The organism is Paenibacillus sp. XY044, assembly GCF_002257645.1.
In the GTDB taxonomy this organism is placed as follows: Bacteria; Bacillota; Bacilli; order Paenibacillales; family Paenibacillaceae; genus Paenibacillus_AQ.
Genome location: NZ_NQMO01000003.1, coordinates 1 through 230686, shown reverse-complemented (window position 1 = coordinate 230686; position 230686 = coordinate 1). Strand labels below are relative to the sequence as shown.

237 protein-coding genes, 1 tRNA gene, 1 riboswitch and 1 other annotated feature (1 of these 240 cut by a window edge) are annotated in these 230686 nt (G+C 53.2%); of the genes, 32 read left to right on the top strand and 206 right to left on the bottom strand.

The annotated features are described in order from the left end of the window. On the bottom strand, positions 1-956 hold the 5' portion of the coding sequence (locus tag CJP46_RS14755; protein ID WP_094596366.1) for an ABC transporter ATP-binding protein. It extends 22 nt beyond the left edge of the window; only the first 956 of its 978 coding nucleotides appear in the window; it begins with the start codon at positions 954-956; its stop codon lies beyond the left edge, outside the window. Positions 957-1331: 375 nt separating this feature from the next. Between CJP46_RS14755 and CJP46_RS14750 the strand changes: the two genes are divergently transcribed. Beyond that, complete coding sequence (locus CJP46_RS14750) at positions 1332-2726, top strand: amidase (RefSeq protein WP_094596365.1); 1395 nt, start codon at positions 1332-1334, stop codon at positions 2724-2726. Positions 2727-2809: 83 nt separating this feature from the next. Then, positions 2810-3067, top strand: a complete 258-nt coding sequence (locus CJP46_RS14745) for a hypothetical protein (protein ID WP_094596364.1) — start codon at positions 2810-2812, stop codon at positions 3065-3067. Positions 3068-3182: 115 nt separating this feature from the next. Here CJP46_RS14745 and CJP46_RS14740 read toward each other — a convergent pair whose 3' ends face one another. Then, positions 3183-4112: a LysR family transcriptional regulator gene (locus tag CJP46_RS14740; protein WP_179281174.1), complete on the bottom strand. Its 930-nt coding sequence runs from the start codon at positions 4110-4112 to the stop codon at positions 3183-3185. A gap of 211 nt (positions 4113-4323) precedes the next feature. Here CJP46_RS14740 and CJP46_RS14735 point away from each other — a divergent pair, with 211 nt between their 5' ends. After that, a complete protein-coding gene (locus CJP46_RS14735) occupies positions 4324-4968 on the top strand; it encodes a cysteine hydrolase family protein (RefSeq protein WP_094596362.1) in 645 nt (214 codons plus the stop codon). A 98-nt stretch (positions 4969-5066) separates the two neighbouring features. On the opposite strand, the gene CJP46_RS14730 is transcribed toward CJP46_RS14735, so the two are convergent. The 11 genes from CJP46_RS14730 to CJP46_RS14680 all read right to left on the bottom strand — a co-directional run bounded on the left by CJP46_RS14730 (position 5067) and on the right by CJP46_RS14680 (position 17638). Further along, complete coding sequence (locus CJP46_RS14730) at positions 5067-5390, bottom strand: hypothetical protein (RefSeq protein ID WP_094596361.1); 324 nt, start codon at positions 5388-5390, stop codon at positions 5067-5069. A 229-nt stretch (positions 5391-5619) separates the two neighbouring features. Further along, positions 5620-7380, bottom strand: coding sequence for a glycoside hydrolase family 2 protein (locus CJP46_RS14725; protein WP_094596360.1), 1761 nt, complete (start codon positions 7378-7380; stop codon positions 5620-5622). A gap of 28 nt (positions 7381-7408) precedes the next feature. Continuing rightward, positions 7409-8428, bottom strand: a complete 1020-nt coding sequence (locus tag CJP46_RS14720; RefSeq protein WP_094596359.1) for an acyltransferase family protein — start codon at positions 8426-8428, stop codon at positions 7409-7411. After that, positions 8425-9231, bottom strand: a complete 807-nt coding sequence (locus tag CJP46_RS14715) for a carbohydrate ABC transporter permease (RefSeq protein ID WP_094596358.1) — start codon at positions 9229-9231, stop codon at positions 8425-8427. Before CJP46_RS14715 ends, CJP46_RS14720 begins: the two co-directional genes overlap by 4 nt. Positions 9232-9234: 3 nt before the next feature. Beyond that, the gene (locus tag CJP46_RS14710) at positions 9235-10116 is read right to left on the bottom strand and encodes a carbohydrate ABC transporter permease (RefSeq protein WP_094596357.1); all 882 of its coding nucleotides are present in this window, start codon (positions 10114-10116) and stop codon (positions 9235-9237) included. Between the two features lie 83 nt (positions 10117-10199). Beyond that, positions 10200-11549: an ABC transporter substrate-binding protein gene (locus tag CJP46_RS14705; protein ID WP_094596356.1), complete on the bottom strand. Its 1350-nt coding sequence runs from the start codon at positions 11547-11549 to the stop codon at positions 10200-10202. Between the two features lie 298 nt (positions 11550-11847). Next, a complete protein-coding gene (locus CJP46_RS14700; RefSeq protein WP_094596355.1) occupies positions 11848-12789 on the bottom strand; it encodes an ArsR/SmtB family transcription factor in 942 nt (313 codons plus the stop codon). A 434-nt stretch (positions 12790-13223) separates the two neighbouring features. Then, positions 13224-14195, bottom strand: coding sequence for a Gfo/Idh/MocA family protein (locus CJP46_RS14695; RefSeq protein ID WP_094596354.1), 972 nt, complete (start codon positions 14193-14195; stop codon positions 13224-13226). Between the two features lie 158 nt (positions 14196-14353). After that, entirely contained in the window at positions 14354-15733 is a 1380-nt protein-coding gene (locus CJP46_RS14690) for an extracellular solute-binding protein (protein ID WP_094596353.1), read from the bottom strand. Positions 15734-15777: 44 nt separating this feature from the next. Then, positions 15778-16644: a carbohydrate ABC transporter permease gene (locus tag CJP46_RS14685; protein WP_094596352.1), complete on the bottom strand. Its 867-nt coding sequence runs from the start codon at positions 16642-16644 to the stop codon at positions 15778-15780. Between the two features lie 64 nt (positions 16645-16708). Continuing rightward, positions 16709-17638, bottom strand: a complete 930-nt coding sequence (locus CJP46_RS14680; RefSeq protein WP_094596878.1) for a carbohydrate ABC transporter permease — start codon at positions 17636-17638, stop codon at positions 16709-16711. A 222-nt stretch (positions 17639-17860) separates the two neighbouring features. Here CJP46_RS14680 and CJP46_RS14675 point away from each other — a divergent pair, with 222 nt between their 5' ends. Continuing rightward, a complete protein-coding gene (locus CJP46_RS14675) occupies positions 17861-18763 on the top strand; it encodes a glucose 1-dehydrogenase (RefSeq protein ID WP_094596351.1) in 903 nt (300 codons plus the stop codon). Positions 18764-19113: 350 nt separating this feature from the next. On the opposite strand, the gene hpaB is transcribed toward CJP46_RS14675, so the two are convergent. Beyond that, the gene (gene hpaB, locus CJP46_RS14670; protein ID WP_094596350.1) at positions 19114-20571 is read right to left on the bottom strand and encodes a 4-hydroxyphenylacetate 3-monooxygenase, oxygenase component; all 1458 of its coding nucleotides are present in this window, start codon (positions 20569-20571) and stop codon (positions 19114-19116) included. A gap of 283 nt (positions 20572-20854) precedes the next feature. Between hpaB and CJP46_RS14665 the strand changes: the two genes are divergently transcribed. Further along, a complete protein-coding gene (locus CJP46_RS14665) occupies positions 20855-21604 on the top strand; it encodes a GNAT family N-acetyltransferase (protein ID WP_094596349.1) in 750 nt (249 codons plus the stop codon). Between the two features lie 82 nt (positions 21605-21686). Here CJP46_RS14665 and CJP46_RS14660 read toward each other — a convergent pair whose 3' ends face one another. Beyond that, a complete protein-coding gene (locus CJP46_RS14660; protein WP_094596348.1) occupies positions 21687-22112 on the bottom strand; it encodes a hypothetical protein in 426 nt (141 codons plus the stop codon). Between the two features lie 138 nt (positions 22113-22250). Between CJP46_RS14660 and CJP46_RS14655 the strand changes: the two genes are divergently transcribed. Then, positions 22251-23114 (top strand): class I SAM-dependent methyltransferase, encoded by an 864-nt coding sequence (locus tag CJP46_RS14655; RefSeq protein ID WP_094596347.1) that lies wholly within the window; start codon positions 22251-22253, stop codon positions 23112-23114. Between the two features lie 4 nt (positions 23115-23118). Further along, on the top strand, positions 23119-23850 hold the full coding sequence (locus CJP46_RS14650) for an RluA family pseudouridine synthase (protein ID WP_094596346.1): 732 nt from the start codon (positions 23119-23121) through the stop codon (positions 23848-23850). A 98-nt stretch (positions 23851-23948) separates the two neighbouring features. Here the strand turns inward: CJP46_RS14650 and CJP46_RS14645 are convergent, their stop codons facing one another. The 10 genes from CJP46_RS14645 to CJP46_RS14600 all read right to left on the bottom strand — a co-directional run bounded on the left by CJP46_RS14645 (position 23949) and on the right by CJP46_RS14600 (position 35679). Then, complete coding sequence (locus CJP46_RS14645; RefSeq protein WP_256992347.1) at positions 23949-24776, bottom strand: SAM-dependent methyltransferase; 828 nt, start codon at positions 24774-24776, stop codon at positions 23949-23951. Between the two features lie 238 nt (positions 24777-25014). Then, entirely contained in the window at positions 25015-25665 is a 651-nt protein-coding gene (gene bshB2 / locus CJP46_RS14640; protein ID WP_094596345.1) for a bacillithiol biosynthesis deacetylase BshB2, read from the bottom strand. A gap of 20 nt (positions 25666-25685) precedes the next feature. Further along, positions 25686-26030: a YojF family protein gene (locus CJP46_RS14635; RefSeq protein ID WP_094596344.1), complete on the bottom strand. Its 345-nt coding sequence runs from the start codon at positions 26028-26030 to the stop codon at positions 25686-25688. A gap of 203 nt (positions 26031-26233) precedes the next feature. Then, positions 26234-27454: an MFS transporter gene (locus CJP46_RS14630; RefSeq protein WP_094596343.1), complete on the bottom strand. Its 1221-nt coding sequence runs from the start codon at positions 27452-27454 to the stop codon at positions 26234-26236. A 92-nt stretch (positions 27455-27546) separates the two neighbouring features. Then, the gene (locus tag CJP46_RS14625; protein ID WP_076170968.1) at positions 27547-27951 is read right to left on the bottom strand and encodes a MarR family winged helix-turn-helix transcriptional regulator; all 405 of its coding nucleotides are present in this window, start codon (positions 27949-27951) and stop codon (positions 27547-27549) included. 277 nt (positions 27952-28228) lie between these two features. Next, on the bottom strand, positions 28229-30694 hold the full coding sequence (gene gyrA / locus CJP46_RS14620) for a DNA gyrase subunit A (protein WP_094596342.1): 2466 nt from the start codon (positions 30692-30694) through the stop codon (positions 28229-28231). Between the two features lie 11 nt (positions 30695-30705). Next, positions 30706-32688, bottom strand: a complete 1983-nt coding sequence (parE, locus tag CJP46_RS14615) for a DNA topoisomerase IV subunit B (RefSeq protein ID WP_094596341.1) — start codon at positions 32686-32688, stop codon at positions 30706-30708. An 81-nt stretch (positions 32689-32769) separates the two neighbouring features. Continuing rightward, positions 32770-33759 (bottom strand): ABC transporter permease, encoded by a 990-nt coding sequence (locus CJP46_RS14610; protein WP_094596340.1) that lies wholly within the window; start codon positions 33757-33759, stop codon positions 32770-32772. After that, positions 33752-34735: an ABC transporter ATP-binding protein gene (locus CJP46_RS14605; RefSeq protein ID WP_094596876.1), complete on the bottom strand. Its 984-nt coding sequence runs from the start codon at positions 34733-34735 to the stop codon at positions 33752-33754. The genes CJP46_RS14610 and CJP46_RS14605 overlap by 8 nt, the downstream gene beginning before the upstream one ends. A 32-nt stretch (positions 34736-34767) precedes the next feature. After that, positions 34768-35679: a GDSL-type esterase/lipase family protein gene (locus CJP46_RS14600; protein WP_306431049.1), complete on the bottom strand. Its 912-nt coding sequence runs from the start codon at positions 35677-35679 to the stop codon at positions 34768-34770. Positions 35680-35810: 131 nt separating this feature from the next. On the opposite strand from CJP46_RS14600, the gene CJP46_RS14595 reads away from it, so the two are divergent. Continuing rightward, a tRNA-Lys gene (locus tag CJP46_RS14595) sits at positions 35811-35883 on the top strand. 191 nt (positions 35884-36074) lie between these two features. Here the strand turns inward: CJP46_RS14595 and CJP46_RS14590 are convergent. From CJP46_RS14590 to CJP46_RS14575, 4 genes are all read right to left on the bottom strand, one after another. Beyond that, on the bottom strand, positions 36075-36848 hold the full coding sequence (locus tag CJP46_RS14590; RefSeq protein WP_094596339.1) for a CAP domain-containing protein: 774 nt from the start codon (positions 36846-36848) through the stop codon (positions 36075-36077). A 234-nt stretch (positions 36849-37082) separates the two neighbouring features. Continuing rightward, positions 37083-38111, bottom strand: coding sequence for a galactose/methyl galactoside ABC transporter permease MglC (mglC, locus tag CJP46_RS14585; RefSeq protein WP_094596338.1), 1029 nt, complete (start codon positions 38109-38111; stop codon positions 37083-37085). Positions 38112-38135: 24 nt separating this feature from the next. Continuing rightward, positions 38136-39647, bottom strand: a complete 1512-nt coding sequence (locus CJP46_RS14580) for a sugar ABC transporter ATP-binding protein (RefSeq protein ID WP_094596337.1) — start codon at positions 39645-39647, stop codon at positions 38136-38138. A gap of 94 nt (positions 39648-39741) precedes the next feature. Then, positions 39742-40791 carry a galactose ABC transporter substrate-binding protein gene (locus CJP46_RS14575; protein WP_094596336.1) on the bottom strand — a complete coding sequence of 350 codons (1050 nt, stop codon included), beginning with the start codon at positions 40789-40791 and terminating at the stop codon, positions 39742-39744. Between the two features lie 221 nt (positions 40792-41012). Here CJP46_RS14575 and CJP46_RS14570 point away from each other — a divergent pair, with 221 nt between their 5' ends. Genes CJP46_RS14570 through CJP46_RS14555 form a run of 4 tightly spaced genes read left to right on the top strand, consistent with a single transcriptional unit; the run spans position 41013 to position 45003 of the window. Further along, the gene (locus CJP46_RS14570) at positions 41013-42458 is read left to right on the top strand and encodes a spore germination protein (protein ID WP_094596335.1); all 1446 of its coding nucleotides are present in this window, start codon (positions 41013-41015) and stop codon (positions 42456-42458) included. Then, complete coding sequence (locus tag CJP46_RS14565; protein WP_094596334.1) at positions 42455-43621, top strand: Ger(x)C family spore germination protein; 1167 nt, start codon at positions 42455-42457, stop codon at positions 43619-43621. Before CJP46_RS14570 ends, CJP46_RS14565 begins: the two co-directional genes overlap by 4 nt. 44 nt (positions 43622-43665) lie before the next feature. Then, positions 43666-43881, top strand: coding sequence for a hypothetical protein (locus CJP46_RS14560; RefSeq protein ID WP_094596333.1), 216 nt, complete (start codon positions 43666-43668; stop codon positions 43879-43881). An 18-nt stretch (positions 43882-43899) separates the two neighbouring features. Next, positions 43900-45003, top strand: a complete 1104-nt coding sequence (locus tag CJP46_RS14555) for a GerAB/ArcD/ProY family transporter (RefSeq protein ID WP_094596332.1) — start codon at positions 43900-43902, stop codon at positions 45001-45003. Here the strand turns inward: CJP46_RS14555 and CJP46_RS14550 are convergent. The 17 genes from CJP46_RS14550 to leuC form a co-directional block, all read right to left on the bottom strand. Next, positions 44996-45976 (bottom strand): substrate-binding domain-containing protein, encoded by a 981-nt coding sequence (locus CJP46_RS14550; RefSeq protein WP_094596331.1) that lies wholly within the window; start codon positions 45974-45976, stop codon positions 44996-44998. The genes CJP46_RS14555 and CJP46_RS14550 overlap by 8 nt on opposite strands. Beyond that, positions 45973-47775 (bottom strand): sensor histidine kinase, encoded by a 1803-nt coding sequence (locus CJP46_RS14545; RefSeq protein ID WP_373557996.1) that lies wholly within the window; start codon positions 47773-47775, stop codon positions 45973-45975. Before CJP46_RS14545 ends, CJP46_RS14550 begins: the two co-directional genes overlap by 4 nt. Beyond that, positions 47772-49439, bottom strand: a complete 1668-nt coding sequence (locus CJP46_RS14540; protein ID WP_094596873.1) for a response regulator — start codon at positions 49437-49439, stop codon at positions 47772-47774. Before CJP46_RS14540 ends, CJP46_RS14545 begins: the two co-directional genes overlap by 4 nt. Positions 49440-49702: 263 nt before the next feature. Next, positions 49703-50167, bottom strand: a complete 465-nt coding sequence (locus CJP46_RS14535) for a GNAT family N-acetyltransferase (RefSeq protein WP_094596330.1) — start codon at positions 50165-50167, stop codon at positions 49703-49705. Beyond that, positions 50157-51347, bottom strand: coding sequence for a formate-dependent phosphoribosylglycinamide formyltransferase (purT, locus tag CJP46_RS14530; protein ID WP_094596872.1), 1191 nt, complete (start codon positions 51345-51347; stop codon positions 50157-50159). The genes CJP46_RS14535 and purT overlap by 11 nt, the downstream gene beginning before the upstream one ends. A gap of 299 nt (positions 51348-51646) precedes the next feature. Further along, positions 51647-53473: an ABC transporter ATP-binding protein gene (locus tag CJP46_RS14525; protein ID WP_094596871.1), complete on the bottom strand. Its 1827-nt coding sequence runs from the start codon at positions 53471-53473 to the stop codon at positions 51647-51649. 41 nt (positions 53474-53514) lie between these two features. After that, positions 53515-55287, bottom strand: a complete 1773-nt coding sequence (locus tag CJP46_RS14520) for an ABC transporter ATP-binding protein (RefSeq protein WP_094596329.1) — start codon at positions 55285-55287, stop codon at positions 53515-53517. 559 nt (positions 55288-55846) lie between these two features. After that, positions 55847-59512, bottom strand: a complete 3666-nt coding sequence (locus CJP46_RS14515; protein WP_094596328.1) for a dynamin family protein — start codon at positions 59510-59512, stop codon at positions 55847-55849. A 189-nt stretch (positions 59513-59701) separates the two neighbouring features. After that, a complete protein-coding gene (locus tag CJP46_RS14510) occupies positions 59702-59974 on the bottom strand; it encodes an NAD/NADP transhydrogenase alpha subunit (RefSeq protein WP_094596327.1) in 273 nt (90 codons plus the stop codon). A gap of 32 nt (positions 59975-60006) precedes the next feature. After that, the gene (nth, locus tag CJP46_RS14505) at positions 60007-60681 is read right to left on the bottom strand and encodes an endonuclease III (protein WP_094596326.1); all 675 of its coding nucleotides are present in this window, start codon (positions 60679-60681) and stop codon (positions 60007-60009) included. A gap of 89 nt (positions 60682-60770) precedes the next feature. After that, entirely contained in the window at positions 60771-63506 is a 2736-nt protein-coding gene (locus tag CJP46_RS14500; RefSeq protein ID WP_094596325.1) for an S-layer homology domain-containing protein, read from the bottom strand. A 191-nt stretch (positions 63507-63697) separates the two neighbouring features. Beyond that, entirely contained in the window at positions 63698-64399 is a 702-nt protein-coding gene (locus tag CJP46_RS14495) for a GerMN domain-containing protein (protein WP_094596324.1), read from the bottom strand. Between the two features lie 34 nt (positions 64400-64433). Next, a complete protein-coding gene (locus tag CJP46_RS14490; RefSeq protein WP_094596323.1) occupies positions 64434-65876 on the bottom strand; it encodes an N-acetylmuramoyl-L-alanine amidase family protein in 1443 nt (480 codons plus the stop codon). Between the two features lie 285 nt (positions 65877-66161). Further along, on the bottom strand, positions 66162-66839 hold the full coding sequence (locus tag CJP46_RS14485) for a GerMN domain-containing protein (RefSeq protein ID WP_094596870.1): 678 nt from the start codon (positions 66837-66839) through the stop codon (positions 66162-66164). A 31-nt stretch (positions 66840-66870) separates the two neighbouring features. Further along, on the bottom strand, positions 66871-68373 hold the full coding sequence (locus CJP46_RS14480) for an N-acetylmuramoyl-L-alanine amidase family protein (protein ID WP_094596322.1): 1503 nt from the start codon (positions 68371-68373) through the stop codon (positions 66871-66873). Between the two features lie 297 nt (positions 68374-68670). Continuing rightward, a complete protein-coding gene (leuD, locus tag CJP46_RS14475; RefSeq protein WP_094596321.1) occupies positions 68671-69273 on the bottom strand; it encodes a 3-isopropylmalate dehydratase small subunit in 603 nt (200 codons plus the stop codon). A 14-nt stretch (positions 69274-69287) separates the two neighbouring features. Further along, on the bottom strand, positions 69288-70712 hold the full coding sequence (gene leuC / locus CJP46_RS14470; protein ID WP_094596320.1) for a 3-isopropylmalate dehydratase large subunit: 1425 nt from the start codon (positions 70710-70712) through the stop codon (positions 69288-69290). 208 nt (positions 70713-70920) lie between these two features. On the opposite strand from leuC, the gene CJP46_RS14465 reads away from it, so the two are divergent. Then, complete coding sequence (locus tag CJP46_RS14465) at positions 70921-71832, top strand: LysR family transcriptional regulator (RefSeq protein WP_094596319.1); 912 nt, start codon at positions 70921-70923, stop codon at positions 71830-71832. Positions 71833-71935: 103 nt separating this feature from the next. Here the strand turns inward: CJP46_RS14465 and CJP46_RS14460 are convergent, their stop codons facing one another. After that, positions 71936-72754: a carbon-nitrogen family hydrolase gene (locus tag CJP46_RS14460; protein WP_094596318.1), complete on the bottom strand. Its 819-nt coding sequence runs from the start codon at positions 72752-72754 to the stop codon at positions 71936-71938. 178 nt (positions 72755-72932) lie between these two features. On the opposite strand from CJP46_RS14460, the gene CJP46_RS14455 reads away from it, so the two are divergent. From CJP46_RS14455 to mtnB, 7 genes are all read left to right on the top strand, one after another. Beyond that, positions 72933-74144 (top strand): pyridoxal phosphate-dependent aminotransferase, encoded by a 1212-nt coding sequence (locus tag CJP46_RS14455; protein ID WP_094596317.1) that lies wholly within the window; start codon positions 72933-72935, stop codon positions 74142-74144. Positions 74145-74517: 373 nt separating this feature from the next. Next, on the top strand, positions 74518-75621 hold the full coding sequence (proB, locus tag CJP46_RS14450; protein WP_094596316.1) for a glutamate 5-kinase: 1104 nt from the start codon (positions 74518-74520) through the stop codon (positions 75619-75621). 37 nt (positions 75622-75658) lie between these two features. Next, entirely contained in the window at positions 75659-76906 is a 1248-nt protein-coding gene (locus CJP46_RS14445) for a glutamate-5-semialdehyde dehydrogenase (protein ID WP_094596315.1), read from the top strand. A gap of 46 nt (positions 76907-76952) precedes the next feature. After that, entirely contained in the window at positions 76953-77813 is an 861-nt protein-coding gene (proC, locus tag CJP46_RS14440; protein ID WP_373557995.1) for a pyrroline-5-carboxylate reductase, read from the top strand. Further along, positions 77810-79033 carry a 2,3-diketo-5-methylthiopentyl-1-phosphate enolase gene (locus CJP46_RS14435; protein WP_094596313.1) on the top strand — a complete coding sequence of 408 codons (1224 nt, stop codon included), beginning with the start codon at positions 77810-77812 and terminating at the stop codon, positions 79031-79033. The genes proC and CJP46_RS14435 overlap by 4 nt, the downstream gene beginning before the upstream one ends. Beyond that, complete coding sequence (locus CJP46_RS14430) at positions 79030-79704, top strand: 2-hydroxy-3-keto-5-methylthiopentenyl-1-phosphate phosphatase (protein ID WP_094596312.1); 675 nt, start codon at positions 79030-79032, stop codon at positions 79702-79704. Before CJP46_RS14435 ends, CJP46_RS14430 begins: the two co-directional genes overlap by 4 nt. A 2-nt stretch (positions 79705-79706) precedes the next feature. Further along, on the top strand, positions 79707-80384 hold the full coding sequence (gene mtnB / locus CJP46_RS14425) for a methylthioribulose 1-phosphate dehydratase (protein ID WP_094596311.1): 678 nt from the start codon (positions 79707-79709) through the stop codon (positions 80382-80384). Positions 80385-80542: 158 nt separating this feature from the next. Here the strand turns inward: mtnB and CJP46_RS14420 are convergent, their stop codons facing one another. Continuing rightward, a complete protein-coding gene (locus CJP46_RS14420; RefSeq protein WP_094596310.1) occupies positions 80543-81058 on the bottom strand; it encodes a hypothetical protein in 516 nt (171 codons plus the stop codon). A gap of 179 nt (positions 81059-81237) precedes the next feature. On the opposite strand from CJP46_RS14420, the gene CJP46_RS14415 reads away from it, so the two are divergent. Continuing rightward, positions 81238-81615 (top strand): hypothetical protein, encoded by a 378-nt coding sequence (locus tag CJP46_RS14415; RefSeq protein ID WP_094596309.1) that lies wholly within the window; start codon positions 81238-81240, stop codon positions 81613-81615. A 202-nt stretch (positions 81616-81817) separates the two neighbouring features. Here the strand turns inward: CJP46_RS14415 and CJP46_RS14410 are convergent, their stop codons facing one another. The 27 genes from CJP46_RS14410 to CJP46_RS14280 all read right to left on the bottom strand — a co-directional run bounded on the left by CJP46_RS14410 (position 81818) and on the right by CJP46_RS14280 (position 108791). Beyond that, positions 81818-82726: a phosphotransferase gene (locus CJP46_RS14410; protein WP_094596308.1), complete on the bottom strand. Its 909-nt coding sequence runs from the start codon at positions 82724-82726 to the stop codon at positions 81818-81820. Between the two features lie 351 nt (positions 82727-83077). Then, positions 83078-84310: a hypothetical protein gene (locus tag CJP46_RS14405; protein ID WP_094596307.1), complete on the bottom strand. Its 1233-nt coding sequence runs from the start codon at positions 84308-84310 to the stop codon at positions 83078-83080. A 36-nt stretch (positions 84311-84346) separates the two neighbouring features. Next, positions 84347-84802, bottom strand: coding sequence for a hypothetical protein (locus tag CJP46_RS14400; RefSeq protein WP_094596306.1), 456 nt, complete (start codon positions 84800-84802; stop codon positions 84347-84349). After that, positions 84799-85332 carry an RNA polymerase sigma factor gene (locus CJP46_RS14395; RefSeq protein ID WP_256992344.1) on the bottom strand — a complete coding sequence of 178 codons (534 nt, stop codon included), beginning with the start codon at positions 85330-85332 and terminating at the stop codon, positions 84799-84801. Before CJP46_RS14395 ends, CJP46_RS14400 begins: the two co-directional genes overlap by 4 nt. Before the next feature lie 211 nt (positions 85333-85543). Then, positions 85544-86431, bottom strand: a complete 888-nt coding sequence (locus CJP46_RS14390) for an NAD-dependent epimerase/dehydratase family protein (RefSeq protein WP_094596305.1) — start codon at positions 86429-86431, stop codon at positions 85544-85546. A gap of 171 nt (positions 86432-86602) precedes the next feature. After that, positions 86603-87295: a DnaD domain-containing protein gene (locus CJP46_RS14385; RefSeq protein ID WP_094596304.1), complete on the bottom strand. Its 693-nt coding sequence runs from the start codon at positions 87293-87295 to the stop codon at positions 86603-86605. Positions 87296-87315: 20 nt separating this feature from the next. Further along, entirely contained in the window at positions 87316-88611 is a 1296-nt protein-coding gene (gene asnS, locus CJP46_RS14380) for an asparagine--tRNA ligase (RefSeq protein ID WP_094596303.1), read from the bottom strand. 44 nt (positions 88612-88655) lie between these two features. After that, on the bottom strand, positions 88656-89858 hold the full coding sequence (locus tag CJP46_RS14375) for an acetate/propionate family kinase (RefSeq protein WP_094596302.1): 1203 nt from the start codon (positions 89856-89858) through the stop codon (positions 88656-88658). After that, positions 89855-90727 carry a 3-hydroxyacyl-CoA dehydrogenase family protein gene (locus tag CJP46_RS14370; RefSeq protein WP_094596301.1) on the bottom strand — a complete coding sequence of 291 codons (873 nt, stop codon included), beginning with the start codon at positions 90725-90727 and terminating at the stop codon, positions 89855-89857. Before CJP46_RS14370 ends, CJP46_RS14375 begins: the two co-directional genes overlap by 4 nt. A gap of 124 nt (positions 90728-90851) precedes the next feature. Then, on the bottom strand, positions 90852-92354 hold the full coding sequence (locus CJP46_RS14365; protein WP_094596300.1) for an AAA family ATPase: 1503 nt from the start codon (positions 92352-92354) through the stop codon (positions 90852-90854). Continuing rightward, positions 92354-92878: a hypothetical protein gene (locus CJP46_RS14360; RefSeq protein ID WP_094596299.1), complete on the bottom strand. Its 525-nt coding sequence runs from the start codon at positions 92876-92878 to the stop codon at positions 92354-92356. Before CJP46_RS14360 ends, CJP46_RS14365 begins: the two co-directional genes overlap by 1 nt. 458 nt (positions 92879-93336) lie before the next feature. Continuing rightward, positions 93337-93855, bottom strand: a complete 519-nt coding sequence (locus CJP46_RS14355) for a cell wall elongation regulator TseB-like domain-containing protein (protein ID WP_094596298.1) — start codon at positions 93853-93855, stop codon at positions 93337-93339. Between the two features lie 40 nt (positions 93856-93895). Next, a complete protein-coding gene (locus CJP46_RS14350) occupies positions 93896-95224 on the bottom strand; it encodes an amidohydrolase (protein ID WP_094596297.1) in 1329 nt (442 codons plus the stop codon). Next, complete coding sequence (locus CJP46_RS14345; RefSeq protein ID WP_094596296.1) at positions 95196-95864, bottom strand: redox-sensing transcriptional repressor Rex; 669 nt, start codon at positions 95862-95864, stop codon at positions 95196-95198. The genes CJP46_RS14350 and CJP46_RS14345 overlap by 29 nt, the downstream gene beginning before the upstream one ends. Before the next feature lie 119 nt (positions 95865-95983). Continuing rightward, positions 95984-98845 (bottom strand): ATP-dependent DNA helicase DinG, encoded by a 2862-nt coding sequence (gene dinG, locus CJP46_RS14340; protein WP_094596295.1) that lies wholly within the window; start codon positions 98843-98845, stop codon positions 95984-95986. Between the two features lie 153 nt (positions 98846-98998). Beyond that, positions 98999-99628 carry a tetratricopeptide repeat protein gene (locus CJP46_RS14335; protein WP_094596294.1) on the bottom strand — a complete coding sequence of 210 codons (630 nt, stop codon included), beginning with the start codon at positions 99626-99628 and terminating at the stop codon, positions 98999-99001. Positions 99629-99764: 136 nt separating this feature from the next. Beyond that, entirely contained in the window at positions 99765-100148 is a 384-nt protein-coding gene (gene panD, locus CJP46_RS14330) for an aspartate 1-decarboxylase (protein WP_094596293.1), read from the bottom strand. A gap of 3 nt (positions 100149-100151) precedes the next feature. Then, a complete protein-coding gene (gene panC / locus CJP46_RS14325; RefSeq protein ID WP_094596292.1) occupies positions 100152-101039 on the bottom strand; it encodes a pantoate--beta-alanine ligase in 888 nt (295 codons plus the stop codon). Then, positions 101036-101908: a 3-methyl-2-oxobutanoate hydroxymethyltransferase gene (gene panB, locus CJP46_RS14320; RefSeq protein WP_094596291.1), complete on the bottom strand. Its 873-nt coding sequence runs from the start codon at positions 101906-101908 to the stop codon at positions 101036-101038. The genes panC and panB overlap by 4 nt, the downstream gene beginning before the upstream one ends. A gap of 273 nt (positions 101909-102181) precedes the next feature. Then, entirely contained in the window at positions 102182-103156 is a 975-nt protein-coding gene (locus tag CJP46_RS14315) for a biotin--[acetyl-CoA-carboxylase] ligase (RefSeq protein ID WP_094596290.1), read from the bottom strand. Further along, positions 103143-104408, bottom strand: a complete 1266-nt coding sequence (locus CJP46_RS14310) for a CCA tRNA nucleotidyltransferase (protein ID WP_094596289.1) — start codon at positions 104406-104408, stop codon at positions 103143-103145. The genes CJP46_RS14315 and CJP46_RS14310 overlap by 14 nt, the downstream gene beginning before the upstream one ends. A 30-nt stretch (positions 104409-104438) precedes the next feature. Then, positions 104439-105602 (bottom strand): N-acetyl-alpha-D-glucosaminyl L-malate synthase BshA, encoded by a 1164-nt coding sequence (bshA, locus tag CJP46_RS14305; protein ID WP_179281171.1) that lies wholly within the window; start codon positions 105600-105602, stop codon positions 104439-104441. Positions 105603-105801: 199 nt separating this feature from the next. After that, on the bottom strand, positions 105802-106515 hold the full coding sequence (gene bshB1, locus CJP46_RS14300) for a bacillithiol biosynthesis deacetylase BshB1 (protein ID WP_094596287.1): 714 nt from the start codon (positions 106513-106515) through the stop codon (positions 105802-105804). Next, positions 106512-106934 (bottom strand): methylglyoxal synthase, encoded by a 423-nt coding sequence (mgsA, locus tag CJP46_RS14295; protein WP_094596286.1) that lies wholly within the window; start codon positions 106932-106934, stop codon positions 106512-106514. Before mgsA ends, bshB1 begins: the two co-directional genes overlap by 4 nt. 18 nt (positions 106935-106952) lie before the next feature. Beyond that, complete coding sequence (gene dapB, locus CJP46_RS14290; protein WP_094596285.1) at positions 106953-107753, bottom strand: 4-hydroxy-tetrahydrodipicolinate reductase; 801 nt, start codon at positions 107751-107753, stop codon at positions 106953-106955. A gap of 121 nt (positions 107754-107874) precedes the next feature. Beyond that, positions 107875-108411, bottom strand: coding sequence for a tetratricopeptide repeat protein (locus tag CJP46_RS14285; RefSeq protein WP_094596284.1), 537 nt, complete (start codon positions 108409-108411; stop codon positions 107875-107877). Between the two features lie 50 nt (positions 108412-108461). Further along, positions 108462-108791, bottom strand: coding sequence for a nucleotide pyrophosphohydrolase (locus CJP46_RS14280; protein ID WP_094596283.1), 330 nt, complete (start codon positions 108789-108791; stop codon positions 108462-108464). 187 nt (positions 108792-108978) lie between these two features. Between CJP46_RS14280 and CJP46_RS14275 the strand changes: the two genes are divergently transcribed. Next, positions 108979-109848: a YitT family protein gene (locus tag CJP46_RS14275; protein WP_094596282.1), complete on the top strand. Its 870-nt coding sequence runs from the start codon at positions 108979-108981 to the stop codon at positions 109846-109848. An 85-nt stretch (positions 109849-109933) separates the two neighbouring features. Here the strand turns inward: CJP46_RS14275 and CJP46_RS14270 are convergent, their stop codons facing one another. The 33 genes from CJP46_RS14270 to mtrB all read right to left on the bottom strand — a co-directional run bounded on the left by CJP46_RS14270 (position 109934) and on the right by mtrB (position 137487). Then, positions 109934-110815, bottom strand: a complete 882-nt coding sequence (locus tag CJP46_RS14270; protein WP_094596281.1) for a sporulation protein YpjB — start codon at positions 110813-110815, stop codon at positions 109934-109936. A 61-nt stretch (positions 110816-110876) separates the two neighbouring features. Continuing rightward, complete coding sequence (locus tag CJP46_RS14265; RefSeq protein WP_094596280.1) at positions 110877-111500, bottom strand: DUF1405 domain-containing protein; 624 nt, start codon at positions 111498-111500, stop codon at positions 110877-110879. 144 nt (positions 111501-111644) lie between these two features. Beyond that, the gene (locus CJP46_RS14260; protein ID WP_094596279.1) at positions 111645-112520 is read right to left on the bottom strand and encodes a menaquinol-cytochrome c reductase cytochrome b/c subunit; all 876 of its coding nucleotides are present in this window, start codon (positions 112518-112520) and stop codon (positions 111645-111647) included. A 19-nt stretch (positions 112521-112539) separates the two neighbouring features. Next, on the bottom strand, positions 112540-113211 hold the full coding sequence (gene qcrB, locus CJP46_RS14255) for a menaquinol-cytochrome c reductase cytochrome b subunit (RefSeq protein ID WP_076170115.1): 672 nt from the start codon (positions 113209-113211) through the stop codon (positions 112540-112542). 15 nt (positions 113212-113226) lie between these two features. Continuing rightward, on the bottom strand, positions 113227-113769 hold the full coding sequence (locus CJP46_RS14250; protein ID WP_179281170.1) for a Rieske (2Fe-2S) protein: 543 nt from the start codon (positions 113767-113769) through the stop codon (positions 113227-113229). A gap of 170 nt (positions 113770-113939) precedes the next feature. Further along, positions 113940-114380 carry a DUF2487 family protein gene (locus tag CJP46_RS14245; protein ID WP_094596278.1) on the bottom strand — a complete coding sequence of 147 codons (441 nt, stop codon included), beginning with the start codon at positions 114378-114380 and terminating at the stop codon, positions 113940-113942. Positions 114381-114530: 150 nt separating this feature from the next. Continuing rightward, positions 114531-114710 (bottom strand): IDEAL domain-containing protein, encoded by a 180-nt coding sequence (locus CJP46_RS14240; RefSeq protein WP_094596277.1) that lies wholly within the window; start codon positions 114708-114710, stop codon positions 114531-114533. A gap of 24 nt (positions 114711-114734) precedes the next feature. Continuing rightward, complete coding sequence (locus CJP46_RS14235; protein ID WP_094596276.1) at positions 114735-115241, bottom strand: gamma carbonic anhydrase family protein; 507 nt, start codon at positions 115239-115241, stop codon at positions 114735-114737. A 44-nt stretch (positions 115242-115285) separates the two neighbouring features. Further along, a complete protein-coding gene (locus CJP46_RS14230) occupies positions 115286-116413 on the bottom strand; it encodes a hypothetical protein (RefSeq protein WP_094596275.1) in 1128 nt (375 codons plus the stop codon). Positions 116414-116506: 93 nt separating this feature from the next. Further along, complete coding sequence (locus CJP46_RS14225) at positions 116507-117094, bottom strand: histidine phosphatase family protein (RefSeq protein WP_094596274.1); 588 nt, start codon at positions 117092-117094, stop codon at positions 116507-116509. A gap of 40 nt (positions 117095-117134) precedes the next feature. Then, on the bottom strand, positions 117135-117737 hold the full coding sequence (locus tag CJP46_RS14220) for an anti-sigma factor family protein (protein WP_094596273.1): 603 nt from the start codon (positions 117735-117737) through the stop codon (positions 117135-117137). Further along, on the bottom strand, positions 117734-118327 hold the full coding sequence (locus tag CJP46_RS14215; RefSeq protein WP_094596867.1) for an RNA polymerase sigma factor: 594 nt from the start codon (positions 118325-118327) through the stop codon (positions 117734-117736). Before CJP46_RS14215 ends, CJP46_RS14220 begins: the two co-directional genes overlap by 4 nt. A gap of 494 nt (positions 118328-118821) precedes the next feature. Further along, entirely contained in the window at positions 118822-119919 is a 1098-nt protein-coding gene (locus CJP46_RS14210) for a prephenate dehydrogenase (protein WP_094596272.1), read from the bottom strand. Between the two features lie 24 nt (positions 119920-119943). Beyond that, complete coding sequence (gene hisC, locus CJP46_RS14205; RefSeq protein WP_094596271.1) at positions 119944-121044, bottom strand: histidinol-phosphate transaminase; 1101 nt, start codon at positions 121042-121044, stop codon at positions 119944-119946. Between the two features lie 28 nt (positions 121045-121072). After that, the gene (gene trpA, locus CJP46_RS14200) at positions 121073-121879 is read right to left on the bottom strand and encodes a tryptophan synthase subunit alpha (RefSeq protein WP_094596270.1); all 807 of its coding nucleotides are present in this window, start codon (positions 121877-121879) and stop codon (positions 121073-121075) included. After that, positions 121876-123075 (bottom strand): tryptophan synthase subunit beta, encoded by a 1200-nt coding sequence (trpB, locus tag CJP46_RS14195; protein WP_094596269.1) that lies wholly within the window; start codon positions 123073-123075, stop codon positions 121876-121878. Before trpB ends, trpA begins: the two co-directional genes overlap by 4 nt. Continuing rightward, the gene (locus tag CJP46_RS14190) at positions 123072-123743 is read right to left on the bottom strand and encodes a phosphoribosylanthranilate isomerase (RefSeq protein ID WP_094596268.1); all 672 of its coding nucleotides are present in this window, start codon (positions 123741-123743) and stop codon (positions 123072-123074) included. The genes trpB and CJP46_RS14190 overlap by 4 nt, the downstream gene beginning before the upstream one ends. Continuing rightward, entirely contained in the window at positions 123736-124566 is an 831-nt protein-coding gene (gene trpC / locus CJP46_RS14185) for an indole-3-glycerol phosphate synthase TrpC (RefSeq protein WP_094596267.1), read from the bottom strand. Before trpC ends, CJP46_RS14190 begins: the two co-directional genes overlap by 8 nt. Beyond that, positions 124556-125596: an anthranilate phosphoribosyltransferase gene (trpD, locus tag CJP46_RS14180; RefSeq protein ID WP_094596266.1), complete on the bottom strand. Its 1041-nt coding sequence runs from the start codon at positions 125594-125596 to the stop codon at positions 124556-124558. The genes trpC and trpD overlap by 11 nt, the downstream gene beginning before the upstream one ends. Before the next feature lie 25 nt (positions 125597-125621). Then, entirely contained in the window at positions 125622-127175 is a 1554-nt protein-coding gene (gene trpE / locus CJP46_RS14175; RefSeq protein WP_094596265.1) for an anthranilate synthase component I, read from the bottom strand. Between the two features lie 320 nt (positions 127176-127495). Next, positions 127496-127870 (bottom strand): chorismate mutase, encoded by a 375-nt coding sequence (aroH, locus tag CJP46_RS14170; RefSeq protein WP_094596264.1) that lies wholly within the window; start codon positions 127868-127870, stop codon positions 127496-127498. Continuing rightward, positions 127863-128969, bottom strand: coding sequence for a 3-dehydroquinate synthase (gene aroB / locus CJP46_RS14165; RefSeq protein ID WP_094596866.1), 1107 nt, complete (start codon positions 128967-128969; stop codon positions 127863-127865). The genes aroH and aroB overlap by 8 nt, the downstream gene beginning before the upstream one ends. Positions 128970-128971: 2 nt before the next feature. After that, the gene (gene aroC, locus CJP46_RS14160; protein WP_094596263.1) at positions 128972-130141 is read right to left on the bottom strand and encodes a chorismate synthase; all 1170 of its coding nucleotides are present in this window, start codon (positions 130139-130141) and stop codon (positions 128972-128974) included. Positions 130142-130485: 344 nt separating this feature from the next. Continuing rightward, entirely contained in the window at positions 130486-130650 is a 165-nt protein-coding gene (locus CJP46_RS36535; RefSeq protein WP_179281169.1) for a hypothetical protein, read from the bottom strand. An 81-nt stretch (positions 130651-130731) separates the two neighbouring features. Beyond that, positions 130732-131571, bottom strand: a complete 840-nt coding sequence (locus CJP46_RS14155; RefSeq protein WP_306431047.1) for a CheR family methyltransferase — start codon at positions 131569-131571, stop codon at positions 130732-130734. Next, on the bottom strand, positions 131562-132005 hold the full coding sequence (gene ndk / locus CJP46_RS14150; RefSeq protein WP_094596262.1) for a nucleoside-diphosphate kinase: 444 nt from the start codon (positions 132003-132005) through the stop codon (positions 131562-131564). Before ndk ends, CJP46_RS14155 begins: the two co-directional genes overlap by 10 nt. A 90-nt stretch (positions 132006-132095) precedes the next feature. After that, positions 132096-133070, bottom strand: a complete 975-nt coding sequence (locus tag CJP46_RS14145) for a polyprenyl synthetase family protein (protein WP_094596261.1) — start codon at positions 133068-133070, stop codon at positions 132096-132098. Positions 133071-133250: 180 nt separating this feature from the next. Next, positions 133251-133904 (bottom strand): UbiX family flavin prenyltransferase, encoded by a 654-nt coding sequence (locus CJP46_RS14140; RefSeq protein WP_373558005.1) that lies wholly within the window; start codon positions 133902-133904, stop codon positions 133251-133253. Next, complete coding sequence (locus CJP46_RS14135) at positions 133904-134776, bottom strand: UbiA-like polyprenyltransferase (protein WP_094596259.1); 873 nt, start codon at positions 134774-134776, stop codon at positions 133904-133906. The genes CJP46_RS14140 and CJP46_RS14135 overlap by 1 nt, the downstream gene beginning before the upstream one ends. Then, positions 134769-135503 carry a demethylmenaquinone methyltransferase gene (locus tag CJP46_RS14130; protein ID WP_094596865.1) on the bottom strand — a complete coding sequence of 245 codons (735 nt, stop codon included), beginning with the start codon at positions 135501-135503 and terminating at the stop codon, positions 134769-134771. Before CJP46_RS14130 ends, CJP46_RS14135 begins: the two co-directional genes overlap by 8 nt. 8 nt (positions 135504-135511) lie before the next feature. Next, positions 135512-136393, bottom strand: coding sequence for a heptaprenyl diphosphate synthase component 1 (locus CJP46_RS14125; RefSeq protein ID WP_094596258.1), 882 nt, complete (start codon positions 136391-136393; stop codon positions 135512-135514). 124 nt (positions 136394-136517) lie between these two features. Further along, positions 136518-137069: a hypothetical protein gene (locus tag CJP46_RS14120; RefSeq protein WP_094596257.1), complete on the bottom strand. Its 552-nt coding sequence runs from the start codon at positions 137067-137069 to the stop codon at positions 136518-136520. 184 nt (positions 137070-137253) lie between these two features. Further along, positions 137254-137487, bottom strand: a complete 234-nt coding sequence (gene mtrB / locus CJP46_RS14115) for a trp RNA-binding attenuation protein MtrB (RefSeq protein ID WP_094596256.1) — start codon at positions 137485-137487, stop codon at positions 137254-137256. Positions 137488-137590: 103 nt separating this feature from the next. Between mtrB and CJP46_RS14110 the strand changes: the two genes are divergently transcribed. Next, a complete protein-coding gene (locus CJP46_RS14110) occupies positions 137591-137770 on the top strand; it encodes a hypothetical protein (RefSeq protein WP_094596255.1) in 180 nt (59 codons plus the stop codon). 45 nt (positions 137771-137815) lie between these two features. On the opposite strand, the gene CJP46_RS14105 is transcribed toward CJP46_RS14110, so the two are convergent. The 24 genes from CJP46_RS14105 to CJP46_RS13995 form a co-directional block, all read right to left on the bottom strand. After that, complete coding sequence (locus CJP46_RS14105) at positions 137816-138088, bottom strand: HU family DNA-binding protein (RefSeq protein ID WP_094596254.1); 273 nt, start codon at positions 138086-138088, stop codon at positions 137816-137818. Positions 138089-138258: 170 nt separating this feature from the next. Further along, a complete protein-coding gene (locus CJP46_RS14100) occupies positions 138259-139245 on the bottom strand; it encodes an ABC transporter permease (protein WP_094596253.1) in 987 nt (328 codons plus the stop codon). Next, the gene (locus tag CJP46_RS14095; protein ID WP_094596864.1) at positions 139235-140731 is read right to left on the bottom strand and encodes a sugar ABC transporter ATP-binding protein; all 1497 of its coding nucleotides are present in this window, start codon (positions 140729-140731) and stop codon (positions 139235-139237) included. The genes CJP46_RS14100 and CJP46_RS14095 overlap by 11 nt, the downstream gene beginning before the upstream one ends. Positions 140732-140947: 216 nt before the next feature. Then, the gene (locus CJP46_RS14090; RefSeq protein ID WP_094596252.1) at positions 140948-142024 is read right to left on the bottom strand and encodes a sugar ABC transporter substrate-binding protein; all 1077 of its coding nucleotides are present in this window, start codon (positions 142022-142024) and stop codon (positions 140948-140950) included. Positions 142025-142306: 282 nt separating this feature from the next. Beyond that, positions 142307-143785 carry a stage IV sporulation protein A gene (gene spoIVA, locus CJP46_RS14085; protein WP_094596251.1) on the bottom strand — a complete coding sequence of 493 codons (1479 nt, stop codon included), beginning with the start codon at positions 143783-143785 and terminating at the stop codon, positions 142307-142309. Between the two features lie 466 nt (positions 143786-144251). After that, positions 144252-145022: a DUF3939 domain-containing protein gene (locus CJP46_RS14080; RefSeq protein ID WP_256992343.1), complete on the bottom strand. Its 771-nt coding sequence runs from the start codon at positions 145020-145022 to the stop codon at positions 144252-144254. Between the two features lie 76 nt (positions 145023-145098). After that, positions 145099-145458 carry a 2Fe-2S iron-sulfur cluster-binding protein gene (locus CJP46_RS14075; protein WP_094596250.1) on the bottom strand — a complete coding sequence of 120 codons (360 nt, stop codon included), beginning with the start codon at positions 145456-145458 and terminating at the stop codon, positions 145099-145101. Beyond that, positions 145455-146096, bottom strand: coding sequence for a hypothetical protein (locus tag CJP46_RS14070; protein ID WP_094596249.1), 642 nt, complete (start codon positions 146094-146096; stop codon positions 145455-145457). Before CJP46_RS14070 ends, CJP46_RS14075 begins: the two co-directional genes overlap by 4 nt. 26 nt (positions 146097-146122) lie before the next feature. Beyond that, positions 146123-146425: a 2Fe-2S iron-sulfur cluster-binding protein gene (locus tag CJP46_RS14065; protein ID WP_089548059.1), complete on the bottom strand. Its 303-nt coding sequence runs from the start codon at positions 146423-146425 to the stop codon at positions 146123-146125. A 23-nt stretch (positions 146426-146448) separates the two neighbouring features. Next, positions 146449-146628: a DUF2768 family protein gene (locus CJP46_RS14060; protein ID WP_076170084.1), complete on the bottom strand. Its 180-nt coding sequence runs from the start codon at positions 146626-146628 to the stop codon at positions 146449-146451. Positions 146629-146854: 226 nt separating this feature from the next. Next, positions 146855-147130, bottom strand: a complete 276-nt coding sequence (locus CJP46_RS14055) for a stage VI sporulation protein F (protein WP_094596248.1) — start codon at positions 147128-147130, stop codon at positions 146855-146857. 70 nt (positions 147131-147200) lie between these two features. Further along, positions 147201-148241 (bottom strand): NAD(P)H-dependent glycerol-3-phosphate dehydrogenase, encoded by a 1041-nt coding sequence (locus CJP46_RS14050; RefSeq protein WP_094596247.1) that lies wholly within the window; start codon positions 148239-148241, stop codon positions 147201-147203. Next, on the bottom strand, positions 148231-148854 hold the full coding sequence (gene plsY, locus CJP46_RS14045; protein ID WP_094596246.1) for a glycerol-3-phosphate 1-O-acyltransferase PlsY: 624 nt from the start codon (positions 148852-148854) through the stop codon (positions 148231-148233). The genes CJP46_RS14050 and plsY overlap by 11 nt, the downstream gene beginning before the upstream one ends. 11 nt (positions 148855-148865) lie before the next feature. Then, entirely contained in the window at positions 148866-150188 is a 1323-nt protein-coding gene (gene der, locus CJP46_RS14040) for a ribosome biogenesis GTPase Der (RefSeq protein WP_094596245.1), read from the bottom strand. Between the two features lie 257 nt (positions 150189-150445). Continuing rightward, positions 150446-151675 carry a 30S ribosomal protein S1 gene (gene rpsA / locus CJP46_RS14035; RefSeq protein WP_094596244.1) on the bottom strand — a complete coding sequence of 410 codons (1230 nt, stop codon included), beginning with the start codon at positions 151673-151675 and terminating at the stop codon, positions 150446-150448. A gap of 125 nt (positions 151676-151800) precedes the next feature. Next, complete coding sequence (locus tag CJP46_RS14030) at positions 151801-152358, bottom strand: lysophospholipid acyltransferase family protein (protein WP_094596862.1); 558 nt, start codon at positions 152356-152358, stop codon at positions 151801-151803. Between the two features lie 35 nt (positions 152359-152393). Then, a complete protein-coding gene (gene cmk / locus CJP46_RS14025) occupies positions 152394-153098 on the bottom strand; it encodes a (d)CMP kinase (RefSeq protein WP_094596243.1) in 705 nt (234 codons plus the stop codon). Between the two features lie 106 nt (positions 153099-153204). Next, on the bottom strand, positions 153205-153426 hold the full coding sequence (locus tag CJP46_RS14020; RefSeq protein WP_094596242.1) for a hypothetical protein: 222 nt from the start codon (positions 153424-153426) through the stop codon (positions 153205-153207). Between the two features lie 67 nt (positions 153427-153493). Beyond that, entirely contained in the window at positions 153494-154147 is a 654-nt protein-coding gene (locus CJP46_RS14015; protein WP_179281168.1) for a flagellar brake protein, read from the bottom strand. Positions 154148-154294: 147 nt separating this feature from the next. Beyond that, the gene (ypeB, locus tag CJP46_RS14010; RefSeq protein WP_094596241.1) at positions 154295-155659 is read right to left on the bottom strand and encodes a germination protein YpeB; all 1365 of its coding nucleotides are present in this window, start codon (positions 155657-155659) and stop codon (positions 154295-154297) included. Positions 155660-155742: 83 nt separating this feature from the next. After that, on the bottom strand, positions 155743-155892 hold the full coding sequence (locus CJP46_RS36530) for a hypothetical protein (RefSeq protein ID WP_163879344.1): 150 nt from the start codon (positions 155890-155892) through the stop codon (positions 155743-155745). A gap of 78 nt (positions 155893-155970) precedes the next feature. Then, a complete protein-coding gene (prsW, locus tag CJP46_RS14005) occupies positions 155971-156666 on the bottom strand; it encodes a glutamic-type intramembrane protease PrsW (RefSeq protein ID WP_094596240.1) in 696 nt (231 codons plus the stop codon). Between the two features lie 127 nt (positions 156667-156793). After that, positions 156794-157408 (bottom strand): genetic competence negative regulator, encoded by a 615-nt coding sequence (locus tag CJP46_RS14000; protein WP_094596239.1) that lies wholly within the window; start codon positions 157406-157408, stop codon positions 156794-156796. Between the two features lie 188 nt (positions 157409-157596). Further along, positions 157597-157905, bottom strand: a complete 309-nt coding sequence (locus CJP46_RS13995; RefSeq protein ID WP_094596238.1) for a hypothetical protein — start codon at positions 157903-157905, stop codon at positions 157597-157599. Between the two features lie 95 nt (positions 157906-158000). On the opposite strand from CJP46_RS13995, the gene CJP46_RS13990 reads away from it, so the two are divergent. Next, complete coding sequence (locus CJP46_RS13990; protein ID WP_094596237.1) at positions 158001-158936, top strand: polysaccharide deacetylase family protein; 936 nt, start codon at positions 158001-158003, stop codon at positions 158934-158936. Between the two features lie 46 nt (positions 158937-158982). Here CJP46_RS13990 and CJP46_RS13985 read toward each other — a convergent pair whose 3' ends face one another. From CJP46_RS13985 to CJP46_RS13975, 3 genes are read right to left on the bottom strand one after another with little or no spacing between them, the layout of a single operon-like run. Then, a complete protein-coding gene (locus tag CJP46_RS13985; protein ID WP_094596236.1) occupies positions 158983-159840 on the bottom strand; it encodes a metallophosphoesterase in 858 nt (285 codons plus the stop codon). Then, positions 159834-160277 carry a hypothetical protein gene (locus CJP46_RS13980; protein WP_094596235.1) on the bottom strand — a complete coding sequence of 148 codons (444 nt, stop codon included), beginning with the start codon at positions 160275-160277 and terminating at the stop codon, positions 159834-159836. The genes CJP46_RS13985 and CJP46_RS13980 overlap by 7 nt, the downstream gene beginning before the upstream one ends. Then, the gene (locus tag CJP46_RS13975; protein ID WP_094596234.1) at positions 160274-160867 is read right to left on the bottom strand and encodes a type II CAAX endopeptidase family protein; all 594 of its coding nucleotides are present in this window, start codon (positions 160865-160867) and stop codon (positions 160274-160276) included. Before CJP46_RS13975 ends, CJP46_RS13980 begins: the two co-directional genes overlap by 4 nt. Before the next feature lie 360 nt (positions 160868-161227). After that, positions 161228-161462: a binding site (T-box leader), on the top strand. A gap of 242 nt (positions 161463-161704) precedes the next feature. Here CJP46_RS13975 and serA point away from each other — a divergent pair. Further along, positions 161705-163300 (top strand): phosphoglycerate dehydrogenase, encoded by a 1596-nt coding sequence (gene serA / locus CJP46_RS13970; protein ID WP_094596233.1) that lies wholly within the window; start codon positions 161705-161707, stop codon positions 163298-163300. Positions 163301-163465: 165 nt separating this feature from the next. Here the strand turns inward: serA and CJP46_RS13965 are convergent, their stop codons facing one another. The 34 genes from CJP46_RS13965 to CJP46_RS13800 all read right to left on the bottom strand — a co-directional run bounded on the left by CJP46_RS13965 (position 163466) and on the right by CJP46_RS13800 (position 193938). Next, positions 163466-164899 carry an ATP-binding protein gene (locus CJP46_RS13965; protein WP_094596232.1) on the bottom strand — a complete coding sequence of 478 codons (1434 nt, stop codon included), beginning with the start codon at positions 164897-164899 and terminating at the stop codon, positions 163466-163468. Between the two features lies 1 nt (position 164900). Further along, on the bottom strand, positions 164901-165617 hold the full coding sequence (locus CJP46_RS13960; protein WP_076170066.1) for a response regulator transcription factor: 717 nt from the start codon (positions 165615-165617) through the stop codon (positions 164901-164903). A 206-nt stretch (positions 165618-165823) separates the two neighbouring features. Beyond that, positions 165824-167086, bottom strand: coding sequence for a cytochrome c biogenesis protein CcsA (ccsA, locus tag CJP46_RS13955; protein ID WP_094596231.1), 1263 nt, complete (start codon positions 167084-167086; stop codon positions 165824-165826). Beyond that, positions 167083-168774: a cytochrome c biogenesis protein ResB gene (resB, locus tag CJP46_RS13950; RefSeq protein ID WP_256992342.1), complete on the bottom strand. Its 1692-nt coding sequence runs from the start codon at positions 168772-168774 to the stop codon at positions 167083-167085. Before resB ends, ccsA begins: the two co-directional genes overlap by 4 nt. Continuing rightward, entirely contained in the window at positions 168774-169298 is a 525-nt protein-coding gene (gene resA / locus CJP46_RS13945; protein WP_094596230.1) for a thiol-disulfide oxidoreductase ResA, read from the bottom strand. Before resA ends, resB begins: the two co-directional genes overlap by 1 nt. A 128-nt stretch (positions 169299-169426) precedes the next feature. Further along, the gene (locus tag CJP46_RS13940) at positions 169427-170167 is read right to left on the bottom strand and encodes a pseudouridine synthase (protein ID WP_094596229.1); all 741 of its coding nucleotides are present in this window, start codon (positions 170165-170167) and stop codon (positions 169427-169429) included. A gap of 21 nt (positions 170168-170188) precedes the next feature. Further along, the gene (locus tag CJP46_RS13935) at positions 170189-170530 is read right to left on the bottom strand and encodes a peptidoglycan recognition protein family protein (protein ID WP_094596228.1); all 342 of its coding nucleotides are present in this window, start codon (positions 170528-170530) and stop codon (positions 170189-170191) included. 80 nt (positions 170531-170610) lie between these two features. Then, positions 170611-171144, bottom strand: a complete 534-nt coding sequence (locus CJP46_RS13930) for a spore maturation protein (RefSeq protein ID WP_094596227.1) — start codon at positions 171142-171144, stop codon at positions 170611-170613. A 9-nt stretch (positions 171145-171153) separates the two neighbouring features. After that, positions 171154-171801, bottom strand: coding sequence for a nucleoside recognition domain-containing protein (locus CJP46_RS13925; protein WP_094596226.1), 648 nt, complete (start codon positions 171799-171801; stop codon positions 171154-171156). 35 nt (positions 171802-171836) lie between these two features. Then, the gene (locus CJP46_RS13920; protein ID WP_094596225.1) at positions 171837-173027 is read right to left on the bottom strand and encodes a D-alanyl-D-alanine carboxypeptidase family protein; all 1191 of its coding nucleotides are present in this window, start codon (positions 173025-173027) and stop codon (positions 171837-171839) included. Between the two features lie 146 nt (positions 173028-173173). Beyond that, positions 173174-173641, bottom strand: coding sequence for a GerW family sporulation protein (ytfJ, locus tag CJP46_RS13915; protein WP_094596224.1), 468 nt, complete (start codon positions 173639-173641; stop codon positions 173174-173176). 119 nt (positions 173642-173760) lie between these two features. Continuing rightward, a complete protein-coding gene (locus CJP46_RS13910) occupies positions 173761-174444 on the bottom strand; it encodes a DUF2953 domain-containing protein (protein WP_179281167.1) in 684 nt (227 codons plus the stop codon). A 138-nt stretch (positions 174445-174582) separates the two neighbouring features. Further along, complete coding sequence (scpB, locus tag CJP46_RS13905; RefSeq protein ID WP_094596222.1) at positions 174583-175182, bottom strand: SMC-Scp complex subunit ScpB; 600 nt, start codon at positions 175180-175182, stop codon at positions 174583-174585. Beyond that, entirely contained in the window at positions 175151-175945 is a 795-nt protein-coding gene (locus tag CJP46_RS13900; protein ID WP_094596221.1) for a segregation and condensation protein A, read from the bottom strand. Before CJP46_RS13900 ends, scpB begins: the two co-directional genes overlap by 32 nt. A 125-nt stretch (positions 175946-176070) precedes the next feature. Beyond that, complete coding sequence (gene ribH / locus CJP46_RS13895) at positions 176071-176538, bottom strand: 6,7-dimethyl-8-ribityllumazine synthase (protein ID WP_094596220.1); 468 nt, start codon at positions 176536-176538, stop codon at positions 176071-176073. An 18-nt stretch (positions 176539-176556) separates the two neighbouring features. Next, positions 176557-177801, bottom strand: a complete 1245-nt coding sequence (locus CJP46_RS13890; RefSeq protein ID WP_094596219.1) for a bifunctional 3,4-dihydroxy-2-butanone-4-phosphate synthase/GTP cyclohydrolase II — start codon at positions 177799-177801, stop codon at positions 176557-176559. A gap of 48 nt (positions 177802-177849) precedes the next feature. Continuing rightward, on the bottom strand, positions 177850-178515 hold the full coding sequence (locus CJP46_RS13885; protein WP_094596218.1) for a riboflavin synthase: 666 nt from the start codon (positions 178513-178515) through the stop codon (positions 177850-177852). A gap of 96 nt (positions 178516-178611) precedes the next feature. Continuing rightward, complete coding sequence (ribD, locus tag CJP46_RS13880) at positions 178612-179721, bottom strand: bifunctional diaminohydroxyphosphoribosylaminopyrimidine deaminase/5-amino-6-(5-phosphoribosylamino)uracil reductase RibD (RefSeq protein ID WP_256992341.1); 1110 nt, start codon at positions 179719-179721, stop codon at positions 178612-178614. A gap of 403 nt (positions 179722-180124) precedes the next feature. Next, positions 180125-180294: riboswitch (FMN riboswitch) on the bottom strand. Between the two features lie 186 nt (positions 180295-180480). Next, positions 180481-180912, bottom strand: coding sequence for a peptidylprolyl isomerase (locus CJP46_RS13875; RefSeq protein WP_094596217.1), 432 nt, complete (start codon positions 180910-180912; stop codon positions 180481-180483). 225 nt (positions 180913-181137) lie between these two features. After that, positions 181138-182469, bottom strand: a complete 1332-nt coding sequence (gene lysA / locus CJP46_RS13870) for a diaminopimelate decarboxylase (RefSeq protein ID WP_094596858.1) — start codon at positions 182467-182469, stop codon at positions 181138-181140. Positions 182470-182585: 116 nt separating this feature from the next. Beyond that, on the bottom strand, positions 182586-184211 hold the full coding sequence (locus CJP46_RS13865) for a spore germination protein (RefSeq protein WP_094596857.1): 1626 nt from the start codon (positions 184209-184211) through the stop codon (positions 182586-182588). Positions 184212-184362: 151 nt separating this feature from the next. After that, positions 184363-184785: a stage V sporulation protein AB gene (locus CJP46_RS13860; protein ID WP_373557994.1), complete on the bottom strand. Its 423-nt coding sequence runs from the start codon at positions 184783-184785 to the stop codon at positions 184363-184365. Continuing rightward, on the bottom strand, positions 184782-185423 hold the full coding sequence (locus tag CJP46_RS13855) for a stage V sporulation protein AA (protein ID WP_094596216.1): 642 nt from the start codon (positions 185421-185423) through the stop codon (positions 184782-184784). The genes CJP46_RS13860 and CJP46_RS13855 overlap by 4 nt, the downstream gene beginning before the upstream one ends. A gap of 121 nt (positions 185424-185544) precedes the next feature. Beyond that, entirely contained in the window at positions 185545-186300 is a 756-nt protein-coding gene (gene sigF / locus CJP46_RS13850; RefSeq protein WP_094596215.1) for an RNA polymerase sporulation sigma factor SigF, read from the bottom strand. 11 nt (positions 186301-186311) lie between these two features. Beyond that, positions 186312-186773, bottom strand: coding sequence for an anti-sigma F factor (gene spoIIAB, locus CJP46_RS13845; RefSeq protein ID WP_094596214.1), 462 nt, complete (start codon positions 186771-186773; stop codon positions 186312-186314). Next, on the bottom strand, positions 186770-187123 hold the full coding sequence (gene spoIIAA / locus CJP46_RS13840; RefSeq protein WP_076170047.1) for an anti-sigma F factor antagonist: 354 nt from the start codon (positions 187121-187123) through the stop codon (positions 186770-186772). The genes spoIIAB and spoIIAA overlap by 4 nt, the downstream gene beginning before the upstream one ends. A gap of 91 nt (positions 187124-187214) precedes the next feature. Beyond that, entirely contained in the window at positions 187215-188402 is a 1188-nt protein-coding gene (locus tag CJP46_RS13835) for a D-alanyl-D-alanine carboxypeptidase family protein (RefSeq protein ID WP_094596213.1), read from the bottom strand. Positions 188403-188581: 179 nt separating this feature from the next. Continuing rightward, positions 188582-189406: a purine-nucleoside phosphorylase gene (locus CJP46_RS13830; RefSeq protein ID WP_094596212.1), complete on the bottom strand. Its 825-nt coding sequence runs from the start codon at positions 189404-189406 to the stop codon at positions 188582-188584. A 14-nt stretch (positions 189407-189420) separates the two neighbouring features. Beyond that, positions 189421-190335: a site-specific tyrosine recombinase XerD gene (xerD, locus tag CJP46_RS13825; protein WP_094596855.1), complete on the bottom strand. Its 915-nt coding sequence runs from the start codon at positions 190333-190335 to the stop codon at positions 189421-189423. A 93-nt stretch (positions 190336-190428) separates the two neighbouring features. Beyond that, a complete protein-coding gene (locus CJP46_RS13820) occupies positions 190429-190662 on the bottom strand; it encodes a DUF4227 family protein (RefSeq protein WP_094596211.1) in 234 nt (77 codons plus the stop codon). A gap of 185 nt (positions 190663-190847) precedes the next feature. After that, complete coding sequence (fur, locus tag CJP46_RS13815; protein WP_094596210.1) at positions 190848-191315, bottom strand: ferric iron uptake transcriptional regulator; 468 nt, start codon at positions 191313-191315, stop codon at positions 190848-190850. A gap of 93 nt (positions 191316-191408) precedes the next feature. Then, on the bottom strand, positions 191409-192059 hold the full coding sequence (gene spoIIM, locus CJP46_RS13810; protein ID WP_094596209.1) for a stage II sporulation protein M: 651 nt from the start codon (positions 192057-192059) through the stop codon (positions 191409-191411). Between the two features lie 56 nt (positions 192060-192115). Further along, a complete protein-coding gene (locus CJP46_RS13805; protein ID WP_179281166.1) occupies positions 192116-193357 on the bottom strand; it encodes an endonuclease Q family protein in 1242 nt (413 codons plus the stop codon). Continuing rightward, positions 193354-193938: an NUDIX domain-containing protein gene (locus CJP46_RS13800; protein WP_094596208.1), complete on the bottom strand. Its 585-nt coding sequence runs from the start codon at positions 193936-193938 to the stop codon at positions 193354-193356. The genes CJP46_RS13805 and CJP46_RS13800 overlap by 4 nt, the downstream gene beginning before the upstream one ends. Positions 193939-194039: 101 nt before the next feature. On the opposite strand from CJP46_RS13800, the gene mciZ reads away from it, so the two are divergent. Next, complete coding sequence (gene mciZ, locus CJP46_RS13795; RefSeq protein WP_094596207.1) at positions 194040-194192, top strand: Z-ring formation inhibitor MciZ; 153 nt, start codon at positions 194040-194042, stop codon at positions 194190-194192. Between the two features lie 158 nt (positions 194193-194350). Beyond that, positions 194351-195571: a tetratricopeptide repeat protein gene (locus CJP46_RS13790; RefSeq protein WP_094596206.1), complete on the top strand. Its 1221-nt coding sequence runs from the start codon at positions 194351-194353 to the stop codon at positions 195569-195571. Between the two features lie 137 nt (positions 195572-195708). Here CJP46_RS13790 and CJP46_RS13785 read toward each other — a convergent pair whose 3' ends face one another. Beyond that, complete coding sequence (locus CJP46_RS13785; protein WP_094596205.1) at positions 195709-196833, bottom strand: tripeptidase T; 1125 nt, start codon at positions 196831-196833, stop codon at positions 195709-195711. 98 nt (positions 196834-196931) lie between these two features. Between CJP46_RS13785 and prli42 the strand changes: the two genes are divergently transcribed. Further along, positions 196932-197033 carry a stressosome-associated protein Prli42 gene (prli42, locus tag CJP46_RS13780; protein ID WP_094596204.1) on the top strand — a complete coding sequence of 34 codons (102 nt, stop codon included), beginning with the start codon at positions 196932-196934 and terminating at the stop codon, positions 197031-197033. On the opposite strand, the gene lipB is transcribed toward prli42, so the two are convergent. The 5 genes from lipB to lpdA all read right to left on the bottom strand — a co-directional run bounded on the left by lipB (position 197019) and on the right by lpdA (position 202765). Beyond that, the gene (gene lipB, locus CJP46_RS13775; RefSeq protein WP_094596203.1) at positions 197019-197738 is read right to left on the bottom strand and encodes a lipoyl(octanoyl) transferase LipB; all 720 of its coding nucleotides are present in this window, start codon (positions 197736-197738) and stop codon (positions 197019-197021) included. The two genes, prli42 and lipB, sit on opposite strands and share 15 nt — an antisense overlap. Positions 197739-197788: 50 nt before the next feature. Then, a complete protein-coding gene (locus tag CJP46_RS13770; protein ID WP_094596202.1) occupies positions 197789-199165 on the bottom strand; it encodes a dihydrolipoamide acetyltransferase family protein in 1377 nt (458 codons plus the stop codon). Between the two features lie 26 nt (positions 199166-199191). Then, complete coding sequence (locus CJP46_RS13765) at positions 199192-200178, bottom strand: alpha-ketoacid dehydrogenase subunit beta (RefSeq protein WP_094596201.1); 987 nt, start codon at positions 200176-200178, stop codon at positions 199192-199194. Next, a complete protein-coding gene (locus CJP46_RS13760; RefSeq protein ID WP_094596200.1) occupies positions 200178-201209 on the bottom strand; it encodes a thiamine pyrophosphate-dependent dehydrogenase E1 component subunit alpha in 1032 nt (343 codons plus the stop codon). The genes CJP46_RS13765 and CJP46_RS13760 overlap by 1 nt, the downstream gene beginning before the upstream one ends. A 134-nt stretch (positions 201210-201343) precedes the next feature. Next, the gene (gene lpdA, locus CJP46_RS13755; protein ID WP_094596199.1) at positions 201344-202765 is read right to left on the bottom strand and encodes a dihydrolipoyl dehydrogenase; all 1422 of its coding nucleotides are present in this window, start codon (positions 202763-202765) and stop codon (positions 201344-201346) included. A 214-nt stretch (positions 202766-202979) separates the two neighbouring features. On the opposite strand from lpdA, the gene CJP46_RS13750 reads away from it, so the two are divergent. Further along, the gene (locus tag CJP46_RS13750; RefSeq protein ID WP_094596198.1) at positions 202980-203279 is read left to right on the top strand and encodes a DUF2627 domain-containing protein; all 300 of its coding nucleotides are present in this window, start codon (positions 202980-202982) and stop codon (positions 203277-203279) included. A 49-nt stretch (positions 203280-203328) separates the two neighbouring features. On the opposite strand, the gene CJP46_RS13745 is transcribed toward CJP46_RS13750, so the two are convergent. Continuing rightward, a complete protein-coding gene (locus tag CJP46_RS13745) occupies positions 203329-203679 on the bottom strand; it encodes a hypothetical protein (protein ID WP_094596197.1) in 351 nt (116 codons plus the stop codon). 104 nt (positions 203680-203783) lie between these two features. Continuing rightward, positions 203784-203996 (bottom strand): hypothetical protein, encoded by a 213-nt coding sequence (locus CJP46_RS13740; protein ID WP_094596196.1) that lies wholly within the window; start codon positions 203994-203996, stop codon positions 203784-203786. Between the two features lie 197 nt (positions 203997-204193). Here CJP46_RS13740 and CJP46_RS13735 point away from each other — a divergent pair, with 197 nt between their 5' ends. Next, on the top strand, positions 204194-204799 hold the full coding sequence (locus tag CJP46_RS13735) for a thymidine kinase (RefSeq protein ID WP_094596195.1): 606 nt from the start codon (positions 204194-204196) through the stop codon (positions 204797-204799). A gap of 67 nt (positions 204800-204866) precedes the next feature. Here CJP46_RS13735 and CJP46_RS13730 read toward each other — a convergent pair whose 3' ends face one another. From CJP46_RS13730 to CJP46_RS13590, 29 genes are all read right to left on the bottom strand, one after another. Continuing rightward, positions 204867-205079, bottom strand: a complete 213-nt coding sequence (locus CJP46_RS13730; protein ID WP_094596194.1) for a DUF3006 domain-containing protein — start codon at positions 205077-205079, stop codon at positions 204867-204869. A 5-nt stretch (positions 205080-205084) separates the two neighbouring features. After that, positions 205085-205990, bottom strand: a complete 906-nt coding sequence (locus CJP46_RS13725; RefSeq protein WP_256992340.1) for a ComEC/Rec2 family competence protein — start codon at positions 205988-205990, stop codon at positions 205085-205087. A gap of 47 nt (positions 205991-206037) precedes the next feature. Further along, positions 206038-206877 (bottom strand): stalk domain-containing protein, encoded by an 840-nt coding sequence (locus CJP46_RS13720; protein WP_094596193.1) that lies wholly within the window; start codon positions 206875-206877, stop codon positions 206038-206040. A gap of 349 nt (positions 206878-207226) precedes the next feature. Further along, the gene (gene spo0A, locus CJP46_RS13715) at positions 207227-208030 is read right to left on the bottom strand and encodes a sporulation transcription factor Spo0A (RefSeq protein ID WP_094596192.1); all 804 of its coding nucleotides are present in this window, start codon (positions 208028-208030) and stop codon (positions 207227-207229) included. A 184-nt stretch (positions 208031-208214) separates the two neighbouring features. Then, positions 208215-209540 carry a SpoIVB peptidase gene (gene spoIVB, locus CJP46_RS13710; protein ID WP_094596191.1) on the bottom strand — a complete coding sequence of 442 codons (1326 nt, stop codon included), beginning with the start codon at positions 209538-209540 and terminating at the stop codon, positions 208215-208217. 103 nt (positions 209541-209643) lie between these two features. After that, entirely contained in the window at positions 209644-211380 is a 1737-nt protein-coding gene (recN, locus tag CJP46_RS13705) for a DNA repair protein RecN (protein ID WP_094596190.1), read from the bottom strand. 42 nt (positions 211381-211422) lie between these two features. Further along, positions 211423-211872, bottom strand: coding sequence for a transcriptional regulator AhrC/ArgR (gene ahrC, locus CJP46_RS13700; protein ID WP_094596189.1), 450 nt, complete (start codon positions 211870-211872; stop codon positions 211423-211425). Positions 211873-211902: 30 nt separating this feature from the next. Then, positions 211903-212385 carry a hypothetical protein gene (locus CJP46_RS13695; protein WP_094596852.1) on the bottom strand — a complete coding sequence of 161 codons (483 nt, stop codon included), beginning with the start codon at positions 212383-212385 and terminating at the stop codon, positions 211903-211905. Between the two features lie 275 nt (positions 212386-212660). After that, positions 212661-213518, bottom strand: a complete 858-nt coding sequence (locus CJP46_RS13690) for a TlyA family RNA methyltransferase (protein WP_094596188.1) — start codon at positions 213516-213518, stop codon at positions 212661-212663. Positions 213519-213555: 37 nt separating this feature from the next. Further along, on the bottom strand, positions 213556-215463 hold the full coding sequence (gene dxs, locus CJP46_RS13685; RefSeq protein ID WP_094596187.1) for a 1-deoxy-D-xylulose-5-phosphate synthase: 1908 nt from the start codon (positions 215461-215463) through the stop codon (positions 213556-213558). Positions 215464-215581: 118 nt separating this feature from the next. Then, positions 215582-216457 (bottom strand): polyprenyl synthetase family protein, encoded by an 876-nt coding sequence (locus tag CJP46_RS13680; RefSeq protein ID WP_094596851.1) that lies wholly within the window; start codon positions 216455-216457, stop codon positions 215582-215584. Between the two features lie 22 nt (positions 216458-216479). Continuing rightward, on the bottom strand, positions 216480-216743 hold the full coding sequence (gene xseB / locus CJP46_RS13675; protein WP_094596186.1) for an exodeoxyribonuclease VII small subunit: 264 nt from the start codon (positions 216741-216743) through the stop codon (positions 216480-216482). Beyond that, on the bottom strand, positions 216733-218097 hold the full coding sequence (xseA, locus tag CJP46_RS13670) for an exodeoxyribonuclease VII large subunit (protein ID WP_094596185.1): 1365 nt from the start codon (positions 218095-218097) through the stop codon (positions 216733-216735). The genes xseB and xseA overlap by 11 nt, the downstream gene beginning before the upstream one ends. 13 nt (positions 218098-218110) lie before the next feature. Then, positions 218111-218968, bottom strand: coding sequence for a bifunctional methylenetetrahydrofolate dehydrogenase/methenyltetrahydrofolate cyclohydrolase FolD (folD, locus tag CJP46_RS13665; RefSeq protein WP_094596184.1), 858 nt, complete (start codon positions 218966-218968; stop codon positions 218111-218113). Positions 218969-219034: 66 nt separating this feature from the next. Then, positions 219035-219478: a transcription antitermination factor NusB gene (gene nusB, locus CJP46_RS13660; RefSeq protein ID WP_094596183.1), complete on the bottom strand. Its 444-nt coding sequence runs from the start codon at positions 219476-219478 to the stop codon at positions 219035-219037. A 162-nt stretch (positions 219479-219640) separates the two neighbouring features. After that, a complete protein-coding gene (locus tag CJP46_RS13655) occupies positions 219641-219874 on the bottom strand; it encodes a DUF2273 domain-containing protein (protein ID WP_076170017.1) in 234 nt (77 codons plus the stop codon). 15 nt (positions 219875-219889) lie between these two features. Then, complete coding sequence (gene amaP / locus CJP46_RS13650; RefSeq protein WP_094596182.1) at positions 219890-220429, bottom strand: alkaline shock response membrane anchor protein AmaP; 540 nt, start codon at positions 220427-220429, stop codon at positions 219890-219892. 78 nt (positions 220430-220507) lie between these two features. Then, positions 220508-220915 carry an Asp23/Gls24 family envelope stress response protein gene (locus CJP46_RS13645; RefSeq protein WP_076170016.1) on the bottom strand — a complete coding sequence of 136 codons (408 nt, stop codon included), beginning with the start codon at positions 220913-220915 and terminating at the stop codon, positions 220508-220510. A gap of 121 nt (positions 220916-221036) precedes the next feature. Next, positions 221037-222380, bottom strand: coding sequence for an acetyl-CoA carboxylase biotin carboxylase subunit (accC, locus tag CJP46_RS13640; protein ID WP_094596181.1), 1344 nt, complete (start codon positions 222378-222380; stop codon positions 221037-221039). A 28-nt stretch (positions 222381-222408) separates the two neighbouring features. After that, positions 222409-222909, bottom strand: a complete 501-nt coding sequence (gene accB / locus CJP46_RS13635) for an acetyl-CoA carboxylase biotin carboxyl carrier protein (RefSeq protein WP_094596180.1) — start codon at positions 222907-222909, stop codon at positions 222409-222411. A 148-nt stretch (positions 222910-223057) separates the two neighbouring features. Then, entirely contained in the window at positions 223058-223966 is a 909-nt protein-coding gene (locus tag CJP46_RS13630) for a SpoIIIAH-like family protein (RefSeq protein WP_094596179.1), read from the bottom strand. A 49-nt stretch (positions 223967-224015) separates the two neighbouring features. Then, positions 224016-224654, bottom strand: a complete 639-nt coding sequence (spoIIIAG, locus tag CJP46_RS13625) for a stage III sporulation protein AG (RefSeq protein ID WP_094596178.1) — start codon at positions 224652-224654, stop codon at positions 224016-224018. Between the two features lie 16 nt (positions 224655-224670). Further along, positions 224671-225435, bottom strand: a complete 765-nt coding sequence (gene spoIIIAF, locus CJP46_RS13620; protein WP_094596177.1) for a stage III sporulation protein AF — start codon at positions 225433-225435, stop codon at positions 224671-224673. A 15-nt stretch (positions 225436-225450) separates the two neighbouring features. Next, positions 225451-226611, bottom strand: coding sequence for a stage III sporulation protein AE (gene spoIIIAE, locus CJP46_RS13615; RefSeq protein WP_256992394.1), 1161 nt, complete (start codon positions 226609-226611; stop codon positions 225451-225453). Positions 226612-226657: 46 nt separating this feature from the next. Continuing rightward, positions 226658-227047, bottom strand: a complete 390-nt coding sequence (spoIIIAD, locus tag CJP46_RS13610; RefSeq protein WP_076170009.1) for a stage III sporulation protein AD — start codon at positions 227045-227047, stop codon at positions 226658-226660. A gap of 12 nt (positions 227048-227059) precedes the next feature. Next, on the bottom strand, positions 227060-227263 hold the full coding sequence (gene spoIIIAC / locus CJP46_RS13605) for a stage III sporulation protein AC (protein WP_076170008.1): 204 nt from the start codon (positions 227261-227263) through the stop codon (positions 227060-227062). 14 nt (positions 227264-227277) lie between these two features. Beyond that, positions 227278-227796 carry a stage III sporulation protein SpoIIIAB gene (gene spoIIIAB, locus CJP46_RS13600; protein ID WP_094596175.1) on the bottom strand — a complete coding sequence of 173 codons (519 nt, stop codon included), beginning with the start codon at positions 227794-227796 and terminating at the stop codon, positions 227278-227280. After that, positions 227789-228832 (bottom strand): stage III sporulation protein AA, encoded by a 1044-nt coding sequence (gene spoIIIAA / locus CJP46_RS13595; protein WP_094596174.1) that lies wholly within the window; start codon positions 228830-228832, stop codon positions 227789-227791. Before spoIIIAA ends, spoIIIAB begins: the two co-directional genes overlap by 8 nt. 78 nt (positions 228833-228910) lie before the next feature. After that, positions 228911-229180, bottom strand: a complete 270-nt coding sequence (locus CJP46_RS13590) for a YqhV family protein (RefSeq protein WP_373558003.1) — start codon at positions 229178-229180, stop codon at positions 228911-228913. Between the two features lie 375 nt (positions 229181-229555). On the opposite strand from CJP46_RS13590, the gene CJP46_RS13585 reads away from it, so the two are divergent. Next, the gene (locus tag CJP46_RS13585; protein ID WP_094596173.1) at positions 229556-230293 is read left to right on the top strand and encodes a 2-phosphosulfolactate phosphatase; all 738 of its coding nucleotides are present in this window, start codon (positions 229556-229558) and stop codon (positions 230291-230293) included. A gap of 177 nt (positions 230294-230470) precedes the next feature. Beyond that, positions 230471-230686 (top strand): helix-turn-helix domain-containing protein (locus tag CJP46_RS37535; protein WP_373557993.1); only part of this gene is annotated, 216 nt, incomplete at its 3' end.

Here is a 230686-nt window from a genome sequence, read left to right as displayed (position 1 = left end):
CCGGCAAGCTGGAAGCAGGCCGCCTGCTGCGATCTTCCCGTGCTTACGTAGCCCGGGACACTCTCCGTGCACCGGCTCTCAGCATAAGGACAGCGCTGCGCAAAGGCGCAGCCATGCGGCATTTCCGTGATGAGCGGCGGCTGCCCGGTAATGGTGGACAGCCTTCCCTTCTGCTTGCTCTGGGGAGTCGCCGCGATCAGTCCGGCCGTATAGGGATGCATGGGTCTGGTCAGCACCTCCTCCGCCGGTCCGAACTCGACGATTTTGCCGGCATACATGACGGCGATCTCGTCGGCCATTTCGGCGGCCACGCCGATATCATGGGTGACCAGCACGATCGACATCCCGTACTCGGCTTGAAGCTCCCTGAACAGCCGAAGGATTTGTGCTTGAATCGTGACGTCCAGGGCGGTCGTCGGCTCGTCGGCGAGAAGCAGCTCGGGATGGCAGCCGAGCGCCATCGCAATGACCGCCCGCTGCCGCATGCCGCCGCTCATTTCGTGCGGATAGGCACGCACCCTTTCCTCCGGTGAAGGAATGCCGACTTTTCGGAACAGCTCGATCACCTTTTCCTTCGCCTCGCTTTTCTTTACCTTTTGGTGTACCATGATCGTTTCCTTCAGCTGGTCGCCGACCCGGTACAGCGGGTCGAGCGCCGAGAGGGCGTCCTGAAATATCATGGCTACCCGGTTGCCGCGGATCGCCACCATTTCTTTAGGTGATTTGTCCAGCAGTTCTTCTCCTTCAAGCTTGACGCTGCCGGCAATGTTTGACCCGCGCTGCGTCAGCCGCAGAATGGAACGGAGCATGACGCTCTTCCCCGAACCCGATTCCCCGAGAATTACCGTCGTTTTTCCCTTTTTGACCCGCAGGGTAACTCCCCTGACGGCATCCGCCATCCCTTTCTTGGTCGGAAATGAGGTGACAAGGCTGTCGATTTCCAAAAGATTTGACATGATATTCCCTCCTTCGCGGCTTCTGAAGTATGGATCTCCCCCAGCTTTTATAGGCGGCTCTCTTTGCGGTTTGCTAGGGGGTATCGTTCATGTCATAAATACTAACACATTTTATGGAATGTTAGGATATCGAAACATTCTATACCTTGCATTCGTCCATTTTCGGATAAATTATGTTATGTTTCTTGACAATTACCTCCCGATCCACTGAAATCGATTGGATTTTGGCGCTCGCATGCCATGAATTTCCCATAGACATGACACCTATTGATGATAACCTCGTGGTGTACGGATGCCATTAAAAAAAACCATGAACTCAAGTAATTCGAGAGGTAGAGCCATTCAAATCATGATTTCGCGAAGGAGATGTTATCTATGACCATCCTGCATCAGGAGCTTCTGTACGATACGATCGCCGCCTTGTCGGAACGGATTCGCAGCCGCCACATTTCGCCCGTTGAAATAACGCAGATGCTCCTCAAACGTATTGAAACGCTCAATCCGTCGCTGAATGCGTACGTAACGGTTACGGCCGATCTCGCGCTCGCCCAAGCCAAAGCAGCCGAATCTGAAATTATGAAAGGAGAATATAAAGGGCCGATTCACGGAATTCCCATCGCTCACAAGGACATTTACCACACCCAGGGAATCCGGACGGCGGTCGGCTCCAAAATCCTCGAAGATTTCGTACCGGAGGCGGACGCTACCGTCGTCCGCAAACTGGGGGAAGCTGGTGCGGTCCTGCTCGGCAAAGTGCAGACCCATGAGTTTGCTGCCGGAACGCTGACGAACAGCCCGCATTTCGGTCCCTGCCGCAATCCGTGGAACCTGGAGAAATCGCCGGGCGGCTCCAGCGGCGGCTCGGGATCGGCCGTCGCAGCCGGACTCGCCTATATGGGGACCGGCACGGACACCGGCGGCTCAGTCCGCATTCCCGCAGCGGCCTGCGGCATTGTCGGATTGAAGCCGACATACGGCCGGATCAGCCGCCATGGCATTTTTCCGCTATCGTGGTCGCTCGACCACGCCGGACCACTGACCCGCTCGGTCCAAGACGCCGCCATCTGCCTTCAGGCCATGGCGGGGTACGACCCGCTGGACGCTACGTCAGCCGACATACCCGTCCCGGATTTCACCGGCATGCTGCGCAGCGATCTGCACGGTATCACCATTGGGATCCCGTCTTCGTTCTACTACGACGGCATCGATCCAGAGGTGGAAGCCGCCCTACAGGCGGCCATAGAGCAGTTTAAGCTGCTCGGCGCGCAGGTCATTGAAGTGGATATTCCGCTCTTAAGCCGCGCCGGCGCGATCGGCAACGGAATTTGCATGGGGGAAGTCGCCTCCATTCACGAGAAGTGGTACCGCGAACAGCCGGAGCAGTACGGCCCGGACGTGCGGGGAATGATCGAAGGCGCACGCCTGATCCCGGCCGTCCACTACTTACAGGCACAGCGGGCACGCCGGCTGCTGCAGCAGGACTATATGCAGGCGCTGTCCGCAGCCGACGTCCTGCTGGCACCAACCCTCCCGGCAACCGCGCCAGGCATCCACGACGTCGAAAACAGCATGCGCTTCGCGGAACTCACCATGCCGACGAACGTAACCGGCCTGCCGAGTCTTGCCATGCCGTGCGGCTTCTCGGACGCGGGGATGCCGATCAGTATGCAGCTTATCGGCAAACCGTTTGCCGAAGCAGAACTGCTCGGCATCGGTCATGCGTATGAACAAAGCACGGATTGGCAATTCCGTCATCCGGAGCTGGACTGAACGAAAAATCCGGCTCAGGCTTCATCCGCTCAGCCGGAAGACCGAGATGAACCGCCACACACCAAACCAGAGGAGGAAAAACGATGAATAACGAAGCGAAGACAGCGGTCACCACCCAGGAAGAAAAGCATGCGGAAGCAAACCTGGCAGAAGAGCTGCATGCAGCGATCATTGGCATCCCGATGGCCAAAGCGCGTATGGAAGCAGCAGCATCCGCCGCAATTCAGCTCCTGTCGCTTCTGGGCACTTTGTATGACATCAATGTCGAGGGCATCGAACCCGTCCTACAGCCGATGTTCAGAACCGGGATGACGACTGCACCTGTAAACCCTGCATCGTGATGAACCAGCGCTGCAATGATTCCTGCCTTTGAGCCTATACAAAAGTAAAAAAGCACCCTCCCGGTTTTCTCTTCAGGAGGGTGCTGCTATAAGAAATCGGTCTGCCCATATGCATTTAACCCGGCATGCACCGGGCGAGCAGCCTGCGCTGCAATTCGCCGATCGGAACGCCAAGTTGGACGGATTCCGAATAAGCTATACATACCGGCAGAGCCGGCAGCATGGAACCGAAAGGAATCATTCGGATCGGATAGGCCTCGAGGTACAAATCGGGAACATAGCATTTGGGCACGAACGTGTATCCTTGGCCATTGGCCACGACCCCCAGCATCATATCGCTGCTGTCCACGATTTGGAACTTGTCGGGTGTGGATCCAAACAGTCCAGACAGCGCCTCCCATACATTCAAATAGGTGGCGATCGGATTTTCGAACAGTACGAACATGTCAGACTTGAGCACGTCGATAAAGTCATCCTTGCGGATCACACCCTTATAGGTCTCCTCCGAACACAGAAGTACCCATTCATCATCCAGAAGGTGCACCGACTGCAATTGGCGGCAGTCCTTCACGTCATAGAATAGACCGATATCGATGACCCCGTACTCGATCAGGTCAATGAGCAGCATGGAGGAACGGGAAACATACTTGCATTTCAAATCGGGGCGAATGCGCCGCAGCTCGGCGACCAGCGGGTACACGAACCTGCTGGACAGGCCCGTATCTATGCCGATCACCACCCGATCCATGCGGGTCACTTCGGCAAGGGAAAGATCGAACTTCAGCAGGTGCGCCTTGTTCAGCATTGCGGAGGCATTGTTAAACTGGCTAACCATCTGGATCGCGTAATACAGAAAATAATGGCCTTCCTGCGTCAGCTTTACCCCGTCCCAGCCCCGGTCCAGCAGTTTGACCCCCATCCCCTCTTCAAGCTTGCGTATTCTCGCGCTAAGCGTCGGCTGGGTGACATGCAGCGTCTGGGCAGCCTTGGAAATGCTTTTCTCCTTGGCGATCGTCGCGAACGAATGCAGACCTTCCAGATCCATTCCATCCCCACCTTCCATGAGCATTGGTTTTACCTATCAGCGGAACGAGAACCACACTCACAATATGTCACTATAATTAACATGAATTCACCTATTTATATCATATTTCTAATCGTTTAGGGTATAAAAAAGTGCGATATCCTATAAATTTCATTTAAATGTTATATTATTTGACATAAATACGAAAAAATCTAATTTGGAGGGATTTTAAATGAGCACAAATGCATGGCTTCATCCGCAGGAAACTGCCCTGATTATTATCGATATGCAAAACGATTTTTGCCACGAAAACGGGGCCTGCGGCCGCGCAGGCATCGTCAACATCCCGGCGTTTCAGGCTTGTGTGAAGCCCATCCGTGATCTTATCGACCAGGCAAGGGACAGCGGGGTGCCGGTCATCTTCGTGCAAATGACGCTGGACGCAGGCACGACATCTCAAGCCTGGACGCTGCAGCATACGGTCAGCGGCAATCCTCTTCGGATCGTCGAGAAAGGCAGTTGGGGCACGGAGCTGTACGGGATAGAACCCCAGGCCGGCGATCATGTGGTAGAGAAGCACCGGTACAGCGCATTTATCGGCACCAATCTCGATTTGACGCTGCGCTCGCTGGGATGCAAATCCGTTGTCCTGACCGGTGTCCTGACGAATGTGTGCGTGGAGTCGACCGCCAGAGATGCGTTCATGCTCGACTATAACGTGACACTCATTGAAGACGCCTGCGCCGGTTCATCCCTGGACGCTCACCGAATGACCTTGTCAAACATCGGGCAGTACTTCGGAAAAGTCATGAAGTCCGGAGACGTGAAGGCGGTCTGGTCGGAATTAGCGACCGGCGCTGCAGCCATGAACGGATGAATAGCGCAGGCTAAGAGGCTAATCTACATTTATTCGGTTCCGCTCAATAAGCAAAAAAAAGGGAGCCCGCCGGCTCCCTTTTCTTCATTAACGATTATTCAAACGCTTTTATTGACTAGCTCCGCCTTAAACACGCCATCCAGCGTCTCACCGGCGTCCAGCCGTTTCTTTAATGGAACTTTGACATCTCTGGCCAGTTCCTTGAAGAACGTCTGAACATCGCATTTTACGTCGTCCAGATGCACGTTGATGGTACCATCGGCCGTAATGTCGCGATTGTCTTCGGACGGAACCGACACGACAAGATCGTACTTTTTCATCAAAGTCTTGCTGTACCTCGAGAACACTTCGATCAACTCATCGTTTTTGAAATTCCCGATGGCATTCTTGCCTTTGTTTGTAAAAATCAGCTTCATTTCCATTTCTCATTCCCCTTTTCCTGTAGCACCATGGTTTTTTTCGGACTCGGGTTCCATTGGTCACGCGATGGTTCTAAACAAAGAAAGGGCCCACTTTATCCAGATCAATCATATCTTTGTCTTTTGTATTATAACAGTCTTTATACCGATTAACTAGGCGATGCCACGATTTACAAAAAAAGAAAGCCCCGAAACGGGACTCTCTTTGGCCTGCTCAAACTTATAACTATTCCTATAAAGTTTCCATTCCCCGCACAATCTCTCGGATCTTCTCCAGCGGAATTTTCGGCTTCCGGTCGTACGTCAGCAGACCGTTAATTTCCTGTTCGACGTCTGTCAGCTGTGTGTAACAGAAGCCCTGAAGCACGGGCGAAGCGAGAGTGCCCAGAATTACATCGGCGAGACGCCGTTCGAAATCCTCCTCATTTGACGCCCCAGAGTAACCCCATCCTTCTTGGTTCCCTTTCTGGAATGAGATTCCTCCAAATTCGGTAAGCAGCAGCGGCTGTCCCTCATAGGGATAACCCGGCACCAGAATCCAGCGGTTTCCCGGTTTTGCCCGCAACGCCTGCTCCACGGTCGAATAGCGGTCAGCCAACACTTCTTTCCGCCATTCATAATCATGAATCGTGACGAGATCGGTCTTCACCAGTTCCCAGCCGTCGTTGGAGATAACCGGACGTGTCATGTCCAGCGACTTGGTCATGTGATACAGCGCCAGCGCATGCTGCTGCTCAGCGGGACTCACCAAAATATTCGTTACGCCCCAGCTTTCATTGAGCGGAACCCAAGCCACGATACAGGGATGATTATAATCCCGCTCCACCGCCTGCAGCCATTCCCGGGTGATCTGCCCGGCATAGGTTTCCGTGAACTGAAAAGCATTGGCCATTTCCCCCCAGACAAGCAGTCCCAAATGGTCCGCCCAGTATAAATAACGGGGATCTTCAATCTTTTGATGCTTTCTTGCGCCGTTGAAGCCCATCTCCTTCGTCAGCTCGATGTCATGTTTCAGCGCTTCATCGGAAGGTGCGGTCAGAAGGCCATCCGGAAAATACCCCTGGTCCAGCACCATTTTCATATAATAAGGGCGGTTATTGAGCAGAACGGCACCGTCCTCGATCGAAATCTTCCGCATGCCGAAATAACTGGCGATCGAATCGACCGCTTGCCCGTCAACCAGAAGCGTAAGCTCCATGTCATACAGATTCGGACGTTCGGGCGACCACCAGCGCCCTAAACCATGATCGTTAAAATCGTGCAGGCGGATGCGGCGCATCTCGTCTTTTCCCGTCACCGAAAAAAAGTCTTCGGAAACGGGCTGTCCAGCGAAGGAGATGACCGACTTTAATTGAAGCTTAGCCCGTGTATCCCAACCCTGAACGAACGCCTGGAGGGACACTTCATTCGTATCGATATCGGGTGTCAGCCGAATTCTCCGGATATGGACGTCATGCACGGGTTCGATCCATACGGTCTGCCAAATTCCCGTAGTCCGCGTATAGAAAATCCCCGCGGATTTTTCTTCCCAGAACTGCTTGCCCCGCGGAAGCGCCGCGTCCCGGCTGTAATCGACGGCTTTCACCACGATCGAGTTATCCGCTCCCTGAAGGAGGTCCGTAATATCCGCGTCAAACGGCGTGTGACCGCCTTCATGAATGGCGGCGAGCCTGCCGTTCACCCATACCTTGCATTCATAATCCACGGCCCCGAAATGCAGAACCAGCCTTTTGCCTTGGTACGCTTCCGGCACCGTAAATGTTCGATGGTACCACACGATGTCATGGAACGAAGGATCTCCGATTCCGCTCAACTTGCTCTGATAGCAAAACGGAACCTGGATGGTCCGCGAGAAGGAAGGATGTTCGTACCATTTTTCCCTCTCGCCGGCCGCTTCGTCATCAAATTCAAAATTCCATACTCCATTAAGATTAAGCCAATCGGCTCTAACCAATTGTGGGCGAGGATATTCGCCGCGCAGCATCTCTGTCATTCTCTCTACTCCTTTGAAGTAATCACGTTTAGCGCGTACGCTTGGTAACGATCCAGCTGCAAAATCCGGATGTGGCGAGCCATCCAGCCGCGTACAGCAAGCCGCCGCCGCTTCCGACGAGAAGGTCCGGCTGGCTGCTTTTCACCGTAAATATCAGCAAATTGCTGAGCACCAGGTACAAAAGCACGTTTCGCCCCATCGCTTCCAGAAAGCCAAACGCATACGGAACACGCTCCAGCACCCTGGCCAGCAAATAATAAGCATATAAAAACAATGCGGCACCGATAATCCAGAACAACGAAGGCGGAAAACGCGAGGGAAGCTCCCCGGCAAACCGCCAGTTTGCCGCAAACAGCCCCGTTGCAAGCACCGATCCGACGAGAACGCGCCAGTCGAAACGAATCTGGTATTTGGCGAACAAGACCCCCAGCAGGTAATACGGAAAATATTGAACAGGCGGGAACGAAGCGAAATCCCTCGTACCGACCAATAACCCGAGTTGGGGAACTTGGACCACGCCATAAGGAAACAGCGTCGCAGCAAGCAGTACGCCGGCTGCTAGAAAACCCAGCCACTTCCGTCCGGAAACCCAGCGCAGCGGAACGAACAGCACCAAGCCGAGAACCATCAAATAAGTGAACGATACCAAAAACTCGGACCAGCCCGGGATATCCTTCAGCAGCATAATCGGCCGTATCGTGTCCCAATTGAGCTGCGCCCCGTCATGGAACACCCGGAACGCCGTTCCGGACACATAGAAAGCAAGCAGCGTTTTCAGCGCAGCAACCAGCATCCGCGGGCAAGCCCTGCGAAACGGCTTGGAATAATAAGCAAGCTGCGATACGTACCCGAAGCTGAACACGAACCCTGAGAAGGTGATGAGATTAAAGAAATCGATCCAGCGGCTAATGGACGGGTATACGACCGGATCGCTGAAAAATTGCAGCGTATGGCAATACACCATCCCGACGATAAGCATTCCCTTGAACAGATCGATGGCACGTTCGCGCCGTTTGGGTTCATTCCCGGCAAAAGCTGCCCCGCTCACCCTTTAATCCCCGAGAGGCTGATTCCTTTAATAATTTGCCGTTCAAAGATCACAAACAGAATAATGATCGGAATGGAAGACAACATGTTCACGACCATCGGCTTCACGTAATCCTCCGAGTACTGGCTCATCAAGGTCGGAATTCCCATCGGCAGCGTAAACAGCTTATCGTTCGTCAGCGACAGGAACGGCCACAGGAAGTTGTTCCACGAGCCGATGAAGGTCAAGATCGCCATGGAGGCGAGCGCCGGCCGGGTCAACGGCAGCATGATCACCGCAAATATTTTCCACACCCCGCCCCCATCGATCTGCACGCTCTCAATGAGGTCGTTCGGGATGCCGTCAAAAAATCCCTTGAGCACGATGACCGCCATCGGCGAAGCCAGCGCCGTGATGATCAGTCCCTGATACGAATTCAGCAGATGCATATCCTTAGCAACCTGATACAGCGGAATGATGGTGGCTTCTCCGGGAATCAGGAGACCGGCCAAAATGAAAAAGAACATGATGGCTTTGAGACGAAACGGAATTTTGGACAATGCATAAGCCGCCATCGCCGCAACCAGAACGGTCAGAACCGTAACGACGCCTGCGACGAAGAAGCTGTTCCACACCCACATCATCAGCTTGGTGCCGCTGATAATTTGTGCGTACACCGCGAAAGAATATGGCGGCGTAAACCAGTCGAACAAACCGGAGACCTTCATTCCTTCCTGCTTGATCGATACGACCAGCATCCAGACCAACGGGATCAGAAACACGCACGCCGCAATGACAGAAACGATACGGTACACCCATTTCATGCCTTAAGCCGCCTCCTTCCGGTTGTTAATGACATATTGGATAATCGACAATACGAGCAAAATCGCAAACAGCATATAAGACATGGTCGCCGCGTAACCCAGATCATTTTTTTTGAATCCGCTCTGGTAAATATACTGGATGATCGGCCTTGTCGAATCCAGCGGTCCGCCGCCCGTAATGATGTAGATTTGCATGAACACTTTATAGGAAGCGATAATTTGCAGCATCAGGATCATCCGCGTGATCGAATTCATCATCGGCAGCGTGATCCGCCAGAACATCTGCCCCTTGGCCGCGCCGTCCAGCGATGCCGCCTCATAAATTTCGTCCGGAATTTCCTGCATGGCGGACAGATACAAAATAAAATTGAACCCAACCGTCCACCACAGCGTTAGTGCCGCGACCGCAATCCAAGCCAGCGACTGCTCGGTGAGCCAAAAGATTTCCTTCCCTTCCGCCAGGATGCCGAGCCCATGCAGAAACCCGTTAATAAAGCCGGTATAAGGCTGGAACATAAACAACCCCAAATACGACGCCACCGAAACCGAAAGGATGCTCGGCAGAAAAAACGCGCTGCGGTACAGCTTCTGCAGCCGGGATTTCCGGTTCGCGATGAGAGCCAGCACGATGGCCAGCACGATCATGGCCGGTGTCGTCAGAAATACGAATATCGTAGAATGCCATACCGAAGCCCAGAACTGGTCGTCATGAAACATCCGCTGGAAATTATCCCATCCGACATATTTCATCTTCCGGATCAGGGTCCATTTATAAAAGCTCATCTGCGCGCCCTTGATCATCGGCCAAATCGTAAACAACAAATACACGATCAGAAAGGGCAGTAAAAAAATCAGTGCCTGCAAGTCGATCCGAAGCTTCTTCATGACTCATCTTCCTCTCCCGCATCGCTAAGGCAGGTTTGGAGCCAAGTGCTCCAAACCTGTCCGATGGATCATACCCCTCAAGGTTACTCGCTTAAAATTTTGCCGATCTCCGTCTGCATTTTATCAACGGCATCCGAGCTCGACATCTTGTTGGACCATACTTCGTTCAAATATTTGAAGAGCGCGTTATCGCGGATCTGCCAGTTCTTGTCGGAATGCTTGCTGAATTTAACCGTGCTCGCCACCGAGACGTAATCGCTGCGGTACGGCATCTCTTTGAATTCCGGTTTGTCGAACACAGCCGGCTTCGAAGGGATATGCCCCGCTTTTGCCCAGATCTCTCCGTGATCAGCGATCCAGTTGGCGAAAATCAGCGCGGCTTTGCGTTTCTCCGGATCTTCGCTGCTGGTTGCCGGCAGAATGATCGTATGCGAATCGCCCCATGTTGCTTCCTGGTCGAAAATTTTCGGTATCGGCATCGCACCGAATTCAAGCCCTTTGGTCTTCTCCCACGTTCCCGTCGCCCACACGCCAGTCATCATGATCGCCGCATTTCCGCTCTGGAACGATTTATAGAAATCCGGATCGTTCAGCTTGATGAAATTGTACTTATGGTATAAGTCCTTGATATAATCCGCGGCTTTCACGGCTTTGTCCTTGTCGATGTCCGGTGATTTCAGATCGTCGGACACTACGTCATTGCCGCCCTGCTGTGAATAAAGAGCCCACCAGAAGCGGAATGGATCGTCGTTGGTGCTCGAGAGCGCAAATGGATATTTGCCTTTCGGAAGCTTCTCCTTCAGCGTCGTCAGGAACTTGATGAACCCGTCGCCCGATTGCTCCAGGACCGGTTTGCCGTCTTCGCCGAGCAGTCCCGCTTCTTTAAGCAGCGCTTTATTGTAATACATAATAAACGGATGCGTATCGATCGGAACGGCGTAATGCTTGTCATCGTAAATGGAAGCTTCCAGAATGTTCTGGTTAAACGTGCTCCAGTCGATGTTTGCATCCTTCGCCGAATCATCCAGTTCGGTGGCAACCCCCTGGTTGATCAAGTCGGGAAGACGGGAAATATGGGAGATGCCCACATCCGGACCGTTGCCTGCCCCAACCGCCGTAATCAGCTTCGTATAATACTCGCCCCACACGAGCTTTGTATTTTTCACCTGAATATCCGGATGCTCCTTATTGAACTGGTCCACCATGGCCTGCATGTTGTCCCCGTCCCCGCCGTCAAACAGCGTCCAGAAGGAAAGATCAACTTTCTTGCCGCTGCCCGCATCTGTTGAAGCGCTTTCACCAGTACCGCCAGACGCATCCCCGCCTGCGCTGTCCGAACCGCTGCTTCCACCACTTCCGCCGCTGCCGCAGGCGCTGAGCAATAAGGACAGAGATAACAATGTGATCCACATGAAGCTGAATTTTCTTCTCATACGTACCCCCCAATTTCGTCAACATAGTCGTTCTAAAGAACAATTATATTGTTTTATTACAACTTTATTGTTCTTATGGGGCTATATTACGGCTAAAATTCTATTTTGTCAACGCATTCATTTCGTTTTCTTGTAATTAATTTTTTACCAGTTCCAAGACTGCAGTATTTAAAATTGGAGTCAAAGGTATGACGGTTTAGAGATAAGTGCCTTAACCACCAGCCTTTTCCATTCAGATCTGCAGATCCAATGATAACCACAAAAAAACCATTGTTACAAACTTGTTGTAACAATGGTTTTACGCTTCCTCCGTCATGGGAACATATTGAATCCGCATCTTGATGTCCTGCTCATAATCGCCGAACTGCCGGCCGAAAATGTTCACCCCGCCTTTATGGACTGCATTTGGATCCACGCCGATCCGCATACGCAAATTCGGACGCTCTTCAAGCTGAAGATCATTGATACCCACATCCGATACCTTTTTCATGTCCAGTGTCGTTCGGTCCTCTTCAACCCGCCATGTTTTCAAGAGGCCGTACTGTGTCGTCCAATCGAGCCACCAGGAAGGGTTGAGCCGGCCGCGGCGGTCTCCGAAATCTCCCGGGCTCGTCCACATCCCGATCTCGAATCCGTTCAGCCAGACCGATATATCCGACGGCCAATCGTTATCGAAGTTGGGTGCTTCCGAGCAGAGTTCCATGGACAGCTCCAGCGATTTGATTTTGACATTTTGCGGAAGCTCCAGCGGCAAAATGTACTCCAGGTATCCTTTGCGGAGCCAAATGATCTGCGCTTCGATATGCTTCGGATGGTAGAAGCTCGCCGGCTCGTCCTCCCGGATGATCATCTCGGTGCCGCTCGCCATGCCGCAGGTCGGGTATACCTCACAATCGCTGTACAATCCGATCGGGATTTCGACCTCATACACGCCGTAGTTTTCCTTGCTCGATTGTATGGCCGGGTTGAGGCTGATATGTATGTCATCATAACTGCGGGTGCATACCTTCATCGCACCTCTGGCTGCAGGCAGCAGCTCCGTCGTCAGCAGCTTGGCGGCCTCCAAAATTTTGACGTTGTTCGCCACCGTCGACACCGGCAGCTTGAGCGCTTCTGAAATTTCGATAATATTCATGCTCCGGGTATAGAGCAGTTTTAGCATATCCACCCTCGCCCGGGTGGACAATGCATGGGCAACCTGAACCAGTTGATCCGGCTCATTCACATTCAAATCCAACATGCTAATCCTTCCTTCTTGTTCCAGCTCTGTTTATGCCTACAGATGAGTTTACCTTGTTTGGGACAGCAGAATCAAGATCTTTGCAAGAAAACAAGAACAAGGGAAGGAATGGATCCCGCCCTTTATCGTGCATGAAAGCCTTCGATCCGGGAAATCAGCCCTTTCGGTCGGCGCCGTCCCTCATCGTACTGATGATGCAAAATGGCTAAATATTGACTATTTCACTCATCGATTTGAAGTATACAATCACTGAATCCAAAAAATCCAAATTGATAGTTCGAAAACGGTTTACCAGATTCTAATCTGCAGTACCCCGTCATATCCTGATTATGGAAAAGGACGTGATCACGCACAGCATCGACTATTTTATACACTGCTCATGCCCATCAGGATTACGCAAAAAAGGAGCCCGAAGGCTCCTGAAAGGGGTAAATTCACCCCCTCTTATGAATGGTCACCGGCATTCCGCTTTGTGCCGATTCGTTGGCGGCCAGCGTCACTTCCAGCGTGTGCATGACTTCTTCATACGGCGCCAGAATCAAGCTCTTGTCTCCGGTCGCTACAGCGCGAATGAAAGCATCGTCCTGGACCTTGTAGAAATCGGATTTGCCGCGAAGTATGATCGTCCGCTCCGGTTCCAGAATGGTGAGCGACGTCCCTTCCAGCGTCAGTCTGAAATCCCTTCCAATGATCTCCAGAGAGGAACGGCTGTCCGGCTGAGGCAAAAACCCGGTGTCGATGTGACCGATCGCGCCCGAATCAAATACCAGGTTGACCGAAGCGGCATCCGGCGTCGTAATCCCGGGAACGTCCTTGTTCAGCAGCAGTGCCATGTCCGCACTGACCTTGTGAACGGTTCCGGCCAAATATAGCATAAGATCGACATTATGGGTCGTCTGCTCTACCAGCTGCCCGCCCGACTTGGCGTGGTCCACCCACCAAGGGGTATCCGGCAATCCGCCGAACCGATGGGCCCGCACCATAGCGATTTCTTTGCCGGCCAGGTACTGTTTCGCCTTCTGTACAGGCTCCATATACCTTAGGCAGTAGCCTGAGGCCGTTATGACGCCCGCTTTACGAATCAAATCCGCCTTTTGCCGCACAACGTCCATATCAAGACCCAGCGGCTTTTCCACCAACAGATGAATCCCTCTTCCCACCGCCTGCTCTTCAATATCGCCATGGGCAAAGGGAGGAACGCACACAAAGAGAGCATCCAGACTTTCGTTCGCCAGCATCCGCCGAATATCCGTATAGGCGACGCCTCCATACCGTTTTACGGCTTGCTCAGCCTGCTTCGCGGAAATATCGCACACGGCGACCAGCTCTGCCTGCTCATGATCGTCAATATTTTTAAAATGCTCGGAGGCGATTCCGCCTGCCCCAACCAAGCCAACACGTACCATCATAGGACCTCCTTACATACTGTTCATAAGGGTGAGCGCTAAAAAGCATTCACACCTGGCGCTAAGCCATCACTATTTTTCGAATGTTGCCCAGATGCATTTCCAGCGAAAAAAGGAAGTGCAAAGGCCCGACGAAGGGCCCCGCACTTGTTAGCCTTTTACTTCAAATTGGCGGACCATTTCTCCGCGCGATCCTGCAGTTCGTCCAGGAACTGCTGAATATCCGGAGCGTTGCCGGAGGCAGCTTTGCTGATAAAGCCGTTGACGGCCGGGACGATATCGCTCATATAGAACGGATTCGCTTCGTCCATCAGCTCGGAGTGCCCGACATTGGCGATGTCCAGCGCCTTTTTCACGTATTTGTCTTCAGGTTTCACAAAATCGGCCTGCTTGATCGTCGGCGTCATCGCGAAGTTTTCATAGGTATATTTTTGCGTCATCGGGCTGGTCAAAAATTTGAGGACTTCCCAGGAAGCCTTCACGTCCTTGGCGTTCTTCGCCATGACGAACGGATCGACAGCCACCCAGCCTTCACCTTTAGGGCCCATATTCATGACCGGTTCAAAGCGGTCGAGCAGATCCTTATTGTTGTTCGCGATAAATTCGTTCATCGTGGCGCCGCCGGTGCTGTCCAGGGCAATCGCGATATTATTTTTCTCAAGCCCAAAGTTTTCCGCTCCTTGCGCGGTAATGAATCCCGCCGGCGGAAGCTTCGATGCTTCCTTCAGCCATTCCATAACCTTAACCATTTCCGGCGTGTTCAGCTGCCATTTGATCGATTTGACGTCTTTCAGCGAGCCTTCGGCACCCTTCGCCCCGAAAGCCAGGGTAAGGGCTACAAAAGTGGAGCCGTTGAGCGAGTTGCCAGACCAGTACAAACCGTAATTCTGTTCGCCGGTTTTCGGATTTTTGCCGGTCATCTTTGTCGCTTTTTCCAAAATTTCTTCAGGGGTCGCTTTTTCCGTCAAGCCTTCGACGCCCCAGTCGCTGAACAGCTTTTTGTCGTAAATGGTCATGCGGCGGCCCAGCACGGCCGGAATCCCGAACTGCTTGGAACCGTCAGGAGACTTGGTACTGTAGGAGTTGTTCATGATGCCGTCCAGATAAATGCTGGGATCAAACGAGGTATCTTCTTTGATCAGGTCGTCAAGATCACGAAGCAGTCCGTCCTGATACCATTGGGATGCAAAGGCTCCCCCGGTGTACAGCACGTCGGCATCCCCTGACATCAGCATCGCCGTTTGCTTGGCTTTTACGTTTTCCCAAGGAATTTGGTACAGCTCCACCTTGATATTCGGGTACATTTTTTTGAACGTCTTATCCATGTACTCGGTCAACCCGATCGTCGCATTTCCCGTCTGTGCGTTGATGCCGTTGTCAAGCTGCCAACCGGCCAGCGCCACCCGGACGGTTCCTTTCATGTCCGAGACTTCCTTGATTTCCACGCCGCCGGTCACGTCCTTGTCTGACCCTCCCGAACAGGCTGCCAGCGTGAACACGAGCATACAGGACAGCAGCAGCAGAAGCCATTTTTTCATGCACGTTCCCCCTTTTCATAATCAGGTTGTTTCATGCGCCGGATTTACTGCTTGATTCCGGACAAAGCAATGCTTTCGATGATGTAGCGCTGCAAAAACATATATACGACGACGACAGGAATGAGGCTGACCGCCGTTGCAGCCATAATGATTGAGGGCTGTTGGTTGATGCCGTTGTTGTAGGTAAACATCGCCAGGCCGATCTGGATCGTATATTTGGCGGCGTTTTTCAGCACCAGCAGCGGCCACAGCATTTCGTTCCACACCCCTAGGAACAGGAGGATGATCATGGTGGCGATGATCGGCGTGCAGAGCGGCAAATACACCCGGCCGAACACGGTAAATTCCCCGGCCCCGTCGAGAATGGCGGCTTCGCGCAGACTGGATGGCAGCTGGTCGATGAAGGCTTTGGCCAAAAACGTGCCGAAGGCGTAGTTGAGCGCAGGCAAATAAAAAGCCAGATAATTGTCCAGCAGACCGAGCTTGCTGAAGAGCAGGTACTGCGGAATCATGGTCATTTCAAACGGAATCATCATCGTGCTCAGCGCCAGCAGAAGCACCAGACTCGCCCCTTTGAACCGCAGCTTGGATAGGGCATAACCGGACAGCAGCGCGGACAGGGAGCTGACAACGATGACGCCGGCGCTGACGATGATGGAATTGATGATGTAGCGGAACATTTTAATGTTCGTGAAAGCCACCTCATACGTGCGTATGGACGGCTCTTCCGGCCAAATTTTCGGCGGAAACGTAATGTTCAACCGGGCCCCCCAGTCAAAGCTGGTGACGAGCATCCACAGGAATGGCACGATCATGATAAAAGAGCCGAGAAACAGCACGATAGTGAGAATCCATTGACTGACAGGGATTTTTTTACGGCGCAGCGCCTTGGAATCGGCCGTTTGGATCATGGCGGGACCTCCTTTGCTTAATAATCCGGTAGTTCTGATATGACGCCGATACGGGCCGGGTGCTTTAGTCCAGGCTGTCCTTGCGGCGGTTCAGCAGCATCATGACCGCGGTCAGCGCCAAAATGATAATGAACAGCAGATACGATGCGGCTGTGGCCAGGCCCATTTGCGATGCCAAAAAGGCGTTCCGGTATATGTACAGCACCACCGTCATCAGGCTTCCGCCCGGATTGCCCGCCGTACCGCCGATCAGCCAAACGTCGGTAAACCGCTTCATGCCTCCAATCGTGCCCATAATGAGCATAAAGACGAAGATCGGACGTAAATAAGGAATGGTGATATGAAGCCATTTCTTGTACCCGCCTGCCCCATCCACTTCAGCGGCTTCGTACAGGTCCCGCGGCACGCTCTGCAGCCCTGCCAGAAAAATAATCGTGTTGTACCCAAGCGCCCCCCACAGGCTCATCAGCACAATGCTGAAGCGTGAAACCTCCGGATTCGTAAACCAGCCTATAGGATGGTGAACCCCGAACCAGCTGAGCACAAAGTTGAGCAATCCTTCTTTCGAAGGGAAAAACAGGAACGAAAACAGTAGGCTGGTCGCTACCGCCGACACGACGTTCGGTAGAAAGTAAACGGCCTTAAAAAAATTTTTGCCGAAGTTCCATTTGAGATTGTTGATCAGGCTCGCCAGCACGAACGACAATACGATGCCGAGCACCACGGACAAGACGCCCATCAAAAACGTGTTTGTAAGCGCTTGCCAGAAAACGGGGTCCTCCAGCGCGTACCGGTAATTGCTGAGCCCCACCCACTTTCCGTTTAGCGACAGGCCAGACGTCTGGTGAAAGCTGATAAACAATGCGGCAAACATCGGATAGATGGCAAATGCGAGCACGCCGATAATTAACGGGGCGCTGAACAAATAGCCGGTCCAATCGTTTCGTGTGAACCATTTTTTTCGTCTAGGTGTCATTCCCTTGTCAGCATTCATCTCATTGGATAATATCAATCGGCCCTCCTCCTTCCAAAAGGATCCCTAATGCCAACAACATGCGTCATCATTGGGTGATCATCAGCTTTGGTACATATTTATGTCCGGGACAGCCGTTTATGTTCGTTTGTTATTTCGATGTAAGACTTAAAAAAAACAGGCACATTCGCCCATCCTGAGAATAGACTGTGTACCATCAAAAGCTTAGGGAAGGATTTGCTGATGAACTATCCGTTTGCGAAAAATGGCATCATTCACCAATGCAAGGACATTCCGGTCGCTTTTCCGCCGGATCAGCACCAGCACGGGCAGCCGGGCATCGAATATGTGATGAACCCGCTCCCTGTCTCTGAAAATCCAAACTATGTTGGGACCGGAAAATTAAAGGACAAGGTGGCGATCATTACCGGAGGAGACAGCGGGATCGGGCGTGCAGTCGCCATCGCTTTTGCCAAAGAAGGCGCCGACCTGGTCATTGTGTATCTCAATGAACACCGTGACGCACAGGACACGGAGCGGCGAATCCGCCAGCTCGGCAGAAAATGCCTTCTGCTTCCCGTAGACGTGCGGGCGCCGGGCTTCGCTTCGCATATCGTGGACAGTACCTTGCGTACGTACGGAAAAGTCGACATTCTCATCAACAATGCCGGGGTCCAGTTCTACCAAACTTCGCTGCTGGATATTTCCGAAGAACAGCTGCGCAATACGTTTGAGGTGAACATCCTTTCTCTGATTCTGCTGACCAAGGCGGTTCTTCCCCACCTCCGGCCGGGCTGCAGCATCGTGAACACCGCATCTGTGACTGCGTATGTAGGCAATGATACGCTGATGGACTACTCCTCGACAAAAGGGGCGATCGTCAGCTTTACCCGCGCACTCGCCCGGAATCTTGCCCCCCAATCCATTCGGGTTAACGCGGTAGCTCCGGGGCCCGTTTGGACACCGCTCAATCCGGCAACGATCCCGCCGGAGAAGCTTGTCATCTTCGGCCGTGACGTGCCGCTGGGGCGCGCCGCCCAGCCGTATGAGCTGGCACCTGCGTATGTGCTCCTTGCTTCGGACGACGGATCTTATATCACGGGACAGACGCTTCATGTCAACGGAGGGCAAATGGTTACCGATTAGTGCCGAGGCAGAACCGCAAAGAAGCGACGCTTTAGCTCCACTGCGGATTCGATTTTTACGAGACCTCGGGTAGTAACGATAAACGTTTTACAGGCAAAAAAAAGAGAGCCTTTGTGCAGCTCTCTTTTTTTTGCAGCTTATGATTTTCCTTTTCCGCTGACAAGTCCAATAATCATGACGACAAGTGCCAATAAAGAGATCAACTGTTCGATCGTCATCGCCGCCCGCCTCCCCTGTGCAAGGATGGCTCTTCCCAGGCGGCTTCTCTCTCCCGTGTTGCTGACGTACGTTCCCCATTACTGATATATGAGTAATCCGGATGGAATATGACCGATTCGTAGAACTGAAGGCTACAAATCCCGGAGGAATCGCTGAATCCGTTCCTTGTACATCTCCTTATCCGTATAACCTTGATACAGCCTGCTGCTGACAACTTGCTGTCCACCGAAGAAAAAGCGTTCGTAGAGCATCTGCCGCCCGCCGAATCCGCTGCTGCTCAGCTCCCAGGCCAACCGGAACAGCGCTGTCTTATCCTGGGCGTCCATGTTGCTGCCTTTGAGGTAAGTCGATAAATACGGAGCGATTCCGGACGCCTCAAAATCCTGTTCCGACGGAATCATAATGACGCTGCTGGACCCAAGCAGCTGGATGATTTCCATCATTCGTGCATACATTTGGGGATAAATAACGGTAGCGGACCAGAGCGGCTTATAGTCGGGCAGCATGCTTCCCCAGCGGTCCAATTGCGCTCCCGCTTCGGAGGCGAGCAGCAGCGCCTTTAGCGACTCCAGATTCACGATGACCTCTGTCACTTGTTCGGTGATCACGCTGCCGCTTCTTTCCAACTCGTCAACAATGGACAGAATGATCCCAAGAACAAACTCGGTCTTCGCCACGTATCGGCAGCAAACCTGGTGGGCTGCATGCACGTGAAAACCGCTTTGTGCAAAGAAGCGTATAGACAGGCTGTCGCTGCCAAGAATGAAAATGCGCTCCCACGGAACGAGCACGTTATCGAAAATGACGAGAGTGTCCATTTCCTCAAATCGCGAGCTGAGCGGATAATCGTAAGCCGAATCGCCGCCAACCAGGCTTTCCCGGCTTATCCACTTGATACCCGGCAGGTTGTTCGGGACGGCAAAAGCAAAAGTTTCGGGATTGTCTTCCGACTGAAACAGGAACGACGCCGGCGGATAAACGAGAATTTCATCGGCGGTAACTCCCTGGGTCGCCAGCAGAAACGCACCCGATACGATGACGCCGTTTGTCGTTTGGTCGACGATGTGCGCCGCGGTATTGACAATGGTCCCGTCATCCAGCATTTCGGCGGTACGGCTCGCTGCCGGCTGAACAAAGGCGTGGGACAACGTAATGTCCTTCTCAATACAGTAGCGGTAGTAATTTCGCATGTTGTCCGCATACTTAGCGTCGGCTTCAGCCAGCAGCTCCGAGGCTGCAGCATAGGCCATGACGGCCGTGTTCATATAATCCGGCGATCTGCCGAGCAGGCCGAAATGCCGCTCTCCCCACAGCGTCATCGCTCCCCTGCGTCTGGCCAAATCTTCCTTGGTCTTCGGCTGTAAGTACGATAAACCCACCGGTTCCCCGGTTTCCGGAGACGTGAATGTCAGGAGCGGTGCGTGCTCCTCCTTAGTCTGCATATCGTACAGTGACGCCTGAGTGCTCATTAAACCGCGGAAAGCCGCATGATCGGACAGCTTTCCTTGGATTTGCTTACCTCGAAGCCAAACCTCCGGCTGTGCCTGATCGATCCGTTCGATATACTCCTTACCGTTTTTCACCGGCATACGGATGGCTCCCTTCCTAGGAAATGTTACATTCATCCTATTCCGCTCTACCGTCTGAAGTGAGGTATGACCGCCCATTCCTGAGGCTCAGTATGTACAAAAATACTTAGCAAAAAGTGCATTCCTTTCTCTTTAACGCCAAATGGGAACATGTTATGATAGCAGAAAATAACGAAAATGGGGGAAGCAAACTATCCTTAATCCAAGTCAAATAGACGATATATCCGGGCTTCAGGAGCTGTGCGAGCAGGCTGATTCCATCTCATTGAAATTAAACTGGAGCATGCTTAAGTCACGTCCCGTTAATGCAAAATTGGACTTCTTTCATTATTCCGGCGATATCCTGACCGGTTTCCTCGCCCTGTATCCGCTCGGCAGCGGCCTGGAGGTATGCGGCATGGTCCATCCGGATTACCGGCGTCAGGGGATATTTACAAATCTATGGAACGAGGCTGTCCATACGGCTGACGTATCAGCCTATAAAACCGTTCTTCTGAATACCCCGGCCTCCTCTGCCAGCGGTACCGGCTTTGTTGCGTCCCTAGGAGCCGTGTTCTGCCACTCGGAGTATCAGATGAAATGGCATGATAACGGCATAACCGTCACGCCACCGGATCCGTCGGTCCGGCTGCGTAACGTGGAGCTTGCCGACATCGAAGACATGATCGCCATCGATCAGGAAGGATTTGAAATGAGCCGGGAGGAATCGGCGGAGATCTACTCCTCGCTGCTCCAGGAACAGGGGACTCGTCCGCTCATCGTTGAACGTGAAGGGGTCACCGTCGGCAAGGTATCTCTTGAAGATATGGGATCCGGCACATGGATATACGGCTTTGCGGTGAAAGCTTCGGTTCGGGGCCAGGGGATCGGCCGCAGCACGCTGATGCTCATCGTTTCCGAAGCACAGGCGGAAGGGCAGGACGTATGGCTGGAGGTTGCGGCACAGAACCCTAATGCGCTCAGGCTGTACGAATCCTGCGGCTTTAAAGTGATAAGACAACAGGACTACTACGAGTACTTGGCGTCCAAATAATAGGCATAAGAAGAACCGGCTGCGCTCGGCATATCCAAGGTGCAGCCGGTTTATTGTGTTGCGCGGGAAGGCGGCCAAGATCCTACACCCGCTCCGCATTCAGCTTGGCTTCCATTGAAAGAACGGCCTGAAATTCATAGACCAGCGCCCCGTTATCCGCAACCCGTAAATGGACTTGACCTTTGCGGCGCATCGCTTCCAGCGCATCGCCGGCCTGCTCGATGCTGAGCGGTGTATTCAGGGCAACGTCCGCAGCGGTCAGCAGGTTCTCCTGCTCCGCGGCCAGGTGAAGAATGCTCTTCTCCATCTCGGGGGTGACCTCCATCCACGCTCTCGCTTTTTTCGTTTTCATTCGCAGAAAAAGCCCGATTCCAAGCGGAAGCACGGCGAAGACAAGAAAGCCAAACCAATCAACCGTGCCGGCCCGGACTGCCAGAATGACATATAAAATGCCGCAAAACAAGCCAAACCAAGTGAGGATCCACGATATTTTCCGTCTGCTGCTCACCGGCAAGTCCTCCTTTCGCGAAGTGTCTGTCTTTATTATACCTTTACCCGGGCCGAGTATGAAGAAAGTGCATTGTATGCATAAAATGTTGTACAATATAAGCTAAATGAAATTTAGACAGAAGGATGGAATGTATTCATGTATGTAGCACGCGATTGGCAGGATTATGAATTGATAGATACCGGGGACGGCGAGAAGCTCGAGCGTTGGGGAGACGTCATTCTCCGCAGGCCGGACCCGCAGATTATATGGCCGCTCACCAATGAAACGGGGCAGTGGCGCCAAGTGCACGGACATTATCACCGGAGCTCTTCCGGTGGCGGCCAATGGGACATGAAAAAACAGACCCCCGATCGCTGGACCATTTCCTACGATAAGCTGAAATTCCATATCCGCCCAACCAATTTTAAGCACACCGGTTTGTTCCCTGAGCAGGCGGCGAACTGGCGCTGGATGATGGACAAGATTGCCGGTGCGGGCCGGCCGATCCAGGTGCTGAACCTGTTTGCTTATACTGGTGGAGCTAGCGTAGCCGCGGCTTCCGCAGGCGCCCAGGTCGTGCATGTCGACGCCGCAAAAGGCATGGTTCAATGGGCCAAGGACAACTTGCAATTATCTGGTCTTGGCGACCGTCCGGTTCGTTTCATTACGGACGATGTTTTTAAATTCGTGCAGCGCGAGCAGCGCCGCGGCAATAAATACGACGCGATCATCATGGATCCTCCGTCCTACGGGCGCGGACCCGGCGGGGAAATGTGGAAGCTGGAGCAGAGCCTCTACCCGTTCGTCGAGAGCTGCATGAGCATTATGTCGGACAACCCTTTGTTTATGCTCATTAATTCGTATACGACCGGCATTTCGCCGACCGTACTGCATAACATCCTGTCCATGACGGCTGCCCGCCGGTTCGGGGGAAGCATTTCCTGCGGCGAGTTGGGACTGCCGATTACGGCCTCCGGATTAAATCTGCCGTGCGGCATTTTGGGAAGATGGGAGTCTTAAACCAATGAGCAGAGCCGATGGTCAGGACAACCGCATTCCGATTTTGTATGAGGACAATCATTTGCTGGGCATCGTCAAGCCGGTCAACGTGCCCACGCAGGAAGATGCCTCCGGGGACGCCGATCTGGTCAGCCTGCTCAAGGAGGACATCAAGATCCGGTATAACAAGCCCGGAAACGTATTTGTCGGCCTGGTCCACCGGCTGGATCGCCCGGTCGGCGGGGCGATGGTGTTTGCCAAGACATCCAAGGCGGCGTCACGGCTGTCTGAAACGGTACGTTCCCGCAAGTTCCGCAAGATTTACGCCGCCGTCGTGCATGGGAAGCTGCCCGCACCGAAAGGAAGCCTGAAAGACTTCCTGCTCAAGGATGCGAAAACAAATACGGTGTCTGTAGTGAAGCCAGGCACCACTGGTGCTAAGGAAGCGCTGCTGGATTACGAAGTGATCGCGGAGGCGGACCGCTACAGCCTGGTCAAGGTGGAACTCCATACCGGCCGGTCCCATCAGATCCGTGTTCAGATGAGCCATGCCGGCTGCCCGCTATATGGTGACCAGAAGTACGGCAGCGGGCTGAACAAGCCGGGGCAGCAGATCGCCCTGTGGTCCGTTATCGTGGGCGTCCCTCATCCCGTCACGAAGGAAGAGATCGTCCTCACCTCGCTTCCGCCTTCCGAGCATCCATGGAATCTGTGGCCGGAAGCAATCCTGAACCGTTTGACGGACCGGAAATCATAATTCATCCCCATAGCGGCCGAAATCGGACGCAAACGGCAAAAAAGCCGGAAAGCCTGGCGTAAGCAGGCTCTCCGGCTTTTTTATGATTATATTGGCCATCAATATCTTGTCAGCACCAGCATAGAATCGGCCCCCCGCTGAAACTCATAGTCCGACGGCCGTTCCTCGGCCGACCACCCGTTTCTGGCGGCGAACGACAGCAGCTTTTCCATGTCCGCATACCTGCTACTGCTCTGGTCCACCAGCGGAAAGATGCGGATTTCATCCTTCGTTACCCGCATCAGCTCACCCATCGTCTGCTCATGAAACGCATAGTCCAGTTTATCGCTGTACATGAACAAAAAATGCGCTGACAGCGTAATGTCAAACTGCCGGTCTTCAAACGGCAGCACCGGCAAAACGGCGGCAACATATCTCTCGGGGCGCTGGCTCATATCCAGGACCGTGGCAGTCAGGGCCCTCGTCCGCTCGGTACGGAGTCCTTCAGGACCGCCGAATTCGTCCCAGAGGTACTGATCGCGCAGGATCTCCACATGCTGTACCGCATGCACAATATCGAGCCTTCCCTTCGCCTCAAGTGCCGCAGGTTCAAACTGATAGGCTATATCTGCTGCGGTGGCTTCAATGCCGATCTGCCTTACTTTTGCCGTAAACGAGCATGCCCCGCCGGGACAATCCAGAACGGTTCGTCCCTTCAGCTCCCCAGGCTTCACGTTAAACATCCGTAAATATTCGTCATAGGTTCTCCCGATGAAGACGATCCGCTCCAGCCGGATGTCCTCAGCCTCTCCTTCGGAAGGACTTATCTGTTCGCTGCTTGGCTCCTCACCGGTCAGCCCTCTACTTGTCGCCCCATCCCCGGAACCTTCTACTCCGGTACGCTCTTCTCCGCCAAACTCTGCTCTCCTCAACTCATCTCGGCTCATCTCTAGGCCACTCACCTTTCAGCTCACATGTTAAATCCCAGATCGGATTTCACAAATTGTATCCGCCTGAGCCCTATTTTGTCAATCATTACAAAATAACCCCACAAGGTGAGGCATGAGCTTCGATTGCTTACTCAGGTACTTTGTGGGGACCCCGAAAATATTCTATAACTTCAAAAACGGACGGGTGCTGCAGCGATGGCAGCAGCCCGTCCGGCTTGTCTTCGAAAACGTGATATTATTCAAAATGATAAGTCCAGAACCGCTCCTGGCTAAAGCGCTCCAGTACGGCTTTATCCAGCTCCGACTGTCCACTCGTCTCCCAGCGGAACTGCGACTGGTGGGCGCGGATCGAGGCAAATTTCTGCGGCAAATAATCGCGCACATCTACGAGGACGTCCGGTTTGCCAAGGATCTTTTCGCATCCGTTGGAGAATGCCAGGCAGTACACTTTCGGCCGTTCATTCTTCGGCATGGCCGTTACGGTCCGGATGATCGCGGCCCCGGTAGCATCATGATCCGGATGAACCGCATACCCCGGATAGAAGGTGATGATCAGCGATGGCTTCACTTCGTCAATCAGCGCGCGCAGGCGGCTGGTCAGCATCTCCTGATCCTCAAACTCCACTGTCTTGTCATGCAGGCCCAAGAGGCGAAGATCCTGGATGCCGATCGCCCGGCAGGACGCCTCCAGCTCTTTCCTGCGCAGCTCAGGAAGCGTCACGCGGTTCGCCAAGATGGGGTTGCCCATATTGCGGGCCATTTCCCCAAGGGTTAAACAGGCGTACGTCACCTGGGTTCCGGCCTGGATATGCTTAGCCAACGTACCCGACGTTCCGAACGACTCATCATCGGGGTGGGGAAACACCACAAGGATATGTTTTTCCATATGTCTAACCTTCTCTCTCGTTAAAATGGTTGGCGGCTGAGCTGCAGCGCCACGACGAGCTTGCCGTCGCTGTCATGTCCGGCCATAATCAGCCGTTCCGTTTCCGTCTCTTCAAAATGGGTCAAGCCTTGGGAATAAACCCAGCCCTGCTCCATCTTCAGGCCGACCCGGTAAGGGCCGAAACCGGCGATGGAGCCCTGCGAATAACGGACGACGCCGTTATGGATAAACGTCGAAGCGGTAAATTTGGATGAATCGTTATGTGAAGCGTAAGCACCCGTTGTCATTTCGAGGTGTATATAAAGGTCCTGGTTTTTTAGTGAATCGATCATCTCCTGGACCATCCCTGGATTGATTAGCTGCATATTCCTTCCCCCATTCTGATAGCGTCTAACTGCAACAATATTTATTATAATTCAAAACGACTAAAAATCACAATCAAACCCGTAGATTTAGTCATCTTGAACGGAAGAGCGGGCATCGCCATTGTCCCGAATTTGCATGCTGAAAAAGTCAAAGAAGCTGCCCGAAGACAGCTTCTTCTCAAACATCACGATTGCATTACGAATTAATCGGCCAGTTCCTTGCCCTTGGTTTCCGTACCGAGAAGGAGCACGCCAAACGCGCCGATCAGCACAATGACAAAAAACAGCCCGAAGATAATGTCGATGCCGATTCCCTTTCCGACCAGGACACCTACGAGCAGCGGAGCAATCACGCCCCCCACCCGGCCGACTGAGGTCGCCAGCCCCACGCCGGTGGACCGCACCCGAGTCGGGTACAGCTCTGGCGTATAAGCATACATGCCGCCCCAGGCACCAAGGTTGAAAAAGGACAAGCAGATACCTGCGGCGATCAGCATGCCTTCCGTCTCCGCATAACCGAACCAAAGCGCACTCAGCGCGGTCAGCGTCAGATAAGTGACCATGACGAACTTACGTCCGAACTTCTCAATGAAGTAGGCCGCGGTAAAATAACCGGGCAGCTGGGCGATCGTCATGATCAGCACGTATTCAAAACTTTTGACCAAACTGAAGCCTTTCAGGACCATGACCGACGGCAGCCACAGAAACATGCCGTAATAGGAAAATACGACGGTAAACCACAGGATCCATAACATCAGCGTAGAGCGGCTGTGCTCTTTCGCCCAGATCGACTTGAATTTGGTCCCGAAGGACAGCTTGGAGACGTTCGCCTGCTGCTCCTTGAAGCGCGGTGCATCTTCAATGGATTTGCGCAAATAAATAGCATACAAAGCGGGGAGCGCCCCGATGACAAACGCAATCTGCCACCCGTACTTCGGAATGACGAAGTATGACACCAGCGCAGCGACCAGCCAGCCTCCCGCCCAGAAGCTCTCCAGCAGGACGACGGCTCTGCCGCGGTCGCGTGCCGGCATCGACTCCGATACGAGCGTCGAAGCCACCGGAAGCTCGCCGCCCAGACCGATGCCGGTAATAAACCGCAGCAGGCACAGCACGGCAAAGCTTGCAGCTAATGCGGACAACCCGCTCGCCACCGAGAAAATGAGCAGGGTCCACAGCAGGATCGTCTTGCGCCCGAACCGGTCGGCCATATAACCGGCGGCCGCCGCTCCGATGACCATGCCAACGGAGTTCATGCTGGTCAGCACCCCGACCTGCTGCGGCGACAGCTTCCACTCGACCGTCAAGGCCGTTACGATAAACGATATGATGCCGACATCCATAGCGTCGAACAACCAGCTGAAGCCGGCGCTAAAAAGCAGCTTTCTTTGCTTGGGATGCCGCAATAACTCTAACTTACTCATCCTTGATGACTCCTCTTGAAGAATTGATTGGGCACAAGCGTCGTTAACCATACGATGCCCGAAATGGCGTGTTCAAACACACCTGGCCCGAATTACGCCGTGATTTTGCCTAAAAGATACACCAGCAGCTGCTGATTATGGAGCGAGATTCGGCTCAGTACGCCGGACAGGAACGCATCGCGGATCTGCAGACCGCGGAGCACTTCGTTCTTGCCCTTCTCCGATATGGACACCCAAACGATCCGCCGGTCGTTCAAATCCCGCTCGCGCTGGATCAGCCCGTTCTTCTCCATGCGGTCCAGCAGCATGGTGACCGCAGCAGGGCTTGTCGCCAACAGCGGGGTCAAATCCGAAGGCTTCATCCGTTCCTGATCGCTCAGCACTTCAAGCACGGTTAACTGGGACTCCGTTAGGGCCGGGGCAAGCTCGTTTTCCATATGTAATTTGTAATCTTTGCTTAGTTTAGACCACATTTTCGCAAATTCGGAAGTCTGCACTGTATATCCTTCCCTTCGCTCAGTATCTTGTTATCGCCATGATTTACATGATTAAGTTTCGCGCAATTCAAAGCAATTCCTTCTTCACCTTGAAAAATTTCTTTGCTTGGTTCGTGAAAACCGTGCAAATTTACAGGAAAAACATCCCCTTCAACGCGCCTCCGATGGCCTTCTTATGCCAATTTCGAACCTTTGCGGAAGCCCCAAATTTTTTTATTTTTCAGGAGAAAATAAAGGGCATCCCGCAGCCCGGGATGCCCTGTTACAGCCATTGCTTTTATGATTTGGACTCCGTCCGGCTCGGCTCGGACCCGGTCACGAGCAGATCGGCAATTTCGTCCTTCTTCTCCACATGTACGAGCAGCTTGCCGATCGATTTCCGTTCGGCGAGCGGTGCCTGTTCCGAATTGATGGTGAAGCTTTGGCCGGCCTGGGTCATGGCCGTGATCTCGATCGGCTCGCGGCAATAGAACGCTCCCGCAATGCGGGTGCCGTTCGGCTTCACCCGCTTGCCTTCCTTGAACTCGAACGTAGCCAGTCCCTTGCCGCCGCGGCTTTGCGGCAGATAGTCCGCCAGCAGCGTCCGTTTGCCGTAGCCCAGCTCCGTCAGGGTGAGTATTTCGCCCTCGTCCTCTTCCACCCACAGGGCGGAGACGACCTCATCGCTTTCCTTGAGCTGGATTCCGCGCACCCCGGCGGATACGCGGCCCATCGCATTGACCTCCTGCTCCTTGAAGCGGATGCTCATGCCTTCTTTGCTTACCAGCAAAATGTCTTTGTCGTTCCCACTCATCGTTACCGACAGGACCGCATCGTCGCTGCCAACCTTGCAAGCCGCAACTGCGCTGGAACGGTTTGTCATGTATTCTTTCAGCTCGGTCCGCTTCACCTGTCCTTTACGTGTCACGAAAACGAGCGATTTATCCGGCTGATCAAAATTGTTTATAGGGATGACGCCAACGATTTCGTCTTCCTTCGCCAGGTTGATGATGTTGACGATCGCCGTTCCCGGGTCCTTCCACTTGAACTCCGGCACCTGATGCACAGGCAGCAGGAAAAATTGGCCGCGCTGCGTGAAGATCAGCAGGTTATCCAGGGTGTTGACTTCCAGCACCCTATTGACATAATCGCCTTCCTTCACCCCGGAGTTGTCCAGCTCTCCGCCGGACCGCGTAAAGGACAGCATGCTCGTCCGCTTAATGTATCCGTCACTGGACAGAGTTACTAGCACATCCTCCGAGCTGACCATGACTTCCAGGTTGACCTTGATTTCCTCAACTTCGCCCTGGATGGAAGAACGCCGATCCACGCCGTACTTGTCGCGGATTTCCAGCAGCTCCTTGCGGATCAGCGCGACCAGCTTTTTGTCGCTCTCCAGAATTGCCTGGTACTGGGCGATCTTTTTGTGCAGCTCGTCCAGTTCCTTCTGGAGCGTCGTGATCTCCAGGTTGGTCAGACGGTACAGCTGCAGGGTCAGAATCGCATCAGCCTGACGTTCCGTAAATCCAAACATCCACTGCAGGTTGTTTTGCGCGTCCTGACGGTTGCTGGAAGCCTTGATCGCCGCGATCACTTCATCCAGAATGTTCAGCGCCTTGACGAGGCCTTCGAGCACATGGGCTCTGGCTTCCGCCTTCTCGAGGTCAAACTGCGTCCGGTACGTCACGACCTCGCGTTGATGCTCGATGTAAGCCTGCAGCATCGCTTTCAATCCAAGCTGCTGCGGCGCCTTGTTGACGATGGAAACCATGTTGAAGTTATACGTTACCTGCAAATCGGTCTTCTTGAGCAGGTATGCAAGGATGCCCTGGGCATCCGCTTCCTTCTTGATTTCGACAACGATGCGCAATCCTTCGCGGCCGCTTTCGTCACGAACTTCCGAAATTCCCTCGATTTTTTTCTCGAGTCGAATATTCTCCATTTGTGTCACCAGACGCGATTTGACAACTTGGTACGGAATTTCGGTAATGACGATTTGCTGTTTGCCGCCGCGCAGAAACTCGATGTCCGCTTTGGAGCGGAGGTAAATCCGGCCCTTGCCCGTCTGGTACGCTTCCTTGATGCCGTCTCCGCCCATGATCAAGCCACCCGTTGGAAAATCCGGACCTTTGATAAAGGTCATGATCTCGTCCAGCTCGATCTCAGGCTTCTGCATGACGGCGATGCAGGCGTCGATCACCTCGCGCAAGTTGTGCGGCGGAATCTCGGTCGCAAACCCCGCGGAAATTCCGCTGACTCCGTTGACCAGCAGATTCGGGTACCTGGAAGGAAGAACGACCGGCTCCTTGGCGGTGTTATCAAAGTTGTCCTTGAACTGTACGGTACGCTTCTCAATATCCCGCAGCAGCTCCATGGCGATTGGCGACAGACGCGCTTCCGTATAACGCATTGCCGCAGCCGGGTCATCGTCGATCGAACCCCAGTTGCCGTGACCGTCTACCAGCACATGCCCCATTTTCCAGGGCTGCGCCATCCGAACCATGCCGTCGTAGATGGATGCATCCCCGTGGGGATGATAGTTACCCATCACGTCACCGACGGTTTTGGCGGATTTGCGGTAAGGTTTATCCGGTGTATTGCCCGAATCGTACATCGCGTACAGAATCCGGCGCTGAACAGGCTTCAGTCCGTCCCGCACGTCGGGAATGGCCCGGTCCTGAATAATATATTTGGAGTACCGGCCAAAGCGGTCGCCGACGACCTCCTCCAGAAAGGCCGGCAAAAATTGTTCCGATAAACTCATCCATTCACCTTCTATTCCTCAAACTCTCTAAAGTCCACGTTTTCCACGATCCAGCGCTTGCGAGGGTCAATCTTGTCGCCCATCAGCGTGGAGACGCGCCGTTCGGCCTTGGCCGCGTCCTCGATCTGCACCTGCAGCAGCGTTCTGGTGTCCGGGTTCATCGTCGTTTCCCACAGCTGTTCGGGGTTCATCTCGCCAAGTCCCTTGTAGCGCTGAAGCTCATAGTTTTTGCCGAATTCTTTCAAATAGTTTTGCAGCTGCTCGTCATTGTATGCATAACGGATCGTTTCGAGCTTCCCGGATTTCCGCGTAATTTTGTACAGCGGAGGCTGCGCGATATACACTCTGCCGGCATCGATCAGCGGCTTCATGTAGCGGTAGAAAAAGGTCAGCAGCAGCACTTGAATGTGCGCTCCGTCCGTGTCTGCGTCGGTCATAATAATAATTTTGGAGTAATTGCTGTCTTCAATTTCAAATTCGTTGCCGATGCCGGCCCCGATGGCCGCTATGATCATCCGGTATTCATCGTTCTTCATAATGTCGGCAAGCTTCGCCTTCTCCGGATTCATCGGTTTTCCCTTCAGCGGAAGGATCGCTTGAATTTTGGAATCCCGGCCCTGCTTGGCCGATCCGCCCGCGGAGTTTCCTTCCACGACAAACAGTTCCGTACGGGTAAAGTCCTTTGACTGCGCCGGAGAGAGCTTGCCGCCCAGATTGGAACTCTCGCTGCGCTTCTTGCCGCTGCGCATATCGTCGCGCGCTTTCCGCGCGGCTTCCCTCGCTTTGGAGGCTTGAATCGCCTTTTTGATCAGCGTCTGGGCCACCTGCGGATTTTCCTCCAGGAAAATCTGCATTTTCTCCGACACGACCGCATCGACGGTACTCCGTGCAGAAGCGCTGCCGAGCTGGTCCTTGGTCTGGCCGACAAATTCGACCTCGGCCATTTTGACGCTGATGACCGCCATCATGCCTTCGCGCAGATCGTTGCCCTCAAGGTTTTTGTCCTTCTCCTTCAGCAGGTGATTTTTGCGGGCGTAATCGTTCATCACGCGCGTATATGCGGTTTTAAAGCCCGTTTCATGCGTTCCGCCGCCGCGCGTCGGAATCGAGTTGACGAAGGAAGCGATCGTTTCGGTATAACCGGCGTTGTACTGCAGAGCGACCTCAACTTCGACGTCTTCCTTTTCCCCGTAGAAGTGAATGACGTCATGCATCACGTCTTTGCCTTCGTTCAGGAATTCGACGAACTGGCTGGCGCCGCCTTCATAGAAAAACTCGTCCTGGCGGTCCGCACGCTCGTCCTTCAGGAAGATCCGCAGCCCGGAGTTCAGAAATGCAATTTCCTGTAGACGCTCGGCAAGGGTATCGTAACTCACGTTGATACCGCTTTGGAACACGCGCGCGTCAGGCTTAAACGTCACCTTGGTGCCGGTCTTGTTGGTATTGCCCAGCACTTCCAGACCGGTCACCGGCTCGCCGACATGCTCCTTGCCGTTCTTGTCCTGCCAATATTCAAAACGCATCCGGTGGATCTTGCCTCCCAGGTAAATTTCCACCTCAAGCCATTCCGACAGCGCGTTGGTCACCGAAGCGCCCACGCCGTGCAGACCGCCCGATTTCTTGTAACCCGATCCGCCGAATTTGCCGCCGGCATGCAGGATGGTAAATACGACCTGCGGCGTAGGAATGCCCGTCTTGTGCATTCCGGTCGGTATCCCCCGCCCGTTGTCCAAAACGGTAATGGATCCGTCTTTGTGTACCGTAATATCGATTCTCGTGCAGTATTTGGCTAAATGCTCGTCTACAGCATTATCAACAATTTCCCATACCAGATGATGAAGTCCGGATGAGCTGGTGCTGCCAATATACATACCTGGCCGTTTGCGAACCGCAACCAGGCCTTCGAGCACTTGAATGTCGTCAGCATCGTATCCGGTTTGGCCGCTCGGGCCGCCCTTTGATGACTCTGCAAACATATCGATCTGCTCGACCATTCATGCTCCCCCTTTGTGTATCTTTATGTAGGATGAATTTCATCCAAAATGCAAACAGATGTTTTGTTATCCTTGTCCATTTTAATTCAAGATATCCCTTTTCGTAAAGACAAGGAAAGAGATTGCGATCGCAGCAGCCCCCCAAACCGTCAGCACGATGAGGGAAAACGTCAAGCTCATGCCCTCGATCGGCGCCGGCGTGCCCGACAGGTAATTGGTCAGCTGCAGGTTGACCATAAATAAATATTTGGCGCTGTTCCATGCGGACGCCATGTTCGTCAATATAGAGCCGGCAATCAGCGCCGCCATCATGACGACGATGCTTGCGGCCGTACTGCGGACGAGCACGGAAACCAAAAAAGCGAGCACCCCGACGACCAGGCTGACGAACCAGGCTAGCCCCGCCTGCATCAGCAGGTATTCCCACTGCGGAACGGCATGAACGGCGGACATGTCAACCTCCGAACCGCGAATGAGAAAGCCGGTGAATACCGGGATCGTAAAGCCCTTGTAGCCAAATACCGCTCCTGAGATCAAGTAGGTGATAATAACCGTCGCCACGACGATTAACGAGTTGTACATGACCAGCGCAATCAATTTGCTGAGCAGCACCTTCCACCTTTTGACCGGACGGGTCAGCAGCATTTTGATCGTGCCCGACGTCCTCTCGCCCGATACGATATCCGAGGCGATCGCCATCACCAGCAGCGGAATAAACAAGGAAATGGAGTTGTCCAAAAATTCGCGGGTAAAGGTGACGCCGTTCGGCTCGTTCGGATTCACGTCGTGATCCAAATAATACTGCAGCTGCTGGATAAAAATTTTCCGGAACTTTTTCCATTCGTCCGGAACGCGGTCGCTGCTGAGTGAATTTTCATTATCCGTGATCTGCTGCTGAACTTCAAGCCGCCAATCGCCGTGAAACTTATCGCGTGTCCGTTCGGCCGAGCGCATCTGGGCGTAGGTGAACATGGGCACCAGGACGATCAGGATCAGCAAAACGACATAAAATCGTTTCTTTTTGATGATTTTGATCGTTTCGTTTTTGACCAGCGGAAGCAGGTTAATCAATGCTCTCACCTTCCGTCATTTTCAGGAACAGCTGTTCCAAAGTCGGATTAATTTTATGCACGCCGTTGACTTCAACCCCTGATGAAACGAGCTGTTTGACGATGGGGGCGACAAGCTGTTCGTCCATCCGGGTCACGACCGCATCTTGCCCCATGCCGGCGATAATGCCGTCATCGAGCACCTCTTCGGCGTCCAAGATCACCTCTACACCAGCCTGCTTGCGCAGTCTGGACCTGCCTTCTTCCACGGGAACGAGATCCCATATCACATATTGGGCATTTTCCGATACCAGCTCCTCAACGGGACCAACGGCCAGTACACGCCCTTTGCTGATGATGGCCACCCGGTCGCACAGCAGCTGGATTTCGCTCAGTAGATGGCTGGACACAAACACGGCAAGCCCTTCATCGGCAAGCTGGCGGATAAACTGTCTCAGCTCCTTGATCCCTTTCGGATCGAGCCCGTTGGTGGGCTCGTCCAGGATCAGCAGTTTAGGCCGGCCCAGAAGCGCCTGGGCGATGCCGAGCCGCTGCCTCATCCCGAGCGAATACGTGCTGACCTTGTCGTGGATGCGCTGGTCGAGCCGGACGATATCAACCACTTCCTGAATGCGTTGGCGGTTTATGCCGCGCTGCATCCGGGCAAAATGCTCGAGGTTCTCCCATCCGGTCAAATAGGTGTAGGCTTCCGGATTTTCGACGATCGAGCCAACGAACTGGAGCGCCTGCTCCTGATCTTTGTTCACGTCGTATCCGCACACCCGGATGGCGCCGCTGGTCGGCTTGATCAAATCCACCAGCATGCGGATCGTTGTCGTTTTGCCAGCCCCGTTCGGCCCCAGAAAACCAAACACTTCGCCTTCTCGAACGTCGAAGGTAACATCGTGAATGATCCACTTCCGTCCGATCTTCTTCTTCACATGTTCCACCGAGAGAACGACGTCATCCTTTGATTTCATGATGCTTCCTCCAGCCATATGCGCACCAGACGCTCCTTTCCCGCTTCTCATCACAAAATCCCCTGCACGATCCGCTCGGCAATCCGCTCATAGCCTTTATCGTTCGGATGAAAATGATCCGTTGACAAATATTTGTTCAAATTGTGCTGAAACAGGTCAAACGTCGGAACAAGCGTCATGTTGTCATATTTGTTGATGACCGTAAGCGCGGCGTTGTTCCACTCCGCTACGGCTTGATTGCCGGCCACTTTGAGATCCTTGACGTCCCCAAACGGATTGTAGAGCCCGACGTAAATAATGAGCGCGCCGGGATTGATCTTCCGGATTTGCTCCAAAATTTGCTGCAGCTGCTTTTTCGCCTGGGGCAACGCCCCCAGCAGCTCATCCGGATCCAGATCCACGGCCTCTCCGTCTTGGACAGCGGTCCCTGTCTGGCTGCCAGACAGCAGATCCGCTCCCTGAAACAAATCGTTGCCGCCGATGGACAAAAGAATGATGTCCGCCTCGCCGAGCACGTAACGGGTCCCCTGTTCCTTCAGCTTCGGCAGCAGTCCGGACGTGGTCAATCCGTTAATGCCGAGATTGTTCAGAAGGGTCACCTTCTTGCCGGTGGCTTTCTCAAGCCCGGTCACGCTTCGCCGTGCAAAGCCGCTTCCGGTGCTGTCGCCCGTCCCTTTGGCCAAGGAGTCGCCGATGACCGCTGCCTTCAGCTCTTTCTTCTGTTCGATATTACCCGGTACAGATCCTTCGGGCTTGGCGGAAGGAGCCGCCAGGTCAAGCTTGTTGCCTTGGGGATGGTTGATATCCTGTACCGCATAAGCGAAGCCGGCGATGAGAAGGAGCGTTGCCGCAATGGACAATATGCCGATAATCCGCCAAATCCACTTCGATGAACTCAAGACATAATCCCTCCACAGATCAATCTGAACGGTCGTTTCCGTAAACGTTATGTACATAAACATAAAACTTCTCCCGCCAATTTGCAAATCATGCCATATCCCCCGGTTTAACGCCAGTCTTTTTTGTCAATTTTGTGAACATAATAGATAAAAATGAAGAACGGAGTTATAATAATCTCATTGTTAGATGACGCGGGTTATTAGCTTAGCTGGTAGAGCAGCCGACTCTTAATCGGCAGGTCGCAGGTTCGACCCCTGCATAACCCATCAAAGCAGAAGTCGTATGTTTGTACATGCGGTTTCTGCTTTTTTCATTTGAGCGTATTCTTCATGAGCCTCATTCAGAGCGGCTATTTCAATGATTACCCGGGAATCATCAAAATTTGCAAATTGAAAGGGGCACCCCTGGCCAGACGGCCTTTGGGGTACCCCTATTTTGTTTATGATGATATGAATAATTAGTTCGCGATAAACTCCTGAACCCAAACTCCGTTATAGTAAGCCACACCGATCGTGGTGTAATTGCTGTTCAAAATGTTCGCACGGTGGCCTTCGCTGTTCATCCATGCATTCATGACGTCTGCCGGATCCTTTTGGCCCTTGGCGATGTTCTCGCCGGCGTAGCTGTAAGAAATGCCGTACTTCTTCATCATGTCAAACGGAGATCCGTACGTTGGAGAATTGTGGTCAAAGTAATTGTTGCTGTACATGTCTTTCGCTTTGTCCATCGCCATGCCGGACAGCTTCGTATTTTCCTTCAGCGCACCAAGGCCGGCTTTCGCACGTTCCTGGTTAACCAGCTTGATAACTTGAGCGGCATAGCCGGACTTGTCCGCCGTGTTGCTTCCGCTGTTGTTGGACGGAGTCGAAGGCGTCGTAGTCGTTGGCGTCGACGGCTTGCTCGTTTGTGGAGCCGACGGCTTGCTTGTTTGCGGAGTCGACGGCTTGCTCGTTTGCGGTGTAGACGGTTTCGTCGTCGTCTGATTGTCCGATCCCGTTGTCGGTACGTTTACTTGTCCATTGGAAGGCAGCTCGTACACGAAGTTCCAGTTGAATGAACCGCCGTTATTTTGCAGCAGCTGCTCCAGATACGCCTGCAGGCTGCCGAGATCTTGTTTTTGAGGGGCGGAGGTGGCAGAAGCGGCTGATGCAGATCCGGACCCGATCAGTCCCGCAGCCAGTACGGCAGCGAAAGCTCCCCCGGCGATGGTCTTCATCATTCTGTTTTTCATCTTGCAAACATCTCCTTTTCGCAGTGAAATATAGTAAGTTAGTTTCGTTTACACAGGTTACAAAGTTGTAAACAATCTACTCCCACATTGTAACATGTTTGTTTCTTTTGGCTACGCCTCAAATATTGGTAAACCGTCTTGAATAAACCAACCGTTCTTCACTCAGCTGAATCCGTCCAGCGCAAATAAGCCGCAGCATGAAATGCCACAGCTTGTTCGCCGTACGGTGAAGGTTTACTTTTTGGCAGCGTACTTCCGCATATCGAAAGCAACGGCCGCCACGATGATCAGCCCCTTGATGATGAGCTGCCAGTACGGGCTGATGCCGATAAAGGTGAGTCCGTAATTGATAATCGTGAAGATCAGCACGCCCACCATAACACCGGGTACCGTGCCTATGCCGCCGGTGGTGGACACCCCGCCGACGACGCAGGCCGCGATCGCGTCCAGCTCGTACATATTCCCGTAGTTGTTCGTGGCACCGCCGGTTCTGGAGGCTTCGAGCACTCCCGCAAGCCCATAGAGGGCGCCGGCGATGGCATAGATATAAATCAAGTACTTGGCGACGTTGATACCCGACACTTTGGCCGCCTGGATGTTGCCGCCGATCGCGTACATATATTTTCCAAGCTTCGTTTTCGTGAAGATGACCCATACGATGAATGCCACGAAAATGGCAATAAGCACGATATAAGGAACAGAGTACTGCCCTTCTCCAATATATCCCGTTCCGATGGCGGTAAAGTCTTTGCGCAGACCCCCGATCGGCTGGGAATTGTTCGGCTCCATATCAAAATACAGCGAGTTCAGACCGTACACGGCAACCATCGTGCCTAGCGTGGCGATAAACGGCGGAACATTTAGCTTCGATACGACCAGTCCGTTCACCAATCCGCACAGTAGACCGACGATAATGGCCAAGGCAATGGGCAGCAATACATAGAGATGCGGCAGATTCGGAAAAAACCGTGCGGCATAATCCGAGCTCTGCAGCATGGACGCCGAGATAACCGCGGTCAGGCCGACGATCCGGCCTGCCGACAAGTCCGTTCCAGCCGTGATCAATATGAACGCGACGCCCAGCGCGATGATTGCGCGCGTTGATGATTGAATAAGAATGTCCCGCAGCGAGTTTACGGACAGAAAAGAAGGATTATAGATCGTAATCCCGATGATCAGCAGCACCAGCACGATGTAAATCGCATACTGCGAGGCAAATCCCTGAAATCTCCTGCCTGTGTTGATTTTATTGGTGTTCAGCATGTTTGCTCCTCCTTCGGCCTTCCCTTAATGCTGGGCGGCCAGACGCATGATTTCTTCTTCCGTGGCGCTGCTACCGTCCACGATGCCGGTCAGCCTTCCTTCGGACATCACCATGATCCGATCCGACATACCGAGCAGCTCTGGCATTTCGGAGGAGATCATGATGATGCTTTTCCCCTGTTTCGCCAGGTCCTTGATGATCGTATAGATTTCAAATTTCGCCCCGACGTCGATCCCCCTTGTCGGCTCATCCAGCAGCAGGATTTCGGGTTCGGTCAGAAGCCATCTGGCCAGCAGCACCTTCTGCTGGTTGCCGCCGGACAGGTTCATGATCAGCGCCCGGGTGGTCGGCGTTTTGGTGCGCAGCTTTTCCACCATTTGATCGGCTTCCTGCTTTTTGCGTTTGCCGTTGAGCAGAAAGAACGCTTTGCGGTATTTGCCCACATTGGCGATCGCCGCATTTTCGTGCACGGGCAGAACGGAGAAAATGCCGGTGACCCGCCGCTCTTCCGTCAACAGCGCCATACCAAGCTTTTTCGCATCCTCCGGCGATTTGATCCTGACCGGCCTGCCGTTTATCGAAATGGAGCCCGAGGCGATGTCCCTCAGCCCGAACAGCGCTTCGATCAGTTCGGTGCGCTGGGCGCCAACGAGGCCCCCGATGCCGAGAATTTCCCCTTTGCGAAGCTTAAAGGAAATGTCTTTAAACGATTTCGGGATGGGGGAAGTCACCCCCTCGACCTTCAAAATCACTTCGCCCGGCACGTTTTCTTTCTCAGGAAAACGGTGCGTCAGGTCCCGTCCGACCATCTTCGCGATAATCATATCTGTAGTCAGCTCGCTGGCCGGCCACGTGCCGATTTTGCTGCCGTCGCGCATAATCGTGACATCGTCGGAAATTTGCAAAATCTCCTCCATTTTGTGCGAGATGTAGATAATAGCTACCCCGCGCTTCTTCAGGTCGCGGATGATGCGGAACAAGTGCTCCACTTCTACGCCGGTCAAGGACGACGTCGGTTCGTCCATGATGATGACCCTGGCATGGAAAGACACCGCCTTGGCGATTTCAATGGACTGGATTTTGGATACCGACAGCTTGCCGACCATCACGTCCGGATCAATGTCGATGTCCAGCTGCTTGAACAGCTCCTTCGTGTCCTGAACCATTTTTTTATGGTCAATAAACCGGATGAATCCCGCACCTTTAGTCGGGAACCGCCCCAGCCAAATATTTTCCATCACATTGCGAAAAGGCACCGGGTGCAGCTCCTGATGAATCATCGATATTCCCAGGTTCAGCGCATCCTTGGAATTGTTAATTTGGACCCGGCTGCCGTCCAGCAAAATCTCGCCCGAGTCCGGTGAATAAATGCCGTACAGGCATTTCATCAAGGTGGACTTGCCGGCACCGTTCTCCCCCATCAGGGCATGGACCGTGCCGGGCCTCACCTGCAGCGTAACCCCGTCCAGCGCTTTAACGCCGGGAAACTCTTTGCTGATCTGGTTCATCTCCAGTAAAAATTCTCGCTCAGCCATTACTCCCGCTCCCTGCCCTCATCCAGAGGAAAGGACGGACCGCGCTTCTCGTCCGCCCTTTCCGGGATGGTTAGTTTAAGTCCAGCCAATCGGTTTACTTCGCATCATCGATGTTGTCTTTCGTAATTTTTTTGTAAGGAATCCACACGTATTGATTATCCGTAATGTCGAATCCGACGTTCTCCTTGCTCGGCGTTTCGCCCTTGGCCAGCAGCGTGGCCAGCATAACGGAAGCTTTACCCTGATTGTTTGCATCGTTCAGCACCGTCCCAAGCAGCGTGCCGTCCTGCAATGCTTGAAGTGCCGGAGCCGTGGCATCTACACCGACTACCGGCATCGTTTTTGCGCCCGTAAAGTAACCGGCCGCCTTCAGCGCTTCGATCGCGCCAAGCGCCATGTCGTCGTTGTTTGCCAGAACAGCTTCGATTTTATCGCCATGCGAGCCAAGGAAAGCAGCCATCTTCTCCTGCCCTTTCACGCGGTCCCACATCGCGGTGTCTTCCGCCAGCTTCTCGACCTTAATGCCTGCGTCTTCGATCGCCTGGATCGAATATTTGGTACGCAGCTCCGCATCCTGGTGGCCCGGTTCCCCTTTCAGCATGACGTACTGCAGCACGCCGTCCTTGTTTTTATCCGCTTCCGGATGGGCCTTCCAATAGTCCGCAATCAATTCCCCGGACATCGTGCCGGACTCTTCGGCTTTGGCGCCGACGTAATACACTTTGTCCCATTTTTTCATGTCTTCCGGCAGCGGCTCGCGGTTCAGAAAAACAACCGGGATGCTGGCCGTTTTGGCTTTGTCGATAATAACGCCGGCCGCCGTGCGGTCTACCGGGTTGATCAGGAGCGCATCGGTCTTCTTGGTGATGAACAGGTCGACCTTGTCGTTTTGGGTCGGTTGGGAGTTCTGGCTGTCCACGATATCCACCTTCGCCTTGCCTTCCGCATTGGCCTTGATGGCATTGCGGACACCCGTCATGAACGTGTCGTCGAATTTATAAATGGCTACCCCGATGGACGGCTCCTTGCCGCTGTCCGTGCTGCCGCCCGAAGCTCCCGAGGATTTGTCGCCGGAGTTTGAGCAGCCGGCCATTACCGTACCCAGCAGCGCACCGGCTAGGATGACGGAAGTGATTTTTTTCATCGTTCACAGACCTCCTGATATTCTCTTCTTTCTAACAAGCGTCTCGTATCTCTGTTGGATACGTTTACATTATGCTGTATCCTCGAACGGATTCGAATATAAAATTCTCATGTGTTCTATGAAAATTCTCATGCCTTTGAAGCATAACATTTGGAAAATCCAACATGATAAGGATAACTACGGGATGCGTTCTTTTAGGACGACAAGGAGGTGCGGGAATCATGGAAACGGAACAATTGCGGTATATCCGCAGCAAACTCCATTTGATTGAAGATATGGTATACCAGCCTTTTACCGTTCACGGCTGTTCCATCCTCCTCCTTTACATCCGTTCTATCGTCGACAAGAGGATTCTGCGTGAGCAAATCGTCATTCCGCTTCTCCGGACGGGTCCATCGGAAAGCGAGGATGTCCCTTTTCTTGAACGGATTGAAAACGGTTCGTTGTTTGCCATGCCGTTTCAGGAAGAACGCGACCCAGAGAAAATCGTGGATGCCATCGTTGCCGGAAGCGCCGTGCTGTATATTTCCGGACTGTCTTACTTTTGCAACTTTGCCATCGATGATTACACAAAGCGTGCTGTCTCCGATTCGACGAACGAAGTGGTGCTATACGGGCCGCAGGTCGCATTTATTGAACATATTGACGATAATCTGTCCCTGCTGCGGCACAAAATCAAACACCCGGACCTGAAAACCGAGCAGCTTACGATCGGCCATTATACCAAGACGAACGTATGCGTCACCTATATTGAGGGGATATGTAAGGAGGAAGTGCTGGACGAAGTCAAGAAGAAGCTGTCCGAGATCGACATCGATTCCACGCTCGGTATAACCTATTTGACCGAGTTCATCGAACCTCATCCGTTTGCCGTGTTCCCCCAGTTTCAATATACGGAACGCCCTGATACGGTAGCGGCAGCGCTGCTTGAAGGCAGAGTAGCCGTTCTTCAGGACGGAACGCCCTATGCGATGATTGTACCGGTAACTTACTTCTCCCTTCTCCAATCAGCGGAGGATTACTATCAGCGTTTTTATACGGCTTCCTTTACCCGTCTGATTCGCCTGATTTTCGTGTTCGTGGCCTTTATGCTTCCATCGCTGTATGTAGCCATCACTACTTTCCATCCGGAGATTATTCCGACGAACCTCTTGATCACCATCGCCGCTGCCAGGGAAAACATTCCCTTTCCCGCTCTTGTGGAGGCACTCATGATGGAGCTGTTCTTTGAAGGCCTGCGTGAGGCTGGCATCAGGATCCCCCGTCCGCTCGGTCAGACGGTTTCGATTATTGGTGCGATCGTGATCGGACAGGCCGCCGTCCAAGCAGGAATCGTGTCGGCACCCATGGTCATCGTCGTCTCCATAACGGGGATCGCGTCGTTCATCATACCGCACTATGAGCTTGGCCATTCCTTCCGGCTGCTTCGTTTTGCAGTGCTGCTGTTGGGAGGAACGCTCGGCATGCTCGGCATTGTGATTGCCGTCTACTTGATTTACCTGCAGTTGGTCAGCATTAAATCTTACGGTGTTCCTTATCTTCGCCCTTTTGCGCCCACCAATTTCAGCGAGATGAAGGATGCCTTTTTGAGAGTGCCCCGTTTTCTGCAGAAACAAAGGCCATCCTCTTTTGCCGGAAATAATCGAAAGAGGGGGAATTCACGATGAAAGCCCGCCTTTTCATCTGGGGAACAAGGTTAATCTGGATTGTGATTCTTATGCTGATGTCCGGCTGTTGGTCCAAGGTAGAAATCAACAAGCGCACCTTTGTCACCGGTATCTTTATCGATAAATCGGATATCCCGGGACAAGTTGAGGTGACCATCAGCACCCCGCTTCCCAACCGGCTGATATCGGGAGAAGCTAGAGGTCCGGGCGGTAATAAAGGAAATCCGTTTGCTGTCATCTCCAAATCAGGAAGAACGATAACGGATGCCGTTAACGCGATCCAGCTAGATCTCACACGTGACCTTTCATGGGGACATACACGGGTTGTAGTCATCGGAAAGGAATACGCTCAGGATGGGATTGATTCCCTTCTTGCTTGGACCAACCGGGAACCGCTGTTTCACTTAAGCAGTTATTTGCTGGTCGCACCTGGGAAGGCAAAGGATGTAACGAAATTAACGCCGGTATATGAGAAATCCCCCACCGAAGTGCTGACCGATTTTTCCACTGCGGGAAAGCTGATGGATACGGACGTAAGGACATTCTCCATGTCCGTTCTGGCCAAACAAGACGACGCCGTAACGGAACTGGTCATGGGGGAGATCCCGCTCATCAGCGAAAAAGGCAAGACCGCTGAATGGGCAGGAATTAAGGGCGCCGCCATCTTTTCTAACAAAAAAATGGTCGGCTCGTTGAATATTGAACAAGCGCGGGCGATTGCATGGGCGAGGGGAAGGCTTCGCCGGATGGATATGACCATCGAAAATGACGAAAAAGTCAGTGCGACGATCCTCAATCTTAAATCCAGCATTACGCCGGTTATGTCGGCCGGTGAACCTGTGTTTATCATCAATTTGGGGGGGAGCGCGGAACTGAATTCCATCAGTCCGTTATCCAAGGGTTACAGCAAACAAAAATCGAGGGAAGTCAAACAGGCCATGGACGGCAAAATCAAAGCGGATTTGAGCAAGGCCATTGATTTTGCCATGGATAATAGCGCTGACATCCTGCACTTCGGCTATCATTTGGAATGGAGATATCCAACGGTATGGGAGAGACTCAGGCCCGAATGGAGAAAATATGTTCACACCAAGCTCCGTTATGAAATTCATCCCGACATCAAGCTCGAATATTTTGGATCACAGTCGGGCGGTCCCACTTAGCAGCCCCAAACTGCGAGCTACTTTTACTGTAGAAGAGGTGCGTCATGTTGTTCTTTATCATCGTTTTCTGCGCGGTTTCGATGTTTGAATGGTTCAGGTTCAGGCAGCAGAGCAAAAAAGATAAATGGACCCTGCTTTCACTTGTGATCGGCGCATCGCTGTGGGAAGTGATGGCCTACAGCTTCCAATGGTGGCCAGCACCCAACGATTTTATCGTGTACGCCTTTGGTTGGGTTGACACGCTTTTAAAACCGACATAAACATGACGGAGGACGACGATGATGAAATTCACGGCAGGCCAGATTTCCCGTTTCGCCTTTGTATATTTGGTTTCCGAGCCGCTGGTCTTTTTCGTCGGACGCCTTATGAAGCTGAGCACGTATCAGGGCTGGATTACGCTGCTCGGAGCCTGTCTGCTTAGTTCGCTGCTTCTTTATTTAACCGTAAAACTGGGACAGATCCATCCGGAATCGTCATGGGTTGAATTTGGAAGTCGTATTTTAGGGAAACAGATGCATAACGTCTTTTTACTCCTCGTTCTCCTGTTAAGTATCTATCTCATTTCCCTTGATGTGACCAACTTTTCTACCTTTATCGGCTCCATGTATTTGGTGGAAACGCCGATGTGGCTCATTATGTCGCTAACGGTCCTCTGCATTTCCCTAAGCACCCGCACCGGCCTGGAAGCGATTATTTATATGGGAGAAGGGATCTTTCTCGTCATTCTCTTTAGTTCTCTGGTCACCTCGCCGATGATGATTACTTCGTCTAATGCCGGCATGATGATGGCCTTGCTAACCCATCATGATCTAAAAAGAGGAGTCCTCGATTCTTTTTCCGCATTGGCCTGGTTCTCCGAATGGATCTTTTTTCTGTTCACTGCCCCGTTTGTCACATTTGGCAAAAAATTGTTCAGAGGACTGCTGATGTCCCTTATATCGACCATCGTATTTATATCGTTGTTCTGGTTAATTTGCTTGATCAATTTCGGTCCATACCTGGGACAACAGCTTCGTTATCCCATTCTGGAGGTCGTACGGGTTGCGAGATACGGTGACTTCCTGGACAATCTCGATCCGTTTCTAATCGCGTTTTGGTCATCCACCATGTTTATTAGAAGCTCTTTTCTGCTCTACGTCGCATCCGTTTGTCTATCCAAGCTGGTTGGTTTTAGCGACCGCCGCCGAACCGTCTTTTTGCTGGGCAGCATTTCCGGTACATTTGCCATGCAATATGCAGGCCATACCACGAATTACGAAGTCGATACAAGAACATACGCCGTCTTGGCCTTTGTGCTCTCCATTGAGCTCCTGCCGATATACTATTTGTTCGTCTACAAAATCCGATCCTTAAAAGTAAAGCATAAAAATAAGCCTATCTGACAAACGGGAACAGCTGCTTCTGATTTTCCGGCCAGAGCATATTGTCGAGATCGATGATTTTGGACTTGGTATCGACGCGCTCGGGGACATCAAGTCCCTCCATCGCTTCAACAGCGTGTTGTACGGCCAAATAACCATTGTTAAACGGATTCTGGATGACCGTTGCCTGCACGATCCCCTCCTGCAGCAGCTCCATCACTTTCGCCGGGCTGTCGAATGTGATCAGCTTCACGCGTCCGCCGGCCCCGAGCTTCTGCATCTCTTCTCCCGTACCGATGGACGCCACTTCGTTGAGCGCCACGATCCCGTTCAAATCAGGATGCTCGTTCAGCATTTTGCGGGTGAGCTCGCGCGCCAGCTGCTCATTGGACTGGCAGTATTCCACGGCCACGACCTGAACCCCGGGAAACCGCGCGACATAATCCATAAAGCCCTCTTCCCGTTCATCGCCGTTTTTGGAACCTTGGACAAAATTCATCACGCCGATGCGGCTGTTCGTTCCGGTCAGGGCGACCATCCGCTCCGCGGCCTTCTGGCCAGCTTCGTAGTTGTTCGTGCCCACGAACGTTTTGACCCGGGCCGATGCAACCTCGGAATCCATCGAGATGACCGGGATTTTATAATAGGCAGCGCGATCGGTCACCTGCGCCAGCTTCATGTAATCGCTCGCGGACAGAATGATGGCATCCGCCTTGTTTTGAATAGATTGATCCATCAGCCGAATTTGCCCGTCGATATCGCTTTCGTTGTCAGGAGCTTTAAACGTCAGCTTCACGTTGAATTCTTTGGCCGCCACCTCGGCGCCCATTTTCACCGTGTTCCAATAGTCGCCGTGATTCATCTTTACGATCATGTCGATGGTCCGCGGTTTGCCGGAAGCACGAAGATTCGGTGGCGACGAGGAACAAGAACCGGTAAAGAGCACGACCGCAAGCAGCAGCGCAATTCGGACGATTCCTTTGCTTAAGCTCATGATATCCCTCTTTCCAGTTCCTCCGTCCGGTCCGTTTCCGCCGGCAGCGTGATCGTAACGCTTGTTCCCTCTTCCCGTTCGCTGGCAAAATGCAGCCCGTAAGGCTTACCGTAGCACAGCCGGATGCGCTCGTTCACGTTCTTCACACCGACGCCCGATCCGCTGCCACTGCGGTGGTTTCCGCTTAGGATCTGATCCATCACCTGCGGCGCCATGCCAAGCCCGTTGTCCGTAACGGTCATGACGAGCTGCTCGCCATGAACCGTTGCCGAGATGGAGATCCATCCTTCGTCGGGCATTTTCTCAATCCCATGATAAATGGCGTTCTCCACAATCGGCTGCAGGATGAGCTTCAGCGTCTTGCAGGAACGCGCGGCTTCGTCACACTGAATCTCATAATTGAATTTATGCTTGTAGCGGATTTTTTGGATGATCAAGTAATGACGCACATGCTCCAGCTCTTCTTCCACCGTAATGATCGTTTTCCCTTTACTCAGACTGATCCGGAAAAACTTGGACAGCGACGTGATCGTCGTCACAACCTCCTCCTTTTTGCCCTTTTCCGCCAGCCGTATGACGGAATTCAGCGTATTGTAGAGAAAATGGGGATTAATTTGCGACTGCAGCACATCCAGCTCGCTCTTGCGCTTCGCTTCCTGCTCGTGAATAATCTGGTCCATCAGCTGGCGGATCCGGTGCAGCATAAAGTTAAACCGCTTGGACAGCTGCACCACTTCATAAGCGCCGCTGACGTAAATCGGCGTGCTGAAATCCCCCTGCCCGACGCTTTGGACCGATCGCTCCAAACGTCGCAGCGGCTGGGATATTTTCGCGGAGATGAAGACGGCAAGAAGTACCACGGCAGTAATGACGACCACGAGAAACCAGAAAATAAACTGGTTCAGGTCCTGCTTGGTCGTGACGATTTCGTCCGGAAAGGCGACCCCGACAATTTTCCAGCCGATGGGCTGAACCGTCCGAATCGTGATATACCGCGGAACGCCGGTCGATTTATCGATATAGCTGCCATAGGCATAGTCAAACACGGGCTCCAGATTTTCGTACTTCAGGCCGGCATAGATCAGCTGCTGCTGCGGATGATAGACGATGTTTCCCAGCTCGTCGATAATGTAAGCATAGCCCTGCTTGCCCAGGCTCACCTTGCGGCTCAGCTCATCAATCGTCCGGAAGTTGACGTCGACGAGCAGAATTCCCCGCTTCACTTTTCCCTGGTCCCGGTATTCGATCATACGGCTTAACGATACGACCCATTTGTACTGCCCCTTGTATAAATTCTGGATATGCGGCGGGGAAAAGGACAGCTTCTGCGGCTCCTCCCGGGCCGACTCGTACCAGCTCTGCTCGGTCAGCTTGGTGTTCCGGCGCATTTCGGCATTCGGAATGTCCAGCACCAGCCGGCCTTCCGGCGTAAACAGAGCCACGGACACGAGGTCTTCCCGGGTATGAAGCAGCGTGGTCAGCTGTTCGCGGAGCACCCCGCTGCCTACGTCGGACGTTTGATCGATCTGCTGCTCTACCACGGCATAAATGTCCTGCATCCCTTTGACATACAGCTCCAGATGGTAATTGACCTGCTCGATGATTTGCTGAATGTTGAGATAGGCGTTTTCCTCCGCCGTTTTGGAAAATTTGTTGTACAGCATAATGCTGACTAGAATGACGACGAGCACCGTCATACCGGCAAAGGTCGCGGTAATGATCGTCTGGATGCTCCGCAGCCGGAAGGATATGGGCAGCCGGGGAGCTCTAGGCTGAGGACGCGGATGCGGAATCTTCAAGCCGACTCGCCCCCTCCGTGGCCGTTTCGGTATTCTTTGGGCGTGATGCCGAATTTTTTGCGGAAGCAAAAGCTGAAATAGTTCGGATCCGTAAAGCCAACCGTTTCGGCAATTTCGAACGATTTCAGCGACGTCGATCTGAGCATCTCCTTAGCCGCTTCCATGCGGACATGCAGCAAATAAGCCACAAAGGTCATCTTCATTTCCTTTTTAAAAATGCTGCTGAAGTACCCGGTGCTGATGTGCAGATGCCGGCATACTTTGTTGATGGAAATGTCACTTTCCCGGTAATGCTCATGAATATACGTTTTGGCATCCTCAACAAGCTGATTATATCCGGACTGCCTCCCCTGCGCGATGGTTTGCATCAGCCGGGAGGATACCCGGTGTATCCACTCCCGAAGTTCTTGCAAATTGTTGTATTGGTACATGTCGGCGAACGGTAGCGATCCCCGGCCGAACACCTCTTCAAGCTCGATGCCGAACTCCTTTGCCACCCGGATGACGGCGGTCAATACGCCGATGATATATACCTGACAGTCCTGCACGCTGATCTTGGACGACTCCAGGCCGTCAAACATCCGTCTCACCGTCTCCTCCAGCTCTTCCGCCGTGCCTACGCGGATGCTGCGGACGAACTCCTGCTCCTTCTGGCTGTCAAACACAAGCGGATCCGCCTTCCGCTGTTCCACGTCATCGATCCAAATGACCCGGTTGTTGCCGAGAATAGGACGATAGTCCATTGCCTGCGACGCCTCCCCGTAAGAATCGAACACGTCGCCCAGTGAGCGGTATACGGAACCTGCGCCTGCCGTTATGGTCAGCTTCAAATACTTGCTCACGTTCAGACGGATTTCCTCGAGCAGCTCGAGCGTCCGCTGCGCGGCCGCGCTCTCTTCCGCTTCCGGCAGCACCGACAAAAGGACGCAGTCGTTATGGTGAATAAACGCCTTGAATCCTTGCCGCAATTGGCAAATCTCCGCCGCTACGTTGTACACGGCAAACAGCAGCAGGTACCGGTCCTCCGAGTACTTCAACGATTGCGCGGCCGCCGGATCTTCCGCTTCCTCGCAGACATCCCGTCCTCCCTGCACAGGGTCGGGACGAATGATCGAAGCCATAAAAGTTTGGCCGTCCAGACTGATGCCATAGCTGGCTCCTTTCTCGTGAATCTCTTCAGGAGACAGCCTCCGGGTTACCAGCGAAGACAAAAAAAGCTCCCTGAGTACAGGTATGCTTTTCCGGTAATGCTCCATCAGCAGTTGAATGTTTTCCTTTTCGGCCCGTTCGGCATCCATGTGACTCTTCACCTTCAACAGCACATCCATGAGCTCCTGGGAAGAAAACGGCTTGAGCACATATTCGTCAATTTGCAGCTTAATCGCCTTTTGGGCATATTCAAACTCATCGAATCCGGTCAAAATAATGATTTTGGTGGACGGGGCATGCTCCCGAATCCATGCGGCTAACTCCAAACCGTTCATAAAGGGCATTTGGATGTCGGTAACCACGATGTCCGGCATCTCCTTCTCCATCCACTCCAGCGCTTCGCGGCCGTTTTCGGCCGTACCCGTCACCTGAAAACCGTGAAGCTCCCAGCTGATTTCCTCGACCAGCCCGTCCCGAACGTCTTCTTCGTCTTCCACAAGCAGCAGTTTATACATCATCCATCCCTCGGCTGTTCCAAATTTGTATACTCGTTTTGCCATAGCAATCAAAAGCAATAAACAAACAGCTTCTTCTGCCGCAAACCTAGTGATTTTGTCGAAAAATGTAACCGCTTACGTTTTATCACTCACGTATTGTATATGAATTCCTATGTATTGTAAATATTGAACATTTTTGTAGATGACATCATCTCTCAGGCCTTTACGAAATAGAAAAAAGCCCTCCCTCAGCAGGGGGGCCGGTATGGTGGAAATCGGTATTATTTCAGCTTTCTAATGAAGCGGTAGCCGACTTTTTCAAAACCGATATGTTCATAAAAGGCATGGGCCGGGGCACGTTCCACGCGGTTGCCGCTCGTCAAAAACAGAAGCTGACTGCCGTGGACTCTTCCCCATTCTTCGCTGCTGCGGATCAGGCGCTTGCCGATCCCTTGGCCGCGGTGTCTTTCGGATACGATCAAAGCGGATACTTGAGTCGCCGTCTCGCCTGTGGCGTAGGAGTGGACCTGGTTCAACGCCACCATGCCGACTACTTCTCCGTCCAACTCTGCTACCATCGTGCACAGTTTCGGATTGTCTTCCGAGGCTTCCATCCGCTCGCGCATGACGTTGATCGTCGTTGGATAGTTGAGCTCGCGCATTAGCGCCGTTACAGACTCCAGATCGCAATTGCAATTCGATTTGCGGATTTGCAAAGTAGGAGTCGACAACAAATTAATGTTCATGATCATATTCCTCCACTTTTAAAAGACTGGCGGCTTGCTTAGCCGTGTTCCGTGCTTTCTGAATATCCGGGTCAGTGCTTAACGCTACCGCCATCCTCCGGCCGATCTTCGTTTCAGGCTTGCCGAAAATCCGAACCTGTGTCCGGGGAAGGCTAAGTGCTTCCTCTACACCGCTGACGGCAAAATTCGTACTTGCATTCACCGCTTTCAAAGTTGCCGAAGCTCCCGGTGTCAGCAGTTCGACTGATAGAACCGGAAGTCCGAGAATCGCTCTGACGTGCAGGGCGAACTCCGATAAATCCTGCGTCACCATGGTCACCATGCCGGTGTCATGCGGACGCGGGGATACTTCACTGAATATGATGCCTTGCTTCGTAACAAACAGCTCCACTCCGAAAATGCCATATCCCCCGAGCTCGTCTGTAATGGCTTTGGCAATGGATTCTGCCTCCCGCAGCTGCTCTTCGCTAATCAAATGGGGCTGCCAGGATTCCACATAATCCCCGTCTTTTTGAATATGTCCAATCGGCGGGCAAAACGTGGTACCGCTCACAGAGCGGACCGTCAAGAGCGTAATTTCGCTCTCAAATGTAACAAATGCTTCAACGATCACGCGGGTGCTCTTCGCTCGTCCGCCTTCAAGGGCTGCATTCCAGCATTTCTCCGCATCTTCTGGCGTGCGGCAAACGCTCTGCCCTTTACCGGATGAGCTCATGATCGGCTTGACCACGCATGGCGTGCCCAGCACGGCTACCGCTTCTTGCAGCTCCTGCAGGCTGTCGGCGAAACGATAGTCCGCCGTAGGAAGTCCGAGATCTTCTGCCGCAAGGCGGCGAATCCCTTCGCGGTCCATCGTCAACCGGGCGGCGCGAGCCGTCGGAATAACATGGTACCCTTCCTCTTCCAGCTCCTGGAGAGCCTGTGTAGCTATGGCTTCAATTTCCGGGACGATGATGTCCGGATGTTCCTGATGAATAATCCGCTTCAGCGATTCGGAATCGAGCATATCAATGACGTGGCTTCGATGGGCCACCTGCATCGCAGGGGCGTGTTCATATCGGTCCACGGCAATGGTTTCTACGCCCAAACGCTGAGCCTCGAGAACTACTTCTTTTCCCAGTTCACCGCTGCCTAGAAGCAGCAGTTTTGTAGCATGTGCAGAAAAAGGAGCACCCCACACCACTTCCCAATTCCCCCCTACTAATGTATACCACAAATGTATACCTCTCTATCATTTTCGGGGTTCCGAAGGAAGAATGCAAGAGTGCTCCGACATTTTCCTGCAAAATTCACAATCTCTCCTTATTTGAATGGCGATCATTGGAGAAGCTTGCTTCATTTTACAATTCTGGTCATTTGTTAATCAGGTGTAAACGCATCGTTAACTTTTTTTCCACACAAAGATCCTAAAAATATTATCAATTACATTTCACGGAAGACGGACCGCTTGAGCAGAAGGACCTATTCATTCTATCATCCTCAGATAAACCGGAACTGAGCTTCGATCAGACCATGGTACGTTCCCTGCTTTTGCATCAGTTCCTGGTGGTTGCCTTCCTCCTTGATTTCGCCGTGATCCAGTACGACGATTTTGTCCGCATGGCGGATCGTCGACAAACGGTGCGCGACAATAAAGGAAGTCCGTCCTTTCAGGAGCACCTTCAGCGCTTCCTGAATTTTCAGCTCGGTCTCCGTATCGATGCTGGCTGTCGCCTCATCAAGAATGAGAATGCGCGGATCGGCCAGAAGCGCCCGGGCGAAGGACAGCAGCTGCCGTTGTCCCATGGAGAGCATGTTCCCCCGCTCCTCGACCTCCGTATCGTAACCGTTAGGCAGCTTCATAATAAATTCGTGAGCGTCGACGGCTTTCGCTACTTTTTCGATCTCCTCATCGGTCGCATCCAGCCGGCCAAAGCGAATATTATCACGAATCGTTCCCGAGAAGATGAACGTATCCTGAAGCACAATCCCGATTTGGCTGCGGAGCGTATCCAGTTTCACGTCCCGGATGTCCAGTCCGTCAATCGTAATTTTGCCCCCTGTTATATCATAGAACCGGCTGAGCAAATTAATGATTGTACTTTTTCCTGAACCGGTATGACCTACGAGGGCGATCGTCTGTCCTGCCTTAACGTCAAGGTTGATGCCCTTGAGCGCCTGGCGGCCCTTCTCATATTCGAACACGACATTCTCCAGCTTGATGTCGCCGTGAATTTTCGGCATCGGCTGCGCATTCGGCTTGTCGTCGATGTGCGGCTTCTCGTCGATAAATTCGAAGATCCGCTCCGAGGAAGCCATCGCTACCAGCAGCTGATTGTACATTTGGCCGAGCCGGTTGATCGGCTCCCAGAAGTTGCCGACATAGCTGGAGAAGGCAACCAGAAGACCGACGGTTAGCTGGCCCTCCTGAATCAAATAAGAACCAAGCCAGAATAGGATCAGGGTACCGATCCCGCCGGTAATCTCGATCAGCGGTCCGAATGCTTGGTTCAGCGTGGAGGCGCGGTCCCAAGACTTCTTGCTGTCCATATTCATTTTGTCGAAAAACTTGATGTTCTCCTGCTCCTGCGTGTATGCCTGCGTAACGCGGATACCCTGGATCGATTCGTTCAAGTGGGAGTTGATCCGGGAGTTCTTCATCCGTACTTCCTGCCAGGCGCGGCGAATCTTAACGCGCAGCTTCGTAGAGATGAAGAACATAATCGGCACGGTCAGAACCACCGCAAGTCCGAGCTTCCAGTTGATCAGCATCAGGATGACCACGATGCCGACCAACTGCACGCAGTCGATCATCAGGTTGACCACGCCGTTGGTGAACAGCTCCTGCAGGGAATTGACGTCGTTCGTGACGCGCACGAGCACGGAGCCTGCAGGCCGTTTGTCGAAAAAGTTAAAGGACAGCTTCTGGATGTGCTGGAACAAATGCGAACGCAGATCATAAATGACGCGCTGTCCGATAATGTTCGTCAGGCGGATACGGAACGTACTTGCGATCCACTGAATAATGTAAAGAACGAGCGCCGCTGCCGTAAGCACATACAAGAGCGTCAGATTCGTATCGCCGTCTTTCGGCGCGATCGCCTTGTCGATCGCCTGACTGGTCAGGAACGGAACTGTCAGCTTCGTTATGGTCCCGAGAACCATCATCAGCAGGATGAGCGGCAGCATTTGTTTGGCATAAGGTTTCATGTAAGCGAACAGCCGGGTCAATTGGGACCAGTTAAACGGCTTTTCGATGACTTCGTCATCCTGATACACGAAGCGTTCGCCGGTAACGCCCGGCGATTTGCCCTTCGTCTTGTTCATATCGGCCCCAGGCCGCTGTTTATTCGTTTCCGTTGCGGGATTCATGAGCTCACCTGCTCCCCTGCATTCCCATTCATCCGGGCAATGTGGTCTGCATATTGAATATGGTATACGTCTTGGTATTGGCCAGGTACCGCGATCAAATCCTCATGCTTGCCGCGCTGCACGATTTTGCCCTCGTTCAGCACGAGAATCTCGTCGGCATGACGCAGGGATGAGATCCGGTGGGCGATGATAAACGTCGTCCGGCCTTTCATAACTTCCTGGAAGCCCGATTGGATTTCGTGCTCGGTTTCCATGTCAACGGCGCTTGTCGCGTCATCGAGGATGAGGATTTTCGGATTTTTCAGCAGCGCGCGTGCAATCGCAATCCGCTGCTTCTGTCCGCCGGAGAGGCCCATGCCCCGCTCCCCGACCACCGTATCGTAGCCGTCCTGCATTTCCATAATGAAATCGTGAGCCTTGGCCAGCTTGGCGGCACGGATGATCTCGTCCATCGTTACGTCCTTCAGGCCGTACGCGATGTTATTGCGGATGCTGGACGAGAACAGGAACGTCTCTTGGAACACCGACGCGATTTGGCTGCGCAGGCTCCGGACTTGAATGTCATTGATGTTTTTGCCGTCCAGCTTGATGCTGCCGCTGTTGACGTTATATGCATGCATCAGCAGCTGAATGATCGTCGATTTCCCTGATCCGGTTCCGCCGAGCAGGCCGATGACCGACCCTGGAGGCGCATCCAAATTGATGTCCTGGATAGCGGCCAACTTGTTGCCATAAGCAAACGTAACATGATCAAAGGTGACATGCCCCTGGACTTCGTCGAAAGACAGAGCGCCGGCATTGTCTTTATCCTTGACGTCAATCGGCTGGTTCAGGAGTTCGAGCACCCGCTCTCCCGAAGCTTCCGACTGCGTGTAGTTGTTGATGAGATAACCGATATTCCACATCGGTCCGATAATGTACCAGATCAAGCTGAAGAAGGCAACGAGTTCGCCCAGAGACAGCGATTGATGGATGACCAGCGTGCCTCCGACGCCGAGGAGTAGCACGACGCAGATGGACGCGAGCAGCTCCATGACTGGAAAGTAGCGGCTCCATAAGCCTGAAGCGAAGATCTGGTTGTTTTTGTAGCGTTCGTTACGCACGGAAAACTTGTCGACTTCGTGAGGCTCACGCGCAAATGATTTTACCGTACGAACTCCTGTAATGTTCTCCTGCACCGAAGTCGTCAGTGCACTCAGTGCCAGGCGCATTTCCTGGAATGCCGGGTGAATCTTGCCTTCGAACTTCAAGGCGACGAACACCAGGAACGGGATGCTGATCATGGTTGCCAGGGTCAGCTGCCAACTGATGGACAGCATCATGATCGCCCCAAACACAACCATCAGAATTGTGTTCAGGATTTGCGGGATACCGAAGGCGATAAATTGACGGATCGCTTCGAGATCCCCGGTCAGACGGGACATCAAGTCGCCGGTTCTGGCCGTGTCGTAATAGCGGAAAGACAATACTTGCAGTTTCTCATAGCAGCCGTTACGCAAACGGTATGCCAGATAGTTCCCAAGTCTTCCGCCGAGCATGCCGCTTAAAAACTGCATTACGGCTTTTAGGGTGACGACACCGATAACGGTGAGCGCCAGAGCGGGAACGAGCTCAAAATGCCGTGGAACGATCGCATCGTCGATCAGCTTCCGCAGCAAGTTCGGGGTAACAAGCCCCAGCGCAGTAGCTATGGCGAGGCAGAGTATAGATAAATAAAGATAACTGCGCTTCGCCCAAAAAAAGCCCTGCATTTGCCTGAGAACATTCATGGTTCTCCTCCTTCGAGTCATGTGAATGCTTGAAAATCATTCGCGTAAGTTGTGAACATTTATGAAGTTTAACACCGTCTCTCAGAGGCGGCAAAGAGGATAACAGCGCATATTTTCGCCGCTTTGTCAATGGTTCGGCATTAACTGGATATAATCCGGCTTTACTTATCAAATCATGCCAAATCCTCTCAATCTCTGCGCTTCCCGATAAAATGCCGGGTGGTGATGTAAAAGCGCTTCCTGACTTGGGGGGAAGCTTCCATTTTTCGGTGTCCGAAACGGCCCTCTCGAGGTCAGCGGGCCAGTCAAGAGTTAGCCTGTTGAGCCCAACAAATCGAAACAAAAAAGCCCCTGTAACAGGGGCTTCCGTTTTTGAAATGAACCGGCAGGGCAGACGATGGAGTAATCACGTTCGTATTTCATTCCTAATTCAGCATGAGGTTTTTGATGACGTCCAGCCCTTTCGACTGCCCCATGGCCAGCGGACCGACGAGTTCGGTATCGAAACGGCGATCGTTTATATGCACAGCGGTCGTCTCCCTCCCCGTCAGGGTGGCTCCTAAGACGTCATTCGCTCATCAATATGAAGCAGTTCGGATGCAAGAGTATCCCACGTCTCCGGCCGCTCGCCCTGTTCCAGCGAGGCGGTCAGCGCATCAACCGTTTCCTCCAGCTGCTCCTGCAGCCGGCCGGCCTGCCTATGCTGGGCCTCCGCCATCCGCTGTGCGTAAAAATCCGACAGCAGCCCTTCCTGGGCGGATACTTCGCGGCTCAACGCCTCCTTAATTTCTTCTTCCACGGCCGCTCGCATTTTTTCACGGCCACCGCCTTCAAAGAAAGCTTTCGGCGATTTGAAATATCCCCAGGCGGCGTTCCAATCGACGAAGCCCTCCAGCTGAACTTCCCTAAGCTCCGGCGTCTCCCACTCTTTCTCCTCCGGTGGACTCAGAATCAGCCCGGTGTCCAGAGCGGATATATCTTCTATCGTCTGTACGGCAGCCGCGTGCACGATTTGTTTGTCTTTATTCTCCAGGCGAAGCGTCGTTGCCAGCAATTCCTGCTCCAATTCACGGACAAGCGTCCGCTCCAATTCGCGGCCGCACCCGGCAAACACCCGCTTTAGCTGTCCCGCATCCTCACGGAGAACGGAAGGATGGAACGTTTCGTTGAAAAAGTCACCCAGCCCGAAACCGATCCGCTGTCTGACGTGGTACAGCAGCTCCTTCGTTTCCTGTGCGATCAGGTTCCCCTGCTGCCTTGAGGCAAACTGCCCGACAAGCCCCTTGGCTTGCTCGGCTGTCCGTACCAGCTCCTGTCTGCGCCGCTGCCTGCTGCCTGCATCTTGACGGGACAAACGTGCCCATTCCTCCGCCCTTTTCCGCGCAGCCGACACCTCGGATGCGGCGGCTTGCAGGGACAGCTTGGGCAGCTCTTCCCCGGCGAAGGCTCCGAGCGCATCCTCGAATACGCCGAGCCCCGATTGTACCAGCATCGCTTCATCACCAGCTAGCTTCGCTTCGAGGGCAGTCATGCTGGAGAGGGGATAAATATGCGGCAGACGGATACCGCGGGCTTTCAGGTTGCCGTCCACATGCTTAACGACCTGCTCCAGCTCTTCCGGGGAAGAGGCCAAGTCGGCCGCATTGACGATGAAAAACATTTTATCGAGGGCGAAGCTGTCCTTCACCCGCCCGAGCTGTGTCAGGAACTGCCGGTCGCCCTTGGAAAACGCGTGATTATAATACGTCACAAAAACGATGGCGTCCGCTTGCTTCATATATTGGAACGTCACCCCGGTATGGCGGGCGTGCAGCGAATCGGCCCCCGGCGTGTCCACGAGAATGATACCCTGCTCCGTCAGCGGGGAGCTGTAATACAGATCAATCCGGTCCACAAAGCAGGACTTGGTTTCATCCGCCACAAAGGAGCGGTACTCCGCCATGTCAACGGTCTGCACGCTGCCTAGCAGCGGTTTTGCCTGTTCCCAGCCCGCGGCGGCCGCCTTGAGAAATCCGTAATGCGGCAGGCCGGCCGGATGAACGCCTTCCGGCTTCATGGAACGTACCGCCTCAAGCCAGCCGTCGCCTTCAGGCTTGCCGAGCTGGAGGATCGAGAAGGAATACGCTAAATCGTCCTGGATGGCCTCGGCCGACTTCATTTGAACCCGGGCCGTCCCGTGCGCATACTCGCCTTCGGGGGCCAGGATGCGGTTGATCGCCGCCGTCGTCGGATGCGGCGAGACGGGCAGCACGCTGTCGCCGAGCAGAGCGTTGGCGAACGATGACTTGCCGGCACTGAACGCGCCGAACAGTGCCATCGTGAACGAGCCGCCGGCCAGCGCCTCGGCTCGGCTCTCCAGCCCCCGCGCGGCGGAAGCGAGCGCGGGGTGGCGTCCCAGCAGCGCTGCCGCTTCGCGCAGCTGCGCCGCGGCCGCGTCAAGCCGCTGGCGGCGGCCCTTGGCCGCGCCGCCATGCGGCCCCGCCCCGCCATGCGGGGCGGGCTTCACGGCGGGCGCCGCCATAGGCGCGCCCGCGTCTCCCCCGGCCGAAGGCGCAGCCGGCCGGGTAGGGGCGCTCACCCGCGGCAGGGTGCCGGGGGTGAGCGCCTGATGCGGCGGCAGCAGGCGCGCCGCCGCTTCCTTGCGCGCCGCGATGGCCGCCGCCAGTTCCGTGTAGCGGGCCATCGCGGCGGACTGCTCCTGCAGCGCAGCCAGCTCCTGCTGTGCGCGCTGCTTGGCCGGCGCAGCGGATGCCTCGACATCCGCCAGAATCTCTTCCGCCGCGTCCAACGCAGCGCGGCGATACAGCGCCTTGATCTCTGCCGACAGCTTGCGGCAGTAATTGAGCAGGTATTCACCGGACAGCACCGCCCCCGGCTCTACCGTGCTCTCCAGCAGCTCCGGCCCGATGACCGGCATCAGGTCCGCAAGCCGCTTGTCGCGTTCCTCATTCCAAATCCGGTGGGATTGTCCCCAGCGGCGTAGCAGCTCCTCAAGATGCCACCCGATCTGGGAAGCGCACTGCTCCCGCAGAGACGACAGCAGGCCTTCCAAGCGCTCCTGCTTCTCCTGCTCCGTTTTCGCCCCCGAGAACAGAAAGCCCTTCTTGAATCCCGGCTTGCGGCTTTCAAGAAACAGCTGCACCCGGTCCCGCAGATCGGCCGGCGTCAGGTTGGCATTATCGAGCAGTCCTTCCACTTCACGGCGGACCGTTTCGCGTTCAAGCTGCCGGATATGCTCAAACCGGTCGATTTCCTCCCTGAGGGCTCCCATCTCCCGTTCCAGTTCCGCCGCCTTCTCTGCGCCTCCCATCTCCTGCAGCTGCTGCTCCATTTCCTCCTGCAGCGAATCGGCGAACTGCGCTGTATGCTGCTCGGCGATATGACGCGCAGAGCAGTCGATGCTATAAGACAAGAGCGGAGCCCGCTGGGCGATCAGCTCCTGCACCAGGCCATCCAGTTGAGCCCGCTGGTTAAACGGATGTTCGGGGTTTTTCAGCGAAATGAACAGCAGATTCTCGTAATGAACCTGCCACCGCTTGAAAGCGGCTTCCACTTCGTCGCGGTAAGTCTCGAAGGATAACTCCCGTTCCCTGTGCTTGTCAATTTGGTTGACGATCAAGTACAGCGGTTTGCCCCAATCCGACAGGCTCTTAGCAAACACCAAATTGTTTTCGGACTGGACATGGTTATAATCCATTACGTACAGAACGACATCCGCCAGATGAAGCGCGGAGTGGGTCGCTTTCTGATGACCGTCGTCCGTCGAGTCCACTCCAGGGGTATCCATAAATACGCCATGTTTCCCGAGCAGCGGGACTTGATCCCACACTTCCACCGATGAATAATCACCGCCGTTGGTGCAGTACTCGTACAGTTCTTCCAACGAAACCTGAAGCGGTTCCGCGATGTCATCTTCGTTCCCCGCATCTCCGGCCGGATAAATCAGGGCGCGCGGTTCACCATTGCGGATGGAGACGACGTTGGCGCTGGTCGGCACCGGACCGGAGGGGAGCACCTTTCTGCCGCATAAGGAATTGATAAGGCTCGATTTTCCCGCCGAGAAATGGCCGCAAAAGGCGATGGTCATTTCCCCGGCGTCTGCTTTATGTATTAAATCGTTTATTAGACTCGCTGATCTCGCATCTCCCCAGGTGGCAAGCTGGTCTTTCAGAGGCTGCAGCGCAAGAGATCCTTGACGAGCTGTGGATTGGACAGTGAACGACATGCTGACTACTCTCCCTTATGTCAATTGGCCGAATGAGTCGGCTCGTGATGCATGATGCCTGAAAACCCATTCAAATAGTTTTATTTTAACATTCCACGGATGGGTTGGAAATCATTTTGCCGGACAAAAAAAATAAAACCGAATCTCCATTCGGTTTTATCCTGGGTCTTCCTATGCATGGACAGGCCGTTAAATCGACGCATTCTCCAGTTCCGGAATCAAAATTTCAAACACTTTGCCGTGCTGCAAAATCGTCAAGCCCCGGGACTTGTCCTTCATGACAACGACTTCAGGCTTTACCGACATCCGATCCAGATAATGCTCAGGCACGTCGCCCGAATGGCTCACCGTGATGCCCTCAACTTCCTTCTCTTCGTTTTCACTCAATTTGCTTTCCACGACCGTGTCGAAAATATCGGAAAACATTTCAAAATTGTCTGTGTATACCGAAATGCATTTCATCTAAATCCCATCCTTCTCCATCTTTGTTCTTCCTATCCTGTATGTTCCTTATCTTTTCTGATTTGGGACGTCTTCATACGTTTTTTTCCTTCACGGCACACATCGAGCAGCGGGCATACCTGACATTTCGGATTCTGTGCCTTGCAGTGATACCGGCCGAAGAAGATGAGCCTATGGTGCGTGATCGTCCACTCATCCTTGGGCACCCGCTTCATCAGCTTTTTCTCCACTTCAAGCACCGAATCTTTCCAGCCCGCCAGGGCAAGCCGCTTGGATACCCGTTCGACATGCGTATCCACCGCAATCGCCGGAACGTCAAAAGCGTTCGACACCACCACATTGGCCGTCTTGCGTCCCACGCCGGGAAGCTGAACCAACTTGTCATGCTCCCGGGGAACCTCGCCGCCGTACTGTTCGATCAGAATACGGCACAGGTTTTGAATGTGCTTTGCTTTGTTCCGGTACAGGCCGATTCGGCGGATATCCTGTTCGAGCTCCTCTAAGGGAACCGAAACATAATCCTCAGGCGTTTTATACTTTTGAAAAAGATCCTTGGTTACCTTGTTTACCGTTTCGTCCGTACACTGCGCGGACAACAGGACCGCGATCGTCAGCTCGAACGCATTGCTGTGGTTTAATTCACAATGAGCGTCGGGAAACATCGCTCCGATCGTGTCCAAAATATAGCGAACGGTTTCAGCCTTCATGCGAAGTACCTCCTGCAAAAAAAAACGTCCTGACGCGGGTAAGACTCCCGCATCAAGACGGTGTATCTTATGACCATTCCCAAAGCATACTATTGTTTCTGTATTTCTACAATCGTTCCATTGTTTAAATACAATACAATAGTATCATTTTCTTTCAGGGATTGCACGGTCAATATCGTGTCACCTTGGTGAATATATGCGCCCGGCGAAAGCGTATATTGGTTGGCATCATTAACATTTTGCCGTTTCACATATATTTCCTTCGCATAACTGTCATATTTCCAGTAGGTTTGTGTCGTTACGTTCAGCACTTTGACCACGGCATTGCCGCTTTCATCCTTGCGAACTTCGACACGATTGCCCGCAGCCAGGTTCCCCAGGCTCAAAGCACTGCCGGCGTCGTTAACGATTTTCGACCCGCTTCCGAGCTTGAACGTTTCCGTCGTACCGGCATAATCTTTCACCGTAATGCTTGGTGATGCCGTAGAAGAATCGACAGCTGTGATTTGGCCCGTCGTCAGTTTGACGATTTGTGCAGCGGCCGCGTTCGTTCCGTTAAAGGTCACGTTGAGGATTTGGCCGGCGCGAATATCCGCCAGCTCCACAGCCTGACCGTTATCTCCTGTCAAAGCGGCTTTGTCCAAATAGAACTGGCTCGTTACGCCGTCCTTTTTCACCGTAATTCGGCTGCTAGTATAGTTCATGTCCACGACTTCAAACTGAACCGTCGATTTCAGCATAATGGACGAAATCGCATCCTGCGTCGGATTCAGCACAAGGGCAACATCGCTTCCGACCTTCACGTCGGACAGCGACGCGTTACTTTTGCCATATGCCTGAACGGCAGGATTAATATATGGTAGCACGAGCGTTTCCCCGCCCGGGGTTACCACGGTAATCTTCTTGGCTGAAGTATCGATCGCGGTTACTTTGCCATCGTACTGGTAAATGACCTCCAGCGATAGCGCACGGTTCGTCAGGTAGCTGACGTTCACCTTGCGGCCGGTCGTCAGCAGCGATTCGATGCCGGACAGCGTCGGATTAGCCGTGTTGTACACCAGCTTAGTTTTGTCGTCGAGTGTCACGACAAACGGTTTTTTGTTGGCGTCCATTAGTGTGAGCAGCTTTGTCTTCGGTTCATAGGATACGACCGAGGCTCCGCGTTTTTGCTCCATTTGGCGGTTCAGCACTTCGATTTTGGTCACCTGATCATCAGGATTCAGCGTGATTTGCACTTGGTCGCCGGCGGTCGAATCCGCGATCAGATCGCTCAGAAGCGGTGCGCTGATGCCGCTGATGATGATTTCGGGTTTGCTGGCGAGAAGCTTCACTTCGAGAGCTCCGCCGTCCCGCTTGTAGGTAATGGTCGACCCGTTTGCTCCTACCTCATACAAGGATCCGCGGATCGTCCGCTCCACTCCCTGTTTAACCTCAATCGATTGAATGATGTTGTTCTTGATCGTGTAATTAATGGTGGAGCCCGCTTTCAATTCGGACGGAGACAGAATCTCATTCTGGTAACTGAAGAACGAGCTGCCATCCCACGTGTAGCTTTCGAGATTGCCCGCATCATTTTTGATGACGAGCGATTTCGTAGCCGTATCGATGCTCTGCAGCGTGCCGGTTCCCGTCTTGTTCACGATCCCCGATTTCACTTGAACGATCACCGTTTTTTTGGCGGAGCTGAACGTTTCGCGCTGTACCGACACCTTGCTGCCTACCGCTATTGCGGAAGGATCGACCTTCGCTCCGTTCTGATCCAGGAACGTCGTCCCCGCATCATATGTAAACTGCTGGAACGTGCTGTTCGTTTCGATCCAGAGGATATTCCCCGGAGACAGCTTCTGGAACGTTCCCTCCGTGCTTTCCAGCTGAACGGTTGGGTCCGTCACTTCCACATAACCCGCCTTCGCCCCACTGCCGATGACCATCACTTTGGTGTACGGTTTCAAATCGGCAAAGGCAATCTTCGTTTCCGAATCGCTCGTAAAATATCCGGTAGATGCATCAAGCGTATAGCTCCGCATACTGCCGTCCACATACAAATCCAGCTTGTTGTCGCTCAGCCCGGTAATGATGCCTTCGGCGGAGTTGTCGTACTTCACATTGTTGTAGGTTTCGGCCCGGCTGAAGAAAGTAGCCAATTGGGCCCGCGTGACCGAGCCTTGCGGATCAAAACGGTTACCATCCACGCCGTTCGTCAAGCCCAGCTCCAGCGCAACATTCACAAAACCGCGCTTTGAAGCAGAAATTTTGCTGTTATCGGCAAACGTCGTCGCCTTCGAGGCTGCGGCAGAAGCTTCGCTTTCCTTGCCCAGGGATCGCACCAATACTTCGGTGATCCACTCCCGGCTTGCCTTCCGTTCGCCCCAAGTTCCCTTTTGACCGGTCGCCGCGCTTTCGGACGTCTTATTCAGCATGTTTTGCTGAAAGGCCAGCGCAACGTACGGCTTGAAGTAATTGTTAACAACCACATTCTCCGGCAGTGCAATGGCTGTGTTCGTGCTCAGCTTATCCTGAAGAGCCGCAAAACGGATCGCCATTGTCACGGCTTCCTGCTGGGTCACATAATCGTTTGGACGGAAAAGTCCTTTATCGCCAAGGATGATGCCTTGAGCAGCAAGCTTATAAATATGCTTCTCAGCCCAGAAGCCGCTCTTAACGTCACTGAACTGGCCGACGGTTGCTGCCGTTACGCTTGCTCCAGTCGCAGCCTGGGTATCCGCAAACACGGCTGTGCCCGAGCTTAATGCCATCATACCGACCAGTACGGCGGAGACGACTTTTTTAGAAGGTAAGGAATGATTGCTGCGTTTATGAACCATGATAGTGCCCCTCTCTGAAATAAATAGAAAGAACTAAAGCGGATGCGCCCGTTCCCCGGGAATAATAGCTCCCGTAAAGGATGCACGACGCTCCAACTTTAGTTCGTTACTATCAGCCATTCTCTAGCTGCATATAATTCGACATCCAGGAGCCGAGCTCCTGCTTTTTTTCCTGAATTTCCCCAAAAAAATCAGTGTCTTGTCATCGGATGCTCCAAATCGACATGCCCCATCAGGCTTTCTACCTTGGCGCCGTCAACCAACAGCTCGATGGACTTCAATTCATCAAATTGGAACATGGTGTTGTCGAGCGCATCCAGGGCGAACTGCTCTCCCCCCGCACCAAGACGAGCCTCATCCGGAAGATGGATATCCATCGTCAGCTGCCCGTCCTTCATGTTCATTGATTTGAGTTCAACCTTTCCCCAGAGAGGAATGAGGTCCGATTTATCACTGGACTGCAGCGCATCGAAGGCTTTCTTGTATTTCTCTTCATCGCTGCTGTAGCTGATTTCCTTGTGGGCTTTGTGCAGATCCAGTTCCTGAGGATCGGTGTAATACACGTCGATATTCAGGTTTTTTTGGCTCGAATCGGTCGATTGCGAAGACGTGGATTGGTCCTGGCCAGTCGAATCTTGACCCTGCCCTTGCGAACCCGACGAGGACTGATCCTGGCCTGTCCCTTGGTCCTGGCCATTGTCAGAACTTGCCGCATTATCAGTGCCTTCGCTTCCCGTTTCTCCTGCTGCCGTATCTCCGCCGCTGCCGGTCACCTGCTGGTCGGAGGCCGTCTCCTGCTGCTGATCTGGTGCGGCTGTCGGCTTCTGACCGCAGCCTGCCAAAGCAACCAACGCCAGAGCCAGAACTCCTGCACACCAAACTTTTTTATTCATTGACTTCCCGCCTCCTTGTTCCTGTGACTCCTCATTATTTCACACCCAAATACTCTTTGATTCCGCTGACGATCCCTTTAGCAACCCGCTGCTGGAAGCTCTCCGAGAACAGGGCAGCCTCGTCGTTTTTGTTACTCAGATAACCGACTTCCAAAAGCACGGCCGGCATCTTCGTTTCGCGAATGACGTGGAAATTGCCGTAGCGAACGCCGCGGTCCGTCAGACCAGTAGCTTGTACAAGGTATTTGTGCATGACATTAGCAAGCGCTTTGCTGGCATCCCGCTGATAATACGTTTCGCTTCCCGATGCTACGGAAGATCCCGCACTGTTCGCATGGATGGAAATAAAAACATCCGCCTTCAAATCGTTTGCAATCTTCACCCGTTCACTCAGCTCCAGGAACGTATCGTCGCTGCGGGTAAGAACTACATCGATGCTTGGATCATTTTTGAGCAGAGCCCCTACTTTGAGGGCAACTGCCAGGTTAAACGCTTTTTCTTTTTTGCCGGAAACGCCTGATGCGCCAGGATCCTGATTGCCATGGCCCGCATCAATGACGACGATCTTTTTGCCGCCACCACCAACCGGTGTGGAAGGAGTGCCGCTGTCTGATGTGTTCAAGTCGATGATATACATCCCGTTTTCATTGGTCAGCTTATAATTTTTAGCATAATTCAGATCAATGACCACGCGTACCGTGGAAGGATTATCGTTGTACAGCGAATATCGGATATTGGAAACGTCCGGATAGCCGCTGACGCTTATTGAGCCGTTATAATTGCTGTCCAGTGGAGAAGAACCGCTGAATTGATCCGAAAATTTCGCGTTCGCCAAGTCGATTACGATCCGGTTGGGACCCGTCATTTTAAAACTGCTGGCCTTGACCGAACCGCTGGTTGCGATCAGCAGTCGGTTATCGCTGAAACTGAGTCCATTGACAAGCCCGACGCTGCTGTTGTCATCGCCGCTTCCGCTGCCGGGCACGGTCGTACCGCCATTGCCTGCACCTGTGCCGGCATTGCCGTTGTTTCCGGAATTCGAATCCGGGGTAATTAAATATACCACTTTCTTCACATTATCCCAGCTGACGGTCAGTCCCATTTGCTCACTCACAAAGCGAAGTGGGACGATGACCGTGTCGGTGCGCAGAATCGGCGCGATATTGAGTGCAACCTTACTGCCGTTAACCGTAGCATTCTTTTGATTAACAACAAGCTTTATGACTGTCGAGTCCTTTTGTATGGTTACCGTGCTGGTCTTCTGCTCCCATGCGACATCAAATCCCAGACTCTCTCCGACCACACGAAATGGGATCATCGTATTACCCTTCACATTTTCAACCACTGCATTACCTGTAAGCTTCAGCTCATTGTCATTCAAAAAAATCTTTGTGCTCCCTGCCGCAGCCTGTCCATTATGAGGAAACGCCAAAATGAAGACAAATAAAAACGCAAACAAAAAACCAAACTTCTTCATTATTCACCCCTACCATTCTCAAATTTTTCAACTGCTTTTTGACGTTTCGGCTTCGGCATCTTCGACATCACCAGACATTTATTAGACGCGAGCCCCCCTGAAAAGTTGCGAATATATTCCTCTATATGCAAAACTTTTACTATGACTTTGGATGGACAAAACCGGGATTTTATGTATTGACGACCCGGACACCCCTGCTGAAAAGCACGGTTTGCGCACAAAAAAACAAGCATGCCGATTCTCGCAATGAGTCAGCATGCTTGTCATCTTCATTTAAATCATGATTTATTCGTCTCTCTTGATGGGATGATCGAGATCCATGTGGCCCATCAAGCTCTCCACGGCCTCGCCGTCGACGAGGACGTCAATCGACTTGATTTCTTCGAATTGGAACATCGTTTGCTTGAGCGAGTCGAGGGCAAATTGTTCCCCGCCCGACCCCAGCCGGGCTTCGTCCGGAATATGAATGTCCATATGCAGGAGACCCGCATCCTTCTGGTCCACCGACATCTTTGTCAATTCGATTTTACCCCACAGCGGAACGAGGTCGCTGCTGCCGCTGTCTTGAAGCGCTTTGAAAGCCTGAACGTACTTCTCGAGATCCGATTCGAAGCTAATCTCCTTCTGGGCTTTCTTCAGCTCCATTTCCTGCGGGTCGGTGTAATATACATCAATGGTCAATTTCTGAACGCTTGGTTGATCCTGATCTGTCTGACCGGTCGTTTCTCCCTTGGATTCCCCCGTCCCTCCACTGCTGTCATTGCCCGAATTGCTCCCTGTCGCACTATCATCCGGAGAAGTTCCTTCCGTAGCCGGCGGCGTCGTACTGTCGTCCGCTTGAAATGAGCTCGGTTCGGAAGCGCTCGCCGGCGGTGGCGGAGCCGTCTTTGCTTTCTGACCGCAGCCCGCTCCCAGAATCATAACGGCGGACAGAACAACTGCACACCATAATTTTTTATTCACCATAACACTCCTTTCAGCCAAGTTCCGAATCCTATAATCCCAAATATTCCTTAATGCCGTTCACGATCCCCTGCGCGACGGCCTGCTGGACATTTTCGGAGAACAAGGTTGCTTCATCCTTCGGATTGCTTAGATATCCAACCTCCAAGAGAACAGCCGGCATTTTGGTCTCCCGAATGACGTGGAAGTTGCCGTATTTCACTCCCCGGTCCGTCAAGCCCGTAGCCTGAACCAAGTACTTGTGCAGCACGTTTGCCAGCGATTTGCTCGCATCACGCTGATAGTAGGTTTCGCTGCCGCTGGCCGCGGACGAGCCCGCGCTGTTCGCATGGATGGATACAAACACGTCGGCATTCAGATCGTTGGCTATTTTAACACGGTCCTTCAACTCAAGGAAAGTGTCATCGCTCCTCGTCAGAACAAAATCGATGTTCGACTCGCTTCCGAGCAGCTGTCCGACCTTAAGAGCAACTGCCAAATTGAAGTCCTTCTCTTTCGTTTTCGAATAACCGATCGTCCCGGGATCCTTGGCCCCATGGCCGGCGTCGATCACGACGACCTTCTTCCCGCTGCCCCCGACCGGAACCGACGGTGTCTCCGTAGATAAATTCAAATCGACGATATACATTCCGCTTCCGGACGGGTCCGGGTATGCGGCATAGTTTTTGGCATAGTTCAAATCGATCACGATCCGAACGGTGGACGGGCTGCTGCTGAACAACGAATACCGGATCCCGGAAACGTCCGGATACCCGCTGATGTCCAGTTTCCCCTGGGCATCAGTGCTCAGGTTCAGCGTATCGCCCAGCGCAGGTGAGAACCGGGTCTGCGGCAGATCCACGACGATACGGTCCGGACCCTTCATTGTAAACACTTTCGGCACCACGTTACCGTTACCGGCGGTGGCGATCATCAAGCGGTTGTCGCTGAAGCTGATGCCTGTCAGCTCCGCATCCCCTTCTTGACCGGTCGTGCCGGACCCTTCAGTACCGCCCGATGACGCGGAGTCTTCCGGATTGCCGCTTCCCGTATCAGGAACCGGTATCGTACCGCCGCTGCCTGCGCCTGTCCCTGGTTCAGAACCGGATGGATTCGATGTATCCGTAGACAAATATACCGTTTTATTCACACTGTCCCAACTGACCGCAAGTCCCATTTGTTCACTGACGAACCGGATCGGTACGACGACGCTGCCCTTCTGCAGGAGCGGCGGCTGATCCAGACTCACCTTTTTGCCGTTCACCGTTGCCGATTTCTGCTTCACAACGAGCAGCATCGTGGTGCTGTCTTTCTGAATGGTGACCTTCTGCGGCTTCTGCTCCCAATCTACGGCAAAGCCAAGATTCTCACCGACCACGCGAAAGGGAACCATAATGCTCCCGTTCACATTGACAACTCCTGCGTCCGCAGGCATGTCCAGTTGTTTCCCGTCCAGCACGATCTCCGTGCCGCTTGCCGCCGATACCGACGGCGCCTGGGCGCCGACAATAAAGGCGAACATCAATAAAAACAGTAAAAAGCCAAATTTCTTCATGTTTCACCTCTGGCAAACTGATTTTTTGCCGCTGCTCATGACGAGCCGGCAGAATTTATGTAAAAAAAACATTTAACAATATTGGATATGTAACATTTTCTGTGCACTAAGCTTATATTCCTGCTTGATTTTACAAATTTTTACCTGTCTGATTTCCCGAATTATCCAAATATCGACCTCCCTTGACCCCATCAGTTCCCCAGATATAACCACAGCGTCCAGCAAAAAAAAGCCCCCATACTCCTTATCGGAGCATGGGGACTTATATTGAAGGGCAGTGCCCATCCGATGAATAGGTTACGCGAACAAGCGGTCCGCGTGCTTTTGCTCGTAGGCAGAGATGGCATCTTCATGCTGAAGGGTCAGGCCGATATCGTCGAGGCCTTGCAGCAGGAACTGACGGCGATGCTCATCCAGGTCGAAATCGATATGCAGACCGCTCGCGTCCGTGATCGTTTTCTTTTCCAAATCGACGTTCAGTTCGTAGCCTTCATTCGCTGCCGTGCGCTGGAACAGGTCTTCCACCTGCTCTTCGGACAGCTTGATCGGCAGAATGCCGTTCTTAAAGCAGTTGTTGTAGAAAATGTCTGCGAACGATGGCGCGATGACGCATCTGAACCCGTAGTCCATAATCGCCCATGGCGCATGCTCACGGGAGGAGCCGCAGCCGAAGTTCGCTCTGGAGATCAGGATCGAAGCTCCTTTATAGCGCGGCTGGTTCAGCGAAAATTGCGGGATGTCATTGCCCTGCTCGTCGAATCTCCATTCATAGAACAGAAATTGTCCGAAACCGGTGCGTTCGATACGCTTCAAAAATTGTTTAGGAATGATGGCATCCGTATCCACGTTCACCCGGTCCACCGGAGCGACGAGACCCGATAATTTCGTAAAAGCTTCCATGTTTATTCTCCTCCTTAGCTGCTGACCGCTTCCGTTTTGAAGTTCCAATCACGGACATCCGTGAACCGTCCCTTGATCGCTGCTGCCGCAGCCATTGCCGGTGACACGAGATGCGTGCGTCCACCGCGGCCCTGACGACCTTCGAAGTTCCGGTTGGACGTCGATGCACAGCGCTGTCCTGGCTGGAGAACGTCCGGGTTCATCGCCAGGCACATGCTGCATCCGGCATCGCGCCATTCAAAGCCCGCTTCGGTGAAAATTTTATCCAGTCCTTCCTTCTCAGCCTGGATTTTAACACGCCCCGAGCCAGGAACGACGATCGCCGTTACCTTGCCGGACACCTTATGGCCATTGGCAACCTGGGCCGCAGCGCGCAGATCCTCAATCCGGCCGTTGGTGCAGGATCCGATAAATACGTAGTCGATTTCGATATCGGACATCGGAGTTCCCGGTGTCAGGCCCATATATTCAATCGCTTTTTCAGCCGCTTTACGTTCGTTTTCGGTCGGCAGTTCGGCCGGAACCGGTACGCGCGACGTGATATCTGTACCCATACCCGGGCTCGTTCCCCAGGTAACTTGCGGGATCAGGGTCTCCACGTCGAACTCCACCACACGGTCGTATGCCGCGCCTTCGTCGGTGACGAGCTGCTCCCACCGTTCAACCGCCTTGTCAAAATCGCCATCCTGCGGTACGTACTGGCGTCCGCGCAAATATTCGAACGTCGTTTCGTCCGGAGCGATCATACCCGCTCTAGCACCGCCTTCGATCGACATGTTGCAGACGGTCATGCGTTCTTCCATCGACAGCTCACGAATCGATTCGCCAGTGTACTCAATAACATAGCCTGTCGCAAAATCCGTGCCGTACTTGGCGATGACGCCTAGGATCATGTCCTTAGCCGTTACGCCGGGATTACGCTTGCCGACGAAGCGGACTTCCATCGTCTTTGCTTTCGCCTGCTGCAAACATTGGGTAGCCAGCACGTGCTCCACTTCACTTGTGCCGATTCCGAACGCCAGAGCGCCGAACGCCCCGTGAGTCGAAGTGTGGCTGTCGCCGCAAACGATCGTTTTGCCCGGATGAGTCAGTCCCAGTTCCGGACCCATAACGTGCACAACCCCTTGATCGATCGTATCCAGATCATAAAGGGTGACGCCGAAGTCGCGGCAGTTCTGCGACAGCGTGTCTATCTGCTGCTTGGAGATCGGGTCTTTAATGTTGAAACGGTCCTTCGTCGGTACGTTATGGTCCATCGTGGCGAACGTCAGCTCTGGACGGCGAACTTTGCGGCCGGTCAGGCGCAGGCCTTCGAAGGCTTGCGGAGACGTTACTTCATGGACGAGATGCAAATCGATGTACAAAATGCTTGGCTTGCCCTCTTCCTGATGAATAACGTGGTTATCCCAGATTTTCTCAAACATCGTTCTTTTACTCATCATTGTCACCTCTTCATGGTTTCGGTCCTTGGAAAAGACGCCGGACACCAACGCGATCCAGTCCCGGCAGCCTCTTGAATTACACTAAATATAGCATTTGCAGCTTAATTGATCCAAGATATAATATCTATAAAAGTAATAGGATTTAACTATCAAGTAAGAGCGGGTTCTTCGCTACAATTTATAGAAAGCAAAGGAAGGTGTCTTCATGGAACTCAGACAGCTGCAATACGCACTCCAAATCGCCCAGGAGCGTAATTTCTCCCGTGCCGCCGAGAAGCTGCACATCGCCCAGCCATCCTTGAGCCAACAGCTGTCCAAGCTGGAAAAAGAACTGGGAGTGCTGCTGTTCCAGCGCAATACGAGCACGGTGGAGTTGACGCATGCCGGTGCTTCCTTCATGGAGCAGGCCCAGAAAATAATGGACGCCGTGGAGCTTCTGCGCCAGGAAATGGCCGATATCTCCCAGTTGAAGAGCGGTAAGGTCGTCATTGGCAGCATGCCGATCACAGGCGCTCACTTGCTCCCGCATGTGCTCCCGACATTCAAACGCCAATACCCTGACATCGAAATCACCCTGTTGGAGGACTCCTCCATGAACCTGGAGAAGCTGACGGCCGGAGGCAAGTCCGACCTCAGCCTGCTCTCCCTCCCGCTGCAGGAGCCCTCGCTCACGTACGAGGCGATCGGCGAAGAAATGATCGATCTCGCTGTACCCGAAACGCATCCGCTCGCTTCAAGAGCCAAAGGCGGTAAACCGGTTCCCGTTCGGATCGATGAGCTGAGCGAAGAATCGTTTATCGTGCTTAAAAAGGGGCAGGGCTTCCGCAAAATGACCTTTGACCTGTGCCAGCAGGCGGGTTTCGAGCCCAAGGTCGTCTTTGAGAGCAACAACATGGAGACGATCCAGTCGCTCGTTGCCACGGGGATGGGCATCACGCTCGTGCCGCGGTTTATCGCACGCGCGCCGCGTAGCGAATTCGTGCCGGTATACCTTCCCCTTGCCGAGCCGGTGCCGAGCCGGACGCTGGTGGTCGCTTACCGGCGCGGACGTTATTTGTCCAAAGCGGCGGAGGCTTTTATCGACACGTTCAAGGACACGCTCAAGGATCTGGTGTAAGAGTAAGACTGCTTAATCGAAGGGAATCGGATACTTTGCGGGCACCTCGTAATATTGTTTATAAGGAAAAAGGTCCGGGCGGGTGCCCGAACCTTTTTTTCGTTTAAGCTTTGCGGTAAATATCGGGTCGGCGGTCCTCGAACACCGGAATCCGGCTACGCACTTCATCGACCAGCCCAAGATCAAGCTCGCCGGTCACGATCTCTTCGCCTTCGCCGCCCTCCGCCACAATCTCGCCCCAAGGGTCGATGATGAGCGAATGACCGAAGAACTCGGTGCTTCCGCTTACGCCGACGCGGTTGCAAGCAATGACGTACATTTGGTTCTCGATCGCCCGGGCCATCAACAGCGTGCGCCAGTGGTGCAGGCGCGGATGGGGCCATTCGGCCGGCACGATCAGCACTTTTGCGCCATTCAGCGCCAGGGAGCGGGCAAGCTCCGGAAAACGGATGTCGTAGCAGATTGAAGCGCCGGCCTGAAAGCCCTCACGAAGTGCAAAGCTGACGATTTCCCCGCCTGCCTCGAGATGCTTCTCCTCGTCCATCAGCCGGAACAGGTGAATCTTGGAATACTTCGCCGTATCTTCGCCCTGTTCATTAAAAACGTACATCGTATTGTATATGCCGCCGTCCTTCTTCTCCGCGATGGAACCGCCGACGATCATCACCTCGTGCCGCTTGGCAAAGGCTGAGAGCCATTCCCGGCTGTCCTTGCCTTCCGGATCCGCGAGGTCCTGGATCTGCTCCAGCGCGTATCCGGTATTCCACATTTCCGGCAGCACCAGCAGGTCTGGCTTCGGTCCGGCAGACACCGCCTGTTCCAACAGCTCTTCCATATGGCGGCGGTTCGCCTCCGGCCGGCCGATTTGAATATCGGCCTGTATTAAAGCGGCTCGCAGCGCCGCGCGCTCAGTTAAAGGCATGTATGGTCCCTCCCATGGATCATGACGCGAATATAGCTTGATCCCGAATCTGTTTTGTATACCATGATAGCCCCTGCCCATTCCGCATGCAAGATGCCATTTCCCTCTATACAGCCCTGATAAATCGTGATAGATTATATAAAATATTATTCTCAAGTCCAGACCGGAGTGATTTGATATGCATTCACCAGAGGACAACGTACGTCCGACATCCGCTTTTCCGATCGTGCCGGCCGAGGTGATGACCCACCTGCCGACGCAGTTTTTCGCTACCCTCGTGCAGAAGGTGAACCGGGAAATCGCCGCGGGGCATGACGTTATCAACCTGGGGCAGGGCAATCCCGACACGCCGACGCCGGGACACATCGTCTCCGCGCTTCAGGAAGCGGCAGCCAACCCGCTCTACCATAAATATTCGCCCTTTACCGGCTATGCCTTTTTAAAGGAAGCAATCGCGAAGCGCTACCTCGAAGATTATGGCGTGGAGCTTGATCCTGAGAAAGAGGTTGCCATCTTGTTCGGCGGAAAAACGGGACTGGTGCAGCTCCCGCAAATTTTGCTCAATCCCGGCGATTTGTGCCTGGTTCCGGATCCGGGATACCCGGATTACTGGTCTGGTATAGCGCTGGCCAAAGCGGAAATGTCGTTTATGCCGCTGCTGGCGGACAACGCCTACCTTCCGGATTACGGCCGCATCAGCCCGCCGGACCGGGCACGCGCCAAGCTGATGTTCCTGAATTATCCGAACAACCCGACGTCGGCCGTCGCTCCTCTATCCATCTATGAGGACACGGTGCGCTTCGCCAGAGAGAACGGTATCGTCGTCGCGAGCGACTTTGCATACGGCGCCATCGGCTTTGACGGGGAGCGCCCCGTCAGCTTCCTGCAAGCACCGGGCGCCAAGGAGGTCGGGATCGAATTTTACACCCTGTCCAAAACGTATAACATGGCCGGTTGGCGCGTCGGATTTGCGCTGGGCAACAGCGAAGTGATATCGCTAATCAACAATCTGCAGGACCATATCTACGTCAGCCTGTTCGGCGGCATTCAAGCCGCGGCGGCTGCGGCGCTCACCTCCTCCCAGGACTGTGTGAAAGAACTCGTGCAGCGGTATGAATCGCGGCGCAATGCCCTTTTCGGCGGCCTCGGCCAAATCGGCTGGACGGCGGACAAACCGGGCGGTTCCTTCTTCAGCTGGCTGCCTGTTCCCAAAGGTTTTACGTCGGAGTCGTTTGCCGATCTCTTGCTGCAGGAAGCCAAGGTGGCCGTAGCTCCCGGCATCGGTTTCGGCCGGCATGGCGAAGGATATGTCCGTATCGGGCTGCTGACCTCCGAGGAGAGGCTGCAGGAAGCAGCTGAGCGGATCGGAAGGTTGAATCTGTTCGCATAACCTTTTGCAAAGACCGCCGCTTCATGGTATTCTAGGTGAAAATAAAGCGGATATATCAAGAAAACATAATCGAAAAGAAACGCGTTGACGGGACCAGTAAGAACGGCCACTCGCGCCCAGAGAGTAAATTCCACCGGCTGAAAGAATTTACCGCGAGCCCTTCTGAAACCTACCCTTGAGCGGCCTGCCTATGTGCGGGACAGTGCCTTCTGTTACAAGGCCCAAAGCCGGATGATCCAATCATCAATAAAGGTGGTACCGCGGAAGTATAAACTTTCGTCCTTTGCTCCAAAGGACGAAAGTTTTTTTGTTGTTCCAAGATGTTTTCACCTGAAATGGAGCAGTCTTATATTAGAAAAGGAACGTGATCCCTATGCCATCCCGAGTCGTCGTCAAAATCGGCAGCAGCTCTCTCACCAATGTTGAAGGCGGACTGAACCGCGATGCGGTCGCCTTCTTTGCGGGCGAAATTTCCACACTCAAAAAAGCAGGATGCGAAGTGCTGCTCGTTACTTCCGCAGCCGTTGCGGCCGGATTCCGGGCGATCGGCTACAGCTTCCGGCCCAAGCTGCTGCACGAAAAGCAGGCCGCGGCCTCCGTCGGCCAGGCGCTGCTCATGCAGGCGTATCAGGAAGCATTCGCCTCGCACGGCATTACCGCCGCGCAAATTTTGCTTACCCGCACCGACTTTTGCAGCCGTAAACGCATGAACAATGCCAGTATGACCGTAGAGGAACTGTTGAAGCAGGGTGCGGTGCCCATATTCAACGAGAACGACACGGTTTCTGTCGATGAGCTGAAATTCGGCGACAACGATACGCTGTCGGCGCTCGTCGCCAACCTGGTCAAAGCCCGGCACCTGCTGATCCTGACCGATACGGACGGACTGTATACGGCCGATCCGCGGAATAACCCGAACGCCGTCCGGTTTGACCATATCGGGGAAATTACCGAGGAGATCTACTCCATTGCGGGCGGCGCCGGCTCATCTGTCGGTACGGGCGGCATGCGCTCCAAGGTGGACGCCGCCAAAATCGCTACCCGCGGCGGAGTCCCGGTCTTCGTCGGTCGCGTGACCGAAATCGGTGACCTACGCTGCGCCATGGAAGGGCGCGGCAAAGGAACCTACTTCGACACCGAGCTGCAATCGCTGCCGATGAAGAAGCAATGGCTCGGATTCATGTCCACCCCGCTCGGCACCCTGTACGTGGACCGGGGTGCGGAAGAAGCGCTCGTTCATGGCGGCCACAGCCTGCTGCCCGTAGGCGTGAAGCAGGTCGAAGGCCAGTTTCACGCCGGCGATGTCGTCGAGGTGCTGAACCTGGAAGGAACGGTCTGCGGCCGCGGCATCGTGAATTATGACGACGAGCAGCTGAGACGGATCCAGGGTATGGGCAGCGCCGAAGTGGTTCGGACGCTGGATACCGTTCACCGGCTGGAAGTGATTCATAGGGATGAGTGGATTACCTTAAAATAGGTTACTCAGATAATAAGGATAAGGAGGCATTTATCATATGACTGAAGTAAGAACAAAAGCACAACGCGCCGGCGCAGCAGCGGCCGTATTGAACCGGCTGAGCACCGACGAAAAAAATCAGGCGCTGCTTCGGATGGCCGATGCCCTGCGGCAGAAGCAGGACGAAATTATTGCGGCCAACGCCGAGGATCTTGAGCGCGGCCGCCAGCAGGGAACCTCAGTCTCTCTGCTCGACCGCCTGGCACTCAATCCGCAGCGGATCGATGCCATCGCCGCCGGACTCGAGCAAATCGTCCAGCTCCCCGATCCGGTCGGCGACGAACTGGAGAAGATCGAGCGGCCGAACGGGCTCCGCATTAGTAAACTGCGCGTACCGCTTGGCGTTATCGGCATCATTTACGAAGCACGGCCGAACGTAACCGTTGACGCCGCAGGCCTGTGCCTGAAGACGGGCAACGCCGTGGTGCTGCGTGGCGGTTCCTCCGCCCTCTCCTCCAACCGTAAAATCGTAGAGGTGCTTCACGGCGCCCTGGCTTCCACTGCCATTCCGCCGGAGGCATTGCAGTTGATCGAGGATCCGAACCGTTCCTCGGTCGACGAGATGCTGAAGCTGAACGGCCTGCTGGATGTCGTCATCCCGCGCGGCGGAAGCTCGCTCATCCGTACCGTCGTGGAGAACGCCACGGTGCCGGTCATCGAAACGGGCGCCGGCATCTGCCATACTTATCTGGATGAGACGGCAGATCCCGTGATGGCCGGGGAGATCTCGCTCAATGCCAAAGTACAGCGGCCGTCCGTCTGCAATTCGATGGAGACGCTGATCGTGCATCAGGCATTTGCCAAGGAACATTTCTTGGCACTGGCCGGAAAATTCAAGGAAGCCGGCGTGGAGCTGCGCGGCGACGAAGAAACCCGCAAGCTGGTTGACTGGGCCCTCCCGGTCACAGAAGAAGATTACGCGACGGAGTACAATGATTACATTTTGAACGTAAAAATTGTAGAATCGATAGATGAGGCTATGAAGCACATCGCTGCGTACGGTACCAAGCATTCCGAATGTATCGTTACCGCTGATCAGCGCCAAGCCGAACGCTTCCTTCAGGAAGTGGACGCTGCTGCCGTGTACCATAACGCATCCACCCGGTTTACGGACGGATTCGAATTCGGATTCGGTGCGGAGATTGGCATCAGCACGCAAAAGCTGCACTCTCGCGGCCCAATGGGCCTGCCGGCTCTGACTTCCACGAAATACATCATCCATGGAAATGGACAAATTCGCGGGTAATACCGGGGCTGTATAGCTCCGGCATGCCTAGCAAGGAGGAATTATAATGAGTCAACAACAGGCCATGATTGCCCAGCCCATTACATTTTACGGTGCAGGAGCGATGGCGGAAGCCATCGTCAGAGGATTGATCGGAAGATCCGTCGTGAATGCCGGAAGCGTGACCATGCTGAACCGCTCCAACTCGGGACGGCTGGAGGAGCTTAAGCACCGTTACAATGTCAAAACGAACAATGACCCGGCGGAAACCCCGGAAATTTTGCGTGAATCTCCAATTATCGTTCTTGCCATCAAGCCGAAGGATGCGGCTGGCGTGCTGCGCAAACTCGGTCCGCTGCTCTCCGAAAACACGGTGATCGTGTCCGTTATCGCGGGGCTTACGATCCGTACCATCCAGGATCTGCTCGGACGCAAGCAGCCCATCGCACGGACGATGCCGAACACTTCCAGCTCCATCGGCCTCGGCGCGACCGGCGTCTCCTTTTCCAAGGAAATCAACGACCAGGACCGCCAAACGGTCATGACGCTGTTCCAGGCCGTCGGCACGGTAACGGTCGTGGAGGAAGACAAGCTGGAAATTCTGACCGGTATTTCCGGCAGCGGCCCCGCCTACATCTATTACATGATGGAAGCGATGATGGCTGCCGGCATCCGCGGCGGACTGACGCCGCAGCAGTGCAAGGAGCTTACGGTGCAGACGGTTCTCGGCGCGGCACGCATGGTGCAGCAGACCGGCGAAGAGCCCGCCGCGCTCCGGGCGAAGGTGACATCGCCAAACGGCTCCACCCAGGCAGCCCTGGAGACGCTTGATAAAGGCGATTTCTTCGAAACGGTCATCGCCGCCGTGAACCGCTGCGCGGAACGATCCCGGGAAATGGGGGCCGCGCTGAAGGAGGGAATTTCATGAGCCGCTGCACGGCCACGTACCGGCTGTATGACGACAAGGCCGACTTTCGCAAAAAGGCCGAATCGATCGCCGTCGGCATGACCGTCGGCAGCTGGACCGAGCTTCCGCAAGCAAAGCGGGAATCGATGCAGAAGCATCTCGGCGAAGTGCTCCAGATGGACGTTCACGAACCGGTAGGCGCCGCAACCGGCGAACGGTATGCCGACGTGACCATCGCTTACCCGGACATCAACTTCAGCCGTGACATTCCGGCCCTCCTCGTTACCGTTTTCGGCAAAATCTCGATGGACGGCAAAATCAAGCTCAACCGCCTCGGTTTTTCTGATGACTTCGTGCAGGGATTCACTGGCCCCAAATTCGGAATCGGCGGCATTCGGGACATTCTCGGTGTCTATGACCGGCCGCTCTTGATGAGCATCTTCAAGTCCGTCATCGGCCTGAATTTGGACGAGCTGCGCGAGCAGTTTATGCGACAAGCCCTCGGGGGCGTCGACCTGATTAAAGATGACGAAATCCTGTTTGAGAACGAGCTGACGCCGATCGAAAAGCGGGTGGAAGTATGCTTGAAGGCGGCGGAAGCGGCGCAAAGGCAAACGGGTAAAAAGCTGCTGTATGCGGCCAACCTGACCGGACCGACGTCCAGCCTGAAGAGCCAGGCGAAGAAGGCGATCGGCGCAGGCGCGAACGCGCTGCTGTTCAACGTCCTGTCCTACGGCTACGACGTCTTGCATGAACTGAGCAGCGATCCGGAGATCACTGTGCCGATTGCCGCGCATCCGGCCTTGGCGGGAGCCTATTACCCGTCGCAGCATTACGGCATCTCCGCCTCGGTGCTGCTCGGCCAGCTGATGCGGCTCGCCGGCGCCGATCTCGTGCTCTTCCCTTCCCCTTACGGTTCGGTCACGATGCCTAAAGCGGAAAACATGGCGATCCAGGCCGAGCTGATCAGCCCGGAATTGCCGATGAAGCCCAGCATGCCGGTGCCATCGGCGGGTATCCACCCTGGACTGGTTCCGCTTATCCTGCGTGATTTCGGCACCGATGTCGTCGTGAACGCCGGTGGCGGCATTCACGGCCATCCGATGGGTACGGAAGCCGGGGGACGGGCGTTTGTACAGGCGATCGCCGCCGCGCAGCAGTCCATTCCCCTCGCCCAGTATGCCGAAGACGGCCATCCTGAGCTCAAGGCCGCCCTGGACGCCTGGGGAGGAGAACGATGACAGCCAAGAAACGCGTAATTTTTTGCGATTTTGACGGCACCATCACGTTGTCGGATAACATCGTGGCGATCATGAAGCATTTTGACCCGGCTGGGTACAAGCCGATCATGGAAAATACGGTAAGCCAGGAAATCTCCCTTCGCGAAGGTGTCGGCGCCATGTTCGCCCTGCTGCCTTCCTCGATGAAGGATGAGATTGTCAGCTTTGTCTTAAGCCGCGCGGGCATCCGCGATGGCTTCCGTGAATTTCTGGACTATACCAAGCGGGAAGGTATCGATTTTTACGTAACCAGCGGCGGCATGGACTTCTTTATCGACCCACTGCTCGAACCGTTCGGCATCCCGTCGGACCATATTTTCTGCAACAGCGCCGACTTCAACGGGGAGCGGATCGAGATTCTTTGGCCGCATCCGTGCCAGGACCCTTGCCATAACGGCTGCGGCATGTGCAAAACGACGGTCATGCGCCAGTTTCCGGAAGACGAATACGAGCGGATTCTAATCGGCGACAGCCTGACCGACTTTGAAGGCGCCAAAATCGCCGACCTCGTCTATTCCCGTTCCATCCTGACGGCCAAATGCGCGGAGCTTGGCGTAAACCATGTTCCCTTTGAAACCTTTTTTGACATTATCGAGGACATGAACAAGAAACAACGACAAGGAGTGCTGTAGACATGACCTTTGCCGGCATTAGCCTGGAGCATAAGCAGCAGGTTCTCGGAGAGTTGAGCCTGATCAAACAGCAGTTTGCCGCGAAGAACTGGTTCCCGGGAACGAGCGGCAACTTATCGATGCGGGTTGGCGAATTTGACCCGGAGGCCTTTTATTTTGCCATTACGGCGAGTGGAAAAGACAAGTCGCTGACGACGCCGGAAGACTTTTTGTTCGTGGACAAGCGCGGCCGGGCGGTGGAAACGACCTCGCTGAAGCCCAGCGCGGAGACGCAAATCCACTGCGAAATTTACCGTCTCACCGGCTGCGGCGCCGTGTTCCACGTGCACACGATCTTTAATAATCTGATCAGCGAATGGTTTGGCGAGGCCGGAGCTGTGCCGGCTCAGGGCATCGAGTTGATCAAGGCGTTCAACATTTGGGAGGAAAATGCGCCGATTTCCATCCCCGTGCTTCCGAACTATGCGGATATTCCCCGCATCGCCGAAATCGTGGAAGGCGTGCTGAACCCGGACGTGCCGGGAATCCTGCTGCGCAACCACGGCATCTATGCCTGGGGCAAAAATGCGTTTGAAGCGAAAAAGCACCTGGAGGCGTTTGAATTTATTTTCGAATACTTATACCGCAGCAAGCTTCTTCAGAACAGCGCCGCCCCGCTTACGCTGGATGGCCGACGTTAAGGCATCAGCGGGAGCAGCTTTGCTGCTGGTCTCAAGAGGCAGTGAGCAAAAAATCCTTATTCCGTACCGGAACTTCCCGGCCGCGGAGTAAGGATTTTTTTGTCCGGTTATATACCCGATTCGATTGTTTTGAAAAAGATAATATAGGCGCTCTCCATCTATAGCCCGGTTTCGATCTGCCGAAAAATATCGGAGTAAGCGCTTTTGACATTCGTCTCGTTCTTGGTGTCGTTGTACAAACCAGTGCCAAACTGATGCCTCGTCCCTCCATCGTATCCAAGTACGAAGTAACCGGGCCCCATGTCAGGCCAATCCTCGTAAGAAATCGTAGCGTCTATATAGGTGGCAAGAATTTTGGAAGATTCGAAAAAGAAAAACGGAATTCCAGCGAGTTTATATATTTTAGCGTACTGCGGCGATGCGGCCGTTCGCAGCTCCTCTTTCATGATAAAAACGGCGTCGGATGAGGATAAGACCGAATCCCCTTTTTCCAAATCATCAAACGTGATTTGCTTAAAAGTAACGTTACTCTCCCGCACCATCGGAACTTCGCCGATCACCCCGATCAGCAAGCTTCGGCCTTGATACTGCGGAGAGCTGAACGTATCCCTCTCCGGGCTGCAGCCCGCTAGCACCAACACCGTCAGCAGGATCGCGGGCAAAAAAATTTTCATTGGAGCTCCCCCTTCAAACGTTCTTTGTATAACCCTCTTTGATAGAACGCATCAGATGAGTGAATGGTAACGCCTGATTGGCTTGCTCCCTAGTAAAATATCGGAAATCCGGGCTATAATGGAGTGAGGTAACAATTGGTATATTCGGTTTATTGATAAAGCAAAGGGGCGTATGAAATGTGAGAAAATGGTTCATCGGCGCGGCGGCAGTCTTGGTTTTGCTGTCTATTACGCTGTGGCTCATGCTTCAGACTCATCTTTTGTACCCTGCGTTCCCCATTCAAGGGATCGACAAAAAAACAGCCTGGAATCAAGGGATGCAATTCGGTGATTCGCCCGCTTTCCTTCTGTCGGATAAAAAAAATACATGGTATATCAGCCGGCTCAATTCGCAGCAGAATGGTCAGCGGATCATATCCATGTTAGAGGAGAAGGGGTGGATCTATAAGGAGCATGATGGGAACGGCTATTTTTTTACGAAAGGAGACCGAACCCTCATCGCCACCACCCAAAGATGGGGGAGCCGCTTTGAATTAACGAAAATCCCTGGGGGTTAAGTGTTCCTCGCAGCCAAGGTAATGCCATATTATAGTTCCAAATGATTGCCACTGCGGGAGTTTGCAATGCAGGAGTGTGGCAGTATGGGAGTTGGCAGTATGGGCTTAAGTTACTGTATCGCCTCTCGATCTGCAGCCGAGCAAAAGACACCCGTTTACTCCAACCCCCGCCAGTTTTGATCGGATTGGCTCCACCTTGCAGCTATTCGCCGGACAGCGCCCGGCGAATGCTGGCCCGTGCCTCTTCCGCCACCCGGATATCCTGGATTTGAACCGCCTGCGCCAAAAGAAGCATCGGAATAAACACGCCGATCAGCCTGGCCAGCAGCCGGGTTTCCTCATCCACCTCGCCGAACTGTTCGAAGAACAGTGCCCTCTCTCGCGGCCCCAAAAAGCTGTATGCGATATTGAGATCGCAGCCCGGGTGGCCGACATTCAGATCCCCCCAGTCGATCACGCCGCTAAGTTGCCCGCGTTCGTCCGCCAGCATATTTTTAAAGTGCAGATCGCCATGGAGCATCACTTCCTGCCGGGCAATCCGCTCCACCGGGACACCATCCAAATAGGCCTGGATTGTATCATGCTCACCCTTCGGCAGATGAGGCTTCAGGCCGGACAGGATGCCCGTCATTTTCTCCTTTCGTGAAGACACGTCCAACAGGTTTCGATGGTCTTCCGAAGCCCCTGCTTCCCTGGCGGTTCCGACCGGAAACGAATGAAGTTTCCGCAGAAAGCGGCCCAAAGAGGCTGCCGATAAACGCCGCTGTTCATCGGTCAGCCCAACAGGAAACGTCCCCTGAATATAAGTGTAGCCCAGAAATGGAAAAGGGTAAGCTGCGCATTCCTGTCCGTAGAACAGCGGTTTAGGATAGGGGAGCGTGATGTAGTCGCATAGGAGCGGCAGCAGCCTCCCTTCTGTACGAATGAATTCTACCGCGATGCTTCTTCTTGGGAACCGGAACGTATAGCTGTCTCCAATTCGATATACAGCATTGTCCCAGCCTTCGCCAATCCGCGTGAGCTGAAGTCCGGACAGTTCCGGAAACTGGCTTTCGATCAGTTCGCGGACCAAGGCGTCCGTGATGTGAATATCGGTGTCCCACTGGTTCATGTGTATGATAACACCTCCGTCTCAGTTATGTCCGTAGTAAGCTACGGACCTCCATGATAAAAACCTTCATACCCGTTTCCGACCCGAACTCATGCTTGGGCATGGGCAATCATAACATTTCCTGAAACAGGAAAGCAATCGATATTGTTCGGCATTGGCATGTTATCAGAGCTTTACAAGAATATCTATAGACTTCCTTTTTACATCCATCATTCGGTTTACCGCTATTAGCCCTTTGTGTGTAAAGCCCCAAAGTCACCATAGTTATCCTCTTTGATCCCATAATAAAAACAGCCTGACTCAAGTCAGGCTGCATTGAAGGCCAAACAGTATATCCCCATCTCGCCGGGGTTAATAATCCCCGTGGCTTCTTTCCCTGCCCGCTCCATTCGGTTTGGACCCGGCTAACAGCCGGATTCCTACGCCGATCAGCAGCAGGGCCACGATGGCTGTTTTCAAATAATGCGAAATCCGGTAATCGATATGGAACTCGGGAAAACGTGCTTCAAGCTCCGGAATGATAAGGCTTGTGGCAATATAGTACACGCCGAGTACCATCAGACCTATGCCAAGCCACTTCTGATGAAGCTTGATGCCTTCGATGACAGGCCGGTCGATGAGGAGCTCCCGCCCATATCGGCTCGTCTGCTGCAGCCCGTCGAAAAAGGCGTAAAACCAGATGAGCGGAATGAGAAACATGAACAGGGACAAGCGCAGCAAATCCAAAATGTAGACGCTCCCCAGGAAGATCACCATCAGCTGCAGCCCTCTTTTTTGAAGGCCGAGGTACATGTGTCCAGCCCCGGGAAAAGCGGACAGCAGCGTAGCGAGCACTTTGCTGCGGCGTCCTTCCGCACGGCCTGCCTCCATCTCGTCGAACAGGGTGCGGTCCTCAATCCGTTCGCCGGCCTGCTTTCTGTGGATCAGCTGCACGGCGTCAAACATGCAGTAGAGCCAGATGATCGGCAGGATGCCGAGGAACAGCATAAAGAACGTATGGCTGGTCAGGCCGGTCAAGAAAAACATGACGGTCCCCAGGCCAAAAAAAGCGATCAGGAACGACAAGCCCCGCTGCATCAAGCCCATATGAAGGTGTCCGAGCCCTGGAATAAAGGAGAGTAGAATCGTAAAGAAACGCTCATTCTCCGGGCTGGGCTGTGGATAAGGAGGGAGCGGCTGCTGCGCATAAACGCCTTCCTGGGCAAATCCAGGTCCGTTCTCCGGAAAACCAGGCTGTCCCTGTCCGCCATATCCTCCCGGGTAAGGACCCGCCGCCGGTTCCCAATGCGGTGGATAAGGCTGCGGCGGATACCCCGGTTGTACAGCAGGAATCCGCACCAGATACACGATCAGATCCAGCATGCAGATCCCCCATAAAATGGCCGCGCACAGAAGGGTAAAACCAAAAAACAAGCCGCCTTCACCCAGCGCGATCGCCACCATAATCCCAAACAGAATACCACCGAAAAACAACATGGGGTAAATAACCCCTCTCAGCTTCCGTCCCATGTAGAAGTGGCCGAGGCCCGGGATGAAATTGAGAATAAAAGCAGCCATCTTACTGCGTTGTGGATACAAAGTCATCGTACTCCTTTCCTATCATCAGATTGAACCCCTTCTTTATGGCTTCAGCCGGTCCAGCCAGCCTGTCGTCACGTCAACGAGCTTCTCGCCGTAGCTCGGCTGACTGCCTTGCTCCGCCTTATGCAGCGTTCCCGGTTCCAGCTTGTCGAACCATCCGGTCGACAGGAAAATCAGCGTAATGCAGGCTGCAACGGCGTAATGGAACATGCGATGCTCGTACCACCGGCGGCGCCAATTTTCGTTTGCTCCACGCTCTGCGTCCCTTTGCTCGGAAGGAAGAGCTTCCATGACATTGTCGATAAACCGCTGCTCACACTCGAGATCCGGCAGCGACGGAAGCAGATCATTCATAACCTGCATGTATGCCGCCAAGGCCAAGTCGTCCTCCAGCAGCAGCGACTCCAGCGAGGCCGCTTTTTCCGGGGCACAAGTCCCTTGGATGTACTCCACCCAATCCTGCGTCACCGGCTGGAAGCGCTCTTTGTGACTCATTTCCACTCCTCCTCCTTCCAATGGGTGCGAACCCAGCTTCTCGCCCGGTACAGCCTGGATTCCACCGTTTTGACGGCAATTCCCTGCTCCTTGGCGATCTGCTCGTAATTTTTCTCCTGAATATAAAAATGAAATAAAATATCGCGGTGCTGCTGCGGCAGGTGATGTAACCTTCGCTCCAGCGTCTCTTTCTTCTCCTTCTTGACCAGCTGTGCCAGCAGATCCGCTTCGCCGGATGGCCAATGGTTTACCTGCTCCGCATCCGCGAGCTGGTCCTCTCTGCGCCTGCCCAGCTTTCGTTTTGCATCGATGGCTTTATGTAACGCAATGCGGGTCAACCACGTCTTGAACCCTTGAGACCGGTATTCGGAGAGAGATTTATACACTTGTATAAAGGCTTCCTGGGCCGCGTCCTCGGCTTCCTTGGCATCTTTCAGCACCGAGTAAGCCGTATGGAACACATGCTGTCCGTAACGCTCCACGAGCGTGCGGAACGCGCTTTGGTCGCCTTGGCGAATTTGCTCGATCAACGCTTCCTCGTCAATAACTCTCTCCTCCTTCCCGTATCTATAGACGCCGGTTCACACGGTTCCCCCTGCATGTTTTTCAAAAAAAATAAGTGCCAATATCATCCAATAGAAAAACAGCTCCTTCCCGAAGGAAGAAGCTGTCCTAAGATGAACCGTCGAATGAAGCCATACATAGCTAAATCAGGCTCGCTGAAGCCGTTTCGAACGTTCTTTACGCTTCCTGCTGCTGCGATAACTGCTTGACTAAAGCCGGAACCCACGAGCGGATCGGTTTAAACGGATATCCCAGCCGTTCCGCTTTGGAGGTATCCATCGTCCAGGACTCCGGTACGCCAAAAGGAGAAGCATTTTCTTTCGCCGACTCCCGTTGAATGATCGCTTTTCGCCCCGTCTCCTTCTCGATCCAGCCGATGATTTCCGACAGCTTGACATCCCCCTGCGAGCAGGCATTGATCGGCCCTTCCACGCGCTGGGTTCTCAGCCAGCTCAAGAAAGAGGCAGCCTCTTCGGAATCGATAAAAGACACCTTGGCGTTCAGATTCGGCATGCCGATCGGCGTACCGTTTTGTACCCTCCGGATATGGAATTCAAGCCGCTCCGTGTAATCATCTTCACCCAAAACGATCGGGAAGCGGACGGCGCATACCGGAAAGTCCGCCTTTTGAAAAAAGACGGCCTCGGCCAGCCGTTTGCCTTCCGCGTAGGAGAAATCATCCTTGCCGCCCATCGTAATCGGATAAATATACGGGTTGACATCCTTTTCCTGATTCCGGTGCGAAGAAGGCTCGTACACCGACAGGGATGAGGTGAGTATGTACCGCTTTACTTTCCCCTGAAACACGTCGCAGGCATCCTGGGCCGCTTGAGGGGAGTAGCAGATGTTGTCATAAACGACCTCCCATACCCTGCCGTCCGCCACGGCATGAGCCAGAGATTCCTTATTCTCGCGATCCAGCACCAGCCGCTCCACCCGGTCGCCAAAGGGATCCGGCGTGTTCCCCCTTGTCGCGATGGTGACTTGGTGCCCATCCTCCAGCAGCTGCTCAACAAGCCGTTTGCCGAAAAACCGGGTACCGCCAAGGATCAGTATATTCTTCATGGATATCCTCCTTTATCGTATCAAAGCTGACAGCCCAGCTTCTTGAACACTATGAAACATTGTACCATACTCCTGCCTGCCGATCATGCCCCCCGAAGCTTACCCTTTCTTTTAATTAAAAAAGCGTGCCTTCCGTTTAACCGGAAAGGCACGCTTGCAACTGCTTCGATGTTAGGCTCTGCTGCCGCCGCGGAACTTCTGCGTGTAGGCCCTCGCGTCCTCCACACTCCGCACCCGGTTACGGCTCCATTCCAACAGAATCCGGTCTATGTACCGAAAATGAATCTTTCCGGCAAAAACCGCTTCCTTCAGCGCCATGCGTATGAGCTCTTCAGGGTAACGGTCCTGGTCCATCCAGCCCGAAATCGTTTCGCATTCCATCGGTGAAAGTGGACGGCCGAATTCCTTTTCAAAAACGGTAAACATATTGCCGCTGTCGGTTTCCGGCTTGGCCGCCTTCTTCATCCGTTTGTTCGTGGCCTGAGTGCGCTGCTTCTCTTCGCTCGCCAGGCACAGGCTCAGCTGATGATACAAACCGGACAGGTTGTACCGTTCATATTGAATACCGCGCAGCTCGTCCAGCTCCTCATCGATGGCGATGAACCCTGCCCTCATCAGCTTCTGCAGCGACTCTGCAATCGAATGGGTGCCGGATCCCGTAACCTCCTCCAGCTCTTCCATCGTCGGAAAATCCTTCTGCTCAACCTGCTTGAAGGCAATCAAGTGAACGAGCAGCATCGCTTCGCTGTCGGTCAGCTTCAGCTTGCGGTAATGGCGGAGCAGTACATACGGGATGACCGCCATGCCTGCCCCGAGTCCGGATGAAGCTCCCTCAGCCCATGTCTTCCAACCTGCATTGTCCATGAGCTCCACCTCTTCCGGCATTATGGGTACAAGCGGTACAGCGTCCGCGGGAATGGAATCGTCTCACGCACATGATCCAGCCCGCAAATCCAGGCTACCGTCCGTTCCAGTCCGAGACCAAAGCCGGAATGCGGCACCGTTCCATATTTACGCAGGTCCAAGTACCATTGGTAGGCGTCCGTGGACAGCTCATGCTCCTTGAAGCGTTCCTCCAGCAGCTCCGGATCGTCGATCCGCTGCGAGCCGCCAATAATTTCGCCGTATCCTTCCGGAGCGATCATATCGGCGCACAGCACCACATCCGGACGGTTCGGATCCGGCTTCATATAGAACGCCTTGATGCCGACCGGATAGTGCGTAATGAACACCGGCTTGTCATAGTTTTCGGCAATCGCCGTTTCATGCGGAGCGCCGAAATCTTCGCCCCATGGGATGTCAAAGCCTTTTCCATGCAAAAATTCAATCGCGTCATCGTAGGTGATGCGCGGGAATGGCGCCTTGATGTTTTCCAGCTTGGAAACATCACGACCGACCGCTTCCAGCTCTGTCCGGCAGTTTGTGACGACGGACTGCACCACATGCGAAATGAACTGCTCCTGCACGCGGAGACTCTCTTCGTGATCCGTGAAGGCCATTTCCGGCTCGATCATCCAGAACTCGATCAGATGACGGCGTGTTTTGGACTTCTCGGCCCGGAAGGTAGGTCCGAAGGAATATACCTTCCCGAGGGCCATGGCGGCGGCTTCCATATACAGCTGACCGCTCTGCGTGAGATAGGCGTCTTCCTCGAAATATTTCGTATGGAACAGGTTCGTCGTCCCTTCTGCGGACGTCGGCGTCAAGATCGGCGGATCCACCAGGGTAAAGCCGTTCTGGTCAAAGAACTCCTGCACGGCGCGGATAATTTCGGCGCGAATCACCAGAATCGCCCGCTGCTTGGACGATCTGAGCCACAAGTGGCGGTGATCCATCAGGAAGTCGACGCCATGCTCTTTCGGCGTGATCGGATAGTTCTCCGTAAGATGAATGATTTCGACATCCGTAACCGTCATCTCATAACCGGACGGACTGCGCGGTTCCTCGCGTACGATGCCTGTGACGTACAAGGAGCTCTCCTGCGTCAGACTCTTGGCGTCTTCCCACACTTTATCGGTGACTTCGCTCTTGACAACAACGCCCTGGATATATCCGGTGCCGTCGCGCAGCTGCAAAAATTGAATTTTACCGCTGGAACGCTTGTTGTTGATCCAGCTGCCAATCATGACGGTTTCACCTACGTGCTTGCTCACGTCACGAATTACACATTTGGTGGCCATGCCTCAATCTCTCCCTTAACTTTACTTGCCTGTATCACTTGAACCTAGACGTTCTGAACGATCCGGTTGGTATCGCGGGCGATCACCAGCTCTTCGTTCGTCGGAACGACCAGCACTTCCACCTTGGAGTTCTTCGAAGAAATGCGGCGCGGTTCGCCGGAACGGACGGCGTTCAGCTCTTCGTCCAATTCCACGCCCAGGTAAGTCAAATTTTCGCATACTTTTTTACGCAAAACAACCGAATTCTCACCGACGCCCGCCGTGAAGACGATCACATCCACGCCGTTCAGCGCGGCTGCGTAAGAACCGATGTATTTGCGCAGACGATATTCGTACATATCAAAGGCCAGCTTGGAATGGGCATCGCCCTTCTCCATGCCTTCAGTAATTTCGCGCATGTCGCTGCTGATGCCGGAAATAGCCAGCAGACCGCTGTGCTTGTTCAGCATGGAATTCACTTCGTTGACCGTCAGCTCTTCCTTGTTCATAACGTAAGGAACGATCGCCGGATCCAGGTCACCGCTGCGCGTACCCATCATCAAGCCTTCGAGCGGCGTCATGCCCATGGAGGTGTCAACCGATTTTCCGCCATCCACGGCGGTAAGGCTGGCCCCGTTACCGATGTGGCAGGTAATGATCTTCAGATCTTCGAGCGGTTTGTTCAGGAACTCCGCTGCCGCCTTGCTGACAAACTCATGCGAAGTGCCATGCATCCCGTAACGTCTGACTTTGTATTTGTTGTACAGCACTCTCGGGATAGCATACAAATAAGCCGTCTCCGGCATGGTCTGATGGAAGGCGGTATCGAACACGACAACTTGCGGAACGTTAGGCATATTCGCCTCCGTCGCTTTGATCCCCAGCATGGAAGCGGGATTATGAAGCGGCGCCAGGTCGAACAGCTGGCGGATTTTCGTTTTGGCTTCAGCATCCACCAAAGCGGATTCCTTGAAGAATTCTCCCCCGTGCACGACCCGGTGGCCGACCGCCTGGATTTCATCCACGGAATCGATCACGCCGTTCTCTTTATCCGTCAGCAGTCCCAGCACCTTGCGGATTGCCGTCGTATGCTCCAGAATTTCGCTGACCTCGGTCACGTCCGGGCGGCCCGTAGGTTTATGGGTAACGATGGATGATTCCATGCCGATCCGTTCAACGAGTCCTTTTGCAAGCACGCTTTCGTCAGTCATATCATACAGCTGGTATTTCAGCGACGAGCTGCCAGCATTAATTACTAAAATTTTCACACGCGGTCACCATCCTTGTCATACTTGAAGAAGCCTACGCCCGTTTTCACGCCCAAATGACCGGCACGAACCATTTTCTTCAGCACGATGGACGGGCGGTATTTCAGTTCGCCAAACTCGCGGAACATGCGCTCCAGCGCGGCCAGAACCGAATCCAGACCGAAGCGGTCCGCCATTTCAAGCGGTCCATGCTGGAACGAATAGCCGATCCGCATAGCATCGTCAATATCTTCAGCCGAAGCGACGCCTTCCTGCAGAATATGCAGCGCTTCGTTAATCATCAGGCAAATCATGCGGCTCGTCACAAAGCCTGGGGACTCATATACCATGATCCCTTTCTTGTCCACGACTTCTTCCACAAAACGCTTCGTTTCCCCAAACGTGGTGTCGGACGTCTTCAGGCCGCGGATAATTTCCACTAGATCTACCTTGCTGACGGGATGGATGAAGTGCATGCCGATGACCCGTTCCGGATACATCGTTGTGCTCGCGAGTTCCGTTAAGCTGAGCGTAGAAGTATTACTGGCGAGAATAATATGATTAGGGCAAACTTGATCCAGCTGTCCGAATACTTCCTTCTTCGCTTCCAGGTCCTCGGAAATCGTTTCAATGACCATATCGCAGCTTCCAAGCTCGGCAAAATGAATCACCTTCTGGATTCGGCCCAAAATGAGCTTTTTCTCCGCCTGGGTGATCGCCCATTTCTCGAGCTGCTTATCGAGGCTCGTTTCGATCATGCCGTACGAATAATCCAGCTTCTCCGGCGTCTTCTCGACCAGCAGAACGTCCAGCCCTCTGGCGGCCAGCATTTCGGCTATGCCCTGCCCCATCGTCCCTCCGCCGATGACACCAATTTTTTTAAAGTACATGTTTCTGCTCCACCTTCCATGGTCTTCTATATTTATTGTACCCTTCTTGTCGAAAAATACATTTACGACCCAACTTATAATAATAACGCAGCATTAAAAAAAAGTAAAAAAAAGAGCCAGCACATCAGGCTGGCAGCAGCGAAAACTCATGAAACAGCTTGCGGAATTGTTCGCCGGACAGCGTCTCTTCTGCCAGCAAAATATCCAGTGATTTGTCGAAAATAATCCGGTGCCGCTCCAGAAGGCTCCGGGTTCTGCCCATCAGATCCTCCAGAATCTCATTGTTCACCTTCATCAGCTCTTCGGTCGTAACCATATCCATGTTCACGATGCCCAGCGAGGTAAGGCCGGATCTCATCATCGTCTTGACGATGTCGAGCGCCTGTTCAAAGTCGTTACTCGAACCGGTACTGCGTCCGCCGTAGAAAATTTCCTCCGACGCCGCGCCGCCGAGAGCGATCATGATCTGCTCTTCCAGGAACGATTTCGTATACAGGTACTGCTCCGACTGCGGGTTATGGCGCACATAACCGAGCGCCTTGCCGCGAGGGCTGAGGGCCACTTGGCTGACACTGCCCGGACGCACCAGCTCTGCCATGATGGCATGTCCAAGCTCATGGATGGCAACGCGTTTCTTCTCTTCGATCGTCGATTCGCGGTCAGTGCGCTCACCCATCATCACCTTGTCGATGGACATGGACAGATGACGCTGCTCGATCTCTTTCAGACCTTCGCGCATCGTATAGATCGCGGCTTCGTTCATAACGCTCTCCAATTGGGCGCCGGAAAAGCCGTAAGATTCCTCGGCAATTTTATCGAGGCTGACTTCCTTATTCAGCGGCTTGTTCTTCGCATGCAGCTCCAGGATGTGCTTACGCCCCTTCTTGTCAGGCAGGTCCACCTGGATATGCCGATCGAACCGCCCCGGACGAAGCAGCGCGCTGTCCAGCATTTCCTTGCGGTTGGTCGCCGCAATCAGAAGGATTCTCGGGCTGTCCGACGAATAGATGCCGTCCATCTCGGTCAGCAGCTGATTCAGCGTCTGGTCGTATTCGCGCTGCTGTCCGCCTTCGCGCTTGCCCCCGATGACGTCGATCTCATCGATGAAGATGATCGCGCTCTGCTTGTTTTCCTTGGCCGCCCGGTTTCTCGCATCACGGAACAAATCCCGGACGCGCCCCGCGCCGACGCCGACGTACATTTCCACAAACTCACTGCCGGATGCGGCAACGAATACCGAATCTGTGTAATGAGCGGCGGCCTTGGCCATCAGCGTCTTCCCTGTTCCGGGAGGGCCTGTCAGCAGAATCCCCTTCAATGGGCGGATGCCGAGCTTCTGAATTTCATCATGACGGATCAGAAAGTCCAGAGCTTCGCGCAGCTCCTGCTTGGCATTTTCCTGGCCGCCGATTTCTTCAAAAGTCAGCTTCTTCGGCCCGCCCTTTTTACGCTTGCGTTCCGATGCGGCGCCAACCGTCAGGCCGCCTCTCATGTTGGTCATAAACAGCAGTCCGCCGATCATCAGGCCGGCAATAATGAGAGGAACGATGTTGACCCCTATGAAGGCCAGAAAAATGAATAATACCGGCACAAATCCGATCAGCACTTCCTTCAGCAATCTAGGCATTATTCCCACACTCCCATCTTGCCGGGATCACGGGGCAGAACAAGAAACTTGCTTGAGCTGCCGTCAGTCAGCGTAATATATACATTTTTCATGTCCATTTCGGCTTTCGTTTGAATTCCGGAACCCTTGGCCAAATCTTGCAGCTTCACCGGAATTTCCGTATATCGCTTGTTTTCCATCGCTTCTGCGACGGAGAACATCGCTTTATCCCAATACTGGTTCAGCTTGTCCGATGAATGATCCACAAAATCGAACTTCAGCGTCCGGGTGCCGACAACAGATTTGCCCTCAGTGGAAATTTTATCTGCCAAATCGGCCAAATTCACGTTTGGCTTCAAATCGAGTTTCAAATCCACCTGATCGCGGGTAATATTAAAATGTGCGTTATTCACGCCCTGATAATTGCTGACGATTTTTTGCAGCGGACCCTGCAGGGTCGTTTGCCGATAAAAGAACCAGCCGCCAAACAGTACAGCAGCCGCTATCACAACAGTTAAAATAATAGGCAATGGACGCAATTTCACTAGATGTCCCCCTTTCGAAATGTAAAGCAAAAAAAGCTATCAATCGATATGAAAAGTAATATTTCGTAGGCGGTTAAAGTCCATAGTCGGTCACCCGGCTTCTGTTCTTCGCGATTCATCGAATTGTTTTTGCGCTAAGCGCAAAGCGAAAGAACCTCGTCGTTCAAAACACGCGTCTGACCGCACTTCTATAAAATGTTTTTCTGTAAAGAGCAGAAATCATCTTCCAAACTGAAGCGGGCTTCTGAATCTTTGTGAAAAACGCTATCCTCTAATTATAGTACAATCCGGGCTGTTCGTCATATATATCTCTTTAATACAAATAAAAGTATATCACATTGTATATACTAAATCGAAGGTAATGTGTGAATATATTTTAAATATTATCCTTTTCAAACCAAAGAACCCCATTTTAAGAATGGGGTTCTTTTCTGCATGCTATGGCCGCATCTTGCAAGTTACCGATTGGGCAGTGTGAACGGACTGCCGATTTCCGTCCCGTCGCTGAACCGGTAAAATTGATAGTAATAGTGATCCTTCACTTTGTAGAACAGCTGCCATACGTATTCTCCGTTATAGACACCCGGTACGAGACGCATATCGTTAATACCGGGGATGGAGCTTTTGATTTTGGCTTTCATTTTCTCTTTGGACATACCGCTGCTCAAGAGCTCTTGATGTATCGTATTCTGGCCTTCTTTTGGCTTTCCCTGATCGGTAAACTGTACCCAGACCATAACCTCCTGGCCGGACTTGTTTGTCCCTTCCACAACCCAGTAGATGCTGTTCTGATCCCATACCGACTTTTGGGCATCGGCGGCAGACACGATTCCTGCCTCCTGCTTCGCCTTGGCAATAGCGGTGTCCTTTTCACTCCATTGATCCTGCAGCACGTAAATAAAATAACGGTAAGCGCCGAAAATGATCAGCAGCAGGGCGACAATGCCGAGAAAGATCCATCTTTTCTTGTTCTTCAACCTGAACTTCCTTTCTAAAACATGAGGTAATCATCCCGTTTTACCGGGAGAGAAGACCTTCAAAAGCCGCTTGGGCTTCCCTGCGGATCCGCTCCTCGTCCAGGGTGAGACAGCTGCCGTGCTTTACGACCTGCTTCCCGTCTACCCAGACGTGCTCGACGTCCTTGGCACTGGCCGAATAAATGACATGAGATATGAAATCCGTGCGCGGCAGGAAATGTGCCTGATCGGTGTTCACCGCGACAAAATCCGCTTTCATGCCGGGTTCAAGCGCGCCGACATCCTTCAGGAATATGGATTGGGCTCCGTAGATGGTGCCCATTCGCAGCGCTTCCGCCGCGGGAATCGCTGTCGGGTCTCCCGAGACGCCTTTATGTATCAAAGCGGCCAGGCGCATTTCTTCAAACATGTCCAGGTTGTTGTTGCTCGCCGCACTGTCGGTTCCCAGGGATACCGTAATGCCCGCCTGCATCATGTCGGTGACGCGGGCCACACCGCTCGCCAGCTTCAGATTGCTGCCCGGGTTGTGAGATACCGTCACGTGATGCTTCGCCAAAATGTCGATTTCCTCGTCCGTCAAATGCACCGCATGGGCCAGAATCGTCGGACGTGAGAACATGCCCAGCTTCTCCAAATGAACCGCCGGACGCGTGCCGTAATCACGTATGTTCTGCTCCACTTCCGCCTTGGTTTCCGACATGTGCGTATGCATCGGCAGATCCAGGTCATGAGCCGCCTGAACGAACTTCTCGATAAAATCGGGAGGGCAGGTGTACGGCGCATGCGGAGAAATCATCGCCGTGATTCGGCCGTCCGCTTGACCATGCCAGTCCTTGGCGAACTGGATGGCTTCGTTCAGCTTGTGCCGCTGTACATCTTCCGGGCACAGACCGATGACGCCGCGGGTCAGCGCGGCGCGCATGCCGGATTCAGCCACCACTTTGCCCACCTGATCCATATGATCGTACATATCGAGGAACGTCGTCGTACCGCCCTTCAGCATTTCAAGCACCGACAGCGACGTCCCCCAGTAGACGTCGCTGGACGTGAATTTCGCTTCCATCGGCCACATTTTCTCCTGCAGCCATTCCTGGAGCACCATATCGTCTCCGTAACCGCGTAGAAGCGACATGGCGGTATGTCCATGGGTATTGATCAGCCCCGGCATGAAAAATAAATGCGTGCCGTCGACGACCTGAACGCCTTCCTCCAACTGCGGCTCCTCTTCGCCTATGTAGGTGATGCGGTCTCCCTCAATCACCATGTAGCCGTGCAAAACGGGCTGCTCCGGCCGCAAAACGGCAAAGCTGCCGTTCTTGATTACCCATTTTGGGGTGGCGCTATTGGAGCTCTTCAAATTGTCCGTCATCTTCCGTGTCGTCCTTTCCGTTATTCAAATAATAAGCCAGGCTGAGCAAATCCGTCGTAAAATCGGCGGCATGGATCCGGATGTTTGCCGGCGCCTTCAAAATGGTCGGCGCAAAGTTCAGAATCGCCTCAATGCCGGACGCAATCAGCTGGTCTGCGACGTTTTGCGCTTCGAAATCCGGGACGGTAATGATCCCGATCCGGATATTTCTGCTTTGTATCGTTTCTTTCAGCTCATCCATGGCCTGTACCGTCAAGGTGTTGATCCGCGTGCCGATTTTGGACGGATTGGCGTCAAACACGGCCACGATCTTTATATTTTCCTTCAGGTAAAGGTTATAGTTGGACAAAGCTTGACCAAGATTCCCCGCTCCGACCAGGACCGCGTTGATCTGCTGGTCCAAATTCAGAATTTGACGGATCTTCTCGATGAGATAGGAAACGTCGTACCCTATCCCTTTACGGCCAAAATCCCCGAAATACGCCAAATCCTTGCGGATTTGCGCCGGGTTGAGATCCAGCTTCTGCCCGAGCTCCTGGGAGGAGACCGTAGCCACCTCCCGCTTGTTCAGCTCATTTAGATATCTAAGATATATAGGCAATCTGCGGACAACCGCCTCGGATATTTTCTCCGATTTCATGCATGTTCCCCCTATTGAACGGCTTGAATATTTATCGTTTGGTTATATTGATTGAACTAAAGTTTTGCATTGAACTTCCTGTTCTAACCGCTTTAGTTCATTCTATCTAATGAAATCATTTAAGACACACCATCCTGATGAAGCCATTCAGAGATGCGCGGAACCATCTGGTCTGTCTGCATATGCTCCATTTTCGGGCCAGGCAGCGAGTACAGGAAGTATTTCCCATAATACGATTCAATGACGCGTGTATCGTATACGATGACGATGCCCCGGTCATTGGCGGTGCGGACCAGCCGTCCGAAGCCCTGCTTGAAGCGGATGACGGCCTGCGGGACCGACAGCTTCATGAACGGGTTCTTCTTCTGGCGCTGCAGCAGCTCGCTCTTCGCTTCCACCAGCGGATGGTTCGGAGGCTGGAACGGGAGCCGCACGATGGCTAGGCAGGTCAGTGCTTCACCAGGAATGTCTACGCCTTCCCAGAAGCTGCTCGTCCCGAGGAGCACCGATGCGCTGCTGTCCGTAAACCGCCGGATCAGCTTCGTGCGGCTGCCGCTGTCCACGCCCTGTCCGATTACGGCGATGTCGCTTAGCGACAAGGCTTCTTTCAGCGGCTCGTATACCTGGCGCAGCATCCGGTACGAGGTGAACAGCACCAACATCCGGCCGTGGGTCGCAATCGCGGCGTCCGCCAGCGAGCGGGCCAGCGTTTCAACGAAACGGGCATCACCTACGCTCCCCTTCACACTTGGAAAATCCCGTGGGATGACGAGCAGCGCTTGATCCCTGTACCGGAACGGGGATGGAAGCAGGACCGTCACGAGACGCCCGCTGTCCTGGTCTTCCTGCAGCCCCAGGTTATCGATCATATACTGGAACGATTTATCTACAGATAAGGTAGCGGACGTCAGTATGACGCTTTTTTTCTTGTCAAAAAACAGTTCCTTGAGCTGCTTGCTGACGTCTACGGGAACGGCGTACAGCTGAAGCGATTTGCTGCGGAATTGACCGCTCGCTTCCATCCAGTACACGACGGTTTCATCGTTCAGCGTCATGAAGAACCGGAGATTCTCCCGCTCCGAGCTGAGGTCCTTGAGCAGCCCGCCGAGATCGGTAATCAGGCTGTCGGAACCGTAATCATCCTGCTCCTCCTTGTATTCGGCCAGCATCTTCTCGCCTTTGCGGACGATTTCCCCAACCTTTACAAAGATCTGGTTTTCGATCGCCGCCAGCGTTTCCCACTCTTTCGGCTTCTTCCCTGGTTGCAGGCGCAGTGTGTACTGGCCGCCATCCCCAGGAGCAGCGTCGCTCCGCTCCGGGAGCAGGCCGAACAGCATTTCGCTCAGCTTGTCCCAGTGCTCTTTGACATCGACCAAATCCTCGCTCATCCGGTCGATGACAGCGATCCATTCACCGGCCCGCTCAAAGGCCGAAGAATGCAGCAGCTGGCGCAGCGCCGGCAGCTGTCCGCTCCGGCTGTCCTTATAGAGCCGGGTCAGCGTATGGACGACGGTAAAGTACTTCATATGAAGTCCAAGATGCTTGCCGGCAACGTCTTCCAGGTGATGGGCCTCGTCGATCACGAGCCGTTCGTAGGAAGGCAGCAGCTGATGGCCTGCCTTGACGTCCGTAAACAGCTTGGAATGATTCGTTATGACGACATCCGCGATTCCGGCTTCATGCTTGGCCCGGTGGTAATAGCATTTCCGGAACCAAGGGCAGGAACGGCCCAGACAGGAGTCCGAATCGCTGCTTACGGTCTCCCAGAAGTCTCCCGCACGGCCGCCGAGGCTCAGCTCCTCGTCGTCTCCCGATTCGGTCTGGGCCAGCCAGACGATCATCTGTGCGGCTGTGATGGTGTCTTCCTTCGGATTGATAAAGTCTCTTCTGTTTATTTTATGTTCAAATTTTCTCAAACACAAATAGTGCTGTCTGCCCTTAAACACGGCTGCTTTAAAAGGGAACGGCACGACCTGCGTCAGCAGAGGGATATCCCTCTCCCGGAGCTGCTCCTGCAAGTTGATCGTATGCGTACTGACCATTACCTTCTGGTCCTGCTTTACGCTCTGATAAATCGAGGGGATCAGGTAGCCGAGCGACTTCCCCGTCCCGGTCCCGGCTTCGATCAGCAGATGCTTATCTTGATCCAGCGCATTCATAACGGCGCCAAACATGATCGTCTGCGGCTCGCGTTCCTCGTAATGAGGCATAATATCGCGCAGCCGCTTTTCGATTTCGCCCAAATATTCCTTGAACTCAACACCTTTGAGCGGATTGTCGTCCACGTCATCGCGCGGAGGCGCCATCTCGGTCCAATCTTCGACCTTAAGCGCCAGCTGGCGGTAGAAGGTATGGCTGTTCAAGTCCTGGGCGGGTTCTCGCTCCTTCTCCTGGCAAAGACCGTCGAAATACCAGCCGAGATCGCTGTCTTCATCGGCAAACAGCTCGGCCAGCCGCTGCAGCGTAATCAAAGGCAGGCTGTTCAGCTCATCCAGGCACTTCAGCAGCACGTAAGCCGTTGCCAAAGCGTCGCTGTCGGCCTGATGCGGCCGGTCATGCTGAAGCCCGAAGTGGCCGGTCACCATGCCCAGCTGGTAAGAGGTTAGTGAAGGAAAGCATATTTTGAGCAAATCGAGCGTGTCCATAATGCGTCCCGAGAACGGCAAATAACCGCACCGGTCAAGTGCGTTTTGCAAAAAATTAAAATCAAAAGCCACATTATGCCCCACCAGGACCACGTCGTCGAGCAGCGGCACAAGCTCCATCATCATTTCTTCCAGGGCAGGAGCACCGGCTACATCCTCATTCGTAATGCCGGTAAGTCCCGTAATAAACGGAGGGATTTCGATGCCCGGGTTGACATAAGAGCCATACACCTTTGAAATCGTCCCATCCTCTTCTATAATGGCAAGTCCAACTTGAATGATTTCATCTGCGGACTGGTTGCCTGTCGTTTCGAAGTCAAGTACGGCAAATTTCATGATTCCTAAATCCTTTCGTCCAGTCTCCTTAACAGCATAACAGAAGATTTCACATTTGAAAATTCAAGGAAGGAAAAACTTGAACTTCCGTTTTTATAGAAAAAGACGACACCCGGCGCTTTCGCAGCAGCGGGTATCGTCTCCTCACATCCATTACATCAGCGATATTAACTGGCTTCCATACTGAAGCTGACCGCACTGTTGCTGGCAAACCTGCAAATTCATAAGCGGATCCGGGAACGAAGGATCATGCGAAAGCGCCAAGGTAAAATAATCCTGAGCCTTGCCAGGTTCCCCCTGCATCGCTTCCACGCAGCCAAGCGCATTCAGGATCATCGCCTTCAGCTTGGGATGCTGAGCAAGCGGCAAAATCCACTGGAAATGATGGCGCGCTTCCGCCGGCTCCTCCAGATGCAAATACGCCATGGCCAGGTACATCCGGGCCAAAAAGCTGTCGGGGAATTCGAGGATCACCTGAGCAAATTGCTGGGCCGCCTGCCTGTACATGAGCAGCTTGAAATATCCCTGCCCCCGGATAAAGGAATCCATCTCGACCTCGGGCGTTTCGTGCTGCGGTAACACAGGCGCGATCTTGGCCTGCTCCCGGAAAGCGCCCATTTTCTCTTCAAAAGATAACCATTCTTCTATGATGCCGTCGCTCATCGTTTTGAGCAAATTCCACTTTTGGATCAGCTGATGCTTCTGGGCCTCCTGCGCTGTGGGGTAATGTTTCACGATTTCGTCTAACATGTTGTTCATTTCCGCGAATACATGCTGAAACATGGCTGCATCCCACCTTAAACAAAAATGAAATCAGTGCGGTCACCTGAACTCATTTTTTGTTAACCGGAGCTTTTTCATTCCCATTACGGGTTGCCATTCCTTGTCTCATATTCCCTCGCACACACAGGCTGGATTTTTAAATGATCGTGGCGTGAACCTCTTTGTTCATCGTGTTCATCGGCTTGTTGGATTCGTTCACAAAAACTACCGTCGGCTGGTGGTTTTTGATTTCCTCATCGGACATGACGGCATAGGATATAATAATGACAGTGTCGCCAGGCTGGACCATACGGGCTGCCGCCCCGTTCAAACAGATGACGCCGCTGCCGCGTGGACCGGGAATGACATAGGTTTCAAGCCGTGCCCCGTTGTTGTTGTCCACCACCTGTACCTTTTCGTTCTCCAAAAGGTCGGCGGCTTCCATCAAATCTTCATCTATCGTTATGCTTCCCACATAATTCAAATTGGCTTCGGTGACGGTCGCACGGTGGATCTTGGATTTCATCATCGTTCTGTACATCGGTCAATACGCCTCCTTAGGGTTGAACAAACGGTTATCGATCAGGCGCGTCCGTCCGAAACGGACGGCAAGAGCCAACAGAACGGCCTCGTCCTTCCGGCTGATTTCTCCGTCCTCGGGATACGGCAGGAGCGAAGGGAACGAAACGACCTCGGCGTACTCGATGTCCGCCAGCGGAGACTGGCTGATAACGCCCTGCAACAGGTTTCGAATGTCACCGGCGGTTACTGCCGCCCCCTGTCTCACAGCGTCCTCCGCTTCGCGCAGAGAGCGAGACAGCACGAGAGCCTGCCGACGTTCCTCTTCGCTCAGGTAAACGTTGCGCGAACTTAAAGCCAAGCCGTCCTCCTCCCGCACAATCGGGCAGGGAACGATCTCTACGTTCATGTTGAGATCCTGTACCATCTGCTGGAGCACGGCGACCTGCTGTACGTCCTTCATGCCAAAATAACCTTTATCGGGCCGAACAATGTTGAACAGCTTGCTAACCACCGTCGTCACACCGTCAAAATGTCCCGGACGGGAGGCGCCGCACAGGCGGGTCGTAATATCCGACACCATAATTTTGGTCTTGGTCGGCTGCGGATACATCGTTTCCACCGACGGAAGGAATACCAGATCCGCTCCTTCCGCTTCGGCCAGCGCCAGATCTCTTGCCTCGTCACGCGGGTATGTTTCGTAGTCCTCGCCCGGCCCAAACTGGATCGGGTTGACGAAAATACTGACAACGACGATACCGTTATCTTCGCGGGCACGACGGATTAAGCTGGCGTGCCCCTCATGCAGATATCCCATCGTTGGAACCAGGCCGATCGTGGCGTCCGGTCCCAAATCTATGTGTAGCGCCCGTATACTGCTGCGCAGTTCCTCAATCGTTCTTACAGCTTTCATGAGTGCCCCACCTTCTCCTTTCCTTTGCCGTACAAGTTCTCGACAACCTGGTCGTCTGCCGTAAATACGTGGGTTTCATCCGGAAAAGAGCGGCTCTTCACGTCATGAACGTATTGGCTGATCCCGTCGCGGACGATTGTACCGATGTCACCATAGGTTTTGACAAAACGCTTGTCGCGATACGGGGATGCATACTTAAACAAATCATGGAAAACAAGCACCTGACCGTCGACATAACGCCCGGCACCAATACCGATGGTCGGAATCGACAGCTGCTCGGAAATATAGCGGGCCACTTCCTCCGTCACGAGTTCAAGCACGACGCCGAAGGCTCCTGCTTTTTCGAGCGCCTTCGCATCTTCCAGCAATCTGGCGGCATCCGCTTGGTCTTTTCCCTGAATGCGGTACCCGCCAATTTGGTTGACCGACTGCGGTGTCAAACCGATGTGGCCGAGCACGGGAACGCCTGCTTTGACGATCGTTTCCACCGCGGCGCAGATTTCGCGTCCGCCTTCCATCTTCACCGCATGGGCATGACCGTCCTGCATCAGACGCTTGACGTTGACCAGCGTGCTGTCGATGCTTCCGTGATACGTCATAAACGGCATATCGGCCACGATAAATGTATGCCCGGCTCCTCTGACGACCGATCTCGTATGGTACACCATGTCATCGATCGTCACCGGAAGCGTGGAATCATAACCGAGCACCACGTTTCCAAGCGAATCACCGACCAGGATCATGTCCACGCCGGCTTCCTCCGCCAAGCTGGCCGAAGGATAGTCATATGCAGTGACCATCGTGAGCGGAACGCCATCCGCCTTCATCTTTTTCATCTTCACAATATTCAGTGGTTGTTTGTTTGCCATTGTGCTTGTTCCCCTTTCGATTGATGTGAGAATAGGATAAAAAAACAAAAAAACCTTTTAGTGAATCACTAAAAAGGTCCGAAAGGGCGTAAAGGGTCACTTGCGATCGTCCCTTCTGTCTCGGTCCTTCCGGCTCAGAGCAGAATCCAACGTAACGGCAATATTCCATTTGCAGTTATGAGGGTGTTCTTCTAACAAAAACATGCAGAGTGCAGTTCGATCATCCGCCGATACCGCCTCTACATGTAAGTATACCAAAAGTTCAACAAATTTTCATCGTCTAAGTTCGACATCTCCGGAAAAAACAGGAATCTGCTCGCCAGAGTCGGTTCGAACCCGAAGCGCACCGCTTGCATCCAGCCCGTCGGCCATACCTTCGATTTCCCCGCGCGATGTGTAAATCGACACGCGTTTGCCCATCGTTACCGACAGCGCCTCCCACAACGAGGCGATCGGCTGAAATCCGTCATTGCGGTACAGCTCGTACAGCATTTCAAACTCCTCCATCACCGAAGCGATAAGGGACATCCGGTCGACCGGCTCACCCGCCTCGATTTTCAGGGAAGTTCCGATCCCGGACAATTCTTCCGGATAATCGTCACGGTCCAGATTGGCGCTGATCCCGATGCCGGCAATGCAGTACCGGACATGCTCGTCCTCAGCCGCCGACTCCAGTATAATGCCGCATATCTTTTTACCGTCAACCAACAGGTCGTTCGGCCACTTCAGGCCGGCCATGACGCCGGTCACCTTACGCACCGCCCGGCACACCGCCACTCCGGTCAGGAGCGTAAGCTGGGGCGTGTAATGAAGTGGCTGCTCGGGCCGGAGCACCAGACTCATCCAGATGCCTTTACCGTAAGGTGAAAACCATTTACGGCCCAATCTTCCCTTGCCGCCGGTTTGTTCTTCGGCAATGACCAGGGTGCCTTCAGGGGCCCCCTCCTCGGCCAGCGCTTTCGCTTCTTCCTGTGTCGAAACCGTCGTTCCCAAAATTTTCAGCTGCGATCCCATCACCTTGGACTGCATCCGCTGCGTCAGCTCCAGCTGGTCCAGCAAATCCGGCTTGCTGACAATCCGATAGCCTTTATGGGGAACCGCCTCAAACTCGTAACCTGCCTCACGGAGCTTGTTGATCTGTTTCCAAACCGCAGTTCTGCTGACCGACAGCCGCCGGCTGATCTCCTCGCCCGAAACAAATTCATCCGTATTCAGCAGTATATCCAAAAGGGTCTCAGACTTTTTCATCGGTAACCATCACCCGTCTCATTTCTTCAGTCAAATCCAATTTCGTATTGGGTAGATGGCCTGCCGCCGCTTTAAACAGCAAATGCTTAAGCAGTTCTCCCACCCAAGGTCCGCCTTTCTTGCCCGAAATCGCGATCACATCGGAGCCGCTGATCTCGAGGTCGTGCAGGCGGAAAATGTTCATTTCGTCCATCCATTCCTGCCCATGGGCCAGCAGCTCATCTGCTGCCGTATTCCTGCTCTCCTGAGGCAGCACGGAGCAGAGCAGGAGCCAGCGCCGTGCAGATTCCTGACCATACTTCAGCACCAGCCCTACCCACTGCTCCCTGAGATTGGCCTCGCCGTTTATACCCTTTACCTTTTCGTCCAAATCCAGCTGTGCCTCAACCCTCTCACGGGCATCGTTGGAAAACGTATACTGGCGCATCAGGTTTCCGGCTTCCTGCCCGGATAAGCCGCAGGCCTTCATAAGCAGTGCCCATCTGACAGCCGCCTCCGAAGACGGAATGTCGTCGATCCTGGACAGCAAGCGGACCGAAGGCGTATATGTAACCGGCACCCTTGCTTTTTCCAGCAATCGGCTCCGCCCCAGAAGGTTCAGACCAAGAAAAGGATGGGGGCCTTCCATCATTTTGTCCAGTTCCGCCCGAATCCGCTCCAGCGCAATATACTGGATTCCGCTTTTCTCTTCCAGAAGGCCCTTCCAGGTGTTAAAAGCAATCCGGTAGCCGAATACCGAGGCAAAGCGGATACAGCGCACCATACGTAGGGCATCTTCCTGGAACCGGACGCGCGCCGCTCCTACGCAGCGAATAACGCCTTCCCGAATGTCGTCGGCACCATGGTAAGGGTCAACAATCCGGCCCTGCAGGTCACAGGCAATGGCATTCATCGTAAAATCACGGCGGCGCAAATCCTCGGTCAGATCACGCACAAAAGCCACTTCGGCTGGCCGGCGGTGATTCTCATAAGATCCTTCCACCCGGTATGTCGTAACCTCGAATGCGTAATTTCCGACCAAAACCGTGATAGTACCGTGCTCAATACCCGTCGGGACCGTCCGTTCGAAGAGCCCGGTTACTTCATCGGGGCGCGCCGAAGTCGTGATATCCATATCGTTGACCGGCCGGCCCATCAGTTCGTCACGCACACATCCGCCGACCCAATAGGCTTCATGCCCATGCGCTTCGAGGACAGACAGCACCTGCTCGGCGCAGCCGGCCATCCCGGCATCCGCCTGCTTCCATTTCATAGCCTTCCATGACCCCCTATTGTCTACCTCTTATCTGCATACCGCATCCAGCTGGGGCACCTCGCGTCCGAGAACGCGATAATAGATCTGTTCATACTTGCGTGTGATCAATGCGTCGGAAAATTCCCTGCATGCCCGGGTCAGGCAAGCTTCCCGGAACCGCGCGGCAAGGTCGCTGTCCGACAGCAGCCGAAGCACCTGGGCGGCCATCTGGTCCGTGTCTCCGATCGGCGACAGGAATCCGGTCTCGCCGTGAACGACCAGCTCGGGAATTCCTCCCGCCAGCGATCCCACCGTCGGAACGCCGCATGCCATAGCTTCCAGCGCGACCAGGCCGAAGCTTTCTTTTTCCGATGGGAGCAAAAGCACGTCAGCCAATGAGATGACCTGGGCGATCTCGTCCTGTTTGCCCAAAAAATGAACTTTGTGCTCCAGTCCGAGCTCCTTGATCTTGCATTGGACCTTCGGCAGCTCTGGACCTTCCCCGACAAACAACAGCTTGGAAGGTATCCGTTCGTTGACCTTGGCAAAGATATCCACGACGTCTCCGACCCGTTTGACCGGACGGAAATTGGAAATATGCATCAGAATTTTCTCATTCGGTTCGGCAAAATCACCGCGGAGCGACGTCGTATCGCGCGGATAATAGATTCGCTTATCCACAAAATTGTATGTCAGATCGATATCGCGGCTGATGTCCAGAACTTCGCGGGTTTCCCGGATCAAGTCGCCGGAAACCGCGGTGACCGCATCGCTTTCGTTAATCGCCAGGCGAATCAGGTCCTTCAGTGATTCGTCCTGGGCCAGTACCGTAATATCCGTACCGTGAAGCGTCGTGACGACCTTCAGGTTGCTTCCTACCATCTGCTTGGCCAAGAAGGCGCAGACCGCGTGTGGAACCGCGTAGTGGACATGCAGAATATCCAGCTGCTGCATATTGGCCACCTGTGCCATTTTGGTCGCTAGGGATAAGTCATATGGAGGATAGCGGAATACGTAATAATCACTGACTTCAACCTCATGATAAAAAATGTTTTTATGAAACTGCCCGCCAAGCCGGAATGGAATACTGTGGGCAATAAAATGAACCTGGTGGCCCTTTTCGGCCAGCAGCTTGCCGAGCTCGGTCGCGACTACACCTGAGCCTCCGAGCGACGGATAGCAGGTGATGCCAATTTTAAGTGATTGACCCAAGCTTCGTGTCCCCCCTTCTTCACATGCATTCTCTATATTATGTACCCAGAGAACAATAAAAACGTCTCGCGACGTATAATTTACAGCAGACAACCGCTCGAACCGGCGCATTTCTCTTGCGCGCTTTCAGCTTATAAAAAGTCAGAACTGAAATCAAGCATAAAGATTCGCGCTTGAAATCAGTCCTGTCTATCGGTCATTATAGAGAACCGGAAATAAACATGTCCACAACGTAAGGCGACTTGATCGCAAAACCTTCCGCATAGGGAATGAGCCTGCGCTGGCCGGTCAGCCGATCTCGGGATCTGACGCGTTCGACATATCCCTGATTCAGAGGAGTAACAACCGTATCCCCTTCAACCGGAGTCATCTCAAACTGCGACCGGTAGCAGAGGAGCGCCTGCTCCTTCATTTCCTGCTGTGCGGTAATATCCACCATCAAATCGGCTCTGCCCATATCATTAATGAAGTAAAAATACAGCTGCTCCACCTGAACGGGCGGCTTGTCCGGCATGTACCGGCGCAGCTTGGCGTTAAATACGGCTTCTTCCACCAGCTTGCTGCAGGCAACATGATCGGGATGGCGGTCCTCCCAATACGGAGCGAAAACGAGCCTCGGCGCATGACGGCGGATCTCCGCAGTGACGGCCTCCACATGCTCCGGGGTGATGAACAGTCCCCGGTCGGGAAGTCCAAGACTGCTCCGCATGGAAAGACCGAGCACACCAGCCGCGGCTGCCGCCTCCTGCTTTCTGCGCTCGACCGTCCCATTGGAGGACATTTCCGCATAGGTCAGGTCGCAGATCCCTATCTTAAGCCCGGCCTGCACATGCTTGATGATCGTGCCGCCCATCCCGATTTCGGCATCGTCCGCATGAGCGCCGAAAATCAGAATATCCAGCCGTTCGTTCATATTTCAGCACCCGGCTTATACTTATGTACCAGCTCGCGCCAGGCGAAATCCCCGCGGTCCAGCGCTTTGACCAAAATTTCGGCTGTTGCGATGTTGGTCGCAAGCGGAATTCCCTGCACGTCGCAAAGACGCAGCAGCGCATTGATGTCCGGCTCGTGAGGCTGTGCCATAAGCGGATCCCGCAAAAAGATAATAAGGTCCATCTCATTCTCGGCCACGAGTGCCCCGATCTGCTGGTCCCCGCCGAGCGGACCCGACATGAACCGGTGGATTTTCAGGCTGGTGCCCTCCATAATACGCTGTCCGGTCGTCCCTGTGGAATACAGCTGATTCCCCTCAAATACATGTTCATAAGCCGTGACAAAGTTGACCATCTCGTCTTTTTTTCGGTCATGTGCGATGAATGCGATTTTTAGCATGTTGTAACCCCTCCTGAACTACTCTATAAAATGGTCAAACCCGTAAACCATGCCCTCATAGGTCATAACCTTCTCAACAGCCATTTTCACGCCAGGCATGTATCCGGCCCGCTCATAGGAATCATGACGGATCTTCAGCGTTTGGCCAAAGCCTCCGAACAATACCTCCTGCTGGGCGAATACTCCCGGAAGACGGACGCTGTGGATACGAAATCCGTTATAATATCCCCCGCGCGAGCCTTCAATCGTCTCTTCCTCATTCGGATTGCCTTGGCGGATCTCCTGGCGGTTCTGGGCAATCATCTCAGCCGTTTTGATCGCCGTGCCGGAAGGCGCGTCCAGCTTCTGGTCTCCATGGAATTCCATGATTTCGAGATGAGGGAAATACTTGGCCGCCTGCGCCGCGAATTTCATCATCAGGATGGCCCCGATGGAAAAATTCGGAGCGATCAGACCGCCGATGCCCTTCTCCTTGCACTGCTTGTCCAACTCTTCGATTTGTTCCGGGGTGAAGCCCGTCGTGCCGATCACAGGACGAACCCCATGGGCAACGGCCAATGCCGTATTGGGGTAAGCGAACTGCGGCGTCGTAAAGTCCACCAGTACGTCCGGTTTTCCTTCGACCAGCGCCATCTCCAGATCGAAAGTAAGCTTAACGCCGCATTCCGGCAGTCCGGCCAAAGTGCCCGCGTCCGTCCCCTCTCCAGACCGTCCGACAGCGGCAACCAGCTCCAGATCGGGATCCTCGAGTACCAGTTTGACGACTTCCTTGCCCATTCTGCCGGCTGCTCCTGCGACGGCTACTTTGATGATTGACATGTGTAAGCTCCCCACTTTCTCAAGATTTATATAGAATGAACTAAAGAAAGTCCTTTTCTGACACGGAAAATGGTCCGGGGATCCAGAGATAACATGAGAAAAACTCTTTAGTTCATTCTATTTAGGTGGATGAATCGTATAAATACGAGTTAAGCCGGCCTTTTAACTGCTCCAGCATTTCCTGCAGGCCGTGGTCATGGGGGTGAAGAGCGATGACTTCCTTGATGGCCGATATGGCAAGCGCGTGCTCGTTCAGCTGGCTGTAGGCGAGCGCAAGCCAAATATACGCCTCCCCGTAGAGTGGGTCGAGCCGTACCGCTTCCTTCAAAATAGATACCGTCTCATACAATTGATTCGCAGGCGCTACTTCGGGAGAATCGATCGTCTTCTTCGCATCCTGCACGATGCGCATCGCCTGCAAATGCTGAACATACAAACCGTATTCCGGCTTATCGGGTGCGAGCCTGGAGGCTTCCAGCGCACGTTCCATGGCCTTATCCAGCCGGCTGCTTCTTGCATAGGTCACGGAGCATCTATAATGAATTTCTGCATCCTCGGGGTTCTCGGCGATCGCTGCTTCAAACCAATGAAGTGCTTCTTCAAAATCGTTTTGCAAAATACAATGGTAAGCCTTTTGGACAAAAGATTCGGACTGCATAGCTGCTCCCCCCGTTCAGGCGGTTTTCGTACAGCATATGTTAAATCCGCCTAATCGGTGTCCTTTTTCGTCCACCGGTCCTTGTCGCGCGTATTGAATTTGTGCATGACCTTGTTATGCGCTTCCGTCAGGTCGATCCCAAGCGAATTCGCAAAACACATGGTGATGAACAATATATCTCCGAGCTCGAGCTCAATGGAATTTTCCGCTTCGGAAGGCTTCTTCGGCTTTTCCCCAAATTGGTGGTTCACCTCACGGGCCAGCTCGCCGACCTCTTCGGACATTCTTGCAAGCATCGACAACGGACTGAAATATCCCTCTTTAAACTGGGAGATGTACCGGTCGACTTCCCGCTGCATCTCTGCCATTGATTTCTCCATGATACCGAACCGTCCCCCCTCTTTCGTATGTACAGCGCTTCCGGTCACGCCGGACGCTAGTTTACTCCATATGTTATCGCAAAGCGGAAATGAAAACAAATATTTTTTAATCCTCGGGGAAAAAGGTATACTATGGAATGGAGCGAAGAAAACCATTCTTCCTACTTCTGGTATTGCGAGGGGTTTCATGAGTTCATCCAAGTTGTTTGTTCAGTTGAAGCTCGTACTGCCCATCATTTTGGGCTCCGCCGTGTATGCCTTCGGCCTGCTCTATTTCATTATCCCTAACCAGCTGATGGAAGGGGGCGTTACCGGGGTAACGGTCCTCCTGAATTATGCATTTTCCATTCCGCCTTCCTTGTCGACCCTGGTGCTGAATATTCCGCTCTTTCTGCTCGGCTGGAAAATCCTTGGCGGCAGACAGATGATCTACACGGGCGTCGGAATCGCATCGCTGACATTTTTTTTGTGGTTTATCGAAAAACTGATTGATGCCGGGTGGATTACGCCGTTTCAAACGGAAAGAGACTACATACTGGCTTCCTTGTATGCAGGCGTCACCCTAGGAGCCGGACTGGGCATCGTTTTCCGCTTCGGCGGGACAACCGGCGGATCGGATATTGTTGCGCGCATTTGCAACCGGCGATTCGGCTGGAGCATGGGACGGGTCATCCTCGTCATCGATATTATCATTATCGGAGCCTCCCTATTCTTCATCCCGAGAGAGCGGATCCTGTACACCTTCGTGGCCGTCTTCATCGCCTCCAAGGTGATCGACTTTATCCAGGAAGGTGCCTATGCGGCCAAAGCCTTTACGATCATAAGCGATCACGCCCAGGAAATCGCCGATCAAATCACGATCGAAATGGAGCGCGGCGTCACGCTGATCCCGGCCATCGGCGCGTATTCCAAGCAGGCCAAGCATATGGCCTACTGCGTCGTCGGACGGCAGGAAATCCGCAGGCTCAACGATATCGTGAAGTCGGTGGACCCGCGGGCATTCGTCATCATCAGTGATGTGCATGACGTTCATGGCGAAGGTTTTAAGGAAGAATAATCGGAAGCACAAAAAAAGCTCGCCGGCTCTTGAAGCTGGCGGGCTTTGCCAATATATAAGGGAATATGGCCCACATGACCGTGTACTACAGCTCTTTGGGCTTCACGCTTTTGAAACTGTCCCGCTCTCCTCTATATTTCCGGTAACCGGTGTAGGTCAGAACAAGGATGATAAACGAGCCTGCCCAGAAGGTCCAAGGCCACAATCCGTTGACCTCGTCAATGGGGGCGAAGGCCGGGTTGTCGTCCTTCTTTTTTCCGAACAAGCCGTTAAACACTTCCTCGCCGGAAGTCACGACATCCTGAATTTCGCTTGCCGAGGACGAGGACGACTGGATTAAGCCGCCAACATAAGATACCCAGGCATCCGCTGCCGTAATTTCCTCCGGCTTGCGCTGGATGATCACGGCCGGACGGATAATCTCATAATGGTTCTGCAGACTCTCATAGGCTGCTTTCATCCCCCGGGAGTCGGCAGCGGCCGCTCCGGTCTTCATTTCGCTCAGATCCTCACGGAGCACCTTGTAGTACTGCATCCACATTGGCTGCTTGGGATGACTTAAGCTGTCGGCAGCCAACCGGAATTTGGCCGAAGCGGTCAGCCACTGCTCCTGTTGAATTTGCGCCTGATTCGTCGCTTCCTTCATCTCCACCAAGCTCTCCGACAGGGCATGAAATCCTTCCACGCTCGTCAAACCTTGGAAGGAAGAGTGCTCAAATATATCGCTGGCCTGCAGAATTTCCTGCCGGACGAGATTGATGTTGCCTTCCAATACATGCTGATATACAGACTCGGCCAGCACATCCAGCTGCTCAGCCTGTTTGGTCGCCTCACCTGTACTACCCGTACCTCCCGCAGCCGACAGAGCAGCGGCTTCCGCCGCCGTCCAGGATAGACTGCAGCTGAATCCAAGCAGCACCATGATGACCGCCAGGCTCCATCTGGCAGCCGTGCCTCTACGTAACATGGGACATCCCTCCTACCGTATATGTATGGCAGAAGGGATGTCCATAGAACTGAACTTGTTGTCAGCGCCGAGCCTGTCTTATGACAAGCCAGGCCAGCAGCGCGCTGAACAGCGTCAAGCCGAATGTAAAATATTGAACGCTGGCGATATCATCCATCAACTGAGCTGGCAGCCACGGAAAGACCCCATATGTATAATCCACCGTATCGTTCAGGAATGTCCATGCCGCGGCCGGAATCAGCATGGTTGCACCTAGCTTGAACAGGCGGACGTACAGCAGCGCTTCGATGGCCATGGCCGAATGGGAGATGACCAGCATCCAATCCTGCCATACCAGCGCGGAACCCTGAGCATAGCCGGCAAATATGATGCTCACCGCCCAGATGCCGTACTTCACCGACGTCACGACAGCCAGCGCCTCGATCAGCAGCCTGAATCCGCAGCCAAGCTTCGTCTTTGGCGGATACAGCAGCATCCATATTGCGATCGTAAAAAACAGGCTTGCCGTCGGACTGTCCGGAACGAAAATGACCTGCCAAATAGGATTATTCGCTACGGTATATTCCATTTGTTGGGCATACCAGTAATAACCGTATACCGTGCCCAGCAAGTTGCACCATAACAGGAGCCATAAAAACCCCCGGTTTCCGAGCAGCGAACGGCTCCAGAAATAAGCGATCGACACGTTGTCCCTCCTTGTACTCCCACGATACCTTTGCCCCCAATACGGGGCTGTTGATCTGAGTTCATGCACGAAAGTCGTACTTTCTGATCTCTTAAAAAAACCTGATCGTAAATACGATCAGGTTTTCTGAATAAGTATGGCCGCTTATTGCTCTGCCTTTTGCTTCGAAAGCCATTCTGCCAAATGATCGATGTCTTTGTCGGTCAGGCCTGCAGCGATTGCCGAATCGTACATCGCAGGCATCTTCCCTTCATAGCCCTCTTTGATAATTTTCAGAATGTCATCTTTGTTATGTTTGTCGCCGACTCCACGGAGAGACGGACCTGCAGCGCCTTTCATATCTGCTGCGTGGCAGGTAATGCAGCCTGCTTTTTTATAAGATTCCATTGCCGGATCTTCTTTGTCGACGATCGCGATCTCTTTTTGCTGGGTCGCGCTGGACGTCGGAAGTCCTTTAGCTTTGTTTTCGGCAGCTTTCTCTTCACGCTGGATGTTCTCCGGAATTTGACCGGTAGCAGCCATCTCTTCTTTGTAATGGTGCCATGCGCTGTTTGTTAAATAAACGCAGGCAATCAAAGACAGCAGCATGAGCGAGGATGCGATCGGTCTACGATAGAAGCGGCGTTCTTTGCCTGTATCCAGAAACGGAGCCAATAGCAACGAACCAAACGCGACACCACTCACCCCGATGACGCCTAACACGACATAATCACCAGATGCATATGGCAGCTTCAGGTATTGATACAAGAACAAGAAGTACCAGTCAGGCATCGGGATAATGGACGCACTTGGGTTCGCAGGGAACCACAGTGGAGCCGGTTCTGCAATGGTGAGCACCAGGAATCCGACAAGTACGACAACACCGACCATCCATTCTTTCAAAAGAAAGTTAGGGATAAACGCTTCCGATTTGCCTGGATACGACGTGTAGTCCGGTGGTGTAATAAACCCGTTGCCTTTGCGGACGCGCGAGTCGCCAACATATACCACTTTTTCTTTTGAATTGTTACCGTGTGCCATGGATATTCCTCCCTTCTTATTATAGTGGACCGGAGATGCCCTGTCTGCGGATCATGATAAAATGTCCGACCAGAAGAATGAGCAACACGGCCGGGAGGAAAAAGACGTGAAGTGCGAAGAAACGCGTTAACGTCTCGGCACCTACAATTGTACCGCCTTGCAGGAATTCCTTAATGATCGGCCCAAGCCATGGAACGGAATTCGCAATTTCCAGCGTAACCTTTGTTGCAAAGTAGGCTTTGTTATCCCATGGAAGGAGATAGCCTGTCAGGCCCAAGCCCAGCATGATAAAGAATATCAGCATACCCACGACCCAGTTCATTTCACGAGGTGCCTTATAGGAACCTGTGAAGAATACGCGCATGGTATGTAGGAACATCATAACGATAACCAAGCTCGCCCCCCAGTGGTGCATACCGCGGACGATTTGCCCGAAAGCGACTTTCGTCTGGAGGTACTCAACGCTGGCGTAGGCGTTAATGATGTCCGGAACGTAATACATGGTCAGGAACATCCCCGACAGGATCTGGATGACCGTGATAAAAAACGTCAATCCGCCAAAACAGTATACAAACGCAGAGAAATGATGCGCCGGGTTAACGTGCTCCGGCACTTCATGGTCCGCCACGTCTCTCCAAATCGGCGTGACATCAAGACGTTCATCAATCCAGTTGTAGACATTCTTAAACATCCGAATCTACGCCTCCTATTTTACTTCAGTATTTGGCTCAACACTGCCCAAATAAATCCAACCGTTTTCAATTTTCAATTTGTAAGTGTCGAGCGGCTTCGGCGCTACAGCCAAGTTCTTGCCTTCTTTGGTATAACGCGCCCCGTGGCATGGGCAGTGGTATTCATCCGGGAAGCCTTTATCATTGTTCCAGCCGACCGTACAGCCCAAATGCTTACAGATCGGGGACAGCGCATAGATTTTCCCCTGTTCATCCTTGCGTATCCAAGCGGTTAGTGTTGCAGTGCTTGCATACCATCCATCCTGCTGTTTCAGCTCAAAAGAGAATTCTTGAGGCTCGTCGGTAATTTTGCTTTCTTCGACAACTTTAATGAACTCTCCCTCGCCCTTTTTATGCAGGATCGGATCCACAGCAAAACGCACCATCGGCAGGACTGCACCGGCTGCCATGTAAGCAGTGGCACCGCCCAATGTATAAGTCAGAAATTGTCGACGGGACATTTCTTTACGACCGGGTGGTTTGTGAGATGGTTCATGGTGCTCATTTTGGTTGCTCATAATGTCTTCAACCCCCTTTGTCAACCAAGTCTTAAAGTGCTTTCAATGATTATTATCACACGACTTACTAGGACATAATAATAATATATTAGCCTTATAAGACCGTCAAGAATATCCAACTCTTTTATGAGGCGGAAGAAGATTTACCCAATTAAATTGTTGAATTTCTGTCACATTTCCATTTTGTTGCCTCGCTGCCACATTTCCTGTATTTTATCCTTAATCCGGCCTGCTATACCTGCTCCACCCGTTTCTTCATTTAATACCCTCTGGGACAGAAGCAAATCACAGTCTTCAACCTGACATTGGATCAGCTCGATGTCTGCCGACATGACGATGACATAAGCAAATCCCGCCACCTTCACATTACGACATATTTCCTGCAATAACGACAGATCCTCTCCTTGGCCGTATTGTACGGCCGGGTATGTAATGATCCTCCCTTTAAACGGCATTTCAACCAGGTCCATAAAATCCCGCAGCCGTGCCAGCGCCTCCGTCGCTTCCACAGGAGACTCTTTGCCTGACAGGCCGGTGTAAGGGATGAGGCAGGTGTCGAAATAGGGGGAGAGCTCACTCCAGGTTGCCTCTTCCACTTCGCTGAACTTCATTCAAGGGTTCACCCTTTCCATTATTTTTCACCATTCCATTCTATAATATGCTTGTTTCCGTGTCAGCATTTTGTAAAATTCATTGTCGCAGACGATCCCAACAAAAAAGAAATGCAGCATGGGTGTCTGCATTTCTTTTCATTTATCCATTTAATTAAGCAACTTCAGTTCATCCGTCAGGTCACGGAAAGCCGCCTCGTCTCCAGATGCCAGAGCCCTGTCTATTTCGCGGTAAAGCTCTTCGCTCCGGTGTTTTCGCAACGCTTCGTCCCATACCATTTCAGCCGCCAGCCCCAACATGACTTCATAAGTAGCTTTCATCTTATCCATTAGGATGCACCTCCGAACCTTTGATTAGAACATCCTATACTCTTTACCCTTGTCCACATAGTTTTGAGTGGTACGATACATTCTGCGCAAGTCTTCCTCGGTTAATTCACGGACCACTCTCGCCGGCGAACCCAGAGAAAGCGTATAGGGTGGTATTTTTTTATTTTCAGTAACGATTGATCCTGCCCCTATTAAAGCATATTCACCAATCTCGGCCCCGTTCAGTACGATGGCCCCCATTCCGATTAATGTACCTTTGCCTATTGTGCAGCCGTGAACGATGGCGGCATGTCCGACGGAGACGTCGTCAGCCAGGATCAGCGGCTCGTCCGTATTTACGTGTCCTACCGCTCCATCCTGAATGTTGCATCGGTCTCCGATCACGATGGGTGCCATATCACCACGAAGCACTGCGTTAAACCATACGCTTGATTGTTGACCAATTTGAACGTCACCGACAATTTTGGCACCCTCCGCCACATAGACGGACGGGTGGATTTTTGGCAGATGCTGGCCGTAAGGTAACAGCATTTTTCATCACCCCTTAACTTTTGGGAGTGATTGTAACAAGGCGGCTATGACTTGTCAATGAGCGGTTCCAGCTCGCCGCTTCCGAGATTTAGGCTTTTGCTGGCCAGCTTTTGTCCGAAAGCGGTCATTTTCAGAACCATGCCCCTCTCCGGACTTTCTCCGATGCGGATAAGTCCTAGATGCATCATCATCGCGATAATTCTTTCATTTAATATCGACTCTGCAGTGTCATAATAAAACGGTTTGATCAGCCAGCCCAAAGCATCATGCAGGGAAGCGGCGGTTACCCATTCCTTGGCGCATTCCCCTGTCCAATAAACCAGGGATGCCAAGTTAGGGATGGCGCTTTTATAAAGTTTTAACCAAAAGCGGAAAATTTGTACCATGCTCTCTTTCGTCCCGCTTTCCAGCAGCTCTGCGCCCTTGCCGGACAGCTCCAGCTTGCTTCCGTTTTCTTCCACATATCTATGGTAGAACGCATAGTCATACAGAAGCGCCATCCGGTTCGGATATGCATTAAAACTCCTGCCGTAGCCAAAGCGCCATCCCCCCTTGTTGAGAAGGGGCTCACTGACATGGAACATGTCCATTAACTGCTGCTGGTATCGTTTGTACATCACGAATTCCTGATTCAGTTCGATCTCCTGCTGCTTCACATACCTGAGCATGTACATCAAGTCCTCGGCGCACAGTTCCTGCTCCTCCCGATATACCGGAGGTTCGCCGGATTTAACGACCTTTCGCTTCAGGGTTTGCCCAAGCTCGGCCCGGAACCGGTCCTTCAGATCGTTGGGCATTTGGAACAGATACTTGGTGCTGGAAGTCATCCCGTTGAACAGCCAGCCGCTGCGCTTATAGCGGGCGATGGCTTCTCTCGGAGTCTCATGCACCTCGTTCGCCGGGAGATCAAAAGTCGTCTGCCGGACGACAGCCGCTAAGTCTTCAACGCTGTAAAACGATCTGTTGTCAAACAATACCGAATTCAGAAAACGCAAATCTGGAAGGGACACCGTGTTAACCTGCTGCTCAATGAATTCCCTCCGGTTCAGCGTGACCAGAATGCTCTGGATCAGTTCGTGCTTGGAATTTCTTTTGCATTGGCATTGGTAATGGCTTGCAATGGTAGTCAGCTGGCCGATATCCGCGTACGAAAGCATATCCGCTAAATTCATGTCATCATCGCCTCGCCGTTTTAATACCATTATGGGAATTATTACAATTTTTATTCGATCCACATAAAAAAAATAACCCGGTTCTTGTCCGAGTTATCCGTTCTTTTCCGCCAAATGACGAGTGCAGTTATAGAGGAGCGGCATCCAGTCGATATCCTTTTTCTCCAGGATCGTAAGCGACAGATTGCCAATCCGCTCCGTGTATTTATCCTTATACAGCGATTTGTACAGCTGTGCCAGCAGCCCGCCGTGACTAACGACGAGCATGTTTTTGTCGGGATAGGCAGTCCACATATCCTCCATAAACGCCAGGGCTCTGGCCTCAATCTGCTCGATCGTCTCCTGGCCCAGGTCATTCACATCCCATTGCTTGCCCCAGCGGCTTTCACGCTCTTCGGCCGTTAATCCTTCCGCTTGTCCAAAACTCCGTTCGTTCAGACGTTCATCGGGCTCAAATAGCGGAATGTTGAGCTTGCCGGCCAGAATTTGCCCGGTTTCCCGCGCGCGTGAGAGCTTGCTGCTGATAATAAAATCCCAACGGTACGGCTCATGAAGCAGCCGGTCCCCTAGACGCTCCGCTTGCTTCCTGCCCTCTTCATTCAAAGGGATATCGCTCTGCCCCTGTATTCTCCCAAGCTTATTCCAATCCGTCAGCCCGTGGCGGATCAAACCGATCATCATGCGCGTATCCCCTTTCTTCTATATATATATGCGAAAGAACCTACTTCCTGATACGGCTGACCCTTCCCAATGAAAACAGGGCCATTCCTACTCCGAGCACCGACAGAATCATCCAGTACTGCGGATGGGTCGGACCCATACCCGCGACAAGCGGCTCGATAATCCCGCTGTTGGTGTTCGGTATCACATAACTGACCTGTTCCGACACGACGGATGAACCTGCGACGCCAGTCGGAAGAATCCCGGTAGGTACCGCTCCGGCTGTCTCTTTGGTAAACGGCTTTTCCATGATCGCCCAATACAGAAAGCTGGCCAAAAATACCATTACAAACCCGGCAATCCACCAGGACATGCGTTTTCGGGTAGATGCGGGCACAGCGAAAGGCTTGCTATGGTCCGGAATCAGCCACGGAGATTCGCGGTAAATCCGGTCCATGACGTTCCGGTTGACTTCCTCCGCTTGTTCTTCCGTCGGCTTCTCCTGCCAATCCATCATGAGTACCCGGCTTTCTTTCCATAACACCAATTCCGCTTCGCAATCACTGCAAGTGGCTGTATGCTGTTCGAGCTCAATCCGTCTCGGATCGTCTTCTTCCAAATCCAAAACGATGCCGAACAGGCTGTGAGCCTCATCGCAATTCATTTGCTTTTCATCCCTTCATATTCTTCATACGTCAGCTCGTAAAAATACGGCTCCAGCTGAACTTTTACGCTGGACCTTGCCCGGAATAGGAGAGATTTTACAGAGCTGACGCTTTGACCTAGAATGTCGGCAATCTCCTGGTAATCGAGCTGATCGTATTCCCGCAAAATAAGCGCAGAACGCTGCTTCTCCGGCAGGTTATTGATAGCCTCGCGAACCAGCTCCACCTTCTCGGTACGCAAAATGGCCTGCTCCGGCGCCACCTCGATCGGCGCAACCGGCGTAACCCCGCTCTCTTCCAGCGGCACGTTGGCGCTGCGCTGCTTTCTCAGCTCGCTGAGCACCGTGTTCCGGGCAATCGTGTAGAGCCATGTGGAGAACGATGCGTCTACCTCACGAAACGAATGCAAGCTCTTAAAAGCCTTGTAAAACGTCTCTGAACACAGGTCTTCCGCCATTAACTCCAAATGTGAACTCTTGAGCATATGGTATACAAAAGCCAATATTTTCCGCTGATAACGGCGCATCAATTCAGAGAAGAGCTCTACATTGCCCATCTTGATGTCCCGTATCATTTGCGAATCCGTCATTTCCATTGTGACCTCCTCGACCGTACAAAGCATCCCCGTTCGATTCAGTTATATGTTTGTACTGAACAGGTGATGAAAAGTTGCGGTATTTAAGCCACCGCGCGGCAGTATAAACGTCCAAAAAGCTATGTATTCGGCAAAATCGGCAACGATTCTACAAATATATCATTTCCATTGTAACATATTAATTCCTGCTAGTCAGTCGAAGCAAGCAAACCTGCCAAATTTATGGAGATATTAACGCTTTTTGGCACTGCTGATTCATCTCTAATCTCTTATTAGACGAATTTCGCAGCGAAAATGTTGCTAGATCATAGAAATAATTTCAACAAAATTTAAAAAAGGCAAAAAAAAACCACCCGCATCGGGTGGCTGCACAAAGTGCCATTTATTTGGATAGGAGTGGAGAGAAACCATACTGTACTTTTATTATATGTATACGTTTTCATTTTGTCAACACTAAAGTAAGCGTTTTTTTGTAAACGTTTTAAAACTTACTGCGATACCTGATAACTCATGGATTGCAGCAGTTCCTTGGCCCGCTCCAAATCGTGTTCCTGCCTGAAAGAAAGGCGCAGAATGCCTGGGACGTCCTCCCGGCTCTCAATAATTTGCATATTGCTGAGGTTAATGTGGCGAACGCCCAGCTCCGTGGCGATTTTGCCGATAATACCGGGCGTATCCGGCACATCGAGGTACAGATCAAAGCTCGGCGTAATCATGCCTTTGCGTCGTTCCGGAAGCTCGCTGCGGAAATCGTTCGCTTTGGCAAACGCCTCTTGAATTGCCTCTCCATCAGCCTGTTCCAGCATCTCCACGAACGCAGCGATGCCTTCATTCCAGTCCTTCAGCTGTCTGAGCAGCACTTCCTTGTTGCCCAGCAGGATGTCGCGCCAAATCAGCGGATCGCTGGACGCGATCCGGGTGATGTCACGAAAACCGCCTGCCGCAAGCAGCCGGTACAAGGAGTTGGCGTGGTTGTAATCGCGCACCTGGTTCACCAGCGCCACCGCGATGATATGCGGCAAATGGCTGATGGCCCCGACGATTTCATCATGCAGGACTGGATCCACCTTGACGACCTGAGCACGGGTGTATGACAGCAGCTGTGCCAACGCGTCATACGCGTGATCAGGCGTGCCAGGAGGCGGGGTCAGCACATAATACGCGTTCTCAAACAGCAGCGGCGTAGCCGCCTCTACACCGGAACGCTCGGATCCGGCCATCGGGTGCCCGCCGATGAAGTAAAAGTCCTCGAAATCATGCGTACGCGCCGCTTGCGCGATGCTCGCTTTCGTGCTGCCCACATCGGTGATGATGCAGCCTTTTTTCAAAGGTAGGGCGCTTAACCGGTCCAGGTATTCTTCCAGCATACCGACTGGAACGCACAAAAAAATGAAGTCCGCATCAAGTGCGGCTTCCTCCATGGACAGCGTCGCTGCGTCGACGACGCCGCGGCTTATATATTTGTCGGCCAATTCGGGGAGATGGGCATGGCCCACGACGGTTAAGCCGGGCTTGCCTTTAAAGCAAAGCGCCAGCGAACCGCCGATTAGGCCCACTCCAAATATAGCAATCTTCGTTGTATTCATGTTCCCTCACTCGTTTGTTCGCACTTACTGCACTTGGGCCTTTTCGTCGTTCAATACCTGCTCCAATGCGTGAATAAATGCTTTATTTTGTTCCTCGGATCCAACAGTGACACGAACATGGTTCGGATATTTGCCGAATCCTGCGCGAACGATGATCCCCTTGCGCAGCAGCGATTGGAACATTTCAACCGCAGGCTTGCGGACATTGACCATAATAAAGTTGCCGTGTGCCGGGAAATAGTCGAGACCCAGCCGGTCAAACTCACCCTGCAGCTGCTTGATGCCTTCCGCATTCGCTATACGGCAGTTGGCCACGTACTCCTGATCGGCAAGTGCCGCTTTGGCCGCAGCCTGGGCTGCCCGTGTCGTATTGAACGGCTCGCGCACCCGGTTGATCAGCTGAATGACTTCAGGCTGAGCCACGCCGTAGCCGATCCGCAGGGAAGCCATGCCGTAGATCTTCGAGAAGGTCCGGAGAACGACCAGGTTTGGATATTTGGACAGGAACTTGGTTCCGTCCGGGTATGAAAGGTCGGTCACATACTCAAAGTAAGCCTCATCGAGCACCACCATAACATCCGATGGAACTTGATCCAGGAAACCGGTCAACTCGGTTTCGGAAAGAATCGTTCCCGTCGGATTGTTCGGGTTGCAAATCCATACGATCTTCGTCTTGCTGCTGAGCTTGGCGAGCATAGCGTCCAGATCATGCTTCCCATCAACCAGGGGAACCTCGATGCTGACAGCCCCTTCGATGTCTGCGTTGCTCTTATATACGGAGAAGGTTTGATCCGCCATAATGGTTTCGTCGCCGGAAACCAGAAATGCGCGGCAGATCAGGGCGATGATTTCATCCGAGCCGCAGCCGAAAATGATCTGTCCGGGCTCTATGCCCAGGAAACGGGCCACTTCCGCCGTAAGCTCCACCGCGCCCCCGTCAGGATACAGGCTGATGTTGTCGAGTTCGGCAATCACCGCCTCCTTCACCCGCGGCGACGCGCCATAAGGATTTTCGTTGGAAGCCAGCTTGATGACTTCGCTGAGACCAAGCTCCCGCTTGACTTCTTCGATCGGTTTGCCCGGTTCATAGACCGGAATGTTCACTATCTGGGATTTTGGTTTCACCGTAACCCCCCTCACTTTCAACTAAAGATTATGGTTTTAATTGTGCCACAAATTCACGGATTTGCAAAAGGCCCTGCTCACGCGTATCTCCGTTCTGCAGCAGCGGAATGGTCTCTTCGACCTTTCGGACGATGGCGCTGCCCACGACGACGCCGTCGCAGATCCGGGAAAAACGCACCGCCTGTTCCCTGTTCGAGATGCCGAAGCCGATGGCCACCGGAATGTCCGTGTACTGCTTAACGCTCGCGATGAAGTCCTCCACGCCTTCGTGGAAGCTCGCCCGCTCGCCCGTCACACCAAGCGAGGATACGCAGTAAATGAAGCCTCTGGCTCCTTCCACGATCGATCTGATCCGTTCGTGGGAGGTCGGAGCTACCAGCGGCACGACATGGATGTCCGCCTGCTCGGCTCGGGCACGCACGTCGGCTGACTCTTCGATCGGCAGATCCGGAATGATGATGCCGCTGATTTCATGAGCTCTGACCTCTTCAAAAAAGCGGTCCAGACCGAACTGAAGCACCGGATTGTAATAGGTAAACAGGATGAACGGCAGCTTCACGCCAGCCTTGCGTGCTCTAACCGCCGTCTCCATGCAGGTCTTGATCGTCACTTGATGCTTCAGCGCCCGCTCGGAAGCCCGCTGAATGACCGGGCCGTCGGCCAACGGGTCCGAATACGGCACACCAAGCTCGATCATGTCGGCTCCGGCCGCTTCGAGCCCGGCTATAATTTCAAGTGACGTATCGGGATCCGGGTCACCGATCGTAAGAAACGGAATCAGCGCCGTTTGATTCTCCTGTTTGAGACGGGCAAACGTTTGATCCATCAAATTCATGCCTGTTTACCTCCCGTATAAGCCATGATGGACTCCACGTCCTTGTCTCCCCGTCCGGACAAACAGATGACGACGATATCGTCCTCGCCGAGCTGCGGCGCCATCTTCACCACTTCAGCGATCGCATGCGCGGATTCCAGGGCCGGAATGATCCCTTCCGTCCGGCAAAGCAGCTGAAGGGCATCCAGCGCTTCCTGATCCGTAATCGGAACGTATTTGGCCCGTTCGATGTCCTTAAGGTAGGAATGCTCCGGTCCGACGCCCGGATAATCCAGGCCGGCCGATATGGAGTGGGCTTCCTGCACCTGGCCGAAATCATCCTGCAGCAGATAGCTCATGGAGCCTTGGAAGACGCCATGCGTGCCCTTGCTCATCGTCGCCGCATGGAAGGCGGTTTCCACGCCTTTCCCGGCAGCCTCCACGCCGATCAACCGGACATCCTTGTCTTCGATAAACGGATAGAACATGCCGATCGCATTGCTGCCGCCGCCGATGGCCGCGACAACATAGTCCGGCAGACGCCCTTCCGCCTCCTGGATCTGGCGGCGGGTCTCGTCTCCGATAATCCGCTGGAAGTTGCGCACCATCATCGGATACGGATGCGGCCCTACGGCAGAACCGAGAATGTAGAACGTATCGTCGACATGGCTGACCCAGTACCGCAGCGCCTCGTTGCCGGCGTCCTTCAGCGTGCGCGACCCTGACGTAACGGGTACGACTTCCGCGCCCAGCATCTGCATCCGAAATACGTTCAGCGCCTGCCGCTTCGTGTCCTCTTCTCCCATGAACACCTTGCATTCCATGCCCAGGAGTGCGGCCACGGTGGCCGTCGCCACACCGTGCTGGCCAGCGCCCGTCTCCGCGATGACCTTGGTCTTGCCCATTCGCTTGGCGAGGACGCCTTGTCCGAGCGCGTTGTTGATTTTATGGGCGCCGGTGTGATTCAGATCCTCCCGTTTCAGGTAGATCTTCGCCTGCCCCAAATGCTTGCTGAGACGCTCCGCGTAGTACAGAGGCGTCTCGCGGCCGGAGTACTGCTTAAGCAGATAGCTAAGCTCCTCCTGAAAGCTTGGATCGTCGGAATACCGATTGTATGATTCCTCGAGCTCGATCAGCGCGTTCATGAGCGTCTCGGGAACGAATCTTCCGCCAAACGTGCCGAATCGCCCGTTCTTGTCCGGTAATTGTGTTGTCATGCCTGCTTCACCCTTCCCACAAATGCTGCGATTTTGTCTATATCTTTCACTCCGTCACTTTCCACGCCGCTGGAAACGTCAACGCCGTCCGGGCTGTACTTCTGGATCAGCTCCGCCACGTTGGACGGCATAAGGCCACCGGCTACAAACAGCGGTATCCCTTGGGCTGCCGCCCAATCGCGGTATGCCGGTATCTCCTCCCAGGCAAACGTGCTTCCCGATCCCCCGCCATACACCGGATCGAATGTATCAAGCAGCAGGCCGTCGATAACGCCTGCGTATAGTTCGTGATTTATAGAGGCATTGGAATTCTCATTACGGGATTGAACCGACAGCACCTTGAATACCCGGGTTCCTATACGCTCCTTGACCTCCCGGCAAAATTGCGGGCTTTCCTGTCCATGAAGCTGAACGACATCAAGCCCGACTTGATCCACGATCACGGCGAGCTCTTCTAGGTCCGGGTTAACGAACACGCCGACGCTTTGCGGAACCTCAGGCGTCTTCCATGCACGGAGCTGCGCTGCGAGCAGGGCAGCCTGTTCAGGCGTCACCCGGCGCCGGCTCGGTGCGAATACAAATCCGATATAATCCACAGGCAAGTTTACCATTGATTTTAGCACTTCAACGTCCTGAAGTCCACAAATTTTTACGGCCGTCTCACCCACGATGCTTCACTTCTTCCTCGGATAAGGTCGGGCCCATCAAGTCCCGGACCGCCTCTGTGATGTCCTCCCGGCGCATGAAATACTCGCCGATCAGCACCCCGCTTGCTCCCGCTTGTTCCAAATACGCCATATCTTCTTTGCCTGCGATGCCGCTCTCGCTGATGACGGGAATTCCTTGTGGAATCAGCTCCCGAAGCTTTGCCGTCGCTTCCAGGGAAGTCTCGAACGTATGCAGATTCCGGTTGTTAATCCCAATCAGCGCTCCTTGGTGCAGATCCGCTCCGAGGCCAAGCACCGTCTCAAGCTCTTCCTTGCTGTGAACCTCAATCAAGGCGTCAAGCCCAAGCGCACCAGCCCGCTGCAGGTAAGCTGCGATTTGATCCGGCTCCAGAATCGCCGCGATCAGCAGCACCGCATCCGCGCCGAGGAGGCGAGCTTCATAAATTTGCCGCTCGTCGATGATGAAGTCCTTCCGCAGAAGCGGCAGGTTCACCGCGGAGCGCACATCGCGTAAATATTGCCCGCTCCCCTGGAAATATTCGACGTCCGTCAGAACAGACAGGCAGTCGGCCCCTGCCGCTTCATAAGCCTGGGCGATCCGCACCGGATGAAAATCCGGGCGGATGAGACCTTTGGAAGGCGACGCCTTCTTCACCTCGGCGATCAGCCCCATGCTCCGATTGCGTCCTGCTGTCAGCGCCCGGTGGAACCCTCTTGTCGCAGGCATCGCCGCAATTTGGCGTTCCGCCTCCGTGAGTGAAAAATGCTCGGCGAGTTTAGCTACCTCAGCCCGTTTCGTTTGTACGATTTTATCAAGATACATAGCTCAGCTCTCCTGTCATTTGGATCAGTTGCTCAAGTTTGGCTGATGCGCTGCCGTTGTCGATGGCGCCAGCCGCCGCCTGCACGCCCTCCGCGATGCTGTCCGCAAGGCCGGCGACATAGATGCATGCGCCTGCGTTAGCCAGCACAATGTCTCGGTATGGGCTCTTCTCTCCTGCCAGCACCGAGCGGATAATGGCGGCATTCTGCACCGCATCGCCGCCCAGAACGGCATCCAGCGGGTGGGCGTTCAGCCCGAGATCATGCGGGTGAATCTGGTAGGTCCGCACTTCGCCGTGCCGCAGCTCGGAAATTTGCGTCGGACCGGAAATGCTGATTTCGTCGAGCCCTTCCAGACTGGTTACGACAAGAGCACGCTTGGAGCCAAGCTCCTTCAGCACGTTTGCGATCGTTTCGGTCTTGCTCCGGTCATAGATCCCCAGCAGCTGACGATCCGCTCCGGCCGGATTCGTCAGCGGGCCGAGCATATTAAATACCGTCCGAACGCCAAGCTCCTTGCGCGGAGCGGCTGCATGCTTCATGGATGGATGGTAAATCTGGGCGAACAGGAAGCAGATGCCGATTTCCTCCAGGCACCGTTTCGCCTGTTCGCTGCTCAAATGGATGTTCACGCCGAGCGCCTCCAGCACATCGGCGCTGCCCGCGCGGCCTGAGGCCGAGCGGTTGCCGTGTTTCGCCACCCGGACCGAAACGGAAGAAGAAATAATCGCCGAGACGGTGGAAATGTTGAATTTGTGGATACCCGATCCGCCCGTTCCGCAGGTGTCCAGCAGCCTTGCGTTGTCGGTCGCCACATGGCTCGCGACGCTTCTCATCGCTTCGGCAAAGCCCGTGATTTCCTCCACCGTCTCCCCCTTGATCCGCAGCGCCGTCAGCAGCGCACCGATCTGGGAAGATGTCGCCGCCCCATCCATGATGCATTGCATCAGTCCGCGGGCTTCCTCCCTTGAAAGATGACTGCCCCCGATCAATTGTGACAAACTGGCATGTATCAATTCGCTTGCGCTCATGCTCTTTCCTCTCCTTTCCGGTCCATTAAGGTGTATATTCAAAGAAATAATCCTGATTGGTCACTTCACGCTCCGGTTTCACCGGCGGGAACATCGCTTCCGCCGTCCGGATCGATTTCAGGAGCGCTTTCGCTTTGTTCACCGTCTCCTCGTACTCTTTCTCCGGAACGGAATCCCATACGATCCCCGCGCCCGCCTGCACGTACGCCTTGCCTTTTCGGAAAATAATCGTCCGGATCGTAATGCAGGAATCCATGTTCGAGTTAAAGCCCAGATATCCGATGGCGCCGGCATAAGCGCCGCGCGCCTCCCGCTCCATCTCCGCGATGATCTCCATCGCTCTCAGCTTCGGTGCTCCGGACACCGTTCCCGCCGGCAGGCAGGACAGAAAAGCATCGAAGAAATCTTTATCTTCGCGCAGCGTCCCCGACACATTCGAAACCATGTGCATCACATGCGAATATTTTTCAATTTCCATAAAGCTGTCGCATTTGACGGTGCCGAACGCCGACACCCTGCCGAGATCGTTCCGGCCCAAATCCACGAGCATCAAATGCTCGGCGCGCTCCTTCTCGTCGGCCAGCAGCTCGGCGGCAAGCCGGCTGTCTTCGGCCTCATCGTCTCCCCGCGGCCGCGTGCCGGCGATCGGACGGGTTCCGACCCGGTTGCCGTCAACCTTGACCAGCGCCTCCGGCGAGGTGCCGACAATGATCTCCTCATGCATTTTCAAATAATACATATAAGGCGAAGGATTCAGCGTTCTCAGCACCCGGTACACATGCAGCGGAGACACTTCCGTCTCGATATGAAAGCGCTGGGACAGCACCACCTGAAAAATATCCCCTGCGCGAATATACTCCTGCGCTTGGCGAACGTTCGCCATATACTGCTCCTTGGTCATGTTCGACTTGATTTCGCCGAGGTCGATATCCGCCGGTATGCTGCGGCCGTTGACGTTCTCTCTCGGACCCTGCTCGTGCAGCTGCCCGGCAATCTCCTCAAGCCTGCGGTCCACCTCGTCATAAGTTCTGCGGATCGCTTCGTCGCTGTCTCCTTCCCGTACATGCACGTTTCCGACCAGCAAAATTTGCTGCTTCACGTGATCGAACACGATGACGGTGTCGCAGAACATGAAGCGGATGTCGTCCATCCCCAGATCGTCGACCTGATGCGCAGGGAGCTTCTCATAATACTGCAGCAGATCATATCCGAAGAAACCGATCGCTCCTCCCGTGAACGGAGGAAGATCATCGAGTTTCGGGCTTCGGTACGAGCGAAGCAGCGCCTTGAGCTCCTCAACGGGCTTCCCTTTCATGCGCTGCTTCTGTCCACCCTGCTCCAGCACGATTTCTCCCTTCTTGCCGGAGATCATCATGAACGGGTCCGTCCCGATAAACGAATAACGGGCCCACTGGCTTCCTCCCTCTACACTTTCAAGCAGAAATGCGCATTCCCGCTGGGCATAGCGCTGAAATATACGGATCGGCGTTTCCATATCGGCCAGCAGCCGCTTCACGACCGGGATCAGATTATACTGTCCGGCCAGGGCGATGACCTGCTCTTTACTAGGATTCAACATCGTGTACCCTCCTTCGATTGATCAGGACTTAGATGAGCAGCAGACTCGAAAGCAACAAAAAAACCTCTACCGAAGTAGAGGTTTGGATTTCAATAAGTATATGAAAGAGTCCGACAGCACGGCCGCATCAGCATTCACTCGTCCCCAATATACACGGAACGCCTTGACTGCTTCAACACGGACATGTTGACGAAATATAACATGCAACCATATGGACTCTGCTCTTCTATACTTAGCTCATCTCATTCTAAACTCTACTCATCTCAACTATCTACACTATACAGGAACAGTCCCTGTTCTGGCAACCTTGTTTTTCAAAATCAGGCTTTGGGCGCGGCCAGATCCGGACGCAGCTTCTTTGCTTCATTCAGATAGACATGGTTGATCTCTGCCTGACTCTTCTCTGTATTGACCGTCACCATCAATCGGATGCAGCGAGGAAGGCTTCCCTTGACCGGAACCTCCATCGAGCACATCAGCGGCACCAGCTCCCAGCCTTCCAGCTGGCGGATCGCTTTGGCCGGAAATGTTGCATCCAAATCATGGGTCAGTGTAATCCAAATGCTGCAAATATCATCCGGATTGACGTCATTGCGGTCAGCAATTTCCTTCATCAAACGAAGGGTTTCATCCAAAATTTCCTGTTCGTCATTGCGGGTTACCGTCGTTGCTCCCCGTATCCCCCGGTTATACATGTTCAGGCTCCTTTCTTCTCAGCTCTTCGATCACTTCGCGGACGAAAGCCTCCGGAATATCTTTCACAATGCTGACCTCCCCGATCTTATCCGGGACGATAAACACCATGGTACCTTCCGTAAATTTCTTGTCATGCTTCATCGCCGCAATCAGCTCATCCGCGGACAAGTGCTCCGGCAATACGACCGGGAGCTTCAGGGCCTGCAGCATGGATACCGTTTCCGGATAGATGGACGCATCGCGTCCCAGCTTGACAGCCAACAGCGCCGAACCCGCCATGCCGATGGAAATCGCTTCACCGTGCAAAAATTCCCCGTAGCCGCCTACGGCTTCAATCGCATGGCCAATCGTATGGCCCAGATTCAGGATGGCGCGCAGGCCGCCTTCGCGTTCATCGGCCGACACGACATCGGCTTTGATGGAGCAGCCGCGTTCCAGGCCGTATGCCAGCGCCTCCCGGTCCAGGGACAGCAGCTCAGGCGCGTGATCGCGGCACCAGCCGGCAAAATCCGCATCCCGAATCAAGCCATGCTTAACCATCTCGGCCAGACCCGCGGATACTTCGCGCGGCGGGAGCGTCTGAAGCGTGTCCGTGTCATAGAGCACCAGCTCGGGCTGGTGAAAGGCGCCGATCATATTTTTGGCGAGCGGATGGTTGACGGCCACCTTCCCGCCGACACTGCTGTCATGCGCCAGAATCGTGGTCGGAATCTGCACGAACTTGACGCCGCGCATATAGGTAGCGGCCACAAAGCCGGCAAGGTCTCCGACCACGCCGCCGCCGAGCGCCAGAACGCCCGAGCTGCGGTCCAGGCCGCCCTGGATGGCAGTGGTCATCACTTCCTCATACACCGCGAGGGATTTGGACGTTTCCCCCGATTTGACGATCGAGACGACCGCCGAATATCCCCGGCTTTCCAGACTCTGCCGGAGTGTGTCCAGATGGCGGGCGGCAACCTGCTCATCCGTGACGATCAGGTGCGTGCTCTTCTTGGTCAGGCCGTGTTTCTCCAGGTAACTTCCCGCTTCAGGAAGCAGTCCCGAGCCGATATAGATGGGATACGAACGGTCGCCAAGCTCGACTTGTACGGTTCTCATCATCAGTACCTCTCCACTTGGGCCAGGTAGTTTTCATAGTTGGCTTTGATTTCGTCCATGGAATCCCCGCCGAACTTCTCCAGGAACGCCTTGGCGATTTCCCAGGCGACCACGTGCTCCATCACCACGCTCGCCGCAGGAACGGCGCAGGCGTCCGAACGCTCTACCTGAGCGGTGTACGGCTCTTTCGTGTCAATGTCCACGGTCTGCAGCGGTTTGTACAGCGTCGGAATCGGCTTCATGACGCCGCGGACGACGACCGGCATACCGTTGGTCATGCCGCCTTCAAAGCCGCCCAAGCGGTTGCTGGCCCGGGTATATCCCTTGCCTTCCTCGTACAGGATCTCGTCATGAACCTGGGAGCCGCGCAGCACGCCTGCCTCAAATCCGATCCCGATCTCAACGCCCTTGAACGCGTTGATCGACATGACCGCCTGAGCGATCCGTCCGTCCAGCTTGCGGTCGTACTGCACGTAGCTGCCAAGACCGACCGGAACGCCCTCAACGACGCACTCCACGATCCCTCCGATGGAATCGCCTTCTTTCTTGATTTCGTCGATATAGGCTTCCATCTTCGCTTCGGTTTCGGGATCCACCACCCGAACCGAAGAAGCCTCCGTGCGCTCGATCAGTTCATCTACGCTCAGGTTGTTGGCAGGCGCTTCAATCTCGCCGATCCGGATCACCTGACCGGCAACTTTAATGCCGAAAGCTTCGAGAAACTGGCGTGCGATCGCCCCGCAGGCAACGCGTGCCGCCGTCTCGCGTGCACTGGAGCGCTCCAGTACGTTCCGCAGGTCCTTATGATTATATTTCAGGCCGCCGTTCAGGTCGGCATGTCCCGGACGGGGACGGTGAACGCGGCGTTTCTCTTCATCCGACCCTTCGATCGGCTCCACGTTCATAATGTTGCTCCAGCTGGCCCAGTCCTTGTTCTCCACCACGATGGCGACGGGTGCTCCCGTCGTATATCCGTGCCGGACACCGCCGACAATGTTCGCCGTATCCTTCTCGATTTGCATGCGCCGCCCGCGTCCATGCCCCTTCTGTCTGCGTGCAAGCTGAAAATTGATGGCTTCAAAGTCCAGTTTCAACTGGCTCGGTAATCCTTCGATAATGGCCGTGAGTTGAGGTCCGTGCGTCTCCCCCGCCGTTAAGTAGCGTATACTCATGGTGCTTTCCCCCTTTAAACTGTTGAACATTAACTGGCTAAAATCCGCAGATATCTTTGCCCATTATAGTATAGCTGCCACGCTTTGACAAGAAACCCCTACATCTATATATAATTCAACTAAAGTAAGGGAAAGCGCTTCTCCTGTATCCAAATGTAGTCAAGGAGGAGCGAGGATAAACTTAAGTTCATTTTATCTAAAATCAACCTGTAAAAGCCGGGAGATTCTCTTCGATTGCGGATTCAGTTCCTTTGCACGGTCTTCCGAAAGTCCGTAACAAGCAAAAAAAAGCACCGCATTTCCTTAAGAAAGTGCGGTGATTTATTAGCGCAGCTTCTCCCCGCCTATCGGCTGACCGGATGGCTGCTACGCTGCGTGTTCTTTTGACCTTCTAACGAATCCTGTATCAGGCGGCTCAGCTGGACGCTTTCGATGCCCAGAATCTGTCCGCACTCCTGAATGGTAATAAACCCGCGCTTATAGGCGGTAATTACCTTTCTTTTATCCATGATATACAAACCTCCGCTTTGTCTGATGCCGTAATATAATCGTAGTATCGCAAAGAGAAGGTTTGAATATACCTTGACGCCTTATCCGTCCGCCTTTTTCCGGTAAAAAAAGGTTTCGGTCGGCTCGAGGCCGTATTGGCCTGGTGTAAAGATTTGCTCGGTGCTTCCCACAAAGAGATATCCCCCTGGACGAAGGGCAGTGGCAAATTTATGGTAAAGCTTGGCTTTGGCTTCTTCCGTAAAATAAATCATCACATTGCGGCAGACGATGAGGTCGTGATTCTGCTCAAACGTGTCGGTCAGCAGATTCTGCTTACCGAATTGGACGTTTGCCTTGAGCCCTTCGCTGAACTTGTACATCGGTCCTTCCTGGGAAAAATACCGGGCAGCAACGTCGTCCGGCACGTCCTTCAGGGAGCGCTCGAGGTACAAGCCCTGCTTCGCCTTGGCCAGTGCTCCCTCGTCGATGTCGGTGGCGATCAGCGTACTCGTCTGCAGCAGCCCCTTGCCGTCCAAAATCATAGCCAGTGTGTAGGGCTCCTCTCCCGTGGAACAAGCTGCGCTCCATACCTTGAGTCTCGACCGCGCACCTGCGTTCAGCTCCGGAAGGATCACGTCCCGCAGAACTTCCCAGCGATTCGGATTGCGCCAAAACTCCGACACGTTGATCGTCATCCGGTCCAGAAACTCATGAAACAAGCGCTTATCCTTTTGCAGCGCATCGAAAAATGCCGTAAAACTATCGTATCCGTTCTTTGCCCTGAGCGTCGTCAGCCGCCGCTTCATTTGGGCTTCCTTATAATCCGAGAGATCGATCCCCGTGCTTCGCTTAATATTCTGGATAAATGCTATGTAATCCGGGTCGGGCGTCCCTGGCTCTTCCGACGCGCCGCCACGATATAAAACTGGCCTTACATCCACGGCGTAATGCTGCGGTCGTAGTTCACCAGTTCATGCGCTTCGAAGAAATTGGCGATTTCGCGCGCACTGCTCTCCGGTGAATCCGAGCCGTGAATCAGATTATGGGGCGTATGGGAAGCGTAGTCCCCGCGGATGGTGCCAGGCAGAGCTTCCGTAACATCGGTTTTGCCCATCAGAATGCGGGACAATTGGATGATGTTATCCCCTTCCCATACCATGGCGAACACCGGGCCGGACGTGATGAACTTGACCAGGTTATCATAGAAATCCTTGCCCTCATGCTCCGCGTAGTGCCGCTTGGCCTGCTCGTCCGACACCTGCACCAGCTTGCCGGCTACCATTTTGAAGCCTTTGTCTTCCAACCTGCCGATAATTTTACCGATTAAACCACGCTGCACTCCATCAGGCTTGATCATCAAAAAAGTTCGTTCCATAAACTCACTCTCCATTTTCCTCAAGTCATTGCGTATGTTGTACATAGTTATGATTCGTATTGTAAACAGAAAGTCGGATCAGCGGAAGTATTAATATGAACGTTTGGTCACAAAATGGGCGATATCGCGCAAATTTTTCTTCGTTTTCTGGTTCGGAAGCCGGTCGAGCGCGTCAAGCGCCTTGTTGATATAGCGGGTAGCCAGCTCTTCCGCCCGGGCAATGCCCTTGCTCGATTTGATCAGCGAGACCGCCGCGGAAACGTCGCATTCCCCGTTGTGTTCCCGGATGACGGCAATTTCCTTCAGCAGCGGTTCCCGGACCGCTTCATCCTGCAGGGCATACAGCACAGGCAGCGTAATATTGCCCTGCCGGATATCGCTTCCCGGCGGTTTGCCGATTTGCTTTTCCGTTCCGCACAGATCCAGGAGGTCGTCCTGAATTTGAAAGGCCATCCCCACATTGTAGCCGTAACGGTAGAGCAGGTTACCCACCTTCGGATCTGCATCTGCGGCTACCGCTCCGAGCTGGCAGCTGATGGCGATCAACAGGGCGGTTTTACGCCGAATACGGAGCAAGTAACGCCGGATGCTCTGATCCGTATTGAAGAAGTCCCGAATCTGCTCCATTTCCCCGATGGACATCTCGACCATCGCTTTGGAGAGGATTTGGTGAATTTTCGGGTTCTCCAGCTTTGTTGCCAGCAGCAGCGCCCGGGCGTAAATGTAGTCCCCTGTGTACATCGCGATTTTATTATCCCACTTGGACTTGACGGTCAACTGGCCGCGGCGGGTCTCGGCGTCGTCAATGACGTCGTCGTGCACCAAGGAGGCCATGTGAATCAGCTCGAGGGGAACGGCCACATGCTTCAGCTTGTCCAGATCATAGCTGCCGAACTTGCCCCCCATCAGCACGAACACCGGGCGCAGCCGCTTTCCGCCTGCCTTCAGCAGATGCATGGACGTCTCGTTCAGCAGCTCGTGATCGCCCTCAATGCTGCGAAAGAGCTCTTGTTCGATTTGATTCATATCTTTTTTCAGTAAGCCGAATATGTCTAATCTCTTCATTCCTTCACCCGTATCAGCGTATTGTTACTCCGCATTTCTCTGTCCGTTCATGTTCAACTTGTCGGCTTGAGCATGGCCCGCATAGCAGAAACAAAGAGCACTGGCGTTCTTCCATTCATTTTCATCCTAATCAAATCATAGCATACTATCCCGACTGCCCGAATGGGTTTGGAGGCCTGTCTATTCTTTGGTCCCGGACCCTTCCGCAGATTTCGTCTGTCCGGCCAGCCCGCCGTCCCATCGCCGGAACAGCTCGTGCTCGATCCGCATCATGTCCAGCATCTTTCCCACCTGGAAGTCGATCAAGTCCTCAATCGTCCGGGGGTGGAAATAAAAAGCCGGCATCGCCGGAATCATTTTCACTCCGAGCCTGGCGAGCTTCAGCATATTTTCCAGATGAATGGCATGCAGCGGCGTTTCGCGTGGCACCAAAATAAGAGGCCGCCCTTCTTTAAGCATGACGTCTGCGGCGCGGGTCATCAAATTGTCGGACGATCCGTTTGCCACAGCGGACAGCGTGCCCATCGAGCATGGCGCAATCACCATACCTTCCACCTGATAGGAGCCGCTGGCAATCGTTGCTCCGATATCCGCTACCGGATGATAAAAGACACTGCCCGGATGACCACCGAATTTCTCCTTTAGGATAAGCTCCCGTTGGGCTGTCTTCCAGCCGAGCTCTTCGCCGAGCACCCGCCAACCGGCATTCGAGACGACGATGTGTACGTCATAGCCCTGCTTTAGCAGAACCTCCGTTAGCCGAACACCATACACCGACCCGCTGGCGCCGGTAATCCCGACGACCCAGCTTCTTCTCTTGCTCTCCGTCTGCATCATAGGTACTGCACCACCAAATCGATCAGGGTGAACACGAATACGAGAATGCTGAGGACGCTGTTCATCGTAAAGAAGGCAACCTGCAGTTTGCTCATGTCATTCGGGGACAAAATAAAATGCTCGTAGAAGAGAATAATATAAGCGATCAGCATGCCGCCGAAATACCACCAGCTCAGCTCGGTCGTAAGGAACAAGATGACGAATCCGATCGCGGTAATGAAATGAAAATACCGTGCGATCAGCAGCGACTTGCGGACGCCAAAGCGCGCAGGAATGGAGTACAGTCCTTCTTTTCGGTCAAAGTCGATGTCCTGAATCGCATAGATGATATCAAAGCCGGCGGTCCAGAATGCGACCGACAGGTACAGCACGATGGACGGCCAGTCGATTTCGTTGGTCACGGCCACCCAGCCGCCGAGCGGCGCCAGAGCGATCGTCAGGCCGAGCACGAGATGGCAGAGCCATGTAAACCGCTTCGTGTAGGAATAAATGACGAGAAAAAACACGGCGATCGGAAGCAGCTTAAGAGCCAGCGGAGACAGCTCATAGGCCGCCCACAGCAGAAGCAGGAAGCAAACGACCGTAAACAGAATAACTTCCGCGCTCTTCAGCAGCCCTGCCGGAATGGCCCGGTTCGCCGTGCGTGGGTTATTCTTGTCGATCACCTGGTCGATCATCCGGTTCAGGCCGAAGGCAGCGCTTCTGGCCCCGAACATGGCTAACAGGACCCAGCCGATCTGGGCCCATGATGGAAGGTGTCCGTTTACGACGACCGATCCGAGGATCGCGCCCATAAACGCAAACGGTAACGCAAATAAGGTGTGTTCAATTTTGATCATTTCTAGAAAGATGCCGATTTTCTTAAACATGCCGATTCTCCTTGATCCCAATATGTAATGCTGCGATGCCGCCAGTCAGGGGATAGGCTTCGACATTCTGAAGACCGATGCTGCGGAATATGCTTGCCAGTTCCTCTCTTCCCGGGAAAAGAGCCAACGATTCCGGCAGCCATTTGTACTGCTCATATCTTTTGGCCAACAACTTTCCGAGTCCAGGCAGTATATACTTGAAGTAAGAATAATAAATTCCTTTGAAAGGCTGCCAAGTCGGCTTGGACAGTTCCAAGCAAACGACCATGCCTCCGGGCTTAACGACCCTCTGCATTTCTTTCAGCACCTGCTCCAGGTCAGGCACGTTCCGCAGACCGAAGCCGATCGTGGCGTAGTCAAAACGGTTATCCTCAAACGGCAAATTCATGGCATCCCCCTGAACCAGAGCAATCTGATCCTCGAGGTTTCTGGCTTTGATTTTGCTCATGCCGACCTTCAGCATGTTCGGGCTAAAATCCAGACCGACCATCTGGCCCGTGCCGCTGGCTTCCGCCATGCTCAGCGTCCAGTCGCAAGTCCCGCAGCAGAGGTCGACGGCCGTATCTCCGGTTTTCATCGCCATCTTCTTCATCGTAAACTTCCGCCAGGCCTTATGCCTGCGAAAGCTCAAAATATCGTTCATCACATCGTACTTCGGTGCAATGCTTTCAAAAACGGATTGGACATGTGAGTATTGGTCATCCGCCTTCGTGTCCCGTTCGCTCATGCTGGTATTCATCCTCTCGCCAATCCCTCCCCTACAGCGGATCCTGATGTGTTAAGCTGACGGAGGAACGGGTCAAGCACCTGTCCGATCTCCCGGAACATTCCGTCTCCCTTAACCATTTTCAGCATGGATTGCACGCCGTTAACCGCTTGCTGCAGCTTATCCGCCAGGTGTTCTCCGACCTTGTACTTGAGCAGCATCTTCTTCCAGTCTTTCGGCTCAACCCGGTTTTCCTTCAGGGCCAGCTTGTCTTCATCCGAGGCCACATCCAGAATGTGCCAGAACGAATAGCTGTACAAAAAAGGCTCCGAGCCGGAGCTCAGTTGCATTTCACGAACCACCGTCTCGCATTCGCTGAAACCGCGGAGAAGCGATTTCCATAATTCCTTTACCGAATCGTCCAGAAACGGGGTGAAAGAAAGAAACAGCTGCATATTCAGCTGTACTCTTTGCCGCAAGTATTCCTCCGCTGACAGGAGAAGGCTTTTCATTTTGCCGTACAGATTCATTTTCAAAATATTCACATCGCAAATGGCCGCGCTCAGCGTGGATACGGCGTCGATTTGCCCCTTATGGGACAGAAGCTGATAGAACCGGCTGCTGAAATAGTCTCCGGCGAGCACTTTAAGCTGACGGGAACGCATTTCTCCCTCGTTCTGTTTGCCCTGGATGGTGTCGATCGTTTCATGCGTGTCAATACCCATCTGAACGAGCGACGTGACTAGTGCCAGCAGCTCTGTATGCACGGAAGGCTTGCGGCTTCCCTGGTTCAGAAAAATATATAGAAGATGAACACGGGCATCCGGATAGGGCGGCAGCTCCGTATGGGTTTGGATCATGTCGTAATCGACATATTTCTTTGCTAGTTGGGGTATGCGGTACGGTTTCATCGTCAGCCTCCGAGCCTATAACTTTCTCACTTCTATGTCGTCTGTTGCGAGCAAGAACTTTTGTTCACAATCTTTTTTATTATAGCACAACTTGTCAGACCACGCACGGTATGCTTACTTCTTTTTACCCGTTTTCCTGCGGATCAAACCGGTCCCTCCACAGTTTTGTTTCAGTGAGATGGAAGCGGGCTCTGACGTCGTCCGCAAGCGGCCCTTCCCCGGCTTCGCCAAGCGCCTGCTTCAGCTCCGGATTCCACTCCGTCCGCCGTACATCGGCAGCCAGCAGCAGGTGTCGCGTGCCGAGCCATTTATCTTCGGCGACGAGCCGAAGGAGAATTTGGTCGACATTGGAAGTACCGTCAAAGCTGAATGAAAGGATCTCGGCGATATTCGAGTAGATTTCAGACACGGACACCTCCGGTGTGGCCACCTTCAGGTCGATCGTCAGCACACGAGATTCCCACTCCACCTTGCGAATCGGCAGCGTCAAGGGAAGGCTGTCCAGCGCATCCACGATATTCGCATTCTCGAGCGTCCAGCCCGACTGGGGATGGAATGCAGCCAAAGCCCGATGCTCCCGGGCAAATGTATGCTCCGCATGATACAGCGCAGGCAGGATGATGACCGAGCCCAGCGTAACGGCAAGCACCAGGCCTGGAATGAGAAATCGTTTCAAGTTCAGCCCTCCCATCGTCATAGTATCCCTTAGTTTCGTCCGGACACGTGCTGTCCATACCTCATTCTACAACGAAAAAAAGCAGGCTATGCCTGCATTTGTACAGATTATGCTCAGTGCCGTTGCCATCCCATGACCGGCAGCTATTTTGCATTCAGGAAAGATTTTCTTGAGCCCATTCCTGTTAGCTGTCACTTTCGAGACTTCCGTGCTTCGTCCACACCTCGGCTTTGCCACGGATTTTAATGGCGGAGGTATGGTCCGTAAACTGGGCAATCAGCACCTCGCCCTTATCGAGCTTCTCCGTGTGGTGAAAACGGGTATCCTGGCCCCGGGTCAGCCCGATGACCTGCACCCCTTGATCCTTCGCCTTGATCACGATAAAATCGCTATTCCCTGTATTCCCTGCATTTTCCATAGCATGATCCTCCTTTCTTCAACCAGCCTTACGCACAGCGTATTATTATTTTGAAATCCTATGGCCATACTACCCATGTAATAAAGTCCAAGGAGTTGAGATCATGATCAATTATGAACCGGCACCCTTGCGGGAAGGGCAAATTTCCAAGCTACGAGAATACGAGCAGCAGCTGAGCCAGCTAACGGGAGCTCCCGTCATCCTGATTGCCTATTCGGAAAAGGACGAAGACGGCAATCCTTCAGAAGGACAGGTCGGCTCTACAGAAAAGAAAAGGCCGTGAACGAGCGTCACGGTCCTCTTCTTGCGTATGGAATATGTAGAAATCTTATTTAATTCCGTCTTTGAGCGCTTTACCAGGCTTGAATGCCGGAATTTTGCTCGAAGGGATTTCGATTTCTTCACCGGTTTGCGGGTTGCGGCCTTTACGTGCGGAACGCTCACGCACTTCAAAGTTACCAAATCCAACGAGTTGGACTTTGTCCCCGCTTTGCAGAGCCTGTGCGATGGATTCGAATACAGCGTCAACCGCTTTCGTCGCATCCTTCTTGGACAGTTCTGTCGTTTCAGCTACTTGGGAAATCAGTTCGGACTTGTTCACTATCATTTCACCTCCCAAAATAATAAATCGATGTTATCAATCTTTCCGTTTTGCCGTAAAATATACGTTCATCTGTGAGATTTACAGATAGAATCGCCATATAGACCGTATTCAGCCGCAGGCGCGGAACAAACTTATAGTAATACAGCAACCGCAGAATTTCAAGAGTTTTACGTTCTCGAGCGGTTCAAAACGTAAAATGTGACAGCCAATGCGAGGACAAGAACGATCCCTTTGACGATATCATGTGTAAAATACTGCAAATTCATCATGGTCAATCCGTTGACCAGCACCCCGATCAGAACCGACCCGATAAACGTGCCGATGACGTTAGGCTTGCCGGCGCCGAAGACCGAAAAACCGACGAACACCGCGGCCACGGATTCCATCAAGAGCGGCGATCCCGCGTCGATTTGACCGGATCCGACCCGTGAGGCGTAAATAATGCCGCCGATCGCGGCGAACACGCCTGAAGCGACGTACGCCAGCGTGCGCACCCTTTTCACCTTGATCCCGGACAGACGTGCCGCTTCCTCATTGCCGCCCGTGACGTACATTTGACGGCCGTATTTGGTGCGCGTCAGAAAAATATGCACAAGCGCGACAGCGATCAGCAAGAGGACGGCCGAAATCGGAATCCCGAACCATTTGCCTTGCCCAAGCTGCAGGAAGGCGGCGCTCATTTCACCGGGTGCTTTGGTGCCGTCCGGAAATTCCATATGGTTGTAAATCGTGTAACCCGCAGCATAGGTTTTGTGAATCCCGCCGACGATGTACATCACGGCAAGGGTCGCCAGGAGATCCGGAATCCGCAGCTTGACGATCAGGAATGCGTTAACGAGCCCGATGACAGCACCCAGGATCAGCGGCACGACGATGACGACCCACAGCGGCATCTCATACCATATCATCAGCGACGCGGCGCCTACGGTCGTCAGCGACACAGTCGAACCTACCGACAGGTCAAAGCCGTCCACGACCAGAGACAAGGTCACCCCGATCGCCACAAAGGTCACGATCGTGATCGAGCCTAGAATGTCCGACAAGTTACCGTACGTGAAAAAATAAGGCAGTCTGAACGAAAAAAATGCAATAACCCCGATGATAACGACAACCGCCCCGTACCGGAACGCCAAGTTTAACAGTTTATCCTTCATGCTCTTCCTCCAAGCCTCCGCTCGCATAATATAGGAGCTGGGCTTGCGAGGCTTCTCCCCGAGCAAACACTTTGCTGATGGTTCCGCCGCTCATGACGGCGATCCGATCGCCGATTCCCAGTCCTTCTGCCAATTCGCAGGTAAAATACAAAATGCCCTTGCCGGCATCCGCCAAATCGCCGATGATGCGGAATATATCGCTTTTCGCCCCGATATCGACCCCTTTGGTCGGCTCGTCAAAAATAAAAACTTCGGCCCCGCTGTCCAGCCACTTGCCGATCGCCAGCTTCTGCTGGTTGCCGCCGCTCAGGAACTTCACCAATTGGCTGCAGGAAGCAGCCTTGACCCCGAGGGCGCCGACCATTTTGGCGGATAAAGCCCTCTCCTTCTTGCGGGAGATGAACCCCAGTCTACTGACTTGGCCCAGCACCGGAATGGAGAGGTTCAAATCCACCGATTCGTGGATAAAGATCCCCTCTTTCCGGCGTTCCTCCGGGATGGAGACGATTCCCGCCGACACGGCATCCGCCGGTTGTTTAAGCGACAGCTTCCTCCCTTTCAGAAGGATGCTGCCTTCGTCCGGCTGATCCGCGCCGCTCAGAATCCGGGCGAGCTCGGTTTTACCCGCGCCGACGAGGCCAACGACGGCCACGATTTCGCCGCTGCGGACCTCAAGATCCGCTCCCCGCACTTTGTGTCCGCGCTTGACGCCTTCGGCCTTGAGGAGCACATCCCCGATTACAGCTTCCTTTTTCGGAAACTCCTCCTCAAACGTCTTGCCGAGCATATGCCCGACAATGCCTTCCCCGGTCATCTCCCGCGTCGGGCCGGTGTGAACCTTCCTTCCATCACGCATCACCGTCACCATATCGCTGTGCTGCAGAACCTCCGGCAGGCGATGCGTAATAAAAATGCACGCCACACCGGCGTCCTTGAGCGAGTGCATCATCCGGAAAAAAGCCTCGCATTCGCTGTCGCTCAGCGGAGCGGTCGGCTCGTCGAAAATGATCACCCTGGCGTCCTGGGACAAAATGCGGGCCAGCAGAACGATCTGCTTTTGAGCGAGCGAAAGCTCATATACCTTTTTATGGATGTCGATGCTGTCGTCCAGTCTGGACAGAATGGCCTTGACCTGCTTATCCATGGACCGGTAGTTGACCCACAAACTCCCCTGGCCCGACGACAGGGCGTCCAGCATAACGTTCTCGGCGACGCTCAGCTGCGGGACGAGGGCCGAATCGACCTCCTGATATACACAGTGGATGCCGTGCTGCTTGGCCGCGGCCGGAGAAGTGATGTGCAGCTCCGTATCGTTGGCCGCAATGCGTCCGCTGTCCGGCTGATAAGCACCTGACAGAATCTTCATCAACGTGCTCTTCCCGGCGCCGTTGGCACCGAGCAGGGCATGAATCTGACCGCCGTGAACCGTAAAGTCCACCGCATGCAGCGCAGGAACTCCGCCAAATTGTTTGCCGATTCCGCTCATTTCCAGCTGAAATGATGATGTCACACGGCATTCCTCCTTCAATAATGAGCCCACAAAGTGAGGCGCAGCTTCGGATGTTGTTCAGGTACTTTGCGGGGAGCCCCGAAATAATTGACCCCACAAAGGGAAGCATTTGCTAACCCCATACACCCTGAAAAGGGGCAGCGCCTCAGCACCACCCCTAAGACTTGCTTTTGCCGGAAAAACCGGTTCCTATTACTTGCTGTACTCGTTCATCCAGTCCTGAAGCCCTTGCTCGCTGGCACCCCAGCCGTCTACGTATTGAGACAGCTCGGTGGTGGAAATTTGCTCTTTCGGAAGCGCGTCGCGGGATACATACACCGGATTCAGAACGACCTTGTCCTCGGTTTGATCCCCATGCAGCTTCTGGTAGCCATAGCGTACCTGGATGCGGCCGATATCCTTTGGATCGACGGCAGCTGATGCGACCCAAGGGTTACTAGGATCCTGAATCATTTGCAGGTCCTCGTCGCTCATATCGATGCCATACACCTTGATTTCATCGCGTCCGGCCTGCTGGATTGCGCGTGCCGCCCCTTTGGCGAACTCGTCCCAAGCGGCCCATACGGCCGAAATTTGACCCTTCGGATACTGCTTCAGAATCGCTTCCATCTGGGTCTGCGTGTCTAGTGCCGGGTTATTCGCGGTGCCGAACGTAGCGATTTCCTTGATATCCGGATTCTCTTTCATAAATTTTGCGTAAGAGACTTGACGGCGTTCCATCGGTGCAAATCCGGCTACCCATACCTTGACGATGTTGCCTTTGCCGCCGATGTCCTCCTTCATTTGCTGCAGTGTCAGGTCAGCCATTTTCTGGTCGTCCTGAGAGAGCACAGTCGCACCGGGAACGTTCACGTCAGCGTCGAAGACGACGACGGGGATCTTCTGCTCCACCGCCTTGCGGAGTCCCGGCTCGAGGAGCGAATCGCCGTGGTCGGTCAGAATCAGGTCAAAATGCTGCGTAATGGCCGAATCCAGCAGGGACGCCATTTTTGCTTTATCGTTGGCGGCGACGAACTTCGTCAGCTTTCCGCCGAATTTCTCTACTTCTTCGGTAACCCCTTGGACGTATTGCTGGGAAAACGTTCCTGTGTTAAACTCCATGATAAGTGCAACACGTTTGCCCGCAAGAGGCTTGTCCGCATTTGCTCCGGATGCATTCCCCGATTCTGACGCCGGCGGCGCGTTATGACCACAGGCACTCATCACCATTGACAGTACCAGCAGTACCGATGCCAATACGAAACCCCTTTTTTTACCCCTTAAACGCATTTCTCTCTTCCCCCTTAAAAGCTTTGCAATGTTAAAATGTTATACCCTAATATAAAGCCTATACCCAAGTATGTAAATAGGTTTTTAAGAGTTTGTATAAATACTTCCTTTTTTTCATAAAAATCCTCTTGAAACTACGATTTTATAGTGCTCCAGGCAGCCATTTCCTTATTTTTATGTATACAAATGGAATTCATATCGGCCACATGTAATATTCCTAAACGCAAAAAACCGCAAGCAAGCGGAACGCCTGCCTACGGTTTTCGTCCAATTCTATATGGCTTACAAAATAATCGCGATCAATCCGCCTGAGCCTTCATTGATAATGCGTCCGAGTGTCTCCTGCAGTTTATATCTCGCATTATCCGGCATCATAGCGATTTTGCCTTGAATGCCCTCCCGTACGATGGAATGCAGCGATCTGCCGAAAATGTCTGAATCCCAAATCTTGATCGGATCGTTTTCGAAGTCCTGAATAAGATAGCGCACGAGCTCCTCGGACTGCTTCTCCGTGCCGATGATCGGCGAGAACTCCGACTCCACATCGACGCGAATCATATGGATCGAAGGTGCGGTTGCCTTCAAGCGAACCCCAAAGCGGGATCCTTGGCGGATCAGCTCCGGCTCATCGAGCGACATTTCGGCCAGCGAAGGAGCTGCGATGCCGTAACCGGTCGTCTTGACCATCTCGAGCGCTTCGGCAAACCGGTCGTACTCCCGCTTCGCGTGCGAGAATTCCTGCATCAGCTGCAGCAGATGGTCTTTGCCGCGGATTTCCACGCCGACCACTTCCATCAGGATTTGATCGTACAGTTCATCCGGAGCGAACAGGTCGATCTCGGCTACCCCTTGACCCATATTCATGCCGCTAAGCGCCGCACGATTGATGAAGTCATAGTCCATGAACTGGGAAACCACCCGGTCCACGTCACGCAGACGGCGGATATCCTTGACCGTATCGCGTACGGAATTTTCATAGTTATTGCGCAGCCAGTGTTTCTCGTTCAGCACCATAACCCAGCTAGGCAGATTAACGTTGACTTCGTGCACAGGGAATTCGTACAGCACTTCGCGCAGGACGCCGGTTACGTCATCCTCCGTCATCGTTGCCGCACTGAGCGCCATGACCGGAATGTCGTACTTCTCAGCGAGCTCGTTGCGCAGCTGCAGCGTTTCTTCGCTCCGCGGCTTCGTGGAGTTGATGACCAGCACAAACGGCTTGCCGACTTCCTTCAGCTCGGCGATGACGCGCTCTTCAGCCTCCACATAAGACCCGCGCGGGATTTCGGCAATCGTGCCGTCCGTCGTTACCACGACGCCCAAAGTGGAATGCTCCTGAATGACTTTGCGTGTGCCGATCTCGGCTGCCTCCTGAAACGGAATCGGCTCCTCGAACCATGGCGTCGAAATCATGCGCGGACCGTTTTCGTCCTCATAGCCTTTGGCGCCTTCCACCGCGTAACCAACGCAATCCACAAGTCGAATGTTCACTTCCAGACCTTCGGTGACCTTCAGCTGCACCGCATTGTTCGGCACAAACTTCGGCTCGGTCGTCATTATCGTTTTCCCGGCAGCGCTCTGCGGGAGCTCATCGACCGCTCTGGCCCGGTCAGCTTCGCTTGCAATGTTCGGCAGTACGATTGTTTCCATGAATCTTTTAATAAACGTTGACTTTCCTGTGCGGACGGCGCCGACGACACCCAGGTAAATGTCCCCGCCTGTTCGTTCGGCAATGTCTTTAAAAATGTCCACTTTTTCCAAAAGAGATCCCCTCCTCATTTACTCCGAAGGAAAAATGCTTTAAGAGCATCCGCTTCGTGTTCCATCTGGAGCCTCGAGCCATTGCAACGGATATGAGCCTTACAATGTCGTCAGTAGTCCGCCGCCGGTAGTCAGGTAGGATGGGAAACGGCAAAGCGGCGTTACTCCGTAGGCATTTGGACTAGTATCATAGTATGTACCTATCAAAAACAATATGACGGGTATTCGGAATAAAATTCATATAATCCTTGCTTCATTCGCATGCCCCTCGTCATCCCTCTCAGATATATGCCGAGGCAGGAATAAATATGTATATGAAGCATGCAGCATAAAATAACTACACCCGCGCGGCCGATGCTCCGATTGTTGATTCTGGTTTTCTCGGCGGGAACCCAGAAAAGATAGGTTCAAACATGAAAAAAGCCCTGCTGTTTCCAGCAGGGCTTTCTCATCCAATCCTATTCGCTTAGCTTGATGTCCCCGTCTCCGCCTTAGGAATCGGCGCATCGCCCGACCACACGTAAGGAAGCGACTTAACAGGCACATAATCGGAAGACTTGAGGAGGTAATCTCGTAAATCCTCGTCTTTGGACGGTTTCACGCCCTCCTTGTCGATCAACTGCATAATGTCAAACGCATAGTCCGCGTAAACCACACCCTGGGCATCCATGATAAAGCTCATATCCTGACCCGAATACACGCTCTTCAGCTCAATCTGACTCGTGCCGGCCAGATCCGGGTCAACGGCATGGATCCCGGGATATAACTCTTCGCCGGCCGGAAGCTGCCCGTCATGCTTGGATTTATACAAATCAACCGCCCGCTGCACGTCGTTTATTTTTTGCACCGTGACGAGATCCATCACCTTTACCGTGGGGTCGGTCTCTTCATTCTGTACCAGGAAGTATGCGCTTCCGCCTTTCTCAAAGGCGGTCGTCGGAATATCGTCCAAATAGCCCCGCTTCTGGAGCTGGTCCAGGTCGATACGGAACTTTTCAAAACGCGGCGTCGTCTCATCCGCATTGATGAGCGGCAGGATGCCCTGATCCTTTTGAAAATCGTCCATAGCGGACTGGATGCGTTTTACGCTTTCCCGGTACGATACCCTCGTTTCTCCGCTCTTCTGATCCGGATACATGCACGCTGTGGCGGTCATGATCAATAGCAGCACCATGACAGCCGTGGCCGCCTTCCGGGCCCCCTCTATCATCTTGTTGGTCAAAGCCGGTGTCCTCAACAAATATCACCCTTTGCATATAATAAAGCCGATTGTAACATCAAGCAGCCTGTAACGTTCTTGCTGAGCCCGGCGGCTACCACAGGTCGTCCTCCCGGTCACGGTTTCTTGCCGCTTCCAGCTGCTTACGGACCGCCGCTTTCAGTTTGTCTTCCGGGACAGTCACCGTCACCGGTCCACGCACCCTGGCCTGACAGGACAGTCTGGTCCCGCTGTGGATCAGGGACCCGAGCTTGCGCTTCTCCGCCTCGTCGGGAGGGCTGAGCTGCGTGGCGTTGGGACCCCCAACCTGAACTTTGCACATCAAACAGCCCATTTTGCCCCCGCACCGCGTGGGTATGTATACACCTGCTTCCCTGGCCGCATGAAGTAAGGACATGCCTTCGCGGACGAGAACGCTTTTGCCCGACGGCTCGAATGTAACCTTGTGGTTCATCGGCATTCCCGCCCGGCACTGCCTGGATCCCGCCCGTTTACCGCAAATCTGGCTGACGATTCGGCATGAAGCAGTTGGGAAATCATCCGTACGTGCCCTGCCTGAAAGGCGTTGTCCTTTAGCAGAACCTCCAACAGCGGTAGATGTTCTTGCAAATTTGCTCTCATGGTTACGGCAATCGCCGTATACCGGTCCTCACGATTCCGAAGCACATTAAACAGGAGCTCATGGCTCAGCGGCATCAGGGAAAACCGGTTTGAGTTCAATTGCGCCTGTACGCCTGCTGGGGCCAGCCTGCGGTTGATCTCAACCTTGTATTGCGAACCCTCCGCCTGAACCTCAAATCCTCCCACGAGTTCCAGCGTGTAACGGTTCATCTTATAATGGCTTAATACGGACCGGTATTGATCCGTAACGCTCAGGACCGGCTGATCCACCGCCCACCCTGCGAGGGCATGATGAAGCTCCGATACGGAAGCCGAATCGGCGTATATATCGATATCGCGTGGCGGTTTATCCAATTGGACGTCCTGCAGCAGAAGCCCGCAGCTTCCGCCAATTAACCAGCAGGATGAGGTTTGCGACAGCGCGTGAGAGGCGTCCTGCAGGGCTTGCTGTAATTCGGCTGGGATCTGCACGGCACACACTCCAATCTTCCATCCATTTAAAAATAGGTTTTGTTTCTGGCTACGATTTTCCCCGCCGTCTTGACCACGGCTTGGCACCCCAAACGATAGCCTTCGTCAAACTCCTCCGGGTCGAGTCGAAGGTGTTCCGCTTTCGTCGGTTCTTCCAGATGCTCCGCACCTTCCGAAATCAGGCAGCGGCAGCGGGCACAGGTTCCGCGGGTGCAGAGGTGCTGCCAGTCCACTTTGTTGTCCTTCGCATGCTGTAGAATACTTTTGCCCGGTTCAGGCACGACGGTTTTCTCGATTGTTCTTCCGATTAGCTGTAGTGCTGCTTCCATGTTCGTTATCCACCGTTCCTTTGCTACATTAATGCTGCCATCCCGCCCAAAAATCCGACCACCATAATGACAAATGCGACCAGAGAGAGTGCTCCTCGAAGGACACCCTTCGTTTTGGTCCGGGCGAAGGTGATGAGAAAGACGGATAGTCCCATAATCAAGATGGCGATCAGGGATACCCACATTTTTGTCATTGGATCCATACGCTAAAACTCTCCAATCTGTTCCATCATTAACCGTATTATAACACGAAACTTGTCCAATTTCGCAAAATAAGCCCACAAAGTGAGGCCGTGCGGATGGCTTCCTTGACCCCTTCTTAACAGTGGGACAGCATTACGATTGTTGCCAAACAAAAAAAGAGCGAAAAGCCCCTGCAGCCTCCGGCCCCAAAGACTTCATGCTCTTTTTATCGTCTGACCTATATGATTATTTCTTCATCATCATTTTCATCAACGCTTCCATGTTATCAGGATTCATCCCGCTTTTCTTCACAGCGCTGATGATATCCTTGATGGTTTCCTCGCTGACGGGAACGTTGGCCATCGCGGATACTTGTTTAATCAGCTGACGGAGCTGGGCTTCGTTTTGCATGGTTGACGGTTTAACCGTGCTGGCCAGTTTTTTGACGGCACTTTCAGAGATGTTTTTGCCCGTTTTCTTATTGATCGCCTTCAGCGCATCCCTAGAAATGTTTTTGCTCAATGTCTTCTCCCCTCCTCCGGCATTCCTCAACCCTAATATATGAGGAAGGGCGGAAAAAGGTGAATAAGCATTAACGGTGCCACTGCTCCCAAGTTTCCAGCTTCATGGTCTCCATTTCGGTCTTCGGGTCCCGGCCCATCAACGCCTCAACGGCGATGCGGGGATTCCGGTTCATAAATAACACATGGTACAGCTGATCGGCGATCGGCATCTGAACACCGTATTTTTTCGAGATGTCATGCGCCGCCTGGGTCGTCCGGACACCTTCCACTACCATGCCCATCGAGTCCAGTACCTCATCGAGGTTTTTGCCTTGGCCGAGCATGCATCCTGCCCTCCAGTTCCGGCTATGCTTGCTTGTTGCCGTGGCCACCAAGTCCCCAACGCCCGCGAGGCCGGAGAATGTGAGCGGATTCGCCCCCATTTCCACGCCGATCCGGGTGATTTCAGCCAGACCGCGTGTCAGCAGCGCTGCTTTCGCGTTGTCTCCAAAGCCAAGCCCATCCGACATGCCGGCGCCGAGAGCAATGATGTTCTTCAGCGCTCCGGCGAGCTCTACGCCGACCATATCCCGGTTGGTGTATACGCGAAAGTCTGAATTCATAAACAAGTCCTGCGCGGCGACCGCTTCGCTCTCGGTGAGCGATGCGACTACAACGGTGGTCGGACACCGTTTCACGACCTCCTCCGCATGGCTCGGTCCGGACATGACTACGATTCTTCCTTCTTCACATCCAAGCTCTTCCGCGATGACCGTAGACATCCGCTTCAGCGTTTCGGTCTCAAACCCCTTCGTCGCATGAATCACGAGCATATCCTGCTGCCAATAAGCGCTTAAATCCCGCGCCACCTGACGCATCGCTTTGGACGGGGCCACGATGACCACCGCTTTCGCCCCCGACACCGCTTGTCCCATATCGCTCGTCGCTTTCAAATTGACCGGCAGCTGAGCGCCAGGCAGATAACGGTTGTTGGTGTGCTGCTCGTTGATTTCCTTGACTTGCTCCGGATTTCGACTCCACAACACAACCTCGGGATGGTTCGCGGCCAGCACGCTGGCCAAAGCCGTACCCCAACTGCCCGCGACCAATACAGCCACTTTACTTGACAATCCCTTTACCCCCTTTGGGCCCTCCGGATCCGATTTTGTTTTCCCGGCCCTGAAGAATTTTCACAATATTGCTCCGATGTCTCCAGAAGGCAAATATACAAATAATGAGACTGGTCCAAAAAATCGGCCAGGCATAACCCAAAATGAGCAAAAATACGGGGGTAAGCGCTACGAAAACCAGCGAGCCCAGCGACACGTACCGTGTAAACACGATCAGCAGAATCGCAATAATGCCGGCATACAATGCAGGCAGAAAGCTTAATGTCGCCATGACGCCAATAGTCGTCGCAATGCCCTTGCCTCCGCGAAAGTGAAAATATACCGGCCAGTTATGCCCGGCAATGGCACCGATTCCGCACAATGCCGGAACCCATGCCTCACCTCCGCCCATCCACACACCGATCCAGACCGCAGCGATTCCTTTGAGGACATCCAGCGCCAGGACCAGAACAGCCGGTCCCTTCCCCAGAATCCGCAGCGTATTCGTCGCTCCCGCATTGCCGCTGCCATGCTGGCGGATGTCAATCCCTTTCAGCAGCTTGGCAAGGACGACGCTGAAGCTGATGGAGCCGAGCAAGTAACTCAGTATAATGGCGATGATCTGTAGAACCAAGCTATTCTCCCCTAACTTTCATCCGATTTGCGCCGAGTGAAGATACGTATAGGCGTTCCTTCAAAATCAAAAGCAGACCGGATCTTGTTCTCCAAATAGCGCTCATAAGAGAAGTGCATCAGTTCCGGGTCGTTCACGAAAATGACCATCGTCGGCGGCTTGACCGCAACCTGCGTCGCATAGTTGATGCGAAGACGGCGCCCCTTGTCCGTCGGAGGCGGATTAATCGCCACGGCATCGGACACGACGTCATTCAGCAGATGCGTCTGCACGCGCAGCGAATGCTGCTCGGCTACATGCTGAACGACCGGCAGAAGCTTATGCAGCCGCTGCTTCGTCTTGGCGGACAAGAACAGAATCGGCGCATAGGTCATAAACAGGAAGTGATCGCGGATCTTCTTCTCGAATTGATGCATCGTCTTGTCATCCTTCTCGACGGCATCCCATTTGTTGACCACAAAAATGGAAGCTTTGCCGGCTTCGTAAGCGTAACCAGCAATATGCTTATCCTGGTCGATGATCCCTTCCTCGCCGTTAATGACCACAAGCACAACATCCGCCCGTTCGATGGCGCGCATCGCCCGCATGACGCTGTACTTCTCGGTCGTTTCGTATACTTTTCCGCGTTTGCGCATACCGGCGGTATCAATCAGCACGTAACGCTGCCCATCCCGCTCAAACGGAGTGTCAATGGCATCCCGGGTCGTCCCCGCGATATCGCTGACAATGACGCGTTCTTCGCCAAGGATCGCATTCACGAGCGACGATTTGCCGACATTCGGCCGTCCGATCAATGCAACTCGGATTACGTCCTCGTCGTACTCGTCATCCGTCAGGTCTGGCAAAATATCTACAATAGCGTCCAGAAGATCGCCGATTCCGGTTCCGTGACTGCCGGAAATCGCAATCGGGTCCCCAAAACCGAGGCTGTAAAACTCGTAAATGTCGTCATTCCGCTGCAGATTGTCCACTTTGTTTACGGCCAGCACGATCGGTTTTCCGGAACGGAAAAGCATCTGGGCTACTTCTTCGTCAGATTGGGTTACGCCGCTCTTGGCATCGCACATAAAGACGATTACGTCGGCTTCTTCAATGGCAAGCTCAGCCTGCATACGGATCGATTTCAGAATCACATCGTCACCGTCAATTTCAATCCCTCCCGTGTCAATGACACTGAAAGGTTTGCCGTTCCATTCGGAAACGCTGTAAATCCGGTCACGCGTCACACCTGGCTTATCTTCTACAATTGCCAGCCTGTCCCCGACCAAACGGTTGAAAATGGTGGATTTCCCCACATTAGGCCTGCCCACGATTGCCACTACGGGTCTTGCCATATTCACTCCTCCTGTCAATTCTTACGATAATCATCATAGCAAAAAACGATTCTTTTGGCTAACCTTTCATAGGCACAGCCGAATGATAATTGTATTTTCCCAAAGTATGCTAAGAACCATGCATGGTCAATTTTTCAGCTATTCTTCGGATGAATACGTAGATCCGGATGCCCTCAAGTCAGCACGCTAAGGCTAATCTAAAAAAAAATCGGTAAACCCGTGTAAGGGTTCACCGATTTCAATTTTGGAAGCCCAAATCATTTAAATTTGCTGAGTTTGTCTCCAAAACGTTCACCGAGTGTAATGCTGAGTCCTTGGTTGCTGAGCGATACGTTCGGGTTGTCTTTCAGCTCGTCCTTGTGCACGCTGCTCTTCGGCGCTCTCTCCTGTCTTGGAGCTGCCGCAGGAGCCTCCTCAGTTTCCTTGATGCTCAAGCTTACGCGCTTTTCAGCAGTATTGATATCCAAGATTTTCACTTGAACTTCTTGGCCTTCCTTCAGCACCTCTTGCGGTGTGCCGATGTGCTTATGGGAAATTTGCGAAATATGAACAAGTCCTTCGACACCTGGTGCCAGCTCAACGAAAGCACCGAAAGTGACAAGGCGTTTCACTTCGCCAGTTACCACATCGCCGATATGGAACTGATCGGCAGCGGATTCCCATGGTCCTGGCTGAGCAGCCTTGATGCTAAGGCTGATTTTGCCTTTTTCCGGATCCACTTTGAGCACTTTCACCTTCACTTGATCGCCTTCGGACACAACGTCGGAAGGTTTATCCACATGATGCCAAGCCATTTCGGATACGTGAACCAGTCCGTCTACGCCGCCCACGTCAACAAAGGCGCCGAATTGAGTCAGACGTTGAACCGTACCTTCGATTTCTTGCCCTTCATGAAGATCAGCCATCACTTTTAGCTTGTTGGCTTCGAACTCTTCTTCGAGAACGTCTTTTTGCGACAGAATCACTTTGTTGTTCTCGCGGTCAAGTTCTTTTACCTTCACGCGCAGCGTGCGGCCTTTGTAGTCGCTGAAGTCTTCAACAAAATGACGCTCTACCATGGAAGCCGGGATAAATCCGCGTGCGCCCACGTCTGCGACGAGACCGCCTTTTACCACGTCAGCTACGGTAACTTCGAATGCGTCTTGAGCTTCAAAATGCTTCTCGAGCTCATCCCAAGCATTCTCGCTGTCGATCGCGCGTTTGGAAAGAACAAGTCTTTCTTTCTCGTCGTCGATGCTGACAACCTTGCATTCCACTTCCTGACCTACCTGCACCGCTTCAGATGCGTTGTCAAGGTGTACGGAAGACAGTTCGCGGACCGGAATGACGCCGTCATATTTATATCCAATGCTTACATAAGCCTGGTTGTCCTCCAGTTTGACGATCGTGCCTTTCACGGTGTCCCCTTTTTTCAAGGATACGAATTGATCCAATTCCTCTTGGTTTACCGCTTCTGCAGTTTCTTGATTTTTCGTTTCTTCCGACATGTCAATACCCTCCTCAATTCAAAAAAACCCATTTATTCAAACCTGCTGACGCAGAGTTCAAAACATCATAAAAGCAGTACGAATCATATGTTTCCAATAAGTGCTTTTGTTCATGCACAACCCGGTTATTTCCCCGAGGGTCTGCCAGTCTTCTCCATTTCATGGATCCGGTCCATGATGCGTTCTGTAACCAGCTCGAGTGGATCGCCATCCACCTCGCCGCTCTTAAGGTCATCCATGGCGATAGGTTGTCCATACACGATTTTCATTTTCCTGAAAATCTTGTAGTCGCCAAGAATCGCGGCCGGCACAACGGCGGCATTGCCACGGAGCGCAAACATCGCAGCCCCTTTTTTGGCGGCACCTGTATCGGAAAAGCGGGTTCCTACCGGAAAGATGCCCATGATTTCACCGCCACGCAAAATGGAGATGGATTTCTTGAAGGACTCCTTGCTGACTCCTCCCCGCTTGACGGGAAAAGCCCCGAACTGGGTGATCAGCCATCCCAAAACAGGAACCTTGAACAATTCTTCTTTGGCCATGAACTTGACCTGCCGCTTCACCTTGATCCCGACGGAAATCGGATCGAGCAGACTTTTGTGATTGGAGCAGAGCAGCACCCCGCCTTCTTGGGGGATATTCTCCGTACCGACCGCTTCAAAGCGAAACAGCAAGATGAACATTGCCCTAAGGATATCCCGGCAAAAAACGTAAATCTTCAATTTTTCTCCCCACCCCTGTACGTTTTGCAGTAATCAACGATGGTGTCGACAACCTGAGGTATATCTATGTGTGTCGTATCCAGGACAATCGCGTCGTCGGCGCAGCGAAGCGGCGAAATTTCGCGTTCTGTGTCCAGACGGTCACGTCTCTCGATATCCTTCTCAAGCTGTTCCAATGTCAATCCTTCTGCATCGTTCATTTCCTTGTACCGGCGGAGAGCACGCTCTTTGACGCTTGCCGTCATGAAAATCTTCACTTCGGCATCTGGAAGCACGGTCGTTCCGATATCTCGTCCATCCATCACTATGCCTTTGTGCAGAGCCATCTGCTGCTGCAAGGCAACGAGGCGGCGTCTTACTCCTTCAATTTGCGAGTATTGGGAAACCATCCCGTTCACCTGCAAAGAACGGATGTAAGGGGTCACATCTTCGCCGTTGACCAGAACCTTTTGCCCGTCTTCCCCGGGTATTAATTCAATCACCATCTTTTGGGTGAGTTGAAGCACTTTTTCCGGAAATTCCGGTCCAATTCCTTGCTCCATCATGAACCACGTTACGGCCCGATACATGGCTCCTGTGTCCACGTATATGTACGAGAGGGCTCTCGCCACCAGGCGGGCAATCGTGCTTTTGCCGGCCCCGGCAGGTCCATCGATTGCAATGTTGATTCTCAAGTTATCCTCTGTCCCCTGCCTAACCAAAGGGGCATTCCTCCTCAAACATAAGCCTCAAGAAAAAAGCAGGCATTGCCTGCGTCGAGAAAATTATACCACACAACCAATTCCGATGCAAAAACGTCCATCCATTTTACTCCTTCCAATCCTTGACATCCTGCTCTTTGACAGGGATCCCGTCAAGCTTGTACACCGGAGACAGGTACGGCCTGATCGCCTTGATGTGAAGCGCACCCTGCATCAATATCAGCATGACAACAAGCGCGATTAAAGCCCTCTTCACCCACTTGGACAAAACGCGAAAGCATTCCCCGAACAGCCGGACATACTGCCGAACCTGATCTTGTTCATCCATTAGATACACTCCCTGAATTTTCCTATTAGTGTATCCTTGGCTTAACAAAATATTCCCTGCCCATCCGTCAGCGGTTCCGGAAATCAAACTGGCGTTCGAAGCAGTAGCGGATCAGCTTTTGCCGCTCCATATCCGTAATCGCTTCGAACTTCAGCATCACGATTCTCCGCCCGTTATCGAGCTGCTGGATGCGGACGACGCCACCTTTAAACGGGACATGCTCCAGGTTTCCGTTCTTATACGGCACCAGCACCCAACAGTTCAGCATATCACCTTCCCGGATCACCTTGTCCGAGTCGCAGTAAAAGGAAATGCCGCCCCCGCCGACATCTTCGGTTCGCGTGACGAAACGGATATTGTGCTCGGTTTGGACCGCCACCTCCAGCCCGGCATTGACGCGCAAAAAGCTTCGGCGCTGGATTTTTCCGATCGCCTCGGGCTCAGGCCTGCGGATCCGTACCATGCGGACGACGTCATCCTTGAAACCGAGCACATAAGTATTGAAAAAATTTTTAACGCCCCCCTCGGTCAAAAAATAAACCGAAAGCTCGTCACCCATGTGCAGCTTTTTTAGCTGACCGGTCTTTTCCTGGATGGGCACCTCCATTAGAATGGATTCATCCTCCAAATCCGTGATTCGGGACTTGTACTCCACCCCTGCTTCTTTTGGATCTCCGGAATCCACGGAGATAAATAGTTGATCGCTGATTTTAGGAAACAACAAACTCACCGCCAGCCTGTAAAATAGCATTCTATCCTGATTATACCATGTCTTTGTTCATAGGTAATCAGTGTTTTTGCGAAACAAAAAAGCCCCTCGGCTCATGCGAGAGGCTTTACTTGTGACTTTTTACTTGCAACTTTACGCCTATTTAACAGCTTTTTTGTCGGAATCCTTGAGCTCCTCAACGGATCTTTCAGAGCCGTCATTGGCATCCAGGTAAATCCGGTATCTGGAGCCGTTAATGTTTCCTCCAAATTCGTAGCAGAGAGCTTCCTGGGACGATTCGTCCTTGATCAGCGCCAGCCGGTTGTATTTTTCCTTGAATTCGGGATTCAGCTTCTTCCGTGCCTGGCTCAAGGTCAGCTTCGGCTTTGGAATTTTGCGCGCGGATTGCTCGGATTGCTCATAAACCAGGTCACTGGCCTGGAACCCGGTCACTTCACCGTTATCGAGCCCGACCCGTACCGTCATTTTTTCCGGGTATACCAGCACGCCGTCCTGTTTGCGCACATACGTGAAGTTGCCCATATTGTCATACTGGTCTGCGGTAACGGCCTTCATATCCTTGTAGCCTTTGCTTTGCAAAAACTGGTCGGCCTTCTTGCGTGCCTCTTCCATCGTAACCGACTTCGGTCCGACTTTCCGGTTATCGGAAAATGAAATCAGATGGCCGCCTTGCCGGGTGAAGTTCAGCGACAGCGGAGCCGGCCGGTTGTTGGAGCTGACCGTGGCGGTGTAAGACTCCCATTCGGTTCCTTTACCGTTTTCGGTAACTTGAACGTTGGATCCGCCTCCTGCATTGGCAAAATCAGCCGCTTTCCGCTTAATATCTTCGGGTGATACCGGCTGTGCTGACAGCTTTTTCACCGATCGTTTGTTATAGATGCTGGATACCGCCGGCCCCCAGTCCAATTCCGGGTATTCGCCGACTTTTTTATCCACTGTTTTGAAGCCGTCGATAATGGTATTGTCCAGCTTCTTGTCTTCCGTGGCCATCGCGCTCTCCACGTCCATCCAGCGGAGCCGGTTGCTGATTACCTTGGACTGCACGTCCTGCAGATCCTTGGTAATTTGTCCGGAGCTGGCGTAGAGCGCCTTCAGGTTTTTAATTTCCTCGTTTGACAGCGGCTCTTTCTCCAGATTGCGCATGGAGGTCTGGTAGGAAAACTTCGATATTTTGGACAGGAACTCTTCGGTCTTGTTAAACGGGAGCATGGTGAGCGGCAGCTGGTTAATTTCATTCTGCGCTTCGCTCGTCAGACGCCATACGTTGACCAGGCCTTTCCGGTGCATCGCATTGGAAGCCGAGCTTACAGCCAGCGTATTGCCCAACTCGCCGTGCAGGCGGTCCATATGATAGGACAGGTCATGAAAAGCCCGCTGATACTGGTTCTCCGCCTTGATCAGCACGGCGTTCTTCTCCTGGTTCTCTTGATACCCCCACACAAACGCTCCGATCATAAACAGGGTGACTATGGGAAATAAAACAGCGCTTAATCGCTTGTACATGTGAAGTCTCCTTTCTTCAACTTAAAGCTGGTGTTAGTTTGACTTGAAGAAAGGAGTCTTATGCATCGTTTCCCAGGTTCGGTTCAAAACGGATCTTCTTCGATATCGAACTGGCTTTGGTTGTTGCATAAGCACTGCTTGAAGCCGGTTTCGATTTTCCCGCGCTCTTTTTTACCGCGCAGTACGTAGCGTTCTCCGCATTGCCTGCAGACGATTTTTACTTTGACACGCAAAAAAGGACACCTCCATCCTAAAAAGATTAGATCCGAATGCGGATTGTAACTTCTTAGGATAAAGTGTGTCCAATTAAATTACGTATTAACCTCTTCCTCCCGCTTCACGAAACGGAACGGAGAGCGGTTGTTGGCCCGATAAACCTTGCCCATGCCCCCGTACCATAAAAAGGCCATCAGCGGGACGATAAACCAGATCCAATAATGCGTCATCGTGCTTAGAATAAAATCGTAAACCCCGTGCCAGAACCACGGGATGACCATTGAATAGATCAGAAAACGTTTGGCTTTGGCTCCGGTTGAAAACCTCGCTCTGCCGAGGTAATACCCCATCATAACCCCGAACATGGCATGCCCCGATACCGGCAGCAGCGCCCGCAGGAACATCGCCCCGATAGACGCATGGCTGTACCAAGCGTACATGACGTTCTCCACTGTCGCAAAACCTAGGGAAATCGCCACAGCGTACACGATTCCGTCGTACGGTTCGTCGAACTCCGTATGGTTATATATCATGTGAAACAGCACGAACCATTTCAAAAATTCCTCTACAAACGCCGAGATGACAAACGAATCCAGATACGGATTGGCGCCGAGACCCGTCGTAAGGCCCCGCTGGATGATCATGACCGGAATCACGATCATAAATCCGAGCAGAAATACCTTGATCACCATGAGCAGCGGTTCCTGATCGTATCTGTCCTTTAAATAAAAATAGGTCAATAGGGCAAGACCCGGCGCCAATGCCGACGCGATAACCGAAAACAAAAGCACCGTTCTTAATCCCTCCACTTCCTGACAGCGGCCTTCGCCGTCCTGCCGAATGTTATTACTGCATCAAGGCAAAGTTCATCCCATGAAGATGGATTCCTCATGGGATGTCTCAAACAGGATAACGGTGTTAATCCTGGCGCTTGAAATGTGTGCAAATGACGTCGACCGCATTCTCGGCGATGACGACCTTGCCGTATTCCTCAAGAACTGCTTCCGTATAGGATGCAGCTTCTCCAAACTCAGCAAGAACTGCGATCAGCGAAGGAAGCTGATTAGCGTCAATTTCTTCTGGGTCCATGTAGAGCACCCATTTATCTCTATAATGATAAAGCCGCCCGGCTTCGGTAATATGTCGGTGAAGTACATGTGCAGCTTCGATCAGCACTTCGAAGTCGTTAAAAGCATACACGATGGAATCGCTTTGTTCAAGCGTGACTTCCATTTCGTAAACTTCTTCAGGGAGTTCATCTTCACCCAGTTGGCTGTACTGATGATGATCGTATTTCCCCCGGGTCACGATGACGACCATACCTTGAGCAGGAAGTGCAAACACTTCCACAGCGAGCGGTCCCGTAGCATCAAAGCCCAGTTCGTTATAGGCCTGATCCATCATTTCGGTAAACAGCTCGTGAACCTTCGGGATTTCTTGCCACATATCTTCCTTCTGGATGCCCCGTTCGCTCAGGTCGTCAAACGTAAGGAAAATCCGTATCTTATCTGAGCTTAAGCGTTCTATTTTCATGACAGGATCCTCCTCTTGCAAGCATTGTTATAACAAATTATGATGTCTCCCATAATATGTGCTGAAAATAGTTCTATGTAAGTATGTTATCATTATATAACCATAAATGCACGCTGTAAAATGGACAAAAAAAGAATCATTTGGAGCGGATAACCGCCCGTTAAATGATTCTAATGGGTTTGACGCGTTTACAATCCAGGTATCATCGAATTTGTCTCTTTTAGAATCATGTCCACTTCCCGCTTGACATCCGGATTGGTGCGGATAAAATCTTTAATTTGCGTGACGCTGGATGCCTTGGAATGCGAATCGTTGTGGGACACATGAGCGTCGTGGCGATGGGAAGAGCCCATTCCGATGTTCGCCATGTCCATCATTTTTTCCTTGGCATTACCGCCCATGACGGACGATATCATGCTGCGTCCCCGGGTTCTGGACAACAGCGTCGTTGCAGCAGCACCAATCAATATACCGCCAATAAATGCAGAAGTGTTCATTTAGGTACAACCTCCTTATGGGATGAAGTCGATTATATTTTGAACGAATATGGACCGACTCATGCGGCATAAATTCAGGAAAGCGAGATGAAATCATGGTTAAAATCACGGCGGCGCTGGCTCTCGGCTCACTGCTCATCCTTAGCGCCTGCGGACATGAGGGACAAAAAGACCAGCAGACGGTCCCTCCAGCTCAGACAAGCGAAGTACATAAAGAAAATGCGAGCGGCACCACAACGAACGAAACGTCAGGCGCTCAAAAAGGCGGATCCGGATCGGTAAATTCTCCGGAAACGAAACAAGACCAAACGAACCAAGCCCAAACGGTTCAAGACAACGCGTCCAAGCCGGATTCCGAAGATCAGCAACCCGGTACGAATGCCGTAAAAGTCCAGTATCACATGAATAGTGCTTACAATATTGTTCCGAATGCCGAAGGAATTCATCAAAAGGTCGTGCTGCTCACCTTCGACGACGGTCCTAAAAAAGCCGAGATGATCAACGGCTTAATCGATACGCTGGACAAGCATCACGCCAAAGCGATATTTTTCGTTAACGGATACCGTGTCAAGCAGCATCCGGAGCTGCTGAAATTAATCGCCGACCGCGGACAGACCATTGGCAACCACAGCTGGGATCACATCATCCTCAAAAATAAGCCGGAAGCGGAAGTACGCAAGCAAATCGAGGATACGCAGCAAATCGTCAAGGCAACCATAGGCAAAGCGCCGGTATTTTTTCGTCCCCCGAACGGTGCGGGCGGTGACATCGGCAAAAAGATTGCCAAGGAGAACGGTCTTCTCTACATGACCTGGTCCAACGGTTCCCTGGATTGGACGATGAGCTCCAAAGGCAGCGGCAACGCGGACAAGGTTGTCGCGAACGTGCTGGACCAGCTGCACAGCGGCAGCAACATTTTAATGCACGAGCTTCCTTGGACCGTCGAAGCGCTGGATACGCTCCTCACCAAATTGGAAAGCAAGGGTTATAGCTTCGTGGATCCCGAAAGCATCGATACCCAAATCAAATGATGGTGCTCAAAAATGCGCAAAAAAGCAGCCGGTATATCGGCTGCTTTTACTTGTTCATCCATGTATTTCCGCTGGGTTCCGACCTTAGCGTAAGGACATGCATTTCCGCGGGGCAGCACAGGCGGAGCGGAACGCGCCTTGTGCCGAAACCGCGGCTGATCAGCATGCGGGGCCGGCGGAACGCTGCTTCCGGCTGCTCCCAATCAAACCACCCCGAAGCATACTGGCGGTAAAATTTATTCAACCGGACTGGTCCCAGCCAAGGCAGCGTAATTTGTCCGCCATGTGTATGGCCGGCAAGCACAAGGTCGGCCGGGATCGCCGTTTGCTTTTGGATCCAGGCCGGGTCATGAACGACTAGAATGCGGCACTCAGCGCCCCCTTCTACCGTGGGCAGCTGTGGAACCGGAGGATAGTCGTTTCGTTTATATCTGGGATAATCAACGCCGGTTAACCAAATTCGCCTGCCGTTTTGCATCAATGGTACATTCTCGTCCCGCAGCAAAGTGACCCCGCACGCGGCCATCAGCGCCTCTAATCCGTCCGGATCGGCCTTATAATCATGGTTGCCGTATACGGCATACACAGGGGCGATTTCGGCAAGCAGCTTTAAGTTGTGCTCCACCTGGCTCAGCGGTACGTTCCGTTCCATAATATCCCCGCCGAGGATCACCCAATCGACCGTTCCGGCCAGCTGCCGCACCGTCTTCCCCGTCAGTCTTCTGCTGTGCAGATCCGATATAAAGAGGAGCTTGCAGCCGTCAAAGGGCTGAGGCAGCCTCTCCAGCCGCACATCGGCCTGCTGAACCAGCTGCAGCCTCGCCTCATACGACATCCGGGCGAAAAGCGCTGCGGCCGCAGCGGCAACGCCCGCCCCCGCCCAAGCGACCCAAGGGGCTACCATAGTTCCTCCAGCGGAGGAGCGCCCTTGATTCCCCAATAGACCAGAAATGCCGTTAAACAGATAAATAAAAAGATCAAAGTGTTCGTAAAATATTTGCTGATCTTGATTCGCCTGGATCCGTAAGTGTCAGCCCTTGCCGGAACGGCGGGCTCGTTAACCGCCTCCCTTTTCCCGGCCGCACGGTTACTTCGCCGTGTCTGCTGCGCTCCCGCCGAACCCGAAGCATCTGCAGCTCTGGCGGCAGCTGGCGCTCGTTTCCCCGTATCTCCCGCTGCTTTTCCACGTCTGAGCGTTCCGGCCGCCCGGGATGAAGACGTCTGTGCCGGCTTGGACTTGGGTGAAGTCCGTTTGCTCCCTCCCGTAGAAGCCTCCTTTTTTACCGGAGGCTTTTTCCGATTTTTTCTGTACGTTTCCACTCTGCTTAATTCGCTGTTCATGATTCCCTCCGAAATCGAATCACTAGCCCGGATACACAATCAATCATAAAATGGCATAAGACCGGGGCAAGCAGTGTTCCGGAATGTATGTAAATATATCCGAGGCCGTAACTGCTCAAAAAAACCCAGCCGGTTGGAATCCAGTGCTTCAAATACCGGACGTGAATAACCGCAAATAATATACTGGTCCAATACGGACCGAACGCATGCTGCACGGCTCCCCGGAACAGCAGCTCTTCGCATACCGCCACAACGGCGGAGATAACTATGATATGCCATACGGGACGGCGCTGGAACAGCATGTTGTTGATTCCCCCGTCGTCCATAACTTCTTCCGGCGTAATCCGGGAAACGAGGAAATCGACGGCAAACATCGCAACGGCCAACCCCAGTCCCCAAGCCACCACCTGTCCGGGATGATGAAGCTGAAACAAGGCAAGCGGATTTCTTCTTTGAAGCAGAATCCATACGAGACCGATCAGTAAGGTGAGACCTTGGGTGATATACAGATTGATAAGAAGTAGACGGTCATTCAGTTGTTCAGGCTTAGCCTGCTGAATTTTGGGTAATTTCCATTTCCTTTTTTTCATGATGAGGCCTGCCTGTCTATTAAGTTTCTGATACTAGCAAGAATGCAACCATCCCACAACGCGAAGAATTTGTCCCGAGCGACTGTTTGTATTTTGCGGGACCCCCGAAATATACGATTCAACAACCAGTAAGTAAAACGTTTATCCTACTTTCAAGGAAGCCAGACCGCATTTAGCGGAAGCTTACCTTGCGATTACAGAACGGTTCAGCTCTGCTAAAATTTATACATTCTATAATCTTAAAAAAGTCCTCCCAGCATTAGAATCATAGCAGATTAAGAGCAGAACATTCAAGGGAAGCACTTTTACCTATTGACATGCTTGATCAGCCCGTGATACATTATGGAAAAATTAATTGAGCGAAACACGATGAAGGAAAGAAGAGGCTTCAACGTCCCCAGAGAGCCGGTGGTTGGTGCAAACCGGCGACAGTGAAGTCATCTTTAGCGTTCCAGAGCAACTGCATTGAACTACCAAGTAGGTGCAGTCGGATGATTCCGTTACCAATCAGGTCTCCTATTAGAAGACCTTGAGGCTGCCGTTCGCGAAGACGGCGGTGAATTAGGGTGGCACCACGACAACTCTCGTCCCTTACTACGCAAGTAGTATGCGGATCGGGAGTTTTTTTGCGTCCCCACGTCGGTAGGGGATCGAATTTCGGCCTGCTGCACTTCTATTCTTTGTTACAGCACCGCGTTGCTTTAGGAATAGACTTAGGCATCTGCTTTAATACCATCACGATGGGTCAGCTTCTCTATTTTCGGCTTCACGGATGTGTTCCTTCCGGACACGTTCTTATATATAAGCGTTTTAGATATTTAAGGAGGATGGAAACCAATGTTTAAAGTGTTAGTATCGGATCCGATCAGTGATCTGGGAATCCAGCAGTTAGTCGATGCACCTGATGTAACGGTAGAAAAAAATACCGGACTCTCCGAAGACGAGCTTGTGGCGATCATTGGGGATTATGACGCCCTTCTCGTACGCAGCCAAACGCGCGTTACTGAAAAAATCATGGCCGCAGGCACCCGTCTGAAAGTCGTCGGCCGCGCCGGCGTCGGCGTGGACAATATCGACCTCGAAGCGGCAACCCAACGCGGCATCATCGTTATTAATGCCCCTGACGGCAATACGATAACAACCTGCGAGCATACCTTTGCAATGATGATGGCACTGGCTCGCCACATTCCTCAAGCCTATGCCAAAACGATCAACGGAACTTGGGACCGCAAATCGTTCCTTGGCGTCGAGCTTCGCAACAAAACGCTTGGCGTTCTCGGCATGGGGCGGATCGGCAGCGAAGTTGCAAAACGGGCCAAAGCTTTCGGTATGAACATTCTGGCATTCGATCCGTTCCTGACCCAAGAGCGCGCCGAGAAGCTTGAGGTCAAGCTGGCGACGGTTGACGATATTATCCGGAATGCCGATTTTATGACGGTACACACACCGCTTACGCCGGAAACCCGCCATATGATCTCCCGCCCGCAATTTGAGGTGATGAAGAAGGGTATGCGCATCATCAACTGCGCCCGCGGCGGAGTGATTGACGAGATGGCCTTGGTTGAGGCGATCAATGAGGGCATCGTTGCCGGCGCTGCTTTCGACGTGTTTGAATCGGAGCCGCCGCAGCAGGACCACCCGTTCCTGAACCATCCAAAAATCATCGTGACGCCTCACCTTGGCGCTTCCACCATCGAAGCTCAGGAGAACGTGGCGATCGACGTGTCCGAAGAAGTACTGCACATTCTGCGCGACGAGCCGTTCAAGAACGCCGTCAACATGCCGCCAGTGGCGCCGAGCATCATGAGCCGCTTGCAGCCTTACTTCTCGCTTGGCGAGAAACTTGGCAGCTTTGCCGCCCAAATTACGAAAAACCAGGCCATCCACGAAATTCATGTGGACTATGCGGGAGACTTGTCCGACATCGACACCCTTCCGCTGACCCGCTACATCGTGAAGGGAGTGCTTGCCCACCACCTTGGCAGTGAAGTTAATATCGTCAACTGCATGCATCTCGCGAAAAACCGGGAAGTCAACGTGGTCGTATCCACGGCTCCTAAGTCCAAAGGCTTCACGAACCTGCTTACCGTTACCCTCAAAACATCCGAAAACGAAGAGCGTCTGGTAGCAGGCACCCTGCTTAACGGCTATGGCGAGCGGATCGTGCAGCTGAACAAATTCCCTGTCGATATCGCACCGGAGGGTCATCAAATCCTGATTTCGCATAACGACAAACCGGGCATTATCGGCCAAGTGGGGACGCTGCTCGGCAAGAACGACGTCAACATCGCATCGATGCAGGTCGGCCGGAAAATTATCGGCGGCGAAGCCATCATGATCCTGACCGTTGACAAGGGCGTGCAGAAAGAAGTGCTGACTGAGCTGACGACTATTCCTGAACTCAACAGCGCCGTCGAGATCGTCCTTTCCTAATCGATCCATTTAAATAAAAACAGCGTAAGCCTGGTTCAAGCGAACCCGCTTACGCTGTTTTTTTGTTGAGGCATGAAGCCGGCTGATGTTCCACGTTGAACAAGATTAATCTTTTTTCTTCAACAAAAAAACACCCCGTCAGAGGTGTTTCCTGTTCTTTTTCCATTATTTACGGCTTTCGACAGGCAGCAGGATCGTAAAGGCCGTTCCTTCGCCTAAGCGGCTGTCCACCTGAATGCTGCCCTGGTGCGATTCTACGATGTTTTTAACGATGGCGAGCCCCAGTCCCGTACCGACCGATTCCCCGCGCACCCGCGCCTTGTCCGCCTTGTAAAATCGTTCAAACACGAAAGGCAGATCCTCCGGTGGAATACCCACCCCTTCGTCTTTGACCACGATTCTGATCATCGGCCTTTTGTCCGACACGATACGATCAGCAATGATACTGATTTTCTTCTCTTCAGGCGTATGCCGGAATGCATTGTCAAGCAGATTGGTCATGACCTGCTCAAGACGGTCTTCGTCAGCCTCCTCAAGAACCATTTCCTCCGTCTGACGGTCATAGAGGAGTTCGATATTCCGCTCCTTGGCCCGGACCGCAAACTTGCGGTATACACGTTCCAGCAGTTCGTTCAGGTCCAGCCGTTTTTGGGCCATGTCGACATGCCCTGCTTCCATCCGCGCCATGTCAAGCAGATCCTTGACGAGTCGCCCCATACGGAGGGATTCGTCATGAATGACCTGAATAAGCTCCTGGCTCTCCTCCGGCGACGCTGCCATGCCATCCAGCAGCGCTTCGCTGTACCCCTGCATCATAGACAACGGCGTACGGATCTCATGCGACACGTTGGCAACGAAGTCCTGGCGCATTTTTTCCAGCTGTACTTCCTCGGTTACGTTGCGGAGCACCGCAACCGCCCCACGTATGTCGTTATCCGAATACAGAGGCGCCATATGAACCGACCAGACGCCCTGCTTGACGTGAAGATTCGTGCTCGTATCGCCGCTGCCTTCCAGCATATTATCGAACAGGTCCAGTAAAGGCTCCGGCACCTGCTGTTCCTCTTCCCCCTCGGCGTCCTCCTGGTCCAAATTCCAGTGGATATCCTTCCACAGGGTGATCAGCTTTTGCCCCGGAGGGTTGGTCAAGATCACCTTGCCCGAAGTATCAAAGGTAATGACGCCATCGCTCATGCTTCGCAGGACGCTCGCCAGATGCTCCTTCTCCTGGTTCAGATTGCGGATGTTGTCTTCCAGCTCGGCCGCCATATGATTGAACGTGTTCGCCAGCTTTCCAATCTCGTCGCTCGTATTGATCGACAGCCGCGTGCTGTACTCCCCTTTACGGATCGCTTCCGTAGCCTGAATCATCTGCTGCATCGGCTGCGTGATCTTCGTCAGCAGAAACAATGCGAAGAAGGTCGTCATCGAAAACCCGATGATAGCAGTGTACGTAAACAGACGCTTGATATCTCCGGAGTTCGAATAATTCATATCGATGTATGGAAGGAGAAATAATCCGAGAATAATCAGGATACATGCCACCAGGCAAATGATGGTCGCCCAAAGCTTGCCGACAAGAGAGGTCCAGAAATTCATGTTATTTCGGTACCTCGAGCTTGTATCCGACGCCCCAGACGGTGGTGATCATCGCCGCCGACTCCGGTGATACCTTGTTCAGCTTCTCCCGCAGGCGCTTCACATGCGTGTCAACGGTTCGCAGGTCGCCGAAAAATTCATAGTTCCATACATCCTTCAGCAATTCTTCCCGGGAAAAGACCTTGTCCGGCGAGACAGCCAAGTAATGCAGCAGTTCATATTCCTTAGGCGTTAAGCTGACCTCTTGTCCGTTCGCCGTCACCCGGTGAGCGTCGTGCTCGATGACGAGATGCGGGAAAACGATGTTGTTGCTCGAATTCGTTTCCTTCGACAGATACGCCGTTGCCGAGGAACGCCGCAAAATGGCTTTCACCCGGTAGATGACTTCTCGCGGGCTGAAAGGCTTCACGACATAATCGTCCGCACCGACCTCGAAGCCTTGAACCCGGTTGATTTCCTCGCCCTTGGCGGTCAGCATCAGCACCGGCGTCGATTTGAGCTGGCGCAGCCGGTTGCACACCTCGATGCCGTCCATGCCAGGCAGCATTAAATCCAGCATGATGAGACCATAGTCCTGATTGGACGCTTTACGGAGCGCGGTTTCGCCGTCCTCGGCCTCCTCGACTTCATACCCTTCTTTCTCCAAATACATTTTCAGCAGGCGGCGGATCCGTTCCTCGTCGTCGACGACCAGGATCCGGTTTGTATGTTCTGACATTAAGACCTCAACCCCTTAATATTTCTATGAAGAACTTGATCATTACTCAATGCTTTTAAAAGTCCATAACAAGAAAGACTTCCTTCACGTACATTCTAAGAAGCCAGATCGCAAGCATTTATTCTATTATCTTAACAAAAATCCGTTTCAACATCCAAGCGTGCAATGTGAAACGGATTATTGAATACTAAATTGTCAAATGCGAATCAGCTTGTACCTGCATAGGAGTGAAGTCCGGCAATGACGAGGTTCACACCTACCAGGGTAAACATAACCACGAGGAAGCCGAGAACCGACAGCCACGATGACTGCCGTCCCTGCCAGCCGCGGGACAGTCTGAGATGCAGGTAGGCGCTGTAGAACAGCCAGCAGATGAGCGCCCATACTTCCTTCGGGTCCCATCCCCAGAAGCGGCCCCAAGCGACCTGGGCCCAAATCATCGCGAAAATCAAGGCGCCGAGCGTAAAGATCGGGAACCCGATGGCGATCGCCCGGTAGCTGATCTCATCCAAATCGTCGGCATCGATTCCATCCAGGAACGGAGAGGCCGCGCGTCCAAGCGGCTTGCGTGCGATCAAACGGAGGATCGCATACAGAATAATGCCGGAAATCACCGTCCAAATAATCGTATTGAACTTGCGTCCCGCGTTGATGCCGTTCATCCAGGACGGAGCGCTGAACAGCGGCTTGGTCATGCCGAGGAACGGCTGGTAACTTTCGACCTTGCTGTGATACGGCGCCACGATCGGCGGAAGCTTGTATTCGACGGTCTCGGTGACGGTCGTCGTTTGCCCAGCCGTTCCGGATGCCTTCGTCTGCGTGAACACGGATTCATAACCGGCAGCACGGAATGCAAAGACCGTAATGATAAACGAGATCACCAGAATGATCGAGAAAAATACGATTTCAACCCAGCGCTGCTGGCGTCTGTCCGTTTTTTCCTTGCTGCTGAAGTTCACCGTGCGCAGCAGGTACATAAACCCTGCCGCAAAAGCGATCGCGAAGAACGATTCCCCGGCAGCCGCCATCGTAACGTGGATTTTCAGCCAATAGGACTGCAGCGACGGAATTAGCGGCTGCACCTCCTGCGGAAATACCGCGGCATATGCCATGATAATGATCGTGATCGGCACGGCGAACAAGCCGAGAATCGTTTTGCGGTAAATAAGGTATACCACCGTAAACGCCACCATGACCATCATCGAGAGGAACGACATGAATTCGTACATGTTGCTGACGGGAATATGTCCGCCGCCCGCCCAGCGGGTAAAGAAGTACGTGAGCTCCAGCACCAGGCCCAGGGAGGATGCCCCGAATGCGATATTCCCCCACTTCTTGCGGTGCGACTCCGGATCCCGGTTACTCCACCGGCGGCCCATAATGGCGACCGCAAACAGGATGAACGCCGCACAGTACAGGAAAAATGCGACGACGAACATGTTGCTGCTGAAATTTAACAATCCACTCATGAGTGATTCCCTCCGTTATCCAAGGACTTCTCGTCCACTTCCAGATTCATTTTACGAAGTATCGCCGAAATCTCCCGACGGATGCCGAACCAGTTCTTGTTGGTATGCGCACCGAGCGTTAGGTTCCCATCGTCAATCCGCAGCCAGATCCGGCGGTGCTGCCAATAGAAGCCGAGCACAAGTCCCAGCATGACGATGCCGGCACCGACCCATACGAAAGGCATCGCTCTGTCAACCCGGATGTTCAAATAGGTAGTCGACATCGCAAAGTCTACATTTTCCATTCCCTTGACGTCCAGTTCGAGCGGAACGCTCCCGCCGTTCATTTTGGCGTTAATGGCATCCTGCTGGAAGCGCTCCTTGTCGATTTGTTTCGGGAAGTAGAAATAGTGCACGCCTTCGGTTGGCAAATTCGGCCCCTTAATCAGGAAAAGAAAAGCCGGCGCGTTTGGATTCGGAGTTTTGGTGACGGGCTGACCGTTTTCATCCAGCCCGAAATCGTTGTACTTCTCCTTCAGCTCAAGCGAATACGGCCCCACTTTGTAGTTCCGTTCAGGATCCTTAATGCTCAGCTGGAACATCCCGTAATCCTTGCCGGTCTTCATGTCCACCAGGGACGGTTTGACCGAACGGAGGATCGGGGTCAAATCGAAGTCAAACTGATAGGCCTTCAGGCCTTTGTAGTCCATCGGATCGTTAACCTCTATGTTGTGCTTGTCAACCACCTTCAGCGTAGGCTCCTTGGACGGATCATTGCAGTTAGCCGTGCATTCATAAAGGGTCGCCTGCGTTTTAAACAGCTTCGGAAGCACCTTGTTTTTGCCCTGAAATTCCTTTGGCAGATCTTGTTCCGAGTAGTATTCAACCGTAAATTTTTCGTTTTTCAAATAATACGACGTATTCGGAATATGCTTGATTTCACCCTCTGGAAAAGCCACATGCTGGTCCATGTGCAGGCCGGGCAATCCGCGGGCCAGCACGGCCAGCAGGAAGATGATCAGTCCGATATGGATGACGTATGGACCCCAGCGGCTGAAGCGGTACTTCTCCGCGAGTAAAGCGTTATCCAAGGTATGTACACGGTAGCCCTTTTTCTTGATGCGGGCGGAAGCTTTTTCCACCCATTCCTTGGACTCCAGCTCAACCGGTCCCTCATACACGACGCGCTGACGGGTCAGGAACTGCTTATGCTTCAAAATCCTTTGCTTGGTAAGCGCTTTGTACAATGGCAGCACCCGGTCCAGACTACAGATGACCAGCGACGCGCCGATCATGACGAGCAGAAGGACAAACCACCAGGATTCGTACGTATGCGACAAACCCAGCTTGTAATAGATCCATCCGGGAGTGCCGTAGGTTGCCTTGTAGTACGTCGAGGGATCGATGTTCAAAAACGTGTTTTCCTGGGGGAAAATCGTCCCCAGCATCGATCCGAGCAAGGTCAGGATGATCATGTATACCGCGATCTTTACAGACGAAAAGAAGTTCCAGATCCGGTCTATGAAATTCGGGTTGGCACGCTGAGAGCGTCGTGCCATCCCGTCATAGCGCATCTCCAGAACTTCGTTGGACTCGCGGTCTTCTTGTTCCAAAGGTCTGCCGCAAGCCTCGCAGAGCACCGTTCCTACGGGGTTTTGGTGTCCGCATTCGCACTTGGTGTTCTTGAATGCAATAACTTCCTTCATCATCAGGAATTCACCAACTCTTCAATTTGCTTATCGAGAGTTTGCAAATCCAGCTGTCCCAGATGAATTTTATTGATTTTCCCGTTTGGCGAGACAAAAAACGTCGTAGGCAGCGGGGATATTCCGTAGGATTGAATGGAGTTCTTCTCGGGATCCAGCATAACCGGGAAGCTGACCTGGACCTGCTTCACAAAGTTTTCCACGGCCATTTTGTCTTCGCCGGCGTTGATCCCCACAATGACGACATCCTTATCCTTCCACTTATCATATTGGGCCTGCAAGGCGGGCATTTCCTTCACGCAGGGTTCGCACCAAGTACCCCAGAAATTGACAACGAGCGCTTTGCCTTTATATTCATCCAGCGTATGAACCTTGCCGTCCAGTCCAAGCAGGTCAAAGTTCGGGGCCTTGCTGCCTTCCGTCGGTTTGCCATTAGAGCCCGACACCTGTGTCGTAATGGCGTATCCGCCCAAAATGACAATTAACAGCAGGATAATGATTTGCACCTTTTTTCTAGATTTACCCATGCCAAAAGCTCCCTTTCCATGACAAATCACATATTTTAAGCGCAGAGTTTGAACAACCTATGAACAATTATAGCGAAATATTGTCACAGGTGCTCCGGGAGTATTTGAAAATTATGTGTCCTTCCGTTCTATCTTTTGTTTAAATTTCCCGATTTAGCCATATTTAATAAACTTTGTACTTCTTCCTTTGTCAGATGGCGGTACAAACCGCGTTTCAAATTTTGCAGCAGCAGGTCGCCGAACGCCACACGCTTCAGCCGGATCACCGGGTGCTTGATCGCATCAAACATCCTTCTGACCTGACGGTTGCGGCCTTCGTGGATCGTGATGCTGATCACGGCTTCGTTCTTGTCCGTATTGATATCTTTATATTCGACCTCCGCAGGGGCCGTCATACCATCCTCCAGCTGAATCCCGGCTTTGAGCTTGTCCAGTTCGCTTCCGTGCGGGATGCCTTCCACCGTTGCCAGGTACGTTTTGGGCACGTGATGCCTCGGATGGGTTAGAAGATTGGCAAAATCGCCGTCATTAGTCAGCAGCAGCAAACCTTCCGTATCATAATCCAGACGGCCGACCGGATAAACCCGCTCCTTGATGCCTTTCAAATAATCGGTTACGATTTTTCGTCCCTCCGGGTCGGACGCGCTGGTAATAACCCCTTTCGGCTTGTTGAAAACGACGTAGATCTTCTGTTCGTGCTTGATCGGTTTGCCGTTCACCTTGATGATATCTTCATTCGGGTCCGCCTTGGTCCCTAGCGTGGTTACGGTTTCCCCGTTAACTTCCACTTTGCCGGCCAGAATCAATTCTTCGCACTTGCGGCGCGAAGCGATACCGGCCTGCGCTAATACTTTCTGTAATCTCTCCATGTTCAATAGGTCACCTCAAACCTAATGATAACCATCAACCGGATAAATCACAAGTTCGTTCCATGGAAAATCCGCTCCCGGGCAAGTGTCGGAGTGGGGATACAAATAAAGGGGGGAAATGTTGTAGCGTCGTGCCAGCTCCATGATCAGCTTGCTGGCGACGAACAGCTGCTGTTTTTCGGCAGCGCGAAACAGGGTGTATTCACGGTTAAAATCACCCTGGAGGCAAATATGGATGTGGGACGGATCGGTTACGTAAGGGGAAGAAATGACCGAGGCATCCTCCCCGATCCAAAAATCATAACCCTTCCCGTTGATGGACGGGCATGCGGAATGATGGATGATGAAGCCTTCGAATGTCACGCGGATCACCTCATTTAAACTAGCCTGAGCTTGTTACAGTATATGAGGTGTCCATGAAACCGTTCCATTTGGCAGGCCGGTTATCCGAAGAACAGCAAGCATACGGCAATAGCGGCCGCAAAGCCTACAGCATCCGAAAAAAGACCGACCTTAAGCGCATACCGCCCATTGCGGATTCCGACCGCGCCCAAATAAACGGTGAGCACGTACAGCGTCGTATCCGTGCTTCCTTGAATCGTTGAAGCCATCCGTCCGATCATGGAATCCGGGCCGTACACCGAGATCAGATCGGTAGCGAATGCGAGAGAGCCGGTTCCTGTCAGCGGCCGGAGCAAACCGAGCGGCAATATTTCGCTCGGGACGCCCAAATGCTGAAGGAAGGGACCTGTCCAGCCCACAAAAAAATCAAGGGCCCCCGAGGCCCGGAATATGCTGATTCCTACCATCATACCGACCAGGTTAGGAATGATTTGAATGGCTGTCTGAAATCCCTCTTTGGCACCGTCAACGAAGGACTCGTACACCGGTACCTTCTTTGTAAAAGCGTATAGGGGAATAAACGCGATCAGTACGGGGATCGCCCAGGCCGATATCAGATTGATTAACGCCACCATACGCTCTGCTCACCCTTTCAGCTCGGATTGGGAAGAAGAAACGGGACCCGAGTGCACCGGCGGTTTCCCCGGCCTGCTGCGCATAAATTTGCGCCGGTACCAGCGGTCCATCACCACGGCGGCCAACGTGGCCACGGCGGTCGCCATCAGTGTGGTACCGACGATGTCCGTCGGATTGGCGGACTGATAGTTCATCCGGATCGCGATCAGCGTTGTCGGAATCAAGGTGATGCTGGCCGTATTGAGCGCCAGCAGCGTGCACATCGCCGGGCTGGCGGCCGTTTTATCGGGATTCAGCCTCTGCAGCTCCTGCATTGCCTTGATGCCCATAGGCGTGGCCGCATTGCCGAGACCGAGCAGGTTCGCGCTCATATTGGATAATATATAGCCCATGGCAGGGTGGTTTTTCGGCACATCCGGAAACAAGAAGGTTACGATCGGGCTGAGCAGCCGGGCTATTTTTTTCAGCAGGCCCGAATCTTCCGCCAGGCGCATCATACCGAGCCAGAAAACGAGCACGCTGATTAACCCGAAGCATACCGTGACCCCTGTTTTTGCTCCGTCGAATGCCGCTGAAGTGACCAGTTCAATCTTCCCTTGGGCTGCGGCAAACCCAAATCCAATCAGAATAAGCCCCAGCCAAATCGCATTGATCATTTTGTATCCCCTCTCCCCAGGTTATTACATGATGGTCAGGCGCCGGGTTGAAGCAAGCGCTTCATGACCACGCCGAACAATTCTCCCCAAGTGGCCTTGTGCGCGGGTGCCATCGTCTCTTTGGCAGGCGCTCCGGATGCCGTTTGGCCCGGCAGCACGCTTCCCTTCCTGTAAACCGGGATTTCCCCGATCGTCTCCCCTTTAAGCGATACCTCGATTTTCCCTCTGAGCCCAAATCTCAAATCCGCAGCTCCTTCCTCCGCCTCAGGATAGAGCACCAGCTTCTTGTTCACCTGAGCTTCCTCTCCATCGGCAAAAGGGTACTGGAACGTTTGGCTGACCACCAGGTTCTGACCCTGAACCGGATCCCCTTTCTCGGTAAGCTGTTTCAGCGGATAATATTCAAACCCGTAATCGAGCATTTTACCGTGGTCGTTCCAGTCGTCCCCGTCGTTCAATGTCACTGCAACCAGCTGCTGGCCGTTGCGGGTCGCCGAACTAACCAAACAGCGGAACGCTTTTTTGGTATAACCGGTTTTGACCCCGTCCGCTCCTTCATAAAGACGAAGCATTTTATTTTTGTTATCCCATTTGTAATCCCACGACTCATTTGGATTCGGAGCCTTCTTCGTTGGCGTTTTCACGATTTCCTTAAATACCGGGTTATGCAAGGCATAAGCCGTCAGCTTGGCCAAATCGTTAGCCGAAGAATAGTGGCCTTCATCATCCAATCCGTGCGGATTCATAAAATGCGAATGGGTCAGCCCCAGCATTCGAGCTTTCTCATTCATCAAAAATACAAATCCCTCCACGGAACCGCCGACATGTTCGGCAATCGCCGTAGCAGCGTCGTTGCCCGAACGCAGCATCAGCCCGTACAGCATATTTTCCAGGGTCATTTCTTCCCCCAGTTTCAGATAAATAGAGGAGCCTTCTTTGCCAAAGGCGTTTTTGCTTACCTTCACTTCGCTGTCCAGCTTGCCGTGCTCAATCGCCACGATGGCGGTCATGATTTTCGTCAGGCTGGCGATCCGGAGTTCATCGTCTCCGTGGCTGGAGTACAGCACCCTGCCCGAGGTAACATCGATCAACGCCGCAGCCTGAGCGTGGGTGCCGAGAGCGGGCAAATTTTTCGCGGCCGAGGCCCGGCTTGTACCTGCAAAACTGCTGGCGATCAGCGTGATGACCGCAATCCAGCTCCAAAATCGTTTATCCTTGATCCACATGTTATCTATCCTTTCGGTTCGTCAAAATCTTGTACAAGTATATGCTTGGCCTAACTCGGGTATGTCAAACGTGCAAACCGGAAAATTCCATTGTCATTTTTTTCACAAAAAATCCCTCCCGGCTGACGGAAGGGATTGGCACAGGCTTAGAACAATGAAGGATTGATCTCCGAAGTCGTCGTTTGGGCTGGATTGACAGCAGCCGATTGCGTATTCGTTTGGAACATCGACGTGATTTTATCCACCATGGACGGTGCGGAATCAATTAATTTCTCGAATAAATGCGTTTGATTATCGAGCGGAACGATATTCACGCCTGCTTTGCTGACAACGAGAAATGCGATCGGACGAATCGATACGCCGCCGCCGCTGCCCCCGCCAAACGGCAAGGATTTGGATTCATGTCCGGGTGCCGCGCTTACGCTTTTACTGATATCATCCGCGTTGAAATCACTTCCCCCTGCGGCAAAGCCGAAACCCACTTTACTGATCGGGAGGATGACACTGCCGTCGGGAGTTTCAACGGGGTCTCCCACGATCGTGTTGACATCCACCATGCCCTTGATGTTTTCCATCGCGGTCTGCATTAAGCCTTGAATCGGATGCTCTGCCATGATGATTCCTCCTAAGTTGTTGATGTTTAGCTCTGAGCCACAGATGTTAGCTTGCCCATATCCCGGCGAAGTATGTAGTCCCGCCTGCCTTGCCGTTACCGTTAAATTAAGTTAATCCGCTATCGCATAGCTTGTTTGGCAAGCCGCAACCAACGAATGGGTCCACCGGGTACTTTGAGGATCCGAACCATCAGAACCACGCCGGCATACAAGGCATATCCGCAGGATATACGGGCAACGCAGGACAACTCGGTGGCAAACTGCGGCTCATCATTGAACACCGGAACGACAAAGAGCTTTGGCTTGTTCCGCATGCGTACCTTATAGGACAGCCAGCCGACGAGGGTCGTTTTGATTCCCCACAAGGTTCCCGTCGCGATCGCCGTCCATGCCGCATCGCCGGTCGACACATTGGTTGACCAATCCAGCTTCATGATTTGCACGTGCTGCATGGTCCGGTTAAACCATCCCTTTAAAGACGCCGTTGACTTCAGCATAACCCTCACTTCATCGGCCCACCTGTCCACCCGTCTTTTGTTCAGATACGTTTTTCCGGCGGTTTCCCGGTTACGGATATTGTTTTTCTTTTCAAGCCGGAGCGAAAATCCCTTTTTCATATTGGCAAATACCAGTGAAGGCATCTCATAATGCATCTTTACGAATCCATAGAGCATTTTAACGTCCAGCACGGCCTTGTCATCCTTGTTGTGCTTGCTGTACCACAATGTGATGGTAATGCTTGACATGATGGCGGCAAGCAGCAGAATGATCAGGAGAACAATGATGGCAACTACAATCCACACGTATAAACCCCCAAGTCTGTTCATAAATCTTCCTGTGCATAGTATGGCATTCACCCATGGAAAAGATTCGGCCACGGCTTTTTTTGAACGCGAAAAACCCACCCGGGAATCCGGATGGGTGTTGTTGTTTACGCAATTTTATGGCACATCGTCAAACGTCAATTGTCTGCCGTCCAGCTTCTCGAACAGCATCTGGGTTTCTTCCTCGAGATTATCCGTATTCTCGAATAAAGCCGGTTCGGGAAGCGCCTGAAGATTCGGCAGGCCAAAGTAATCGAGAAACGACTTGGTCGTGCCGTACAGAATCGGACGCCCGATCGCCTCCGCCCGGCCCGTCTCCTCAATCAAGTCTTTGTTGACCAGCGTCTGGATCGCCCGTTCGGATTTGACGCCGCGAATCTCTTCGATTTCCACCCGGGTGATCGGCTGACGGTAGGCCACAATGGCCAGCGTCTCGAGTGCCGCCTGCGACAGCGAGGATCGGGACGGGGAATAGGCAAGACGCTCGAAATACGGGGCGTGATCGGACAGCGTAGCCAGCTGGTAGCTCCCGGCAATCTGGACGATCTGGATTCCCCTCTTCTCCCTGACGAAGTCCTCCTTCATTTCCTCCAGGGCATCGGTCACCAGCTCAGGACGATGCTCGACGATTTCGGCGATCTGCTTGGCCGTCAGCCCCTCATCACCCGCCAAAAAGAGTAGGCCCTCAATAATCGATTTCAGCGTCGGAAAGTCCATCCGAAAGCCCTCCCCCTTTCCATTCCATTACAATGTCGTCAAACAGTTTTTCCTGATAACACATAATCTGTTTCATCTTCATGAGTTCCAGAATCGCCAGAAACGTCACTACGATTTCGTGCCGCACCATCTCTTCATGCAGCAGCTTGGAGAACAGCAGCTTGGCCCCTGGCCCGGAAGTTTCCAGGGCATGCACCACCTCGCGGATCCGGTCCTTCACCGAAATTTCGTCCCGCTGGATTTTCGCGTAACTGGTCCGCTTCGACGCCTTGCGCAGCGCCTTCTGAAAAGCCGCAACCAAGTCGGAGGCGTGGAGGCCTTTGACCGGATTATCCGACACGCGCGGCACCCATGGCGTCAAGTCTTCAGGCTCCTTGGAGTAGATCAGGCTCCGCTCAAATTCCTTTTCCTGCAAATGCTTGGCAATCCCTTTATATTTGCGGTATTCGATCAGCTTCTGCACGAGCTCCGCCCGCGGATCGATTTCTTCTTCTTCATAAAAGTCAAACTCGTCCATTTCAAAAACCGGAGGCTTCGGCAGCAGGAGCTTGCTTTTGATCGACAGCAGCGTGGCCGCCATAACTAGAAATTCACTTGTGATATCCAGTTCGAGCTCCTGCATGCTCTGCAAATATTCCATATATTGATCAGTAATCTCACTGACGGGGATATCCTGGATGTCGATTTCCGCTTTGTCAATCAAGTGCAGCAGCAAATCAAGCGGACCTTCAAACGTCTCCAGCTTGTATAATACGGTGTTCACGGCTTATCCTCCCGTCACATAAAAGTTAAGCCCGCCGAGCAGTGGTTTGTCCCTATCATAGCTCTGGCAATTTGCGGGCATAAAAAATGCAGCACCCGAAAAAAGGGTACTACATTAAATAAGCACTATTTTAGCTGTTTCGTCAAGTTGGCCATTTCAATTGCCGCCACCGCGGCATCGTATCCTTTGTTACCGGCCTTCGTTCCGGCCCGTTCAACCGCCTGCTCGATGTTCTCTGTTGTTAGAACGCCGAAAATGGTCGGAACACCGGTTTTAAGGTTGATCGCCGCCACGCCTTTGGCCACCTCGTTGCAAACGTAGTCGTAGTGAGAGGTGGATCCCCGGATGACTGTGCCGAGCGTGATGACGGCGTCGTACTTGCCGCTTTCCGCCATTTTCTGGGCAATCAGCGAAATTTCGAAAGCACCCGGAACCCACGCCACATCCACTTCGTCATCCTTCGCACCGTGGCGCTTCAAGCCGTCGAGCGCGCCGCCAAGCAGCTTGCTGGTAATGAACTCATTGAATCTCCCGACAACGATGCCGTATTTTAATCCTTCGGATACCAGATTTCCTTCAAAAATGTGTGCCATGTGCTTATCAGCCTCCTGTTATTTTTCGGTAGTAGTCGTCAATGAATCGGGCTGCTCAAAGTTCAGCATGTGCCCCAGTTTCATTTGCTTCGTATGCAAATAGTTTTCGTTATCCTTATTGGACTCCATTTGGATCGGTACGCGCTCGACGATTTCCAGCCCGTAGCCCTCCAGACCTTTGATTTTACGCGGATTGTTGGTCAGCAGCCGAATTTGGCGGATGCCGAGATCCTTCAAAATCTGAGCTCCGATGCCGTAATCGCGAAGATCCGCAGGGAATCCGAGCTTCAGATTGGCATCGACCGTGTCAAGGCCCTCCTCTTGGAGCTTATAGGCTCTCAGCTTGTTGAGGAGCCCGATGCCGCGTCCCTCCTGCCGCATGTACAGCAGCACGCCGCGGCCTTCTTCGTTTATCTGCCGGAGTGCGGCTTCAAACTGCGGTCCGCAATCGCAGCGGTGGGAGTGGAACACGTCCCCAGTCAGGCATTCCGAATGGACACGGGTGAGCACCGGCTCTCCGGATGCGATGTCCCCTTTTACGAGCGCCAAATGCTCTTTGTTGTCCACTGCGTTCGTATAGGCGACCACCTGGAACTCGCCGAAGTCGGTCGGCATCCGCACCGAAACCTCCCGGTTAACGAGCTTTTCCTTATTGTTGCGGTATTGGATCAAATCCTTGATGCTGATCAGCTTCAGGCCGTGCTTTTTGGCGATCTGCACCAGATCCGGCAGCCGCGCCATCGTACCGTCCTCCTTGATGATTTCGCAGATCACCCCGGCTGGGTAAGATCCGCTGAGACGGGCGAGATCCACTGCCGCTTCGGTATGGCCGGTCCGCCGGAGCACACCGCCGGTTTTGGCAATAAGCGGAAACATATGACCGGGACGGCGGAAATCGGCAGCGGTCGCTTCGGGATCGGCCAGCGCTTTGGCAGTCATGGACCGCTCGAAGGCGGAGATGCCCGTCGTCGTCTCACGGTGGTCAATAGAAACGGTAAAGGCCGTGCCGTGGTGGTCCGTATTGTTCGACACCATCGGCTTCAGGCCGAGCTCAGCAGCTCTTTCCTCGGTGATCGGCATGCAGACCAATCCGCGTCCTTCCGTAATCATGAAGTTGATGACCTCAGGCGTGGCCTGATCCGCCAGGGCGACAAAATCTCCTTCATTCTCGCGGTCCTCGTCGTCCACGACGATAACCACCTTACCTGCCGTCAAATCGGAAACCGCATCTTCAATGCGGTCAAACACAAAATCCTCCTCCATGGGTTTCCCTCCTATTCCTGCATAGGCATGTCTGTAATCTCGCCTGCCTCATGCAAATCCGTGTTGTGATAACAGCTCGAGGCTGATTCCCGATGGTTCCGGACGTTGATTCCCTTCCCCCGTTCGGTAGTGAAGCAAATGATCTACATATTTCCCCAAAATGTCGCATTCCAAATTCAGCGCATTTCCGGGCTTTTTGTCCGCCAGACTTGTCTCCGCGAGCGTATGCGGGATAATCGAAACGGTAAACGTCTGAGCGCTCGTCTTGACCACCGTCAAGCTGATGCCGTCCAGGGTAACGGATCCTTGCGGGATGATGTAGCGGAGCAGACCGGTATCTTCCGGCTCCACTTCGATCAACACCGCATTCTGATCCCGGTCCATCCCCCGGATTGTCCCCGTCCCGTCGGCATGCCCCTGCACGATATGTCCGCCGAAGCGGGCGCCTGCCTGCATGGCACGCTCCAAATTCACCCGGCTTCCAGCCCCCAGCGATTTCAAAGTGGAGTGGCGGTACGTTTGCGGCATGACATCCACCGCAAACGAACGGGCACCGACTTCAACAGCGGTTAGGCAGACGCCATTGACCGCGACGCTGTCCCCGATTTTGAGATCGCTCATAATCCGGGAAGCCTCGATATGCAGGATCATCGCTTCCCCTTTGCTGGAGACGCCCCGCATGACGCCGACCTCTTCGACCAAACCGGTAAACATCGCAACCGCTCCTTTCTGTCCTGTAATAAATATTTCATACGATTTATCGTTGACTGGTCGCAGCCGCATGAAATGCTAAGTATTCATTTTCCCAAATCAAGCGGGCCATACAGGCTTTCCGCTGATGCAGACATTATCCCCAAGCATCTCGGTCTCAACGTCTTCGAGTCGGACGGCGTCCGCCATCTTGTCGGCACCCTGGAGCGAAAAGCTGACGGGAGCCGCTTTGCCCCCGATGATTTTGGGCGCGAAATAGAGCACGATCCGGTCGATCAGCCTGGCCTCCAGCAGGGCACCGTTCAGCCGGCCGCCGCCTTCCACCAAAATCGAGCCGATCTCCCGCTTGCCAAGCTCCTTCATTGCCAAGAGCAGATCAACCTGTGGACCCGATCCGCAGCGGATCGTTTCTACGCCGATCTTCCGAAGCGCTTCAGCTTTATCCGGATCGGCACGCTCTGTCGTCAAGATGACGGTAGGCGCAGCCCCGTCCCGCACAATCCTTGATTCCAGCGGTATCCTCAGCGAGGAGTCCACGACGATCCGCACAGGATGCAGCCCCTCGACACCCGGCAGCCGGGTGGTCAACTGCGGATTGTCGGCAATTACCGTATTTACGCCGACCATAATGCCCTGGTGACGGTGGCGGAGCGTATGGACTTGCTCCCGGGCGGCTTCGTTCGTGATCCATTTACTGTCCCCGGATTCCGCTGCAATGCGCCCGTCCAGCGTACTCGCCGTCTTGACCGTCACATAAGGCTGGCCGGTCGTAATATACTTGATAAATTTCTCGTTCAAGCGTCGGGATCTGTCACCCAGCAGCCCCACTTCCACTTCGATCCCGCTGCGGCGGAGCCATTCGATTCCTCTGCCCGCCACCTGAGGGTTGGGATCCTCGCATGCGACGACAACCCGTTTCACCTTCTCGCGAATGAGGCGTTCGCTGCAGGGCGGCGTTTTTCCGTAATGGCTGCAGGGCTCCAGCGTTACATAAACCGTACTTCCTTCCGCACGGTCACCCGCCATATTCATGGCATGCACTTCCGCATGGGCGGTTCCCCGCTGCAAATGCGTTCCAAGTCCAACCATGGCCCCGTCTTTGACGACGACACAACCGACAACCGGATTAATTCCGGTCTGTCCCTGTGCCCGCTCCGCCATGTCGAGCGCAAGTGCCATATAATACTCATCGTTGATTGTACTTCCCAATTCATCTCCCCCCGTATTCGTAATTTTCGGTATCCCCACAAAGTAAAGTCTCGGCTTCAGGCTCTTCGCAGATACTTCGTAGGCTGCGAATTCACCTGACCAATCACCATACCAAGTGCAGATTTGGCTCCGCTGTTCAAACCGGGCACTTAGAGGGGACCCTGATAAAAAAGCAAAAAGCCCCGAGATGGTATACCATCCCGAGGCTGTGAGAGATAAGTCAGATACACTCCAATAAGGCTGCTGAGTCCCAAAATCAGGATCAGCCAAAAAAGTCATCGGTAGCGAAAAGGCGTCGACAAACAGAAGCCGTCCTGGCAGGACAACCTTCTACTTTGTGAAAACAACCACGTACACGTGACATCTTATTGGACAGCTGCACTCGGCATTGAAGTGCACGCTTTCTCTCCTTCTCCCATCCAGACTATACTGTCGGTCCCGGATTTGCACCAGGTCCACCGTACGCTATATTACACGAAGCGTCCGGGTCACGGACTGAGACGGGCACCAGAACTTAACCGCTGCCGCGTCATCACCGCCGGTAGGGAATTTCACCCTGCCCCGAAGGATTAAAACCAATATCAATATGCAATTGTCAGATGGGATGACTACCTTATGGAAGCCCCATCTATACTAGGAAATGTTAACACTGCCCCGGCAAAAAATCAATACGTCTCATTTCCCCACCTTAAACAAAAAAGCCGCTTGTCCCCTTCTGAAACAGGGAAAGCGGCTGATGAATCGTTCTAGACGTGCGAATTAAGCCTCGTAAACTTCGACGGTTTTCATTACGTCGCGGCCTTGGAACGCATCGACGTATTCCATGCCCTTTGTCACTTTGCCGAATACGGTATGCTGTCCGTCCAGATGCGGCTGCGGCTGGTAGCAGATGTAGAACTGGCTTCCGCCGGTGTTGCGGCCGGCATGCGCCATAGCCAGCGTTCCGCGCTCGTGCTTGTTCGGGTTAATTTCGCAGTTGATCGTGTAGCCAGGGCCGCCGGTACCGGTGCCGTTCGGGCATCCGCCTTGCGCAACGAATCCCGGAATGACGCGGTGGAATACAAGACCGTTGTAGAAACCGGAGTTTGCCAATTTTTCAAAGTTCTCCACCGTGTTTGGAGCGTCCTTTTCAAACAGATCGAGCAGCACTTCGCCACCGTTTTCAAGAGTGATTTTTGCTTGCTTGGCCATTATGTCAATGACTCCTTTCATGTCTTTCCTGAGTGTTAACAGACATCTCCTAGTGTACTATGAAATCGCGGACGAAGCAAAATAAATCCGCATCGTTCCCGGTTCCCAAAAAGCGCAAAAGGACCCCTCTGCATTCCCCAATACAGAGATGATCCTTATTTGTGCGCACCAATTCACTTATCGAAGGCGCTGGTAAACAGCGCCTATCCCCTTAATGCATTTTCCTTACTTAAGCACCGCCTGCTTGCTGATCCGCTCAGGAATAACGTCGTTGCCGATAATATCCTGAAGGCTCTCGCGGCGAACGACCAGATCGCTTTGACCCTGGTTCACGAACACAACCGCCGGTTTGCGGATCCGGTTGTAGTTGCTTGCCATCGAATAGTTGTAGGCGCCGGTGCAGGAAACGGCGAGCAGGTCACCGTTATTGACTTTCGGAAGCTCTGCATCCCAAATCAGCATGTCGCCGCTCTCGCAGCATTTGCCGGCAATGGATACGGTCTCCTCCGGCTTGTCGTTGGCACGATTGGCCAGCATCGCCTCATACTTCGACTCGTACAGCGCTGGGCGCGGGTTGTCCGTCATGCCGCCATCCACGGCCACATACTTGCGCACGCCCGGGATATCTTTGCTGGTGCCGACGGTGTACAGGGTTGTCCCCGCATCGCCCACGATGCTGCGGCCCGGTTCGACCCAAATTTCCGGAAGCTCGCTTCCCCACTCGGCAAAGTAAGTTTTGACCGCGTCGGTAATCGCCTTCACGTACTGATTGACTTCAAGCGGCGTGTCGCCTTCGACGTAACGGATGCCGAAGCCTCCGCCGAGGTTGACCACTTTGAACTGCACGCCTAGCTGCTCTTTGACCCCCTTGGCAAATTCGGCTACGCGCTGAACCGCCATCTGGAATCCGTCGACCTCGAAGATCTGCGACCCGATATGGGAATGGACGCCAAGAAGCTCCAGATGCTCCTGGGCGGCAGCTGCTTTGACAGCTTCAAACGCAGACCCGTTACCGATGTCAAAACCGAATTTCGAGTCGGTTTGGCCGGTTGAAATATATTCATGCGTATGGGCTTCCACCCCTGGCGTGACGCGAAGCAAAATGTTGACTTTCGCATTTTTCCCGGCTGCCACCGATTCCAGCACATGCAGCTCAACCAAGTTGTCTACGACGAAGCAGCCGATTCCGGCGTCGATCGCCATTTCCATCTCTTCAACCGTTTTATTGTTGCCGTGGAAATGGATCCGTTTGACAGGGAAGCCTGCCTGAAGCGCCGTGTACAATTCGCCGTCGGATACGACGTCCAGGGACATGTCCTCTTGCTCTGCGATCCGGCACATGGCCATGACGCAGAACGCCTTGCTGGCGTACGCCACCTGGAACTTCAGCCCGGAAGCGCGGAACGCATCGACGTATTCGCGGCACCGCTTGCGGACCAGTTCCTCGTCCACGATGTAGAGCGGCGTGCCATACTGCTGCTTCAGCTCCGTTACGTCACAGCCACCGATCTCCAGGTGACCCTCCGCATTGATTTTACTTGTACCATGTAGAAACATATTATGCATCCCTTCGCTTTCCTTGGAAATGTAAATATTCCATGTGAACTTTTACATCAGTATACCAGACAAGGGAAGAGAATGAATGGATTTTTTCGCACAACATTTGTGTTTTCCTACGACTGTTCGCGGTCGTCTGGGTTCTTCGACATCCGCGTATTATCCCTCGTTTTGTTGAAAGACGGCCTTTTCTTACTCTCGAGTACCGGGAAGCGCAGCAGCACTTCAGACAAAGCTTTTGCATTAAACGGTATAAACGGCCACAAATAAGACGAGTTGTAAGACCGGTGCAGCGTCAGCAGCAGGATCAGAAGCGTCGTCCCGACAATGAATCCCTGGACCTTGAAAATGGCCACCGCCACCAGTAGCACAAGCCTCACCATCCGATTGGCCAATCCCAGCTCATAACTCGGCGTCGCGAACATGCCGATGGCCGCTACAGCCATGTATAAGACGACCTCATTGACGAACAAGCCCGTTTTCACGGCGATATCCCCGACGAGGATCGCGGCGATGAGGCCCATGGCCGAGGCGAGCGGGGTCGGCGTATGGACGGCGGCTAAGCGGAGCAGATCGACGCCGAATTCGACCAGCAGAAACTGGGCGATGAGCGGAATTTTGCCGGAATCATGCGGTCCGATAAAATTGAGTTCCGGCGGCTTCAGATATGGGTCGATCACGAGCAGCATCCATAGCGGAAGCAGAAACATGGAGGCAAATATGCCCAGGAACCGGACCCACCTTAGGTACGTTCCCATAAAGGCCGTCTGCCGGTTCTCTTCGGCATGCTGGCACAGATCGAAAAACGTAGTCGGCATGACCATCACACTCGGAGAAGTGTCGACGAATACGACTACCCTGCCTTCCAAGATATGCGATGCGACCACGTCCGGTCTCTCCGAATATCTGACGAGCGGATACGGATGCCATCCTTTGTTGATGATCACTTCCTCCAACTGCTTGTCGCCTTGGGGAAGGCCGTCGATGTCAATACTTTTGATTTTCTTCCGGATGGAGTCCACCTGGACTTTGTCCACAATATCGTCGATGTAGGCAATACAGACGTCCGTCCGCGTCCGACGGCCGACCTGTACAAGCTCACTCTTAAATCCGGGGTCGCGGATCCGCCGTCGCACGAGGGCGATGTTGGTAAGCAGCGTTTCGGTGAACCCGTCTCGCGCACCCCGTACGACCCGTTCAATGCTCGGTTCTTCGGGACTTCGGACCGGATAATTCCGGGTGTCCATAATGATGCATGCCTGTTCTCCTTCGATAAAGAGCGCACACATCCCCATCAGTACTTTGTTGACTGTCGCACTGAGTTTGTCGGCAACCTCCACCTGAATGTGGGGGATGTAAAATTCAAAAAAAGACTTCAGCGCATCGGATGTAAGCTGGTCGGCGGACAAATAGGTAAGTCGCTTCAAAATTTCCAGCATGATGTTGTCTTTTGCAAAGCCGTTAATAAAGAACAATCCCGTATTCTGGCCGGCCAGGTTCATTTCCCGGAACACGATGTCAAAAGACGAGCCCAGGCCCACCACTTCCTTGAGCGTATTTTTGGTCGTCTCGAGGCTTCCCGAGATTTCATCCTTATCCTGCCAGTAGACGATGGATTCCTCGATGGTGTCGGACCTTTCCTGGTCGCGTTTTTCTTGCAGCTGCTTCTCCTCACCGCCGTCACCCGGCGCCTTGCGTTCTCCCCCCGACTTCTCTTTACCACCTTCTCTGCGGCCCGTCATTTCCCGGTGTTCGTCCCCCTTTTCACGGCGATGAGAAGCGTCCTCTTTCTGCTCTTTCGATTCTTCCCCATACTGCATGATCATCGCGACGCCAGCGGGGTCCTCTACGTTGATTTCCTGATCCTTGTCATCTCTCACGAAGCGTTCCTCCTTACTTTCTGTAAACAAACCAGTCGAACAGGGAGCCCGCCACTTTCCCCGTGACCATCGCCATCACAAAACCGAACAGGAAGCGGGTCATCTGCAGCCTTTTAGCCAAGATGGGCAGCACGTTGAGCACCTCGGTGAGCGCGGCGGCCAGCAGACCGACGAATATCCCGTTAAACAGCCCGATCAAGAGACTGACCAGCGGTCCCAAGGACAGTTTCCAGTTCCAGAAATCGAACACGGTTCCGACCAGCGACCCCGTCACCATAGCCCCTTCATACCAGTGAACCCGGTTATAGGATGAAGTCAGCTGGGCCAGCCTCGGGATCATGTCGAGAACGATGAACAACGCGATGACCCCGCCGCCAACCGCGATCCCTCCGGCAATCCCGAGCAGTATTTGGATGATCCAGCCGACCACAATCAAGGCGAATCCCCCTGATGGTTCGCGGTTTTCATCCGTTTATATTCCTCGGCGACCACATACTGGTCGATATTTTCCTGGTACAAAAACATCTCCACTTCCAGCGGGGTCGGCTCCTCGTTCCATTTCTTCTTGAATAAATGGTTAAAGAAGACGACCATGCCGAATCCGATGCCGAAAGAATAGGCTGCCTGGAACAAGTAGGGATGCTCGTCACGGCGGCCGGTCACCATTTCCACCGTACGGATCTGCACCTCCTGCATGTTTACATCCGCGTGGAAATTCATGATCGTCAGCGCCGATCCGAAGAAAAGGAGGAGCCAGACGAGAACAAATAGAATCAGCGACGGTTTCTTCTCCTTTTTCACTACTTCCACCAGCGAGTGCTTGTTACCCATCGACTCGATGCGTACGCCCGGTATGAGCTCCTGAATCTTCGGTATGATGTGCATCATGTCAATTAACAACAAATTTCCATCCCACTTATGGGGATGAACCAGCTCCAGGCTGCGGAGCGGAGCTTCCCACTCGGGGTCGCATAAAATTCGGGCGACATGTCCGAGAGTCACGACCCTCCCGTGGGAAATCGGTACGCGGCTGCGCAGCTGCAGGTATACCGTAGGCAACCCGTGATCAGACATCCAATCACTCCTTTTGCTGCTTAATTATCGTTAGTATTGGAAAAAGGTCTACATTCTAGTCCGGTTTGCATCGCTGCCCAAAAAAAGGAACCGCCTTCCCTATCGGAAGACGGTTCCTTGTTCACTGGGCAATCTGATCACGGATCAGCTGCAATATTTTTTTCTCGAGGCGCGAAACCTGCACCTGGGATATCCCGAGCCGGGTTGCTACCTCCGATTGGGTCTGGTCGCGGTAATACCTTAAATAGACGATCAGTTTTTCCCTTTCAGACAGGCCATCGATCGCTTCGTTCAGCGCCAGCTTATCAAACCAGCGTTCCTGGGATTCGTCGGCGATCTGGTCCATGAGCGTAATGGGATCCCCGTCATTTTCGAACACGGTCTCGTGGATCGAGGTCGGCGGCTTGTTGGCCTCCTGGGCGAACACGACTTCCTCCGGCGTCACCCCGAGCTCCTCGGCCACTTCCTTGACGGTCGGCAGACGGTCCAGGTGCTTCGACAACTCGTCCCTTTTCTTGCGGACCTTGTTGGCCATTTCCTTCAGTGACCGGCTGACCTTCAGCGTTCCGTCATCGCGGAGGAAGCGCTGGATCTCACCTATAATCATCGGAACGGCATAGGTAGAAAACTTGACGTCATAGCTTAAATCGAATTTGTCGACCGATTTCAGCAGGCCGATGCATCCGATCTGGAACAGATCCTCGGGTTCGTACCCCCGGTTCATAAACCTTTGCACGACAGACCAGACGAGGCGGATGTTGCAGTTCACCAGCGTATCGCGGGCCAAGCTGTCCCCGGTCTGGCTGAGTGCGATCAGACGTTTGACTTCGGCATCATCCAAATAAGTCTGCGAACCTTTCTTCACATCAGCTTCCATGCGCCCAACCCCTAATTATACAAAGCTTTCTTAGATTCGATCCTCTTCTTCATCCTGATTGATGTTCCGGAACCGGGCTCACTGGATACCTCGAACTCATCCATAAAATTCTCCATGATTGTAAAGCCCATGCCCGACCGTTCCAGCTCCGGCTTCGACGTATACAGGGGCTGCTTGGCAAGCTCCAGGTCTTCGATGCCTCTGCCCCGGTCTTCCACGGTGAGGGTAACGGTGTCTCCCCATATTTCTGCGGTTATCGTAACGATTCCCTCAGAATCGCTGTCGTACCCGTGAATGATGCTGTTCGTCACCGCTTCGGAAATGACCGTCTTCAGGTCGCTCAGCTCATCCATGGTCGGGTCCAGCTGTGAAATGAATGCGGCCACCGTCACACGGGCGAACGACTCGTTTTCCGACTTGGCTGCAAACTGCAGCGTCATGAAATTGCGTTCCATGGCCTTTTCTTTACTCATGACACGACCTCCAAACCCGAGAGCGCATGACCCTCGTTATCATAAATGGGCATAATTTTGAACAAGCCGGACATATCGAGCAGACGATACACGGTAGGATTAACGTCGCATACCGCCATTTTGCCGCCCTTTGCCTTGATCAGCTTGTACCTTCCGAGGATTACACCCAGTCCGGAGCTGTCCATGAACTGTAAATTTTTCAGGCTGAGCACCAGATGGTCGGTCAGTCCGCGCTGGATCGTCTCATCCATTTTCATGCGGACATGGTCAGCCGTATGGTGATCGAGCTCTCCCGATAAACGTACAATCAAGATATTGCGGTGATGCTCCATTTCCACTTGCAGATTCACGTTTGCTCACTCTCCTCCCTGTCATGAACAACGATTTCTACGAAGTAAAACCGGATTCCTGCATCACGACAAAACTAGAAGAAAACCGCTATCAATCTACAAGAAACAATTTCGATGTCGTCCGTTTGAACAGCTTCCACCATCCGGCCTTTCCTACCATTTCCGGAGACTTCAGCTCAAATTCCTTCAGCACCTTGTCGCCCTCGTAGACGACCAGTTTGCCGAGAACCTGTCCCTGCTGGACCGGAGCCTTGATCTCCTTCGGTACGACCACTTCATGGCGGATGCCCGCCGCCTTGGCGTTTTTCTTCGTCAGGACGCTGTAGGTTTGTCCAGCCTTCAAGGTTAATTCCTTCGTATTGCCCTTGTTCACTTTCACCGTACCCATAAGGTCACCCGGGTTGAAAATGGTATGCGTGCTGTACTGGGCAAACATATAGTCGAACATTTTGGACACTTCTTCGTTCCGTGTCTTGGTGTTGGGTTCGCCCAACACCACGGCGATAGCTCTCAAGTTGCCATTCTTGGCTGTGGCCGAAAGACAGAACTTCGCCTCCGAGGTATACCCCGTTTTGAGACCGTCAGCCCCTGTATAGAAGCGGACCAGCTTGTTCGTATTTACGAGCCAGAAGGGCTTTTCCGAATCTTTTCGCAAGTAGTCCTGATAAGAACCGGTGTATTTCGTGATTTCCGTATGCTTTAACAGTTCACGGCTGATCACTGCGATGTCATGAGCCGAGGAGTAGTGGTTCTCGGCAGGAAGCCCATTGCAGTTAATGAAATGGGTATCCTTCAGTCCGAGCTCCTGCGCCTTGTCGTTCATCATTTGCACAAAAGCCTGCTCCGTGCCGGCGATTTTTTCGGCCATCGCCACCGATGCATCGTTGCCGGAAGCCATTGCGATGCCCTTGAGCATTTCGTTGACCGTCATTTCTTCACCCGGCTCGAGGAAAATCTGCGAACCGCCCATCGACGCCGCATATTCACTCGTCCGGACCATATCGGTCATTTTCAGCTTGCCCTCGTCAATCGCTTCCATCGTCAGCAGCATGGTCATAATTTTTGTAATGCTTGCCGGCGGAAGTTTATCATGGCTGTTCTTTTCATAAATGACCGTTCCCGTATCCGCATCCATGAGGATGGCTGACCTAGCATTCGCCGCAAGCTCCACGGCCGGAGTCCGGCCGCCTTTTGGCGCTTCCTCGGCATACCCCAAATAAGGCAACGCCACCGTGGACAGTCCGAAGGACAGCGCGAGCGCCAGTATCGTTCTTTTCAAAATAAGTCCCCTCCTGACCTATTGGTAAATTGAAATGGTTACTGTCTTTCAGTTTCGTCAGGATCAGAGAAAAATATTCCATGCCGGGGAGGCTTAGCGCTGATTTATTTTTGGAAAAGCGCAAAAACCCCCGCAGGAGTTATCCTGCGGGGGTTGCTTTGATGAAATGGCCTTGCAAATTACATATGAGGAATGACGGCAAGCACAAGGCCAAGAAATTTCTCGCGAACTCTCTCAGTCGTTTCCATCACCTCTTCATGGGACAGAGGCTGGTCCAAAATGCCTGCCGCCATGTTGCTGATGCAGGAAATGCCGAGCACTTCCAGGCCGGCGTGCCGGGCCACGATCGTCTCCGATACCGTCGACATGCCGACGGCGTCCGCTCCCAGCGTGCGCAGCATGCGGATTTCGGCCGGCGTTTCGTACGTCGGTCCAAGCAGGCCGGCATACACGCCTTCGCGGACCGGAATATTCTTCGACGCGGCGGTGTCCTTCAAGAGCTGGCGAAGCCGCCGGCTGTAGCCCTCGGACATGTCAGGGAAGCGGACGCCGAGCGCCGGGTCGTTCGCACCGATGAGCGGATTGCGGCCGGTCATGTTCAGATGGTCGGTAAGGACCATCAGGTCTCCCGGCTCGAAAGAAGTGTTAATGCCGCCGGCCGCGTTGGTCACCAGCAGGCTCTTCACGCCGAGCTCTTTCATCACCCTTACCGGGAATGCCGTCACTTCCGGACCGTAGCCCTCATACATGTGGAAGCGCCCTTTCATCAAAACGACGCTTCGACCTTCGATCGTACCGAGCAGAAGCTCGCCCGCATGACCTTCTACCGTCGATACCGGAAAATGGGGAATATCCCCGTAGGCGATGGAAATGCCGTCCTGAATCAGGTCAGCCAAAATGCCGAGACCGGAACCGAGAATCAGGCCGACTTCCGGTTGAACGCCTCCTTTGCTCTGGATAAAGGCAGCTGCCTCTTGAATTTGTTTCAGCTGTGTCGTTGACATGCGTATAATCTCTCCTAATCGGTAATGGAATGATCCCGTCCCCGGGGATGGTGTTCCTCGTAGACGTCCTTCATCGTTCTTTTCGTATTCATTGTATACATTTGGGTGGTCGCCATATCGGCATGCCCCAGCATCTCCTGTACGGAGCGCATATCGGCTCCGTTCTCCAGCAGATGCGCGGCAAACGAATGCCTAAGCGTATGGGGCGTAATCTCGCCTTCGATCCCCGCATCGGCTGCGTATTTTTTCAACACCTTCCAGAATCCCTGGCGCGTCAAGCGGCTGCCCGTCAGATTCAGAAACAGGCCGCGGTCGTCCGAGGAGGTTTCCCGTACTAGCGGGTCCCTCATTCCGGTCAGGTACTGCCTAACCGCCCCTGCGGAAATCCCGTTGATTGGAAGCACCCGTTCCTTGCCCGCACTGCTTGTGCAGCGGAGGAAATGCATGTCCAAATTGACATCGTCCACGTTCAAGGAGATGAGTTCCGATACTTTCAGGCCGGTTCCGTAGAGCAGTTCCAGCATGGCTTTGTCCCGAAGTCCCTGCGGCACGGAGACGTCGGGAGCTTCCAGCAGCCGGTTCACTTCCCCGATGGACAGAACCCTGGGAGGCTTCTTCTCCAGCCGGGGAGTATCGAGTCCAAGACTCGGATCCTGCCGGATGACGGATTCCCGGATCAAATAATGAAAAAAAGACCGCACGGAAACCAGTTTGCGGGCGAGCGTCGCCGGGGCCAGGCGCTCCTGCTTCTTCAGGTTCAGATACATTTGGATATGCGTCCGTTTGACCTGATCCGCCGAGCTTAGCCCCCGCTCCTCTATAAATCCCACAAACTGCCGGACATCACGGGTGTACGATTCAAGTGTATTACTGGACAGCCCTTTCTCCTCACGGATGTACCGAATGAAGGGCTGTACATACTGTATCATGTCGTGAAACAGCTCCTTCGGGTTCATTTTGAATTGATGTAACTTCTTCCTGTTCTACTTCGACAGCAGGGCGGACGTCCCCTGCCAGAGGCATTATTCTCCATACCAAAAATAAAAACGGAGCCTGTCTCCCATCCGCTCCCCATCTTTTGCCCCGTCACCGGACTGAAATGCCTTGACGGCGTGGCCCTCCGGAATCCGGTAATGGTCTACCGGCGTGATCCAAGCGGAGAACAGGGTCAGCACGTGATAGAACATATAGGCCAAAGAGACGAAGACGATCAGGAACTTGAGTACAGACAGCCATTTCCGCAGCGAAATGATCATCCTGGCAATACCTCACCTTCCGATGAAGGAGAAGAGCTCCTCCCCGTTCATCCTTGCTATATCCAGCATATGAAGGTTTGTCCCCGTGTATGCCCCAGGACGCCCGGACCAAAAAAGCTCCCTTCCGGCGCATGCCGGGCAGAGAGCTTTGATCGTCAAGATCATATTATAAAATCGTTGTATGATTACTTGTCATCGCTGCCGCCGTTTTCTTCCTTCGCCTTACAGCGGTAGCATACCCCGTGGAAATCAAGACGGTGGTCCGAGACGGTAAAGTTGAACTCCCGTTCAACCCGCTCTTCCAGCGGTCCAAGCCAGTCCTCGCGAATCTCATCCATGCTTCCGCATTTCACGCAGATCATATGATGATGGTGATGCTTGGCCGTATCGGTGCGTAGATCGTATCTGGCCACACCGTCGCCAAAGTTGATCTTCTCGACCACATGCAGCTCGCTCAGCAGCTCCAAGGTACGGTACACGGTTGCCAGACCGATTTCCGGAGCCTTTTCTTTTACAAGCATAAATACATCTTCCGCACTCAGATGGTCTTCTTCATTCTCCAATAATACTCTGAGGGTAGCTTCCCGCTGGGGTGTCAGCTTATAGCCCTGGGATTGTAATTGTTGTTTGATTTTATCGATCCGTGCTTCCATTGTCTCCCTCCCCACAGGAAAATCTCTGCACCTATCTATAACCGCTTCTCTCATTATATGGGGAGTTGCCAAACAAAGTCAAACGCTTTTGCCTTACAGGCCGGAGATGGCAGGAGCGTGGATCAGCATGGGCGTCACCCACCGCATCATCGTGGGGGTCACCCAGGTTTCAAACGATGAGATGCCGAGCATGAGGAGGCCCATAACGAGCGTCATGCCGACATACGAAGCGAAGGGGCGGGTAATGTTGCCAGGACGCTGGAGCATCACCCGGTTTTTAATAATATGAAGCGAAAAGGCGATGGCCGATACGCTGCAAATGATCAGTACCGGAATGATGAGCAGGTTCGGCGGAGCCACCGACACCAGCGCAAACAGCAGGCCGTGCCACGAAAATTGGCCAACCAGGTAGCCCACCGTAAAGCCGACTAGTACGCCTTTCAAAAAATCGAGGATCAGAATGCCGGGCAGGCCGATGACCGACAGGCCGAGAATCCAAATCAGCCCGACCCATTTCAGATGCAGGCCGGCAATATCCCAGTAGGAGTGCGCGGGCTGACCTGCCTCCGTTCCCTGGTTAACGGTTACGAAAAAATTGCCCAAATATCGTCCCAAGTCCTGCTGCTGTTCAAGGGAAAGAGCATTGACCATGAGCGCTCCGAAGATGACTCCAACTAGAAACAGTACGGCGACAAATATATACAAGATGTTTTGTTCTTTCAGGGCATGGCGGAAAGCTCGCATGCAGGTTTCTCCCCTTTCCATTCGCATACCCCTACTGTATGATGGCAAGTCCCAAACTATGTCTTGGATACGGACATCCCTTCCACTTTGCCGTAAGTTCCTCCCCCGCCCGAGGTCAGCTTCAGGCTGCCGTTTCTGGCCATAACGATCATCCGCGCCAATTCGGTGCCCACGACCTCCGCGATATCTGCTTCAGCCGCGTGGTGGAGGATCGACATTTCCGTGCCGAACCGCTCCAGCAGCAGTCTCATTTTGGCCTTACCGAGACCCGGAATGAACTCAAGCGGAACCTGGTAATGATATTCCGGCCGGGAAGCTGGCATATAAGACTCCTTGCGGTCAGCGATATCGAGGATCCGGTCGAGTACCCCCTGCACGCGCTTAGTGCTGCCACAGAAAGGGCAGTCTGCCCCACCATGTTCTACGTCCAATACGCGGCTGCAGCCATGGCAGTAAGTGCGGTGATACTTACCCAGGCGGGGATTGAGGCCGTAGTTCCCTGTCACACGCCTGCCATCCACCATCTCCAGCGCTTTGCGAAATTCTGCGAAGTTCGGCTCAGCCATACGGATCCGGTTGTACTCGCGGGCGATTTTACCCAGGGAATGGGCGTCGGAGTTGGTTACAAATGTATACGGATCGAGCTCCGATATCAGTCCGGCCATTTCCGAATCCGAGCTCAGCCCGAGCTCGATTCCGCTCACAAGTCCCGGGTCAATCACATACTCCATCCGCGGCGTCATGCTGCCGTACAAGCCTTTGTGCGGAGTAAACACGTGGGCGGGAATCATGATACCTCCCATATCGTACACCTTGGCCTGCAGTTCCCGTCCCGAAACATAAATGCGCTGTGAGCTCAGGTTTACGTTCTTCATATGGCCCGACATCCAGGCCGTGAAGCGCTGCATGGTGGAAAGGTCCGCAAAATATACGAGCAGGTGCGCAGCGCCTCTGCCTTGTTCGTATATTTCAATTTCCGAGCCAAGAAGGATCGTCGTTCCCCGGTAGGCGATTCCCCCGCCCTGCACTTCGCTCATTTCACCGGATTCCAGGCAATCGATAATATCCTTCTGGACGACCGGCGAGTGGCAGTCGATAATGCCTACCAGCTCGATTCCTTTGCGCTCCGATGCTTCCTTGGCGATGTTCGCGAACGTCAGGTTGGCGCTGCCGCTAATTTTGACTGCATGCCCGTCGTTCGTTCTGCCGATATGGATGTGCAGATCAGCAAAGTATTCGCTCAAAATATCCGACTCGTATGCAAGCTCTTGGTGACTGATGCGTTCCGGATGGCTCATACGCGGAATTCACCCGTCAGCTTATTCAACTTCCAGGCGTACACCGCCATGAGTGTCTTGGCATCGCTGATCCATCCTTGCGAAATAGCTTGGAGCGCTTCTTCCATCGTCAATTCCAGCAGCTCTACGAACTCATCCTCATCCGGCGCCGCATCGCCCCCTTGAAGATCGTGAGCCACGTACAGGTGGATCACCTCATCGGCAAACCCGGGAGAGGTATAAAAAGAATGCAGCAGCTCCAGACGACCGCAGCTATATCCCGTCTCCTCCACGAGCTCACGCTTGGCGGCTTCCAGCGGATCTTCCCCAGGCTCCAGCTTCCCGGCCGGAATTTCAAGCTCGCACCGTCCCATCGCCTGGCGGTACTGATCGACCAGAACCATGCGGTCATCCTTGATAGCCAGAACGGCTACCGCGCCGGGGTGGCGGATAATTTCCCTTGTGGCCGTATTGCCGTCCGGAAGCCGGACTTTGTCAATCTGCAAAGATACGACCTTCCCCTGAAAAATAGATTCGGTAGATAGGGTCTCCTCCTCCAGATGTTTGGACTGTTCCTGCATATATGGCAAAGACTCTTTCATTCTATGATCCTCCTTATATTTAAAACCTAGCATTTTTGGCCATGCTGACACATATGGTCTTATTATAACAAACTTCACCCCAAGGAAAGAGGGATCCATTCATGAAAAGTTACCGTACAGCGCAATCGATCCATATGGTGGGACGGGCCTGGCAGATTAGAATCATGCTCCGTCAAATGCAAAAAGAATGGAGCCCCGACACGCCGCTGCAGCACATTTTGCAATCGCTTGAGTCTACCCGGCGGAATCATTAAGGAGCAGGAATCAGTTCCTTTATTATTCCCCTGGAAACGCACAGTATTTTCGAACCTCAACCTAAAATCGGATATGTATTTCTTTTAATAAACATTTTTTCTGCATTTTCGCCAACTATTCGCTCACTGGGTTGTTCTATATATTGGAGGGTACAAATATGACCAAAGATGAATTGATATTGCTGCTGCAAACATACCCGCATTCCCCATCCCTGCACTTTAAGCTGGGATTATGGTATAGGTCACGCGGATACAACAGCGAGGCGATCACGCACATTCGGTCAGCTCTGACGCATGCACGCCACGCTTCCGGTAGTTTGCCCAATGATGAAAACTTTGACGAAGCACAGGGATGGCTCGAGTACGGGAGGCTTTTGTATGCATGCGGACGGACCGAGGAAGCCGAGGAAGCCTTCCACCAAGTGATCAGTCTGGGTCAGCATCACCGGAAAACGCTCTCGGAATGGGGAGCCCTGCTCTACGACGCAGGGAAGACGGATGCGGAAATATGCCGGCAGCTGCAGGAAATGGCCCGAAACTCTGATGCTGCTGAACTGCAGGTCGGCCAGACCCTGGCCGAGCTTGGGGCGTACGAGGAAGCCTGCGGCGTGTTGCGCCGGCACACTGATGATGTGCGGTTCAATGAGTCCGTTCAACTCATTTACATTTTGTGCCTTATTCACACCCATCGGTTCAAGGAGGCGCATGCGCTGCTGACTCAGCGTTCGATGGATCCGGACAAGATCGTGGTGAAGTCGGCCGCCCATTCCGTTACTGCTTTCCAAGCGGCATATCTGTGCAGCCGGGTGCTGCAAGACGGCAAGGGATTACCCGAATTGTCCAGGTTTAACAGGTTGGAGACAGCCAAATCCGCGATCGTGCTCGGCATGATCGATATCGCAATGTCCCTTCAGCCCGACCCTTCGCTTCATGAGTCCAGCGAGTTGATCTATGCGCTGTACCGTCAGGGCTATGTGGACCAGGCGAAAACACTGCTGCACAAACTGGGGGGAATCCCAACGTACGAGAGAAGCCAGAGCTCGCTCGATCTTTGCTTTATTGCCGCTGAAATGCTGTATGATCAAGGCGAATTCGGGAAAGCCGCGCAGTTGTTCGAATCGATCTATGCAACGGATCCATCCCACTCCTTATCGCGGTTCGCGGCCGCCTCGTGTTTCCTGGAGGAGACCCGCTCCTCATTGGACCACAGACAGGAACGTCAGGTGATCGGAAGCGACTTATATTTTCAAATTGACGAATATTTGACGAATATCACCTTGGCCCTGCAAATTATTCAATCGACCGGCTGGCATACGGTGTGGACGCCGGCGCAGCGCAGAAATCATCCTGCCGCAGACCGACTGCGTTATGTTCACTAGCCGGCGGGCCTTCCCGTTTGCCCGCGAATGAAGTGAGGAGCCCACATCAAAAAAGCTGTTCCACAGCGGTTTTCCGCATGCCATGGAACAGCCTCTTTGTGTAGCATTATTTTGCCTAAAAAATCGGGTTAAAGCCTTTATTTGACGGTCTCCTGAATGATGCTGAGCACCATTTCAGCAGTTTTCACCATATCTTCTGCGCGAATCCGTTCCTTTGTGGTATGTATGTCCTCATAGCCGATAGCCAGATTCACCGTCGGAACCCCGAGCCCGTTGAAAATGTTGGCGTCGCTGCCGCCGCCCGATACGAACACTCTTCCGCTCAGACCCAAGCGCTCAATCGCACGTTTGGCCAGGCTCACCACAGGATCGTCTTCGTTAAAATTAAACGCGGGATACACGATTTCACTCCGGAACTCACACTGAGCGCCGAACTCGCGAACGGTCGTCTCGAGCGCTTCCCGCATATGGGCGATCTGCTGATCGACCTTTTCCTGTACGATGCTGCGGGCTTCCGCATCAAGCTGGACAAAATCGCATACCACATTGGTCGCCCCGCCGCCGGAAAATTTACCGATGTTCGCTGTCGTTTCCCTGTCAAGCCGGCCCAGCTTCATTCGCGCCACCGCTTTGGAGGCGACTTGAATGGCACTGATGCCGTCTTCCGGATTCACGCCGGCATGCGCCGATTTTCCGAAAATTTTCATTTGAATTTTAGCCTGGGTCGGTGCCGCGACGGCAATCGATCCGACCTCTCCATTGGAATCGAGGGCAAATCCGAGCTCGGCATCCAAATACTTCGGATCCATCGAACGCGCTCCGAGCAGTCCGGATTCCTCACCGACGGTAATCACGAATTGGATCTGTCCATGAGGGAGCTGCTGCTCCTGGATAACGCGAATCGTCTCAAGCAGAACAGCCAGACCCGCTTTGTCGTCCGATCCCAGTATCGTCGTTCCGTCGCTGCGGATCCATCCGTCCTCGCCCAGGGTGGGTCTGATCCCTTTACCAGGGGCTACGGTATCCATGTGGCACGTAAAAAGAAGCTTCGGAGCTTCTGCGCCCCCTTCGCCCTTCCAGGTCACGATCAGGTTGCCTGCGCCATGACCGGTTCTGGCCTGGGAATCGTCTTCGACGACTTCTAGTCCAAGCCGGGTAAATTTCTGCTTGAGCAGGGCGGCGATCTCCGCCTCATGGCCCGTCTCGCTGTCCACCTGAACCAGTTCCATAAACTCCTGTATCAAACGGTCTTGTTTAATCAATGGACTTTCCTCTCCTTCGGCGTTAAGTTACAATAGTACATAGGTTGTCCCGGCTCGCGAAACGAGCCTTCAATAAATGATGAATAAAGGAGCTAGTTATGCAACGAAAAAAATGGTTTCGCATCTTCGTATACCTTATGCTCATTGCCATGGTCGGATCCGTCGTATTTGGGCTTGTCGAGTCCTTAATGGCCCGCTGAGTTCAGCGGGCTTTCCTCTGCATCCATTGCTGCGACGGCCTCAAATCCGAATACCTCGGTAAAGAACGGAACGATCTCCTCCGCCACCCGTTCGACCGTGATCGGCTTCCCTATGCAATCCTCCAGCGACGTTACGCCATACTCCTGAATCCCACACGGAATGATGCCCTGAAATCCTTCATTTTGAATGCCGGAAGTGATGTTGAAGGCAAACCCATGGCTGGTAACAAACCCTCTTTGGTGTTTGCACTTGTTGAATTTGACCCCGATGGCGCAAATTTTCAGATCTCCTACCCAGACGCCTGTATATTCAGGTTTGCGGCCTGCAACAATCCCGTAATGCGCAAGGTAATTGATGATGACCTGCTCGAGATTGCGCAGATAGCCGTGCAGATCCAGCCCTTCCTTGCCCGCCAGCAGCAGCAGCGGATAGCCGACCAGCTGCCCCGGGCCGTGATAGGTGATGTCTCCGCCCCGGTCGATTTCAAACAAGCCGATGCCTTGCTTTTCCAACTGTTCCTTGCTGAGCAAGAGATGCTCGGGATGCCGCTGCGACCCTATCGTATACGTCGGCGGATGCTGCAAGAGCAGCAGGGTTTCCTGCTGCTCTCCAAGGTCAATGCGGCTGACGATGCTTTTTTGCAAATCCCAGGCCGCACCGTAATCCATCATCGGCGTATAGGACACTTCAAGTTTGGTTGTCATGATTGCTTCACGCCCTTTCAGATGATGACCAAGCTTTCGAAGACTTTTATTTAGTAAACTTTCGTATCCAGCGTATAACTTTCCACGTTTTCCTTCACGCGCTGAAGGAAGCGTCCGCAGATAACTCCGTCCAAAATCCGGTGGTCCAGCGACAGGCAGATATTCGCCATCGAACGGACGGCGATCATATCGTTGATCACGACAGGCCGCTTCACGATCGATTCGAAGGTAAGGATGGCCGCCTGCGGATAATTGATAATCGGGTAAGACAGGATGGAACCAAACGACCCGGTATTGTTCACCGTAAAGGTGCCCCCCTGCATATCCTCCAGCTTGAGCTTACCCTGACGCGTTTTGGTCGCCAGTTCCTCGATTTCCCTAGCGAGGCCAGCAATGTTCTTCTGGTCGGCCCGTTGGATGACCGGGGTCATGACGGAATCTTCTGTTCCGACGGCAAGGGAGATATTGATGTCCCGTTTCACGATGATTTTATTCACCGCCCAAACGGAGTTCATGATCGGATATTCCTTGATCGCATTGACCACGGCCTTCAGCAGAAACGCCAGATAGGTTAAATTATAGCCCTCTCTGCGCTTAAATTCATCCTTCAATTTATTGCGCAGCAGCACCAGATTGGTCACGTCAACCTCGATCATCGTCCAGGCATGCGGAATTTCCGACACGCTCTGTCGCATGTTCGTGGCAATAGCATTGCGGATCGGGGTGACGTCGATCATCGTTTCGGCGCGTCCGTTCTGGTCTTCAATTTCCACGGCCGGAATACGCGGCGACTCGGTCAAATGCAGACCCGACTGCCGGGTGGATGCCGGCGGAACCGGGATATATTGCTCCGGACGGACCGCAGGATTGGCATGCGGCAACCCTTCGAATGGAGAATGAACCTGTTTCTTCACGGGAGCTTCGGCCGCCCGACCGGTTTCCGCAGCCGCACCTCCGTTTTCGATATAAGCAAGGACATCCTTGCGGGTAATCCGACCGCCCATGCCCGTTCCCTGCACCGCGTTCAGGTTCACGCCGTGCTCGGCTGCCAGGCTTTGCACCGCAGGGGAATACCGGCCGCGCATCGACTGGTCGCCAGAGGCTTCCGTCTGTGCCGGGGCAGCTGCGGTACGTGTCTCAGCCTGCGGCCGTTCCTCCGCCGGAGACACCTCGGCGCCTGCTGCCGCAATGCGGCAGATGACCTCGCCGACGGCGACGGTCTGGCCTTCTTCGGCGACCCATTCTCCCATAACCCCGTCCACCGTGGAAGGGATTTCCGCGTTGACCTTATCGGTTATGACCTCACAGATCGGCTCGTACTGTTCCACCTTATCGCCAGGCTGCTTCAGCCATTTGGCGATCGTTGCGGACACGAGAGATTCTGCCAGCTGTGGCATCACCATATCGGTTAATTTTTGATTTGACATATTTTCACCCCTTCATACGGCAATTCTCAGTAAACCGCCAACTCGTGCATCGCTTGCTTGACTTTATCCTTGCTCAGCATAAAGAACTTCTCCATCGGCGGGCTGATCGGCATGGCCGGAACGTCCGGGCCGCACAAGCGCTTGATCGGCGCGTCGAGGTCAAACAGGCATTCTTCCGAAATAATGGCGGACACCTCGGCGCCCACGCCGCCTGTTTTGTTGTCCTCATGCACGATCAGCACCTTGCCGGTTTTGCGGACCGCCTCAATGATGGCGTCACGATCCAACGGCTGCAGCGAGCGCAGATCCAGGATGTGGGCCGAAATGCCCTCTTCCTTCTCCAGCTCTTCGGCAGCTTGAAGGCAGAAGTGCAGCGGCATGCTGTAGCCGATGACCGTAATGTCGGTTCCCTCGCGCAGCACGTTAGCCTTGCCGATCGGTACGGTATAGTCGTCCAAAGGTACGTCACCTTTGATCATTCGGTAGCACTTTTTATTTTCAAAAAACAGCACTGGATCCGGATCGTTGATAGCAGCTTTCAGCAGGCCTTTCGCATCATAGGCGGTAAAGGGCGCCACAATTTTCAAGCCGGGGGTACCGAAGAAGATCGATTCCGGGCATTGGGAGTGATATAATCCCCCGAAAATGCCCCCACCGATCGGTGCACGGACCACGATCGGACAGCTCCAGTCGTTGTTGGAGCGATAGCGGATTTTCGCGGCCTCACTAATAATCTGGTTCGTTGCCGGCAGCATGAAGTCGGAATACTGCATTTCCGCGATCGGCTTCATGCCGACCATGGCCGCACCGATTGCAACGCCGGCGATAGCGGATTCCGCCAGCGGCGTGTCGATGACCCGCTCTTCACCGAACTGGTCCTGCAGACCTTTGGTCGTCGTGAACACGCCGCCTTTGACGCCGACATCCTCGCCAAGGACAAACACGTTTTCGTCTTTTTCCATTTCTTCTTTCATAGCCAGACGAATCGCATCGATATATTCCATTTCGGCCATTAGTATACCCCCTCTTCGCTATCGCCCGCATACACATGCTTAAGCGTATCCTCCGGTTTCGGGAACGGAGCATTGTCGGCCGATTCGGTGGCTTCCTTGATTTCAAGGGCAAGCTGTGCGCTTAAATCCGCATCCTTGTCTTCATCCCAGATGCCGCAGCTGATCAAATATTGTTTGAACCGGGCAATGCCGTCTTTTTTCCAGTTCTCTTCCACTTCTTCTTTGGTCCGGTATGCCAAATCGTTATCCGAAGTGGAGTGCGGAGACAGGCGGTACATCATAGCTTCGATCAGCGTAGGTCCTTCGCCGCGGACGGCGCGTTCACGCGCTTCCTTCACCGCTTTGTAGACCGCAAGTGCATCGTTGCCGTCCACTCGGATACCCGGAAACCCATAGCCGAGCGCCCGGTCGCTGACTTTGCCGCTGATCTGCTTATGCAGAGGTACCGAAATGGCATACTGATTGTTTTCGCACATAAAAATGACCGGCAGCTTATGAACGCCCGCAAAGTTGGCTCCCTCATGGAAGTCCCCCTGATTGCTCGAGCCCTCGCCGAAGGTTACAAACGAAACGATGTCCTGTTTTCTCATCTTGGCGGACAAGGCCACGCCTACGGCGTGCGGCACTTGGGTCGTGACGGGGCTTGAACCCGTTACGATCCGCAGCCGTTTAGAGCCGAAGTGACCAGGCATTTGGCGCCCGCCGCTGTTCGGATCCTCAGCTTTCGCAAATGCCGACAGCATCAGTTCGCGCGGGGTCATACCGACCGTTAACACAAAAGAATAATCGCGATAATAAGGCAAATAGTAGTCATTTTCCCGGTCCAATGCAAACGCCGCGGCGACCTGCGCCGCCTCCTGACCGATTCCCGATACGTGAAAGTTAATCTTGCCTGCCCGCTGCAGCAGCAGGTTACGCTCGTCAAATTTGCGCCCGAGCAGCATATATCTGTACATGTCGATGACTTGGCCGTTGGTGAGTCCAAGCTGCTCATGCTCATGTGGCGTGTGAACAGTACCCTGATCATTCATGGGAGGTACCTCCTTATTATAGAGCTTTCAGTCTTTTCCCTGATCTACTATTAAAACCTGGTACTAAGACTTGGCTTAACCCTATTATAATCATAACCGCGGCGAAAAGAAAAGAACCGATTCTAAATTTTGGCTTACAGTCCGATGGATTTACCGTCTACAGCGAGCATTGCCTCTCCCAAAATTTCCGAGAGCGTTGGGTGCGGATGCACCATCTGCCCGATCTCCCAAGGGGTTGCATTCAGAAACTGGGCCAGCGCCGCCTCGCTGATCAGGTCCGTCGCATGCGCCCCGATCATTTGCACGCCCAAAATATCATTCGTCTTAGGATCAGCTACTACTTTCACGAATCCTTCCTTACTGCCCTGTACCAAAGCTTTTCCGATGGCCTGGAACGGGAATTTGCCGACCTTGACCTCGAATCCGCGGCTGCGGGCTTCCTTCTCGGTAATGCCGACGCTGGCCACTTCCGGTCTCGTATACACGCATCTTGGAATCAGATCCGCATCCGCCGGGTGAACGTTATCTCCCGCCAAATGGTTGACGGCCGCAATGCCTTCATGACTTGCCGCATGAGCGAGCTGCAGTCCGCCAATGACGTCGCCGATGGCATAAATATGCGATTCTCCGGTTTGGAAATATTCATTGACGGCTATAAATCCGCGTTCCACCCGGACATCCGTATTTTCCAGACCGATGTTCTCCACATTGGCCTGGCGGCCGATCGATACCAGCAGCTTGTCCGCCTGAAGCCGCTCCGACTTTTCTCCAACCCGCACATCGATGTGCACCTGATGATCCGCTGCTTCATATGTGTCTGTCTGCAGCTGGGCACCAGTAATCATTTTCACGCCCCTACGCGAAAGCGACTTCTGAAGCTCCCGGGCGATCTCCTCATCTTCTGCAGGAAGCAGCTGGCTGGCAGCCTCCACAATGGTGACCTCCACGCCAAAATCGTTCAGCATCGAAGCCCATTCGACGCCAATTACGCCGCCGCCGACAATGATAATGGAAGATGGAAGTTCTTCCAAACGAAGCGCTTCGTCGCTGGTCAGAATATGTACTCCATCGGGTTCAAGTCCGGGCAGTAGCCTTGGACGGGAACCGGTAGCGATGATCAAATGGGTCGGGACCACCGTCTCCATCTCTCCATCCGCCAGCTCCACGGCAACTGCACCGCTTTTCGGCGAAAAGATGGAAGGGCCGATAACGCGGCCTTTTCCGTGAACCACCTGTATTTTATTTTTGCGCATCAGGTACTGAACTCCTTGATGCAGCTGGTCCACAATGCCTTCTTTCCGCGCCTGAACCTTGGAAAATTTGAGAGCGGCCCCCGCTGTCTCGATACCGTAATTCTCGCTTTCCTTAATTTCCGCGTATACTTCCGCGCTACGCAGCAAAGACTTACTTGGAATGCAGCCGCGGTGCAGGCACGTTCCTCCAAGCTTGTCTGCTTCGATAATGACGACTTCCTTGCCCAGCTGAGCTGCACGGATCGCGGCTACATAACCGCCGGTACCTCCGCCCAGTACGGCAACGTCACACGATATTGTCATGTCCATCCTCCACCCTAACAAGTTTATATTGTAATCATTTGGCGTATAACTTTATACAAGTTGTGTCCGGAGCAATACGCACTCCATCGCCCTTATATTGTACTCGGTTTTCACCGCATTACAAAATGTTATCACATGTCCGGAAATAGACAAAGATTCACCGGACGAGTTATGATATAGTGGACTAAAACAGGCCAACAGGAAGGGATTTTTCATGAAACTGATTATTTCCCGCTTTATCGCCATCCTGATCCTTGTCATTCCGGGACTGGCGGCAATGACCGGATTTTTATTTATGAAAGACGCGGTATTTGAGTATTACTCGCTCCATGGCGATGCGAGCGTCGCCCATCCGGCGTTTGCGTGGGGACATTTTGTCCTCGGCCTGCTCCTGTTCGTGGCAGGGATGAGCTTTCTCGGCGGCTGGATTCTGTTCCGGGACCGCAAACGAAACTATGTAGGGCCACGGTTCAAGGAGAAACGCAAGCCCAAACCGCCCGTACAATCTTCATAACACCGGATTCCAGGACCAGGAATCAAACAAAGAACCCCGGACTGCAGGTTTATCTCAGAACGGGGTTTTGTTTATCATCCAAATCTTCTTCATCGGTTTCACTCGCGATTATGTTAAGGGCAACGTCCTGCTCCACCAATCCGTACTCCGGATTACCCAGCACCGGAAGTGCGGTCAGGGTTCTGCTCGTTAAAATAACCTTCAGCTCGTTATCACGGTTGTAAAGCACGGATTCGACCACAAAAAAGTTATTCAGCAACCCCGCAATGACTGCGATTTGCTGCGGACTCAATTTTGGCGGGGGCACGCCGGCTTTGCCATGCTTTACAACCTGCTTTGCCGGCTTATGCCGTTTCTTGTTATCAGTGGACCGGTTCACCAAATCACCCCGCTTCAACATATTTCTGCTTTCTTTAGAATATAGCGGGGAGTGCGAATTGGTGTATCCGAATTTGCCGCAGAATCCTGTGGCAGGTTACCAGCCGTTTACCAGACCGATAAAAATTACTCGTACAGCGCCTCTCTCAGCTTCGTGGACATTCGGGATTCTTTCGACGAAGATTTCAGCAGCGTGAGCCGCAGTTTATGGTTTTGCTGAACCGCATCTTCGAGATCCGCGAGCAGGCTGCCAAGCAGCTCTTCCACTTGCGGATGGTTGCCGAGCTCTGCTGACAATTCAGCTATTCTAGTTTTGTAAGCTTCTATTTTTTCCTGCATGATGCGTCTCCTCCACATGCTCATTCGTTCCTGCTTACGTTAACCATACCACGGCAAAACCCTTCACGCCACTTTCGGTTATTTTTGTAGCCATGTCCGTTTTAATTGTGGTACTCTATAAAAGTCGCAATTTTTCGTGTTTTGTCATCATATAGAACATGAACGGGTTTTGCTAATGGGAAAGGAGCAGGCTGAACGTGAATAAAGGACGGATTACCGTAATTACGGGACCCATGTTTAGCGAGAAATCGGGTGAGCTCATCCGCCGATGCCAAAAACTGATCCAATACGGCCGGAAAAAGCTGGTGGCTTACAAGCCTGAGGAAGATCAGCGCTACGCGAAGGACGAGATCGTCAGCCGGATCGGATACCGGCTGCCGGCCATCTCCATTCCGCGGCAGCTGACGGCTGACATCACGGCAAACATCATCGCGGAAACGGTAGACGCGGATGTGGTCGCTTTTGACGAGGTCCAGTTCTTCAGCAAGCCAATTCTCGGTCTGGTGGAAGAGCTGGCATATAACGGAAAGCATGTCATTGTGGACGGGCTGAATCTGGACTATCGCGGAAAAGAATTCGGCTACATCGGCGGCCTGCTGGCCATGGCGGATGACATCCAGCTGCTGACCGCCTTCTGTGCGGTATGCGGCAGCCCGGAAGCCGTGTTTACGCAGCGGATTGTCAACGGCCACCCCGCTCCACTGGGCTCGGTCATTATGATCGGGGATTCCGATGACTACGAGCCGCGGTGCCGGTGCTGCTTTGTTCCACCGCACAAAGTCAGCGCCAAAGGAAGCGCCTGACGATATAAAAAAACTCTTCGGGATGATGAGCGCAATGAATCAGCACATCATCCAGCGAAGAGTTTTTTTATGATTCCCAAACATCGTCCATTAACTTTTTGATTTCGTCCGTGCGCCGTTTGGTTGCAGCCGGATCGGTCACCCAAATTCCGCCCTTTCGTTCCACGGCGTCTCCCGCCTTCACCCTGGGATCTACTTGTTCACGGGGAACGGCCTGGATATTACCGTCCACTTCAATCCGGCAAAACGGTCCATCAAAGCCTTCGACATATCCTGTCATCGTTCTCACCTTTCCGTTCGGAATGTTACCTTCTGCCCGTTCGACTCCGCTTCAATCGTTCCCTGAAGATCGTTGCGGTATACCGTGACGCCCTGCTGCTTGAGCCGGTTTAGGATGACGCTTTTCGGATGTCCGTATGTATTGTCTGCCCCTACCTGAATAACGGCGTATTTCGGATGGACCCGTTTGAGGAATGCGAGTGTGGTCGACGACTTGGAGCCGTGGTGCCCTACCAGCATCACATCCGCCTGCAAATCCGCCCCAGCCTGGAGCATATCCCGCTCGCTGTCCGCTTCCGCGTCACCGGTTAGCAGAAAAGAAGTCCGGCCATACGTTATTTTCACCACGGCGCTCATATTATTCGAATCGTCATAACTTTTATGCGGCGCCAGCATATCGACGTGAACTTCGTCGTCCATATCCCAAGAAATCCCCGCTTTCGCCGTTTGTACTTTCAGCTTTTTATTCTTGATGGCACGCAGAACGGATTCAAACGTTTTCGTATTGGCCTGTGCTTTGGGCATATAAATGCTGCCTACCGGAATGTGATTAATGACGGCGTCCAATCCGCCGATGTGATCGGCATCCGGATGAGTTCCGATCACCGTGTCCAGCTTGGTGATGCCGTACTGCTCCATATATTGCAGCATCAGTTCTTCTTTGTCATTGTTTCCCGCATCTATCAACATCGTTTTACCGGAAGGGGAAATAATAAGCTGAGAAGCTCCTTGCCCTACATCAAGAAAAACGACCCGGAGGTTCCCTTCGCCCGTGCTCGCCGGCTTGCTGTCGTTCTCCGGTGCGGCCGGGATAATCTCCAGACTGCATCCGCTTAGGAATAGCATCGCCGTGATGACGCCTGTCAGCAGTAAAGTAGAAATCTTGGATGTCTTCATCATCGTTCCTTTCACGGCTGTAGCCTCAAAAAGTTAGTAATAACTGCCAGAACGTTATCTTATCACGAACCATACTCAGGGTACAAGGTAAATTGAGCTTCACCTGCCTGGAGCAGGCCGTTTTTAAACGTGTAGCTCAAGGCTAAATCGCCGATAAATTCGGCGGGAGATACCTGCACGGCTGTCGTCGCTTTTAGGGTGTTGCCCTCCAGCGTGTAATACATAACGCTTCCAATCCCGGGCGGGAATTTCACGGGGCCGGACTGCAGTTTGGAAACGGGGATGACCGTTCGCTCGCCGTGAATATCCAGCTCGATTTGCTTGTCCGTCACTTTACTGCTGAACTGCTTCAGAAACGCCGTATAGGCATCTTCAACGGGTATGGAATCCGCTGTTTCGGTATACACGAGTGGATTTGATGCATATACCCCGGTTCCATATCCTGTCGTTAAAATAATGACAATATCCTTCTTGCCATCCCCCGTCAAATCGGTCCTTTCGATGATCGGGGCATATCCTAGATTGGCCACATTGTAACCCGGGATGTGACGGCTGAAGGTCTCCGTTGTCAGCGTTAAGTTATCGTAGGTTCCCGTTTCGCCCACATCCCCGCTGATCTGGATCTTCTTGTCGTCGGATTGCGCAAAAGGTATCTGTTTCTTGTCATCAATACTGACTGTGTTGGTTTGACTGTTATAGGTGACTTGTTTGCCAACAAGCTTGCCGAAGGTATTCAGTGGTATCATGATTTCATCATCTATTTGAACGGGTGCAGCTTCCGTCACCCACTCGGTTCCGTTGCGCATGACTTTGATCGGGTCGGGTTTCGCCACGACCATAATTGAAGTTGCCGATAACGCAATCGCAGCTGCCGCGGCAATGATCCATCCTTTAGCTTTCAATGTTAAACTCCTTCCCTTATTCGCCTAGCTTTTTTCCAATTTTTGATGATTAGTTTAAGTGTAAATTTATTTAGGCTTGATATCCAGATAAAACTTTGTAACTTATAGAATGAACTTAAGAAAATGCAAAACTTTAGCTCAATCTATATATTATTACCCTTTTGAAAAAATTGGATATCATCATTCACCGGCAGATGGATCAACATTCCATTAGAGAAAAACGTCTATCGACAATACATTTTAAGAAGCCAGACCGCATTTTAGCGGTTTTTTTTTCGAATTCAAAAAAAACGCCATACTATGATCATCGTCATAGTATGGCGTATTCTTTAGGGTCATGCTATTCCTTTCACGACACCTTATGCTCAATCCGCAGCTTGTCGGCCACCATGGCGATAAATTCGCTGTTGGTCGGCTTGGACTTGCTGATATTGATGGTGTAGCCGAACAGATGGCTGATGGAGTCGATATTGCCTCGCGTCCAGGCTACTTCGATTGCGTGGCGAATGGCACGCTCAACGCGGGATGGCGTCGTTTTGAACTTTTCGGCAATCGCCGGATACAGCGTTTTGGTAATGGCACCGAGGATTTCGATGTTGTTGTAGACCATCGTAATCGCTTCGCGCAAATATTGGTAACCTTTGATATGGGCCGGTACCCCGATCTCGTGAATGATGGACGTAATGTTGGCGTCGAGGTTTTTTCCTTTCGCCATCGGTACCACATTGGATTTGGTCGTCGATACCGTCATACTGCCTGTCGTGACATGCTGCTGCCCTACGAGCTGACGAATGCGGCTGGCCAGAACCTCCATGTCAAACGGTTTAAGAATGTAGTAAGAAGCACCGAGTTGTACCGCTCTTTGGGTGATGTTCTCCTGGCCGAAAGCAGTCAGCATAATGATTTTAGGCTGTGGGGACAGATTCATCTCACGCAATCTTTCAAGAACACCCAATCCGTCCAGATGCGGCATAATAATGTCCAAGATCAGTACGTCCGGAATTTTTCTCGATTCACTGATCATATTTAGCACTTCCTCGCCATTATAGGCGATTCCCGTTACCATCATATCGTCTTGCTCGGTAATATATTCCGCAAGCAAATTCGTGAATTCCCGGTTATCATCTGCCAACAATACCTCTATTTTTTGCACTGGCTGCTTCCTCCTTAGAATCGTATTCCCTTATTTTTCTGCAGAGATAAGTTTTCGACACCCAACATTAAATTCCTTCTGTCGAAAATTATTTTTGTTTATTTTTTTGCCACATTGAATTATAATTAATATTTTTATCCAATATTCTAACTATTTCGCGATGAAACGACAAAAAGTCTTAAGGCTAAACGGCCTTAAGACTTTTTAAAGAACTTTTGGATTGAGGGAGAACGCCGGAATCCTGAAGCATCCACTCGATAAAGCATCCGTAACCAGACCTCGGATCGTTAACGAACACATGGGTAACCGCTCCTACCAATTTCCCGTCCTGCACGATGGGGCTTCCGCTCATCCCTTGGACGATACCGCCGGTCTTCTCCAGCAGCCGCGGATCGGTAATTCGAATGACCAGACCTTTGGTGGCCGGTGATTCCTGCTTCGCCACATGAACGATATTAACCTTGAACCGCTCGACCTGCTGCCCATCCACCACGGTCAAAATTTCGGCAGGGCCTTCCTTGACCTGCTGAGCAAATGCAATCGGGATGCCTTCTTTATACAGGCTGTGTTCCGGATTTTGATTCATCTTGCCGAAGATTCCGAAATGCGTGTTGCGCTCAATATTACCTAATATTTTGCTTTCCTTGAGAAAATGCGCCCTCTTCTCTCCTGGCTCACCATCCTGGCTTTTGGATATTGAGGTTACGCTGGACTGCAAAATTTCGCCGCTGCCGACGGAAATCGGCGTTTGCGTGTTCATATCCGTAATGACATGGCCCAGTGCTCCATATACACCTTGATCCGGAGCATAGAAGGTTAACGTTCCGACGCCTGCGGCTGAGTCGCGAATATACAGTCCCAATCGCCACACCTTGTCTTCCAGATCATAGGCTGGGGACAGCTTCGTGCTCATCTCTTTGTTTCCGCGTTTGAATTTGATTTCGAGCGGTCGCTTGCTTTTGCCTGCCTCCTCGACTACTTTGGCAACTTTCGCGACGTCGTCCATCGGAACTCCGTTCATATGGGTCATCAAATCACCCAGCTGGATCCCGGCATTCTCACCTGGGGACACCTTCGTATCGGAATCCACGCTGACCAGGTGATGCCCGACGACCAATATGCCCGAAGATTTCACCTTAACACCGATCGTTTGTCCGCCAGGAATCACTTTGAGACCTGGAACGACCTGAATCTGAACGGTTTTAAAAGGGATCGTTCCGAATAATTTCAAGGTTACTTTCGCCATTCCGCTATGCTGCGGCGTCAGCTGTAATGGACGGCCGGGTGTCACTTTGGCGGTTACGGAGGAACCGTTGAGATGCAGGACGCCCGGACGGTCGACGGTAGCTTGGGCCGTCACCGGCATGGATAGCGCTTGTGCCGTTCCCGTAAACATCCTGATTTCGTTTGGAATGGCAGCCAAGCTCTGCACCGGCTCTGTTGTTCCTAAAAAACAAAGAAAGAAGACAATGAAAAGACCGAGCATTTTATTCCTGAGGCTGGAGTTCAATGGCTGTCACGCTCCCTTTTGCTTCTTTCGCTTGACGAAAGGTGGTCGCCAATTGCGTACCTTTAAGATTACCCCGCCTCTAGGCTTTTATTACTGTCAATCATTACTCTGGTGCGGATTTGACGGCTTTCCGCTCGTCCGCCAGCTTCAGCATTTCTTGGGCATGATGGAGCGTTTTCTTCGTAATTTCCACCCCGCCCAGCATTCGGGCCAGCTCTTCAACCCGGCCTTTTGGCGACAGTTCCTCCACGCGAGTCATCGTGCGTCCTTCATCTACGTTCTTCTCGATTAAATATTGATGATCTGCCATGCAAGCCACCTGGGGAAGATGGGTAATCGAAAATACCTGGCAGGTCTCAGCCAGCTTGTTCAGCTTCTCGGCAATGGACTGTGCCGCCCTTCCGCTGACTCCCGTGTCCACTTCATCAAAGATTAGGACCGGAATTCGGTCATGACGTGCAAAAATGCTCTTCATCGCCAGCATCATCCGGGACAACTCACCGCCGGATGCGATTTTGCTAAGCGGCCGCAGCGGCTCGCCCGGGTTCGGGGATATCATAAATTCAGCGGTATCCAGTCCCTGTCTGGTGAGCCTGATCTTCCGGCCATCGACCTCGATCCCCCGCTGATCATCCAGCCGCTCCAGCCGGACTTCCAGCGAAGTTCGCTCCATATGAAGGTCCTTCAATTCAGTCTCCACTTGTCTGGCGAGATCCGCAGCGCACTGCTGCCTTGCTTCGCTTAGCTCCTGGGCGGATTCAATCAGACCGGCCAGCAATCCATCCCTTTGGGATTTGAGATGCTCCAGACGCTCATCCTTATTCTCCAGCAGGCTCGTTTCCTGCAGGATCGATTCGTAATACGCCAGAATCTGTTCCACGCTGTCCCCGTATTTACGGCGGAGCGTGGAAATGAGGTCCAGTCGCTGCTCCACCTCTTCGAGCCGTTCGGGGTTAAACTCGACCTGATCCCGGTAATCCCGGAGCTGGAAAGCGGCGTCCTCCAGCTGGTAAAAGGCAGACTGCAGCTGCTCAAGCACCGGCTGTAAGCCCTTCTCATCATATTTCATGACATCTTCCAGACGGGAAATGGACGTACTGATCACGCTGATTCCCTGATGACCATTCAGCAGCTCGTAGGATCCGGATACGGCATCCATCATTTTCTCACTATGGGATAGCTTGACCCTTTCTTCGCTCAACCATTCATCTTCTCCGGATTTTAATGAAGCAGCCGAAATTTCCTCCAACTGAAAACGATAAAGATCCAGCATTTGATAAGCTTTCTGGCTGGAATCCATTAATTCGCGCAGTTCCTTCTCCACTTTGGAGAACGCTGCGTACCGTTCCTGGTACTCCCGTTTGATTGGACCGATCAGCGCGTCCCCATAAGTATCCAATAGGCTGAGATGCCTGTCCGCACGCAAAAGGTTCTGGTGCTCATGCTGCCCATGAATGTTGACCAGCTGTTCGCCGACTTCCCGCAGCATCGTCAAATTGACAAGCTGCCCATTGACTCTTGACGTGCTCTTTCCCTGAGATGTCAGCTCCCTGCGGATAATTAAATGCTCTTCATGGCTTCCTCCGACTCCGATCTTGGCCAAAGCCTCCCACACCGGATGCCCTTCCTGCAGCTCAAACAGCGCTTCAATTTCCGCCTTGTCGCAGCCGTAGCGGATTAAGTCCGCTACGCCTCTTCCCCCAGCAATCAGCCCCAAGGCATCAATTATGATGGATTTCCCGGCACCGGTCTCCCCGGTCAGCACGTGAAAGCCCGGATGAAAATGGACGTCGACCGATTCGACGACCGCCAAGTTTCGGATACTTAATGTTAAAAGCATGATATATAGCGCACCTCCGCTAAGGCAAATCTATGATTTGTACTATGAAATAAAGCTGTTGATCATTTGGACCAGCCGCTCGCTGTCCTCATTTGTCCGGCAAATGATCAGTGCCGTGTCGTCACCGCAGATCGTCCCCATAATTTCGTTCCATTCCATATTATCCAGCAGAACGGCAACGGCATTGGCCGTTCCCGGCAGACACTTCATAACGACCAGGTTGTTCGTATAATCAATATGCACGAAATTGTCCACAAGCGCGCGCTTGAGTTTCTGAATCGGATTGTAGCGCTGATCCGTCGGCAGTGAATATTTATACCTGCCGTCATCCATCGGCACTTTGATTAACAGCAGCTCTTTGATGTCTCTGGACACGGTGGCCTGCGTCACCTGAAATCCTGCTTCACGCAGAGCCTCGACCAGCTCATCCTGAGTCTCGATCTCCTTCTGGGTGATTATCTCTCGTATTTTGATATGGCGTTGTCCTTTCATATAGGCCTCCCAAATGTTAGTTGCTCATATTTAATCATCATAACCATTCCAGTCCTCTTCATCCCAATCAAAATGAATGCGCCGGATTTCCCCTTCATCGACATCGACGAAGAGTACGCCGCCGGAGCCCGGGTACAGTAGAAAATAGGGCAGCAGGCGGTCGCGCAGATTGGAACCGGTCCATTCGAGGGGAAGACGCTTCCTGGCGACTTTCACCAGGTACAACACCTCGTCATCGTCCCTCACGACATAATCGATAAACAGGCGGCTGTGATACTCTTCCCCGTCCGCCTCAAACAGCAGCGGGATTTTGATTTTGCCGCCGATCATTTCATAGCCTGCCTCCTCCAGCAAATCTACCGCAGGATGGTCCTGTATCTCTTCGTTGATCGGCATTTCCGGCACTCGGGCAGGCAGAGGGTTAAACAGCCAGGATCTCAGACCATAAGCGATCCAAACGATCAGAAGCACGCCGATCAGCAGCATGACCAGCAAATCTGCACGTCCCTCCATCCTCATCACCTCGACTTGGTATTCGCGGAAATGCGGAAAAATCCCTTTTTTGCATGTATAAAAATCCGTTTTTTGAATGTATAAACGCATATAAACAAGCTCATTATAACCCAAACAAACGTTCTCATCAATTCCTAATTCGAATTTGTGGCGGAAAAAGGAAAAACACGATTGACGTACCTTCAAGGAAGCCAGACCGCATTTAGCGGAAGTTTTTCTTGCTATATAAGGAAGTCGCCTCGAAGCTTCTACTTCCTTATAGCTACAAAAAGAACTCATCCCTTGGATGAGTTCCCTGTAAACGTATGGCGTGCTTGCGCAACTACATCAGAAACCAAACCCTGCAGCTCTTCGTCCGTCACAGGTTGTCCTGCTGCATCCGAAGGGCTCGCCGGCACATGCCAATGAGCGAGAAATTCGATGTTCCCTTCGCCTCCGGTGATCGGCGAGAATGTTAATCCGTTTAGAACAAAGCCTACTTCCGCGGCAAAGGTAAGCACATTCAGCAGCACCTCGCGGTGAACCTCGGGTTCCCGCACGACTCCGGATTTCCCGACCTTTTCCCTTCCGGCTTCAAACTGCGGCTTAATCAGCGCGGCCACGTCTGCCGGTTTGTTCAGAAGCGCCATCAGCGGAGGCAGAATAATGCGCAGTGAAATGAAGGATACGTCGATGCTGGCAAAATCCGGGGCAGGACCATTCAGATCCTCGGGCGTCATATAACGGAAGTTGGTCCGTTCCATTACGTTTACCCGCTCGTCATTCCGCAGCGACCAGTCCAGCTGATTGTAGCCGACATCAATGGCATACACATAGGCGGCTCCGTTCTGCAGGGCGCAATCGGTAAAGCCGCCGGTGGAAGACCCGATATCCAGCATCGTTCTGCCGGTCAGATCGATCCCGAAGGTGCGGAGCGCCTTCTCCAGCTTCAAGCCGCCGCGGCTGACGTACGGATGCACCGCTCCCTTAACTCTAAGCGGCGTATCCCGCGGAATTTTCGTTCCCGCTTTTTCGACGCGTTCTTCTGCCGCTAAGACCAGACCGGCCATAATTGCCGCTTTGGCTTTTTCCCGGCTCTCATAAAAGCCCTGCTCAACGAGCAGGACGTCGATTCGTTCTTTAGGCAAATTCATCATAATCTCCTGACTGCACGGCGATCTCGTTCATCCATTAGGATGGAAACTGGGTTTTGCCGATCTCGAAAGGATGCAGGGACATCAGCTTCTTGATTTCGTCGACCACTCCTGCTGCCGTAAGACCGGTCTCCTCCCGCTGCTCTTTCACGCTGCCATGCTCGATAAAACGGTCCGGCACACCCATCAAGGACACTTTCGTGTCAAAAATATGTCTTGAAGCATAAAACTCCAGTACGGCGCTGCCCAAGCTGCCCGCTTCGCTTGTCTCTTCGAGCACCACCATATTCGTGTTGCTCTCGGCAAGTTCCGTCAGCAATTCTTCATCCAGCGGCTTCATAAACCGGGCGTTGACTACCCTTAGGTGAATGCCTTCCCGCTTCAGCTGGTCGGCTGCCTCAAGCGCAACTTGAACCATCGGGCCGCAGGCGAGAACGGCGTAACCTTCCCCATCGCGGACGGTTTCCCATTTGCCGATCGGAATCGGTACAAGTTCCTCGTCCAAATGAACCCCCAGACCGTTGATCCGCGGGTAGCGGAAAGCAATCGGTCCGTCGTTATATTCCAGGGCGGTCTTCATCATATGTCTCAGCTCGTTTTCATCCTTCGGCATCATCATGACCATGTTCGGAATATGGCGCATAAACGCGATGTCAAATACGCCCTGATGCGTCTCGCCGTCATCCCCAACGAAGCCAGCTCGGTCGATCGCGAACATGACGTTGGCATTGTGGCGGCAAATATCGTGAACGATCTGGTCATACGCTCGCTGCATGAAGGTGGAATAGACGGCGAACACCGGCTTCATTCCCTCCATAGCCAATGCGGCGCACATGGTTGCCGCGTGCTGCTCCGCAATACCGACGTCGATCATGCGGTCCGGAAACCGTTCGCTGAACGGAACGAGACCAGAGCCTTTGGGCATTGCAGGCGTGACAGCGATGATCCGAGGATCCTGTTCTCCAAGCTCGATTAGCGTCTGGCCGAACACGTCGGTGTACATCGGATTGCCTACCGATTTGAGCACCTGCCCTGATTCGATTTTGTACGGTGTAATCCCATGCCATTTATATGAATCCGCCTCTGCGGGTTTATATCCTTTGCCTTTGGTGGTAAGGACATGCACGAATACCGGTCCGCGCACGTTATCAGCCTGCTTGAATGTTTCGATCAGCTTGTGGATATCATGGCCGTCCACCGGTCCGAGATAGGTTAAGCCCAGCTCTTCGAACAGCACGCCGGGAACCATCATGTATTTCAGGCTTTCCTTCAGCCTGGAGCCGGTCTTGGCCAGCATGCCGCCAATCGCCGGAATTTTCTTCAGCATGATCTCAAGCTCGTCTTTCGCGCGCAAATAATGGCGGTCCGAGCGGATTTTGCTTAAATAGTTATGCATGGCGCCGACGTTCGGCGCAATCGACATTTCGTTGTCGTTCAGAATGACCATCAGGTCCTTCTGTTCATGTCCGATATGGTTCAAGGCTTCGAAAGCCATCCCGCCGGTGAGGGCACCGTCCCCGATCATGGCGATCACCTTGTTGTTTTCTCCTTTTAAGTCCCTGGCCACGGCCATGCCGATCGCAGCAGACAGAGAAGTGCTGCTATGCCCGGCTTCCCAGACGTCATGCTCACTTTCGTTGCGTTTGACAAAGCCGCAAAGCCCCTTGTACTTCCGCAGCGTATCAAACTGGTCCATCCGGCCCGTCAGCATTTTATGAACGTAGGCCTGATGCCCTACATCAAAAATAAATTTATCGCGCGGGCTGTTGTAGCAATAGTGCAGGGCCAGCGTGAGTTCCACCACTCCCAGATTTGATGCGAGATGCCCCCCGGTGACAGACAGCTTCTCAATCAGAAATTGACGGATTTCGGCCGCCAGAGAAGTGAGCTCGTCAACCGATAGTGATTTCAATTGTCCTGGCTCGTTAATTTGTGGAAGCAGCACGGCAATCTCCCCGCTTTCCTTCGTAATTAGTTATATGTTTATCCATGACATTCTTCCATGATTAGATTCTTTTCGCCATTATATCATAAAATGCCCATCGTACATAAAGCATCATACGCTAATGATCTCTGTGCATTAAATAATCGGCGATTTCCAGCAGGCGGCCCGGTTCCTGAAAACCAGCCTCCAAAACAGCCGCCTTGGCTTCCCGTGTCAATGACTCCACCTGCTTCTGCGAAGCCTCCAACCCGATAAAATAAGGATATGTCACCTTCTCCTGCTTAATGTCGCTCTGTGTCTTCTTACCCAGTTTTGCCTCGTCTCCAACCAGATCAAGAATATCGTCCTGGATTTGAAAGGCGAGTCCAAGCCGGCTGCCAAACGTTCGCAGCGCTTCTAAATCGGCGTCCGAGCCTCCCGCAATCCGTCCGCCGGCCAGCAGCGAGAAGATGATCAGGTCGCCCGTCTTGTGCTGGTGAATATACTGAAGATGCTCCAGATTCGTGACTCCCTGCTCGCCTTCCATATCGGCCGCCTGTCCGCCGACCATGCCTCTTGGACCGGCCATTTCCGCAAGGTCCTGCACGATGGCCAGAATCGGGTTCGCATCGATGCCGTGTTTTGCCGCGATGCGGGCGATCGTATAAAAAGCATGCGTCAGCAGGGCGTCTCCTGCCAGGATGGCGGTTGCTTCGCCATATACTTTATGATTGGTCAGTTTGCCTCGGCGGTAGTCATCATTATCCATTGCAGGCAAATCATCATGGATGAGCGAATACGTATGCACCATTTCCACGGCGGAAGCTGCATCAAGGGCAGCCTCCGCGTTGCCTCCAAGCGCTTCGCAGGCCGCAACCACCAGCAGCGGACGGAGCCGCTTTCCTCCGGCCATCAAGGAATACGTCATGGATTCCTTTAAAGATGAAGGAACCTGCCAATGATGCGGCAGGCTGTCCTCCAAGGAGGCGGTTACTTTTTCGGAAATCTGCTGCATGTATTCCTGGAACGAAACCCGGTTACTCAAAAACTTCACCGCCGCCCTGGTCGAGCTGCCCGCCGCCGAACGGCTTCTTGCGAAGCTCCCCGTCCTCTTCGACGATCATCTCGATTTTGCGTTCCACCTGTTCAAGCTTCTGCCCGCACAGCTGCGACAGCTTCATTCCCTGCTGGAACAGCTCGATCGCCTTTTCGAGCGGAACGTCGCCGTGCTCCAGTTCGCCGACGATATCCTCGAGCTGAATCATCGCGTCTTCAAAGCTGAGCTCTTTTTCATTCCCCATGTTCCTGTCCATCCTCCTTCAGTTCCCATACCTGGCAGGATAACTGGCCGTCGTTCACTTTAATATGGACCACATCGCCAGGCTGTACCTCATTGATCGATTTAATTAAACGCGTCTCCTGCTCGTCGTAGACGAGGCTGTAACCGCGGGCCATAACTTTTAGCGGACTGAGGGCGTCCAAATGGCGCACGCCGGAAGAGAGCTGGGATTTCTTGTCTTTCAACATGTTCTGCATCGACTGAAGGAGCTGCCGGCGCGCCGCCTCGTTGCGGTTCAGGGCCCCGTTCAGCTGCTCCTGCGGATTGTACCGCATCAGCGCATGGTACATGCGGCTTCTCTTTTCCCGGTTCAGTTGAACCCGGGAACGCAAGTTGCCGCTGAGCCGCTGGCGCAGCATATCCAGGCGCTCCGCATGCTGCAGCATGTAGCGCCGCGGATGCAGCAGCACGGGCGAGCGCTGCAGTGCCGCCAGCTGCTGGCGGCTGCGCTTCACCCGCTGCTGAAGGAGCTGCAGCAGCAGCCGTTCCCGCTGCTGCAGCCGCGCCTTCAGCTCGCCAGCATGCGGCACGGCCAGCTCTGCGGCCGCGGTCGGAGTCGCCGCCCTTAGGTCTGCGGCGAAGTCCGCGATGGTGAAGTCCGTTTCGTGCCCGACGGCCGAAATGACCGGAATATGCGAAGCTCGGATCGCCCGCGCGACCGCTTCTTCGTTAAATGCCCACAGCTCCTCCAGCGATCCGCCGCCGCGGCCGACGATCAGCACGTCCGCTTCATCCAGCTCGTTCATCATCCGAATGGCCTTCACGATGGAGGGAGCGGCCCCTTTCCCTTGAACCAAGACGGGAGCGAGAACGATCCGGGCCCGCGGGTAACGCCGTTCCAGCGTAGTCATAATGTCGCGTACGGCCGCGCCGGTCGGTGATGTAATGACGCCGATCGTCTCCGGAAACTCCGGAATCGGCCGCTTGCGGTCTGCTGCAAACAAGCCTTCTTTCTCCAACTTTTCCTTCAGCTGCTCATAAGCCAGATACAGGCTGCCGATCCCGTCAGGCTGCATTTGGGTGGCATAAAATTGGTACTGTCCGTCCCGCTCGTATACCGTCACGTTTCCTCTCGCGATGACCCTTGAGCCTTCCTTAGGGCGAAACGGCAGCCGCTGGTTGTGGGAGGCGAACATAATCGCTTTGATGCGGCTCCCCTCATCCTTGAGCGTGAAGTACATATGCCCGCTGGAATGATGGGTAAAGTTCGATATTTCGCCCCGGATCCAGACGTCGGAGAGCAGGCTGTCGGAATCCATCTTCATCCGGATGTATCGGTTTAAGTCCTTGATTGAAAAAATACGCTGTGGCTCCATAGCATCAGCTCCGTTAAGCCAATCCGTGATGCCGTTTGGCCGCGATCAGGGTGTTCTGCATCAGCATCGTAATCGTCATCGGTCCAACGCCTCCAGGCACCGGCGTAATCGGGCCCGATACTTCCTTGACGCTTTCAAAATCGACGTCTCCGGCCAGCTTGCCGGTATCCAGCCGGTTCATGCCCACGTCGATGACTACGGCACCCGGTTTGACATAGCTCGCATCAATGAAATTGGCCCGTCCGATCGCAACGACCAAAATATCAGCCTGCCGCGCGATGTCCGCCATACCGATCGTCCGGGAGTGACACATCGTCACGGTCGCATTCTCCCGTTGAAGCAGCAGTGAAACCGGCTTGCCGACGATATTGCTGCGTCCGATGACAACAGCATGCTTACCGGCCAGCTCTAAGCCCGTACGCTTGATCAGCTCAATGACGCCTGCCGGCGTGCATGGAAGCAGGCTGTCGTCTCCGATGACAAGGTTGCCGACATTTACCGGGTGGAACCCGTCCACGTCCTTGTCTACGGCGATCGCGTTAACGACGGCCTTTTCGTCAATGTGTCCAGGAAGCGGCAGCTGGACGAGAATGCCGTCGATGGTATCCTGCTTATTCAGCTTGTCCACCAAAGCAAGCAAATCTTCCTGGGTGGTTGTGGCCGGCAGCCGGTGTACCTCTGAATAGTATCCGAGATCGTGGCAGGCTTTTTCCTTGTTTCGCACATAGACTTGGGAAGCCGGGTCCTCTCCTACCAGCACAACGGCCAGTCCCGGAGTAACGCCTTTGGCGGCCAGCTCCTTGACTTTGGCGGCGATCCCCGCCCGGATATCTTCAGAAACCTGTTTTCCACTGATAATAGATGCTGTCATGTCGCTCTCTCTCCCCTATGTTTGGAATTGGCAAAGCGGACGGCTGAGACGTCCTATTCAAGCTTACTATGACTTCAATTGATCCAGCTCGCGGATCATGTTCCCCAGAACTCCGTTGACAAACTTGCCCGAGTCCTCTGTTCCGAAATGCTTTGCCAGCTCGATCGCCTCGTTGACGGCAACTTTGGCCGGCACGTCGTCGCGGTATAGCATTTCATAAGCAGCGAGGCGCAGGATTTGGCGGTCTACCTTGGAGAGGCGGCTCATTTGCCAGCCTTTCAAATAATTTTCCAGCAGGTCGTCCACCGCTCTTTTGCTGCCCCAAATGCCGTTCACGAGTCCCAGCACAAATTCCTTCAGTTCCGCTTCATTGGTGATGGTCCGCTCGGTATCATTCTCCTCGGCGGCATCCTCAAGCAGCATCTCCAGCGCTTCTTCGCTTGTCGTTTCGTTCATTTCCATTTGATACAGGCACTGAACGACCAGCTCCCTGGCTAAACGTCTTTTCATCATGTTCCTCCTAGAACCTTGAAATTTCCTCTTGTCCTTATTATGGGTCACCGCGGGAATAAACATCGTAAATCGCACAAAAAAACCGTGAGCATGTCAATCTCCAGAATATGGGCATCAAGAAGCTGCAGCTCTTTTTCCGGAGAAAGGCATATCACGGGTTCATTTGAACGGGCGCCAGCGCTCAGAGAGCCACTGACCCATTTCCCGCCAGCGGAAAAAGGAATCCATTCGCAGATCCTTTCTCTTACCGGCAGAATATCCTATGAACACTACCAATGCAAAGAACAACATATCCCAAAAACCCGCAAACAAATAAATAAAACCGAAAAAAATACCGCCGGCAATACCGGTAATCCGTCCTTTGTGACTCTCCCAAATTTCTTTCCAGATCACTCGGAGAATTCACCTCTATTCCACTCTACTCTTAATCACTGGCGCATGGGCCACATTCGCTATATATACCGCCACGTTAGAGACCGGAATGCCCGTCGTTTCCTGAAGGTGATCATGGACCTGCTTCTGCACGTCGGTCGTCAAGGACGGGATGGACACATCGCCGTCAACGACGGCACGGATCATGATTTCAAGACCCGCTTCCGTCACATGGATCCTGGTCTTCAGGTCCTTGACGCCCCGCACCCGCGAAGCCGCCTTGAGGCACAGGTTCTCAATCGTCTCCACCGAGATCTGGATGTCGCCGAATTCGGTCCTCTGATCGATGGAGTGAACATGCGATTTGTCCGGGCGGACCGAGATATAGAAGAAGCGGATACTGAGTAAAAAGAGGATCACCGCCGCCACGATGACCGTCAGCTGAAGCTCGACTGTGTTCAGCAGTTCATCGGGAGCCGGAACCAAATCACTCATGAGGAGGATGGCAAATACACATATTACTCCGATACTCAAGCTGTATATAAACAGCAGAAGTCTGTCCAGTATCTTAGCCACGAACAGCACAGCCTCCTTAAATTAGAGTAAACCCTCGACATTTCAGGTGTCGGGGGTTATGGTGACTCATTGAATCTCTTATTTTACACGCTGACTGTAATCAACGTCTTCGGCTCTTTCTGCGTTTTTGAAGTAAACATCATGGATATGCACATTAACTTCAATGACCGTAAGGCCTGTCATCATTTCGATGGAGCGTTTGACATTGCGCTGGATTTCCGTCGCCACTTCCGGCAGGCGGTTTCCGTACTCGATAATGACCGAGACGTCCACAGCTGCTTCACGCTGGCCGACTTCCACCTTAACGCCTTTGGACAAATTTTTGCGGCCAAGCAGCTCGGCAATGCCGCCGGCAAATCCACCGCTCATCCCGGCAACGCCTTTCACTTCTACCGTCGCTAGGCCCGCGATGACTTCAATCACTTCAGGTGCTATTTGAATTTCACCGATGTCCGTACGTTCAAATTCACTCGGTAATGTGCTCATCCCTGAATCAACACACCTTTCAGATAATATATAAAACCGCTTCAGACGGAAGCAGGATTGCCCCTAATCATTCATACTATACCATTTGGGGAACTTTATGACAAACAATCTGAAGCAGGCGTCAGATTTCGTTTTCCTCCAAAAACTTAATGTCAAAATCGCCGCGGTTGAACACCGGATGCTCCATCAGCTTCTGATGGAACGGGATGGTGGTGTGGATGCCCTCAATCACGAACTCGGACAGCGCCCGCTTCATCTTGGCGATCGCCTCCTGGCGCGTCGGCGCCCATACGATCAGCTTCGCGATCATGGAATCGTAGAACGGGGGAATGCTGTAACCCGGATAGGCCGCACTGTCCACCCTTACACCAGGACCGCCCGGAGGCAGGTAAAATTGAATTTTGCCCGGTGCCGGCATAAAGTTGCGGTCCGGATCTTCCGCGTTGACGCGGCACTCGATCGACCAGCCGTTAATTTGGACGTCCTCCTGCTTAAACGACAACGGATGCCCTTCGCCGACCGAAATCATTTCCTTAATCAAATCCACGCCGGTGACCATTTCAGTAACCGGATGCTCCACCTGGATGCGGGTGTTCATTTCCATAAAGTAGAACTGACCGTCGTTGCCGAGCAGGAACTCAAGCGTGCCTGCACCGGAATAATTAACGGCAAGGGCTGCTCGTACCGCGGCTTCACCCATTCGCTGACGAATGTCAGGTGACAGCACCGGACAAGGCGCTTCCTCGATCAGCTTCTGACGGCGGCGCTGCACCGAGCAGTCGCGTTCGCCCAGGTGAACGACGTTGCCGTGGTTGTCGGCTATAATTTGAATCTCTACGTGCTTCATGCCGGTCAAATATTTCTCCAGATAAACGCCGGCGTTGCCGAATGCCTTCTGGGCTTCCTGCTGGGCGGCTGTAATTTGCTTAATCAGCGCCTGCTCGTCCTCTGCGATGCGAATCCCTTTCCCGCCACCGCCGGCCGTTGCTTTGATAATCAAAGGATAGCCGATGTCCCGGCCGATCATGACCGCTTCATCCAGATCCTCGACCAGCCCGTCGGAACCCGGAATGACCGGAACGCCGGCGCTCTTCATCGTCTGCTTCGCCACCGCTTTGTCGCCCATCTTGTTGATGGCGTCGGCCGAAGGTCCGATAAAGGTAATGTTGCAGGACTCGCAAATTTCCGCGAAGTCGGCATTCTCGGCGAGAAATCCGTATCCCGGGTGAACGGCGTCGCACTCCGTCAATGTGGCTACGCTCATTATGTTGGTGAAATTCAGGTAGCTGTCTTTCGAAAGCGTAGGACCGATACAGTATGCCTCATCCGCCAAACGGACGTGCAGCGCCTCCTTGTCCGCCTCCGAGTAAACCGCAACGGTGGAAATGCCGAGTTCGCGGCAGGCCCGGATAATCCGGACCGCGATTTCACCGCGGTTGGCAATCAGAATTTTTTGAAATTTCATGCAAGTAACCTCCTCCATTGTGCGGTGCCTACTCCGACTTCACCAGAAACAGAGGCTGCCCGAATTCCACGAGTTGTCCGTTCTCCGCAAGAATCTCAACGATTGTGCCTTTCACTTCAGCTTCCAGCTCATTCATCAGCTTCATCGCTTCAATAATGCAGACCGTCGTTTTCTCGTCAACGCGGTCACCGACGCTGACAAACGGCGCGGTATCCGGGGAAGAGGCTTTGTAGAACGTTCCGACCATCGGGGAGACGATTTTATGTAGTGAGGAGGAAGCCGCATCCGGTGCTGCTGCCTGGCCTGCTGCAGGGGCCTGTACATTGTCGGCGGGTGCCTGTACGTATTGCGGAGCCGGCTGTGCGGCAGGGGCTTGTACGTATTGCGGCGCAGCCTGAACGCTCACCACTTCGGTTTTGCCCGGCTTGCGGATGGAAAGGCGTGCTCCTTCCGATTCAAGTTCAAGTTCATGTACGGAGGTCTCATCGACCAGCTTGATCAATTCTTTTATCTCGTTCAATTTAAACATTCGCAATTCACTCCTTCAGCTGCGTGGAAGCCGTGGCTTCGGACAATTCATACACATAACGATAAGTATTATATCATAATCGGAAGAAATGGAAAGAGTCCTGGGCTGTCCCGGACTCTTTCGACGATATTTCTGTTTTTCCGCCATTTTATTCGGAAACGACTTTCACGCTCACTTTATCCTGGGTCACTTTCAGCTCTTTCATGACCAGCTGCACGATGCCGGCTGCCTGTTTGGCATCCATCTTGTCGCTCAGGACGAGCACTTGGTACTTGTCGTCACTTTCTTTCACGAATGCGTTTGCGAAGGAGAATTTTTGCTCCAGCTCCTCTTCAATGCTTTCGATGATCGTTTCTTTCTCTTCGAGTGCGTTCAATTCCTGGCTCGCCTTGGCCGAAGCTTCGCTGTCCTTGCTCATGTCATTGATCGAGGCCATCAGATCGTTTGTTTTCTTAATATTGTCCTGCGAACGCTGCCACAGCAGGGAATCGATCATGCTGTTGCCTGACGAAGCTTGGGAAGCCACCTCTTGGAGTACCTCATCGTCCGTTTTTGACGTGCTTGCGGTTGTCTTGCCGTCGTCTTTGCCGGTAGATGCCGTTTTGCCATCAGCGGCCTTGTCGGTTGACGTTCCGCTCGTTTTGTCTGCAGCAGCCGTATCTTTGGCATCCGCCCCAGCCGCATCTTTGACTGCGGCATCCTTATCCGCCGTGCTGCCTGCAGCTGCAGTGTCCTTCGGCGCATCCTTCGATGCATCTTCCTTCGACGTATCCTGGGCCGTATCTTTCGCTGCGGAACCGTCCGCCTTGCCTGCATCCGCCGTCTTGTCACCCGATTGCCCCGAAGTCACCACTTCGTCCACTACAACTCCGTTGTCCTTGCTGCCAGTCGAAGCCGTCGTCTTGGAGTCTTTGTCTGTCTTGCTGTCCACCTGCTGGCTGTCCGCGACCGGCGTCTTCGACGTCCCCGAGTCCTCCGTAAACAGATAGTAAGCAGACAGGACTACCATCAAGCTCAGCATCGAAACCAACCAAATCGTTTGTCTTTTACTGTTCATTCGTTAAATCCTCCTCATAAGTCAACTGGATTATATCGGGGAAATCGGCTTACCCCTGCTTGCGCGGAACGACGGAGATACGGTAGCCCGGTACGTTCAGGCCTTTTTCCACCGCGTCCACAATCAAGTTGCGAACCACTTCGTTTTCTGCACCTTTGGCTACGATCAGCACCCCGCGGATTTGCGGCTTTACTTTTTTTGTAATGATCGGCGTCTGCGTTCCCGACTGTTCATAGGTGACGATCTCGCCATCCCGGGTATATTGGGTCGTATGGCGCTGACCGCCGTTCGCGTCGTTTTCTTCCGACTGCTGCTGGGAGTCTTTCACATTCCGCTGATAGACGATTTCCTCCGTGGAATCCACCGTGACCATGACGTCCACCGTGCCTACACCAACGATTTTCTCCAAGATGTCCTTCATCCTGCCTTCGGCCGCTTCCTCAATCGATTCAAAGTCCGAAGTCTGCCCTGCCGAGCTCTGGAACGTTTCTTGGGACTCAGCTCCTGCCGGAGGCTCCCTCCCAATGTTTTCGTTATCGAGTTTCTTCACATTGACAAAGGAATTGAACAGCACGATAGCCACCCCGATCAAGCCGACGATGATCAGCCACCTGAACGTATGTACGCGCTTCGTTCCTCCCTGTCCGCCCCCCAGCCATTGCTCAAGCTTCTTCAGCCACTTTCCCATCGTTTCACCTCCGCCTTCATAACCGGGACTGCTGCCCAGACCCGCTCTGTACCGTAATCACACCCGGATCAATATTCCATTCGCTGGCCAGAAGCTTGCGGACTTCGCCGGCGCTTTTATCATCCACAGGGCCGTCAACCTCCTTGGCTTGATCCCCTCCGGAAGCAGAATTTTGCTGGTCTGTCCCGGCCTGCTTTTCATCCGGTTCGATCGTGACCTGCACGTGAACCGGTTTCACCGGCTCGATTTGGATGCCGCTCTTTCCCTGGGAGCCACCCGAACCGCTCGAGTCATCAGGCGAGTGCCTCAGCGTGACGGTTACCGCACTAATGTAAGGTTGCGGCTGAGCAGTTCCGGAATTCGGGTCTTCCTTCGACTGCGGCAGTCCGAGCACTACCTGCACGTTCGCGGGCTCCTCGCCGGTTTGCTGCTTGATTTGTTCCTTCATGGTGGAAGCAACCTGCTCTCCAGCCCACTGTAGTGTCTGTGTCTGCTGTCTGTGCTTGATCTGCTCGGCTTCATTCATAATTTGATCGAGGCTGGATTTGGAACCGCCTTCGCCCGGCTGCCGGTCCATCCGGCTGATCGCTGCGCTCAGCTTGTCGAGCGGCGCGTCGGTCACGATTTGGATCAAAGGGTTCAGCAGGGTGACCAGCACGAGCAAGCTCAGGACCAGCTTGACGTAGCGCTCCATGGATCTGCTCGGCAGCAGCATATCGACGAAGGTGGCGAGCAGCACCACCATGATGACTTCTTTCAGCCAGTTTCCCAGCCATTCCACGGGCTCCCCCTCCCTTCACCGCATCATGACGGTCACGTTGCCCGCCGTCAGCATGATGGTGATCGCCAGGAAAAACATCAGTCCGACCGCCGCCAGGGCGGCAAAGACGTAAATCATGCTTTTGCCGATCGTGTCCAGGCAGGTCGTGATCGGTGAATCCCCGAGCGGCTGCATAATGGCGGCGGATACTTTGTAAATCAGTGCGAGTGTCAAGATTTTGATGGCCGGAAAGGCGCAGAGGAACAGGATGATGATGACGCCGGCCAGACCGATGGAGTTTTTGACCAGCAGCGATGCCGAGATGACCGTGTCGGTCGCATCCGCAAACATTTTGCCGACGACCGGAATGAAGCTGCCGGATACGTATTTGGCAGCCCGGATTGTCACCCCGTCGGTGATGGATCCTGTGATGCCCTGCACGGAGATGACGCCGAGAAAGACCGTCAGCAGCACCCCAAGCAGCCCGACACTGATGTTCCTCAGCAAATTCGCCATCTGCGTCAGCTTGTATTTATCCGACAGCGAGCTGACCAGATGAAGCACGGCCGAGAAGAAGAGCAGCGGAAACACCATCACGTGGATCAACGTTCCGATCGTGTTGATCATAAAGATGATCAGCGGATGCGTGACGGACACCGTGACGATGTTACCCATCGAAGCCAGCAAGGCGAACAGCAGCGGTATCATGGCCATCATGAAATCGATCATCCGGTCGATCGCCTCTTTGGCATAACCGATCGCGACATTGAAGCTGTTGATGGCCAGCACGATGATGACCATATAGCACAGGGCGTAGGCGACCTTGCTAACCGTTTTCCTCTCAAAAGCCGCCTGGAGCGTCTCCAAAATCATGCTCATGATGCTTAGGATGACGATCGTGACGAGCAGCTTGCCGTTATACAGCACCTCGTGCCACATAAAGGTACCTGCCGCGGTCAACACCGATTTGAGGCTGAAGCCGCTGCCGCCGGGAAGGAGCATATCCATGAAGGAAGGTGTTTTCTGGTCCGGAAAAAATCCCCCGTATTCCTTCATCAAGGTGTCCCAGTACTTCTCCACCTGGTCCTTCGGCAAATTTTCCGCCTGGCTCTGGATCAGCTGATCCGCGGGGGAAGCCGCGAAGACCTGGGTAATCCCTGCCACCATGAACACGATAAACAATATAAAAATGTGCATTTTGTCCGGCAGCCTCCGCAGTCCCGGCATGTCTTCACCCCCTCCTTCAGGCTGGCAGCAGCTTAAGCACCGTTTCGATGATAATGCCGATAATGGGGATGGCGAGCACCATGATCAGCACCTTGCCCGCGAGTTCGATTTTGGAGGCGATGCTCTCCTGCCCGGCGTCTCTCACGAGCTGCGCCCCAAACTCGGCGATATAAGCGATTCCTATAATTTTCAGTATCGTTTTCAGGTAGATCATCTGGACTCCCGACGCCTCGGCCAGCCGCTGCAGCTCCTGGATCACCATGCCGATTTTGCCGATCAGGAACATAAAGATCAGCACGCCGGTCGCGGCGGCCAGGACGAATGCGAACATCGGCTTGTGCTCCTTGATGACGAGAATGAGAATGGTGGACAGAAGTCCAAGGCCTACCACTTGAATAATTTCCATGGATAGCAACCCCTACTGGAACAAAAAGATAGTTTTGATCTCCTGCAGCAGGTTATCGAGCAGCCGGACGACCATGAACAGCACCACGACAAAACCAATGACCGTCACCCAATGAGCCATATCTTCTTTTCCCATTTGCTTGAGCACTGTGTGAATCATGGCAATGATGATGCCGATTCCCGCAATCTGGAAAATTGCGTTCACTTCAAAGTTCATTCCTAGGCACCTCGCTAAAAGATCAAAATAACGATCAATGCTCCGATTAGCAGCCCGAGACTTTTGCTGATCTTCTCGTACTTGGCCTGGTCGTCCCTGGCTGTTGCTTCCTCATGCTTCAACTGCTCGACGGCCAGCTGGATATGCTTGATTTGGTCCTGCCGGTCGCTTGTCCCAAGCGTGAAGCTGAGCTGATGCAGCACCTCGCGTTCGGGTGCTTTCATGGAGGTCCGTTTCCAATTCTCATGAAGAGAACGCTGGAGGCTCTCCTGGGCGGTCAATCCTGAGGCCGGCCCCATTTCACGTGCTGCATTCAGAAAAAAGGTGTGGAGAGGTTCCCGCATTTGATCCGCAATTTTGCGAAGTGCTTCCGGAAGCGGGGTAAATCCATAGGTGATTTCGGTCGACAGCCGCTGCAGGGCCAGGATCAGCTCCCGGATCTGCTTCGGCCGGCTGGCAAACTGCCTGGCTTGGTGAAATCCGGCGAGCGTGCCGGACAGCAGGATCAGTACGGCGCCAAAAAGCTTAAGCAAGGAAATCCCCCCCTCTCTGGCTGCTCGCCTGAAGCTGCAGCGGCCGGTGCTGCTGGTCGAGGATCCGGCAGCTTAACCCTTGTCCCTTCCTTTTTAAAAGAACGTACCTTTCAAACATTCCAGCTTCCATGAGCCCGGCCAGAGCGGGCCGGTGCCTCAGCTCTTCGATTCCGCCGGCATGCGCCGTGGCGATGACCGTAATGCCTGCATGCAGCGCCTCTGTCACCGATTCGGCGTCTTCTCCCCGGCCGATCTCGTCCACCATGAGTACATCCGGCGACATGGACCGGATCATCATCATCATGCCTTCCGCCTTCGGACAGGCATCCATTACATCGGTGCGGGGTCCGACGTCAAAGCTCGGTACCCCCTTGAGGCAGCCGGCGATTTCGGACCGCTCATCGACGATGCCTACCTTCAGCCCCGGCAAGCTGGATTTGCCCGAGCCCAGCAGGCCGCTGCTGATCTGTCTTGCCAAATCCCGCAGAAGGGTCGTTTTGCCCTGCTGTGGTGGAGAGAGTAAAAGCGTATGCCGGATCCTTCTACTTTCCTTGTCGAGCAAAAAGGGGAGAATGCCATCCGCGGCTCCCTTCACTTCCCGGGCTATCCGCACGTTGAATCCGCTGATGTCGCGAATATGCTCGACATGTCCACCGTGAAGCACTGTTCTGCCTGCCAAGCCGATGCGGTGTCCACCGGGTATCGTGATAAAGCCTTTGCGCAGTTCCTCCTCCATCGTGTAGAGCGAATGGTTGCTGATCAGATCCAGCAGCCTTCGGCTGACCTCCCGCTGCGGCTTGTACGCCTTGTCCGCATCCAGCGTAAGCATGCTTTGTCCCGTCACGTAGTGGTGTTCGCCTGCGCCATTGATCTCCAGCGGCCTGCCTTCACGAATGCGTACCTCCTCCACGACGCTCAGAATATGGTGAGGGAGCTGGTGAAGGATTGATTTGACCGGCTCCGGAAATAACTCCAGCCAGTTTCGATTTGTAATAGGACCACCCCCGTGCTGCCTTTCTCCTTGAAGCTTGTTCATCTTCCGACGGATAAATTACTAGATGTTTTCTTACTTATGTCTATGCTTGGCCCCTAAATTTATGACCACTGTAATCTATCATTTTTTGAGTATGCCGATTAAGAGACAGGACACGCCGAAAAAGATCCACGCCATCTTTCCCCAGGACAGCTTGTCGGCGACGCCGATCAGCCCGATGGAAGTCGTCAAGATGAGCACTGTCGGCCCGACGAATGCCAGCAAGGAATTGACCGCCAGCGCCTTATCCACCTGAGCGAGCTTTATCATCAGCAGTGCCGCGGCGATTTCCAGACTCCCTGAGATAAAGCGCAGCGTAGCCATACTGACCACGAACTTGTCCACAAAAATGACCCCCTTTTGCGAGATTGAGATTGTACTTCTAACCTCATAGATATGCGGGACTCTCTCTTTTTAGTTGTCTTTTACAAGAAAGAGACGGAAAATAACTTCGCAAAAAATGAGCCGCCGCACTGATAGTCAAACGGAATGCATTGGGGCCCCTATTCTAATAAATCTTATATTCGGAACAAAATGTTCCGGGCTTGCATATATTGTTTGATGAAATACCTATCCACTTGTCAGTTGCCGGGTTGGACCCGACTGCAGACAAACTGCCTGCATCTGGCCCAATCAAAAGAGGACCGTTTTACCATCGGCATCTTCAGGGCTAAGCAGCTGAAAGAGGTGTCGTATTATTTACAGAAGCATAAGGAGGATTTATCCATGCGGGTGGATGTCATTGCCAATGTGGACGAAGTAAGATCGGATGAGTTTGTGCAAAAGAGCGCCGTTGTGATCGACGTGCTGCGGGCAACCAGTACGATGATCACGGCTTTGGCCCAAGGCGCAACCGGGCTGCTGCCCGTGGAGACGGTTCCTCAAGCCCAGCAAATGCGGGGAGACCAAACGTTTGTCGGTGGAGAGCGGTATTATAAGAAAATCCCCGGATTTCAGGCAGGGAATTCACCGCATGATTACATGACCCCGGAGGTTGCCGGAAAGCTGGTGGTACTGACCACCTCCAACGGGACCCGAGGGCTGCTCAAATCGCATAAAGCCGCCAGAATTTTTGCCGCTTCGTTTATGAATGGGACGGCCTGTGCGTCGGCTCTGTTATCGTTCGGGAAAGATGCCATCCTGCTGTGCTCGGGATGCCACAACGATTTTTCTCTGGAGGATGGCCTGTGCGCTGGTATGATCATCGATGCGATGGAGTCCCTCTCGGAAGCGCCGCTTCAGCTGAATGATCTGGGTATGGCGATGAAGTATTCGTACCGGCATTGCAAGGGCTCCCTGTTCGAAACCGTTATGGAAGGATGCGCGGCGAGACAGCTGGTCAAGCTCGGATTTGCCCATGATGTCGAATACTGCACTGGGATTGACACGGTCCCTGTCGTGCCTTACGCGAAGTCGGAAATGATCCTGACACCGTTGTTCGCGGACGCTTGTAACCGCGGGTAATCCGGTCGCGCTAAATTTAAAAAGCCGTCCCCTTCTATGATATTATCCCCTTTGAGTAGACAAGTGCTAAGAAAGCGCACTAAAGTTTACTTGGAGGGGATTTTTCATGGGCGAAATTCGGAAGACATATTCTGTTGAGTTTAAGCAAAAGGCAGTTCAGATGTACTTGCATAAGGTATGGGATATAAAAGTGTAGCCAAAGAGCTAGGGATTACCCACAAATCTGTTCAGCGGTGGGTGAAATACTTTCAAGAGGAAGGAACACATGGACTGAAAGAGAAGCGAGGAAAAGCTGGAGGTCCCTTGAAAGGAAGGCCTCGAACGCGTGAACAGAGCGTGGATGCAGAGCTCCACCGGCTACGAGCAGAGAACGAATACTTAAAAAAGCTGTGG

Bases quoted from the DNA above. Each gene is read 5' to 3' on its own strand.
- CJP46_RS13995 (WP_094596238.1), bottom strand. From the start codon at position 157,905: ATGAACACTTCTGCATTTATTGGCGGTATATTGATTGGTGCTGCTGCA.
- CJP46_RS14400 (WP_094596306.1), bottom strand. From the start codon at position 84,802: ATGAGTCACAAAGAGCGCTTCCAGCCGGTGACGCAGGATTGGGTGGAG.
- CJP46_RS14225 (WP_094596274.1), bottom strand. From the start codon at position 117,094: ATGATGATCGGTTTGATCCGCCACGGGCTGACGGATTGGAATAAGCTT.
- CJP46_RS13890 (WP_094596219.1), bottom strand. From the start codon at position 177,801: ATGGAGGAGGATTTTGTGTTTGACCGCATTGAAGATGCGGTTTCCGAT.
- CJP46_RS14740 (WP_179281174.1), bottom strand. From the start codon at position 4,112: ATGGATCTGGAAGGTCTGCATTCGTTCGCGACGATCGCCAAGGAGAAA.
- CJP46_RS14480 (WP_094596322.1), bottom strand. From the start codon at position 68,373: ATGAAGAAATTTGGCTTTTTACTGTTTTTATTGATGTTCGCCTTTATT.
- CJP46_RS14275 (WP_094596282.1), top strand. From the start codon at position 108,979: ATGAGTTCATCCAAGTTGTTTGTTCAGTTGAAGCTCGTACTGCCCATC.
- CJP46_RS14310 (WP_094596289.1), bottom strand. From the start codon at position 104,408: ATGAAATGGAAGCAGGCGGATGCCGGGATGGCCGGCTGCGCCGAGCAG.
- CJP46_RS13765 (WP_094596201.1), bottom strand. From the start codon at position 200,178: ATGGCCGAAATGGAATATATCGATGCGATTCGTCTGGCTATGAAAGAA.
- CJP46_RS14460 (WP_094596318.1), bottom strand. From the start codon at position 72,754: ATGCCTTTAACTGAGCGCGCGGCGCTGCGAGCCGCTTTAATACAGGCC.
- lipB (WP_094596203.1), bottom strand. From the start codon at position 197,738: ATGACAACCAAACTTGAAGTGTCCTATACGCCGATGATGGATTACGGT.
- mtrB (WP_094596256.1), bottom strand. From the start codon at position 137,487: ATGGAAAATGCAGGGAATACAGGGAATAGCGATTTTATCGTGATCAAG.
- CJP46_RS14535 (WP_094596330.1), bottom strand. From the start codon at position 50,167: ATGAACATTAATTTGTTGTCGACTCCTACTTTGCAAATCCGCAAATCG.
- CJP46_RS14220 (WP_094596273.1), bottom strand. From the start codon at position 117,737: ATGAATTGCGATGAGGCTCACAGCCTGTTCGGCATCGTTTTGGATTTG.
- CJP46_RS14130 (WP_094596865.1), bottom strand. From the start codon at position 135,503: ATGAGCGAACGGGACACGAAGGCGGATGACCAATACTCACATGTCCAA.
- spoIIIAA (WP_094596174.1), bottom strand. From the start codon at position 228,832: ATGAACAAGCTTCAAGGAGAAAGGCAGCACGGGGGTGGTCCTATTACA.
- CJP46_RS13875 (WP_094596217.1), bottom strand. From the start codon at position 180,912: ATGGCCAAGCAAGCAAAAATCACTCTTGAAAACGGTGGCGAAGTGCTG.
- CJP46_RS13690 (WP_094596188.1), bottom strand. From the start codon at position 213,518: ATGAATTTGCCTAAAGAACGAATCGACGTCCTGCTCGTTGAGCAGGGC.
- accB (WP_094596180.1), bottom strand. From the start codon at position 222,909: ATGTTTAAATTGAACGAGATAAAAGAATTGATCAAGCTGGTCGATGAG.
- CJP46_RS14390 (WP_094596305.1), bottom strand. From the start codon at position 86,431: ATGAAGAATATACTGATCCTTGGCGGTACCCGGTTTTTCGGCAAACGG.
- aroH (WP_094596264.1), bottom strand. From the start codon at position 127,870: ATGTATAACCGGGGGATACGGGGAGCAACGACGGTAACCCGCAATGAC.
- trpC (WP_094596267.1), bottom strand. From the start codon at position 124,566: ATGTATCTTGATAAAATCGTACAAACGAAACGGGCTGAGGTAGCTAAA.
- CJP46_RS14315 (WP_094596290.1), bottom strand. From the start codon at position 103,156: ATGAAAAAGTCTGAGACCCTTTTGGATATACTGCTGAATACGGATGAA.
- CJP46_RS13730 (WP_094596194.1), bottom strand. From the start codon at position 205,079: ATGACAGGATATGTCGAAGGCTTTGATGGACCGTTTTGCCGGATTGAA.
- accC (WP_094596181.1), bottom strand. From the start codon at position 222,380: ATGAAATTTCAAAAAATTCTGATTGCCAACCGCGGTGAAATCGCGGTC.
- resB (WP_256992342.1), bottom strand. From the start codon at position 168,774: ATGATGAAGGAAGTTATTGCATTCAAGAACACCAAGTGCGAATGCGGA.
- trpA (WP_094596270.1), bottom strand. From the start codon at position 121,879: ATGAATTTGATGGATCAAACGTTTGCCCGTCTCAAACAGGAGAATCAA.
- fur (WP_094596210.1), bottom strand. From the start codon at position 191,315: ATGGAAGCACGGATCGATAAAATCAAACAACAATTACAATCCCAGGGC.
- CJP46_RS14135 (WP_094596259.1), bottom strand. From the start codon at position 134,776: ATGTTTAAGAAAATCGGCATCTTTCTAGAAATGATCAAAATTGAACAC.
- CJP46_RS14645 (WP_256992347.1), bottom strand. From the start codon at position 24,776: ATGAGCCGAGATGAGTTGAGGAGAGCAGAGTTTGGCGGAGAAGAGCGT.
- CJP46_RS14600 (WP_306431049.1), bottom strand. From the start codon at position 35,679: ATGTTTATGTACATAACGTTTACGGAAACGACCGTTCAGATTGATCTG.
- CJP46_RS14465 (WP_094596319.1), top strand. From the start codon at position 70,921: ATGGAACTCAGACAGCTGCAATACGCACTCCAAATCGCCCAGGAGCGT.
- CJP46_RS13885 (WP_094596218.1), bottom strand. From the start codon at position 178,515: ATGTTTACCGGTTTGGTCGAAGAGGTCGGCGTCATGCGGGGCGTCTCC.
- CJP46_RS14235 (WP_094596276.1), bottom strand. From the start codon at position 115,241: ATGCTGTTACCTTACGGCCAGCATCTGCCAAAAATCCACCCGTCCGTC.
- der (WP_094596245.1), bottom strand. From the start codon at position 150,188: ATGGCAAGACCCGTAGTGGCAATCGTGGGCAGGCCTAATGTGGGGAAA.
- xerD (WP_094596855.1), bottom strand. From the start codon at position 190,335: ATGATACAGTATGTACAGCCCTTCATTCGGTACATCCGTGAGGAGAAA.
- CJP46_RS14515 (WP_094596328.1), bottom strand. From the start codon at position 59,512: ATGTCGTTCACTGTCCAATCCACAGCTCGTCAAGGATCTCTTGCGCTG.
- hpaB (WP_094596350.1), bottom strand. From the start codon at position 20,571: ATGCCGGTGAAAAACGGTAAGGAGTATATCGAACGGATCGATCAGGCA.
- CJP46_RS13695 (WP_094596852.1), bottom strand. From the start codon at position 212,385: ATGGAGGGACGTGCAGATTTGCTGGTCATGCTGCTGATCGGCGTGCTT.
- lysA (WP_094596858.1), bottom strand. From the start codon at position 182,469: ATGTTTCTACATGGTACAAGTAAAATCAATGCGGAGGGTCACCTGGAG.
- CJP46_RS13965 (WP_094596232.1), bottom strand. From the start codon at position 164,899: ATGAATTTCTGGACCTCTCTTGTCGGCAAGCTTTGGGCGACCATCATT.
- CJP46_RS14285 (WP_094596284.1), bottom strand. From the start codon at position 108,411: ATGCAGTCCGAATCTTTTGTCCAAAAGGCTTACCATTGTATTTTGCAA.
- ribH (WP_094596220.1), bottom strand. From the start codon at position 176,538: ATGGCACACATTTTTGAAGGAAATCTGGTATCCGAAGGATTAAAATAC.
- proB (WP_094596316.1), top strand. From the start codon at position 74,518: ATGCCATCCCGAGTCGTCGTCAAAATCGGCAGCAGCTCTCTCACCAAT.
- CJP46_RS13805 (WP_179281166.1), bottom strand. From the start codon at position 193,357: ATGAGCCATCCGGAACGCATCAGTCACCAAGAGCTTGCATACGAGTCG.
- CJP46_RS14385 (WP_094596304.1), bottom strand. From the start codon at position 87,295: ATGGACAATGCAGGTTGGAAGACATGGGCTGAGGGAGCTTCATCCGGA.
- CJP46_RS13920 (WP_094596225.1), bottom strand. From the start codon at position 173,027: ATGTGGATCAAGGATAAACGATTTTGGAGCTGGATTGCGGTCATCACG.
- scpB (WP_094596222.1), bottom strand. From the start codon at position 175,182: ATGGACTTTCCGACGCTGAAATCGATTATTGAGGGCCTACTCTTTTTG.
- CJP46_RS14695 (WP_094596354.1), bottom strand. From the start codon at position 14,195: ATGGTACGTGTTGGCTTGGTTGGGGCAGGCGGAATCGCCTCCGAGCAT.
- CJP46_RS14735 (WP_094596362.1), top strand. From the start codon at position 4,324: ATGAGCACAAATGCATGGCTTCATCCGCAGGAAACTGCCCTGATTATT.
- CJP46_RS13630 (WP_094596179.1), bottom strand. From the start codon at position 223,966: ATGAACAGTAAAAGACAAACGATTTGGTTGGTTTCGATGCTGAGCTTG.
- ypeB (WP_094596241.1), bottom strand. From the start codon at position 155,659: ATGTACAAGCGATTAAGCGCTGTTTTATTTCCCATAGTCACCCTGTTT.
- spoIIIAC (WP_076170008.1), bottom strand. From the start codon at position 227,263: ATGAACTTTGAAGTGAACGCAATTTTCCAGATTGCGGGAATCGGCATC.
- CJP46_RS13925 (WP_094596226.1), bottom strand. From the start codon at position 171,801: ATGATCAATGCGATTTGGCTGGGGCTTATTCTGATTGGATTTGGGTTT.
- CJP46_RS14095 (WP_094596864.1), bottom strand. From the start codon at position 140,731: ATGAGCGGAATCGGCAAACAATTTGGCGGAGTTCCTGCGCTGCATGCG.
- resA (WP_094596230.1), bottom strand. From the start codon at position 169,298: ATGGGTAAATCTAGAAAAAAGGTGCAAATCATTATCCTGCTGTTAATT.
- CJP46_RS14030 (WP_094596862.1), bottom strand. From the start codon at position 152,358: ATGTTCATCTTGCTGTTTCGCTTTGAAGCGGTCGGTACGGAGAATATC.
- trpE (WP_094596265.1), bottom strand. From the start codon at position 127,175: ATGTTGAATCCTAGTAAAGAGCAGGTCATCGCCCTGGCCGGACAGTAT.
- CJP46_RS14445 (WP_094596315.1), top strand. From the start codon at position 75,659: ATGACTGAAGTAAGAACAAAAGCACAACGCGCCGGCGCAGCAGCGGCC.
- nusB (WP_094596183.1), bottom strand. From the start codon at position 219,478: ATGAAAAGACGTTTAGCCAGGGAGCTGGTCGTTCAGTGCCTGTATCAA.
- sigF (WP_094596215.1), bottom strand. From the start codon at position 186,300: ATGGAAGCTGATGTGAAGAAAGGTTCGCAGACTTATTTGGATGATGCC.
- CJP46_RS14410 (WP_094596308.1), bottom strand. From the start codon at position 82,726: ATGAACCAGTGGGACACCGATATTCACATCACGGACGCCTTGGTCCGC.
- CJP46_RS14495 (WP_094596324.1), bottom strand. From the start codon at position 64,399: ATGAATAAAAAAGTTTGGTGTGCAGGAGTTCTGGCTCTGGCGTTGGTT.
- CJP46_RS14490 (WP_094596323.1), bottom strand. From the start codon at position 65,876: ATGAAGAAGTTTGGTTTTTTGTTTGCGTTTTTATTTGTCTTCATTTTG.
- CJP46_RS14090 (WP_094596252.1), bottom strand. From the start codon at position 142,024: ATGCGTTTAAGGGGTAAAAAAAGGGGTTTCGTATTGGCATCGGTACTG.
- trpD (WP_094596266.1), bottom strand. From the start codon at position 125,596: ATGAGCGCAAGCGAATTGATACATGCCAGTTTGTCACAATTGATCGGG.
- CJP46_RS13760 (WP_094596200.1), bottom strand. From the start codon at position 201,209: ATGAATGATCAGGGTACTGTTCACACGCCACATGAGCATGAGCAGCTT.
- CJP46_RS14350 (WP_094596297.1), bottom strand. From the start codon at position 95,224: ATGACGGACAATTTGAAGAGCTCCAATAGCGCCACCCCAAAATGGGTA.
- leuD (WP_094596321.1), bottom strand. From the start codon at position 69,273: ATGGAAGCTTTTACGAAATTATCGGGTCTCGTCGCTCCGGTGGACCGG.
- bshB1 (WP_094596287.1), bottom strand. From the start codon at position 106,515: ATGAACGAACGGCTGGATATTCTGATTTTCGGCGCTCATGCGGACGAT.
- nth (WP_094596326.1), bottom strand. From the start codon at position 60,681: ATGAAGGCTGAAACCGTTCGCTATATTTTGGACACGATCGGAGCGATG.
- CJP46_RS13800 (WP_094596208.1), bottom strand. From the start codon at position 193,938: ATGAAAGAGTCTTTGCCATATATGCAGGAACAGTCCAAACATCTGGAG.
- CJP46_RS14435 (WP_094596313.1), top strand. From the start codon at position 77,810: ATGAGCCGCTGCACGGCCACGTACCGGCTGTATGACGACAAGGCCGAC.
- mgsA (WP_094596286.1), bottom strand. From the start codon at position 106,934: ATGCTAAAAATCGCATTCATCGCACATGACCGAAAAAAAGACGAGATG.
- panB (WP_094596291.1), bottom strand. From the start codon at position 101,908: ATGGCAAACAAACAACCACTGAATATTGTGAAGATGAAAAAGATGAAG.
- panC (WP_094596292.1), bottom strand. From the start codon at position 101,039: ATGAAAGCTGTAAGAACGATTGAGGAACTGCGCAGCAGTATACGGGCG.
- proC (WP_373557995.1), top strand. From the start codon at position 76,953: ATGAGTCAACAACAGGCCATGATTGCCCAGCCCATTACATTTTACGGT.
- xseB (WP_094596186.1), bottom strand. From the start codon at position 216,743: ATGGGGAATGAAAAAGAGCTCAGCTTTGAAGACGCGATGATTCAGCTC.
- spoIIAB (WP_094596214.1), bottom strand. From the start codon at position 186,773: ATGAGTAAAGAAAAGGCCATGGAACGCAATTTCATGACGCTGCAGTTT.
- spoIIIAE (WP_256992394.1), bottom strand. From the start codon at position 226,611: ATGCACATTTTTATATTGTTTATCGTGTTCATGGTGGCAGGGATTACC.
- CJP46_RS13975 (WP_094596234.1), bottom strand. From the start codon at position 160,867: ATGAAAAAAAGGAAATGGAAATTACCCAAAATTCAGCAGGCTAAGCCT.
- CJP46_RS14140 (WP_373558005.1), bottom strand. From the start codon at position 133,904: ATGCAGACGGAGAGCAAGAGAAGAAGCTGGGTCGTCGGGATTACCGGC.
- serA (WP_094596233.1), top strand. From the start codon at position 161,705: ATGTTTAAAGTGTTAGTATCGGATCCGATCAGTGATCTGGGAATCCAG.
- CJP46_RS14240 (WP_094596277.1), bottom strand. From the start codon at position 114,710: ATGGATAAGATGAAAGCTACTTATGAAGTCATGTTGGGGCTGGCGGCT.
- CJP46_RS13680 (WP_094596851.1), bottom strand. From the start codon at position 216,457: ATGCAGCAGATTTCCGAAAAAGTAACCGCCTCCTTGGAGGACAGCCTG.
- CJP46_RS13585 (WP_094596173.1), top strand. From the start codon at position 229,556: ATGCGGGTGGATGTCATTGCCAATGTGGACGAAGTAAGATCGGATGAG.
- CJP46_RS14685 (WP_094596352.1), bottom strand. From the start codon at position 16,644: ATGATCCAAACGGCCGATTCCAAGGCGCTGCGCCGTAAAAAAATCCCT.
- CJP46_RS14680 (WP_094596878.1), bottom strand. From the start codon at position 17,638: ATGAATGCTGACAAGGGAATGACACCTAGACGAAAAAAATGGTTCACA.
- spoIIIAG (WP_094596178.1), bottom strand. From the start codon at position 224,654: ATGGGAAAGTGGCTGAAGAAGCTTGAGCAATGGCTGGGGGGCGGACAG.
- mciZ (WP_094596207.1), top strand. From the start codon at position 194,040: ATGAAAAGTTACCGTACAGCGCAATCGATCCATATGGTGGGACGGGCC.
- CJP46_RS14560 (WP_094596333.1), top strand. From the start codon at position 43,666: ATGTTGTTCTTTATCATCGTTTTCTGCGCGGTTTCGATGTTTGAATGG.
- CJP46_RS13985 (WP_094596236.1), bottom strand. From the start codon at position 159,840: ATGGTAGCCCCTTGGGTCGCTTGGGCGGGGGCGGGCGTTGCCGCTGCG.
- leuC (WP_094596320.1), bottom strand. From the start codon at position 70,712: ATGAGTAAAAGAACGATGTTTGAGAAAATCTGGGATAACCACGTTATT.
- CJP46_RS13830 (WP_094596212.1), bottom strand. From the start codon at position 189,406: ATGTCAACGACACAGCTGAAACAAATTCAAGAGGCAGCTGCCTTTATC.
- CJP46_RS14745 (WP_094596364.1), top strand. From the start codon at position 2,810: ATGAATAACGAAGCGAAGACAGCGGTCACCACCCAGGAAGAAAAGCAT.
- ytfJ (WP_094596224.1), bottom strand. From the start codon at position 173,641: ATGGCAGAGCATCCGATTCAAGGCTTAATGCAGACCGCGATGGAAAAC.
- CJP46_RS14575 (WP_094596336.1), bottom strand. From the start codon at position 40,791: ATGAAAAAAATCACTTCCGTCATCCTAGCCGGTGCGCTGCTGGGTACG.
- CJP46_RS14280 (WP_094596283.1), bottom strand. From the start codon at position 108,791: ATGGAGAAATCAATGGCAGAGATGCAGCGGGAAGTCGACCGGTACATC.
- CJP46_RS14215 (WP_094596867.1), bottom strand. From the start codon at position 118,327: ATGACGGATTCGCAAATGATACGGGACATCAAGATGGGCAATGTAGAG.
- CJP46_RS14690 (WP_094596353.1), bottom strand. From the start codon at position 15,733: ATGAAAAAATGGCTTCTGCTGCTGCTGTCCTGTATGCTCGTGTTCACG.
- CJP46_RS14500 (WP_094596325.1), bottom strand. From the start codon at position 63,506: ATGGTTCATAAACGCAGCAATCATTCCTTACCTTCTAAAAAAGTCGTC.
- CJP46_RS14570 (WP_094596335.1), top strand. From the start codon at position 41,013: ATGGAAACGGAACAATTGCGGTATATCCGCAGCAAACTCCATTTGATT.
- CJP46_RS14245 (WP_094596278.1), bottom strand. From the start codon at position 114,380: ATGAAGTTCAGCGAAGTGGAAGAGGCAACCTGGAGTGAGCTCTCCCCC.
- CJP46_RS14550 (WP_094596331.1), bottom strand. From the start codon at position 45,976: ATGAGCTTAAGCAAAGGAATCGTCCGAATTGCGCTGCTGCTTGCGGTC.
- asnS (WP_094596303.1), bottom strand. From the start codon at position 88,611: ATGGCCACCAAATGTGTAATTCGTGACGTGAGCAAGCACGTAGGTGAA.
- panD (WP_094596293.1), bottom strand. From the start codon at position 100,148: ATGTACAGAACGATGATGAAATCCAAGATCCACCGTGCGACCGTCACC.
- CJP46_RS14510 (WP_094596327.1), bottom strand. From the start codon at position 59,974: ATGAAATGCATTTCGGTATACACAGACAATTTTGAAATGTTTTCCGAT.
- CJP46_RS14710 (WP_094596357.1), bottom strand. From the start codon at position 10,116: ATGAAGAAGCTTCGGATCGACTTGCAGGCACTGATTTTTTTACTGCCC.
- mglC (WP_094596338.1), bottom strand. From the start codon at position 38,111: ATGCTGAACACCAATAAAATCAACACAGGCAGGAGATTTCAGGGATTT.
- lpdA (WP_094596199.1), bottom strand. From the start codon at position 202,765: ATGACAATATCGTGTGACGTTGCCGTACTGGGCGGAGGTACCGGCGGT.
- CJP46_RS14630 (WP_094596343.1), bottom strand. From the start codon at position 27,454: ATGAGTAAGTTAGAGTTATTGCGGCATCCCAAGCAAAGAAAGCTGCTT.
- trpB (WP_094596269.1), bottom strand. From the start codon at position 123,075: ATGACAACACAATTACCGGACAAGAACGGGCGATTCGGCACGTTTGGC.
- spoIIIAD (WP_076170009.1), bottom strand. From the start codon at position 227,047: ATGGAAATTATTCAAGTGGTAGGCCTTGGACTTCTGTCCACCATTCTC.
- rpsA (WP_094596244.1), bottom strand. From the start codon at position 151,675: ATGTCGGAAGAAACGAAAAATCAAGAAACTGCAGAAGCGGTAAACCAA.
- CJP46_RS14540 (WP_094596873.1), bottom strand. From the start codon at position 49,439: ATGTATAAACTGCTGCTTGTGGAAGACGAAGAAGACGTTCGGGACGGG.
- CJP46_RS14335 (WP_094596294.1), bottom strand. From the start codon at position 99,628: ATGTTTCAGCATGTATTCGCGGAAATGAACAACATGTTAGACGAAATC.
- CJP46_RS13645 (WP_076170016.1), bottom strand. From the start codon at position 220,915: ATGAGCACATTACCGAGTGAATTTGAACGTACGGACATCGGTGAAATT.
- CJP46_RS13855 (WP_094596216.1), bottom strand. From the start codon at position 185,423: ATGTCTGATCACGGGTTGCCTACGGTATACCTGCAGCTGCGCAGCCGC.
- CJP46_RS14590 (WP_094596339.1), bottom strand. From the start codon at position 36,848: ATGAAAAACAGAATGATGAAGACCATCGCCGGGGGAGCTTTCGCTGCC.
- CJP46_RS14210 (WP_094596272.1), bottom strand. From the start codon at position 119,919: ATGAATACAACGAAGATTGCTATATTTGGAGTGGGCCTAATCGGCGGT.
- CJP46_RS13940 (WP_094596229.1), bottom strand. From the start codon at position 170,167: ATGGAGAGATTACAGAAAGTATTAGCGCAGGCCGGTATCGCTTCGCGC.
- aroB (WP_094596866.1), bottom strand. From the start codon at position 128,969: ATGAGAACCGTACAAGTCGAGCTTGGCGACCGTTCGTATCCCATCTAT.
- xseA (WP_094596185.1), bottom strand. From the start codon at position 218,097: ATGGAGCCACAGCGTATTTTTTCAATCAAGGACTTAAACCGATACATC.
- CJP46_RS14555 (WP_094596332.1), top strand. From the start codon at position 43,900: ATGATGAAATTCACGGCAGGCCAGATTTCCCGTTTCGCCTTTGTATAT.
- CJP46_RS14125 (WP_094596258.1), bottom strand. From the start codon at position 136,393: ATGAAACCGTACCGCATACCCCAACTAGCAAAGAAATATGTCGATTAC.
- CJP46_RS14430 (WP_094596312.1), top strand. From the start codon at position 79,030: ATGACAGCCAAGAAACGCGTAATTTTTTGCGATTTTGACGGCACCATC.
- CJP46_RS14020 (WP_094596242.1), bottom strand. From the start codon at position 153,426: ATGGATGAACAAGATCAGGTTCGGCAGTATGTCCGGCTGTTCGGGGAA.
- CJP46_RS14705 (WP_094596356.1), bottom strand. From the start codon at position 11,549: ATGAGAAGAAAATTCAGCTTCATGTGGATCACATTGTTATCTCTGTCC.
- CJP46_RS14365 (WP_094596300.1), bottom strand. From the start codon at position 92,354: ATGCCTAGATTGCTGAAGGAAGTGCTGATCGGATTTGTGCCGGTATTA.
- CJP46_RS13980 (WP_094596235.1), bottom strand. From the start codon at position 160,277: ATGAACAGCGAATTAAGCAGAGTGGAAACGTACAGAAAAAATCGGAAA.
- CJP46_RS14580 (WP_094596337.1), bottom strand. From the start codon at position 39,647: ATGGCTGAGCGAGAATTTTTACTGGAGATGAACCAGATCAGCAAAGAG.
- CJP46_RS14635 (WP_094596344.1), bottom strand. From the start codon at position 26,030: ATGCAGCTAATCAATCCAGGGATGGTCCAGGAGATGATCGATTCACTA.
- CJP46_RS13740 (WP_094596196.1), bottom strand. From the start codon at position 203,996: ATGCAGGAAAAAATAGAAGCTTACAAAACTAGAATAGCTGAATTGTCA.
- ccsA (WP_094596231.1), bottom strand. From the start codon at position 167,086: ATGAGTGGATTGTTAAATTTCAGCAGCAACATGTTCGTCGTCGCATTT.
- CJP46_RS14260 (WP_094596279.1), bottom strand. From the start codon at position 112,520: ATGGCACACGGTAACAATTCAAAAGAAAAAGTGGTATATGTTGGCGAC.
- CJP46_RS13745 (WP_094596197.1), bottom strand. From the start codon at position 203,679: ATGTTGAAGCGGGGTGATTTGGTGAACCGGTCCACTGATAACAAGAAA.
- prli42 (WP_094596204.1), top strand. From the start codon at position 196,932: ATGCAACGAAAAAAATGGTTTCGCATCTTCGTATACCTTATGCTCATT.
- CJP46_RS14370 (WP_094596301.1), bottom strand. From the start codon at position 90,727: ATGTACTTTAAAAAAATTGGTGTCATCGGCGGAGGGACGATGGGGCAG.
- bshB2 (WP_094596345.1), bottom strand. From the start codon at position 25,665: ATGGAAAAACATATCCTTGTGGTGTTTCCCCACCCCGATGATGAGTCG.
- CJP46_RS13750 (WP_094596198.1), top strand. From the start codon at position 202,980: ATGAAACTGATTATTTCCCGCTTTATCGCCATCCTGATCCTTGTCATT.
- CJP46_RS14065 (WP_089548059.1), bottom strand. From the start codon at position 146,425: ATGGAAGCAGCACTACAGCTAATCGGAAGAACAATCGAGAAAACCGTC.
- CJP46_RS14405 (WP_094596307.1), bottom strand. From the start codon at position 84,310: ATGACTTTGTATCCACAACGCAGTAAGATGGCTGCTTTTATTCTCAAT.
- gyrA (WP_094596342.1), bottom strand. From the start codon at position 30,694: ATGAGTTTATCGGAACAATTTTTGCCGGCCTTTCTGGAGGAGGTCGTC.
- CJP46_RS14075 (WP_094596250.1), bottom strand. From the start codon at position 145,458: ATGAACCACAAGGTTACATTCGAGCCGTCGGGCAAAAGCGTTCTCGTC.
- CJP46_RS14715 (WP_094596358.1), bottom strand. From the start codon at position 9,231: ATGAAATGGGTGTACCGTATCGTTTCTGTCATTGCGGCGTGCGTGTTT.
- CJP46_RS14000 (WP_094596239.1), bottom strand. From the start codon at position 157,408: ATGAAAATAGAACGCTTAAGCTCAGATAAGATACGGATTTTCCTTACG.
- CJP46_RS14060 (WP_076170084.1), bottom strand. From the start codon at position 146,628: ATGGATCCAATGACAAAAATGTGGGTATCCCTGATCGCCATCTTGATT.
- CJP46_RS13990 (WP_094596237.1), top strand. From the start codon at position 158,001: ATGGTTAAAATCACGGCGGCGCTGGCTCTCGGCTCACTGCTCATCCTT.
- CJP46_RS14730 (WP_094596361.1), bottom strand. From the start codon at position 5,390: ATGGAAATGAAGCTGATTTTTACAAACAAAGGCAAGAATGCCATCGGG.
- CJP46_RS14665 (WP_094596349.1), top strand. From the start codon at position 20,855: ATGCTTAAGTCACGTCCCGTTAATGCAAAATTGGACTTCTTTCATTAT.
- CJP46_RS14520 (WP_094596329.1), bottom strand. From the start codon at position 55,287: ATGAATGTTCTCAGGCAAATGCAGGGCTTTTTTTGGGCGAAGCGCAGT.
- CJP46_RS13820 (WP_094596211.1), bottom strand. From the start codon at position 190,662: ATGATCATTTCGCTGCGGAAATGGCTGTCTGTACTCAAGTTCCTGATC.
- recN (WP_094596190.1), bottom strand. From the start codon at position 211,380: ATGCTTTTAACATTAAGTATCCGAAACTTGGCGGTCGTCGAATCGGTC.
- CJP46_RS14700 (WP_094596355.1), bottom strand. From the start codon at position 12,789: ATGTTGGATTTGAATGTGAATGAGCCGGATCAACTGGTTCAGGTTGCC.
- CJP46_RS14650 (WP_094596346.1), top strand. From the start codon at position 23,119: ATGAGCAGAGCCGATGGTCAGGACAACCGCATTCCGATTTTGTATGAG.
- CJP46_RS14345 (WP_094596296.1), bottom strand. From the start codon at position 95,864: ATGAAATCGGAGAAAATATCCGAGGCGGTTGTCCGCAGATTGCCTATA.
- spoIIM (WP_094596209.1), bottom strand. From the start codon at position 192,059: ATGCGAGCTTTCCGCCATGCCCTGAAAGAACAAAACATCTTGTATATA.
- CJP46_RS14145 (WP_094596261.1), bottom strand. From the start codon at position 133,070: ATGAAGAGATTAGACATATTCGGCTTACTGAAAAAAGATATGAATCAA.
- CJP46_RS13865 (WP_094596857.1), bottom strand. From the start codon at position 184,211: ATGACGGGCCGCAGAGAAGGTGGTAAAGAGAAGTCGGGGGGAGAACGC.
- CJP46_RS14110 (WP_094596255.1), top strand. From the start codon at position 137,591: ATGATCAATTATGAACCGGCACCCTTGCGGGAAGGGCAAATTTCCAAG.
- aroC (WP_094596263.1), bottom strand. From the start codon at position 130,141: ATGAGTATACGCTACTTAACGGCGGGGGAGACGCACGGACCTCAACTC.
- CJP46_RS36535 (WP_179281169.1), bottom strand. From the start codon at position 130,650: ATGGATAAAAGAAAGGTAATTACCGCCTATAAGCGCGGGTTTATTACC.
- mtnB (WP_094596311.1), top strand. From the start codon at position 79,707: ATGACCTTTGCCGGCATTAGCCTGGAGCATAAGCAGCAGGTTCTCGGA.
- CJP46_RS13930 (WP_094596227.1), bottom strand. From the start codon at position 171,144: ATGGTGGCGTTAATCAATCTGATATCGGCCTGGGCGATCCCCGTACTG.
- CJP46_RS14250 (WP_179281170.1), bottom strand. From the start codon at position 113,769: ATGAGCAACCAAAATGAGCACCATGAACCATCTCACAAACCACCCGGT.
- CJP46_RS14725 (WP_094596360.1), bottom strand. From the start codon at position 7,380: ATGACAGAGATGCTGCGCGGCGAATATCCTCGCCCACAATTGGTTAGA.
- CJP46_RS14455 (WP_094596317.1), top strand. From the start codon at position 72,933: ATGCATTCACCAGAGGACAACGTACGTCCGACATCCGCTTTTCCGATC.
- folD (WP_094596184.1), bottom strand. From the start codon at position 218,968: ATGACAGCATCTATTATCAGTGGAAAACAGGTTTCTGAAGATATCCGG.
- CJP46_RS14525 (WP_094596871.1), bottom strand. From the start codon at position 53,473: ATGAACAAGACGAAGGGCAAATCGCCGGGCGTTACCGGCGAACGCTTC.
- CJP46_RS14420 (WP_094596310.1), bottom strand. From the start codon at position 81,058: ATGAAAATTTTTTTGCCCGCGATCCTGCTGACGGTGTTGGTGCTAGCG.
- parE (WP_094596341.1), bottom strand. From the start codon at position 32,688: ATGGTCGAGCAGATCGATATGTTTGCAGAGTCATCAAAGGGCGGCCCG.
- dinG (WP_094596295.1), bottom strand. From the start codon at position 98,845: ATGAAATTTGCCGTACTTGACTTCGAAACGACAGGCAACCAGTCCGCA.
- CJP46_RS14270 (WP_094596281.1), bottom strand. From the start codon at position 110,815: ATGTTACGTAGAGGCACGGCTGCCAGATGGAGCCTGGCGGTCATCATG.
- CJP46_RS14750 (WP_094596365.1), top strand. From the start codon at position 1,332: ATGACCATCCTGCATCAGGAGCTTCTGTACGATACGATCGCCGCCTTG.
- CJP46_RS14605 (WP_094596876.1), bottom strand. From the start codon at position 34,735: ATGGCTGGAGGAAGCATCATGAAATCAAAGGATGACGTCGTTCTCTCG.
- CJP46_RS14655 (WP_094596347.1), top strand. From the start codon at position 22,251: ATGTATGTAGCACGCGATTGGCAGGATTATGAATTGATAGATACCGGG.
- CJP46_RS13960 (WP_076170066.1), bottom strand. From the start codon at position 165,617: ATGTCAGAACATACAAACCGGATCCTGGTCGTCGACGACGAGGAACGG.
- qcrB (WP_076170115.1), bottom strand. From the start codon at position 113,211: ATGTTTAAGAATGTCTACAACTGGATTGATGAACGTCTTGATGTCACG.
- CJP46_RS14230 (WP_094596275.1), bottom strand. From the start codon at position 116,413: ATGAATTTAGCGGATATGCTTTCGTACGCGGATATCGGCCAGCTGACT.
- ahrC (WP_094596189.1), bottom strand. From the start codon at position 211,872: ATGAAAGGACAACGCCATATCAAAATACGAGAGATAATCACCCAGAAG.
- CJP46_RS14100 (WP_094596253.1), bottom strand. From the start codon at position 139,245: ATGAAGGATAAACTGTTAAACTTGGCGTTCCGGTACGGGGCGGTTGTC.
- dapB (WP_094596285.1), bottom strand. From the start codon at position 107,753: ATGTCAATCATCAAAGTAGCCGTCGCAGGAGCAGCCGGCAGAATGGGC.
- CJP46_RS14675 (WP_094596351.1), top strand. From the start codon at position 17,861: ATGAACTATCCGTTTGCGAAAAATGGCATCATTCACCAATGCAAGGAC.
- CJP46_RS13770 (WP_094596202.1), bottom strand. From the start codon at position 199,165: ATGTCAAATCAAAAATTAACCGATATGGTGATGCCACAGCTGGCAGAA.
- CJP46_RS14565 (WP_094596334.1), top strand. From the start codon at position 42,455: ATGAAAGCCCGCCTTTTCATCTGGGGAACAAGGTTAATCTGGATTGTG.
- CJP46_RS13790 (WP_094596206.1), top strand. From the start codon at position 194,351: ATGACCAAAGATGAATTGATATTGCTGCTGCAAACATACCCGCATTCC.
- ndk (WP_094596262.1), bottom strand. From the start codon at position 132,005: ATGGAACGAACTTTTTTGATGATCAAGCCTGATGGAGTGCAGCGTGGT.